The sequence below is a fragment of the Janthinobacterium sp. HH106 genome (genome assembly GCF_001758725.1).
Classification (GTDB): domain Bacteria; phylum Pseudomonadota; class Gammaproteobacteria; order Burkholderiales; family Burkholderiaceae_D; genus Janthinobacterium.
Genome location: NZ_LRIC01000016.1, coordinates 1 through 169058 on the forward strand (window position 1 = coordinate 1; position 169058 = coordinate 169058).

The window sequence follows — 169058 nt, forward strand, 5'->3', positions numbered from 1 at the left end:
ACAGCAGGGATACAGGAAGATTCCTGAACTTCCCCTACTTAACGGGGACAGAGCCATAAAGAAGGCGGATGATGGACCGGCTTTTGCCGGGGCCGTCAGGTGGATGCTTTATCTGATTTTGCTCGGGAAAGCAGCGCTTTTACTCACTTTTCATCAGGCTGTCGCGCAACTGGTTCAGTTGTTGTTTCATGTCCACAATCTGTTCCACGCTGCAGTGGCTGGCCGTCAGGATGGCTTCGGGCAGCAGGGCCGCTTGATGGCGCAGCTGGTCGCCCTGCTGCGTGAGGGAAATGATGACCTGGCGCTCGTCGCTGGCGGCGCGCGTGCGCGTCAGCAGACCCGATTGCTCCATGCGCTTGAGCAAGGGCGTCAGGGTGGCCGAGTCCAGGAACAGGCGCTCGCCCACTTCCGACACCGTCAGGCCGTCGCGCTCCCACAACACCATCATCACCAGGTACTGCGAATAGGTCAGGCCGAGCTTGCGCAGGAGCTTGCGGTACAGCTTGTTCATTGCAAGCGAGGTCGAATACAGCGCAAAGCACAGCTGGCCGTCCAGGCGCGGCACCTGGTGCAAGGGGTTGGGGGCGGTGGTGGTATCCATGGGCACAGTATATATAGTGCGCTACTTAGTTGCAAGCGACCCCAATGCCGCCAATGCCTGCGCGTCGAGCCTGAGCGCGCCGGCGGCGACATTCTCGCGCAGATGCGCCATGGACGAGGTGCCGGGAATGACCAGCATATTCGGCGCGCGCTGCAGCAGCCAGGCCAGCGCCACCTGCATCGGCGTGGCCTGCAGGGCGGCCGCCACCTGGTTCAAGGTATCGGACTGCAGCGGCGAAAAGCCGCCCAGGGGGAAGAAGGGCACGTAGGCGATGCCTTGCGCGGCCAGGGTGTCGATCAGCGCATCGTCTGCGCGGTGCGCCAGGTTGTAGTGGTTCTGCACGCAAACGATGGGAGCGATGCGCTGCGCCTCGGCCACCTGGCCGGCATCGACATTGGACAGGCCGATATGGCGCACCAGGCCTTCCCGCTGCAGCTGCACCAGTGTGGACAGCGGCTCGGCAAGCGACGAGCCGTCGGCGCCTTCCATGCCCGGCGCGCGCAGGTTGACCACATCGAGCACGTCCAGGCCCAGGTTGCGCAGGTTGTCGTGCACGGCGTCGCGCAGCTGCTGCGGCGATGCGGCCGGCAGCCAGGACTGGTCGGCGCCGCGCACGAAGCCGATCTTGGTGACGATGGTCAAGCCGTCGCGGTATGGATGCAGCGCTTCGCGGATGATCTGGTTGGTGACGTGGGGGCCGTAAAAGTCCGACGTGTCGATATGGTTGATGCCCAGTTCGACGGCTTCGCGCAGCACGGCAAGGGCGACGGCGCTGTCCTTCGGCGGGCCCCAGACGTGCGGGCCGGCCAGTTGCATGGCGCCGTAGCCGAGGCGGTTGAATGCGATGTCGCAATGGGCGGGCGTGAAGCGGTCGCTGGCGGGGTCATACGTGTGCATGGGGGCTCCTGTGTGGTGGTAAGGGACGGGAGCAGCCATCGTAAGGGCGAATACGCTGTATGATAATCGGGTCAATCCGGCACAGGCTGTACTTATTTGCGCACAATCTTATCCCGTGAAAGCTCTCTTCATGCATGCAGACAACCCTTCCATGGCCGACCTGTCCGCCTTTGCCCTGGTGGCCGAGCACCGGGGTTTTCGCCAGGCCGCGCGCGCCAGCGGGCAGTCGGCGTCGGCGCTGAGCGAGGCGCTGCGGCGGCTGGAGCAGCAACTGGGCATCCGCCTGCTGGAACGCACCACGCGCAGCGTGACGCCGACGGCAGCCGGCGCGTTGTTGCTGACGCGTTTGCGTCCGGCGCTCGAGGAAGTGAGCAGCGCGCTCGATGTGCTGAACGACTTGCGCGACAGTCCGCGCGGCACCTTGCGCCTGAACGTGCCGGTCAACGCGGCGCGCTTCTTTTTGCAGCCCATGGTCGACCAGTTCCTGCGCGCCTATCCGCAGATCAGGGTCGAGCTGGTGGTCGATAATAATTTTGTCGATGTCGTCGCCAGTGGCTGCGACGCCGGCATCCGCTATGGCGAGCGGCTGGAGCAGGACATGATCGCCATCCCGATCGGCCCGCGCACGCAGCGCTTCGCGGTGGCGGGCGCACCGTCCTACCTGGCGCAGCGGGGCGTGCCCGTGCATCCGCGCGAGCTGCTGCAGCACGCCTGCCTGCTGGGAAAATTCCTCAGTGGCGCGATTCCCCCATGGGAGTTCGAACGCGATGGGCAAAAAGTGAGCGTGGAGCCGGACGGCCCCGTGATCGTCACGCCGACGGCGGCCGACTTCGCGGTCAGCATGGCCATCGCCGGCCATGGTCTGGTCTATCTGTTTGAAGAGTGGTTGCAGCCGTATATCGATGCGGGCCAGCTGCGGCCCGTGCTGGAAGACTGGGCGATGCCTTTTCCCGGCCCGTTTTTATACTATGCGGGCCGGCGCCACCTGCCGGCCCCGCTGCGCGCCTTCATCGATTTCGTGCAGGCCAATTTTGCGCAGCTTCCGCCGCTTGCTCAATCCGCAGGATAGCGCTGGCGTAAAAGCTGCAACATGGCGACGTTCTGTTCCCACGCGTCGCTCACGGGCTGCTGCGTGTATGGCAGCGTTTGCGTGTACGGCGCGGGGCCGAATTCCGGCGTGAACGTCATGCGCTCGGCACCGGCCGCGCGGCGCAGCGCGACGATGGCATCCCACCAGGCCAGGTGGGCGTCGAGCGCCGGCTTGGCTTCCGGCGCGCGGAAGTCGGCCACCTGCGGACCCTGCGCATGGCCCACGCGCGCATGCACGTGGCGCACCAGCGGCAGCACTTGCGCCAGCGTGTGCGGCTGGTCTTCCAGCAGCGATTCGCAGGCGCAGCACCAGTGCGACAGGTCGGCCGTCAAAGGCAGTTCGGGATACTGCTGCAGATACGGCAGCAGCAGCATCGGGTGGCCGGAAAAGCGGCTGCGGTGGAGCTCGTGCACGATGGGCACGCCGTGCTTTGCCGAGATGGCGGCGGCCAGGTCGATCAATGCCGCGTTCTGCGCCTGGGTATAGTAATCCTTGCCCGTGTGCGTGTTGACCAGCACGGGGCGCGCCAGGCAGGCGTTTTCCAGCAGTTCCGCCAGGGCGGCGCGGTGCAGTTCGAAGTCGACGTGGAACACGGTTTCCCACTGCGCGGCGATCAGCTCCAGGCCCGCATCGGCGATGCGCCCCGTCCACTCCTCGCGCAGGGCGGCGTCCAGCGGCAGCGACATTTCGATGCCGTCGAAGCCGGCCTCCGCTACCATGTCAATGAAGACGTCGGGCGGCAGCTCGTTATTGCCCCAGTGGGCGGCAAAGACGTCGATGCGCATCAGACGAAGCCCCGCACGGGGAACGCCGCATCGCGCTGTATCCAGTTGTGCGCCGCATATTCGGTCTGGCCGTCGGTGGCGTGCAAGGTGTAGGCGTGGCGCGAGACGGGCGAGCGGTTCGGCGCGCTGTAGTGGGGCAGCAAGCCGTGGAAGCAGACGAGGGCGCCGGCCTTCACTTCCAACGGCACGGCCGTGCTGTCGTCGGGCCACGGCATGGCATTGAGTTTTTCCACGCGCACCTGGTCGCCGTTGCGGATGAAGCGTTCGCGCAGGGGGCCGCGGTGGCCGCCCGGTTCGGCCCACAGGCAGCCGTTATCCAGGGTCGCGTCTTCCAGCGCGAACCAGAACGTGGTCACGCTGATCGGCGTGGTCTCGAAATACGTGGCGTCCTGGTGCCAGCGCACTTCGCCGCCGATGCCGGGCTGTTTAAATATATACATCGATTGCCATACCTGCGCATCCGCCAGGCCCAGGTCGCGCGCCACTTCGGCCAGTTTCGGGTCGGCCGAAAAAGCGCGGAAGACGGGGTCCAGGTCGTGCATGGCGTGGCCGATCTTGTTGATCGACAGCGATTTCGCCTGTTTCAGCTGGCCGTCCGGGCCGAACGCCTCTTCCTCGAAGAAGCAGCGGATGGTGTTGTCGGAGGCGAGGAAATAATCGTTGGTGTTCTTCGCCTGGTCGCGCGTGGTGAAGATCGACTGGCTGACGCTGGGATCGAATTCGTTGACAATCTGCTCGGCGCGCGCGCGCAGGGCGGCGATTTCATCCGCGCCCTTGAAATCGGGCAGGATGATGTAGCCGTCGCGTTGGTATTGTTCCTGTTGTTCGATCGTCAGCATGGCGGCGGCTCCGGAGATTGGTAGAAGGCGCCATTGTAGGATGGGGACAGTGCGCAAACAATCGCCCTCTGGTTGACAGATTGTCGCCAAAGCGATGACAATCTTTGACATGGATCAACTAAAAGCGATGGAAATCTTTGTCGAAGTGGCGCGCCAGCGCAGCTTTACGGTGGCCGGGCAGCGCCTGGGGCTGACGCGCGCCATGGTCAGCAAGACCATCATGCAGCTGGAGGAACGCCTCAACGCGCGCCTGCTGCACCGCTCCACGCGCGAAGTGAGCCTGACGGATGCGGGTCGCGCCTATCTGGCGCCGTGCATGGCCACCGTCGTCCAGGCGCAGGAAGCGGCGCGCATGGTGGCGCACGTGGCGCAGGCGGGCGCCGGGCTGGCCGGGCCGCTGCGCATCCAGGCGCCATCGAGCTTCGGCAGCGCGTGGCTGGCCGATGCCGTCGCCCGTTTCAGCCTGCTGCACCCGCAGGTGCGGGCCGAGCTGTTTGTCGACGATGCGCTGCTCGACCCGATACGCCACGGCTTCGACCTGACCATCCGCGTGGGCGGCATCCCGGACAGCAGCGCGCTGGCCATGCGCCCGCTGGCGCCGTGCCGCGCCGTGCTGTGCGCCAGCCCCGCCTATCTGGCGCAATGGGGAGTGCCGCAGACGCCGCAAGATTTATTGCAGCATCAGTGCCTGCATTTCAGCCACCTGACCGATGGTACGAACTGGCATTTCCAGCGGGGGGACGGCGACAAGCAGGAAGAGGTGAGCGTGCGCGTGCAGGCCGGTTTCACGGCGAATAACGGCCTGGTGCTGCACCAGGCGGCGCAGCGGGGACTCGGCATCGTCTACAGCACCACGTTTCTCGCCTGGCGCAACCTGCTCGATGGCAGCCTGCTGCCCGTGCTGTCCGGCTGGGAGCTGCCCCTGAATCACTTGAGCGCCCTGTATCCGGCCAGCCGCCAGCCTTCGCCCAAGGTGCGCGCGCTGATCGATTTCCTGGTGGCCGAATACCAGCCCGTGCCGCCGTGGGACCGCGAGCTGGCAGCGGCCGGAGTTTTCAGCTGACGGTCAATTGAACGCGACCGGTTCCACCGTCCAGGCGCCATCGGCATACACGCGCTCGTCGTCGAGATAAACGGCTTCGGTGATGGCGAAGATGTCGACGTGGTAGCGCGCATCCTTGCGCTTGAATTGCGGTTTTGTATACACGCCGTGCTTGGCGCCCAGCGACAGATGGATGCCGCACATGCGTTCATACGTGCCGATGTCGTTGACCAGCTGCTCGCGCGAAAAGGCGCGGTTCATGCCGAAGCCCAGTTCGCGCACCCACACTTCACCTTCATGTGCGCGGATGATCTCGAGCATGGCGGTAAATTCCGGCGTGGCGTGCTCCGTGCCCGTGACTCTGCCCTTGTCGATGATCAGGGTGATCGGCGTATCGGGGCGGTTGACCATGAAGTGCGTGTCGCCGAAGACGAAGATGCGCACGCGCCCGTTCACCGCTTCCAGGTCCTGTGCTTCCGTGAACACTTCGCCCAGGGGGAACTGGCCGCCGATATTGTTCATGCCGCTGTAGTCGCCGATATTGAGCTTGGCCGGTTCGAACGGGGAAGCGAAGACCAGCTGCTCGCCGCCGCTGTCGACCATGCCGTGGCGGGCGCCGTCGATGCGCGCTTTCAGTGCATGGCCGACGCCGCGGTAATAGGCCGGGTCGTAGGCCAGCGAGGCGATGTAGTGCAGTCCCTGTACGCCGGGCATGCGCGACAGATGGACGTGTTCGATCACTTTCAGACCCCGCTTGAACAGTTCGATGCGGATGCGGAACGCTTCCAGGCGGAAGCTGGTCGACTGGATCAGCACAACGAGGCTGCCGGCCGGCAGTTCGGCAAACGCGGCCAGCACGGCGTCGGGCGTGACCTCGTCGAAATCGATGAAGGTGGCGTCCGGCAAGGCCTGGCGGTACGCTTCCGTCAGCACCACGTTGAGCCAGCTGCGCTTGTCGCAGACGATCAGGGACGGTTCGTCCGGGCGGTGGCGGATGGCCATGGCCAGCAGGTCGGCCACGTTTTGCGCGGCCACTTCGGTGGCGGCGGCGCTGATGGCGTCGAGCCGGCTGGTGTCATTCTCGGGAAGCGTCATGGTGCGAAGGTGGGGGCGTGAAGTAATCGCAGCATTATAAGGCGATTGCCCCGGCCGTCACCATTCCCCATCCGGCGGAGGACAGGCGGCTGCCGCGCCCCTGATTGTCTTGTGTAGTGCTTTCCGGCAATGTATTATTTGAAAAATGGTATGAACCGGTATGACAGGGCATGGCAGCGAGCCTGGAAGCGGCCCGGCGCAGCGGCAAAGGCGCGCATGCGCACGGTGGCATGCTTTCAGTGAAGCAGGGACAACAAGCCAACAGGCGAAGACTAAGAGTGTGATGTGATGAGCATAATCGGACAAGATATTCCCATGGAGCGGCCGGATGCGGATGGCCGTGCTGCCGTGTTCGTTCCCGTCACAGGCGTCAAGGAAGATGTCCTGTTGACCATACGCAAAGGTGCGGCCATCGTCGGCTTTGCCAACCACGACCGCACCATTACCGTGTATTTTGAAAGCAACCGCTTTGACGATCCCGCGCTGGCCAAGTGGGAGCACAAGGCGCGCAAGGCCTACGACCGCCTGGTCGACAATGCGCCCACCGTGTCGAAACTGACCACCAGCCCCGCCAATTTCGAGCAGATCGGCTACATCAATGGCAAGGGCATCACCATCCGCCGCATGGAAAGCCTGCAGCGCTGGCTCGCGTATTCGGATGCGATGGATACGTGTCCGGCGATGGATATCATTCCGCGCACGGTTATTGCCAAGGCCGACGCGGTCAAGGTGTAAGAGCGGCTGATAAAACGCCCAAGGCGTTGTTGCCTGCCTCTCGCCGTACTGACGTACTGTCTTCGAGGCGGCGCCTAGCCCTGAGCATTTTCTCAGCCGCTCTTGGCGCGCTTACGAATGGCTGTACGAAAGGCCACAGTTTGTAGCCTTTCCCTCGGTCCTGGCGTACTGTCTTCGGGGCGGCGCTTGGCCCTGCGCGTTTTTTCCGGCCGTTTTCGATTTTCCCCCTCACACCACGACGATATTCGCCTGCGCCTTGAGCGGGCAGGGCAGGGTATCGTCGAAGGTGATTTCGATGGCGCTGGCGACGAACATGCCGCCGATGTGCTGGGCGGCGATTTCGGGCGGCGTGCCCGGCTTGGTCAGGTTGACGTCCTGGGCGAAGACGAAGACTCTCCAGGTGCCGTAGACTTTTTGATCATATTGCAGCAGGGTGCGGTAAGCGCGCTTCAAGTCCAGGCTGCCTGCATAGACGCCGTCGTTGGCACCCGGGTCGAAGCCCAGGCCGTCGTCGGTCAGCGATTCGACGAAATACAGGCCCTGCGGCGCCTGGAACAGCACGAACGCATACAGCTCCGTGCCGCGGAAGACATTGCCGTTGTCGCGCTTGAAACTGGCGCGCAGCCACAACGGTTCGTAGGCTTGCACGACGGCGGGCGTATCCGTTTCCACCGGCCCCGCCACGTGGATGTTGACTTGCGTTTCGGTCACCGCATGCTGGTAGGTGGCGCCCGTGGTGAAACGATCGTACTCCCAGCTGATGTCGGCCGTATAGGGCAGGCCCGCATTCGGCGCTTCCGGCAACACCCATTTCGCCACCACGCGCTCGGCCAGGGTCAGTTCGCCAGCGGCCGGTGGTGTTGCTTCCTGACCACGCCAGAACGGGTCGGCGATATCGGAGCAGGCGACGGCGATGGCGCCCGAAGCGATGGCCGAGGCCACGCCCGCCACCGTGAACTCGGGCTGGCCGGAGCCGGCCCCTTCCAGCGAACAGCAATGCACGTCGGGTTCCGTTTCCTCGAAACTGCCGCCCACGCTGAAGCTGGCCTTGCCGGAGCCGAGCGCGGCGGCAATGATGGCCACCAGCGCGGCGATGATGGCGATGATGATGGCGAGAACCTTCCACCACGGGTCGGAAAACGGCAGCTCGCCATGCGTGCCCGCATAGGCGGGGTTCGGCGTCCAGATGAGGGTCATGCCGGTCGGTACGATGGGGCCCAGGCCGGGCGGGCAGCGGCACTCCTTCCCATCCGTGCCCGTGCTGCCCCAGCGCTTGCCCGGCAGATGGCCCTGCGGCTTGGACAGTTCCAGCGTGCCTTCCTCGACCGTACACGTGTAGGTGTTGGTCGTGCTGTCAAAGCGCGTCTGCGACACGAAGATTTGCTGGATCGAGCGGTGCGGCGTGTAGCCGTCCGCCTTGGCGACAAAGCTGACGAGCCTCTTGCCGGGCGCCGCATGCTGGAAATCGGCATCCCACATGACCAGCATGGCCGCGCCGGCGGGAATGCTGGCAAAGAAGAAGGTGCGCGCCACGGGCACGATGCCGGGGTCGCCCACGCTTTCCAGGTACACCGTGACATTCGTCAGGGCGCTGCCGGACATATTGGTGACGTGGGCGGCAATGCGCAAGCCATAGATGGCATTGTCGAAGATGCCATCGGGCAGCATGATATTGGTGACGGGCTCGATCGCGAACGGCCGCGTCAGCACCTGCAGGGGTGTGTCGCTCATGATGCTTGCTCCTCGGGGCTTTGCTGTTCTTGCGCTTGCTCTTTCTCCAGGTCGGTGACGACATACGTGACGCCGCCCAGCAGCTTGCCATCCTGGGTTTCCAGCACGCGCAGCAGCGCATACTGGCGTGGCGGCAAGGCTTCGGCGCGCACGCTCAGATACACGGCCTGCGCCTGGCCGCGCGGCACTTCCAGCACCAGTGTTTGCTCGCCGGGCGCGTCGCCATTGCAATGGGGCGTACGCGCCAGGCCTGCGACCAGCTGTGCGTCCCTGGCCGGCTGCCATCGCTCAAGCCCGAGGGTGGCCAGCAGGCGCTCCGGCAGCTCGCCGCCATACTCGATCTGCAGTTCCACTTTTTTCGTTTCGCGGGGCAGGGCCGCCACCGCGATGGCCAGCAATTGCGCGCGCCTGGCCGCCAGCACCACGTTGACGTTGCGCTGGGCGATCTGGTCGTGCTGCTTGGGCTGGAAGGGAAAACCGTTGGGCAGCGGGTCGGGCAGCGGGTTGACGTCGCCAGGCCCGTGGGCCACGGCCAGCAGGCATTCGTGGCCGCCATTGACGATGACGGGCACCCACGGCACCAGGCACAGCACTTCCTGCGTGGCGCCGGGCGGCAAGTCGGCAAACGCGGAGCCGATCTGCGTGGCGGCGCCGACGGCGATCTGGCCGGAAGGATCGGCCCAGTAAAAGTCCACGCGCACGCCGTTCGAGGCGCTGTTGCCCGTGTTGTGCACGCGGCCCCACAGGTAATTGCTGGTGCCGGCAATGGGCGCGCCGGGCGGGCCATTCGGATCATTGCCGGGCACGACCCAGATATCGGCGCTGTCCCACCAGGGCTGGCCGTCTTCGATGATCAGGTGGGCTGACATGGCGTTCTCCTTGTCCTTGGCCTGTGCTTGTAGCTTAGGCCGCGGCGGTGGAGGCTTTTTGATTGGTATCAAGGCAAGGGAACACGGGGCCGGTGCGCCGTTGCCTTGGCCGCGTAAGGTAATATTGCGGCAGAACGCAGTGGAATGACTCCAGGAAAAGGTTGGAATGTGCTTGAAACAGTGAATGACGTTTGCATCAACGCCGCCTGCGGCCGGACCTTGCCGCTGCGCGTGGCGCATTGTCCGTTTTGCGGCGCGCGCCAGGTGGCGCAAGCACCTGTTCTGGAGAAGGTAGTGGCGCCGCCGCCGGTGCCGCGCATGCCGCCGCCGGTGCCCGTCGCCCCGCCGATTTCCACGCCGCAACCGGCGCCGCAAGCCCCGCCGCAACCCGCCCCTCAGCCAGCTTCCGCTCCCCAGCCGGTCCCGCCGCCGGCTGCCGCGCCGGCCAAGGCGCCGCCCGCCAAGCCTGCCGGCAGGGGCTCGGTGCCGCCGCCGCGCCCGCCCGTGCGCTTGCGCACGTGGATCGCGGCGGTCGTGGTGCTGACCGGTATCTGGTTTTATAACAAGCCGGCCGACAAGCCCGCCAGCGTGGCGGAACAGGTCGAGGCCGCCACCGCGCTGGCGGCGCAGTGCGACCTGGATGGGGCGCGCAGCGCGCTGGCCGTGCTGAAAAGCGCCAAGGCGCCCGCCGCGCAGATCAAGCGCTTGCAGGCGAATATCAGCAAGTCCGCCGCTACTTGCGACAGGCAACAGCAGCGGGCGCAGGCGTGGACGGCGTTGCAAGGCAGCGTCCAGCAGGCCCTCGACGCGGGCAAGCCGGAGCTGGCCGCCACGCGCCTGGCCGCCTATGTGAAGCGCTGGGGCGACGATCCCGACACCCTGGAACTCGACGCCAAAGTGAAAGTGGCGCAAGCCAGCGCCCAGCTCGACCTGGCCGACGCCTGCCTGACCAAGGGCGACCGCGTCTGCCTGGAAAACAGCCTGATCGCCGCCGAGCGCTACAAGCGGCCGGAGCTGGCGGCGCGCACGCAGGCGCTGCGCGCGGCCTTGTCGCAATTGCTCGAACGCTCGCTGCTCGATGCATCCCCGGGCCAGTAGCGCCAACAACTAAAACGCCCGCCGCGGCCACGCCGGGCGGGTACACCTACTCAGCCCTACTCTTGCGGCACCAGCGCCAGCGCGGCGCTGAAGTCGCCCATCGGCTTGCCGCCGTTGGCCACCAGCGCCTTGTCGCGCGTGTTCAAGCCGTCGAGCACGGGCAGGGCGAAGCGGTGCGTGATGGCGCGCAGGATCGAAGCCGAATCGTATTGCGTATGGTCAACTAGTCCCTTTTTCACGTACGGCGAGACGAGGATGGCCGGCACGCGCGTGCCCGGACCCCAGCGGTCGCCCTTCGGCGGCGCGGCGTGATCATAGAAGCCGCCGTTTTCATCGTAGGTGACGATGACCAGCATGTTTTTCCACTGCGGACTTTTCTTCAGCTGGGCGATGACGCTGGCGATGTGCGCGTCGCCGTCGGCCACGCTGGCGTAGCCAGCATGCTGGTTCAAATTGCCCTGCGGCTTGTAGAAGGTCACGGGCGGCAGCTTGCCGGCGCCCGCGTCGGCCAGGAACTGGCTGTCGAAATCGCGCAGGTGGGCGGCCCGGTAGGCGGGCGCCTTCACGGGGTCCATGTTGGCAAAATAGTTAAACGGCTGGTGGTGGAACTGGAAGTTCGGCGGATTCGGGAAGCTGCCGGCGCGCGCGCTGGCCGTGGCCAGGGCCGTCGTGTCCTTCCAGGCGCCCGCATACCAGGCCCAGTCGATATTTTTGCCTGAGAGCAAGTCGCCGATATTCGTCTGCGTCTGCGGCGGCAGCGTGTTGGCCTTGCCCGTGTCCGCATACAGCTTGCTGCTGTCGGCCGATGCCGGGGCGTTGCTGCTGGGCTGGAACGGCGGCTGCATGGTGTTGACGGCGTAGAACATGCCCGTGCCGTCGGCCGGCGTCAGCGCGCCGTCGTTGGCGTAGGCTGGCGCGCCGTTCAGGACCGTGGTCGGCGCCGTGGCGGACGGCGTCAGGCGCACGAAGTTGCCGTTGGCGTCGACGTCGATCTTCGCGATCGAGCCCTTGGCCACCGAGGTGTCGGCGTTCGGATACGTGGGCGCGCAGGCGCAGATCAGATACTGGTGCGTGAGGAAGGAGCCGCCAAACGCGCCGATGAACAGGTTGTCGGCCAGCGCATATTGTTTGGCGATGTCCCACAGCTGCATCTTGCTGCCGTCGTAATAGCCCATCGACAGGCCGCCCGCGTCGGAATAGGCCGCGAATTTGTCGTTGGCGCCGCCGTTGATCTGCATCTGGTTGTTGTAGAAGCGGTGCACGAGGTCGCGCGTGATCACCGATTGCGGCAGGTACAGGGGGCTGCCGGCATCGTCGATCTGGAACGGCTTGTTCGGCAGGTTGGCCGATTGCGCCTGCGTGATGACGGTGCTCTGGCCGGCCGCCGTCATGCCGCCCCAGGTGGGCGGCAGCACGGGCAGGGTGCTGCCGTCATAGTCTTTCTGCGGCACGTAGGCGGAAGTCGACGTGGGATTGACGCCCGGCACGCCGTTCGCGCCCGGGAACAGGCCGTACAGATTGTCGAAGCCGCGGTTTTCCGCGTAGATGACGACGATGGTCTGGATATTGTTCAGCGCCAGGGCGCCGTTCAGGGCGGCCAGCGCGTCGGCCGGTGCCGCCTGCGCGCTGGCGCTGGCGATCAAGGCCGTCACGCTGGCGTTTTCCGCCTTCAGTTTCGCCAGCTCGTCGCCGCTGGCCTTGTTGAAGTCGGACGCCAGGCCCGCTTCGGACACGCCGATGCGCGCGGCCAGCTTGCTGCTGGCGGCCGCAAAGTCGCCGCCATTGCCGTCCATGACTTGCGCCAGTTCCGTCGACAGGGCGCTGACGAAGGCGCTGTGGCCGGCGGGGGCGCGCAGCAGCAGTTTTTGCGTCACCTTGCTGCCGCTGTCGCCGATGGCTTCATGGCGGATGGCGTCCGTGCCGACGGTCACCAGCACGGCGCCCTGGCCGTCGAGCGTGTAGCTGCCGTCGGCGGCCGTGCGCACGGGAGTCGAAGCGCTGTCGCAGGTCAGCTTGGCGGTGCCGCTTTCCAGGCATACCTGGGCGTTTTCATAGTAGCTGCCGATCACCTGGCCCGTGGTGCTGGGCGTGATCGCATAATTGCTGCCGCAGGCGGCCAGGCCCAGCGACAGCAAGATTGGCAGGGGACGTAAGACAGGGCGAGCGTACGGTTTCATTGTTCATGCCTTCTGGGTGGAAAACGTCGCATGCTAGGCAGGCAATATGTCAGCTGCGTGACATGTCAGCGTCTGTTACATGACGTAATGTACGGACTTGATACATTACGTTTTGCAGGGACTTGTCACGCAGCGGTCACATACCGTTGCTACGCTGCCAGCCCATGATGAAAACGAAGCCCTCACTGCTGCTCGCCTTTGTAGCCGCTTGCCTGCTGGCCGCCTGCCATCCGGCAGCGCAAAAGGAAGCCGCGGCCAAGCCCGCCTATCTGGCGGGCGCCTACGCGCCCACCCTGCCACGCCAGCCTTCCGTAGACCAGATGACGGCCATGGGCCGCGCCATGTTTTTCGAGCCCAGCCTGTCCGTGTCGGGGAAGATGTCGTGCGCCAGCTGCCACAGTCCCGAGCACGCGTATGGGCCGCCGAACGGGCTGGCGGTGCAGCTGGGCGGCCCGGAGCTGAAGGACGCGGGCACGCGCGCGGCGCCCTCGCTGCGCTACCTGCAGACCGCACCCGCATTCACCGAACATTTTCATGACGACGATGGCGACGACAGCGTCGATGCGGGTCCCACGGGCGGGCGCAACTGGGATGGCCGCGCCCAGTCCGGCCATGAGCAGGCGCTGGCGCCGTTGCTCTCCCAACGCGAGATGGGCAACCGCGACGCGGCGGCCGTCGTCGCCAAATTGCGCGCTGGCCCCCTGGCGGCGCAATTTCGCCAGACGTATGGCGCCGATATTTTCGAGCGGCCGGGCCAGGCCTTGCGCTGGGCGCTGATGTCGCTGGAAGTGTTCCAGGAAAGCCCGCTAGATTTCTATCCGTACACGAGCAAGTACGACGCCGTCTTGCGCAAGCAGGCCGTTTTGAGTCCGCAGGAAGCGCGCGGCCTGGCCCTGTTCAACGATGAGCGCAAGGGCAATTGCGCGTCCTGCCACATCAGCCAGATCACTTCCGGCGGCGCCTTTCCCCAATTTACCGATTACGGCTTGATCAATATCGGCGTACCGCGCAATGGCAAGCTGCCGGCCAATGCGGACCCGGCGTTCTTCGACCTGGGCTTGTGCGGCCCGGATCGCACCGACCTGATGGAGCACAAGGAGTACTGCGGCAGCTTCAAGACGCCGTCCCTGCGCAATGTCGCCCTGCGCAAGGTGTTTTTCCACAACGGCAGTTTTGACAGTCTGGAGCAGGTGCTGCGCTTTTACGTGCAGCGCGATACGGCGCCGCAAAAATGGTATCCGGCAGAGCGAAACGGCAAGGTGCGCAAATACGACGATTTGCCGCCGGGGCTCGAGGCGAATGTCAACGTGGAAGCGCCGTTCGACCGCCAGCCGGGCCAGGCGCCGGCCCTGAACGAAGCGGAGATCGCCGACGTGATCGCCTTCCTGCATACCTTGACGGATGGCTATCGGCCGGCCTCTGCGGCACATTGAACGCATGCTAAAAAAATATCAAGATACCATTGCTTACAACTACGCTACAAAAGCCTGTTTTTATGTGCGTTAGCGCACGCTAGAAAATTTTAGGCAGGTGTATATTGCGAACTGATCTGTGTCTTTTGATAACAATGAAAGGGAATACCATGAAAGCAAGCAAAAATTGGATGACCGTGTGCGCCGCCGGGATGATGGTTGTGGCACTGGCTGCCTGCCAGAAGAAGGACGATGTCGCCGCCGGTCCTGCGGAACAAGCTGGCCAGAAGATCGATGCGGCCGCTGCCAAGGCTGAAGCCGACATCAAGGCCGCCGCGACCAAAGCTGACGCCGCCGTGAGCCAGGCCGCTTCCGATACGGGCGCCAAGATGGACCAGGTCGCCGCTGACGCCGACAAGAAAATGAGCGAAGCGGCCGATGCCGTCGGCAAGAAAGTGGAAAAAGCCGGTGAAAAGATGCAGGACGCCGCGCACAAGTAATCACCGTCATCACCGCGCCAGGACCAGCTAACGCCGGCCCGGTTCCCGCAGCTGTCGTCAGGTGACGGCAGCTGCGGCGACGCCATCGCCCGCTTGGCCGCCTGGCGTCAACGTCTGCGTTCCAGCCGTCTCCGTCCTGTCCGCCTCGTCCGTCCCCCCCAGCACCACGCTCAAATCGACAAAGCCGTCGCGCCACGCGCGTTCCAGGTCTTGCTCCACCGCTTCCAGGGTCGTTCTTTCCACCTGATGAAAACCGCGCAAGCCATACGCCCGGTTGCGCCCGTGCGCCTTGGCCAGGTACAGCGCCATGTCGATCAGGTTGACGCTGCGTTCCCATGTGAGCGGCCGTCCCAGCGGCGCCAGCGGATAGGGCGCAAAGCCCACGGACACGTGCACTTCGATGGTCTGGCCCTGGTAGTCGATGCGTTGCGCCGCCATGCCGTTGAGGATGCGTCGCGCGATCTCGTCGAGCCCGTCGCGCGCGACGGCCGGCAGGAAGGCAAGGAATTCCTCGCCGCCCCAGCGCACGATCATGTCCGTTTCGCGCAACACGTCGTGCAGGGTTTCGGCGATCGTCGTCAGCACCAGGTCGCCCGCCGCATGGCCGTAAGCGTCGTTGATGTGCTTGAAGTGGTCGACGTCGAGCAGGAACAGCGCGCCCACGACATCGTCGCCGGCATAGGAGGGCTGCGGCTTGCCCGCATGGCTGCGCATGAATTCCTGGAAATGGCGGCGGTTGTACAGGGCCGTCAGCGGGTCGCGCGAACTCTGGCGCTTGAGTTCCTGGTTTTTCACCTTCAGCTGCACGTTCGCATGACGCACCTTGCGGTACAGCAAGCCAACGATGGTGGACGCCATGGCCAGTACCAGCGCCAGCAGCCACCACACGCGCTGCTGCAGGCGGCGGTTGTCGATTTCGGTGCTCTTCAGCTGATTTTCGCGGCTCAGCAGCTCGATCTGGCGCTGTTTCTTTTCCGCCTCATACTTTTCTTGCAGTTCATACACGGCTTTTTGCCGCTGCTTTTCGAACAGCTGGTTGGAAATGCCGCGCTCGCGGTGGTACGCGGTGACCGCGCCGCGCAGGTCGCCCGCCTTTTCCAGCGCCATGCCGTATTCCAGCAGCACGGCCTGCATTTCCGGCTGGTTGGCCGTGCGTTCGTAGTAGGCCAGGCCCGTGGCCACGCTTTGCTTGCCTTCCTGCAGCCGTCCCTGGCCGATCAGCGCCTGGCCGATGTTCAGCCGCGCCGTCGCCTCCACCTGTTCATCGTTGACGAGGTCCGCCGCCGTGATCGCTTCATTTGCATAGCGCAAGGCGCGCGCGTAGTCGCCTTCCTTGAGGTAGCTGTCCGACAGGTTGACGAGGGTGACGGCCACCATGCCGCGCGCGCCCAGCTGGCGTTCCAGCGCCAGGGCCGCCAGCAGGGCGCGCTGGCCCCGCTGCGGCTGCTGCGCGTCGAGCGCCAGCCCGTATTCCGTATTCTTTGCCTGCGCCATGCGGCCCGGTGACGCCAGTCTCGCGGAGACTGCCAGCAACTCGTCGAGCACTTCGAAGCCCTTGTCGTATTCGCGCATCTGCGTGTACAGCAGGGTGAGGGCATTCAGGGCGGCGGCCAGGCTGGACGGGGATTTGCTCTGGCGCGCCAGGTCGACGGCTGCCTGCAGCTTGGCCAGCGCAAACGGAAAATTGCCTTCCTCGGCCCACGACTGGCCCGCGCTGATGGTCGCTTGCACGCGCACGGGCAAGTCGTCCGTGCCATTGGCAATCTTTTCCGCCTCAAAGGCCAGCAGGTGCGAGGCGCGGCGCTCGTTGCGGGCAAACGTGATGTAGGCCTTGTTGAGTATGCCTTTTGCCAGCGCCACGTCGCTCTTGTTCATGCGGGCGTAGGCAATCAGTTCCTCGGCCAGCTGCATGGCGATGTCGTTCTGCCCCAGGCGCATGCGGGCGTTGCTCAGTTGGGTAAGGAATTCCGCGCGCACGGGCAGGGGAGCGCTGCGCGCCTGCGTTTCGACTTCCTGCAGCCGTTGCAGCGCGCGCGCGGGCACGTAGCGGCCGTCGTCGCGCACGGCGGCAAGATACTGCTCAAGGTCGCTGACCTGGGCGTGTGCGGCAGGCGGCAGCAAGCAGGCCAATACCAGCAGCCAATGCGCCTTTCGCCATGATGCCCGTCTCTGTCTGCCTGCCAACGTCCCGCTCCCGCAATGACCACCTGTCTGTAACAGATTATATTCTGTTGCAATCCAGAAATATCATGCAGTGCGCGGAAATTTGCGAAAGTGCACACTTTGGCCGCACGTCAGCGCAGGGGCAGGGCGGCCGTGGCCGGCGGGCTGCCTTTCAGGCGGAAGATGGCGACGGCCGCGATCAGGGCTTGCGCCTGTTCCTGCAGGCTTTCGGCAGCGGCGGCCGCCTGCTCGACCAGGGCGGCGTTCTGTTGCGTGATGTTGTCCATCTGCGTGACCGCCTGGTTGACCTCGCTGATTCCCGCGCTTTGCTCGTGGCTGGCGCTGGTGATTTCGCTCATGATGGCGGCCACCTTCTGGATCGATTCCACCACCAGCGCCATGGTGCGCCCCGCCTCGTCGACGAGCTTGCTACCGGCGTCGACCCGTTCCACGGAGGCGCCGATCAAGGTCTTGATCTCCTGCGCGGCGGCAGCGCTGCGGTGGGCCAGGCTGCGCACCTCGCCGGCGACGACGGCGAAGCCGCGTCCCTGTTCGCCTGCCCGCGCCGCCTCGACGGCCGCGTTCAGGGCCAGGATGTTGGTCTGGAAGGCGATGCCGTCGATGACGCCGATGATGTCGGCGATCTGGCTCGAACTTTCCTTGATCGCGCCCATCGTGCTGACCACCTGGGCGACAACGGCGCCGCCCTGCACGGCGACGGCCGAGGCGGTGGCGGCCAGCTGGTTCGCCTCGCCGGCGTTGCTGGCGTTTTGCCGCACCGTCGCCGTCAGCGTTTCCATCGAGCTGGCCGTCTCTTCGAGGGAACTGGCTTGCGCTTCCGTGCGCGCGGACAGGTCCGCATTGCCCAGCGCGATTTCGTGCGTGGCCACCGACATTTCGCCGGTGCCGCTGCGGATGTCGCCGATCAGCCCCGTCAGGTTGGCGTTAATGGTGTTCATCGCATGCAGCAGCACGCCGATTTCATCGGCTCGTTCGATGACGGCGTCGATGCTCAGGTCGCCGCCGGCGATCAGCTGCGCCGTGGCGATCGCCTGGTCCAGGCTGCGCTTGATGTGGCGGTACACGAGGAACAGGCACAGCAGCGAGACCATGACGGATACCAGCAGCACGCCGACCGTCACGGAGTAGGCCGCCATAGTGCCGCTCATCGCCGTCTGCACGGCCGCGCTCGTGCGCTGGTCGAGCAACGTGAGGAATTCATTCACCGGCTGCATGATCTTCGCCTTGTTGCTGTGGTATTGGGCATCGTGCATGATGGCGCGGGCCATTTCCAGGTCCGGCGGCCCGGTTTTGGTGAAGTTGCCGCTGCCGTCGTCGAAGCGGCCCTTGACGGCGTTCATGGCGATCACTTCGGTCTTGACCAGGCCGTCCGAATTGGCTTGCGCTTCGCGCAGCTTGGCGAATTCCTGCTCGCTGAAGCCGGCCTTGCGCATCAGTTCTGCCAGCGGCACGGCAGGCCCCGTCGATGCGGGCACGGGCACGCCTGCCGCCACGAAGTCCCAGTAGATGCGTTCGTAATGGGCGGGGCGCGGCTTCTTGCCGTTGCGGATGTCGAGGATGTCCAGGTATTGCTGTTCGTACCTGGCGTCGCCGGTGACGACGTAGGTGCGGGCCAGGCGGGTCAGGTCGTCCGAGCTTTGCCGCAGTTCGTCGGCCAGCAGGTAGGACTGGTAGCGCGTTTCAGTGACGCGGTTCGCCTCGGCCTGCTTGCCCGCCACGCGGAACAGCGCCCACAGGCTGATGACGGAGAGCGCCAGGCTGAGCAGAAAAATGGCGGCAAAGATATTCCTGATCGACAGTTTGCTGCGCATGGTATCCCCCGGAAGTGTGGTTGGGGCCGTTGGCGCTGCCCGCCAGATGAATATACTCCCGTCTGTACGGCATTTTTAATGCCGTACAGAAAAAAAGTGGCGCCATGCAACGGCGCCCCATGGCTATCAAATTGCCAGTTGCTGCAGCAGGTAGAGGCGCTGGTACAGGCCGCCTTCGATCTGCATCAGTTCCTCGTGCGGTCCCGCTTCCGTGATGCGGCCATGGTTGAGCACGATGATACGGTCCGCTTCGCGGATGGTCGACAGGCGGTGGGCGATGGCGATGATGGTGACCTTGCCGCGCAACTCGTTGAGGGCCGTCTGCACGATCTGCTCCGTCTGGCTATCGATGCGCGACGTCGCTTCGTCGAGCAGCAAAATGCGCGGCTGGCCGGCCAGCGCGCGGGCAATCGCGATCAGCTGCTTCTGCCCCGACGACAGGCGCGAGCCGCCTTCGCCCAGCGGCGTGTCGTAGCCGTGTTCCAGCGCCGCGATGAAGTCGTGCGCATGCGCGGCGCGCGCGGCCGTCTCGATCTGCTGCTGCGTGTAGCCGCGGCCCATGTCGATGTTTTCGCGTGCCGAGGCGGCCAGCAGGAAGGGGTCTTGCGGCACCAGGCCCACGTCGGCGCGGAAGTGCTCGTTGTCGATGCTGTCGAGGGCGACGCCGTTGATGGCGATGCTGCCCTGCGTGACGGGGTAGAAGCGCAGCAGCAAGGAGAGCAGGGTCGACTTGCCGCTGCCCGTGTGGCCGACGATGCCGAAGAAGGCGCCTTGCGGGATCTGCAGCGACAGGTCGTGCAGCACGGGCTGGTTTTCCACGTAGGCGAAGGTCAGGCGGGCGATGTCGACGGCGGGCACGTCGCTGCCCGTTTTCGCCTGCCGCAGGGCCGGTGTCTCCCTTCCCTGTGCGTGTTCCAGCGCCTGCGCTTCGTCGAGCAGGGCCGAGACGCGCGCCGTGGCCACCACCGACTGCTGCAGCTGGCTGAACTGCATGGTGATCTGGATCAGCGGTTCGATCACGCGCGCGATGTAGCTGATGAATGCATACAGCACGCCCACTTCCACGGCACCCATGTCGCGGCGGCCGAAGCTGAAGATGACGACGGCCAGCAGCACGATGTTGAGCATGTCGAGCGCGGGGCGCAGCAGCCAGGCGTTGGCGCGCAATTCCTGCATGCGCGCCGTGTAGTGGTCCTGGTTGATGCCCGTGAAGCGCGCGCCGAAGCGCTTTTCCGCGTTATTCGCCTGCAGCACGCTCATGCCGCCGATCGATTCGGCGATCTGGCCGTTGATCTCGCTGCGCAGGGCGCGCGCGCGCGTGACGGCCGGCGCGCTCCAGCGCTGGTACAAAAAGACGATGAGCAGCACGGCCGGCAGCAGGGCCAGCACGATCAGCATCAAGCGCCAGTCGAGGAAGGCCATGGCGGCCATGGTGCCGACCAGGACGATGGAGCTGTCGAGGATGACGAACAGCACCTGCACGTACAGCGATTTCACCGCTTCCGTGTCGTTGGTGACGCGGCTGACCAGCTGGCCCGTGATGGCGCGGTCGAAAAAACTCATCGGCAGGCGCAGCACGTGCTGGTAGACGGTTTCGCGCAGGCGCTGCACCGAGCGCATGGCCAGGCCGGACAGGCGCACCAGCTGCAAATAGCGCAGGCCGGAAGCGACCCAGCCCGTCAGCAGGCAGCCGCCCAGCAGCAGCGACATGCGCGTCCAGTCCAGGTGGCGCGGCAGCAGATGCTGGTCGATCAGAGCCTTGCCTAAAATGGGACCCGTGACTTCGAGGGCGGCGGCGAGGATCAGCCAGAACGTGGCCCAGTATAAATGGCGCAGGTCCGGCGCGGCGGCGCGGCGCAGCAGGCCGATCGCCTGCACGGCCTGGCGGCGCACGGATGGCGTGGCGGTGGTGGCTTGGTCGTTCTTAGATGGCATCGAGGCTGGCCTCCAGTTGTTGATAGCGCCACTGGCTGGCGTACCAGCCGTCGCGCTGCATCAGCGCGTCGTGGTTGCCCGTTTCCGTCACGTGGCCGTCGCGCAGCACGAGGATCAGGTCCGCGTTGACGACGGCGCTCAGGCGGTGGCTGGCGATGATGGCGCTGCGCTCGGGGCGCTTGCGGCGCAATTCCTCCAGGTGCTGCAGGATGCGCGTTTCCGTGCCCGTGTCGACGGCGGACAGCGCATCGTCGAGCAGCAGCAAGCCGTTGTCGGCCAGCAGGGCGCGGGCAATCGCCACGCGCTGGCGCTGGCCGCCGGACAGGGTGATGCCCTTTTCGCCCACGTGGGTGGCATAGCCTTCGGGGAACTGCAAAATGTCCGCGTGGATGTCGGCCAGCTGCGCCGCCCGCTCCACTTCCTCGCGCGTGGCGCCGGGACGGGCCAGCGCGATATTGTCGGCGATGGTGGCGGAGAATAAAAAGGACTCCTGCGGCACCCAGCTGATCGCCGCGCGCAGCGCGTGCAAGGTGTAGGCGTCCAGCGCGTGCCCATTCCACGTGGCCGTGCCCGATTGCGGCGTGACCTGGCGCAGCAGCACGCGCAGCAGGGTCGACTTGCCGCTGCCCGTCGGGCCGACCAGGCCCAGGGTCTGGCCCGGCTGCAAGCGCAGCGAAATGCCGGACAGGGCCGGCGCCGTCTGGCCCGCATACGCAAAGCCGACGTCCTGCAATTGCAGGGGGCCGGGCGTCAGCGTGGCGATGCTGCCATGGTCGTCGATGGCCAGCGGCGCGTCGAGCATCGGCTGCAGGCGCTGCCAGGCGGCGCGGCCCCGTTCGATCAATGACAGCACCCAGCCGGCGGCGAACATGGGCCAGATCAGCTGGCCCAGGTACATGGAAAAGCTCGTCAGCGCGCCGATGGTCAGCTGGTCTTGCCACACGAGGTAGCCGCCCAGGCCCAGGGTCAGCGCCGTGGCCGCCGTCAGGGTCAGGCCGACGGCCGGCTCGTACGCCGCTTCCCAGCGCTGCGCCGTCAGGCTGGCGTTGGCCGCATGGCCGGCCAGGGTGGAGAACTGCTTGCTGCTGCGCTCTTCCAGGCCCAGCGCGCGCAGGGTGCGCACGCCCGACAAGGACTCTTGCACGTGGTCGTTCAGCGCGGAAAAGCGTTGCAGCGAATCCGTCGACGCCGTATGGATATGGCTGGAAATGCGCCAGAAGGCCAGTCCCATCAGGGGGAAGGGCAAGAGGGCGATGCAGGCCAGGCGCCAGTCCACGCCCAGCAGCATGATGCCGAGCACCATCAGCAAGGTCAAAGTGCCGTCGAAACCGGCCAGCATGGCTTCGCCGGCGGCCATTTCGATGGCGTCGATATCGTTCGTCGCCAGCGCCATCAGGTCGCCCGTGCGCTGGTTCTGGTAGAACGACGCGCCCTGCTGCGACATGCGCGTGTAGAAGCGCGTGCGCAGCATCACGCCCAGCTGGTAGGCGGCCTTGAACAGGGTGATGCGCCAGCCCACGCGCAGGAAGTAGATGACGACGCCGACGGCGAGCAGAGTCAGCAGCTCAAGCCACAGTTCGGCGGCCGTCATGCGGTGCGCGGCCAGCGCGTCGATGATGGCGCCCACGCGACGCGGGATCCAGACGGTCAGTGTTGCCACGCCTGTCAGCATGACGGCGGCGGCGGCATACGCCGGCCAATGCTGACGCACGAAGCCGGCGATGAGCCTCGATAAACTCATGGTTACCTTTTGTTTTGAGTAATGGGGTGTCGCGGGGCGGAAGGACGGGCACGCGGACGGAAAGTACGCGTAGGATACAACAAGGCGGAAAAGCGCGCTGTGGACGAGCACGCAAAAAACGGGCCGTAGCCCGTTGTTTTGCTGCGTCAGTACCGTGCGCGCGGCTTACTTGCGGCCGCTGCCTTTGCCGCCGCCCAGCATGTCGAGCTGTTTCGATGGCGTGCCCTTGGGCGCTGCCTTGGCTGCCGGCGCAGGGGCGTGCTTCACGGCGGCCCTGGCCACGGTCTTGCCGGCGGCGCTGGCCGGCTTGGCGGCCGGTTTGCTCGTAGGAAATGATTTCGCGGTCGGCTTGGCGGGGGCTGGCGCGGCCGCGGCCGCTTTCGCTGGTGCTGCGGCAGGAGCCGGTGCGGGCTTGGCCGCTTCCGGCTTGGCTGCCGGTTTGGCCGCCGGCTTGGCTTCCACCGCTTTGGCGGCGGGCTTGTCGGCAACCTTCTCGGCAACCTTGGCAGGCGCTGCCGCTGGCTTGGCTGCCGGCGCGGCAACAGGAGCGCGGGCTGGCGCAGCCTTGGCGGCCGGTTTGGCTACTTCGGCCGGCTTGGCTACTTCGGCAGGCTTGGCGGCAACGGGGGCAGGTGCCGCTGCCGGCGCCGGCGCTGGTGCAGGTGCAGGCGGGGTGACGGCCAGCGCGGGCTTGGCTGCGGCAGGAGCCGGGGCCGTTGCGGCGGCTGGCGCGACCGCATCGAGGCGGGCCTTGGCCGAGGCCAGCAATTCCGCCTGCGTGCCCGAGGCGATGCCGAACAGCTGGCGGCTGTAGGCCAGCACGCTCTCGATGCTTGGCTGCGCCTGGCTGGTGCTGTAGCTGAAGAAGTCGCGCGGGTCCTGCGTAACGAGCAGGTGCTGCGCCGTTTCCGCCGTCTGCGAGATGGCGGCCTTGCCGGCGTTCAGGTTCAGGGCGATGATTTTTTCGGCGCTTTCAAAGACTTTGCTGGTCAGAAGGCTGAAGATTTGCAGCTGGCTTTCCAGTTGCGACTTGGCGGCGCTGGAAAATTGTTCAGGAAGCGGAAACATATTTACTCCTTTGTACGGATTAAAATGCTGGCAAAACGCTCTGCAAAATCCCGAAAACCAGAGTTGGCCGCGTTTTGTAAAGTGGGTAGCGTGCTGAATAGCTGATCATAGACTTTTTATGATGCAACGCAATATGAATATTCTAGCGGTGATTCGAGTTAGTTGAAAGTTATTTTCTCAAGGGCGTGCGCCGTATGTTTTGCGCTATTCATGCGCCTGGCGGCATTTGCGGGAAGTTTGCGCGCGCGCAAAGCGCTGCCAAGGAATCTATGGCTACGCTTTTGCCAGTGCCTTGTTTCTTGCACTGCAACATCCGCGAGAAATATGTAAATGATCATTCACTGAAACACCAGACACAGTCGTCAACCGAAGGAGTGTCCGCATGGACCTAGTCATCCGCAATGCCAGCCTGCCCGACGGGCGCCGCGCCATCGATATCGCCATCGAGGGCGGCCGCATCGCCGCCGTCGGCCCCGCCTTGCCCGTGACGGGCGTGCAAGAGATCGACGCCGCCGGCGACCTCGTCACGCCGCCCTTCGTCGACGCCCACTTCCACATGGACGCCACGCTCAGCTATGGCCTGCCGCGCGTCAACGCCTCCGGCACCCTGCTCGAAGGCATCGCCCTGTGGGGCGAGCTGAAACCGCAACTGACGCAGGACGCGCTGGTCGAACGCGCCCTGCAGTATTGCGACTGGGCCGTGGCGCGCGGCCTGCTGGCGATCCGCTCGCACGTGGATATCTGCGACCCGCGCCTGCTGGCCGTCGAAGCGCTGCTCGACGTCAAGCGGCAAGTGGCGCCGTATCTCGATTTGCAGCTGGTGGCCTTTCCGCAGGACGGCATCCTGCGCAGTCCCGGCGCCTTCGATAATCTAAAACGCGCGATCGCCATGGGCGTCGACGTGGTGGGCGGCATCCCGCATTTCGAGCGCACCATGGCCGACGGCGCGGAATCCGTGCGCCTGCTGTGCGAATTCGCCTGCGAGCGGGGCCTGATGGTCGACATGCATTGCGACGAATCGGACGACCCGCTGTCGCGCCACATCGAAACCCTGGCCTTCCACAGCCAGCGCTTGGGGTTGCAGGGCAGGGTGACGGGCTCGCACCTGACGTCCATGCATTCGATGGACAATTATTATGTGAGCAAACTGCTGCCACTGATCCGCGAGGCGGGCGTGGCGGCCATCGCCAACCCCCTCATCAACATCACCCTGCAGGCGCGTCACGATACGTATCCGAAGCGGCGCGGCATGACGCGCGTGCCCGAGATGCTGGCCGCCGGCATTCCCGTCGCCTTCGGCCACGACTGCGTGATGGACCCGTGGTACAGCCTCGGTTCCGGCGACATGCTGGAAGTGGCGCACATGGGACTGCACGTGGCGCAGATGACGGGCCAGCAGGCGATGCACGAGTGTTTTTTGGCCGTGACGGAGACGCCGGCGCGCATCCTGGGCCTGGACGGCTACGGCATCGCGCCCGGCTGCCACGCGGACTTGCTGATCCTCGATTGCGGCAGTACCGTGGAAGCGCTGCGCCTACGCGCGGCGCGGCGCCTGGTGCTGCGCCGCGGGAAAGTCGTCAGCGAGGCGCCGCGCGCGCAATCGCGCCTGCACCTGCCGGGGCGGCCCGACAGTGTGAACTTCCGCCTGGGGCGCTGATACAATCGGCCATCACTTGTCATTGGGAGCACCGCCTTGAAAGAAATTGATATCCGCCCGGCCAACGAAGCCGATTTCGACGCCATGTGGGCCATCTTCCAGGTCCTGGTGGCCGCTGGCGACACCTATACCTTCCCCGCCGATACCTCGCGCGAAGAGTGTCACGCCTACTGGTTCGGTCCCGGCGTGCAAAGCTTCGTCGCCGTGATGGGCAGCGAGCGCCTGCTGGGCATGTACAAGCTGGTGGCGAACCAGCCGGGCCATGGATCGCACGTGGCCAATGCCTCGTTCATGGTCGATCCCGCCGCGCAAGGCGTGGGCGTGGGCCGCCTGATGGGCGTGCACTGCATGGAAGAGGCGCGCCGCGCGGGCTACCTGGCGATGCAGTTCAACTTCGTCGTCAGCACCAACCTGGCCGCCGTCACCTTGTGGAAAAAACTGGGCTTCACGGTGGTCGCTACCCTGCCGCTGGCCTATCGCCACGCGCAGCTCGGCTATGTCGACGCCTACGTGATGTACCAGCTGCTGACCGACCCGATGCAGTGGCCGGCATGAGCGGCGCCATGACAGAGCCGATTACCGTCATCGAGACGCCCCGTCTGCGCCTGCGCACGGCCGCCCTGGACGATGCTGCCTTCTACATGGAGCTGGTCAACGACCCGTCGTGGATCGCCAACATCGGCCAGCGCAACATCCACACGCTGGAAGCGGCCCGCGCCGCGCTGGAGTCGGGACCGATGGCGCAGTTCCGCGAACACGGTTATTCGCTGTACATCGTCGAACGCCGCAGCGACGGCGCGCCCGTGGGCATGGCCGGCCTGGTGCGCCGCGACAGCCTGCCCGGCCCCGATATCGGCTATGCCGTGCGCCCCGCCTACTGGGGCCAGGGCTATGCCTGGGAGGCGGCGGCGGCCATCGTGCGGCATGCGCAGCACGTGCTGCGCATGCCCACCCTGTACGGCATCACCTCGCTGCAGAACCAGGCGTCGATCAATCTGCTCAACAAGCTGGGGCTGCGCTTCGAGCGCTTTACGCGCCGCCAGCCGGATGGCAAGGATACGAATGTCTACCGCCGCGATTTTCGTCTGGATTGAATGGACAAGGCGTATCGTCAGGCTGAAAAATAGTATTTAAAATCTGGCCGCTTTTGTAGTGGTGGCGCGCAGTCTTTGTTTTTATAGTTGGCATACCGGTGGAAGACCGCCGGACTATAAAAACTGGAGACTCGTGATGAAAATCGTTACTGCTATTGCATGGGGCGGCGTCATGTCCGCCGCCTGTGCATCGATGCCGGCGGCATCGGCGCAAAGCTGCTCGGTGCCCGTCCTCAAGGTGCTGGCGCAAAAAAGCCTGGGCCTGACTGTGATGGAAAAGACCCTGGCCGAGTATGAAAAGAAAAACGGCACCAAGGTGCAGATCAGCTATTTCGGCGAAAACGATCGCCGCTCCAAGGCTAGGCTCGACGCTTCCACCAAGGCCGGCTCCTACCAGATCTATTACATCGACGAAGCCAACGTGGCCGAATTCGCCACGGCCGGCTGGGTCGTCCCCCTGCTCAAATACCTGCCCAAGGATGCCGACTACGACGACTTCCTGCCGGGCCGCCGCGCCGTCGCCTCGTACAAGGGTGTGGCGTATTTCGCGCCCCTGATCGGCGGCAGCGACTTCCTGTTCTACCGCCGCGACCTGCTGGAAAAGGCCGGCATCGCCGTGCCGAAGACGCTCGACGAACTGGTCGCCGCCGTGAAAAAACTCAACAACCCGCCGAACGTGTACGGCTGGGCGGCGCGCGGCCAGCGCGGCTCGGGCATGAATGTGTGGCGCTGGGCGCCGTTCATGCTGGCCGCCGGCGGCAAGTGGGAAAACAATGGCGTGCCGGCCTTCAATTCGCCGCAGGCCGTGAAGGCCACCACCCTGTACCGCGAACTGTTCAAGTATTCGCCGCCGGGCGGCGCCACCTACGACTGGAGCAACGCGCTCGAAGCATTCAGGTCGGGCAAGGTGGCGTTCATGATCGAATCGACGCCGTTCGCCGACTGGATGGAAGACCCGAAGAAATCCTCGGTGGTCGACAAGGTGGGCTATGCGCGCCCGCCATCGCCGCTGCCATCGGCCGCGTATGGCCACGGCCTGGCCATCTCCGCCACGGGCGCGAAGGATGAATGCACGCGTCAGGCGGCCGGCAAGTTCATCGCCTGGGCCACGGGCAAGGAGCAGGAACAGGCGCGCCTGAAGGACAACGTCTTCAGCGACTACAACCGCAGCAGCACCATCGCCAGCGAGTACTTCCGCAAGCACGTCAAGCCGCAGATCCAGGCGGGCCTGACGGACACCACGCCCGTCTCGCGCGTCACCATCTGGCCCAGCCCCGAGTGGCCGGACATCGGCGACAACCTGGGCGTAGTTTTGGAGGAGGTGTTTACGGGCACGCGCGGCGACGTGCAAAGCGCGCTCGATGAGGCCAACGAGTATGCGACGGAAGTGATGCAGCGGGCCAGCAAGCGTAAATAAGCCCATATCGCCAACGACTCCACCAGCTAAAACCAGGGGGCAGACCCGACGGGTCTGACCCCAGCTCTTGCTTTTGGGGTAACGCCAGCGCTTGTCCGTTCTCGTTTGAAAGCTATGACCATGCCGCATACCATCCGCAAGAAACGCCACACCTGGCTGCCGGCCGTGTTCCTGACGCTGCCGCTGCTGGTCCTGCTGGTACTGGGCCTGGTGCCCAGCATCGCCGCCATCAACCTGGCCCTGCAAAACCGCGTGCTGCGCTACAGCGACAGCGACTACGTCGGCTTCGCCAATTTCATCCGCCTGTTCGGCGACCGCCGCTTCCTCAATGCCGTGCAGGTATCGGCCATCTGGGAAGTGGTCACCGTGGCCGGCTCGCTGCTCGTCGGCGTGCTGCTGGCCGTGTTCCTGTTCGAGAAAGTCAAGGGACGCACGCGCGATCTTCTCGCGCTGCTGCTGATCGTGCCCGTGCTGCTGCCGCGCGTGTCGGCCGCTTTCATCTGGAAGTTCATGTATTCGCCGCTGATGGGCATTTTGAACTGGCTGCTCGAATGCGTGGGCCTGGGCGGCACGGCCTTGCTGTCCGACCCGGCCACGGCCCTGTACGCGGTGGCGCTGGTCGATATCTGGCAGTGGGGCCTGTTCTTCGGCGCCGTCATCCTGAAGCTGCTCGAAACCCTGCCAGCCGAACCGCTGGAAGCGGCGCGCCTCGATTACGCCAGCACGCTCCAGGTGTATGCCTACATCGCGCTGCCGATGCTCAAGGTGCCGATCATGAGCCTCGTGTTCATCAAGATGGTCGAGTCGCTGCGCTCGTTCGACCTGATCTACGTGATGACCAAGGGCGGCCCCGGCATCTCCACCGAAACGCTGGACATGTACGCGTACGCGCAAGGCATCGGCCTGATGGGCAAGGTGTCGTACGCGTCCAGCATGGCCGTGCTGATGATGCTCGCCACGACTGTCATCTTCACTTTACTCTGGAAGCGGGTCGCCAAATGGGAAAACTGACTCTGACGCGCGGCGCTGGCGCCGTCACCACCACCGCCATCACCACCGTGATTATCCTGGTGGCGCTGTTTCCCATCCTGTGGGCCGTGCTCAATTCCTTCAAGGAGCTGATGGACATCGTCACGCCCGTGCCGCGCTTTTTCTTCAGCCCGACCCTGGCCAACTACCAGCAGGTGCTGGCCAGCCCCGAGGTACTCACGGGACTGGGCAACAGCGTGGCCATCGTCGGCGTGGCCGTGCTTGCCGGCGCCGTGCTCGGTGTGCCGGCCGCATATGCGATCGCCCGCTATCCGATTCCGGCGAAGAAGGATATCCAGTTCTTCCTGCTGTCCCTGCGCTTTTTGCCGCCCGTGGCCGTCGCCATTCCGCTGATCTCGATCTGGATCGACCTGGGCCTGTACGACTCGCGCCTGTCGATGGTGGTGACGTATCTGCTGGTGACCCTGTCGACCATCATCTGGCTGTCGATTCCCGCCTTTGCCCGCATTCCGAAGGAGATCGAGGAAGCGGCCGCGCTCGACGGCTACGGCCCCTACCAGGTGTTCTGGCACGTGGCCCTGCCGGTGGCCTCGAAGACCCTGATGGGCGGCATCGTCTTCAGCTTCGTGCTGGTCTGGAATGAACTGATGATCGCGCTGGCGCTCACCTCGTCGAAAAGCATGACCCTGCCCGTGGTGGCGTCGGCGTTTACCTCGATGGGCCAGGAAGTGCCGTGGGGCGTGGTGAACGCTTCCACCGTGCTGCTGGCGCTGCCGCCGCTGCTGTTCGTCGGCATCCTGGGACGGCTGCTCAACTCCATGCTCAAACATAAATAAGGAATTCATCATGCAAGCACTCGTATTGGAACAGGCGGAAAAAATCACCTTGCGCGACATCGACATGCTGCTCGTCGTCGGCCCGCGCGACGTGAAGATCAAGATTCATACTGTCGGCATCTGCGGCAGCGACGTGCATTACTTCAAGCACGGCAAGATCGGCCCCTTCGCCGTCGAAGCACCGATGGTGCTCGGCCACGAAGCGTCCGGCGTGGTGGCGGAAGTGGGGGATGAGGTGACGCATTTGAAAGCGGGCGACCGCGTCTGCATGGAGCCGGGCGTGCCGCAGTTCGACTCGCCGGCCACCATGCGCGGCCTGTACAACCTCGACCCGGCCGTGCGCTTCTGGGCCACGCCGCCCATCCACGGCTGCCTCACGCCGTACGTCGTGCATCCTGCCGCATTCACCTTCAGGCTGCCCGACAACGTCAGCTTCGGCGAAGGCGCCATCGTCGAGCCGCTGGCCATCGGCCTGCAGGCGGCCAAGAAGGCGGCCATCAAGCCGGGCGACGTGGCGGTGGTCATCGGTGCCGGCACCATTGGCGCGATGACTGCGCTGGCGGCGCTGGCGGGCGGCTGCTCGCGCGTGATCCTGGCCGACCTGGTGCCGGAAAAGCTGGCCCTGTTCGCCGATAACGCGGCCGTGACCACGGTCGACGTGCGCCAGGCCAGCCTGGCCGACACGGTGCGCGAGCTGACGGATGGCTGGGGCGCCGACATCGTCTTCGAGGCCAGCGGCAGCATGCGCGCCTACGAGCACATCGTCGACCTGCTGTGCCCGAACGGCTGCCTGGTGCTGGTCGGCATGCCGCCGGATAAGGTGCCTTTCGATATCGTCGCCATCCAGGCCAAGGAAGTGCGCATCGAGTCGGTGTTCCGCTACGCGAACATCTTCCCGCGCGCCATCGCCTTGCTCGCCTCGGGCAAGATCGACGTGAAACCCTTCATTTCGCGCACCTTCGGCTTTGCCGACGGCGTGCAGGCGTTCGAGGAAGCGGCCCAGGGCCATCCGCGCGACGTCAAGATACAAATCGAACTGGCAGGAGACTGATCATGGCAAATATCGCCTGCAGGCAGCTGCACAAGACCTATGACCAGAAGACGGCCGTGCTGCAGCCGTTCGACCTGGAGATCGCCGACGGCGAATTCATCGTCCTGCTGGGGCCTTCGGGCTGCGGCAAGTCGACTCTGCTGCGCATGATCGCGGGCCTGGAAGACATCAGCGGCGGCGAGCTGCACATCGGCGGCGCCATCGTCAACGATTTGCCGCCACGCGCGCGCAACGTGGCGATGGTGTTCCAGAACTACGCGCTGTATCCGCACATGACGGTGTACGACAACATCGCCTTCGGCTTGCGCCGCTTGAAGGTGCCGAATGACGAGATCGAGCGCCGCGTGCGCGAGGTGGCGGCCATCCTCAGCCTGGACAGCCTGCTGGAGCGCAAGCCGCGCGCCATGTCGGGCGGCCAGCAGCAGCGCACGGCCATCGCGCGCGCCATGATCAAGACGCCGCAGGTGTTCCTGTTCGACGAACCGCTGTCAAACCTGGATGCCAAGCTGCGCGCGCAGCTGCGCGCCGACATCAAGCGATTGCACCGGCGTCTGCGCACCACCACCCTGTACGTCACGCACGACCAGCTCGAGGCCATGACTCTGGCCGACAGGGTGGTGCTGATGAAGGGCGGGCATATCGAGCAGATCGGCACGCCGGCGGAACTGTACAACCATCCGCGCACCCTGTTCGCGGCTGGCTTCATCGGCACGCCGGCCATGAACTTCATCGATGGCGTCGTCGAAAAAGACGGCGGGCAAACGCTGCTCGTGTGCGCCGGCTACCGCTGGCCATTGACGTCGCCCCGCTTCGCAGCGCTGCAGGCGGGCGCGCGCGTGGTCTTCGGCCTGCGCCCGAACCACTTGCGCGCGGCGCAAGCGCAGGCACAAACGCAGCAGCCGTCAGGTACGCATGGCCTGGCGTGCGTGATCGACCTGGTCGAGCTGCTGGGGGCCGAAGCGCTGATCAGCTTCCAGTGCGGCGCCTTGAGCCTGTCGGCCCTGCTGCCGGCGAATGCGGCCAACAGCGCGGCGCAGGTGGGGCAGACCCTGGCGCTGGCCTTCGACGAGGAGCACATGCACCTGTTCGACGCCGACAGCGGGCTGGCCGTGGCGGTCGGTACTCAGGTAAGTGGTTAGAATAGCTGGCAACGAGACCGCGCAAGGGAACTGCCGTGACGCCTGACCTGGAACTGATCCACAAACCGATCCACGAATCGTTTCGCGCGTGGGCGCACGGCTTTCCGCACACCGTGGCGAAATGGCATTTTCATCCCGAGTACGAACTGCACTTCATCATCACATCGAACGGCAAATTTTTTATCGGCGACCATATCGGCAGTTACGGGGCGGGCAATCTGATCCTGACAGGGCCGAACCTGCCGCATAACTGGGTCAGCGAACTGCCGGAAGGCGTGGTGCTGCCCGAGCGCGACCTGGTGCTGCAGTTTTCCAGCGATTTCATCGAGCGTTGCGCGCTGCTGTTCCCGGAAATGGCGCCCCTGAAAAGCCTGCTGGGCGAGGCCGCCAGGGGCTTGCAATTTCCCGATGCGCTGGGCCTGCGCCTGGTGCCGCTGATGAAGGAATTGACGACGGCGCAGGGCTTGCGCCGGGTCGAACTGTTTACGCGTTTGTTCGGCGAGCTGTGCGAGTGCCGCGAGCGGCGGCCCCTGGCCAGCGTGACCTATCTGGCGCAGGCGGGCCGCTACATGTCGTCGACCATCAACCTGGTGCTGGCCTACATCAAGCAGAACATCACGCTCGATTTTTGCGAGCAGGACGTGGCCGACGTGGCGGAGATGAACACCTTGAAATTTACGCGCTTTTTTCGCAAGCATACGGGCACCTCGTTCATTCAATACGTGAACCAGGAGCGCATCGCGCTGGCCTGCGAGCTGCTGATGAACACGGACATGAAGGTCACCGATATCTGCTACCGCACGGGCTTCAACAACCTTTCCAATTTCAACCGCCAGTTTTTGGCCCACAAGCAGATGTCGCCGTCGAAGTTCCGCTCCTGCCTGCTGATGAACATGCCCGAGCCGTCCGGCGACGGCCATTCTTAACTCTCTTTTGGAATCAAATGACTTATCTCGGTATCGATATCGGCACTTCCGAAGTCAAGGCCATCCTCACCGATGACGCGCAGACCATCCTTGCCAGCGCTGGCGTGACCCTGCGCGTCTCCAGCCCCCATCCCGGCTGGTCGGAGCAGAATCCCGAAGACTGGTGGCATGCCACGCTGGACGTGATCGCCGCCATCCGCGCCGCGCAGCCGGTGGCGTTTTCCGGCTTGCGCGGCATCGCCCTGTCGGGCCAGATGCATGGCGCCACCCTGCTCGACAAGCAGCAGCACGTGCTGCGCGCGGCCATGCTGTGGAACGACACGCGCGCCTTTGCCGAATGCGTGGAACTCGAGGCGCTGGTGCCCGAGTCGCGCGCCATCACGGGCAACCAGGCCATGCCCGGTTTCACGGCGCCCAAGCTGCTGTGGCTGCAAAAGTACGAGCCATCGCTGTTCCGCGCCACGGCCAAGGTCCTGCTGCCCAAGGATTACGTGGCCCTGCGCCTGACGGGCGAGTATGTGTCCGACATGTCCGACGCTTCCGGCACCCTGTGGCTGGACGTGGCCAAACGCGACTGGTCCGAACGCATGCTGGCCGCCACGGGCCTCACGCGTGAGCACATGCCGCGCCTGGTCGAAGGCAGCCATGCCGCCGCGCAGGTGCGCCCCTCGCTGTGCCAGGAATGGGGCATTGCGCACGCGGTCGTGCTGGCCGGCGGCGCGGGCGACAACGCCGCGGCGGCTGTCGGCCTGGGCGTGGTGGAGCCGGGCGCCGGCCTGCTGTCGCTGGGGACTTCGGGCGTGCTGTTCGCCGGCAGCGACGGCTTCGCGCCCAATCCGGGCCAGGGCGTGCACGCGTTCTGCCATTGCCTGCCCGAGCGCTGGCACCAGATGAGCGTGATCCTCAGCGCCGCGTCCAGCCTCAGTTGGGTGGCGCGGCTGACGCAGTCGAACGACATCGGCGAATTGGTGACGCTGGCGGAAAACGTCGAGGCGCGCACGGCCCCCGTCTTCCTGCCGTATTTGAGCGGTGAGCGCACGCCGCACAACGACGCTTCCGCGCGCGGCGTGTTTTTCGGATTGTCGACGGAACACGGGCGCGCGGAACTGGCCTACAGCGTGATGGAAGGCGTGGCCTTTGCCATGGCCGACGGCAATGCGGCCCTGCGCAGCGCCGGCACGCATCTGAAGGAAGCGTCGTTCGTCGGCGGCGGCTCGCGCAGCCGCTTCTGGGCCCAGCTGTGCGCAAATGCCTCGAGCTTGCACGTGCTGCGCCACGATCACGGCGTGGCCGGCGGCACCTTGGGCGCGGCGCGCCTGGCGCAGATGGCGGCGACGGGCTTGCCGCCTGCGCAAGTGTGCACGCGCCCGGCCGTGCAGGAAACGGTGGCGCCGCAGGCCTCCGGTGTGCTGGACGAACGTCTGGCGCGCTACCGGCGTTTGTATCCGCTGTTGTGCGAAGAATTCGCGGGGGCGGCGGCGGCAACGCGCTGACGTGGCCGGCAAGATTGCCGGCCCGGCCATGCTGCGTCGATGGGAATATGGCCAGACAGTCAATCTTCCCGTGTAATTTGTTGTTTCTATGTTGAAAGTGTTTCTCTAGCGAAAGCGCCGCTTGGTTTTTCGCGGGGCGGGCCGCATGATTTCCCTGTTTGGTGGGAATTGGATAGATTTGGCGACGCCTTTGTTGCCATCCTGTTCTTGCCGCCGGGAGAAACATATGCAACTCGCGAATCTGAAAATCTCCGTCCGCCTGGGTCTGCTGGGCGCCTTCTTCTTTCTTGCGCTGGTGTTCGTCGGCGCACGCGGCTGGAGCGCGCTCGACGCGGCCAGCGCGCGCAGCAACGAAGCCATGCAGCGCTCCGTGGCACTGACGGAAGCCGTCGACGCGGCGCGCAGCGCGCAGGTGGAATTCAAGATCCAGGTGCAGGAATGGAAAAACATCCTGCTGCGCGGCGGCGACGCGGCCGCCTTCCAGCGCTACCGCGAAGCGTTCGTCGCCAGCGGCGCGCAGACGCGCAAGGAATTGAAAGGCCTGCAGGCCATGATGGAGGCATTGAAACTCGATACGGCGCCCGTCGAGCGTGCGCTGCAGGCGCACGATGCGCTGGGCGTGAGCTACCTGGCGGCGCTGCAAAAATTTGATGGCGCGCGCGCCGACAGCGCCCAGATGGTCGATGCGCTGGTCAAGGGCATGGACCGCGAACCGACGCGGCAGATTGACGCCATCGTCGCGGCCATCGGCAAGCAGTCTCACAGCCTGATGGCGCAGATGAAGGAGCAGGATGACGCCGCGCACCGCAGCGCCAGCATCGCCATGCTCGTCACCGTGCTGGTGACCCTGGTCGTCGGCAGCGTCACCGTGTGGTGGCTGATCCGCAGCATCACGGTGCCGCTGGGCGCGGCCGTCGGCATCGCCCAGCAAGTGGCGGCCGGCGACCTGCGCGCCGTGGTGGCCGGCGGCAGCCGCGATGAAATCGGGGACCTGCTGCGTGCGCTGAAAGCGATGAGCGGCAACCTGGCCGCCATCGTCGGCAGGGTGCGCGTCGGCACGGACGCCATCGCCCTGGCGTCCGGTGAAATTGCCAGCGGCAATATGGACTTGTCGTCGCGCACGGAAGAACAAGCCAGTTCGCTGGAAGAAACGGCCGCCTCGATGATCGAGCTGACCACCACCGTGCGGCAGAATAACGACAACGCCGACCAGGCGCGCCAGCTGGCCGGCGGCGCGTCCGACGTGGCGCAGCGGGGCGGCGCGGCCGTGGCGCAGGTGGTGCAAACCATGAACCATATCAATGCCTCCTCGAAGCGCATCGTCGACATCATCGGCGTCATCAACGGCATCGCTTTCCAGACGAATATCCTGGCCCTGAATGCGGCCGTGGAAGCGGCGCGCGCGGGCGAGCAGGGACGCGGCTTCGCCGTCGTGGCCAGCGAAGTGCGCAGCCTGGCGCACCGCTCGGCCGTGGCGGCCATGGAAATCAAGCAGCTGATCGGCGAATCCGTGCGCACGGTGGAAGAGGGCAGCGTGCTGGCCGGCCAGGCCGGGCGCACGATGGATGAGGTGGTGAGCAGCGTGCAGCGCGTCAACGCCATCATCGGCGAGATCGCCGTGGCCAGCGTGGAACAGCGCGACGGCATCGAGCAGATCAGCATCGCCATCAGCCAGATGGATGGCGTGACGCAGCAGAACGCGGCCCTGGTGGAGCAGGCCGCCGCCGCCGCGGACGCGCTGCAGCAGCAGGCGGCCAGCCTGGCCGACGCCGTCAGCATCTTCAAGCTGCACGGCACGCCCGGTGTGGCCGCATCGGCGGGCGCCGCCCTGGCGCGAAAGCTGTCGCTGGCCTGAAGCCGGCGTGCCCGGCGCCGCTTGATGCCAGTCAAGCGGCACCCGATCAGGCAAATATCGCGCCAAAATTCTTATACTATTTCCTTTCAGCATGTATCTGCGCCCGGCCGCATGGCGCGCGTTGCAAAGGAAAACCATGTTCCCTACGTTCCGCCTGCCGGGTGACGCATGACGGCGCTGCTGCTGGCGCTGTGCCTGACCCTGACCATGGTGCTCGCCGTGCTGCTGGCCTGCCAGTGGCGCGCGGCGCGCACGTGGCGCATGCGTCATGCGACCGGCGCGGTGCTGCAGGCGGCGCAGGCGCGGCGCATGGCGGATGCGCTGGCGCTGCTGCACGCCTTGCCGGCCGCCGTCATCGGCACCGACCACGACGGCGTGGTGCAGTATCTGAATCCCCGCGCCAGCGCCATGGGCGGGCTGCTGGGCGACGATGGCCTGGGCCAGCCCGTGACCGGGTTGCTGCCGCTGTTCCATGACGGCACGCCCATCGATGCGGCGCGCCAGGTGCGTGACTGCGTGGCGCGGCAGGAGGTGCTGGAAGTGGCGCGCGGCGCCGTGCTGCTGCGCCATCTCGACGGCAAGCGCATCGACGTGCAGTACAGCTGCGCGCCGCTGGCGCAGGGCGGCGCGGTGCTGCTGCTGCACGATGTGTCGGCCCGCAGGCGCGCCGAGCAGCAGCTGGAATTCATCGCCCACCACGATGGCTTGACGGGACTGCCGAACCGCCTGCATTTCCAGATCCGCTTCGAGCACGGCATCGCCTACGCGCGCCGCCACCAGGGTTTGCTGGCCGTGCTGTTCGTCGACATCGACCGTTTCAAATCCATCAACGACAGCCTGGGGCACGACGTGGGCGACCAGGTGCTGACGGAGTTCGCGCGCCGGGTGCAGCAGTGCGTGCGCAAGGTCGATACGGTGGCGCGCCAGGGCGGCGACGAATTCATCATCCTGCTGACGGAACTGCGCACGGCGCACGATGCCGAACGGGTGGCCGAAAAGATCGTCGCCGCCATCGCCGCGCCCTTCGTCATCGGCGAGTACAGCCTGTCGGTGGCGGCCAGCGTGGGCGTGGCCCTGTATCCGGACGACGACGACGACGTCAATGCGCTGATCGAAAAGGCCGACCTGGCCATGTATGCGGCCAAGCGCCACGCACCCGGTACTTGCCAGCGCTATGCGCCGCGCATGCAGACGCAGTCGTATTCGCGCACCATCCTCGAGACGGCCCTGCGCCACGCGCTCGAACGCGATGAATTCGCCCTGTTCTACCAGCCGCGCATGGACTTGAAGACGCGCAGGATCACGGGCGTGAAGGCGCTGCTGCGCTGGAAGCACCCGGAACTGGGCTTGATGATGCCGCTCGACTTCTTGCCGGTGCTGGAGGAAAGTGCCTTGATCCTGCCGGTGGGCGCCTGGGTGCTGGCCACGGCCGTGGAGCAGGCGCGCGGCTGGATTGCGCAGGGGCAGATGCTGACGGTGTCCGTCAGCCTGTCGGCGCGCCAGTTCTACCAGCGCGATATCGCGCGCAATTTCGCCGCCGCGCTGCAGGCGGCCGGCGTGCCGGGCCATTGCATCGAACTGGAAATCGCCGCCGGCATTCTGATCGACAGCAACCAGAACTGCGAGCTGATACTGCGCCAGTTCCGCGAGCTGGGCATGGCGATTGCCATCAGCGATTTCGGCACGGGCGACGCTTCGCTCACTTACCTGAAACGCTTTCCCACGGATGCCGTGAAGATCGAAAAGTGTTTCATCGACGACCTGGACAAGCCGGGCGGCGATGGCGCCATGGTGCGCGCCATCGTGGCGATGGCGCGCACGCTCGGACTGCGCACCATCGCCGGCGGCGTGGAAAGCGGCGAGCAGCTGGAACTGCTGGCCGAGATGGGCTGCGACGAGGCGTTCGGCTATTTTCTCGGCCGCGCCATGGCGCCCGAAGGCATCGAGGCGCTGCTCAAGTCGCCTAGCCCGGCCTGACGGACAGCGCCGCCAGCAGCACGGCGGCCAGCACGGCCGCGCCGCCGATGACGCGCGCCAGGCGCATGGCCTGGCGCGGCGCATACGGCAGCAGCCAGATCAGCAGCAAGCCGCAGCCCGTCAGGCTGCCGACCCAGTAGACGAGGCCATAGCCGCCGCCGGCGATGTGCATGGCCCAGGCCAGGCCGGCCGCCAGCGCCAGCCAGCCCGTCCACTGCAGGCGGCGGCGCAGCGGGGCGGGCGGTTCGGCGCCGCGCCCGTGCAGGTCGGCGTAGTGGCGGTCCATGGCCAGGCACAGCGAAGACAGGCCCGCGTAGCACAGCGCGAAGACGAGGAAATTGGCTAACAGTTCCATCAAGCGGCCTCCATCGTCGTCGGCGCCGGCTTGGCCGGTGCTGGTTTGGAGGCTTTCACGGGCAGCGGTTTCAATTTGAACGCCGCATACGCGAGGCCCAGGCCCAGCACCAGCACCACCAGGTCGAAGGCGGCCACCGCCACGGGGCCGCGCCCCAGGAACAGGGTCACGCCCAGGTGCGAATGGGTGGTGAAGACGTTCAGCACGGGCAGCGCCGCGAGCAGGAAGGCGCCGGCGGCCAGCTGCATGCGCCACATGGCACGCGACGGGCGCAGCTGGGCGATGATGGCGGCCAGGGCCCAGGCGCCGAAGAAGCAGGCGATTTCCTCTTTCGAGCGCTCCTCCATCGCCGCCGGCAGCAGGCGGTTGGCCCAGAAGTAGGCTCCGAAGGCGATCGGGATGCCGGCGATGGCGCCGATGTTGAGCGCTTCGACCAGGCGCAGGCCGAAGCTGGCGCGCTTGCCGGCGGCCAGCGCCTTGGCCTGCTTCTGGCGCGTCTTGACGGCCCACAGCAGGGCGCCCGTGGCGACCATGGCGCAGCCGGCCAGGCCGGAGAGGAAGAACAGGGCGCGCAGCAGCGGGCCGCCGAAATGCGCGACGTGCAGGCCGACCATCACGCCTTGCGTGGCGGCCGCGCCAGGCTGCGCCTCGCCGTCGGTCGACAGCAGCTTGCCGGACACGCCGTCGAATTCCATCGACGGCTGCTTCGACGACATGTCGCGTCCGCCGGCGCGCGTCAGCGTGATGGTGGCGTTGGCGTCGCCCGGATGATTGACGGAGATGCGCTCGACCTTGCCGCCCCACTGCTGTTCCGCCTGGCGCACGAGGGGCGCGAGCGGCGTCAGCGGCGCGGCCACGCCGGCCGGCTTGCTGTCGCCCGAGCGGCCCGGGAAGGCTTCGGCGAAGAAGGCGTCCTGGTCGCCCTTGTAGGCGGCCGTGACGCCGGACGGCATGTACAGGAACATCAGGGTGACCAGGCCCGTGTAGGTGATCATGATGTGGTAGGGCAGGGCCAGCACGGCCGTCACGTTATGCGCGTCGAGCCATGAGCGCTGGCCCTTTTTCGGCCGGAAGGTAAACAGGTCCTTGAAGATGCGCTTGTGCGTGACGATGCCGCTGATGATGGAGACGAACATGAACATGGCGCAGAAACCCACGATCCAGCGGCCCCAGATGGCCGACATGTAGTGCAGGTCGAAATGCAGGCGGTAGAGGAATTCGCCGCCGCGCGTCTCGCGCGGCTTCGATAGCACCTGGCCCGTGGCCGGGTCGGCTTTTTCGCTATGAAAATTGCCGCGCCGTCCGCGTTTCTTTTCGCCCGGTTGCGACGGCTTGCTCCAGCCCAGCTGCGTGGCGGGGCTGCGCTCGCCGGGCAAGCTGATGAACCAGCGCGTGGCGCCGTCGGCACGCTCCTGCATCGCCTGCTGCGCGACCTTGGCCGCTTCCTCGGTGCTCACTTCGCTGGCGGCGGCGCCGTGCAGCTCGGGCTGCATCCACAAGGTGATTTCATTGCGGTAGTAGCTGGCCGTGCCGGCGCAAAACACCAGCAGCAGGATCCAGCAGACGAGCAGGCCGGACCAGGTGTGCAGCCATGCCATCGACTGGCGGAAACCTTCTTTCATGCGAGACTCCAGGATAGTGCGCCCATTGACTGCAGGATGGCGGCGATGACGGCGGCCGGAATCAGGAGACCCAGCCATGCGCGCAGGGCGCTGCGCGTGGCGAAGACCCACATCACGGCGCAGGTGTAGATGGCAAACGACAGCAGGGTGGCCGTCATGACGGCTTCGGAACGGGCCATGGGCAGGCTCACCGACAGCAGCATGGTGATCAGTGCGGCCAGCACGTAGCCGCCAGCGATGGCGGCCACGCTGCGCGACGCCACGCCGAGGCGGTACATGACCCCGGCGGAGAGCCGCAGGCGCGGCATTTTAATGATGGCAGGCGCTTGCATGGTCAGTCGTGATCCTTGCTCGGCGGCTGGGCTGGGCCGGCCGGCAGCGACGTCACGCCTTGCGGCTGCACCAGGCTCAGGGTGGTCACGAACATGGCTTTGTCATACGCTTGCGCGCCGCGCTGTCCGGCCGTCTTGTCCGTGTGCTGCACTTCCAGCACATACGTGCCTTGCCATGGCAGCGGGAAGCTGACCAGGCCTTGCGCATCGCTCCACGCTTCCTTGCCCCAGCCCGACTGCACCACGGCGTTGACCTTGGCCTGCGCCAGCGGCTTGCCCTGGTAGCTGACCTGGAACTGGCCCGGTGTGCCGGTCGGCACCAGGTCCAGGGTCAGCGCGGGTGCTTGCGCCTTGCCGTCGGCGATCAGGCGCGCGGCCGGCACCCACACGGTGCGCGTGGTCTTGCCATCCTTTTTCTCTTCCCATGACGGGTAGGCGTTTTCCTCGACGATGATACTTTCGCCGGCGCCCACCTTGCCATTGAGGAGGAAGGCGCCCGCCGTCTTGCTCGCCTGCAGCGGCTGCGCGCCCTTGGCCGACAGCCACGTCACGTTCTTGATGCTGAACTTGTCCAGCAGGCCGGGCGACGCTTCGCGCAGGTTGTCGCCGAATTCGCCGAAGTACACGCTGGCCGCCTTGCCGTCCTGCTGCAGCCAGATCTGGTGCGCGCTGGCGCTGCCGCAGGCGAGGGCCGCGCCCAGCAGGGCGGTGGCGAGGGCGCCGGGGCGCGCGATGGAAGCGATGTGCATGGTGTATCCCTTATCTTGCTTATCTTGTTATGTGAGTGGAAAAAGCGGCCGGCGGTGCATCAGTACTGGTAGCGCAGGTTCAGCGCCACGTTGCGCGGCTCGCCGTAATAGCCGCCGTTATAGAAGCCCACGCGGCGGAAATACGTCTTGTCGAACAGGTTGTTGACGTTCAGGCTGGCCGACAGTTTCGGGCTGATCTGGTAGCGCGCCATCAGGTTGGCCAGCACGTAGCTGCCCTGGCTGACGCGGATCTTGCTCTTGTTCGGCAGGGTGGCCATCGTCCAGATCTCGCTCTGCCAGTTCAAGCCGCCGCCGATGGTGAGATTTTGCAGCTCGCCCGGCAGGCGGTAGGTGGTCGAGACGCGCAGCATGTTGGTCGGCTGGATGGTGTTGGTCACCACGCCCTTGCCCGTCTTCGAGCTGCTGTGCGTGTAGCCTGCGAACAGCTGCCAGCCGCGCAAGGGGCTGCCCGACACTTCCGCTTCGTAACCTTTGCTTTTCGTGCCCTTGCCCGTCGATATATACGGACGGCTGCCATCCGGCAGCACGAAGGTCGGCGGCACCGACTTGTCTTCCTCGCCCAGATTGTCCTGCTTGGCCTCATACACGGCGAACGAGGCATTGACGGCGCCGTCGAGGAATTCGCTCTTCACGCCCGCTTCCACGTTGCTGCCCGTGATCGGGTCGAGGAAGGCGTTGTTCTTGTCCTTCAGGTTTTGCGGCTTGAACAGGTCGGTATAGCTGGCGTACAGCGACGTGCTCTTGCTCACGTCGAGCACCAGGCCCGCATACGGCGTGACGACGTCGTCTGTTTTATACGCGGAGCTGCGCTTCACAAAACGGCCTTGGGTGTCGTAACGGTCGTTATACGTTTCCCACTTCGACACGCGCGCGCCGGCCAGCACCTTGACGCTGTCGGCGACGTTGATGCGCGTGGCGATGAAGGCGCCCGACTGTTTCGTGGTGGCGACGTCGCGCGCGCCCGTGCGCGTGAGCGCCGGCTCGGGCACGTCGCCCGTCCAGTTGCGGAAGTCGGGGATGGTGGTGGCGAACGGCAGCGGATCGGGCAGCAAGGTTTCATTCGTCGTGCCCTTTCGCTTCCAGCCGTTCACGCCCAGCACCAGGTCGTGCCGGCGGCCGAACAGGGGGAAGCTGCCATTGGCCGACAGGTCGAAATTGTCCTGCTTTTCCTCGTAGGGGAAGGCGCCGCTCCAGACTTCCAGGCCGCTGCCGTCGCGTTTCGGATAGCCGCTGCCGCCGTAGAACAGCTTGCCGTTCGAGGAGCTGTCGAGGCGCCCGTAGGCGGCCTTGAGCTTCCAGTCGCTGGCGAAGCGGTGCTCGAGGTAGACGTACTTGTTCTGAAACTCGCGTTCCCAGCTGCTCCACTTGGCCGCCATATTGAACGAGCGGGGCATGTTGGCCGGCGTGCCGTCCGCGAAGAACAGGGGCGTGGTGCCCCAGCTCGTGCCTTTCGGCGTGTTCTTTTGATAGTCGATGCCGGCCGTGAGCAACGTTGCCGGCGTCAGATCCGCCTCGACGATGACGGCGCCCGCCAGCTTGCGTTCCTTGTACAGGTCCATGTAGGAATGGCGGTTCTGGCCGGCCACCACGACTCTTCCGCGGATGCTGCCGTCCGCATTCAGCGGTGCGCTGATGTCGCCTTCGAGCCGGACCTTGCGCCAGGAACCGACGGTCAGGCCGGCCGAGGCGGAAAATTCCTTGCCGGGACGCTTGTGCAGCATGTTGATGGTGGCCGACGGGTCGCCATTGCCGCTGACCAGGCCCGTGGCGCCGCGCACGATTTCGATGCGGTCATAGATGGCCGTGTCGAACAGCGCATTCGACCCGGAATTGACGGCCACGCCGTCGATCTGATAATTGCCGATGGAAAAGCCGCGCGCGGAAAAACTCGTGCGTTCGCTGTCGTTTTCCTGCACCGTCACGCCCGTCGACTGCACCAGCACCTCGGCCAGGCTGTTCAAGCCCATGTCGTCCATGCGCTGGCGCGTCACCACGGAAATCGATTGCGGCGTTTCGCGCATCGACAGGCCCATGCGCGTGGCCGTGGCCATTTCCCTTGTCGTGTAGGAACCCGTGTGCTCCGTCGAGGCCTTGTCTTGCTGGGCTTGCACCTTGATTTCGCTCAGGGTGGCTTCCTCCGGCTTGGCGCTCGTATCGGCGGCCAGGGCCGTGCCTGCGCCCAGCGCCGCCGCCAGCAATGTTGCCTGCACGGCGGCGGCCAGCGGACGCAGGGCGGTATTGCCAACGGTTGGGGAAAACGGGCCGGCCACCATGCCGGCCAGCGAAACTGCTCGCGCCATGAAACATCCTTCTTCTCGCATGCCCGCCGTCGGACGGCGGGCGTTTTTGGTAGGGGAGGCTTGCTTGGCGGTGTGGCCTGGCTGGCGCAGCGTGTCATCCAGCCATATGGCAGTCAGGCGACTGCGTGCAGACTCTGGCGAGTCTAAATGTGAATGAGAACTATTCTTATTATAGTGCGGGGTTGTGAGACATGCAAGAGTGCGATGTTGTAAACGCGCACGGCCGCCCGGTACTGGGGGCGGCCGTGGCGCGCGATGCTGGCTGCGCGGGCGCTTACAGCGCCGGCGTGTAGCGCACGGTGAGGATGATGTTGCGCGGTTCGCCGAAGTAGTTACCACGGCGCAATTCACCCGTGGCGGCCCAGTAGGTCTTGTCCGTTACATTGGCGATGCTGAGGCTGGCGCTCCAGTGGCGGTTGAAAATATACGCGGCGCGCGCGTCCCACACCGCGCGTCCGCCATTGCGGAAACGCACGTCGGGATTGTCATCGGCCCGGTAGACATAACCGCTTTGCGCCGAGACGCCGCCGCCCACCGTCCAGTGGTTCCAGGCGCCGGGCAGGCGGTAGCTGGTCGATACGCGCAGCATGTGCTTGGGCGTGACGGTGGGCGGCGTTTCGTCGCCTTCGCCGCGCGCGATATTGTAGGTGTAGCCGGACGACAGCTGCCAGCCCGGCAGCACTTCGCCGCTGGCGTCCGCGTCGATGCCCGTGCTGCGGATGGGGCGGCCATTGCGGTAGCAGCTGCCCGTCACGTCCCACTTCAGGCAATCGTCGTTGCTGGCCTCGTCGTACACGGCCGTGTCGCGCTTGTCGATGCGGAAAGCGGCCAGCGCCACGTTCAGGCGGCCGTCGTACAGCTCGCCCTTCACGCCCGCTTCATAGGTGTCGCCGACGACGGGTTTCAACGGTTGTCCGCCCAGCGTGTAGTACAGGCTCTGCGGCTGGAAGATGCTGGCGTAGCTGCCGTACACGGACCAGCGCTTGTCGAGGTCGAGCACCAGGCCCGCGTACGGCGTGAATTCGCGGCTTTCCTTGTAACGGCTGACGGGGTCGGTCTCCAGCTTGCCCGTGGTCTGCTTGTCGAACCAGCTCAGGCGGCCGCCCAGCAGCAGATGCAGGTCAGGCCGCAGTTCCCAGCGCGTGCTGGCGTAGGCGCCGTAGTGCTGCTCGTTCAGGTGCGGCAGCGAGTCCCAGGTCGGATGCGGGGGACGGGCAAGCAGCGTATTGTTCGGATGGAAGACGTCGAAGGGCAGGCCGGGCGAGGTCGAGGCCGCATGATCGTCGGTGACGGCGCGCGAGGCATTCATGCCCAGCAGTACCTCATGCCTGCCGCCCCAGGCCTGGAAGCTGCCGCCCACGTTGGCGTCCAGGCCCGTGGTGACGATATCCTGCTTGCGGTAGTTGACCGAGTACAGGCGCGCCCCTTGCTGCGTGGCGGGGGCTATGCTGCCGCGCACGATGGCCGCCTGCTGGTCGAAGGCCCCATACGTGCGGTTGAGGGCAACTTTGGCCTTCCAGTCGCCGCCAAAACGGTGTTCGAGGTCGGCGAACAGTTCACCGATGGTGGCGTCGTGGCGGTTCCAGTCCTGCGCCAGCGACGTCGAGCGCCGCACGGGCAAGGTCGCGCCGTCGCTGTAGCGGGGCAGGCCGAACAGCCAGTAGCCGTCCGTCACCGTGTGCTGGCGGCGCGCGCCGGCGCGCACGGTGGTGGCGGCGTCGAGGTCCGCCTCGACGATGCCGTAGAACAGGGGCATGCGGCTGTGCGCCGCGTCATAGAAGTAATCGCGGTCTTCATAGGCCACCAGCGCGCGCCCGCGCACGGTACCGGCCGCGTTCAGCGGCGCGCCTGCGTCGAGTTCGATGCGGCGCTGGTTCCAGCTGCCCGCGGTGGCCGTCACGTCCGCATGGGCTTCGGCGCGCGGGCGCTTGCGCACCAGGTTGGCCACGCCGCCCGGCGTGCCGGCGCCGACGATCAGGCCGGCCGAACCGCGCAGGATTTCCACGCGGTCATACACGGCCATGTCGGGGATCAGCCAGCCCGTGGCATTGTCGGAAATGCCGGGCATGCCATCGATCAGGTAAGACAGGGCATTGCCGCGCGACAGGAATTCATGCGAGCCGAAGCTGCGGTTCATGCGCGTCAGGCCCGTGCTTTGCTCCAGCACCTGGTCCAGGGTGAACAGGTTCTTGTCATCCATCTGCTGGCGCGTGACCACCGACACCGATTGCGGCGTGTCGCGCAGCGCGCGTTCCGCGCCCGCCAGGGTCACGGCGCGCGTCGTGTAGGCGCCCGTGCCTTCGCTGGTGGCCGTGCGCTCGCCATTGGCCGTCACGGTGATTTCCGACAGGGTCGCCGTTTCGCCCGTGGCCTTGGGCGCCGCCTTGATGATGACCGCATTGCCGTCGATCGAAGCCTGCAGCCCGCTGCCGGCCAGCAGACGATCGAGGCCGTCGCGCACGCTGAGCGTGGCGTTGATGGCGGGCGCCGTCTTGCCGGCCACCAGGTCGGGCGAAAACAGCAGTTGCAGATTGGCTTGCCGCGCCAGTTCATTCAGGGCTTGCCCCAGCGGCTGGGCGGCGATGGACAGTTTGACGGTGGGCAAAGTTTGCGCCTGTGCGGCGCTGAGCGTGCCCAGGGCCAGCATGGCGGCCAAGGCGAGGGGGGCAGGTTGCAGATTGAAGCGGGGGGACCACATGCGGCATTCTCCAGGTTACTTGTTGTCGATACACCTGGTAGACGCGGCAGTGGATAAAATCCTCACCTGCGAATGCGACTTATTTTCATTTATTTTGTTGCAGATGCATGGCGGGCGCCTGCGCAGGCATTGTTGCCGCCATGCGGATCTCGCTGGCAGTGCCGCTGTGCACGAGCTGCACGGGCAGCAGCTGGGGCAGGGCGGCGGCAAAGCGGTCGAGCTGGGTCAGGCTGAAGCTGCCGCCGATGCGCAGGCGCGCCACGGCCGGATCGCGCACGAGCAGGCCCGTGTCGCCATAGCGCTCGAACTCGGCCAGCGCCGCGCCCAGCGGCACGTTGTCGAAGGTGATCCTGCCGTCGCGCCAAGGCGCCACGCTGCCGGGCGCCAGGCTGGCGACGGCCGACAGGCGGCCGCCGGCATCGCTGCTGACGCCCTGGCCGGCCGTCAGGTCGACTTGCTCTTGCCGCGCGCCCGCCACGCGCACGTGGCCATGCTGCACGGCCACGCGCAGCTGGCCGTCCTGGGCCAGGGTGTTGCGCACGGCAAACTGTGTACCCACCACCGTCACCGTCAAAGGGCCGCTGAGCACGTCGAACGGCTGCCCTTGCTTTGATTGCACCTGGAACAGCGCTTCGCCCTGCGCCAGGCGCACTTCGCGCCGCTGGCGGTACACGGTGACGTGCAGCTGCGTGGCCGTGTCGAGCTGCAGCTTGCTGCCGTCGGGCAGGGCGACGGCCAGGCGCTGGCCCCGCGCCGTGGCATACGACTGGCTGAACGTGGGTTGCTGCCACCACTGGTAGCCGCCCGCGCCCACGCCGAGCAGCAGCATGGCGGCGGCCGCATACGGCAAGGCGCGCAGCCAGTGCCGGCGGGGAGCGGACACTGGCGCAGGGGAAGCCTGGGGCACCGCCCAGCGCGCGGCGACGTGCGCGGGAATCCGGCGCACGGCGCGGTGCGTGTCCTTTAGCTGCGCATACGCATGGGCGTGACGCGCATCGGCCGCCAGCCAGGCGGCAAATTCGGCCTGTTGCTGCGCATCGAGGTTGCCGCGCCGGCTGAACCAGGTGGCCGCCGCCAGCGCCACGCCATCCTGTGTGGCAACAAAGTCGGCGTACTCGCGCAAGTCCGCCTGCTCCTGGGCGGACGGGCCGAACTCATGGCGGGGCGGGCGGGCGGTCATGGGCGCCATTATGTGGCTTTGCGCAAAGAATGCAACTGCGCCTGGCAACTGAGCATGCCGCGCGCGATATGTTTTTCCACCATGCTCACGGAAATGCCCATGCGCGCGGCGATCTGCGCGTGCGGCAATTCCTCGAAGACGTGCAGCACGAAGGCGTCGCGGCAGCGGGGCGGCAGGGCGTCGATGGCGGCCACGCAGGCTTGCCAGTCCCGGCTGCTTTCGAGCACCTGTTCCGGCTGCAAATGCAGCGGTCCTGCCGGATGCGCCGCTTCCGGCAGCGCGTCAAGTGCCTCGTGCTGGCGCAGGGCTGCGCGGCGGTGCTGGTCGATCATCAGGTTGCGCGCCGTGCGGTACAGCAGCGCGCGCGGTTCGCGCACGGCCTGTTCGCCCAGCACGCGCGCATAGCTTTCCTGCACCAGATCCAAGGCAGCCTCGCGGTTGCGCAAGCTGCGCCAGCAAAAGTTCAACAGTTCTTGGTAATAGCGTGCAATCACGGCGTCCGATGTCTGAGTCCGCAGCCAGGAATGCCGCATATGAGAATGATTCTCATTATACGATATGCCAGGATGCGGCGTTAAGCGGCTTGCCGCACCGTGGCAGGCGTACAACGCTTTGTCGGGCGGCCGGCATCGGTTAACATGGGAAGTTAACAGGGAGGCAAGATGGCTATTCAAGTTATTAATACGGCGCCGGTGGCGGGCCAGCGGCCCGGCACCTCCGGCTTGCGCAAGAAGGTGGCGGTCTTCAGCGCCCCGCAGTACCTGGAAAACTTCGTGCAAAGCGTGTTCGACACGCTGGGAGACTGCCGCGGCCAGACCCTGGTGCTGGGCGGCGACGGGCGTTACTACAACCGCGCCGCCATCCAGACGGTGCTGCGCATGGCGGCCGCGCACGGCTACGCGCGCGTGCTGCTGGGGCAGGGCGGCATTTTGTCGACGCCGGCCGTCAGCTGCGTGATCCGCAAGCATGGCGCCAGCGGCGGCATCATCCTGTCGGCCAGCCATAATCCGGGCGGCCCCGATGGCGATTTCGGCATCAAGTACAACATCTCCAATGGCGGCCCGGCGCCCGAAAAGGTCACGGAAGCCATGTTTGCGCGCACGCAAACGCTCACCGAATACCGCATCAGCGACGCGGCCGACATCGACCTCGACGCCTTGGGCACTGTGCGCATCGAGCAGATGACGGTCGAAGTGATCGACCCCGTGCTTGATTACGCTGAACTGATGCAGCAGCTGTTCGACTTCGACGCCATCCGCGCCCTGTTCGCAGGCGGCCTGCGCATCTGCTTTGACGGCATGCACGCCGTTTCCGGCCCGTATGCGACGGCCATCCTGGAAGGCATGCTGGGGGCACCCAAGGGCAGCGTCATCAACGGCGTGCCGCTGGAAGACTTCGGCGGCGGCCATCCGGACCCGAATCCCGTCAACGCGCAGGAACTGATCGCGCGCATGGCCGGCGACGATGCGCCCGACTTCGGCGCCGCCTCGGACGGCGACGGCGACCGCAACATGATCGTCGGCCGGCGCTTCGACGTCACGCCATCGGACAGCCTGGCCATCCTGGCCGCCAACGCCACCGTGTCGCCCGGCTACCGTGGGGGCTTGAAGGGTATCGCCCGCTCGATGCCGACGTCGGGCGCGGCCGACCGGGTCGCCAGCGCGCTGGGCATCCCCTGCTACGAGACGCCGACAGGCTGGAAATTCTTCGGCACCCTGCTCGACGCCGGCATGGCCACCCTGTGCGGCGAAGAGAGCTACGGCACGGGTTCGAACCACGTGCGCGAAAAGGATGGCCTGTGGGCCGTGCTGTTCTGGCTTAACCTGCTGGCGGAGAAAAAACAATCGGTGGAAGACATCGTGCGCGCGCATTGGGCCACCTATGGCCGCAACTACTACTCGCGCCACGACTATGAAGACATCGACAGCGCTGGCGCGGCGCAGCTGATGGCGGCCGTGCGCGGCCGGCTGGCCGCCTTGCCGGGCCAGCAGTTCGATGGCTACACGGTGGCGCTGGCCGACGATTTCAGCTACACGGACCCCGTCGACGGTTCCGTGGCGACGCAGCAGGGCATCCGCATCGTCATGACGGACGGCGCGCGCATCGTGCTGCGCCTGTCCGGCACGGGCACCGAGGGCGCCACCCTGCGCCTGTACCTGGAGCGCTACGAGGCCGATCCCGCGCAGCATGACATCCCGACCCAGCAAGCGCTGGCGGGATTGATCGCCGTGGCCGAGCAAGTGGCGCAGATCCGCGCACGCACGGGGCGCGACGCGCCGACGGTGACGACGTAAAAAAAGGGCGCGTAGGTCGGATTAGCGTGGCATCGCCACGCGTAATCCGACGACATTGTCAGCAGCGTTGTCGGATTACGCCCTTTGGGCTAATCCGACCTACTTGTATGATTACGCCTTGCCCGGGACAGCCGCCTGGCGGTAGTTGTCCACCATCTTGTAGCGCTTCGCATACAGGCCGAAGGCCAGCATGGCGACGGCGGCAAAGGCGGCGAAGAAGAACATCTGGAAAGCCGTCACGCTGATGCCGCTCTCGGCGATCTTGCCGATCACGCCTTCATTCATGACGCTGCGGTTGACGATCAGCACCCACAGGTTGCCCACCGTGGTCGACAGGTTCCAGAAGCTCATGATGGCGCCCTTCATCGACACGGGCGCCTGGCTGTACGCAAACTCCAGGCCCGTGGCCGAGACCAGCACTTCGCCGAACGTCAGCAGGGCGTACGGCAGGATCTGCCACATGATGGAGACGGCGTTGCCGCTGTCGAGGGCCAGCTGCAGCAAGCCGATGACGATCCACGCCAGCGAGGAAAAGCCGATACCGGCCGTCATGCGGCGCAGGGCCGTCGCTTCCAGGCCGAAGCGGTTGAGCATCGGGTACAGCACCAGGTTGTTGAACGGGATCAAGAGCATCACCAGCATCGGGTTCAGCGCCTGCATCTGCGCCGGCAGGAACCAGCTCGGTTTTTCCATGGTGTTCGCCTGCACGATCCAGGTCGAGGCCTTCTGGTCGAATAGCGAGAAGAACGGCGTGACGAGGGCGAAGATGACGAGGATGCGCAGCACGGCGCGCACGCCTTCGACGGCTTCGTCCGGGTGGATGCCGCGCGCGCGTTCCAGCTGCATGGCCGTGCCGATGCTGCCGAAGGCCAGCAGCAAGACCAGCGCGGTACACGCGGAAATCACGAAGCCCCATTCGGGAATGCTGTAGAACGCGTACAGCGCGCCGAGCACGCCCACGTAGGCCACGTACAGGCCGGGACGCGAACCGCCGTCGACGCGGGCCAGCAGGGCCGTGCGGGCCACGCGGGTGAACGAATCGGGATTCGGCGGCGCAGGCGGCACGTGCACGTATTTCTTGGCGCCCATCCAGAAGACGATGGTGGCGGCCAGCATCATCAGGCCGGGAATGCCGAAGGCGATCGACGGACCGAAATCGCGCAGGAACATCGGCATCAGCAGCGAGGCGAAGAAGGAGCCGAAGTTGATGATCCAGTAGAACAGATCGAACACCAGCTTGGCCTTGTGCTTGTTGGTCTGGTCGAACTGGTCGCCGACGAACGAGGCGACGAGCGGCTTGATGCCGCCGGAACCGAAGGCGATCAGGAACAGACCGAAATAGAAGCCGTTGACGCTGTTTTCAAACAGGGCCAGGCAGGCGTGGCCCGCGCAATACACGAGGCTGAGCCAGAAGATGGTGTTGTACTTGCCGAAGAAGCGGTCGGCCAGCCAGCCGCCCAGCAGCGGGAAGAAATACACGCCGATGACGAAGGTGTGGAACACGTGCTTGGCTTCGCCCGTGCGCTGGTCGATCGGGATCATCAGCAGCAGGGTGCTGATGAGGAATGGCGTCAGGATGTTGCGCATGCCGTAAAAGCTGAAGCGTTCGCAGCCTTCGTTGGCGATGATGTACGGTATTTGCCGCGGCATTTTGCCTGTGGCGGTTTGTGTCTCGGCCGATGACATTGGCTCTCCCCCAAGTTTTTTTTGTAAGCCGCGATGCTAAGGCCTGCCGCGTTTGCTTGCAACAGAAAAAACGGCCTGTCCGCTATTTCGCAGGGATTTGTAAGGTATTGATTTTCATAAAGACATTACTTTCGGCACTTGCGCTTGCACTTGCACACGCCGGGCGCGGCAGCAACAGCTGCAGTTGCAGCATGCCATCCGGCGCGGGGCTGTCCTCCACGGTAAAGCCGCAGCCCAGGTACAGGGTCAATGCCGCGTGGTTGTCCTGCGCCACGGCCAGGCGCAGGCGGGCCAGTTCGGGAATGGCGCAGGCATGGGCGATGGCTGCCTGCAGCAGTTGCCGTCCCGCGCCATGCCCGCGTGCCTGCGGCGCCACGTACACGCCCCACAGGCTGGCCTTGTCATGCACGACGGCGATCGGTTCGCGGCGCAGGCCGGCAATGCCGATCAATTGATCCTTGTCGAAAGCGCCAAATATTATTTGGTGGGGCGTGATGCGCAAGCGCTCGGCTATCCGTGCCAGCGGCAAGCCGCCCTCCGCCGCGTGCGTGGTGCAGAAGGCGGCGGGTAGTTCGGCGATGCCGGCCAGGCGCAGCGCGCGGTAGGCGGCAACGTCGTCGGGCGTCAGGGGGCGGACAATGATGGCGGACATGTGGGCGAGTATCGGGCTTCGATGCCAGAAAGTAAACCTTGCGTTGCTGCGTTTTCGACCATAAGATATATCTTATTGCGATATATCTTAAGGAATCATCATGTTCCATCTTCTGCACGGGATGCACCCCGTGCGCGCGGCAGCCCATGGCCAGGGCGATGCGCCAGGCACGCCTGGCCATTCCGTTGCCCGCGGACCGAAAATGTTTGACGCGGGCACCTTGCGCTACCTGGTGCTGCAATTGATCGCCGACAAGCCGCGCCACGGCTACGACATCATCAAGGCCATCGAACAGCGCGCCGGCGGCGCGTATGCCCCGAGTCCCGGCGCCATCTATCCGCTCATGCACGGCCTCGTGGGCCACGGCTACGTGGCCGTCAGCCTCGATGGCAACAAGAAGCTGCACAGCATCACGCCCGAGGGACGGGGTTTCCTGGAGGCGAACCGCGCCTATGTCGACGCGATTGCCGCCAGGGTCGATGCGCCGGCCAGCGCGGACGACGATTTGCGCCACCTGATGCACGAACTGAAGGCGGCCGTGCTGGCGCGCGGGCGCGCGGGCGAGCCGGATGCCGGGCGCCTCGATGCCATCCGCGCCATCCTGCGCCAGGCCCGTACCGATATCGAGGCGCTGGCATGACGGCCGCGCCTGTTCCCTTGCTGACGCCGGCGCGCGAGCGCACGATGCTGTGGCTGCTTGCGCTGACGCAATTTACCGTCATCATGGATTTCATGGTGATGATGCCGCTGGCGCCCCAGCTGATGCAGGCTTTCCACATCGGCCCGGCCGCCGTCTCGGGCGCCGTCTCGGCCTACGCCTGGTGCGCGGGCCTGTCCGGCTTGCTGGCGGCCACGTATATCGACCGCTTCGACCACAAGAAGCTGCTGCTGACCATGTTTTGCCTGTTCACCTTGTCGAACCTCGCTTGCGCGCTGGCGCCGAACTTCCACGTGCTGCTGTGGTCGCGCGCGTTTGCGGGGCTGACGGGCGGCGTGCTGGGCGCCATGGTCATGGCCATCATCGGCGACGTGATTCCTTCCGAGCGGCGCGGCGCGGCCACCGGCATCGTCATGACCTCGTTTGCCATGGCGGCCGTGGGCGGCGTGCCCATCGGCGTGGTGCTGGCCGCGCACTTTGGCTGGGCTTCGCCGTTTTTCCTGCTGGTCGTGCTGTCGCTGCTGGTCTGGCTGGGCGCGGCGCGCGTGCTGCCCTCGCTGACGGCGCACATGGGCGCGGCTGCCACGCCGCTGCGCCAGGTGCTGCCGAACCTGCTGGCGCTGTTCCGCGAGCGGCGCCACCTGAAAGCGTTCTCCTTGTCGATTGTCAACATGACGGCAGGCATGCTGGTCATTCCCTTCATTTCGCCCGTGCTCGTGGGCAATATGGGGCTGGCGCCGGCCGATGTCACCTGGGTGTATCTGGCGGGCGGCTGCGCCACGATCTTTACGGCGCGCCTGATCGGCCGCTGGGCGGACCGGGCCGGCAAGCAGCAGGTGTACCGCTGGGTGTCCCTGCTGTCGATTGCGCCGCTGCTGTTCATGACGCACTTGCCCCAGCTGCCGTTGCTGGGGCTGATGCTGGCGTTTCCCTTCTTTATGGCTCTCGTCTCGGGCCGCATGGTGCCGCTGCAGGCGCTGCTGACGACCATCCCGGAACCGCACAAGCGGGGCGCGTTTCTCAGCGCCAATTCGGCCCTGCAAAGCTTTGGCAGCGGCCTGGGCGCCTGGCTGGGCGGCTTGACCCTGCAGACGGATGCGGCCGGCCACATCAGCGGCTACGGCATCAATGGCTGGCTGGCGGCGGGCTTGTCGCTGTGGACGGTGTGGTGGGTGGCGCGCGTGCGCGGCGCGCCGCCGCAGGGCGCGCCGGCGTAGGGGATTACTGCGTGGCGATGCGCTGCATGGGCGCATTGTCCTTGCGCCATTGTTCCAGGCTGATCAGCTCACCGCTGACGACGTCGTCGACGAGGATGCGCTTGCCATCCTGGGAGACGACGAAACTCTCCCAGCGGTGCGCCGCGTCCGGCGTGTTTTCCACAAAGTTCAGGTCATAGTAGGGCTTGCCATCGATGAGACGCACGTCGGGCGACGTTTCCATCACGGCGCCGTGGGCGCGGCCGCCCGAAGCCTTTTCGATATGCGCCGACCAGGCCTTGATTTCCGGCAATGCCATCAGCGCATCGACGGCGCGCGCGCTCTGTTCTGGCGCCGCCTGGCTGCTCGCGGCCGGGGCATTGGTGCCGTGCGGCGCGCCTTGCTGGTGCAGGTAGAAAGCGCCGAGCCCGGCGGCCAGCAAGCCGGCCAGGATGCCGGCGATGATGGTGGTTTTGGAAGAAGAGGCGCGTGGCTGCATGATGGTGGCGTGAGAAAGAGGGACGATGGCGGCCATGCTAAAGCAAAACGTGCAGGCGGGCAATCGTTGAAATTTCTAAAAAGCAAGACGAAAAAAAGCCACCTTCCGTGGAAGATGGCTCTCGGGGCTGCCGGGCAGGCGCAAGCAGCTTTTGGTCTGCCTGTCCCGTCCCGGCGTGGCGGCTGCGCGCGCCGTCGCCTGCGCGCGCGGCCGCCTGGATTACATCATGCCGTCCATGCCGCCCATGCCGCCCATACCACCCATGCCGCCGCCCATGCCGCCGGCTGCCTTGTCGTCAGCGATTTCGCAGACCATGCAGTCGGTCGTCAGCATCAGCGAAGCGATCGAAGCGGCGTTTTGCAGCGCCGAACGGGTCACTTTGGCTGGGTCCAGAACGCCCATTTCCACCATGTCGCCATACGTGCCGTTGGCAGCGTTGTAGCCGTAGTTGCCCGCGCCAGCCAGGACGGCTGCCACGACGACCGAAGCTTCTTCGCCGGCGTTTTGCACGATCATGCGCAGCGGCTCTTCCATTGCGCGCAGGACGATCTTGATACCAGCGTCTTGATCAGGATTGTCGCCCTTGACCGTGATGTTGGCGCGTGCGCGCAGCAGGGCTACGCCGCCGCCTGGCACGATGCCTTCTTCCACGGCAGCGCGCGTGGCGTGCAGTGCATCTTCAACGCGGGCTTTCTTCTCTTTCATTTCGACTTCGGTGGCTGCGCCAACCTTGATCACGGCAACGCCGCCAGCCAGTTTGGCCACGCGCTCTTGCAGTTTTTCACGGTCGTAGTCCGAGGTCGCTTCTTCGATCTGTACACGCACTTGTTTCACGCGTGCTTCGATCGAGGCAGCTTCGCCGGCGCCATCGATGACGATGGTGTTTTCCTTGCCCACTTCGATGCGTTTCGCCTGGCCCAGTTCGGCCAGGGTCACTTTTTCCAGGGTCAGGCCGACTTCTTCAGCGATCACCTGGCCGCCCGTCAGGACAGCGATGTCTTCCAGCATGGCTTTGCGGCGGTCGCCGAAGCCTGGTGCTTTCACTGCGCAGGTTTTCAGGATACCGCGGATGTTGTTCACAACCAGGGTAGCCAGCGCTTCGCCTTCGATGTCTTCCGCGATGATCAGCAGTGGACGGCCAGCCTTGGCGACTTGTTCCAGTACCGGCAGCAGGTCACGGATGTTCGAGATTTTCTTGTCGCACAGCAGGACGAATGGGCTGTCCAGGACGGCAACTTGCTTCTCTGGGTTGTTGATGAAGTATGGCGACAGGTAGCCGCGGTCGAACTGCATGCCTTCAACGATGTCCAGCTCGTCGTTCAGCGACTTGCCGTCTTCTACCGTGATCACGCCTTCTTTGCCGACTTTTTCCATCGCTTCAGCGATACGCTCGCCGATCGAGTAGTCCGAGTTCGCCGAGATCGCGCCAACCTGGGCGATTTCCTTGGTCGTGGTGCAAGGACGGGCGATTTTCGCCAGTTCTTCGACGGTCGCTGCAACAGCTTTGTCGATACCGCGCTTCAGGTCCATCGGGTTCATGCCGGCGGCAACGAACTTCATGCCTTCGCGCACGATGGCTTGTGCCAGCACGGTCGCGGTGGTGGTGCCGTCGCCAGCGTTGTCGCTGGTGCGGGAAGCCACTTCCTTGACCATTTGCGCGCCCATGTTCATGAGCTTGTCTTTGAGTTCAACTTCTTTCGCTACCGACACGCCGTCCTTGGTGACGGTAGGGGCGCCGAACGAGCGCTCCAGGACCACGTTGCGGCCTTTCGGGCCCAAGGTGACTTTGACTGCGTTGGCGAGGATGTTGACGCCTTCGACCATCTTGGCGCGCGCTGCGTCGCCGAATACTACTTCTTTAGCTGCCATGTTCAATTCTCCTGAGTTTCGGGATGTATCTGTCTACAACGTGGAAACAATTACTTGACGACGATCGCCATGATGTCTTCTTCGCGCATGACCAGCAGCTCATCGCCGTCAACTTTGACGGTTTGGCCGGCGTACTTGCCGAACAGGACGCGGTCGCCCACTTTGACATCCAGAGGACGGACTTTGCCGTCGTCGAGAATCTTGCCATTGCCTACGGCAAGGACTTCGCCTTGATCCGGTTTTTCAGCAGCTGCATCAGGAATGATGAGGCCGGACGCAGTCTTGGTTTCCTGGTCGAGGCGTTTGACGATGACGCGATCGTTCAATGGGCGCAGATTCATACAAAACTCCTTAAAGTTCAATGGATAGGTGTTGCTAAATGAATACATGCCTGGCACAGCGCCAGGCGTGCTTTCAGTGACCGCCGTTGAAAGCAGCCCGCAACGGTCAAGCAAACCCCATGGCATCGGGTGCATGCCGGCGCTGGGCAGTGGTGGCATCGCGGCGTCGCCCGCCGCGTAGCGTTCCCTGCTGTTGCCCGGCAGACACCATCATGTCTTGAGGATTGCTACGAAAGAGTTTGTTAGCACTCTCTACTAACGAGTGCTAATTATAGGGACGGTAGGGGGCTTATTCAAGGGCTTATTCTCCGGGAAGATAAGCTTGGACGTTCTACGCAGCCTGCATTTACGCAGGGTTTGCGCAAACGCAAGCCTCGTTCCCGGGCGTCAGCAACAGGCGCGACTCTAGCATGCCCATCAGGCGAACGGCGTTCCTGTACGCACAGGAAACAGAGTTTTGCTATGGACTTTGATAAGATGATTGCAATTGCATATCAATATTCCCCTGTACCAGAAAGCACACCATGCCATCGACTCTTTCCCGTCCCGCCCTGCGCCTGCTCGGTGCCGCCCTCGTCGGCCTCGCCTGCCTGGGCAATGCCGCCGCGCAAACGCCCACGATTCTCGACGAGATCACCGTGGCGACCCTGACGCCGCTGGAAAAGGACATGCTGCTCAACGAGCTGTTCAACGACCTCAACAAGGACGACGACGACCAGGAAGCGCATGTGTGGGACAACGGCGGCGACCGTGGCGTGCGGGTGAAAGTCACATATAACTTCAGCAACTCCGGCATGACGGAACACAGCCTGAAGGCGCACATCTGCCGCGACCTGAAATTCGTCGTCACGGCGGGCGGCAAGTCGCAAGACCTGAGCCGCCGTACGTGCTCGCAGAACAGCGGCCGTTGGGATGTGCAGGGCAAGGACCCGGCGCCCGTCGTGTATCCGCCCTTCCTGTCCGACGTGACCATCGCCAAGCTGAATGCGAAGGAACAGAAATCCTTGCTGACGGCCGCCGTGCGCACCTTGAAAGATGAAGAGGATGGCAAGAGCCGTGAATGGAGCAACAAGGGGCTGGGCAATGCCGTGCCCTTGCGCGTCACTTTGACGCCCTCGCGGACGGACGCCAAACCTGGCAGCTACCACCGTACTTGCCGCGACTTGACGATGGTGCTTGATGGCAAGAGCGGCAAGCAGGAATTGACGCGCCGCTCGTGCGAAAACCGCTATGGCGGTCTCGATATCGAACCCGATTACGTCGACGAGTAAAACGCTGCCATCGCGGCGCCGGCGGATGCGTGCAGATGGCGAAACGCGCCGGAAAAAGCGTGTATTTCACGGCAACTGACCTGCATTGATGTAAATATGTGTGACAGCGGCGTGATTCGATTGACGCCCATGGAGCGTCCGCCCTATAGTGGCGGGATGATTTCCGAATTCAACGAATTATCCGACAAAATAGGCCTGCTGGCCGAAATGACCCATGCGCTGCGCCGTGAAAACGCGCAACTGCGCAAGGACAATGCCGCGCTGGCCGCCGAGAACGCCCTGTATGTGCAGCGCATGCGCGAGGCGCAGGAGCGGGTCGAGGCGTTGCTGGAAAAAATTCCCGAACTGGTGCAAGCCGGCCTGGAGCAAGCCGCTTCGGAGGCAGGCGCCTATCTTGCCGAGAACGAGAAGGAAGCGTAATGCCGCGTGTCGATGTCAATATCATGGGCCAGTCCTACAGCATGGTCTGCCGCGACGGCGAAGAGCGCGCGCTGCGCGAAGCGGCGATCTATCTCGATAGCAAAATGAAAGCCATCCGCGACGCGGGCAAGGTCAAGGGCAATGACCGCATCGCCGTGCTGGCCGCCCTGGGCGTGGCCGCGGAATTCCTTTCCGTGAAGTCGCCGCAAGGTCCGCTGTCGGAACTGACGATCCTGGAAGTGAAGCAAAAGATCTCGGCCATGCACACAGTATTGGATAGCGCATTGACGCCCCAGGAAAACCTTTTTTAAGCGGACACGGTACGATTTGTCTTTGCGATGCGCGATCAAAGGAGTAAACTTGGGTCTACCCTGCGGTGTTCGCGATTGCCATATATTCCTTGAACCATTTATGCGCATCGGTTGCGAATTTTGTTTGATGGGAGTGAGCGTCGCTCGTTCGACGAACCCGAAATTGAACTAACGTGACCACCTTGAACCGTTTGGTTCGGGATGCCGGCATAGCGGCACAGGCGGGGCCCAATTTGCAGTACAAAAAACGGTTGCAGCATCAGCATGCGCAGCCGTTTTTTTACGCCTGTCGCTTTTATTCTTTGACCTGGGGAATGTAATGAAACAGTACTGGCTGATGAAATCCGAACCCGATGAAGTGAGCATCGACGACCTGATGGCCGCGCCCGGGCACACCATGCCCTGGTTCGGCGTGCGCAACTACCAGGCGCGCAACTTCATGCGCGACGGCATGCAGGTCGGCGATGGCGTGCTGTTTTATCACTCGAGCTGCCCGCAGCCGGGCGTGGCGGGCGTGGCCGAAGTGGCCAGCGGCGCATATCCCGATCACAGCCAGTTTGAAGAGGGCGGCAAGTATTTCGATGCCAAGGCCACGCAGGAACAGCCGCGCTGGATCAGCGTCGACGTACGAGGCCTGAAGAAGACGGCGCTGTTGCCCCTGTCCGAGATGCGCCAGATGCCGGAGCTGGAAGACATGCTGCTGCTCAAGAAGGGCAGCCGGCTGTCCATCACGCCGGTAACGCCGGCGCAATGGAAAGTGATTACAAGCAGGTTACAGGCTTAAACTGTTCATCAGGCAGCGCGGGCCTTGGTGGGCGGCGTGCCCATCACCTGGCTTTTATACGCCCATACCAGCAGCGCGATGGCGCCGACGATCATGGGCAAGGACAGCATCTGGCCCGACGTGATCGGCACGCCCAGCCACACGACTTCCCAGTCCGGCGTGCGGAAGTATTCCGTGAAGAAGCGCGCGCAGCCGTACAGCAGGGTGAACATGGCGCCCACGGCCATGCGCGGGCGCTGCTTGCGCGCATACAGCCACAGGATGATGAACACCAAAATGCCGTCGACCAGCATCTGGTAGATCGGCGACGGGTGCACGGGATACGGAATGCCCGGCCATTGCATGGCCCACGGCAGGGTGTCCGGGGCGATGCGGCCCGGCAGTTCGGCATTGATGAAGTTGCCCAGGCGACCGGCCGCGTAGCCGAGCGGCACCAGCGGCGCGATGAAGTCAAGCACGTCGAACAGGTTGCGGCCCGCCTTGCGGCTCCACAGGTACATGGCCAGGATGACGCCGAGGAAGCCGCCATGGAAGGACATGCCGCCATGCCAGACCATGAAGATCTCGAGCGGATTGTGCAGGAAGTATTCGGGACGGTAGAACAGTACTTCGCCCAGGCGCCCGCCGATTACCACGCCCAGCATGCCGTAGAACAGCATGTCGTCGAGGTCTTCCTTCTTCCAGCCCAGCACGGCGATATGCGGCTGCTTGATGCGCACGCGGCCCAGGATAATGAACAGGGCAAAGGCCAGCACATACATCAGGCCGTACCAGTGCACGGCAAGCGGGCCGATCTGGATGGCTATCGGGTCGGGCATCGGGTGTATCAGCATGGGGTTTCTTTCTTTGTTTAAAGCCAAGGTTGCGTAGTATGGGGGCGCTGGCGGTTTTTTGCCTTAGCGGCCACTTAATTTAATCGGCGGCAGCGCTGATCTGCTTGTGCAGCAGCGCCAGGAAACCTTGCAGCACGGCGGACGGATTGTCGCGGCGCCAGGCCAGGCCAGTTTCCACCAGCGGCGTGGCGTCCTGCAGCGGCCTGTATTCTACGCCCGGGCGCATCAGATTCGATACCGATTGTGGCACAAGCGCGATGCCCATGCCAGCCGAGACGAGGCTGACGATGGTTTGCATCTGGATCGCTTCCTGGCCGATCTGCGGCGTGATGCCGGCCGCGCGGAACACGCCGAGGATGGCGTCGTGCAGGGCGGGCGAGATCGCGCGCGGAAAAATAATCAGGGGCAGGGGCGGCAGGTCGCGCAGGCGCACGGCGCCCGGCGTGTTCAGGATGGCGAGGCCGGACGGTGCGGCCAGCACCAGCGGCTCGGCCAGCACGGGCAGGTAATCGAGCGCCCCTTTCGCCTTCTCGGGCAGGGGCGGGATCAGCAGGCCCGCATCCGTGCGCCCGGCCAGCAGTTCATCGAGCTGCAAGTCGGAAGTGGCTTCCTGCAGCGCGATCTGCACCTGCGGATAGGCAGTTTGATACGCGCGCAGCAATGGCGGCAGCACGCTGTAGTCGGCCGAGGAGACAAAGGCCAGGCTCAGGCGGCCCGCCTCGCCCTGCGCGGCGCGCCGCACCAAGGCGGGCAAGTCTTGCGCCTGCGCCAGCAGCCGGCGCGCCTCGGGCAGCAGGGCCGTGCCGGCCGGCGTCAGCTGCACTTCGCGGCGCGTGCGCACGAACAGCGGTGCGCCCAGCTGTTCTTCCAGGGCCATGATGGTTTGCGACAGGGGCGGCTGCGTCATGTGCAGGCGCGCGGCGGCGCGGCCGAAGTGCAGCTCCTCGGCGACGGTGACGAAATAGCGCAACTGGCGCAGTTCAAGGTTCATATGCGTTTCCATGCAGATTGAATGCTGTGATATGTAAAACGACTCACAGGCACGTGCATCATATATTTGACAGTGGGGCGCGCGCAAGGCAATCTGGCGTACCCCCACTGCATGCAGGGTTTTGCTGGAAATCCGCGCAGTCAGGCATCAATCATCCTTGGAAGGACCCCATCATGCCGCAATACCGCTCCCGCACCACCACCCACGGCCGCAACATGGCTGGCGCCCGCGCCCTGTGGCGCGCCACCGGCATGAAGGATGGCGACTTCGACAAGCCGATCATCGCCGTCGTCAACTCGTTTACCCAGTTCGTGCCCGGTCACGTGCACCTGAAAGACCTGGGACAGATGGTGGCGCGCGAGATCGAGGCGGCCGGCGGCGTGGCCAAGGAGTTCAACACCATCGCCGTCGATGACGGCATCGCCATGGGCCACGGCGGCATGCTGTATTCGCTGCCGTCGCGCGACCTGATCGCCGATTCCGTCGAATACATGGTCAATGCCCACTGCGCCGACGCCATGGTCTGCATCTCGAACTGCGACAAGATCACGCCGGGCATGCTGATGGCCGCCATGCGCATCAATATCCCCGTCGTGTTTATTTCCGGCGGGCCGATGGAAGCGGGCAAGGTCGTCAAGGTGGTCAACGGCACGCAGAAGATCATCAAGCTGGACCTGGTCGACGCCATGATCAAGGCGGGCGACAGCACCGTCTCCGACGCCGACGTGGCCGAGATCGAACGTTCGGCCTGCCCCACCTGCGGTTCGTGTTCCGGCATGTTTACGGCCAACTCGATGAACTGTCTGACGGAAGCGCTGGGTCTGGCCCTGCCCGGCAACGGCACCATCCTGGCTACGCACTCGGACCGCCAGCAGCTGTTCCTGCGCGCGGGCCGTCTGATCGTGGAACTGGCCAAGCGCCATTACGAGCAGGACGATTACTCGGTGCTGCCCCGTTCCATCGCCACCAAGGCCGCGTTTGAAAACGCCATGGCGCTCGACGTCTCGATGGGCGGCTCGACCAATACCGTGCTGCACCTGCTGGCCGCCGCGCACGAGGCGGAAGTGGAATTCACGATGGCCGACATCGACCGCATTTCGCGCAAGGTGCCTTGCCTGTGCAAGGTGGCGCCGATGACGGACAAATACCATATCGAAGACGTGCACCGCGCCGGCGGCATCGTGGGCATTTTGGGCGAACTGGCGCGCGCCGGCCTGCTCAACACGACTTTGCCGACGATCCACGCGCCGACCCTGGCCGACGCCATCGCGCAAAACGACATCATGTGCACGGATAACCCCGCCGTGCATGAACTGTTCCGCGCCGCGCCGGGCGGCGTGCCGACGCAGACGGCGTTTTCGCAGTCGGAGCGCTTCGCGGCCGTCGACACGGACCGCAGCACGGGCTGCATCCGCGACAAGGCCCACGCGTATTCGCAGGATGGCGGCCTGGCCGTCTTGTACGGCAACCTTGCGGAAAAGGGCTGCATCGTCAAGACGGCGGGCGTCGACGAAAGCATTTTGAAATTCTCGGGCAAGGCGCGCGTGTTCGAAAGCCAGGATTCCGCTGTTGAAGCGATTTTGGCCGATACCGTGCATGAAGGCGACGTCGTCATCATCCGCTACGAAGGCCCGAAAGGCGGCCCCGGCATGCAGGAAATGCTGTATCCGACCTCGTACATCAAGTCCAAGGGCCTGGGCAAGGCGTGCGCGCTGTTCACGGACGGGCGCTTCTCGGGCGGCTCCTCGGGCCTGGTGATCGGCCACGCCTCGCCGGAAGCGGCCGAAGGCGGTGCCATCGGCCTGGTGGAAGAGGGCGATTTCATCGACATCGACATCCCCGAGCGCACCATCAACCTGCGCATCACGGCTGCCGAGCTGGCCGCGCGCCGCGCCGCCATGGAAGCGAAGGGCGACGCGGCCTGGCTGCCCGTCGACCGCGAGCGCTACGTGTCGCAGGCGCTGCAGGCGTATGCGGCGCTGACGACGTCGGCCGACCGGGGCGCCGTGCGGGATCTGTCGCAGCTGAAAAAACGCTGATCTGTTGCGTCAGTACGACGGCCGGCCCCGTTTGACGATGCGGGGCCGCCTGTCGTTACATCGCCTTACAAACAACATGGTCATGGGCGCGCAGATGGGGCAGAATAGCTATGCCTTCTGACGACATTGCGTGACTACATTGAAACGCTTGATCTGGGCTCGTGGTGCATCTGCGGAAACACAGTAAAATGCCGCAGGAAGTAACTTTGGAGAAAAGACAATGAAACGTTTTATGTTGGTGAGTGTATTGACCGTATCGGCTCTGGCATCGCAAGCAGCGTTGGCCAATCCGGACCTGGCGAAAGCAAAGAACTGCATGGCTTGCCATGCGGTGAGCACGAAACTGGTGGGCCCTGCGTTCAAGGACGTGGCTGCCAAGTACGCTGGTCAGAAAGACGCGGAAGCCAAGCTCGCGGCGAAAGTCATGAAGGGCGGTTCCGGCACCTGGGGCGCGATCCCGATGCCAGCCAATCCGCAAGTGAGCGATGCGGAAGCCCATACCCTGGTTAAATGGGTACTGGCACAGAAATAATCTGTGCCGCAGTACCTGCAATTAGCGCGCCGGCAATCCCGGCGCGTTTTTTTTGCCCGCTGCCTTATGCAGATTGCCCATGCCCTCCAGTGTCGCCCGCACCGCCTCGTCGAGCGGCGTATGCGGCTCCTGGCCCAGCACGGCCAGCAGCCGCGCATTGTCCATGGACAAGGGCGCTTGCCACAGATAGCGCATCTCGCGCATTTCGCGCAAGGTCGCCACGAACGGCGACGCCAGCGCCACCAGCCACCACGGAAAACGCCGGATGGCGGGCGCGGTTCCTGTCGCCTGTTCCACCACGCGGGCGATCGCCCCCGTCATTTGCCGGCCGTCGTGGTCCCAGTGGCCGGCCATGTGAAAGCGCGCAAACGCGGGCAAGGTGGCGCGTAAAGCCAGCAATTGCACCATCGTGCGCGCCACGTCGGGCAGGTAGGACCACTGGTGGCCCACGCCGGGCGCGCCCGGATACAGCACCTTGCGCACGCTCTGGCCCGGTTTCACCAGCCCCTGCGAAAACCAGTTGTTGCCGGCGCGGGGACCGAAGAAGTCGCCCGCGCGCACGATCAGCACGCGCGCGCCGTGCGTGCTGGCCCGTTCCAGCCGTGCTTCCAGTTCCACACGGATGGCGCCCTTGCGCGTGAGCGGACGTTGCGGCGCGTCTTCCGCCAGCACGGGAAAGGCGTCCGGGCCGAAGTTGTACACGGTGCCGGGCAGCACGATGGTGGCGCCTTCGGCCGTCGCCGCGGCAATCGTGTTGTCGAGCATGGGCAGCACCAGCTGGCCCCAGTTCCGGTAGCCGGGCGGGTTGACGGCGTGCACGATGACGGCGCAGCCTTTGGCGGCCGCCAGCACGTCAGTGCGCGACAGCGCGTCGCCGCGCAGCCACTCGATGTTATCTCGCCGTGGCGATGGCGTTTCTCCCCGCGTCAGGGCGCGCACCTGCCAGCCCGCCGTCAGTAGCTGGCGCACCATCTCGCCGCCGATGCCGCCTGTGGCGCCCAGTACCAATACTGTTTTCGTGTTCTCCATCATGACCTCCGTGTGGTTGATGGTGCCAGTATCTGCCGCGCTGGGCTAATTGGGAATTGACGAACATCGCGTACAAGCTATACATTTATGTATGACCAAGTTGACGCCATGAACCCATCCATTGCCTGGGAATACTACCGCACCTTGCTGGCCGTGCTGAAGCACGGTTCGCTCTCCGGCGCGGCCCGCGCGCTGGGCATCACGCAGCCCACCGCCGGCCGGCATATCGCGGCCCTCGAACAGGCGCTGGGCGCGACGCTGTTTACGCGCTCGCAGCAGGGCTTGCTGCCCACGGAAGTGGCGCTGGCGCTGCGTCCCCATGCGGAAACCATGGAGCACACTGCCGCCCTGATGGAGCGCGCGGCCAGCAGCCAGGGGCAGGGCGTGGCCGGCGTCGTGCGCATCGCGGCCAGCGAAGTGGTGGGCGTGGAAGTGCTGCCGCCCATCCTGGCCCGCTTGCGCGCGCGCCATCCGGGCCTGACCATTGAATTAGTATTAAGCAACAAGGTGCAGGATTTGCTGCGCCGCGAGGCGGACATTGCCGTGCGCATGCTGCGGCCGCGCCAGGAGCAGCTGGTGGCGCGCAAAGTGGGCGAGATCGAACTGGGCCTGCATGCGCACGCCGATTATCTGGCACGCCATGGCACGCCGGCGCGATTGCTTGATCTGGCGCAACACGCCGTCATCGGCTACGACGAGGCGAGTCCCTTCGTGCGCAACGCGGGCGCGGCCTTTCAGGGATTTACGCGGGACAGCTTTGCCTGGCGCAGCGACAGCGACCTGGCGCAGCTGGCATGGATACGGGCGGGCGCCGGCATCGGCGTGTGCCAGGCAGGGCTGGCAGCGCGCGATCCGGCCCTGCGGCGCGTGTTGCCGCAAGCGTTTTCGCTACCGATGGAAACCTGGGTCACCATGCATGAAGACTTGCGCGGCAGCCTGCGCTGCCGCGCCACCTTCGACGCGCTGGCCGAAGGTTTACTGGCTTACGTGGCCGGGCAGCCGCTTACTTGACCACTTCCATCTTGGTTTTCTTGCCATCCCGATACGTGAAGAGCGTCAGCGCGCCATCCTTGATGTCGCCGTTGGCGTCGAACGAGATCGGCCCCGTCACGCCCTGGTAGTGCACCTTGGCCAGATACGGCAGGTAGACGGACGGTTTCGACGATTTCGCATCCTGCATGGCGGTGGCCATGGTCATCACGGCATCGTAGACGTATGGCGCGTACAGCTGCACTTCCATATTGTATTTCTGCTTGTAGCGGGCGCGGAAATCGTCCATGCCTTTTTGCTGCGCGCCCGTCACGCCGCCCGCTTCCGCGCAGGTGACCATGTCTTCGCCGACGGCGTCGCCCGCCAGTTTGCCCAGCGGTTCCGTGCACAGGCCGTCGCCGCCCATGAACTTGGCCTTGATGCCCAGCGCCTTCATCTGGCGCAGCATGGGGCCGCCCACGGAATCCATGCCGCCAAAGAAGATCAGGTCGGGATTTTTCGACTTGATGCTGGTCAAAATGGCATTGAAGTCCGTCGCGTTGGCATTGGTAAATTCCTTGCCGACGATTTGCACGCCAGGTGCCGCCTTCTTGGCGCCCTTGACGAACTGTTCCGCCACGCCCTGGCCGTAGGCCGTGCGGTCGTCGATGACGGCGATTTTCTTCGCCTGCAGCTTGCCCACGGCATACGCGCCCAGGGTGCCCCCCAGCTTGTTGTCATTGGCCACGACGCGGAAGGCCGTGTTGAATTTTTGCTGGGTATAGGTCGGGTTGGTGGCGGCCGGCGAAATCTGCGGGATGCCCGCATTGAAGTAAATGCGCGAGGCGGGAATCGTCGTGCCCGAGTTCAGGTGGCCGACGACGCCGTTGACCTTGGCGTCGACCAGCTTTTGCGCCACGGCCGTGCCCTGCTTGGGATCGGCCGCGTCATCTTCGGGCACCAGCACGAATTTCACGGCTTTGCCGTCGATCTTGAAGCCTTTGGCGTTCAAATCCTCGATGGCCATCTTGGCCGCGTTCTCGTTATCCTTGCCCAGGTGGGAGCTGGCGCCAGAGACCGGGGCGACGTGGCCGATCTTGATGATTTCCTGCGCGCCCGCATGGCCGGCAAAGGCGAGGGCGAGGGCGAGAGGAAGGACTTTGGTCTTGAGCAGCATAAACATTCTCCAATGGATAAAGATACGGCGGCGTCTCGTGAAAACCGCTTCGAATGGCGGTACGTGTGAAGAAAGGTACAACAAAAAACAGGCGGCGCAAAGCCGCATTTCGGGCTTTTTACATTTTGTCGCAACAATCACCAAAGTGAGGCGCGATGCACCGATTTCGCAGGCGCGAGCGCACCAAAGAATGGCGTTGGAGGAAAGAATAGGGTAGGTCGGGCAGGTCGGGGTAGGTCGGGTTAGCGCGCAGCGCGTAACCCGACATTGCGCGGCATGCTCATAACCCAACGGCAAGGACGGGGAATGCCGGGGTCAGACCCGTCGGGTCTGACCCCAGATTTTTGTCGGTGATGAAATGGTCGCAACGACAGGTGTGTGCTTACTGAGCCGGCGGATGCAAATGCCCGAGCTCATGGCTGACCGCATGCGCGACGATCTGTTCCAGCGATTGCTGCAAGTCTTCGCGCAGGGCGCCGCGCATGCCGATCAGGGCGTTTTGCAGGGCCGTCTGCAGGACGTGGGCGATGCGCTCTTCCAGCAGATGGTCGATCTTGCCCTGCACCTGATGCAGGATGCGCTGCGTGAGCCGCTGTTCGATGGCGTCCCAGTCGGGCTGCGCCACCGTAGGCGGCAACGCCGGCGCTTCCTCGACGGCAGGCGCCGCTGCGGCGGGCGCGACGGCCTCGGCCACTTCCGGCCCCAGCAGCACCTCTGTCAACAGGGGGATGCCCTGGTCGAATGGCTGCTGGCTCATGTCTTCCCTGCCACGAAGTGGGTCGGCTGCACGTCTTGCTGTCGGTAGTGCAGGAAGCGCTGGCGGCCCGCCTGCGCATCCTGTTCATCCATGGAGACGATCTCGAAGACGCGCTGGAAATCGGCGTAATTGGCGGGCGGCAGCTGCGACAGGTTGACGAGGATGTCGTGGTGCGGCAGCTCGGCGGCCGCGTCATCGGTCAGGATGATGGGCGTTTGCGGGGCCAGCGGGTCGCCGGCCAGCACGTGCGGCAGGAAATCCGTGGCGGAAATGGTCCACATGGCGCTGTTCAAGGCGTCGAGCTGGGTGCCATCTTGCACCAGCACGACCACCTTGTTGCCGGCCATATACGCCTTGCGTGCCAGACGGCAGGCGTAGGCCAGCTTGTCCGGCACGTTGCTGTGAAAATCGACGCGGCTCATGACGGTCAAGCGGCCATGCCGCTGTGGCGCAGCAGGGCGTCGATGCTCGGTTCGCGGCCGCGGAAGGCCGTGAACGATTCCAGCGCGGGGCGCGAGCCGCCGACGGACAGGATTTCCTGCAGATAACGCTTGCCCGCCGCCGTGGTGGCGGCCGGTCCCAGCGCCCTGGCTTCCTCGAATGCCGCATAGGCGTCTGCGGACAGCACCTCGGCCCATTTGTAGCTGTAGTAGCCAGCCGCGTAGCCGCCGGAGAAGATATGCCCGAAGGAATTCTGGAAGCGGTTGAAGGCGGGCGGGATGATCAGCGCGAACTTGGCGCGCACGCCGTCGATCAGCTGCTGCACGCTCTGGCCCGTGCCGGCATCGTAGTCATAGTGCAGATGCATGTCGAGCAGGGAGAATTCCACCTGGCGCAGGGTTTGCAAGCCGGACTGGAAATTCTTGGCCGCCAGCATCTTGTCATACAGCGCGCGCGGCAGCGGCTCGCCCGTGACGGCATGCGCCGTCATGTGTTCGAGCACTTCCCATTCCCAGCAGAAATTTTCCATGAATTGCGACGGCAGTTCGACGGCATCCCATTCGACGCCGGCGATGCCCGACACGCCCAGTTCGTCGACGACGGTCAGCATATGGTGCAGGCCGTGGCCGAACTCGTGGAACAGGGTAATGACTTCATCGTGGGTGAACAATGCAGGCTGTGCCTGGCCATCGACCACGGCCGGTTCCGTGAAATTGCAGGTCAGGTAGGCGATCGGCGTCTGCACGTGCTGTGCGTCGGCGCGGCGGCCGCGCGCGTCGTCCATCCAGGCGCCGCCGCTCTTGCCGGCACGCGCATACAGGTCCAGGTAGAACTGGCCCACCAGCTGGCCGTCGCGCTCGATGCGGTAAAAACGCACGTCCGGGTGCCAGACGGGCGCCGTATCCAGTTTGATCTCGACCGCGAACAGGTTCTGGATCTGGCGGAACAGGCCGTCGATCACCTTGTGTTCAGGGAAATATTGTTTGACTTCCTGGGCCGAGAACGCGTAACGGCGCTCCTGCAGTTTTTCGGAGGCGTACGGCACGTCCCACGCCTGCAGTTCGGCGATGCCCAGTTCTTCGCGGGCGAATTGTTTCAGCTCGGCCAGGTCCTTCTCGGCGAACGGACGCGCGCGCTTGGCCAGGTCTTCCAGGAAGGCGATGACTTGCGCGGGCGAAGTGGCCATCTTGGAGACCAGCGACACTTCGGCGAAATTGGCGTAGCCGAGCAGTTTTGCCTCTTCGTTGCGCAGACGCAACAAGGTGACGATGTTCTGAGTATTGTCCCAGTCCTCTTTCTTGCTGAAGACGTCGCCCTGGTCCGATGCCTTGGTGGCGTTGGCGCGGTAGATGGTTTCGCGCAGCGCGCGCTTGTCGGCAAATTGCAGGATCGGGTAGTAGGACGGGAAGTGCAGCGAGAATTCATAGCCTTGCTTGCCGGCTTTGTCGGCGGCGGCACGCGCGGCGGCCTTCACGTCGTCGGGCAAGCCGGCCAGGTCGCTTTCGTTCTCGACCAGCAACTTGTAGTCATTGGTGGCGTCGAGCACGTTTTCGGAAAAACGCGTCGAGACGGCCGCGTGTTCTTCCTGGATGGCGCCGAAGCGCTCTTTCTTGTCCTCGGGCAACTCAGCGCCGCCCAGGCGGAAGTCGCGCACGGCATTCTCGACGATGCGCCGGCGCGCCGGCGACAGGCTGGCGAAATCGGCGCGGGCCTGCAATTGCTTGTATTTGCCGAAGAGGATTTCGTTCTGGCCCAGCTCGGTCAAGAACTCCGTCACCTTGGGCAGGTTGGCATTGTAGGCGGCGCGCAGTTCCGGCGTATCGACCACGCTATTTAAATGGTTGACGATGCTCCAGGCGCGGCCCAGGGTTTCGGCGATCTGGTCCTGGGGCGCGACGAAGTTGTCCCAGCTCACTTCTTCCATGGGCGCTTCCAGCTGCGCCACGGTGGCGCGCGCCTGTTCCAGGAGGGTATCGATGGCGGGCGTGACATGCTCGTGCGTGATCGCGTCGAAGCGTGGCAGGCCGGAAAAATCAAGCAGGGGATTGGTGTTCATCGTCGGTTCGTCCATTCTGTCTTCATATATGGAGCGCCTGAAAAATGTTCAAGGCCAGGCAACGCCGCCATGAGCATTGTCTCAGGTGCTCCTCTTAAATGCGCTCGGCGGCCTCTACCGTATTCATCAACAGCATCGTGATCGTCATCGGGCCCACGCCACCCGGTACTGGGGTGATGTGGGAGGCGATTTCTTTCACTCCGGCAAAATCCACGTCGCCGCACAGCTTGCCGTCATCGTCGCGGTTCATGCCCACGTCGATGACGATGGCGCCCGGCTTGACCATGTCGGCCGTCAGGGTGTTGCGGCGGCCGACGGCGGCCACGACCACGTCCGCCTGGCGCGTGTACAGGCCCAGGTCCGGGGTCGCACTATGGCAGATGGTGACGGTAGCGTTCGCTTGCAAGAGCAGCAGGGCCATCGGCTTGCCGACCGTGTTGCTGCGGCCGATGACGACGGCGTGCTTGCCGCGCAAGTCGACGCCCGTGCTTTCGATCAGTTTCATGCAGCCGTACGGCGTGCACGGGCGGAAGCCGGGCAAGCCCGTCATCAGTTCGCCGGCGCTCAGGACGGAATAGCCGTCCACGTCTTTCGTCGTGGCGATCGCTTCGATGACCTTGTGCGGGTTGATGTGCTTGGGCAAGGGCATTTGCACGAGGATGCCGTGGATGGCGGGATCGGCGTTCAGGCTGGCGATGCGTGCCAGCAAGTCGGCTTCCGACAGGTCCGCTTCATATTTTTCCAGCACCGAGTGGAAACCCACGTCGCCGCACGCCTTGACCTTGTTGCGGACGTACACCTGGCTGGCCGGGTCTTCGCCGACGAGGATCACGGCCAGGCCGGGCTGGGTGCCCTTGGCCGTGAGGGCGGCGGCGCGCGTGGCGATCTCGCTGCGCAGTTTTTGGGAGAGGGCGATTCCGTCGATCAGTTGTGCTGGCATGGTAGGGAGGCTGAGAGATGTGGGAGGGAAAAGACAGATTATAAAGCCGGGCGGCGCAAAGGGGCGGTTTTGGCTATGCAAAGGCGTAGCAGCAGCGGGCCGGAGACGCGGGCCTGAGAAAATGCCGATGGCGGCGTTGCAGCTCCTTGCCGTACTGGCGTACTGTCTGCGTCGCCGCGCCTTGCCCTCGACATTTTTCAGGCCCGCTTGGCCCGGTATGCCTGTGCGGACGACTGGGGCGTTAATGCGTTTTGCTGGTGTGCTGGTGGCCTAGGGAGCGCAAGGGCCTGCGGTTCTTTTGGCGCCGTTTTTGGCACTTTGATCACCCTAATTTCCGGACAGAATTTGCGGCAGTGCAGCATAAATTTCATAGGGTGATTTCATGATATGAAATGCTATATCGTAATTTGAAAAATACTAAATACGCTGTTAGAATCCCCACACTAAACCGACTTAATAGTAAATAATCAGCGAAATACCGTCCGACAGCGATCCGGAAAATCGGGGTGGGGCGTTCACAAAGGAGACTCAACAGATGTCAGCTCAACTGAACCAGGTAACGACACAGATCGGCACCGACCCGGATATGCAGGAAACCAAGGAGTGGCTGGACGCGCTCGAAGCCGTGCTGGAAAATGAAGGTCCGGAACGCGCGCATTACCTGATGGAGCGCATGGTTGACCTGGCCCGCCGCCGCGGCGCCCAGATCCCGTTCTCCAGCACCACCGCCTACGTCAATACTATCCCCACCAAACAAGAAGCACACTGCCCCGGCAACCTGGAATACGAAGAGCGCCTGCGTTCGTGGATGCGCTGGAACGCCATGGCCATGGTCGTCAAGGCCAACCGCGCCGACGGCGACCTGGGCGGCCACTTGTCCTCGTTCGCGTCGCTGGCGAACATGCTGGGCATCGGTTTCAACCACTTCTGGCACGCGCCGACGGCCGACCACGGCGGCGACCTGCTGTACATCCAGGGCCACTCCTCGCCCGGCGTCTACGCGCGCGCCTTCCTCGAAGGCCGCTTGACGGAAGAGCAAATGCTGAACTTCCGCAAGGAAGTCGACGGCAAGGGCCTGTCCTCGTACCCGCATCCGAAGCTGATGCCTGACTTCTGGCAGTTCCCGACCGTGTCGATGGGCCTGGGCCCGCACATGGCGATCTACCAGGCGCGCTTCCTGAAATACCTGCACGCACGCGGCATCGCCAAGACCGACAACCGCAAGATCTGGGCCTTCTGCGGCGATGGCGAGATGGACGAGCCGGAATCCCTGGGCGCGATCGGCCTGGCCGCACGCGACATGCTCGACAACCTGGTCATCGTGGTCAACTGCAACCTGCAGCGCCTGGACGGTCCCGTGCGCGGTAACACCAAGATCATCCAGGAACTGGAAGGCGAATTCCGTGGCGCGGGCTGGAACGTCGTCAAGGTCATCTGGGGCCCGGGCTGGGACGCCCTGCTGGCGCAAGATAAAGAAGGCATCCTGCAGCGCGTGATGATGGAAACCGTCGACGGCGAATACCAGAACTACAAGGCGAAAGACGGCGCCTACGTGCGCAAGCACTTCTTCGGCAAGCATCCGAAGCTGCTGGAAATGGTTGCCAACATGACGGACGACGACATCTGGCGCCTGACCCGTGGCGGCCACGATCCGCACAAGATCTACGCGGCCTTCAAGATCGCCCAGGAACACAAGGGCCAGCCGACCGTCCTGCTGGTAAAAACCATCAAGGGCTACGGCATGGGCAAGTCGGGCGAAGCGCGCAACACGGCGCACCAGACGAAAAAACTGGACGACGAAGCCATTCGCGAAATGCGCGACCGCTTCTCGCTGCCTATCCCTGACGACAAGCTGGCCGACATCCCGTTCTTCAAGCCTGCCGACGATGCGCCGGAAATGGTCTACCTGCACGAGCGCCGCAAGGCCCTGGGCGGCTACCTGCCGCAGCGCCGCCAGAAGTCGGAAGAAACCCTGCCCGTGCCTGGCCTGGACGCGTTCAAGAACGTGCTGGAAGCGACGCCGGAAGGCCGCGAAATCTCGACCACGCAAGCGTTCGTGCGCGTCATTTCGACCCTGCTGAAAGACCCGAACCTGGGCCAGCGCGTCGTGCCTATCCTGGTCGATGAATCGCGTACCTTCGGCATGGAAGGCCTGTTCCGCCAGATCGGCATCTACAATCCGAAAGGCCAGTTGTACGAGCCGGTCGACAAGGACCAGGTCATGTACTACCGCGAAGACAAGGCCGGCCAGATCCTGCAAGAGGGCATCAATGAAGCGGGCGGCATGAGCTCGTGGATCGCCGCGGCTACGTCGTATTCGACCAACGACCGCATCATGATCCCGTTCTACACCTTCTACTCGATGTTCGGCTTCCAGCGCATCGGCGACCAGGTATGGGCTTCGGCCGACATGCGCGCCCGTGGCTTCCTGATGGGCGGCACGGCCGGCCGCACGACGCTGAACGGCGAAGGCTTGCAGCACGAAGATGGCCACAGCCATATCTTCGCCGCGACCATCCCGACCTGCATGCCGTACGACCCGACCTTCAGCCATGAAGTCGCCGTCATCATCCAGGACGGCCTGCGCCGCATGATCGCCAACCAGGAAGATGTGTTCTACTACATCACGATCATGAACGAGAACTACGCCCAGCCAGGCATCAAGCCGGGCCAGGAAGAAGGCATCCTGAAAGGCATGTACAAGCTGCAGGAAGGCAAGGCTGACGCCAAGCTGCGCGTACAGCTGATCGGTTGCGGCACGATTCTGCGCGAATCGATCTTCGCCGCCGAATTGCTGGAAAACGACTGGGGCGTGGCCGCGGACGTATGGTCGGCGCCGTCGCTGACCCTGGTGGCCCGCGATGGCCAGGATGCGGAACGCTGGAACATGGTCAACCCGTCGAAACAGCAGCGCGTGCCGTACGTGACGTCGCTGATGCAGGACACGGATGGCCCTATCGTTGCCACGACCGACTACATGCGCGCATTTGCAGAACAGATCCGCGCCTTCATGCCGAAGGGCCGCACCTACAAAGTGCTCGGTACCGATGGCTTTGGCCGCTCGGACAGCCGCGCCAAGCTGCGCGAGTTCTTCGAAGTGAACCGTTATTATGTCACCGTGGCCGCGCTCAAATCGCTGGCTGACGAAGGCAAGATCGACGTGTCGGTGGTGGAGCAGGCGATCGCCAAGTACGGCATCGACGCGAACAAACCGAATCCGGTGACCCAGTAATCGTTGTGCGGACCCGATGATGCCAGGGCGGTGCGAAAGTGCCGCCCTGGCGTGTGTGCGGGTCCATCTGACAAATAAAATAACGGAGCAAGCTATGAGCATTGTGGAAGTCAAAGTCCCGGATATCGGCGATTTCAAGGAAGTCGAGATCATTGAACTGATGGTCAAGCCAGGCGACACGGTCAAGGTCGACCAGTCGCTCATTACCGTCGAATCGGACAAGGCCAGCATGGAAATCCCATCGAGCCACGCCGGTGTCGTCAAGGAATTGAAAGTCAACGTGGGCGACAAGATCGCCGAAGGTTCGCTGGTCCTGCTGCTGGAAGTGGCGGACGACGCCTCGGCCCCTGCGCCAGCTGCTGCCGCTGCCGCCCCGGCACCTGCCGCTGAAGCCGCCCCCGCCGCCGCTCCTGCGGCCGCGCCAGCGCCTGCCGCCCCTGCCGGCGCGCCGGCCCTGGTCGACGTGACCGTGCCCGATATCGGCGACTTCAAGGAAGTCGAAGTCATCGAACTGATGGTCAAGGTCGGCGACACGATCAAGGTCGACCAGTCGCTGCTGACGGTCGAATCGGACAAGGCCAGCATGGAAATTCCATCGAGCCACGCCGGTGTCGTCAAGGAATTGAAAGTCAAGGTCGGCGACAAGGTTGCCAAGGGTAGCTTGGTGCTGGTGGTGGAAACGACCGGTGGTGCTGCCGCTCCAGCAGCAGCCCCTGCCGCCGCGCCTGCACCGGCCGCGCAAGCTGCCGCCGCACCTGCCGCCGCCGTCGCTTCGGCGCCGGTCGCTGCTGCTCCTGCCGCTCCAGCCGCCGCACCTGCCGTGAACGGCAAGCTGGCGCACGCGTCGCCATCGATCCGCAAGTTCGCGCGCGAACTGGGCGTGGAACTGGCGCTGGTCGGCGGTTCCGGTCCGAAGGGCCGCATCACCCAGGAAGACGTGCAGAACTTCGTCAAGGGCGTGATGTCGGGCGCCGTTGCCGCACCAAATGCTCCAGCCGCTGCCAAAGGCGGTTCCGGCGTGGGCCTGGATCTGCTGCCATGGCCGTCGCTGGACTTCAGCAAGTTCGGCACGACCGAATTGCTGCCGCTGTCGCGCATCAAGAAAATCTCGGGTCCGAACCTGCACCGCAACTGGGTCATGATCCCGCACGTCACGCAGTTCGACGAAGCGGACGTGACGGATCTGGAAGCGTTCCGCGTCGACACCAACGCGGCCAATGCGAAGAACAAGGATGCGGCCAAGCTGACCATGCTCGCCTTTGTGATCAAGGCATCCGTCGCCGCGCTGAAGAAATTCCCCGCGTTTAACGCCTCGCTCGACGCCAAGGGCGAGAACCTGATCCTCAAGCAGTACTACAACATCGGCTTCGCTGCCGACACGCCGAACGGCCTGGTGGTACCCGTGATCAAGGGCGCGGACCAGAAGTCGGTCTCGCAAATCGCCCGCGAAATGACGGAACTGTCGCTGCAGGCGCGCGAAGGCAAGCTGAAACCGGCCGACATGCAGGGCGCCAGCTTCACGATTTCGTCCCTGGGCGGCATCGGCGGCACGCACTTCACGCCTATCGTCAATGCGCCGGAAGTGGCCATTCTGGGTCTGTCGAAAGCCTCGATCAAGCCGGTATGGGATGGCAAGGCCTTCCAGCCGCGTTTGATGATGGGCACCTCGCTGTCCTACGACCACCGCGTGGTCGATGGCGCGATGGGCGCGCGATTCTCCGTGTACCTCGGCGAAGTCCTGGCCGACATGCGCAAAATTCTGCTGTAAGGAGCGATTGATGAGCACAGTAGAGGTAAAAGTACCGAATATCGGCGACTTCAAGGAAGTCGAAGTCATCGAACTGATGGTCAAGGTGGGCGACACCATCAAGGTGGACCAGTCCCTGATCACGGTCGAATCGGACAAGGCCAGCATGGAGATTCCATCGACCCACGCGGGCGTCGTCAAGGAAGTCAAGGTCAAGGTCGGCGACAAGATCGCCGAAGGCAGCGCGTTGCTGGTGGTGGAAGCGGCTGAAGGTGCGGCCGCTGCTTTAGCAACGGCGCCGGCAGCAGCTCCTGCACCAGCGGCGGCTCCTGCTGCCGCCCCTGCGGCGGCACCAGTTGCCGCCGCCATCCCGGCCGGCAATTACAGCGGCCAGGTCGACATCGACGTCGACATGATGGTGCTCGGCGGCGGTCCTGGCGGCTATTCGGCGGCGTTCCGCGCGGCCGACCTGGGCATGTCGACGGTCATCGTCGAGCGCTACGCCACCCTGGGCGGCGTGTGCCTGAACGTGGGCTGCATCCCGTCCAAGGCGCTGCTGCACGTCGCATCCGTCATCGACGAAACGGCGCACATGTCCAACACGGGCGTGACGTTCGCCAAGCCGACGATCGACATCGACCAGGTACGCAAGTACAAGGAAGGCGTGATCTCGAACATGACGGGCGGCCTGGCCGGCATGGCCAAGGCGCGCAAGACGCAGGTCGTCACCGGCGTGGGCCAGTTCCTCTCCGCGAACCACATCGAAGTGACGGCAGGCGACGGTTCTAAAAAAGTCGTGCAGTTCAAGCAGGCCATCATCGCCGCCGGTTCGTCCGTGGTGAAGCTGCCGTTCGTGCCGGAAGACCCGCGTATCGTCGATTCGACGGGTGCGCTGGAATTGCGCCAGATCCCGAAACGCATGCTGGTCATCGGCGGCGGCATCATCGGCCTGGAAATGGCGACCGTTTATTCGACCTTCGGCGCGCGCATCGACGTGGTCGAAATGATGGATGGCCTGATGCAGGGCGCGGACCGCGACGCCGTCAAGGTGTGGCAGAAGTTCAACGAGAAGCGCTTCGACAACATCATGACCAAGACCAAGACGGTCGCCGTTGAGGCGTTGCCGGAAGGCATCAAGGTCACGTTCGAAGCGGCTGAAGCGGGTGCCACGGCACCGGCACCGCAAGTCTACGACCTGGTGCTCGTCGCCGTGGGCCGCAGCCCGAACGGCAAGAAGATCGCTGCCGACAAGGCCGGCGTGAACGTCACCGACCGCGGCTTCATCGAAGTCGACAGCCAGATGCGCACCAACGTGCCGAACATCTTCGCCATCGGCGACTTGGTGGGCCAGCCGATGCTGGCGCACAAGGCCGTGCATGAAGCCCACGTGGCCGCCGAAGCAGCTTCCGGCCAGAAGTCGCACTTCGACGTCAAGGTGATCCCGTCGGTCGCCTACACCGACCCGGAAGTGGCATGGGCCGGCATCACGGAAGACGAAGCGAAAGCCAAGGGCATCAAGGTCGAGAAGGGCCACTTCCCGTGGGCCGCTTCCGGCCGCGCCGTGGCCAACGGCCGTGCCGAAGGCTTCACCAAGCTGCTGTTCGATGCGGAAACGCACCGCATCATCGGCGGCACCATCGTCGGCACGCATGCGGGCGACATGATCGGCGAAATCGCGCTGGCCATCGAAATGGGTTGCGACGGCACCGACATCGGCAAGACCATCCACCCGCACCCGACCCTGGGCGAATCGATTGGTATGGCAGCCGAAGTGTACGAAGGCGTGTGCACGGACTTGCCGCCGCCGCGCAAGCGCTGATGTTGTAGCGTTGTGACACTAAAAACCCCGCAAGCGATTGCGGGGTTTTTTATTGTCCAGATACGATTAAATACTTCACCGTTGGCAGCATCGTCGGCACGCATGTGGGCGACAGGTGAAAAATGAAGCGGCGAAATCGCGCTGACCATCGAAATGGGTTGCGACGGCACCGACATCGGCAAGACCATCCACCCGCACCCGACCCCGGGCGAGTCGATCGGCATGGCAGCCGAAGTGTACGAAAGCGTGTGCACGGACTTGCCGCCGCCGCGCAAGCGCTGATAAAAAATTAACTTTCAGTACAAAAAACCGGGATGTGTTCCCGACTTTTTTTATTTCCCTTGACCTTCAGCAGGGTAAAACGTGGCGCGGCAGCACCATGTGAAAATTGGTGAGTATTGCCGTATGGAAAAAATGGCAGAATGGCGGTCTGTAACCATGTTTTGCTTCTATGGACGCGTGCGATTTTTCCAGCAATGTTGCCAGCATGGGAGTCGGTCAAGTTCCGCTGTACCAGGAGCCTGTCCCAGCAGATGTATACATCCCTTGCTGGCGCCCCTCGGAAGCGTGGAGTCGTCGCGTGGCTCGCTACGCATCCTCCTCACGCCTTGTCAGCGCTCCTGATGAACTGCCAGCAGAAGACGCTCCTTATTGGGATAGGCTCTAAGAAAGTTTTGCAACGATGAGAAAATTTACCGCCCTTCATATCGCCGATGTCCGTTTGCGCCGGGCTGATGAGCAAGAGCAAGCCGTGATGCTGCATGCCTTGTACCAGGATGTGGCCGCTATCCTGGCGGCGGGCAAGAGGATCGATGCGATTTTCTTCACGGGCCAGCTGGTGGCGCCGGACGCCTGTGCCGGCACGACACCCGTGTACGTCTACGAATACTTCCTGCGCCCCTTGCTGCAGGCGGCCAGCTTGCCCGGTGCGCGTTTCTACCTGGTGCCGGGCAGCCGCGCGCAGGGTGTCGCCGCGGCGGCGCTGGGCAATGCCGGCTTCAGCTTTTTCTCTGCCGACGAGCACGCCAGTGCGGAGCAGCGCGCGCACTACAAGAATATCCACGCCGTGTTCCATGGCCACCAGCATACGGGCGATGCCAGCTCGCTGATGAAGTCGCTGGGCATTCTGTTCAAGAGCAATCCAGGCAGCCTGTACGGTGCGAATGGCCAGATGGCGGCATTTTCCGTGCTCGAGTTCGCCACGGGAGAGGCGGATGGCGGCGGGGCAGGCGCGCAGTGGACGGTGTCGCTGCGCGAGTTCGATGACGTGAGCAAGAGCTTCGCCCTGTCGGTGCTGTACACGCCGAATGGCCAGGAAACGGGGCAGGTGGATGCCGAGTATGTGTTTGCCACCTTGCTGCCGCAGCTGGCGGGCGATCGCGCCTATCTCGATGGCTTGCTGGGCAAGGCGGGCGCGCAACGGCGCGAGGACGCCGGCGTCGCTGCCGATGCGCGCGAATTCCTCATCGAGCTGGCGTTCGTGATGTTCGAAGCCAAGAGCGTGTTCCTCAGCGAGGTGGAGCTCGAGCGTTTTGTCAGCGACTATTGCGGCGTGAAGGGCTGGAGCATGGCGGCCGGGGACTGGCTGGCACCGCTGTATGCGCATGGCTTGCTGCTGTGTGCTGATGGCCAGGTGGCGTTTTCCTTCGATTACTTCCGCACGTATTTCCTGGCACAACGCTTTGAAACCTCGTTCGACCTGATGCGCTACGGCCCGGACCGCTACGATGGAAGTGAGTCTTCACTCAGCGTTGATGGCGTGTCGGCGGCCCAGCCTTTCCTGCGTGCGCTGGGCTTGAACGATGAACAGGTCGAAGCGGCGCTGCCGGAAGACTGCAGCCGCCCTGGCTGACTTCCGGGGCCAGCCGTGCCGCGTCAGTCCGCCAGCGGCTGGCGCAGGGTGCCGCGCAGGAACAGGTCCAGGCTGAGTGCAACCTTGGTGCGCAGCTGTGCGACATCCGGCTGCGCCTGTGGCGGGAATAGCAGGCGCGACATCTGGTCGCCCAGCAGGCAATTGAGCAGGTGCAGCGCCAGCATGGATGGCGTCAGCTCTGCGCGAAACAGGGGCGCGATGTCGGGGCGGCTGAAAAACTTGGTCAGCATCTCGCGCGTCTGTCCCGGTCCCACCTTGTAAAACGTTTCCGCCAGTTCCGGGTGCGTGGCCGCTTCGGCCACCACCATGCGATTGAGGCGGATCGCCGCCGGCATGGTGACCAGTTGCACGAACAGCAGGCCGAACTCGCTCAAAATGGCGGGCAGGGGCCGCATATCCGTTTCCAGCGCCGGCATGGTCGAGAAGTAGGCGGCGCGGCGCAATTCCACCACGGCATTGAACAAGCCCGACTTGCCGCCAAATTTCACGTAAATCGTGCGCACGGCCACATGGGCTTCGCGGGCGATCATTTCCAGGCTGACCTTCCCATACCCTTTTTCCAGAAACAGGCAGCCGGCCGTGTGCAGCAGGTTTTCCATGCGCGCTTCCATGTCGGCCGCGCGCGGGCGGCCGGCTGGCTTGCCGCAGCAGGAAAGCTCCTGAGCGGCGGCGTCGGATGCTGTATCGGTAGGCAAGGTATCGCTGAGGCCGGGATCGGACATGGTCTGGGTCTCTTTATAAGGTGGAAGGTAAGTGATGGCTCACACTGTAGTGCAAATTAAAATGAAATGCAATCGTTTCATTTCTTGACTTTGCCTTTTCTTTGCCCAATAATGAACCTATATCATTTCATTTTCGGAGCGAGTATGTCCAACCAGCCAGGCCAAGCAGAGCACAAGGTGCTGAGCGCCGTCCCACCCGCGGCCCCTGCCGCACCTTCCACGCCCGCCGCTTCCGCCAGCTCCGCACCACCGAATAACCGTGTGAAAATCATCGCCGGCCTGATCGTCCTCGTGGCGCTGGGCGCCGGCGCGCGCATGTGGTACCGCAGCCACTATTTCGTGGAAACGGAAAACGCCTATGTGGCCGGCCACGTGCATCCCGTCTCGGCGCGCATTTCCGGCGTCGTTACCAAGGTCTTCATCGACGACAATCAAATCGTGAAAGAGGGCGACGTGATCGCCGAACTCGACCCGTTCGACCAGCGCGTGAAAACCGAGCAGATCGCCGCGCAGATCGCCAGCGCCGAGCAGCAAGTGCTGCAAGCGGACGCGCAGATCGCCCAGGTGCAGGCGCAAGCGAGTGCCGCCCAGGCGCAAGTGGCGCAAGCCGATGCGCAATTGCTGCGCGCGAAACAGGATGCGGACCGTTATGGCCAGCTGTACACGAGCCAGATGAAAGCCGTCTCGAAGGCGGAACTCGACGCGGCCAACGCGGCCCGCTCGAGTGCCGTGGCCGACCTGGCCGCCCGCCGCGACAGCGCCTCGGCCGCCAAGTCGCAGATCGGTGCGGCGCAAGCTGCGCGCGACGTGGCCAAGGCACAAGTGGCCGTGCTGCGCGTGCAATTGAAGGACGCGGAACAGCAGCTGCAATACAACCGCATCCTGGCGCCCGTCGCCGGCCGCATCGGCAAGCGCAACGTGGAAACGGGCATGCGCGTGCAGCCTGGCCAGCAATTGACGGCCATCGTGCAGGACAACGTCTGGGTCACCGCCAACTTCAAGGAAACCCAGCTGGCCGACCTGCACCGCGGCCAGAGCGTGCACGTGACCATCGACGCCATGCCGGGCAAGAAACTCGTGGGCACCGTGGACAGCTTCGCCCCTGCCTCGGGCGCGCAATTCGCCCTGCTGCCGGCCGATAACGCCACCGGCAACTTCACCAAGATCGTCCAGCGCGTGCCCGTGAAAATCGTCTTCCAGCCGGAAGACATCAAGGCCATGAATGGCCGCCTGGTGCCGGGCATGTCGGTGATCGCCGAAGTGGAAGTGAACCAGCCCGCGTCTGACAAGGCCGAGGCCCCGCGCCACGCCGCCGCTCCTGCCGCACAGACCACCGCCCGCTAAGCTTCCATGAGCAGCCCTTCCACCACGCTGGCGAAGCCGCCAGCGTTTCCCGTGATTGACGAGAAAGTCTCCGGGCGCACCTGGCTGGCGGTCGCCGCCGGCATGCTGGGCGCCTTCATGGCGGTGCTCGACATCCAGATCACCAACTCCTCGCTCAAGGATATCCTTGGCTCGCTGTCGGCCACCCAGGAAGAGGGGTCGTGGATTTCCACGGCCTACCTGGTGGCGGAAATTATCGTCATTCCCCTCACCGCGCTGCTGGCGCGCGTGTTCGGACTGCGTACCTACATGATCGGCACCACCGCTTTCTTCCTGCTGTTCTCCACCCTGTGCGGCACGGCCTGGAACCTGGAAAGCATGATCGTCTTCCGCATGCTGCAGGGGTTCACGGGCGGCGCCCTGATACCGATGGCGTTCACCCTGGTGATGCTCAAGCTGCCGCCGTCGAAGCGCGCCGTCGGCATGGCCATCTTCGGCCTGACGGCGACCCTGGCGCCGGCCATGGGCCCGACCCTGGGCGGCTACCTCTCCGAGCTGTATGGCTGGCCCTCGATCTTCTACATCAACTGGGTGCCGGGCGTGCTGCTGATCGCCGGCATGATCTATGGCCTGGACAAGGAGCCGATGAAGCTCGAGATGTTCTGGAAGGCCGACTGGCTGGGCATCTTCTTCATGGCCCTGGGCCTGGGCTGCCTGACGATCTTCCTGGAAGAAGGCAATTCGAAGGACTGGTTCGACTCGGGTTTCATCATCACCTTCGCCGCGCTGGCCCTGACGGGCATCCTGGGCTGGGTCGTCACCAGCGCCACGCGCGCCGAGCCGTTCGTCAACCTGGGCCTGTACGGCCAGCGTAACTTTTTGGTCGCCACCGTGCTGTCGGCCGTGACGGGCATGGGCCTGTACGGCTCGGCCTTTTTGCTGCCCCTGTTCCTGGGCCAGATCGCCGGCTATTCGCCGATGCAGATCGGTGAAGTCATCATGTGGGTGGGCTTGCCGCAGCTGTTCATCATGCCGTTTGTCGCCAAGCTCTCGTCCGTGGTGGACAACCGCATCCTGTGCTCGTTCGGCCTCTTGCTGTTCGGCGGCTCGTGCATGATGAATGCCTACATGGATGCGTCCACCGGCTACGACCAGCTGCTGTGGTCGCAGGTCGTGCGCGCGCTGGGCCAGCCCTTCGTCATGCTGACCCTGTCGAACTTCGCCATGAAGGGCATCGCGCCGAAGGACATGCCGTCCGCATCGAGCCTGTTCAACATGACGCGCAACCTGGGCGGCTCGATCGGCATTGCCCTGCTGGCCACGGCCCTGAGCACCCGCGAACACTTCCACTCGCAGCGCCTGGGCGAAGCGATCAATGCGTATTCCAGCGCCACGCAGCTGCGCATCGACCAGCTGACGTCGTCGTTCATGGCCAAGGGCTATGACGCCGTCACGGCCGGCAACCAGGCCTTGCAGGCGATCGACGGCATCGTGCGCCGCGAGGCGTATGTGATGGCTTACAACGATGGCTTCTTCCTGATCGGCGCCATCCTGCTGGCCTGCATCGTGCCCCTGTGGCTGGCCGACAAACTCAAAGCTCCCGGTGGCGGTGGCGGCGGTCATTGAGCGCCGCACGCAGCCACCTCAAGAACAAGAAGGTAATCATCATGCAAACCATCATGCAAACAGTAATGACGAAAATAGCGCTGGCCGCCTCCCTTGCCGTGGCGCTGTCCGCCTGCGGCACCGTGGGCCAGGATTTCACGGCACCGGCAAACGTGGCCGGCACCGACACCTTCCGCCACGGCGCGGCCGCCGCGGATGCCGCGCTGCTGCCCAAAGAGTGGTGGCGTATCTACGGCGACGCCACCCTGAACCGCCTGGAACAGAGCGCGCTGCAGGACAATCCCAGCGTAAAAGCGGCGGGCGAGCGCCTGCTGCAGGCGCTGGCGCAAAGCGGCACGGCGCGCGCCAACCAGGGGCCGAGCGTGAACGTCAGCACGGGCATCTCGAACTCGCGCACCTCGGCCAACACCTCGCAGGGCCTGGCGCTGGGCAACCGCTCCATCAGCGGCAATAACTTCTCCGTGGGCGGCTCGCTGTCGTATGAAGTCGATTTGCTGGGCCGCGTGAAACGCATGGTCGAAGCGGCCGATTCGCAGGCGCTGGCGGCGCAGGCGGACCGCGACGGCGTGCTGCTGATGCTGTCGTCGCAAGTGGCCAGCAATTACTGGCAGCTGCGCGGGCTGGACGCGGAAATGGCGATCCTGAATGGCGCCCTGGACACGCGCCGCGAGTCGGCGCAGCTGGTTGAGGCGCGCTTCAATGCAGGGCTGACGAATGAGCTGGACCTGGCGCGCGCGAAAGTCGAACTGTCGAACGCGCAGGCCGACCTGCATGAAGTCAAGCGCCAGCGCAACCAGCTGGAAAACAGCCTGGCCGCCCTGACGGGCAAGCCGCCGTCGGCGCTGCAATTGCCGGTGGCCGCCGAGCCTTCCAGCTTGCCGCTGCCGCCCGCCATCCCTGTCGGCTTGCCCGCCAGCCTGCTGGCGCACCGTCCGGACCTCGTGTCCAGCGTGGCGGGCCTGCGCGCGGCGAACGCGCAAGTGGGCGTGGCAGAAGGCGCGTTTTACCCGTCGCTGCAATTGACGGGCAATTTCGGCTACGCCTCGGAAAAACTGCGCGACCTGGCGCAGGGCGGTTCGCGCCAGTTCAGCTTTGGCCCGCTGGCCCTGTCCCTGCCGATCTTCGACGGCGGCCGCAACCAGGCCAATCTGGACCTGTCCAAGGCGCGCTATGCGGAAGCCGTGGCGAACCATGAAACGAAGCTGCTGACGGCCTTGCGCGAAGTGGAAGACGCCTTGTCCGACGTGGAACAGCGCCAGTTGCAGGGGGACGCCCAGGCCCTGTCGCAGGCAGCGGCGGCGCGCGCCTACCTGGTGGCGCGCACCCGCTACGAGCGCGGCATCTCGACCTACCTGGACGTCACCGATGCCCAGCGCAGTTCGCTGGCGGCGGATCGCGCCGCCGCGCAGATCAAGACCCAGCGCCTGCTGGCGACGGTCGCCGTGGCGAGGTCTCTCGGCGCCGGCTGGCAGCCGGACGGCGAGCTGGCCAGGCTGGCGTCGGCGCCCGCCGCAAAGGCCAACTAAGTACGACGATTACGTGAGCGTGGCCGGTGGCGGTGTCGCCGCCGGCCCGTAGCGTTCCAGCAGAAAATCGATGAAGGTCGTCAGCTTCGGCGTGGGCTGGCGGTCGCGTGCATACACGAGGTGCATGGGGCGGGGCGCCGGCACGTAGTCGGCCAGCAGCGGCACCAGCCTGCCGGCGGCGATATCGCCGGCCATCAGGATCTCCGCCTGCATGACGATGCCGAAGCCGTGCAGGGCTGCCACGCGCAGCGCCTGACCATTGTTCGAGCGGAAGCGGCTCTCGCGCACGGGGCTGCCGTCATCGTCGCCGCTCCTGGCCAGGCGCCAGCGCACATGGCGCGTCCATTGCATGAAGTCCAGGCATTCGTGGCGGGCCAGGTCGGCCGGCGTGCGCGGCGTGCCGTGTCTGGCCAGGTAGGCGGGCGCGGCGCAGATCACCATCGCATACGGCCGCAGCACGCGCGCCACCATGGCGGAATCTTCCAGCTTGCCGATGCGGATGGCCGCATCGAATCCTTCCTCCACCAGGTCCACCGTCCTGTCGTTCAGGTTCAATTCCAGGCTCACTTCCGGATACGCATCGAGGTAGTCGGCCATCAGCGGCGCGATGCATTCGCTGCCGAAGGACACGGGTGCCGTGATCTTCAGCTTGCCGCGCGGCGCCGCGCGCATGGCTTCCGCGCCCCGTTCGGCCGCATGGATGCTGGCCAGGATCTGGCGGCACTGTTCCGCATACTGCTGGCCGATTTCCGTCAGGCTTTGCCGCCGCGTGGTGCGCGCCAGCAGCCGCGCGCCCAGCCGCTCTTCCAGGTATTTGATGTGCTTGCCCACCATCACAGGCGAAATATGGAATGCCTCGGCGGCGGCCGTGAAACTGCCCGCATCGACGACGGCGACAAAAATCTCCATGCTGCGCAATTTATCCATGATATCCCGATTGCAAACTGCAGATTAGTAATCTTGTAAATTCTAGCGTATTTATTCCTTTTTGTAAGCGGCGCATACTGGCTCCATCGTTCAACCCACACAAGGAAGCAGCATGAAAATCGTCATCATCGGCGCCAGCGGCACCATCGGCACGGCCGTCGCCGCCCAACTGGCGCAACGCCATGAAATCATCGAAGTGGGCAGCCGCAGCGGCACGCACCAGGCCGACATGGGCGACATCGCGCAAGTGCGCGCCCTGTTCAAGCGCATCGGCAAGGTCGATGCCGTCGTTGTGACGGCCGGCAAGCTGCATTTCGGCCCGCTGAGCGAATTTACTCCTGAGCAATTCCAGGTAGGCCTGGAAAGCAAGCTGATGGGCCAGGTCAACGTGGCGCTGGTGGCGCAGGAGTACCTGAACGACGGCGGTTCGATTACCTTGACCAGCGGCATCGTGGCCGAGCAGCCGATCCGCTTCGGCACGGCCGCCACCATGACCAACGCGGCCGTGGAAGGCTTCGTGCGGGGCGCCGCCATTGAATTGCAGCGCGGCGTGCGCATCAATGTCGTCAGCCCGACGGTGCTGGCCGAATCGCTGGAGTCGTACGGCCCCTTCTTCTATGGCTTCGAGCCGGCCGCCGCCAGCCGCGTGGCCCTGGCCTACAGCCGCAGCGTGGAAGGGGCGCAGACGGGGCAGGTGTACAAGGTCTGGTAAGCCGCTTGCCATGCCATGGGGGCAGGTGGGACAATCGCAGGCTGAGCAAGAAAGCGGTAGCGCGCCATCCGCGCCAGCCGCGTCTGAGAAAAATCCAACCGAGGCCCCATGAAAAAACTCCTGATTCCCCTGCTGATGGCCGCCGCCGTCGGCAGCGCCTGCGCCGCAACGCCAGCCGCCCCGGCCACCGCGCAACAACTGACGGCCATGAGCGCCCGCTACGCGCCCGTCGCGCTGACGGCCGACGTCAGCCACCTGTCCTCGGGCGACCGCCAGGCCATCGCCAAACTGGTCGAGGCGGCCAAGCTGGTCGACGTGCTGCAGCTGCGCCAGCGCTGGTCCGGCAATGAAGCGCTGTGGGCGGCCCTGAAGAAGGACAAGTCGGCCCTGGGCCAGGCCCGCCTGAATTATTTCTGGATCAACAAGGGCCCATGGTCGGTGCTCGACGCGCACGCCTCGTTCATGCCGGCCAGCTATGCGGGCATCGCCATTCCCGCGCACAAGCCGGAAGCGGGCAATTTCTATCCGCAGGGCGCCACCAAGGCCAGCCTGGAAACATGGATGAACGGCTTGCCGGCGGACGACAAGCAGCAGGCGCAATGGTTTTTCACGACCATCCGCGCGGGCAAGGACGGCAAATACCAGACCGTCAAGTATTCGGACGAATACACGGTGGAGCTGAAACAGCTGGCCAAATTGCTCGATGAAGCGGCGGCCGCCACGGACAACGCATCGCTGAAGAAATTTTTGACCCTGCGCGCCAAGGCTTTCCTCGACAACGATTATTTACCGTCCGACTTCGCCTGGATGGACCTCGATTCGCCCGTCGACATCACCATCGGCCCGTATGAAACGTACAACGATGAACTGTTCGGCTACAAGGCCGCCTTCGAAGCCTACGTGAACATCCGCGACCAGGCCGAAACGCAAAAGCTCAATTTCTTCGCCAAGCACATGCAGGAGCTGGAAGACAACCTGCCGCTCGACGCCCGGTACCGCAACCCGAAAGTGGGTGCGCTGGCGCCCATGGTGGTGGTTAACCAGGTGTACGGCGCCGGCGACGGCAACATGGCCGTGCAGACGGCCGCCTACAACTTGCCCAATGACGAACGCATCATCAGCGCGCGCGGCTCCAAGCGCGTGATGCTGAAGAACGTGCAGGAAGCCAAGTTCAAGGCCACCCTGACGCCGATCTCGAAACTGGTGCTCACGCCGGAAGCGCAGCAGGACGTCGATTTCAATTCCTTCTTCACGCACATCCTCGCGCATGAAATCATGCACGGCCTGGGCCCGCACGCCACCGTGGTCGACGGCAAGCCATCGACGCCGCGCCAGGACTTGAAGGAAGCGTATTCCACCATCGAGGAAGCCAAGGCCGATATCACGGGCCTGTTCGCGCTGCGCTACATGATGGACAAGGGTCAGCTCAACGACACCCTGGGCCAGGGCGAGGCGGCCGAACGCAAGCTGTACAACACCTTCCTCGCCTCCGGTTTCCGCACGCTGCATTTCGGCCTGACGGATTCGCATGCGCGCGGCATGGCCATCCAGATGAATTACATCCTCGACAAGGGCGGTTTTGTCTCGCTGGGCGACGGCAAATTCGGCGTCGATTTTGCGAAGATCAAGCAGGCCGTGATCGACCTGGACCGTGAATTTCTGACCATCGAGGCGACGGGCGACTATGCGCGCGCGCAAGCGATGATGACGAAATACGTTGTCATCCGCCCTGAGGTGCAGGTGGCGCTCGACAAGATGAAGGCCGTGCCCAACGATATCCGCCCGGAATTCGTCACGGCCCGCGCGCTGGATAAGGCGGCGAAGAAATAAGCTGACCTTGATTATTATCAGTCTGAAAAGCCGGTGCCTTGCGCACCGGTTTTTTTCGTCTTTATTTGCGAAAAGTTGCCAGTTTTTCCTTGTGGAAATACATCCACCGCTTACTCTGCAGTGGTAAATCCTCCTTTCTTCCCGCCTATTTCATGCTGAATCCGCTATTGCTGATGAGCTTGCTCATCGCTTTCTCTCCTTTGCCTGCCGTGGCTGCCGCCCAGCTGACCGATTTGGAAACGCGCTGGCTGCAGGCGGGCCAGCCCGTCATCGCGTTTGCGCGTGCGCAAGGTTTGCCCATCGATATCATCGTGCAGCCGCAGGATGCGCCCGGCGCCGTGCCGCTGGCGCTGGGCTACGAAGGGGGGCGCTGCAAGCTGGTGCTGTCCTTGCGCGGCAATGCGCAGGCGGACAGTGTCTTGGAAGGCGTGCCGCCCGCGCGCCAGGGCCTGATGATGGAAGCGATGACGGCGCATGAGATCGGCCATTGCCGGCGCTATGCGCAGGGCGACTGGCATGCCTTGCCGCGCGGCTTTGTCGAGCCGCGCAGCAGGCAGCGCGGCAAGTTGACTGCGCTGGCGCAGGAGCTGAGCGAGACGCGCCGCGAAGAGGGGTATGCGGACCTGGTGGCCCTGGCCTGGATGCATGGACGCCACCCCGGCCAGTATCAGGATGTGCTGGCCTGGATGCGCGGCGTGCGCGCGGCAGGCGAGGCTGCGGGCGGCGGTGTAGGCAGTTCCCACGCCACGCAGGCATGGCTGGCGCTGGCCGATGGCGCAGGCGCATTTGATGGGGCCGTTTCACCATTTGAACAGGCGCAAGTATTGTGGCGGATGGGTTTGAGCGGCGACAAATAAACGGTGATTTTTAGGCGAATGGACTGTCAGCGTGTGCTGTCGCACGGAGCTTTGCGCGCGGCAGGGGTCTAATCTGGGCATCAACTAACCAGAGAGGAACCATCATGAACAAAATGATCGCACTCATGCTGGCCGCCAGTGCCAGCGCCCTGCTTGCCGCCGCGCCCGCGTATGCGCAGGATGCCTCGTACAAGAGTTTGACGGACAAGGCGTCAAGTGACTACAAGCAGGCCAAGGCCGCCTGCGACAGCCACAGCGGCAACGCGAAAAAAGTCTGCGTGGAAGAAGCCAAGGTGGCGCGCGCCAAGGCCGAATCGGATGCCGTGGCCCAATACCGCAACACGCCGCGCGAGCTGACCAAGGCCCGCAAGGATGTCGCCAATGCCGAGTATGACCTGGCCAAGGCCAAGTGTGGCGACCGCACGGGCGCCGATAAAACCACATGCATGAACGATGCCAAGGCGGCGAAGACGGCCGCTTTGGCCGACGCCAATACGGGCGCCAAGGCCGGCACCAACGTGGCGCAGAATCCGCCCGCCACGACGAAGGAAAATTGCGACGCCATGGATGCGACGGCCAAGGCCGCCTGCGTGACGCGCAATGCGGCCGGCAGCACCAAGACGGCCGTGGCCGACTCCGTCATCACCACCAAGATCAAGGCTGACCTCGTCAAGGACAACGACTTGAAGGCGCTCGACGTGCACGTGGAAACGGTGAATGGCGTTGTCATGCTCAGCGGCTTCGTGCCTTCCCAGGCGCAAGTGAAAAAAGCCGCCGACCTGGCCCGCAGCGTGGAAGGCGTGACGGATGTGAAGAATGGCTTGAAGGTCAAGTAAGCCACATTCTGCGCAGCGTTAAAGCCAGGACTGGAGCGGCACGCAGCAGTGTCGCTCCAGTTTTTTGATTGTATAAATTACGATCATAATATAACATGAGAAAAATCCCACCGGCTGGTAGTGACCGGCATCCATTTTTTCTCATGAGGACAGCATGCTTTCTCTTCCCTTTTCGCAATGGCTGGAGCGGCGCGGCATCCATTTCGCCTGGGTCATCGTCGCCATCACCTTCCTCACGGCCCTGACATCGTCTGCCGCGCTGGGCTTGCCAGGCGCGCTGATGCAGCCGCTGAGCCGCGAGTTCGGCTGGGATGCCGAGCAGATTTCCTCGGCCCTGGCCGTGCGCTTCGTGCTGTTTGGCTTGATGGGGCCGTTTGCCGCCATCCTGATGGAGCGCTTCGGCTTGCGCAATGTCATCTGCGTGGCGCTGGGGCTGATCGCTTGCGGCATGGTGCTGGCCACGCGCATGACGCAGTTCTGGCAGCTGGTGGCCCTGTGGGGCATCCTGCTGGGGCTGGGTTCGGGCATGACGGCGCTGGTCTTGAGCGCCGTGGTGGCGAACCGCTGGTTCGAGACGCACCGGGGCCTGGTGGTGGGCGTGCTGACGGCCAGCTCGGCCACGGGCCAGCTGCTGTTCCTGCCCGTGGGTGCCTGGCTGATCGAGCATTTCGGCTGGCGCACGGCCGTCATGCCCGTGTTTGCCAGCTGCGCCATCGTCGCCGTGCTGGCCTTCCTGTGCATGCGCAACCGGCCGCAGGACGTGGCCTTGCGGCCCTACGGCGCCGATCCGGCCACGCCGCTGACGGCGCCAGTGGCCGCAAAAATGACGTTTGCCACGCCGTTCGTGATTCTGCGCAGCGTGGCGGCGAACCGCACCTTCTGGATACTGTTCGGCACCTTCTTCATCTGCGGCCTCAGCACCAACGGCCTGATCCAGACGCACTTCATTTCCCTGTGCGGCGACTCGGGCCTGTCCGCCGTGCCGGCCGCCTCCGTGCTGGCGATGATGGGGGCGTTCGATCTGTTCGGCACAATCTTGTCCGGCTGGCTGTCGGACCGCTATGACAACCGCAAATTGCTGTTCTGGTACTACGGATTGCGGGGCTTGTCGCTGTTCTGGCTGCCGTATTCGGAATTCACCCTGTACGGCCTGTCCCTGTTCGCCATGTTTTACGGCCTGGACTGGATCGCCACCGTGCCGCCGACCGTGAAACTGGTGGGCGCCACATTTGGCCGGGAGCGGGCGGGCATGGTGTTCGGCTGGATCTTCGCGGGCCACCAGCTGGGCGCCGCCGTGGCCGCGTACGGCGCGGGCCGCATCCGCACCCTGATGCTGACCTACAACCCGGCCCTGTTCGCGGCCGGCGCCGCCTGCCTGCTGGCCGCGCTGCTGGTGCTGGCGATCCAGCGGCAGAAGGCGGCCGTGGCCGCCGTCCAGCCCGCATGAAAAAAGCCAGGCCCGCATGTGCGGAGCCTGGCTTTTCATTTCAAGAACGTTTCAGGATTTACTTGAGGTATTTGGCGAGCCAGCCCTCGACTTCGCTGTAGAAGAAACGGCTGTTCTCGCCCTTCAAAATCCAGTGGTTTTCGTCCGGGAACACCAGCAATTTCGCCGGCACGTTCAGGCGCTGTTGCACGGCAAAGTTCATCAGGGCATTGTTGGCCGGCACGCGGTAGTCGAGCTCGCCCACGGTGATCAGGATGGGGGTGGTAAAGCCTGTGCCTTTTTCGTGGTTGCCCGCTTGCATGACCGGGCTTTGGTCGCGCCACACGGGCTGGTTCGACCAGACGGGGCCGCCTGCATTCGTTTCACGGCCGAAACCGCCATCGCTGGTGCCCCACTGCATGATCAAATCCATTTCGCCCGCGTGCGAGACGATGGCCTTGTAGCGCGTGGTGGTTGCCTGCAGCCAGTTGGCCAGGTGGCCGCCATAGCTGGCGCCGCCGGCGGCCAGTTTCGTGCTGTCGATGAACGGGTATTTCTTGATGGCTTCATCGACGCCCTGGTTGACTTCATCGCCCGGACCTTTCAATGGGTCGAACTGGATCGAGCGCGAGAATTCCTCGCCATAGCCGGTGGAACCCTTGTAGTCGGTCAGCAGCACGACATAACCTGGCTTGGCCAGCAAGTGATAGTTCCAGCGCAGCACGAACTGGTCGCGCCACATGCTGGCCGCGCCGCCGTGGATGACGGTAAACAGCGGATATTTCTTGTTCGGGTCGAAATTCGCGGGCTTGACGAGCATATTGTGGATACGGCGGCCGTCGGCCGTGGTGAACCAGAAGTGCTCGGGCGCCTGCCAGTCGATCTTGTCTGCCTTGTCCGTATTGAAAGCCGTCAGCCGTTTCGGCTGCTTGTCGTTGAAGGCATAGATTTCCGGCGGATTGATCGACGACTCCCACACGCCGACGAGGGCCTTGCCGCCGCTGCTCAGCGAGTTGATGGTGCCCGTCGGCAAGGATGGCTCTTCGCGCACCTCGCCGCCTTTGGCATCGATCGAGTACAGCTTTTCCAGGCCCGCATGTTCATAGCTGAAAATGACGCGCTTGCCGCCTTCGGGCAGCACGTAGCGCGAAATCGACCGGTCCAGCTTGGCTGTCAGGATGGTCGGCGCAGGGTTGCTCATCGGCCAGGCGAAGCTGGCCAGGCGTTTCACGTCATACACTTTACCGGGCGTTTGCGCGTCGCTCAAGGCGAACAGGGTCTTGCCGTCGGCCGCGAATTTCAGGGAACCGTAGCTGTGCTTGTCCTGCGTCAAGCGCTGCGCTTCGCCGCCGGCCACGGGCAGCAGATACAGTTGCGAAACCACGGCTTCGCGCTGCGCCGCATCGTGGTTGGTGGCCGCGTTGAAGACGACGGCCTTGCCGTCCGGCGTCCAGATGGCATCCAAGGATTGCCCCTCGTCGCCCTGGCCGCCGCCAAAGCCGGGCAGCGCCACCAGTTGCGTGCCCGACAGGATGTCGCGCGGCGTGTTTTCACCTTTCGTCTCAGGCTGCGCATCGACGATGAACAGGCGCACATGCTTGTCCGTCAGCCATTTGTCGAAATAGCGCGGCGCCGTCGTTTCATACGAACGGGCACTGACTTTGCGGTCCTTGCGCTCTTTCGCGCTTTGCTTGACGTCGGCCTCAGTCTTGTTGCCTGGATAGATGTCGCTGATGAACAGCAATTGCTTGCCGTCCGGGCTCCATTTCGGCATGCGCGCGCCCAGGGTGAGCGAGGTCAGGCGCTGTGCTTCGCCGCCGGCGGCCACGTCGAGGCGGTAGATCTGTCCCGCTTCATCGCCGTCGCGCTTGGCGACGAAGACCAGCTGGCGGCTGTCCGGCGACCAGGCCACGGCGCTTTCGCCGCCCTTGGAATACGTCAGGCGACGCGCGGGGCTGTCATCAAGCAGGGACTTGATCCACAGGTCCGACCATTGCTCCTTGCTATCGTATGCACTGTCGACCACGGAAAACACGGCCCAGCGCCCGTCCGGGCTGGCGACGGGCGCGCCCACCCGTTTCATCAGCCACACGTCTTCATGCGTGATGGCGTGTCTGGCTTGCGTTTGCGTGGCGGCAACTGGGGTCGTGGCCTTGGTATCGGCGGCGTGAGCCAGCGAGGCGCAGGCTGCTGCGATCAGCAGAGAGCCGAGGGAACGGCGAAGACGGGGTGAGGTCATGGGCGTGGTCCGGGTAGTGAAAAAAGTACAGCGGGCAACATTATTGCCCATCGATTCGGCCGCTGCCAAGGCCATGAACCGTTACTTACCAGGCGGAAGCGGCGCGTATCGGGCGGGCAGCGCGTATCCGATCAGTTAAACTTGCCGCTTTATTCACGCTGGCGCTGATAGAACATGAAAATTTGTCTACCCTTATTGAAAACGGCCTTGCTGGGCGTGAGCTGCCTGCTGGCGGCCCCGGTTTTTGCCGCCGCCGCCGCACCGTACCCGAACACCAGCGCTATGGGCGTGGGTCATGCGGAAAGCACGGCCTGGTATGCGGGCTGCCTGAAGGTCAAGGATGCGGCGCCGCCGCCGGCCGACCTGCCGGCGCCGTCCGCCGTGGCGTCCTTGCAGCAATGCCAGGCGACGGACCTGTATTACGATACCAAGAGTATGTCCTCGCCCAAGCCGGCCGACTGGCGTCCCGTGCGTCATTGCGCGATGGCAACGCAGAACAGCGCCGTGCTGATGATGCTGTACCAGAATGGGCAAGGCGTGCAGAAAGACCCGCTGCTGGCCCTCAAGTATGCGTGCAGCATCGATGCGGCGCCGGCCGAGATGCGGGGCCGCATCGAACACTTGCAGAAGATCAATGCCAGCGGGCGCGGCATGATCGACTTGTGCGATGACATTACCAGCGGCTACATGATGGGCGTGTGCAGCGCCATCGATGCGCGGCAAAAGCAGCGCGTGCGCGCACAGGCGACAGGCAAGGTCAGCGCAAGCATGCCTGCCGTGGCGCAAGCGTCGCTGCAAAAGCTGCAGGCGGCCGCAAGCAAGTTTGCCGACGCGCGCGCGGCCAATGAAACGGACTTGAGCGGCACGGCGCGCGCCGCCCAGAGCATTGCCGCCCGCACGGCCGAGCTCGACTTGCTGGCGCAGGACTTGCGTGAGTACGAAGGGGGCAAGTTGCCGGCCAGCATGACGAAGGAGCAGGCGGCGGCACTCGACAAGGAGCTCAACGCCATCTACGGCAAGCTGATGAAAAAGCCCGCGTCCACCTATGCGGGCGCCGTGGACAAGGAGGGCATCCGCGCCACCCAGCGCCTGTGGCTGGCGTACCGCGATGCCTGGATGAATTTTGGCGCCGTGCGCTATCCATCCGTCACCAGCGAGACCTGGGCCGGCCGGCTGACGTCGCGGCGCAATGCGCAATTGCAAGACTTGCTGGAGAATTGACGCATGCGCGAAGCGTACTACCATGAAGATGACTATTGCATGATCGAACTGCTGCCGCTGGATAATTTGCAGCACTGCTTGACGCAGATGGGCGAGCAGCAGGCGTTCGCCGATGCGCACCGCAGCGGCGCCGGCTGGACGGACATGTACGTGATCAAGGCGCCACCGTCGCCACTGCGCGCGCTGGGCCTGACGGCCGAGCAGCTGCGCCTGGCGCTGGACCATGCCTTGCCGCCGTATGACGCCGTCTACACGGGTTACAGCAGTTACCGCGTGGAATGCAAGAACGTGCTGGCCTTTGGCGGCGACAAGACGGAAACCCTGTTTGCGGGCCTGGACGAGCAGGGTATCGTGTGCGACCTGTGGTGCAGCGATGGCATGCCGCAACTGTTGCTGCTGCCCTTGAAAGAGCAGCTGTTGCTGGTCGATTGGGGCGCGGGGTTTGCGTGTCCGCTGGCCGATGGGGAACTGTTCGCCCGCTATCTGCAGGAGTATGAACTGGACTGATCGAACTGAACTGATTACTCGCAGGCGATGGCGTTCGGCTGCGCCACTTTGACTACGGACGCCAGGCGCGCCATGTCGTTGCCGTCGCCTTGCTCGACGTACGGTTGATAGGTATCGATGACGATGCGCGCACGCGCTTGCCAGCCGCAATTGTCGGCCTGGCGCGCGGGCACGCGCAGCAGGCGGCGCGCCTCGGCGTCGTTGCTGAAACAAAACCACGCATCGTGCGTGGCGGCAGGGCGGGGCAAGCGCCCCCATTGCGCCTTGTCGGGCGCGAAGCAGACGCGGTTGCCGATGATTTCCAGACTCATCTCGTCCGTGCGCGCGCTGTACTGGCCGTCGAGCACGATGGGCGTTTGCGCCTGGGCTGGCAGCAACAAAGAGCACAGCAGGGGGGATAGCAGGGTGGCAAGTTTCACAGTGCGTCTTTCCGTATCGTCAGCAGATGCGCCAGTATATCGGCACTGGCGGCGCACGATTGGATTGCTCGCGGGGAGATTCCTTCCGCATCCGTCACGCACTGCTTTCGCTCAGCTTGTCTCTGGTCGAATTTACGCAAAAAAAGGTTGGAAAATGCTAGTTTGACAACCCTGTGCGTACTGCTGTCTTCGTGGCAGGAGGGGATTAATGGTTCCCGTTGCCATGGACAAGGAATACTATATTCAAAAGAACCTCAACCAGCCGAAGCAGGGAGTATTTCCGCCGCCACTCCCCTTACGGGCCTACTGGTACAAATACCAGCAGGGGGTCGTCTGTCTGGCCCACCATCATGAGTCCATCAGCGGAAATACCCAGGGTGCGGGTCATCAGGCTCCTCGCGTACCCGGCAAACTTGAAACTCTTGAGCAGCATGCCGTTTGCGTCGTGCACCCATACGTCGGCGCTCGAATACCAGCCTGAGATGCCGCAGTAAACGCGATCATCGCTGCCCACCTCGACGTTGTTGGGGTAGGCATCTCCGCCGCTGAGGCTGCCGATGAAGCTCAGGTCCGACGGTTTTACGCTGCTGCAGCGGTAAGGTGCAGCCGACGCGACATACAGGCGCATGCCGTCAGCGCTGACCGCGATGTCTTGTCCATTCGATGCGCCGTTGATGAAGCCGGCGGAGCCCGCCGAAGCGCTGAACAGGGCACCGCCACCAATATCGGCGTAGTCAACTACAATTGCGCTTACCGATGCCGGGCTATAGCCTGAATCTTGCAAGTAGAGGCGGCTTCCGTCGCTCGATGCTGCCATGCTGTCGGCGTTGCCGATCATGCCCGCCACGGCGCCTGTGCTGGCCAGGTATGCCTTGCCGTCCGCTGCTGCCACAATCTCTACGCCATTTGGCCGCAGGGCCAGCAAGGCCGACGATTGCTGGACTGCTGCTGCCATTGGCCAACTGGTTTTTTTCGTCAGCGTAGCCAGGTCCACGACGATGATATTCCGATTGGCGGTATCGTAGGTGTAAAGATGCCGGCCATTCGGGCTGATGGTCATGTCTCCCATCGCGCCACCGAGGTTGCTGATGGTGCCGACTTGGGTGGCGGAATAGATGTTATACACATCGATATCGCCTGTGCCGTTGTTTGCATACAGCAAAGGTCGGATCGGATCGGTCTTGAGGTGGCTGTAGGTCTTCGTCAATTTCGTCGTGACGGCCGGCGTGACGCTTCCTTTCCAGATCGCAACATGCAGCTGCTCTGAAGTCTGAATACCATTCTCGCTGGCCAGGCTGACGGTGGCATAGCTGATGGCGTCGACCGGTAAAGTGGATGGATCGGCCGTCAGCGTCAGCGCATTTCCGCTGCGTTGCACGGACAGCCATGCCTTGTCGGAACTGGCAGTCCATGCAGGGGTTAGCCCGAAGTTGTCGCGCACGGTGACCTTGCGCGACAGGCGTGACCAGCCTGGGGTGGAAGACAGCCCGACGCCGACTTCCGAGAACAGCAGTTTGCGCGTATCGCGCTGGGCGGTGATGGTGACTGGTACCGAGATGGTATCGCCATTGACTTGCGTGCTCGCGGTCAAGGTCGTGGCACTGGTTCCGATGGGCTGGTTGGCGCCGATTTGCGAAAACACAATGCTGCTGCCAGCCTGATTCACCGTACCGCTGGTAGCGCTCGCGCCCAGCCATGCAGGCAGTGCCGAGAACGACCAGGGATAAGCGTTCGCCATGGTGTTGAGATTCAGCGTCAGGCTTGCTGTCGACGCAGGCGAGCGGCCATAAGGTCCTCCCAGCGTGATGCTGTCAATCGAGGACGTTAAGGTGGCTTTCGTCAAGTTCAGCGTGACAGGAACTTTGCTGTCGCTGACGTTCGGTGCGGTAATCGTTAACATTGCATCGTGTCGGCCGCTGGCAAGCTTGCCGTTCGCCGGGTCGACATATACCGATGCAATGGCAGGTGTGGTGCCGCTCGTCGGGGTCACTCCTAGCCATGCCGCGCTGGCGGTGGCTTTCCAGTTCGCCGCTAGGTTAGGTGCCGTAAATTTAACGGGCGCTGCCGCAATGGGAGCGCCGTTGATGCCATTGAAGGTAATCTGGCCGTGATCAATGGAAAAAGCGGCAGGCAGCAATTCGGCACTGACAGGCAGCGAGGCGATTTGCCCGTCGCTGCTTGTGACTACGATAGTGCCTGTCTGGACGCCAAATGTCAGCGCGGAAACATCATAGCCGACAGTAAACGAGCTGACGCCGTTACCTGCTGCCGTCGAGAGCTTGATCCATGCCGCGTTCGTGTTCACAGTCCATGTGCGACTTTTCGCGCTGACGTTGACAGTGACGGGCGCTGGCGCCGGATTTCCCTCAGAAATGGTCGCGTTGAGAAGGCCAAGTGGCGCCACTGTCATTGGTGACAAGGGTATCGGCACGACAGTGATCGCATATGGCAACTGCATCGGCGAACCGGGGAAGTGTTGCGTACAAGCGGCATCCTTGCAAACTTTGACTGAAAAAGTGCCTGTATGTTTTCCGATGGGCAGCGTCGGCGCAGTCTGGAGCAGAATGCTGTAACTGCCTGGGCTTAGCTGGGAAAATTGTACCTCCGGCAGTATCACGCCTGTCGTATCGATGACGTAGGCGAACACACTGTTTACATTTTGAAATTCCGATGGCGTGTTCACAGTCGCTAGCAATGACAACGCCTTCGTGCTCCCCTCATCGGCGGTAGCGGCGGCCGTCGGCACGCTGAATGTCAATGTTGGCGTGGGCGTCGGGGTAACTGGCACCGGAGGGGCAACGCCGCTGCTTCCGTCGCCTCCACCGCTTGGGCTACCACCGCCGCCACAGCCAGCCATTAATGTGGTTGCGAGCAAGTATGCCAGTGCGCGCGAAATGCTGTACCTGAAAAGAACGGACGCCATTTTTGTCGGAGGTAATCATTAAGAGAGAGGCATTATTGCTTATTTCAAATTGTTTGAATAGCATTTAGTTGCCAATAATTAATTTCCTTTATTTATTTTCTTTTTTGCAAGTAATGGCATTCTCGACGCATTGCCTGTATGGCATCGTTGAAGCTGGCGAGCTGGATATGCTGGAGGGGAGGAAGCGCGTGCTGTATTTGCAACGAGCACGTTGGCATCGCGGTGGCGCGCCATTGCCATGGGCATGCGTCTTATTTCCTCACGGGTTTGGGAGTGTTGCGCAAGGCGCGGCTCAATGCTTGCTTGTCCGTCCTTTAGAAACATGGGTTAAGGCAGTGCCGGGAGAGTTTCTGCACTTGGCGGTGACCGGGGCACATTTCCCCCATGTGGGCAATATCACGGATAAAGACGCAAAAAAGGGTTAGCAAACGATAGTTTGCTAACCCTGATCTGTACTGCTGTATTCGTGGTAGGCCGTGCGGGATTCGAACCTGCGACCAACGGATTAAAAGTCCGCTGCTCTACCAGCTGAGCTAACGACCCGAAAGAGGCCGCATTATATATCAGTTGAAAAAGAATGCAAAGCATTCCTGCACGAAAATGAAGATGGCTCAATGCAGGGCGGCCGTGAGCTTCAACACTTCGTCGATGCTGGTCGTGCCATCGATGATCTTGCGCGCGCCGGCGAGGCGCAGCGGCGTCATGCCGTCGAGGATGCTCTGGCGGCGCAAGGCGTGCAGGTCGGCGCCCGCCTTGATGAGCTGGCCGAACGTTTCCGTCACGCTCAGCAGTTCATAAATGCCGGCCCGCCCCAGGTAGCCGCTGTGCCGGCACAGGGGGCAGCCGGCGGGGCGGTACATGGCGCGGGGGCGTTCCAGCTGGCCGCCCGTCAGGCGCTGCCATGACGCGTCGTCCGGGGCGTCGCCCGGCTGTTTGCAGGCCGGACACAGGCAGCGCAGCAGGCGCTGCGCCAGCACGCCGATCAGGCACGCTTCCAGCAGATAGGCGGGCAAGCCCAGTTCCAGCAGGCGCATGACGGCCGAGGGCGCGTCGTTGGTATGCAGGGTCGACAGCACCAAGTGGCCCGTCAGCGCCGCCTGGATGGCCATCTCGGCCGTGGCCAGGTCGCGGATCTCGCCGACCATGATGATGTCGGGATCTTGCCGCATCAGCGCCCGCACGCCGTCGGCAAACGACAGTTCGATGCCGGCCTGGGTTTGCACCTGCATCTGGTTGAAGGCCGGCTCGACCATTTCGATGGGGTCTTCCACCGTACACACATTGACTTCGCTGCCGGCCAGCGCCTTCAACGTGCTGTACAGGGTGCTGGTCTTGCCCGAGCCCGTGGGGCCCGTCACCAGCACGATGCCGTGCGTGCGCGCCGTCAGCTGGCGCCAGCGTTCGGCGTCCGCGGGCGGAAAGCCCAGTTCGGCGAGACTCTTGACGGCCACTTCCGGATCGAAGATGCGCATGACGAGCTTTTCGCCGAAGGCCGTGGGCAAGGTCGACAGGCGCAGCTCGATTTCCTGCCCTTGCGCATTGCGCGTCTTGATGCGGCCATCCTGGGGGCGGCGCTTTTCCACCACATCCATGCGCCCGAGCAACTTGATGCGCGCCGTCATGGCCAGCATGACGACGGGCGGCAATTGATAGGCCTGGTGCAGGCGGCCGTCGATGCGCAGGCGCACGAGGCCCGCGTCGCGCTTCGGTTCCAGGTGGATGTCGGACGCGCGCTGGGCGAACGCGTATTGCCACAGCCAGTCGACGATGCGCACCACGTGCTGGTCGTTGGCGTCGAGGCTGGTCTTGTTGCGCCCCAGTTCCACCAGCTGCTCGAAATTGTGGCGCAGCGCGAGGTCTTGCGTGGACGCTTGCCTGGCCACCTTGACGGAGGTGGCCAGGCTGAAAAATTGCGCGATGGCGTCGGCGATGTGCAGCGGGTTGGCGATGACCAGGCTCAGCTTGCGCGGCGCCAGGTTGCCCAGCTGCGCCTGCCAAGCGAGCGCGTAGGGCTGGGCCGTGGCGATGACGATGCGGTCAAGCGTGCTTTCCACTGGCAGGATGTTGAAGCGGGCCGCATAGCCGGCCGTCATGACGTCGGCCACCTGGCTGAAATCGATGTGCAGGGGATCGATGCGCAGATACGGCAAGCTTGCGCGTTGTGCCAGCCACGCGCACAGGGTATCGAGCGTCAGTGCGCCGTGGGCGATGCTGCACAGCGGATGCAAGGCGGGCGCCGGCAGCAGGGCGGCCTGGGTGGCGATGGCGGCCGCTTGCGCTGCGTCGAGCAAGCCGTCTGCCTGCAGCCAGGCCAGCAGTTGCGGCAGTTCCAGTGGCGTGTCGGGCGAGATGGGAGAGGGAGGCGGGGAAGCGGGCATGGCCGGCGTCTTTCAGGACTGCCGGCCTAGCCTGGGAATGCCGGCGCTTACAGGGTGCTGGCGATGCCCTTGACCCAGGACTTGGCGGGCAGCTTGGTCTCGGCGACGATCTGCTTGGCGCGCTCGAGCAGGGCGGCTTGCGCTTCGGCATCGAGTGCCACTTTCGTCTTGAATGCGATCGCCACCACGTTCCCATCATGGACTTCCGGCAGGCAGATCACCTGTGCAAACGCAAACTTCATCGCCTTGATGTTCTTTGCGTAGCTGGGATGGTCGCCGAACAGGTTGACCGTCATGATGCCGTGCGGCGCCAGGCAAGCGCAGCAGGCGGCATAGAAATCGGCGCTGTCGAGCACGGGACCGCGTGCCGTGGCGTCGTACAGGTCCACTTGCAAGGCGTCCAGGGTGCCGTGGTTGGCTTCATCGTTGACGTAGTCGAGCGCATCCATCTCGCGCACGTGCAGGCGCTCGTCGTTGGGCGGCAGCTTGAACATCGAGGCGCAGATGGTGATGACGGAAGGATTGAGTTCGATGGCTTCGACCTGCGCCTGCGGGAACTGACGGTAGCAAAATTTCGTCAGCGCGGCCGTGCCCAGGCCCAGCTGGGCGAGGCGCTGCGGTTGCTCGATCCACAGCATCCACGCCATCATCTGCTGCGCGTATTCGAGCTCCGGCCAGTCCGGCTTGCGGATGCGCATGGCGCCCTGCACCCATTCCGTGCCGAAATGCAGATAGCGCACGCCATCCATTTCCGACAGGGTAACAGGGGCGTAGCGGGGCTTGCGCGCAGGGCGCGAGGATTCGACTTGTTCGATGGATTTTCGTTTGATAAGCATAAGGCGGCCTGAAAGTGTGCCGCATTATAGCCCGTGCCGGGGCGCCATAAAAAATGCCAGCCGCTGGGGCTGGCATGGTATGGGCCGCTTATTGCTGTGCAGGTTCTATCGAGACCCGCAGGCGGATGCGCTCGCCCGGATCGTAGGACATGATGCTCGTGTAGTTGCGGCCACGGTAGTCGTAGGTGACCTGGTAGCCATTGTTGCGCGATTCCCAGTGGTCGACTTGACGGCATTGCTTGACGGCTTGTTCCTGCATGCCGCCCTGGTAATTGTTCTGGTTGTCGACGCGGTCGCCCACGACGGCGCCGGCGATCGCGCCCGCCGCTGCTGCTGCCGTGCGGCCATTGCCGCCACCGACCTGGCTACCAAGCAAGGCGCCGGCGATACCGCCGACGATGGAGCCGCCAGCGCTGCGCTGTTGCGGCGGTGCCTGGACTTGCACGTATTCCGTACGGCATTCCTGGCGTGGACGATTGATCTGTTCCACTTGCGGCACGACGCGTACGACCTTGCCGAAATCTTCAAAGTCGGCGGCCTGGGCGAGTGGCAATGTGCCGAGACAAACGGCTGACAACATCAATTTGGCTTGCAAGTTCATTTGTAACCTCGTTATCTAGAGAATCTTTCAGGGTATTTTTTACAACTTGGGACTATAGTAATCCCGCCAGACCGGGGCAAGTGTTTCGCATGGCAACAAAATGTAACAGCCCAAGCCCCTTGCCCCACAGTCTGTAACATGCACTTTCAATCGATACAAGATGTTGAAGTGACTTGAAACCAGCGGTTTGTAACAAATCTTGCGTTTGACATCATATTCGGGTTGATTCATGCAGGACAACACGTTACCCTAATACGCGTATGGCTTATATAAAATCGCACTGAATCGCATAAAAGTTGATACAGATCGAATCACCGCGTGCGCATTGACCCGCGTGCGGGGATGCAATAAGACGAGCAGCTAGAAAAAAATCCATACATAACAGGTCGATTTGAGGGAAAAATGAGTTTGTTACTAACCGTGCCGCCCAACCTTGTCCAGTCCATCCGTGCCTTTCGCGTGACCGAATTACAAGACGAGGCGATCCGTCTCGGGCAGCACTTTTTATATGCGCATTGCAACGCTGGACAGACCAAACAACAAGTCATCGGCATTATTGCGGAAGCCTTCCTGTTTCCGAAAAACCTGGCGAAGAATTTCGATGCCCTGCGCCTGTGCCTGACGGACACCATGTTCAAGGCGGGCACGCAGACGGGCTTTCTGGTGGTGCTTGAGCAATTGCCAAATACGCAAAAATTCGACAAGGAAGCGCGCGAGATCCTGCTCGACGTGTTCCGCGACGCGGCCGACTACTGGGCCGAGAAAAAAGTCCCGTTCCGCGTCTTCTATTCGTTCGAGTAAGCACCTACTCACGCTGCGGCGGCGCCAAACCAGCCTTCCATGCCCTGATCGGGCGGCGTAATCGGGCAGCGGCGGCGGCCCGGTCGCTATGTTGCGCCGCAACAATAATAGCGGCCTTTCTTGGTTCGCATCGCCATAGCGGGTACAATGCGCGCTATGAAAAATATCGTTATCCTCATTTCCGGACGCGGCAGCAACATGGAAGCGGTCGTGCGCGCGGCGCAAGCCGAGCAATGGCCAGCCCGTATTGCCGCCGTCATCAGTAACCGGGCCGATGCCCAGGGACTGGTTTTTGCCGCGGAACATGGGATAGCGACGGCAGTCGTTGCCAACAAGGATTATGCCAGCCGCGAACAGTTCGATGCGGCGCTGCAAGCCGTGATCGACGGCTACACCCCCGACCTGGTCGTGCTGGCCGGTTTCATGCGCATCCTGACGCCGCCCTTCGTCGAGCATTACGCGGGGCGCATGCTCAATATCCACCCGTCGCTGCTGCCGCTGTTCCCGGGCATGGCGACGCACCGCCAGGCGCTCGAGGCGGGCGTGACGGAACACGGTGCGACCGTGCATTTCGTGACGGCCGAGCTCGATCATGGCCCGGCCGTGGCGAGCGCGAAAGTCCCCGTCTTGCCGGGCGACACAGAAGACAGCTTATCGGCGCGCGTGCTGGTACAGGAACATCTGCTTTACCCGCGCGCCATCCGCCTGTTCATTGACGATAAACTGTCGGTCGAGCATGGCCAGGTCCGCGTGGACCCTCAATAAAATATTACAGGAAGAATAACAATGAGATTGCCACCAGCGATACTTGCCAATGCTGAAGAAGTGTTGCGCGAAATTTTACGTTTCACGGCCCCGGCCGACACGACCTTGTCGCGCTATTTCCGCGACCATCCGCGCCTCGGTTCGCGCGAACGCGGCGCCATCGCCGAAGGCATTTATGCCGTGCTGCGCAATAAATCGTTCTTCACGGACTTCGCCGAAGCGGGCAGCGGCCCGACCATGCGCCGCCTGACCATCCTCGGCCTGGCCGAAGCCGTCGGCGCCGACTCCTTGGGCGGCCTGACGGAAGAAGAAGTGGAATGGCTGGAACGCATCACGCAGATCGACCGCAGCCTGATGCCGGCGAACATGCGCGCCAATATGCCGACCTGGCTGTTCGACAAGCTGATCGCCCAGTTCGGCGAAGCGGAAACCATGAAGCTGGCCGATGCGCTGAACGCGCCGGCGCCGCTGGACTTGCGCGTCAATTCGCTCAAGGCCACGCGCGAAGACGTGATGCTGGCCCTGGCCGAAGCGCCGATTCTCAGCACGCCGACGCCGTTTGCGCCGCTGGGTTTGCGCGTGATCAAGAAGCCATCGCTGCAAAACCTGCCCCTGTTCCAGAGCGGGGCCATCGAAGTGCAGGATGAGGGCAGCCAGATCCTGTCGCAGATCGTCGGCGCCAAGCGCGGCGAGATGGTGGTCGATTTCTGTGCCGGCGCGGGCGGCAAGACCCTGGCGCTGGGCGCGCTGATGCGCAACACGGGCCGTCTGTACGCGTTCGACGTGTCGGAAAAGCGTCTGGCCAAGCTCAAGCCGCGTATGGCCCGCAGCGGCCTGTCGAACGTGCATCCGGTGCAGATCGCGCATGAGCGCGATGCCAAGATCAAGCGCCTGGCCGGCAAGATCGACCGCGTGCTGGTCGATGCCCCGTGCAGCGGCCTGGGCACCCTGCGCCGCAATCCGGACGTGAAGTGGCGCCAGCAACCGAACTCCATCGTCGAACTGCAAGCCAAGCAGGCAGCCATCCTGGCCGGCGCGGCGCGCCTGGTCAAGGGCGGCGGCCGCCTGGTGTACGCCACCTGCAGCTTCCTGAATGAAGAAAACGATTTTATCGCCGAGCAATTCCTGACCGCGCATCCGGACTTCACCCTGGTGCCGATGAGCAAGGTATTGGCCGAACAGAAGATCGAGCTGGAAATGGGCGACTACCTGAAATTGCTGCCGCACCTGCACCATACCGACGGCTTCTTCGCCGCCGTGTTCGAACGCAAGGTCATGCCGAAAAAAGTCTACGCCGATGAAAAACCGGCCGACGACGCTGACGCTGAACCAGCCGAGTAAGCCTGTCACGGGTCGCCGCTGCACCCTGCAGTGGCGGCCTTCAATGCCGCCAGCCCGCCTGGCGGCATGGGATCACTCCCCATCCGTCCCACCTTCCAGCCCCCATCCGCCATGAATGAAACCCCGCTGCTCAACCTGATCACTGATTTTGTCAATGATTTCCGCCAACCGGCCATCCTGTGGCAGGCGCTGGTCATCGTCGGTTGCCTTGCGCTGAGCTGGCTGCTGGTGCGGCAGTTGCGCGTGTTCCTGCATCAGCGGGCGGAAGCGGCGACGACGCCAGCCACGCCGGAAACCTTGCAGCGCACCGATAGTTTCATCCGCATCCTGACGCCCGTGCTGGCGGCCATGCTGCTGGGCATTGCGCAGCACTTCCTGGTCAAGTTCCAGTCGGTGAACCTGCTCAGTATTGCCATCCCCCTGTGCACGTCGATGGCGCTGGTGCGCTTCGGTTTTTACGTGCTGCGCCGCATTTTTGTCCGTCATGGCGACATCAGCCCCACCATGCTGCTGCTGGAAAAAATCTTCACGGTCGTGGTGTGGGCCGGCATGGCCCTGTACATCACGGGCCTGTGGCCGGATCTGCATGCCTTCCTGGAAGGCATCGTCGTGCCGCTGGGACGCAACAAGGTGTCCGTGGCTGCCATCTTGCAAGCCGCTATTTCAGTCGCCGTGCTGCTGGTGCTGGCCATGTGGGCCGGCACTTCGCTCGACGAGCGCCTGATGAAAATGCAGGGCTTGCACACCTCCCTGCGCGTGGTGCTGTCGCGCATGGGCCGCGCCGTGCTGATCCTCGTTTCCGTGCTGGTCAGCCTGTCGCTGGTGGGCATCGATCTGACGGTGCTGTCCGTGTTTGGCGGCGCTTTCGGCGTGGCGCTGGGCTTTGGCTTGCAAAAGATCGCCGCCAACTTCGTCTCCGGTTTCATCATCCTGCTCGACCGCAGCCTGACCATCGGCGACATGATCACGGTGGGTCAATTTACGGGCAAGGTGACGCAGATCAATACGCGCTATACTGTGTTATTGGGTGGCGATGGCGTTGAATCCATCGTGCCGAATGAAATGCTGATTTCCGGCGGCGTGCAGAATATGTCGCTGAGCAACCGCATGGTCTGGCTGTCGACGGCCGTGTCGGTTGGTTATGAAACGGATATCGATGTCATCTTCCCCTTGCTGGAAGCGGCGACGGCCAAGGTGCCGCGCGTGTCGCAAAGCAATCCACCATCGGCTACCCTCGTGCGTTTCGGCGCCGACGGACTTGATGTGCAGATCGGCTTCTGGATCGCGGACCCGGAAAACGGCACCGGCGGCGTGAAGTCGAATGTGAACCGCGCCATCTGGCGCACCTTGCAGGAACATAAGGTCACTGTACCGTTTCCGCAACGCGAATTGCGTATTGTTGCTACGCCTCCTGTCCCGCTTGCCAGCGCGGCAGACGGTGAGTCCGCGCCATCCGGCACCCAGCCTTAACCTCGCTGCCTGCCTCCGATTTTGCCTGATAGCACCCATTAGGGCGTACAATCACGCCTAAAATTAACTCTGCCGGACCTCCAGAGTCACTGGAGCGACCGTGCGCACGCCCTGTCCACTTGGAGTAGCAGTAATGACATTGAGTTCCGTTTTACACGACGTTTTGCAGTTCATGGCCACTGGCATTACCGATCTGTCCGCATGGCAAGTTTTTCTGTACACCATGGTGGTCACGCATATCACGATCGCCAGCGTCACGATTTATCTGCATCGCCACCAGGCCCACCGGGCGCTGGAATTGCACGCCATCCCCAGCCATTTCTTCCGTTTCTGGCTGTGGCTGACGACGGGCCAGGTCACCAAGGAATGGGCGGCCATCCATCGCAAGCATCACGCCAAGTGCGATACGGAAGAAGATCCGCACAGCCCCGTGACGCGCGGCATCAAGAAAGTGTTCTGGGAAGGCGCCGAGCTGTACCGCGCTGAATCGAAGAACATGGAAACCATGGCCAAGTACGGCCACGGCACGCCGACGGACTGGATCGAGCGCAACCTGTACACCAAGTACAGCTGGCTGGGCGTGGTGTCGCTGTTCGTCATCAATTTCGTGTTGTTCGGCGTGATCGGCATTTCCGTGTGGGCCGTGCAAATGATGTGGATCCCCATCACGGCGGCCGGCATCATCAACGGCATCGGCCACTATTGGGGCTACCGCAACTACGATTGCGCCGACGCGGCCACCAACATCATTCCGTTCGGCATCCTGATCGGCGGCGAAGAGTTGCATAACAATCACCATACCTATGCGACGTCGGCCAAGCTGTCGTCGAAATGGTATGAAATCGATATCGGCTGGGCGTATATCCGCGCGCTGGAAATGCTGGGCCTGGCCAAGGTGAAAAAGCTGGCGCCGGAACCGAAATTCTCGCACGGCAAGCTGGAAGCGGACTTCGAGACCTTGCAGTCGGTCATCGCCAACCGCTATGACGTGATGGCCAAGTATGCGAAATCGATCAAGCATGCCTGGAAGGAAGAGCTGGAGCACCTGAAGCACAAGGCCGAGCTGGAAAAGCGTTTCCTGAAATCGTCGCGCAAGCTGATGCAGCGCGAGCCGGGCAAGCTGGCCGATGTGCACCACGAGCAGCTGTCGGAACTGTTCCAGCACAGCAAGGCGCTGGAAACCATGCATCACATGCGCGTGGAACTGGGCGCCATCTGGGAGCGTTCGCACTTTACGCGCGAGCAGTTGCTGCAGAAGCTGCAAGACTGGTGCACGCGCGCCGAAGCGTCGGGTATCCAGTCGCTGCAGGATTTCTCCTTGCGCCTGCGCAGTTATGCATAGGTAAGCTGCCGCATATCGAGGCCCTGGTTTCCAGGGCCTTTTTTTCGTCCCGGCACAAGGGAAGGGGCTAAAAATCAGGGCGAAAAAAAACCGCTCATCGGAGCGGCTCTTTTTACAGAACACAAGATCAATTACTTGATTTTGGTTTCTTTGTACGTGACGTGCTTGCGTGCTTTAGGATCGAATTTCATGATCTCCATTTTCGCAGGCGTCGTACGCTTGTTTTTGGTAGTCGTGTAGAAGTGACCCGTACCGGCGGTCGATTCTAACTTGATTTTGTCGCGGCCTGATTTTGCCATGATAGCTCCCTTATTCTGCTAATTAGACTTTTTCGCCACGAGCGCGCATATCGACCAATACGGCGTCGATGCCGACTTTATCGATGACGCGCAGACCGGCGTTGGACAAACGCAGGGAGACCCAGCGGTTTTCAGATTCAACAAAAATACGACGATTCTGCAAGTTAGGCAAAAAACGACGTTTGGTTTTGTTGTTTGCATGGGAAACATTGTTGCCGACCATCGGCTTCTTCCCAGTGACTTGGCAAACACGTGCCATGGCGCACTCCTTAAAGATATTCCAAATTGGAAAAACGAGAGTATATCCAAAATAAGCAGATTTATCAATGACTTGCGAAAAACAATTGTGTCATGTTGTATTGGAAAAATTTAACAATTTGACGTCTGCCTATTCTTCATAGGGAAGCCGCTGGTAAACCGCGTCGTTTACTGCTAGATAACAGTCCCTCTGCTGTCACGTATGTCCTTGTTTACACATGGTTAACTGTGAATCGGCTGGCGCCGGCTTAGATCTGGCCGTGTTCCGCAAACGAATGCACTTGCCGCCCGGCCACGACGAAATGGTCGAGGATGCGCACGTCCACCAGCGACAGGGCTTGCACCAGCGCGCGCGTCAGTAATAGATCCGACTCGCTCGGTTCCGGCGTGCCGGACGGGTGGTTATGGCGGAGTATTAGCATGTTTTAGAAAGTGCGACACATTGATTCTCATCAAATCAAAGACTTGCAATTAATGATGTGTTGATATAGACATCATATATTAAGTACACTTGAGGACCCCATTTGTCCGTAGCGTTGATATACACTTGGATTAAACATCAAAAGTTCGTAACGAAGGATTTGCTATCGTCCAACGTTGCTCGCATGATCCTCCTCGGTTAGCTTCTGCCAAACAGGCCGCTATCATTGCGATTACTGTTTGCATCCTTGAATGGGCGCAGCAGCCGTAGCTAATACAGAGGCTGCCACGGCAGCTTGGGCAGCACCTGCCAATGCAGCCGGCATTGATCCAAGTTGGAGCTTGTTATCTGTCGTGCCAGGCGCTCGACATCTTCGTTACGCTGCACGTCAGTGCTGCAGGCTCAAAATTCGTCTTTCCCTCTTGTTACGATGCGGCGCGGTTTATGCCCAATGCGACTTTGAATCGGGTGACGCAACTCGTGGTTGAGGGCGCGCAAGCCAAAGAGTTGCCGCTGCAGCCGTTCACTGTCCATGATTTGCGCCGCGTTGGGTCGACGCTGTTGAACGAGATCGGCTTCAACCGGGACTGGATCGAGAAGTGCCTAGCGCATGAGAAGGGACGTTCCTCGCGGTCGATCTACAACAAGGCTGAGTATGCCGAGCAGCGGCGCCACATGCCGCAAGAGTGGGCCAACATAATTGATGCCTGGGGCGACGGAAAGGTTTATGTGCCGAAGCTGATGCCGGAGAACGTGGTCGTTCCGGTATTGAACGCATTAGCCTAAAAATGGCGAAATGGTTGTCTCTTGACAACCATTTCGATTACCCTCCATACTGGAAATCATTGACGGCCCGTCCTTTACATCAGAAGAAAGAGGTCGAGGAAGTTCTGAAGTACGCCGGCGATTAGGAGTGGCGTATAGAGGTTGGTGGCAACCACGCTTGGGGGTGCATTTATTGCCCGTACAACGACGAGAAGTGCCGCTGCGGAGAGTTTTGCATTACCTCGATATGGAATACCCCCAAAAACCCCGATAATCACGCTCACGCCTTGCGGCGCGTGGTGGACAATTGCACCACGCATCGTAAGCAGCATGAGACCGATGACGGAGCAAAGGAGTATCACGATGGAATACACTTTCACTTTGAAATACCAGCTTGCCGATGATGATCACGGTTCGGATGTGCTGGTCGAACGCTTGGGCGAAGCTGGCTGCGACGATGCTTTGGTAGGCATCGGGCAACCAGGGCGGTTGGCGCTGGAGTTCACCCGCGAGGCGACGGATGCGGACGAGGCTGTGCGTAGTGCGCTGGCAGATGTGCGCCGTGCCACGCCGTCGGCACGGCTGATCGAAGTGACACCAGATCTGGTAGGGCTGACCGACGTGGCAGACATCGTAGGGGTGTCGCGACAGAACATGCGCAAGTTGATGTTGGCTCACCCGGGTAGTTTTCCTGCGCCAGTGCATGAAGGGAGTGCGTCGATCTGGCACTTGGCGGACGTACTGACCTGGTTGCAGGCCAAGGGCAACTATGCATTGGACAAAGACGTTTTTGACGTGGCGCGGGTGGCCTTGCAGGTCAATGTGGCTAAAGAGGGGCAGCGCTTGCCACGTTCTGCGTCCAAAGCGCTGGAAGCCTTGGTAGAATGACGCAGGTACGACAAGCCGATCATGAGTGACGACGATACTGGCACAACGCCGATAAAAATCGACAAAGTTCGAGCATCAAAGGCAGGCCATGCTTTTCATGAAGCTTGGGCGGCGCGCACCGCTCTTGAACTCCTGCCACCGCTGACCGAGCTTACAGCGATCACGCTTGAGGGTTTCGACGAGCAGGATGAGCAGAGTTTGGAAATCGGCGCGGTCGAGATTGCTGATCTTGTTCGGTATTATGGCGCCACGGATGTTGCACGGGCGCATCGAGTCGCGGTTGTCCAGTTCAAGTACTCGATCGCAAGCGCCTCAAAGGCAGTTCGAGCTGCTGACCTGGCTTCAACTCTCTGCAAGTTTGCTGTAACCGATGCTGAGCTGCGGGCGACCCATGGCGATGACCATGTTCTTGCCGTAGTCCGCTATGAATTTGCGACAAACAGACCCATCCACGAGAACTTGGAGAAAGCGATTTCTGCGTTCATCGCAGGCACGCAAGAATCCGGTGATATTGCTAGCCAAACAGGCCAGATCGCAGTAGCCATGAAAGGCTATCCTCATCCATTTGCTGACCTGCTGCGACGACTGGACTTGGTGGGCAATAAGGGGAGCTTGACAGAGGCTGAGCGTGCCATTTCAACAACTCTTGCCGCATGGAGCGAACCAGGGGACCCTGATGCGGAAAAACGCCTGCTCAAGTTGCGGAACCTTATCAGGATCAAGGCCGGTCCCGGTAGCGAGACGGACAAACGAGTTGATCGGGTAGCGGTACTGGCTGAATTGGAAGTGGAGCACGAGGATCGGCTGTATCCCACGCCTGACGCGTTTCCCGAAGTTGAAATCGTCATTCAGCGCGAAGTCCTTGACGACATTGCAACCCTCGCCCGTGAAACGGGCCTTCCTCTCGTTGTCCATGCTGCGGGCGGGATGGGAAAGACGGTTCTGATGCAAGGCCTCGCCGACCGATTGCAAGCCGATGGTCCCGTGGTGCTCTTCGATGGTTTCGGCGCTGGTCGCTGGCGGGATCCTGCCGACGGCCGGCATCTCCCGGAAAGAACGCTTGTCCACCTTGCCAATCTTATGGCCGGGCAAGGCCTGTGCGACATTCTATTGCCGGTAGTTGATGTAACGAGCTTACTGAGAGCGTTCCGCAGACGGCTCGCCCAGTCGGTGGAGACAGCTAGGCAAACTTGCAGCGATGCATGTGTTTCGCTGGTGCTCGACGCGATAGACCACGCTGGGCTTGCCGCTCGGGATACCGTGACATCATCGTTCGCACACCTTCTCATGGGTAGCATCAGCGTAGATCCGATCGATGGCGTCCGCATCGTCGCATCGTGCCGAACCGAACGGCTCGCGCTGGCAACCGGTGGTGCTTCGCACCGTCCTTACTCCATCCCGCTATTCACTAACTCCGAAGTACGCTCCCTTGTTGAGTGGCGCGTGCCGAATGCGTCGGCTCACGAGATCGCCGCTTTGCAGACTCGGTCGGGCCTTAACCCACGCTGTCTGGACAACCTGATTACCACTGGGCGACCGTTTGATCCCGTGTCTTTCCCAGACACACCAGCAGAGCCGCAAGATTTGCTAAACGTGCTGATTCACAAGCGCCTTACCGAAGCGCGCGAAACTGCACGCGCTCGCGGTGCAAGCGATGCAGACATTGATCTATTGCTCACAGGCATTGCCTTGCTGGCGCCCCCGGTTCCTATTGCAGAGCTGGCTGCCGCACACGGCTTGATCGCGGAGCAGGTTGAAAGTTTCGCTGCCGACCTCGCCCCTTTGCTTGAGCGAACGCCCCACGGTCTTATGTTTCGAGATGAACCGACCGAGACCCTGATCCGATCGAGCTATGGCGCGAGCCAAGTTGACCGAGACCGCGTAATTGCCACACTCCAAGAACGCCAGCTCACTTCAAACTATGCAGCTCGGGCACTGCCTGCGTTGCTCACCTCCCTGTGCGATGCCAATCAGCTCATTCAACTGGCCTATGATCTGCGTGTGCCACGAGGTGCTTCACAGGTAAGCGCACGCGATATCCGTCTATCGCGGATCACCGCCGCGATAGCTTTGGTGGGAGAGTTGAGCCGGCGCGACGACCTTCTGCGCCTGCTGTTGGAAGCATCACTCGTTGCTGCGGGACATGAACGATCTGACCGCTTCCTTTACGAAAATCCTGACCTCACCGCAATAGCGGGTGACCCCGAAGCCTTGCGGCGGCTTTCCGCGACCAATGTTGGCTGGCCCGGGGGGAAACACGCCGCGCTTGCACTCGCGAACGCCTTCGCAGGCGACCGAGACGAGGCCCGCCGCCACGCACGGCGATCAATCGATTGGCACAATTGGGCCGGGCATAGTAAACGCAGTGAGCGTTTTATCGAATCGAGTGCCTCAAGGCAGTGGGATGATATTGGCTTCGCCTATGTCGAGATGCTGGCGGGCAATGACGTGCGAGTTGCCGAGTTTTTTGCTCGGCAAGACGACGGTGTAGCCTTCGCCAAGTTTCTGAATTTGTTCGATCTCCTGGATCGACACCAGCGTTCGGCGCATCCGCCCAAAACCCGCATCGGAATGCGGTTGTTGCGTTGCCGTCTGCCATCGCGCGCTCTCTACGCTGCCGCGTTTTCATTCGTTGGTCGTGACCCATCCTACGCCAGAGGACTTGTCGCGGCACTTGCTGCAGCACCTTCTGCGAATGGCAAAAGCGAAGGCTTGGCGATGGCTAGTGTGCTGGCATCTGCACTGGCCATAGAGCTCGGCCTGGAGAAGGAGGCGGCAAGCATCCTCGCTGGAACTGCACTTACACCGCCAAGCGTTTATGACTATTCCAGTCACTATCCGAGCGACCGCGCGATCCATGTGACCGTACTGGCCGCCGGTGTTCGAGCCGCTTTGAGCCGGAAGCGCGCCGCCCTAATTGACATAGCACCAGCGGAATTAATTGAGTTGGTGCCTGCAAGTGCTCGATCGCGGGGCGCTGCGACCTTCAATCGGATGCTTAACCAGAAGCTAGCGGCTCCGAAATTCGACGGAACTCGGCACCGACGGAAGCGGCGGTGTGGTCTCGTCGAGGAAAAACGCTCAGACTACTCGCGTGCGCTGGGCGACCGGATTCTTCCGATGCTGAACTATGCTCAGGATGTCGCCGACATCATTCGTCCGCCGAGTGGAAAGACACGAGATGAGATGGTTGTTGCAGCGTTCGAACGACTTATCCGTGATGTCGAGCAATCGTCCAACTATCCGTATCGTGATGGGAAGGCGTATCTCGCACGGAACGGTTTCCGAGTGATTTTTGATCTTGCCGATGCGTTAGGTGCGTTCAATGCCTCGCTTGCGAAACGCATGGTCGACTGGATCGAGAGTGCGCCAGGCCTATTCACGCCGGAGCTGACCAATTCGGTTGCTCGACTATCGCGCATCTCCCCGTGCCATGATGCTGCGCTCCTTCTTGCCGGTCATGTCGAGCGTAAGATCCAGCTCGATACCGATGTCGGATCTAGAATTTCATCCTACGGTGATCTCGCTCGCGCAGTCTGGCGAGTAAGCACTGAAGAGGCTGCGGCCTATTTTCGCCGTGCGCTTGATCTTGCCGAGGCAATTGGATCGGAGGATTTTGATCGTACCAACCACTTGTTGGAGCTGACCGGCCGCTATTCGGGTCCCGAACTGCAGCCGGCGTCGGCGCACACCATGGCGCGTATCCTTGAGCTGAATCAGAACGAGGATGGCAAATTCCCTTGGACTGAATACGCGAAAACGATGGTACCGATTGCTGGTCGAGCGACGTTGGCTACGCTGGCACGACTGGACGATCGTGACGCGGCTCGGCTCGGACTGTCACTCGGTCCCGCTTTAACTATCCTAGTTCGTGATTCGAAGCTTTCGGTGGAAGCTGCCGTCGCGCTATTCGGCTTGGCTGCTCCAGTCGAAACGTGGACGTGGCACATATCAGACTTCGCGTCAGAAGTCATTCGCCGTCTACCTCAAAAGCGATGGGAATGGTTCTTCGATCTCCTTCTGACCGAGATCGATCGTGAGAATCAACTGTCTCCCGCACGAGATACCATCCAGCGGCTACATGACCTAGTTGAGAAGGTTCTTCCTGCCGCTTCTCATGCCCTATTACGAATCGAGGGGCTGCTTGCGCGCCTCGGACCCCAATCAGAATCGCGAACAGTCATGTCTCCGTCGGCTGCGGCGGAGCCGCCGCCCGTCTTTCCGGTGGACCTCACGGACGCTGATGACATTGATCGTCAGATCCTTAATGAGAAAATTGACCAGTCGGGGCGGCGTTGGCCAGTTCGAACACTAATCGATTTGGCTAAGCAAGCGAACTCTCCCGCCGAGCGCCTTGGGTTCGTCCGCGCGGTCGTTGAAACAACGGCCGCCACGCTTGTTGACAAAATCCACGCATTGGACGGCTACCTAGAGGAGTGGGGGAGGTCGTCAGCGGCTATGCGTGATGCTTTGCCTGACTTGGGGCTGCGCCTTGCCACCAAGCATGCCGTCGAACTTGCCAGTTCAAGCAACGGCGCGTGGGGCGGCTGGAGGGGGCTGGAGCAGAGTTTTCATGCCAAACGGGCCACCCTTGTCGAGCATGTAGTTGCAGCGCTCCGGAGTACCGCGGACAGTCTTGGTGGTAATGCTTGGCTCGCGCTCGCCGCAAGACTGGCACCTGACGTCAGTGCCAGTGCTATCTCGGAAGGCCTCGAACGGTTTCTGGCGAACACAGATGAAAAGCTGCCGACCGAAGTTGGTGACGGACCGTGGAACGTGCGTTTTACAGTGCCGCCCGATGAGGCAACATTTCTAGCGGGATTCGTGTGGGCGAGGTTGGGCCACCCCGTCGCAGCAATGCGGTGGCGTGCCGCCCATGCTGTTCGGCGCTTGATGACGGCTGGGCGATCGGATGTGATTGATAGGCTGATTGACCATTTTGGGGCAGCTTCGAATTTGCCTTTCGGCGATGCGAAGCTGCCTTTCTACGTAATGCATGCGCAGCTCTGGCTGTTGATGGCCCTCGCCCGCGTAGCGAAAGACGCCGCTACCGTATTTATCCCTCATCGCGCATTTTTTGAACGGATCGTCTGTTCTACTGAGTTCCCGCACGTTGCCATGCGTGCGTTCGCGATAGACATACTTCGCGTGCTTGCGCCTGCACTCAGACCCGAAGAGCGCGAAGCTATGCTTGCTAAGCTTGGCTCCGCAAACCGTTCGCCCTTCCCGTCGGCGTCTGGAACCGACTATCGCGAGTTCCGGTATACAGCCAGGCCAGACTCTTCGCCGCGAGCAGAAGATGGTTTTCGCCTCGACTACGACTTCAATAAATATCAGGTCGAGCGTTTGTGCCACGTCTTCGCTTGTCCAGGCTGGGTGGTGGAAGACCGCATCAGTGCCTGGGTGCGGCGTTGGGACGCAACCGTGCGAGGAATGCACGATTGCCCACGTAGCAGAAGCAATGACGAATCTTGGTCTTCGGGGTATGTCCCAGACCGAGATCGGTATGGGGGATATCTCGGATGGCATGCACTTATGCTTGTTGCCGGCGAGTTGCTGGCGACACGGGCAATTGTCGGCGAAGACTGGAACGGCGATGCTTGGGCCGCGTTCCTGAGGGAATACACACTATCAAGAAACGATGGCCTCTGGCTTGCTGATCTCACCGATCCGTTTCCGCTCGACCTTACCAAGGAGGTGGACATGCCTATGCCGGAGAGTGGCGAGAGAAGCACCGTCCGCGAGGACAGCAATCTGTTATCACCGTTGCTCGGTTTGCAGGACGGCAAGGTGGCAGCCGACTGGCTTCAGATTGCGGGGCGTTGGTCGATCGGGAGAGACACAACTGTGACGCTTCAAAGCGTAGTGGCGAATGCGAGTGATGCGCGAGCGGTGGTCATGACGGTGCTGTCATCTGAAGCATTCTTCAGATGGTTGCCTGACGACGAAGATGAGATTGTCCGTCACTTCGGCGGCGGCCACACGGTTCAGCCATGGGTGGAGACGACGCCGAACACCGAGCAGCAACTTGATCGGCATGATCCTTATGGTGCCGCCACGGCACTCGACAGGCCTTTTCCGTCACAGTGGACGAGAGACCTGTTGGGTACAAGTGCGGACGATCAGGTGAGCCGCCGCTGGTCAATTGACGGGAGAACAGCGTATCGTGCCGAAGCCTGGGGCGCCGAGGGTGGACAGGGTGACTATGCTTGGAGCGAGACTGGATACCGCTTGTTCATCAGTCGTGGCGAATTGCTTTCCCTGCTCAAGGTATCCGAGCGTAGCCTCGTCATCGTACTCACGCTCCAAAAATACCATAGAGGTAAGTCGAGCGGGCGTGCCGGAGACACCAGCAGCTTTAGTCATCGTTCGCTGGTGGTCGTCATTGATGAGCGAGGTCAAATTTGGTCGCCGCGAGGCCTTTCTCGACAAGCCAAAGAAACTCTTGCAAAGATCGACGCTGACCGACGGCGCGATTTGTATCCGCGGTTCCGTGCGATCGCTGGCCTGCCTGATGAAAGGCTATCTCTGCGCACTGATCCACCGTTTAGCGAGGAGCAGTATCGATTAGTCATCGAACGTCTATGGCCCGAATAACGGCACGGGTTCACTCCTCAATCGTGCCCGACCGGACAGGGCGAGTTTTTCGTAGGCTTACATCCGGTTTTGAAATGCCGACGCGTCGGGATTGTTTTCGGTACTCGATCCACGCTTCCACTTCGGAAAAATCCCACACGACGTAGCGCGGCGTCAAGTTGAAGCGATGCGGGAACTCGCCGCGACGCTCCATTTCGTAGATCGTTGTTTCCGCCAGGGGGAGGATCTGTCGCAGTTCTTGGCGGCGGATGGTCCGACGGAAGGGATGGACTAGGTCGACTTCCGCAAGTCCAGCTGCGGCCTGTCGGTGCTGGTCGAACAGGCGCGCTTGGACTCGATCGGTTCGGCAGCGCGCTCTACGTATTCGTCAACCGTGACCGTAACAAGATCAGGCTGCTGTACTTGCACCGCCATGGTTTCTGCCTGTGACTCAAGCGTCTCGAGGCGGAGAAATCCGCCTGGCCGCGCGACGCTGACGGCGCCACGCAAGGGGTTCCGCTGCAGCAGTTTGAGTGGCTGCTGGAAGGTTCGATTTATGGCAGAAACCACGCCATAAAATCCTGCAATTCTGTTCTGTTTCATAGGGAAATTGGGTACACTACTTACCCAAGACGGCAATAGGCAAGCGCTTACACCGTTCCAACCACACTCTATCTACCTCTGGAGAACGACGTGAAGCGCGACCCTAACAAAACAGCACGAAATCAACAAATTAGATCGATTAAGGATCAGCGTCGTGCGCTGCAGAGCTCCGTGTTCGCCGAATTGGCAGGCTTTGAAGGTGGGAAATATTGCAACGAACTATCGCTAAATGCTTTCATTGGGAGCAAAACAGACGACTATATCGAGTTGAAAAATGAGATCATTAAGTCCCCGATGGAATACCAAAGTAAGTGGCTCAAAGGTTTGAAGAGGTGCGTAGTCAAGTCCGCAATAACAGGTACAGAACCGAGGCATGGAAAAATTCACGGTCTGCTTACCGGCAATAACCCAAACTTCAAGAAATATGTAGCGCTATTTTTGGAAGGGTCATTCCTCAAGCACTATGATGAGCACTACAAGCAAAAGCCGAAACTTGACGAAAGCGAATACTGGTTTGGCAACAACGATGACGAGTTTGGTTTATTGGTGACTCCTCGATTTTCGGGCGGCAACTGGGAGAACGATAAATCCGAGATCAGACATTTCAAGCATCCGTACTGGACTCTTTCGCATGTATTGGAAACTGGCGTTTGCTACATGGGCGAAGAGAAAATGCGGACATTTTCAAAATTGTCAGACTATTTGCAGTTTTTTCGCGATCTCGTCCGTAGAACAAAGTCAAAGTATCAGCTTGACATTGCGGACCGGTACATTGCCTACGTTGAAACGCATAGTCTGCCGCTTTCGGTACCGATGCTCATTCCTGAAATCAGGTATGACCCATTCAAGACCAAGCATGAGCACAGGTTGGATTTCCTTATCATAAACCCATGGAACCTAGAAAAATACGGTTTCGAATTTTCGCCCTGGTCCACGCACGGAAAACTGACGGGTGCGAAGCGAACAATGAGCGAATACAACGCTGACGCGAAGGCTAACTTTGAAAAAGAAATGACAAAACACAAAAAATACTGGCGTAAATTCGGTGTGACATACATCGTTTATACTGACCAAGATTTAGCCGATATGGATGCGATATGGGATGAAATGAAGCGGCACTTGGAAATTCTCGGTCAGCCCGACCAGCTAGAACTAGCATTATTGAGCGAATTACTTTAGTCCATCGATCTGGGCCGTAGGACGACTGTCAGGAAACCGCACTCACGGGGCAATCCATCCAAGTTAAGTAGCAAGCCCGCGCAATTACTGGCAAATCAATGAAATAGTGCTTGACGTGGTACTGGCTTTGCGCGGCCGCCGCCTTGCTGACCTCTCTTTTTTCGACAGCGGCAAGGCGGCGGCCAATGAAGGTCTTTTGACTTGCATTGGCCTTTCATGTCGCTCGCTTCTTTGCTGTCCAATTTCTCCGACCACCTTCAATCCGACCAGTTCCGGCTTAGCGCGCGTCATCCGGATCATCCGACAGCGTTTCAACGGCGCCGCAAGCTGCCGCTACCCATGCTATTAGATGGCGGCAGCCCACTTGCTCGCCGACGCGCTGGCTCTGACCACCAAGCGAACGCTTAAACATCGCCCAGGACAATCAAGATCACGGAAAACCAACGCCTACAAGCCTCATAAATACATGGCCTACAAGGCCGCTTGATGGGAGCTTATTGCTTACTTGGGTGGATTGGGATCTGCCCCCGGCATCACGGCCGCCGCTCAGCCATCTTAAGGCTACTTGGCTTTGGCAAGCTTGTGAGGTCGCTCGGCCTCTTGTGTCGGGCTGGAACCTTCATGATCAAAACCAGCCGTGACTGGGATTCGCCATGGTGGCGAACGTGGCGCATCTCGAATAGGCATCTTTAGATGTGCGGTACCGTCACGGTTAGAGCTTGGCCCGCAATAGGATAGTAGATGGCAAACATCCTAGCGCAATGGAAATTCGTACGATATTGGCAAAGCTAACGTTGCGCTCACCTCGTTCGATTTTGCCCATGTGGCTACGATCGATGGTAGCGACGTGCGCTAATTCCTCTTGCGACATTCCACGCTCCTTCCGCATCGCACGCACGGCTGAACCGACAGCTAGTAGTTGCGAACTAAATTCTTGGTCGGCCGATGAGGATTTCATCCCCGAATAATTGATTTATCAGGCAAAATAGGCCACGGCATTTACGACCCATAATGCCAATGTAGCAACCATTTAATACGATAATTAAGGTATAACTTGAAAAAGCCCGTCCTGATCCGAATCCCCCAAGAATTACATGATAAATTGATAATTTTGTCAGCAGAGCTAACGGTTGATAGACTTCGCCTGATCAGCGTCCCAGCACTCATCGTTGAGTTGCTTACAGATTTGGTTGAAAAACGTGGCCATAGTCAAAGTTAGGCTCACATCGTTTTCGCAAGAAATCAAGCACTTGGCACATGTGGGCTTACCATTCGGCCGCCCAACCTGTCGTTTATCCGCCTCTGGCGTTCATATGCGGCGTCAACCTGGGGGGGCGGAAGCTCTGCTGGAGATGCTGAACGGTCCGTCCTCGGTCAGCTCAATCGTCCAAGGCATCGGCGGGTTTTCGCTAAACCTGCCCATGATTGTCCTGGGGAGACGGAAAGTCTCCATGGTCGCCTGCTGAAAGCCTTGCAACAGGTCGAAGAAGCACTGCGCGGTCTGCGACCAAAATGCGCTGCTTCAAGTTACTGGGGGAACGAGTGATGGCACGCGATTTTGACCGTTAGGCCGCCGAGTAGCAAGTACGCGCCGCAATTCTCAGCCGCTTCACCCAACTCGGCACACCGACGACGGTGAAGTTAGCGGCCATTTCTCAGATCCAAGGCGTCAAGAGCCTCAAGCGTTTGCACTACCTGCTCGACTAGGTCGCCATCGAAGTCATCTCTGTCGGCTTCTTCATGAGTGCCCTTATTCAAGTAGCTCCAAACGAGGTTGTCGGAGGGGATGCCAAGGATGCGGCCATACGCGTCAACGAGCAACGGCTTATTCGGGTGGACGAAGGTTGCCGTAGTGTGGAGGCGATTGCGCACAGCTTCGCATAGGCCACGCAGTTGTGGCTCAGCGCCAACGCCAGCAAGTTGCAAATTCAATAGGCCGATCCCATGGCTGGCGAGCCATTTCCAAGTCTTCTCCGCAAGCATCTCGAGAGCTTGCCGCGATGATGCCAGAGCCTCCCTGTCATCCAGCTCGTTTTTCGACGCGCGCGCCTTCGCAATGTAGTTCCTGCTTAGGACATTGTTTACCCTTGGTTGATAGTTGCCATCAGGGCTGCGGAACAAGTAGACCTTGCATTCTTCGCGCCGGTTAGCCAACAGGTGCTGCTGGATATCTTTGATGAACTCGTTGCTATGGCATGTGACGACGAGTTGCGTTTGTGCGAAATGATCGCTCTCAAAGATCGTCTCCCGGATTCCGCCGCGATGATCGTGGTCGATCGCATTGATCACGTCATCGAATACGATCAACGGACTTTGGATGCTTTGGCTTTTCGCGAGCAGGATGGCAAGGCCCAGGCACCGAATGTGGCCTTCGCTTAGGATGCGCAAGGCGTCCACGCTGACCGCTGGATTGCCGCGAAAGGAAATTTCGATCTTGTCGTCGCCCGTCACTGGCAAGTGGAGGGCCGCGAGCTTGTCGCGATCCTGGTCGTTCCGATTGAACTCGTTGTAAAGATTCATAGCCGCTTCATTGAGGCCGGCCATCAGTGTTCCAGGAAGCTGGTTGCGGTAGCTTTTGATCTGCACGAGGAAGCTGTCGTATGCCGCCTTGATCGGTGCATCGCGCGCGATGTGGAGTGCCTCCTGGGCGACCTCATTGATAAGCTCCGCGTTGTCGATATCGAAGGCCGCGATGCGCGCTCGCGCAGCCGCTAGGGCATCGACATGCTGTTTCCGCTTTGCGTCCTGAGCTTGCACCAGCAAGACGAGGGCATCGAGGCCGTCTCGTTCCGTGATGTTGCGTTGGCGCTCTTGGCCGGCGAGAAGCGAGGCGGCATCTTGCGCGACGACGAGGTCGACGGTGGCCAAAATTTGATCGAGCGTCGAGGCCTCGTCAGTAACGGCGGTCTCTTGGCCTGCTGGCGTCGGATAGACCCCATCCCACCAATTTCCTGCAGGTGTCGCCGGAAGACCAGCGAGATATTGGCCGACGTGCGTTTCTTGACCCTCCCGCGCGACGACGAAGGCCGCAAGTGTGGCAAGGCGTTGACGAAGCTCCCGCGATGCGGTGGCCAACTCCGCTTGGATCGTTTTGCGTTGCTCTTGGAGCTCGCCAAGCTCTTTCAACTGTCCGAGGCCAGTCGCGGCCTTTTCGTAGGGATTGGTCGCGACATGGCCATCTCCTGCGAGAGGCGTGTCGCAGGCTGGGCAATGGTCTCCCTCGGTAGGTTGAAGAGCGACGATAGCGGTGTAGAGATCCCTGAACGAAACTTGATTGCTTCGCTCGTCGAGTTTTGCGACGACGCCTGTGAGGTCCTCTTGGCTCTTGCGAGCCGATTCGAAGGTGGCTAGCAGCTCCGCGCGCGTCAACCCAATGGTCGCCGGAGGCACCGCGTTGAGGATGCCTTGGAGCTCCTGCAGGCGTCCAGGCGCAACGGCGGAGCCGAGAATCGCTTTCAGGCCATCATAGGTCATCCCCTTCGAGTGGGTGAGCGCGAGGGCGGCTTCCTGATTGGCCAGGCCGATCAGGGCCTGGACTTCGCCATCGACTATTGTTTGGTCCGCAGCCAAGGCGTTGCGTTTGCTGGTCAGACCAAGCTGCTTAGGGGCGGTAAGCACGAGCTGCGCGTCGATTGCCTCATTGAAGTGGCCGACGAACTCGTTGAAGTTCTGCATCCCGAACAAGGTGGCGATCAGCTCCGTGCGCTGGGCGGGCGGCCTGGCTGCGATCCGGGAGAATGCGTCGATGCGGTTTTTCTCGATGAAGCAGAAACGGAAGGTGTCGATGCTCGCGGCGACAGGAATCTCCCGGTTTTGATGACTCGTCGCCAGCAGAACAGGCGCGGCGAAGCGGGCGGCGTGGGCGTTCGCGAGATAAACGCGCTGCTCGATGCGTTTGGTGTCAGCCTCTTCGACTGAGCCAAGAAGGGCATATTCAAGGCCTTCGCAGAAGCTGGTCTTGCCGCTTCCATTGGGGCCGTAGAAAAGGATGATGCGTTTTTGAAGATCGAAAGGCGCCGGCGTGCGAAAGCCTCGAAACGGTCCTAAGGTGAGATGCCGCAGGCGTTGCCAGGGCCAGGCTCCGTCGACAGCGAGCGGCTGGATATCCGGTAGCGCCGCCTGCGCCTCGGCCCAAGCTCGGTGAGCTTGCTCGACCAAGTAGACGGACCGCTGGCTGCGGTTGCGGGTCGTCCGAGCGACCCCGTCGAAGTTAGCCAAGATGAGATTGGCTAGGCGGCGGACATCCGCGTGGGCCAAATTTTCTGGCTGATGCAGCCAGACCACGAACCGCTCAAAATCCCGCTGTGAAGTTGCCATGTCGCCCCTGAATGTTATCGTTCTAATTTGCCGCGTGTGTCCCGCATCATCGTGACTCTATTGGTGGTGCCGAGAGCTTTTCGGCTTGCAACGTCGCACGGCTGGTGCTGAGGAATGGGCCGCTGCGCAATTGATTGAGTACCGCCTGAAGCCGCGCCAGTAGGTCATCATAGGTAATGACGTCGATGATACCCTTGGAATCGCGACGCAGTACTTCAAAGTCACGCCTTTGCACCTTGGATAACGTGTTACAACGCCCCATAATTACAATGCCTAGTGGGTTGGTTATCTGGATTTTGAAGCCCAAAGGCAGTTTATTACTGAACTGTTCGGTCAAGTGGTTCTCGCCTTTCAGCCCCCAACGGTTTAAATGCCTCAGGTAATGAGTGACCTGACCTATCGCGCCAACCAAATCGCGCATCGGCAGGTGATGGTCGCGGTAGCGCGCTGGTAGCATGATGGGCTTGCCCATCGGCTTCTTAATCTCGATGACGTCTACGTTGCCAGATGCATCTACCAAGAGGATGTCGATGCGGCGCCAAGTGGAGGCGTCAGCGTCCCAGAGCCTGACCTCGGTGAATGCCTTGATGTATCTGGGATTCAGAAGCTGGATAATTTCCACAATTTCTAACTGCCACTGTGCTTCCGACGTCCCAGCCTCATTGTCGAGCATAGCCCGCAGCCGGTCCAGCGCGAAGGTGTACTTTGCGACGTCAAACTGACGAAAGGCATCTTCCAAGTTCGGCACGGACGACACAGTGCGTTTGTCGACGTACGCATTTAACAACGCTTCAGCATCAACGGTCGGCTCGGTGTACTGACGAACCACAGTGCTGACTCGGGCCTGGACGTAGCGGCGTAGTTCGTGCGGTGTCGGGAATTGGTTCACCAGTCTTTCATATTCCTCCATCGGGATAGCATCTGGATCTGGGCCGCCAATCACGATGCGCTCAAGGCCGAGGCTCTCGATGACGCCGAGAATAGACACCTTGCGCTCTGCACTAAACCATTTCCAGTCAGGTCGCGTATCTCGATGCAGCAGGACCGGCGTATCAAAATTTAGAATCTCCGGCTTGAACCGGAAGTACTCGCCTTCTGCCGTCGCAATGGTAAACACCAATCGATCGTCTTTTACCCATACGAAGTCATCGTCATCGCGCGCGTCGTTGGCGGCTCCTTCTACAGCATCGTCAACGAGATCTCGCGAGGTGAGGTGAAACGTGCCCTTCACCAGCAACTCTTCGCCGCGAGCAAACCTTTCGTGAACCCAACTAGTGTCGTCGTGTGGACGGTAAACGAGGCAGAACTCGTCATGGAATACTTCAAATTCAACAGTAGGCTTGGTCATGGATGATCTAAGAAAGGTAGTTTTAACTGCAACAAAAATAAATGATACGAAGAGTGTCAAAAAAATGACATTGTGATAATGCGTGAGAATATGGAGTGCAAAGTCGGTAGATCATTGATCGTAGTCAAATATTTATCAAAAAAAACCGATGAAATCACACCGTCCAAAAAGGGGGAGTTATGCGCTTCATTCCACTTATGTATTGCACTCTAGTATTGATGAGTGGTTGTGCAAATCTGAATACTGTTCATCGTTCTTTAAATCTGGGTAACGATTCAAAAGCGAAGGCCGTAGCTATCGATGGCTACCAGCAACCCATTTTTTCACAGTTACGTAACAAGGACGATCCTGGTGTGGAATATCCGGATTACTTTATCGTCTGCCCGAACCCTCCAGTGGAAGCGATTTCGGCGAGCAACTTGTCTGCTGCATTAACGAATGGTTTCAAGGCAGGCCAGTCGGCTGCTGGCGCAGGCGCGACCAATGATACCCAAGCGGCATTAGTTAGCGCGGTAGCCGCTGCCTCAATTGGTCTCAGGACCAATTCGACAACATTATTATCGTATAACGCGACTGCCAACTGCCTAGCCTACATGGGGGGGGCGACAAAAGACAAAAAATTTATGGAGTTAGCTCGGCGCAATCAGCACATCACCCTTGCGATTCTGGCTATTGAACAGCTCACCGGTGTGGCGCAAGCCGGCCAAGCATCAATTACTACGGGAGGCAGCAGTGCAACGGGAGCCGAAAACCTCGCGCCGCTACAAACTGCCTTGGATAATATGCAGAAAGAGTCCAATTCTGCAAAGATTGCACAAGCTGACGCTGCAGCAGATAGGGAAAAGGCACTTAAAGACTTGGACGAGAAGATCAAAACGAGAAAATCTGCCGAGGTGAAACAGGTTGAACTGATTAAGGCAAAAGCTGAACAGGAAAAAATCGACGCTGCGGCAACTGACGTCAAAGAAGCCAAGAAGGCAGAAGACCTATCGCGAGACTCACTTTCCGCGGCAACGCGCAATCTTGCCGCAGCAGGCTTGGAAGTGAAACGTACAGATGAACAGGTGCGCAACGCTCAAACGACGATCGAGTTAGCACAGCGAGCCGTTCGTGCTCAGGCTTCATCGTCTTCCCAAGTTGGAGTTGGCTTAGGACCACGCGCGTCTGCAACTGAAGCAGTCGCAAATGCTGTCGTGGACATCATAAAAATTTCTACTGCAGCGATCGGGGAAGGTGAGACTTGCGCCGCAATTCTCGAAGATTTCAGAGATAACAACAACCCCGCACAAGTTACCAAGTGGCAAACTGACGCCGGCCAAGCAATCTTGGCGGCATGCGCAATTGAGCGAGCAGAGGCGGCAAAGGCGCGGTCGTCAATTGCATCTGAATTAGATCCAAAGCCCGCGCCAACGATCAAAAAGCCAGAGGGAAACGCTGTTGTAGTTGCTGCTCAAGATCCTAAGCCACCTAAGGCCGATGCCAAAGTCAAACCACCGAAGGCAGCCACCGCAGCCGAAAGTACCGCCACTGCCAACGTTTTCGAATCGATTCGAAAGGTGACTGAACGAATGCGCTCGGAATAAGGGGCGAGGTAGGGACGGCGGTTACCCGCCGTCCGCGCACATATCGGGTTCATAGCGGAGCTCGATGTGCGGCAGTTCTGGCGGCAACGGCTGGCACCCGGTGCGCTTGCGACGCGGCTTGGCCGGCGACTCGCCTTCGAGCTCAGCCTCGATGGCGGCCAGGTCCATGTCGACGGTTATAAATTTGTGGACACAACCAATCTGTGCCCCAAATTCAATCATGGCATCGTGCGATGTCCAAGGGTAGACGGTGGTGGGGCGCTTGCGATTACCCACATTTTTCTTGTTAACTTTTGCTTATTCTGTTTACTTTTCCGTATGAGGATTTTGATTACGTTCAAATGACGAAGCGAGGTTCCCCTTGTGCTCCCAATTCGTCTACCATGTCTGTTTCCGTGCCGGTATCCGCAGTCTTTCGGCCCCATATACGTTTGGAGAGCACATGCTTATCGTTCCAAGGTCTAACAGTTTCTCCGATAGCTTGATTGTGGGCCTAGCCGATCGTGAAGCCACGCTTTGGGTATGCGGCACGATCAATGATCCCGCCAAGATAACGGCGCTGGTAGCGATGCTGCGTTTGCCTTGGAAGCAAGTCTATGTTGAGGATGCCAATCCCAGGCTGGCTGAAGAGCTTGCAAACCAAGACAGCGACGCACTGGTCAGGCGCCGCGGTTTTATTCATGTGATTGATTCAGATCCATCTCGATTCAGCCTGCCGGCGCGCGCGCTCCCGGTTTTCCTGTTAGCCGGACGAAACGGCGAGGGATCTGGGTTCCAGCGCCAATTGCGCCAGCTGACCATGTTGGACGAGCTGCGCCGGTCAAACGTGCGCCAGCTCGTCGTTGTCGGCGATGCGGACAAGCCGTTTCCCACGAGCCTTGACGATATCTGGGACACCGGCTTCCGTACCCGCCTTACCGTCGTCGATGCAAGTGAAGACGCATCACGAAGGCTTGCGGCCTGGCTTGACACGCATGGCCAGGGCCCCACTGCCTCGGTCATCTCCCTTGACGCGCAAGACTTTGCCGAACGCTTGGTTGTTGCGTTCAATGCCAATTATGAGGAAGTGCATGCTGTTGTCCGGCAGCGTGACGAGGCGGGAGTCATCCATCAAGTCGATTTGACTGGTATTGACGACCCCGAACGGCCGATTTTGGAGAGTTACGATCTTATTCTCGATCATGATTGCACCTCGCTCACCCCTGAGGAACTTCCCGAGGATGCCTTCAATGCTTTTTTTAGGGGCGAATTCAACGACTGGAGGGCGTTCGCGGCCGGGCTGCCGTGGATCCGAGACAAAAGCGCATGGCGCGCCTTGCGCGCTCAATTGGGCCGGCTCGACTCTGCCGGCGCCCAGGAGAACCGGATCACCTACCTTGCATCGGAACCCGGAGCAGGTGGAACGACGTTCACTCGGCAACTTGCCTACATGGCAGCCAAGGCAGGTTACCCGACATTGATTGCAAAGGGGGCGCCGTTCACGCCTGATGCTCTTCCTCTGGTTAATTTCCTTACCAGGGCGCGGCAACGGAATGACGAGAACAGGTCAGCGGAAGCAACCGGGAGCGAGCCGGACGGACGTTCCTACGAGACGCCCTGGTTGCTAGTTTTTGACCGCATTCACTGGGAGTCGCGCGATAACGAACTACGCCGATTCTTGCAGCAGATTGGAAAAGCAGGGCGTGCCGTGTGCATCTTGGTGGTGACCGGTCCGCTGCGCCCGTTGGCGTATCGGGACGAATCACGTTTCAAGTGCTTAACGGAGCTGACGCATTTGCTCAAGGAAGATGAGACCATGGGGTTGGGGCACCATTTGAATCATTTCTTGCGCCATTACGGGAAAGAGCGTCCAGAGTGGCAGTGGACTTCCTTTCAGGCCAACCATTCGGTGCGGCACTTGGAGGGATTGGCTGCTTTTTGGGTCACCTTGGCGTTCTGGCTTCAGGCGCAGTACGACCTGAGCGAATCGCTCCAAGAATGGATATATAAAGCTTTTCAAAAAGAGGCGGATACGCCTGAGGTTAAGAAAGCCATTATACAAATCGCAGCTCTCAGTTCTGAGCGCCTTCCAATGCCGGAATCGCTGATTAGTCAAGGGGCGAGCCCGTGGCCTGTCCCACTGCTGCTCGACGACAAACGTGGCGATTTGTCGCCGCTCGGCCTTGTGCGTCTCTCCAATGGCGGGCGCAAGTATTGGGCGATGGCGCATGACATCCTTGGACGACTCCTCATCAACGCCTTGTTCTTCGACCACAGCGCGCGAAGTGCGTTGGGCTTTGCCAGCGCGCGCGATGCTCAGCACATGCGTTTTCTCATTCTGTGCGAAATATCGTGTCAGGCTGTGCTCGGCGAGGTGGACGAACGTGATTACGGAGAAGAGTTCGCGACTAACGTGTTTAAGATCGATCCAAGACAAGGTCGGGTGAGCTGGAATCACATCTGGCGCGAAATGCTCGATGCGCTTGATAGTATGCCCGCGCCGTTGCGCAACGGCAGCCGCGTTTTCCGTCACCACACAGCAATCTCGCGGCGGCGAATTTCGCATCAGGACGAAGTGGCGTATGGGGTTTCTGATGCGGACCGAGTGGTGCTGCTTGAGCGGGCGGCTGACGATATTACCTACGCGCTGCATTCGATCGAAACCGTGCCTGGTGAAGAGTCTGACGCCAATCTTTACAATTCACTCGCCAATACCTATTTTGATTTGGCTCGGGTCCGCACCAATCAGGGTGCATCGGACGATGAATTAGCCAAATTGAGGAAAATGGCTTCGGATGCCACGCGCCACGCCTTTGAACAGAACCCGTCTAATCCTTACGTTATCGAGACGCATGTTAAAAATCTCATCGCAACTGCCGAGGCAGCGGAAAGCATTGCACCGGGGTTGTGTATCGAGGCGCTTGAGATCATCTATGCTGCCATCGGAAATGACCAGAAAGAATTGCGCCGCGACGCGCTCGCATCGTTGGCCGATCGCGCGGTAGCCATCTTGATGGCATCAAACGTCGGCAATCTGCAGCGAGGCGAACCTAGCACGCCGACCGAAGTACTGGTCAGTGCCTGGGCCGACCTGGCATCTCCATTTAAAGGAAGGGCGCCCGAGGCACTCGAAGAGATTCCGCCCGCGGTGTTGGCCCGTGTTCTAAATATTCTGGACCACCCGGCCGGCGCTGGCAACGCCCAGGTCGCTCAGCTTCGGTACCAGGTTTTGGTCGCCGCTACTCCGCTCCAATTCGAACCCCAGCTTCAGGCGCTGGATCTGCTTGTCAACATCGATTACAGACTCTCGCCGCAATTGCAGCTTGAATATGCATTGTTATTGTTCCAGCAGATGAGGGCGGAAGAGGGAAATCGCCAGTTTAGGAAACTGCGCGGATTATGGCGCGAAATCGACGTGTTCGTTCAAGTTCCTCGCCGCCTACGCTGGCTCCTGCAAACGAGCAGCGACCAACCCCGTGTGGTACAGGCGGTCTCTGCTTACGATCATGGTCACCGGGCCGCGGCGCGGGTGCGGGAGTTCGGCGACTTCGATGTGCTGTATCGGACCGAGGAATTTGGTGTGCGTGAGCACCGTCCCAATGCCGTATTTTCTGCACTTGTATCGTTTGGACATAACGGTCCGTTTCTCCGTCCGACGAACGCGTCGAGGTAAGAAAATGGCCGAAAACTCGATTGATATCGTTGCGCTTTATGGCCAGTCGCACGGTTGGAAACTGAAACCGAGAACCGTACTGGTGGAGGGGACGTCAGACGTGTCCCTCTTTGAGCTCGCCGCAGGGCTTTACCTGAAAGAAACTGGGAAAAATATTCTCGGGGATATGGCAATCGTCGCAGCCGGAGAGCGGGACAGAGGCGGCGTTAAAGGTGTGGTGCGCGAACTTGTTACCCTCCGAAATTTGGCAGCTGGCCATTTATCTCCAGCTGGACTCCGGGTGTACCGCATCATTGGACTGTTTGACAGTGATGCGGCTGGAAATAAAGCAGTTAGCGGTGCCCGCGACTGGGATACCACAATCAGTGAATATCGCGACGTGTTCCGACTGCGCCCCGTCATGCCCAAGACGGGCAGTCTCGACCCGACGGCGTTGCAGCGCGCTACTGATACCCAAAATTTACCATTTAAAGGTTTAATCTGTGAACTTGAGGACCTGGTCAGCCCACTCTTCATGGCTCAATTTTTGAATGCGCACCAGACAGCGCAAACAGGCGTGACCACTATAGCGGGGCGGGTCCATCGGGAACTTACACGCGACGGAAAGAGCCATCTAGTCCGTTATTGCGCACAGCACGCGATACTGGAGAGTCTGGGCGCGCTCATTGAGGTCGCCCATGCTTTGCGCCACTATTTGAATCTGCCTTCGCTTCAATGAACCCAGGTAAGGCGTCCACATCGTCGAGGCCATGTCCTCTGGCATAGGGAGGATGCTCAGAATTCTTTCTGCGGAATTCTAAGCAGTTTCCGCCAAACCGCATGTCTATTCTCGATTGGAAATTGGCCGTACGGCAGTGATGGACATCACCTATAATCGGACTCATGAAGTCGGGTTATATCTGGCAGTGGTACTCGACTTGTTTTCACGCTAGGTTGTTGGGTATTCATAGCGGCAATACCAACGATTGATCAACAGATTTCAAAACGCGCCACTCGTCGAACTGCCGGCTTGGCGACTTGGTATATGAATCTGTAGTGTGTTTTGAATGCTGTGGTCGGTGCTTGGTTAAAATTACGTCAGGCTGCGCGACATCGTGGCAGCGGGGATCAACACCAACCTCATATTGAACATTTGCTCACGCAACTGCAGTAATTCCTCGCGCAAGTTGTAGACCTCGCTCAAAAGTGCGACTTCGCGCTCCAGGGCACCGTCCAGCATACGAATAAGGTTCGCTTTTTGTTCCTGTAGCGATGACACGGGATCAGATTCGGCCCGGGCCTCTGCTTGCATGAGAGCTGCCGCATCAATAGCGGCGATGAGATCAGTGTAAGCGACACGGCTCTTCTTTATGCTGCCTCGGCCGCTGCCAGCCTCTAAGGAAACCGCATCACTGTTGATCTTGGCGCCCCGATCAATGAGGCGCTGCAGTGCTTGGAAGTATTTTTCAACTTGTAGTTTTGCGCTCATAATGTAGCCTCCAATTTGGCCTTGCTCCGCTTCAGTCGATCTCTAGCTAGCAGCATGCGCTCAAGATGCTCAGTCTCCAACCTCTGAGCCACAGAACCCTTATCATCGCGGTTTAGCAGTGCGACGACGCTCTCCTGTGTCCGGATCACTAAGTCTAGGCGCTTGCTGCGTACCACGAGGTTTGCGCAGTTGGATTCTACGCATTCGAAGTTAATAGGGGTGAGAGGCATTGTCTTGCACTCTTGGGTGCTTACACACCCGCCGAGCAGAGTATCTCTATAGGCAATCGTACCACTTTTGATTAGCGCCAAAGTCTGTTGGCGGCTGCGCGCTGAAACGATTTGCTTCATGTGTTGTGCGCCGAGACCCAACAGTTCGTCCCCCTCATCGAATGCAAGCTGAAGTGCCCCTGTCAGCCCGAAGTAGCTACTTTCAGTTTTTGCAGCATTCCACTCCTGACTGAAGTGATCTTTTTCAAATACCAGATTGACCGCACGTGACCACCCATCACCGTAGTAGGCTCGCATCTCATCCGTAATATGCTGCAATTGTGCCTTTAACGCAGGTAGGGTGACCATTCCGCTCCGATGTGCATAAACACTTAGGCTGCGGCGCAACTGGTGCATCGCCAATGGCCAGCGTTTGCCAACTTCAATATGATTTCGGTCCCATCCTCGTTCTAACTCCAGCCGATTTAGTTCGTCGATGTCTTCAGCCGTGATCTCGGGGCAGACCGTCTTAATTAGATACTTCTGGCCAGATAAGAATGGAGATGGGGACATCATCCGATATGGATTCTTGGTGGAGGGAAACAATAGAGCTTCCTGTCCTTTTTGAAGTATCCCTCCGTGCAAGGTTAATATGGTTTGTCCAATGCGCGCAGCAAGTTTTATGGCACGATGTCCTTGGTCGATTGTGACCCATTCCGTCGGCTTTTTCATACCGCGTTCAAGCTTATGGGTATAGCCCTTGATCAAATAGTGAGTTTGTCCTCGGTTCTGGAAGGTATCGAATACCCCGGTTAGCGGAAGGATTTTTACTTCCCCAATACGCATGCCAGAGAATGCAGCTACGGTGTGCATTAGATGTGTCTGAAAGGTAGTTATTTTTCCAAGAATGAAGCCGTATAAGCTTTTGGAGCACTCTGCTTTCCACCCTAGAGGGCGTAGACGGTCGGCAGCCTCAGCAAGTGCTATGCCGCGTATACCTGCGATTTGTCGAGGACTGGCCATTGGTAGTTCCCTTTTGATCTTAACATTTATGTTAATGCTTTTGCTCAGGGCATCTAATAGCACATCAAGGTCGCGCTCGATCGTGCTCAGCCCATCTAGCAAACCAGCTAAAATCAAGCAGTAAATTCTAGAGGGTATTAAGGGGGTTTGTTTTCTTTCTGGAAGCCTTGATTGAGTGGATCTGATCTTTATTGTTATTTTTTCGCGCTGCATCTCGATATCGCTTACGAGAAGTTTTTTGCGATGGCGCCAGAGCGTCTGAACTAGTCCATTAATCGCATTCAGTTCACCTTCATTCATCTCGTCGCAGATTGTACCCATCTCTTCGACATCATTAAGTAAAGAGAATAAATTGATTCTCTTATGATATGCAATGGTGCAGCAATATTTCCCGACTGCGTTATACATATATAGTGTTCTGAAGGATTTTATGTCTCCGCGGTCTGCAACAATCCATACTAGGGCCTTGTGTTGTTCGTAGAGTTGTCCAATCAGGGCGTGATCGTTCGCTCCATCCGGTGCGCGCCAAAAATGGAGTGTTTGGGCACTTACGCCGTCCCTAGACTGTGCACTGTAGTCCCACGAAGTATCCTCGTAGAGCGACAAGATTTCACCATTGGGGTTTCGAGCAACAACGGTTTTTGGATCAAAGTACGGCCTGGGAGTGATCTCCTGCCAGTTATTTCTTGAGCCGCTGGTTTCGGGTAATGACATTTCTGCAACGGTAGATTTGCTAAATTGCTTTTCCATATTTTGGCGTTGAGTGTTTTTATGTTTAGCTTTGTGCCACAGTGGTGATTAGGCCCAGTAAGCCGAGTTGCTGGACCTTGACGGTCCAGTAGGGGGTCAGGTTGCCTGTTTCGATGTCGGCCTCAATCTGCACGAATGTATCTGGACCCAGAATCTGTCGGAGTTCGTTGAGCAAAAACTCGATACGTCCTATAACTGAACCGTACACACGATCCGCCTGTGCGGATTCACCCTGAAGATGCCCGAGCCTCAGAAGTACTGCGCGACAGGAGAGCAGTTTGCGGAGATCCTCCATATCGGCATGAACGCGGAAATGCTCGCAGAAAAAGCAGCCCTCCATTTGCCTGCAGTCAGGATTGACGGCAGGGGCAGTGTCCGATGGCTCTGGGTTGCCGTGCGATGCACATTCACCGGCAGGTGTGGACACCAGCGCATTTGACCTATTTTGAGCTCGGTAAACTATGGTTTTATGCAGCGATGACATAAACCGCCCGATGTCATTTGCCTGAACCCCTTCCTGCGCTGCGCAATATGCCTTGACTGCCGTTGCGATGGTATGACCCATCCCATCAGCTGCCACTTTCAGTCCGTAGTGACGCACTAGGTGTTGTTGTTTGTGCGTCCGTAGTTGCCTTAGCGTTACAGCGGGTAATTTCGCGCCAGCGGTCGCGATCTTTTTGCGAAGTAGGGCGAGAAAGTAAGCCGAGATCGGTTGTATCGCTATGGCTTTCATGAGCTCGACCCTTGATCTGCGGTTACCAATGTAGTCTACAGCCCACGCGTATTCACATTTAAAGAAGAAGGGAACAATATCGTTACATCCGAGCAGTTCGATAACTTGATCGCGGATCTTTGCGTAACGCCGTAGCCGTGTGAATGTCACTGCGGTCATGGTAACCGGTACAGTTTTCCCCCCTGCCCGCAACTTGATGACTTTCTGCGTCAGGTTAACCCGATCAGGCTCGGTTAATTGCTTCAATAAATCCTTGGGTTCTTCAAATGCTTGTATCTGAGCTAGGTTCGCACCTGAGTCAGCAATGACTAGTCCAACATAAGACAATGCGGCCAGCTCCAATAGTCGTACGCGGCAGAAACCTTTAGGCAGGCTCTTCACATTGCTAGCGTCGGTAGTCGAGAGAGATAGTTGCCAGGTTCCATCGGTGTGTAGGGCACTGCCCGCTTCCAGAATTCGACAAGATGAGTCGAAGATTGCCGTTAACGTGGACATAAATTGTGCGACATCCTCGCTTTTTGGCGCTTGAGTTATTTTTGGGATGCCTCTGCTAGTTTTATTGGTTTCCTCGCCATATGCGCGATCATGGATGACGTTCATGACCTGTAGTACGGCTGCTTCCATATTGGCGGCTGAATTACGATGAAGAGCGTTGGATTGAATCCGCCACGTTAGATAACGATGGTAGAGTTCGAGCGCAGGCAATACCAAAGTTGGGTCCGCGAGTATCGGCTCGAATAAGCCACCGTGTTCTTTGTTGTCAATCCATGCTAAGAACTGAGCGAAGGTCGAGAGCAAGACGTAGACAGTATTAGGGCTTAACGCAGATAGTCGGAAATGATCCGAGAGGCGTTGGATTGCTTGTGGAACCGCAGCTGCTCTTGCGGCAGACAGGGAGGCAGGATTAAAATAATGGATAGCGCTGGCGATACTACGCTCAAGATATAGCCACGTAAATATTGGCACCTTTTTCCCGTTATCCAAGCGAAGGACGGTTCTTCCAGGTCCCCATACGGAAGGGACCATTTTGAAAGGGAATTCCAGCGTAGGGAGCCTCATTAAGTCCTGCGGGGTGACGCGAATCATTTCAGTCATATGCGTCCAAGTCATTAGGATGATCCTCATGCTGAGGGTCTGGTTCGATCAACTTGAGCAGATGTGATGCCCAGCCTTGCATGGCAGAGTCGAGATGATGCCTGTGACTTCGATATTCCAGGTATTTTTCAGTTGTGGCCGTGCTTTTATGCCACATCATTTTTCGAAGTTGATCTATCGCCCAGTAGTACTTCTTGCTATCCGAGTTCTCGGTTCCCATCACATGGTCAATCCAGTTCATCCCGAAGGTTGCACGTGTGTCATGAAACTTGTAACGGAAGTTGGGGAGGGTTTTACGCACTTCAGGGATCACATGGTTTGTGATGAACCCGCGAAGACTCTGTCCTTGGGCCGAGGTGCGCCTCAAGTGTCCGTTCTTTTCGCGTACTGTATTGCGGTCGTCTTTTCCCTCGTAGTACGGGTTGCCTTGCCTGGTGAGGAAAAGATAGTTAAGAGGGCTATCAACCAAGCGTGACTTGGCTCGACGCTTCATAGCGCGTTCTGACAATCCATAAACGTAAAGCATTTCATATAGCGCTTTAGGAATGTTTAGATAGACGTTGCTCTTATCAAGCTTGGTGTCGATTCCGGTCCCGGGACCGCAACGAACTTTGTATGGCCATGAGGAAATTGCAGAGGGTGCTGATAGGAAGTCTTTCAGACGAAGGGTCATGACAGTCATCTCTCGTGCTCCTGTCAACAGGCCCAGATAGTGCATGAGGGAGAACTCGGTGTTGTTAAGCGTTCGCAGGGCGCCGACCAGCACCTTCTGTTCCTCCACCGTCATTGGCCTGAGTTTGCCGCCGTCATTGATGGTATCGCTCAACGCATCCGCTTCCGACGGAATGCGTATTCGAAGATCCGTCGTTGCGATATCCTTGACTCGACTGAACCCTACGGCGTCCTGATATCGTATCGTGATCTTTTTGTCTACCCATGGTTGATTGGCTGGCTTGAATCTCAATCTTTGGTCGGACTGCGCGAAGCGGTACAGTCCAATAACCGTAGCCATACGTCTGTTAGCCGTCGACGGCTTAATCTGTCCGGAACTTACTAGTTCCTTTAGATGGGTCATGTATACGTAGGTCGGTCGTAGGAGCTTCTCAATCGAGGAAAAGTCGCTCCACTCAAAACCGTAGTCATCGAGGAAAACCTTGTAGTCCCTCAATGCCTGCGCAATCGGGAGCAGGGAGCTCAATTTATTAGGGTTGGATTTCGCTTTGTCCATTAGCCAGAGAACGGCCGGATCCCATGGGCTCCCATCAGCGTTTAGTACGATTGGAAATTTGGCAAACAAATTTCGGTGGGAAGCGGCGTCAAATTCAGCTTTACGCCAATACTTGACTTTTAAACCATTTATCTGATGATCAACCGGTAAAAATCCGTCGCCAGAGACTTCACTAACGGCGGTCAATCGCAGGATCGGTAGTACGTAAACGTTCGTTTTCGTATGTGACATGGGTCCATATTAGCGTAACAGGCGAATCGTGCAAATAGATAGTAAACAGGCTAATAGGCCAGCATGACGCTGGCCGCGTTGTGCAGCAGCGCCTGTTTCACCACTTCGCGTGGATACACGCTGGTGTGGGTGAGGGTGCCGCGAAACATTTCCTGTGTCGTGATCAGGCGGTTCTTGACGTCCAAAAACAACACGTGAAACGCTTCATGCGCCAGGTTGCCCAGGGTCAGGCGCAAATAGTCTTTGACGGCGTGCGGCGAATTGAGGGCTTGTCCCGCCTGCAAGTCCTCGATGATGGCGCGCCGCGCCAGTTCCAGCACCGCTTGCAGCTGCGCGAACTTGGCGCTGCCCATGCCGTGCACGGCGGAAAAACTCACGAGGCTGGCGCCGAACAGGCCCCGCAGGGAGCCGAAGTGCTCGACCGTGTCGCGCGCCAGCTCGACGGCGCTCTTGCCGCGCACGCCCGTGCGCAGGAAGACGGCCAGCAATTCCGCGTCCGACAGCGATTGCGCGCCATCCTCGATCAGGCGTTCGCGCGGCCGTTCGCCGGCCGGCCAGTCCTTGATGCCCATGCTGTTCTCCTGTTTGGTACCGGCGCGCGCCCCAGTGTGGCCTTCTTTGACGAAGCCATGGGGCAGGCGCGGCCAGTGTGGCTTACAATATCGTTTTGCACCAGTTACCTGAAAACTACTATGTCCAACGAGCAACCAGCAGTCGTCACCGAAGCGGCTTACCTCACCCTGCATTATCGTCTTGCTACTGTTGACGGTACTGATATTGTCACTACCTTCAGCGGAAATCCTGCTACTTTGATGCTGGGACAGGGCCAGCTGGCGCCATTCCTTGAGCAGCGTCTGCTGGGCTTGCCTGAAGGCACGCACCAGACGTTCGAGCTGGCGGCCGGCGAAGGCTTTGGCGAGCGCAATCCCGAGCTGGTGCAGTCCGTTTCGCGCGCGACCCTGGACGAAAACTCCGTGCCGGGCGCCGACTACAAGATCGGCGACCTGGTCGACTTCGCCGCGCCGGGCGGCGGCCGTTTTGCCGGCGTGCTGCGCGAAATGCGCGAGGACTCCGCCCTGTTCGATTTCAACCATCCGCTGGCCGGCCAGCCGTTGCGTTTTGAAGTCAAGCTCATTTCGGTTCTGTAAGGAATAGCGATGGATAAAGAACTGTTACTGGCCCAGCCCCGCGGTTTCTGCGCTGGCGTTGACCGGGCGATCGAAATCGTCGAGCGCGCCTTGCAGCAATTTGGCGCGCCGATCTACGTGCGCCATGAAATCGTCCACAACGCCTATGTGGTGGCCGACTTGCGCAACAAGGGCGCCATCTTTATCGATGACCTCGACGACGTGCCTGCTGGCAATACGCTCGTGTTTTCCGCGCATGGCGTGTCGAAAGCCGTGCGCGCCGAGGCGGAATCGCGCGGCCTGAGCATTTTTGATGCCACTTGCCCGCTCGTCACCAAGGTGCACATGGAAGTGGGCAAGATGCGCCGCGAAGGCCGCGAGATCATCATGATCGGCCACGACGGCCATCCCGAGGTGGAAGGCACGATGGGCCAGGCCGATATGGGCATGCATCTGGTGGAAACACTCGAAGATGTGGCGAAATTGCAGGTCGCCAATCCGGAGAGCCTGGCCTACGTTTCGCAAACAACGTTGTCAGTTGACGACACCAGCGACATTATTGCGGCCTTGAAAGCGAAATATCCGAATATCGCCGAGCCGAAAAAAGGCGACATTTGCTACGCCACCACGAACCGCCAGGAAGCCGTGAAATTCATGGCGCCGCAAGTGGAAGTGGTGATCGTTGTGGGCAGCCCGAACAGCTCGAATTCGAACCGCTTGCGCGAAGTGGCCGAGAAGATGGGCACGCCTGCCTACATGGTCGACAATGCCTCGCAGATCGACCCCGCCTGGCTGGAAGGCAAGCTGCGCGTGGGTGTGACGGCTGGCGCCTCGGCGCCCGAGGTGCTGGTGCAAGCCGTCATCGACCGCTTGAAGGAGTGCGGCGTGAAGAGCGTGCGCCCCCTCGATGGCGTGCAGGAAGCCGTCACGTTCCCGATGCCGAAAGGCCTCGATGGCATCAAGCGCGACGTCGCCTGAGCCTGCGGGACGATGGAGTATCGATGAGGAGTCATCTAAAAACAAAATTTAATTCGGAAATGATCGATTTATTCCAAGTTTAGTTTTTGCAAAAGATCGTTATGATTGCCTCAAGCTTGAATATGTTGTCGTTATGACTAAGCAAGGTCACGCGCGTTTTGAGTGCGTGCACCATGCTGGTGAGAACGGTCCAGGGATGGCACTGCAGGATTTCTTCCTCCGGTGCCGTTTTTGTATCAGCGACATGTTCTGGTGGAAGTTGTTCCCGAAAAATGCATATTTGATAGGGCAATCATGGATACATTCATCCAGCAGATCATCAACGGCTTGGTGTTGGGCAGCATGTATGCCTTAGTCGCCCTCGGTTACACCATGGTGTATGGCGTGTTGAACCTGATCAACTTCGCCCACGGCGACGTGCTCATGATCGGCGCCATGGTGGGCTTGACCATTCTCAAGCTGCTGGGCATTTATGTACCGGACTGGCCCGGCTATTTGAAACTGGCCACCGCCATCCTCGGCGCCATCCCCATCTGTATTCTGGTCAACATCATCATCGAGCGGGTCGCCTACCGCCGCCTCCGTAACGCCCCCCGCCTCGCCCCCCTGATTACCGCCATCGGCGTCTCCATACTGCTGCAAACCTTCGCCATGATGATCTGGACGCGCAATCCCTTGCCCTTCCCGCAATTGCTGTCGACCGACCCCATCAACATAGGCGGCGCCGTGATTTCGCAAACGCAAGTGCTGTTGCTGGCCCTGGCTGCCTTGTCGATGGGCGGGTTGGTATTGCTGGTGGAAAAAACACGCATGGGCCGCGCCATGCGCGCCACGGCGGAAAACCCCCGCGTGGCGGGACTCATGGGAGTCGATTCCGACAAGGTCATCGTTGCCACCTTTGCCATCGGTGCCGCGCTGGCGGCCGTCGCGGGCGTGATGTGGGGCGCCAACTATGCATCGATTCAATTTTCCATGGGCGCCATCCCCGGCCTGAAAGCATTCTGCGCGGCCGTGCTGGGCGGCATCGGCAATATCTACGGCGCCATGCTGGGCGGTATCTTGCTGGGCATTATCGAGAGCCTGGGCGCCGGCTATATCGGCGACATCACGGGCGGCTTCCTGGGTAGCCACTACCAGGATATCTTTGCCTTCGTCGTGCTGATCATCGTGCTGACCCTGCGCCCGTCCGGCATCATGGGCGAACGCGTGGCCGACCGTGCCTGATGTGACACTGGGAGATTAAATCATGGCACTACTCGATTTTGACGCTAAGAAGAATCCGACCAAAGCCTACGCCGGCATGCTGGGTCTGGCCGCGCTGCTGATGGTGTTCCCGTTTTTTGCCGCCCAGTTCGGCAATTCGTGGGTGCGCATCATCGACATGGCCTTGCTCTACATCATGCTGGCCCTGGGCTTGAACATCGTCGTCGGCTTTGCCGGCCTGCTCGACCTCGGCTACATCGCCTTCTACGCCGTGGGCGCCTACCTGACGGCCTTGCTGGCGTCGCCCCAGTTCGCCATCCTGCTCGAATCGGTGGTGAACCAGTATCCCGTGCTGGGCGAAACCCTGGTGCAGCTGATGGGGCCGGAAATCCGCGAGCACGGCATCCATTTGTCGATCTGGCTCATCGTGCCGCTGGCCGCCTTTGTTGCCGGCCTGTTCGGCGCCCTGCTGGGCGCGCCAACGCTCAAGTTGCGCGGCGACTATCTGGCCATCGTGACCCTGGGCTTTGGCGAGATCATCCGCATCTTCATGAACAATTTGAACGATCCGATCAATTTCACGAACGGGCCGCAAGGCATCAATCTGATCGACCCGATCCGCATCTTCGGCGTCAACCTGGCGGGCGAGGCGGGCACCAACAGCACCGTGACGGTGGCCGGTTTTTCCATGCCGTCCGTGAACGCCTATTACTTTTTATTCCTCTTCCTGTGCATCGCTGTCGTGTTCGTCACCAAGCGCCTCCAGCATTCGCGCCTGGGCCGCGCCTGGGTGGCCATCCGCGAAGACGAGATCGCCGCCAAAGCCATGGGCATCAATACGCGCAACGTCAAATTGCTGGCCTTTTCCATGGGCGCCTCGTTCGGCGGCGTGGCGGGCGCCATGTTCGCCTCGTTCCAGGGCTTTGTCTCGCCGGAATCGTTCTCCTTGACGGAATCGATCGCCGTGCTGGCCATGGTGGTGCTGGGCGGCATCGGCCACATCCCCGGCGTGATCCTCGGCGGCGTGATCCTTGCTTCGATACCCGAAGTGCTGCGCCACGTGGTGGAACCGGCCCAGCAGGCGCTGTTCGGCCACGTGGTGATCGAGGCGGAAGTATTGCGCCAACTGCTTTACGGCCTGGCCATGGTCTTGATCATGCTCAACCGTCCCGCCGGCTTGTGGCCATCGCCGAAGCACGAAGACCGGCCCGACCACGATGTCGACCAGCCCAACAAATCCACCGGCGTCGTGTCCGCGTAAGGGAGGGATAGCATGAGCGAACAGATCATTCTCAATATCGCCGGCGTAAATAAACGTTTCGGCGGCTTGCAGGCGCTCACCGACGTGGGCATTACCATCCGGCAAGGCCAGATCTACGGCTTGATCGGCCCGAACGGCGCCGGCAAGACGACCTTCTTCAACGTCATCACGGGCCTGTACCAGCCCGATACGGGCACTTTCGAGCTGGCCGGCAAGCCGTATTCGCCGTCCGCGCCGCACAAGGTAGCGAAGGCGGGCATCGCGCGCACGTTTCAGAACATCCGGCTGTTTGGCGACATGACGGCGCTGGAAAACGTCATGGTGGGGCGCCACGTGCGCTCGCACCAGGGCGTGTTCGGCGCCATCTTCCGCCACAAGGCGGCGCGCGAGGAAGAAGCATCGATCCGCAAGCGGGCGATGGAGCTGCTCGATTTTGTCGGCATCGCCCAGTTCGCCAGCCGCACGGCGCGCTTCTTGTCGTACGGCGACCAGCGGCGCCTGGAAATCGCCCGCGCGCTGGCCACCGACCCGCAACTGCTGGCACTCGACGAGCCGGCGGCCGGCATGAATGCGACGGAAAAGCTGGCCCTGCGCGAGTTGCTGGTGAAAATCAAGGCTGAAGGAAAGACCGTGCTGTTGATCGAGCACGACGTGAAACTGATGATGGGACTGTGCGACCGCATCACGGTGCTCGAGTATGGCAAGCGCATCGCGGAAGGCTTGCCGGCCGAAATACAACAAAACCCGGCCGTCATCGAGGCTTATCTGGGGGGATCGCACGCATGAGCAATATATTGAAGGTGGCGGGCCTGCACGTGGCTTACGGCGGCATCAAGGCCGTGAAAGGCATCGACCTGGAAGTCAACCAGGGCGAGCTGATCGCCCTGATCGGCGCGAACGGCGCCGGCAAGACGACGACCTTGAAAGCCATCACGGGCACTTTGCCTGCGTGCAAGATCGAAGGCACGATCAGTTACCTGGGCGAATCGCTCAAGGGCACGAAGTCGTTTCACCTGGTGGAGCGGAAGCTGGCCATGGTGCCGGAAGGGCGGGGCGTGTTTACCCGCATGTCGATCCGCGAAAACCTCATGATGGGCGCCTACACGCGCACGGACAAGGTTGGTGTCGAAGATGACATTGCCAAGTGGTTCGACGTGTTTCCACGCCTCAAGGAGCGGGCGGCGCAGATGGCGGGCACCCTGTCGGGCGGCGAGCAGCAGATGCTGGCCATGGCGCGCGCCCTGATGAGCCATCCGAAGCTGCTGCTGCTCGACGAGCCGTCGATGGGCTTGTCTCCCATCATGGTCGAGAAAATCTTCGAGGTGATCCGCAAGGTGTCGTCCGAAGGCATCACGATCTTGCTGGTCGAACAGAATGCCCGTTTGGCCCTGCAGGCGGCGCACCGCGGCTATGTGATGGATTCCGGCCTGGTCACCATGGGCGGCAACGCGGCGGCCATGCTCGACGATCCGCGCGTGAAGGCGGCGTATCTGGGGGAGTAAGGGCGGGAAAGTAAAAGCGCATAAAAAATGCCCCAGCAGGGCTGGGGCATAATGGCATCCGTCAGGGAAGTGCGGGATGGATGCCTGGAGGAGCTGGTACTAAAGTAACCCCCGAGGATTACTTAGCGGACCGCCGTGGCGGTCGCGCAGGAATTACTTGGCGGCAGCGCGCGGAACGACTTTTTCAGCCGCTTGCGTGAACTGGTTCACGGCCGAGGTCAGGTTCGCTTCGATGGCTTCGACGGCTTGCTTGCTGGTTTTCGAGAACTGCTCGTAGCCTGCATTGGCGTTGCCGATGGCGCTTTTCAGGATGGCAACGGCGTTTTCCGAACCGGCTGGCGCGTTCTTGGTGACTTCTTCCACCAGGGACAGGACTTTACGGTTGGTTTCAGCGATTTGCGTTTCAGCAGCTTTGCTGAACTCGGCTTGCGTGCCCGACGTGATGGCAGCCAGGTGACGGCCGTAAGCGATGGCTTTTTCGGCGCTAGGCTGGGCTTGAGCAGCGCTCAGCGAGAAGAATTCTTGTGGATCTTTTGCCGACAGCAATTGCTTGGCGGCGGCGGTCGATTCTTCCAGAGTCGCTTTGGCAGCGGTCAGGTTCAGTTCGACGATCTTTTCGATGCCTTCGAAGGCTTTGCCCGTCAGCGACGAGAACAGGGCGAATTGGGCTTCCAGGTTGGCTTTGGTAGCGGACGAAAATTGCTCAGGAATTGAAAACATATAAATCTCCAAAAAATCGAAATCTGGTTAATTTGATGCTGCGTGTACCGTTTGGGAAAGCAGGTGAATCTAAATTTTTCAAGCTGAACAAGAATTGTGCAACGCAACAAACCCTATTCTACGGCGAAAAAAAACGAAGTCAAGCGTTTCTTGTGCGATGCAACAATTGAATAGATTTGCATCAAAAGTCATTGTTTCTAAAGAGAAATATTTGATTTCTACGTGTCAATGGTTTATGTCTAAACTATCATTTCCAATGGCTGCGGGGACGATCGCGGCGCAGCATGCTAGACTTTGCCTCCCGCACTGGCGCAGCTCTCCGGTGCCGATCCTGTTTCCCGAGTTGATACCATGTCCAATCTTCCCGCCGCGGCTGGCGCCAGCGGCAAAGCCTCCAAAACCCCTTTCCTGACGACCCTGGCACCGATGGCCTTGCCTGGTTTCTTCGTGTTGTTATGGAGCACAGGTTTTATCGTGGCCAAGTTCGGCTTGCCGTACGCACCGCCGCTGACCTTTTTGCTGCTGCGCTTCCTGGGCGTGCTGGTGATCCTGCTGCCGCTGGTGCTGCTGTTGCGCGCGCCGTGGCCAGTGGGGCAGTTCCGCCAGATCGCCGTGGCCGGCATCCTGATGCAGGCCGGCTACCTGGCTGGCGTCTGGTGCGCCATCAAGCTGGGCATGCCGGCCGGCCTGTCGGCCCTGATCGTGGGCATGCAACCCGTGCTGACGGCCTGCGCCGCGCCGCTGATCGGCGAATCCGTGCGCCCGCGCCAGTGGCTGGGCCTGTTCTTTGGCTTGCTGGGCGTGGCCCTGGTCGTCTACGCGAAGATCAACCTCGTGGGCCTGACGGTGGAAAGCGTGCTGCTGTGCGTGTTCGCCCTGCTGTCGATGACGGCCGGCACCATGTATCAAAAACGCCACTGTCCTCAGTTCGACTTGCGCACCGGCACAGTGGTGCAGTTTGCCGCTTCCATCGTCGTGGTCTTGCCATTCGCCTTGTATTACGAAGGCTTGGACCTGCATTTCAGAAACGTCCAATGGACGGCGAATTTTATTGGCGCCTTGCTGTGGTCGGTACTCGTGCTGTCGATCGGCGCCATCTTCCTGCTGTTCGCCCTGATCCGCCGCAGCGACGCGACGAAAGTGACGGGTTTGCTGTACCTGACGCCGCCCACGACGGCCGTGATGGCCTGGCTGATGTTTGGCGAAGCATTTAATATGCTGGGCATCGCCGGCATGCTGGTGGCCGTGGTCGGTGTGGTGTTTGTAGTCAAGAAATAGCAGGGAGCAGCGCAGTGAGCAAGCCAGTATCTGAAACACAGGCGGCGCAGCAAGCCGTCGATAGCGTCATCCTGTCGCGCCGTTCGATCCGCGCCTTTTTACCCACGCCGGTGGCGCAGGGCGATATCGCGCGCATCCTGGAAGTGGCGGCGCGCGCGCCCTCGGGCGCCAATATGCAGCCGTGGAAAGTCTACGTTCTGTCGGGCGAAGTGCGGTTGCGCCTGTCGCGCCGCATCCTGGCCGCCTACGATGCGCCCAAGGCGCCCGATGCGCCCGCGCGCACGGCGTCGTATACCTATTACCCGCGCCAGTGGACGGCGCCGTTCATCGAGCGCCGCCGCAAGATCGGCCTGGACCTGTATCAGCTGCTGGGGCTGGAGCGGGGCGACACGGCCGGCATGGCGGCCCAGCATGGACGCAATTTCCAGTTTTTCGATGCGCCCGTGGGCCTGATCTTTACCATCGAGCGGGTGCTGGAACAGGGTTCCTGGCTCGATTACGGCATGTTCTTGCAAAATATCATGCTGGCGGCGCGTGCGCGGGGACTCGACACGTGCCCGCAAGCGGCCTTCATCCATTACCATGACATCATCCGCGACGAGCTGGGCATACCGGCCAGCGAAATGGTGGTATGCGGCATGGCCCTCGGCCATGCCGACCCGGACAAGATCGAGAACCGCCTGAGCACGGAACGCGAGCCGCTGGCCGGTTTTGTTAAATTCATGGACAAATAGACATTGCTGGCGATGGACGCCGGCAAACAGCCGCTCAAAGATGAGCTTGTTTGCTGATCGCCAACGATTTGTATTTCAGTGCTGCAATAAATACTGTCCTAACTGTTAAATAGGCTTGCGAATACTCTGCATTTCGCTACACTGCAATAAGGCAACAGCTTCACGGGGAATTATCGAATGGCTAAGTTTAAACTTGCGCTGGGTATCCTGGCTTCCCTGCTGTTTGCATTGGCGCCGGCTGCGGCCGTGCACGCCAGGGAAGCGAACGGCAAATCCTCAGCCTCCAAGAAACACAACACCAAGAAAATCAAGATCGTGCTGCGCAAGGGCGCGACGGCCGCGCCACGCGAAAAGAGCGTGCGCCGGGTCGTCATGGTGCGCGGCAAACGCAAGGTCATCTATCAAAAAGTCAGCAGCGTGGCCGTGCCCATGGCCGCCCCGATGCCGACCATGGGCGACCTGGCGGGCCTGAACCTCACGCGCGATCCGCTCGATCTCAAGTCGAGCGTGGCGCTGGTGCTGGACCAGAACAATTCGGAAGTGCTGTTTGAAAAGAATTCGAATGTCGCCCTGCCCATCGCCTCCATCACCAAGATGATGACGGGCCTGGTGGTGGTCGAAGCGCACCAGGACATGGATGAAGTGCTGACGATTACGGACGAGGACGTCGACCGCGCCAAGTTCAGCAGCTCGCGCCTGAAAGTGGGCTCGCAATTGACGCGCGCGAATATGCTGCACATCGCGCTGATGAGCTCGGAAAACCGCGCCGCTTCGGCGCTGGGCCGCAATTATCCGGGCGGCTTGCCGGCGTTTGTCGACGCCATGAACAGCAAGGCGCGCCAGCTGGGCATGATGGATACGCATTACGTCGATTCCAGCGGCTTGTCGAAAATGAACGTGGCCAGCGCGCGCGACCTGGGCAAGCTGGCCATGGCCGCCTTCCGCCATCCGCTGCTGCGCGAGTACTCGACGGACCCGAAAGCCATCGTCGAAGCCAGCGGCCAGCCTATGCAGTTTGGCAATACGAATCATCTGGTGGCCAACCCGGGCTGGGAAATCGGCTTGCAAAAGACGGGCTTCATCAATGAGGCGGGACGTTGTCTGATGATGCAGGCCGTCATCGAAGGACGGGCCGTGATCATGGTCTTCCTCGATTCCAAGGGGAAACAGTCGCGTACGGCCGATGCGGGACGCATGCGCAAGTGGCTGGAGGCACTCAAACCTGCCAACATGAGCCTGCCCGGCGGTTGATTAAGTTTAATGCGAATGTCCATGGCGGCGTCGACTGGGGTCAGACCCGCCGGGGGAATTTCCTCAACGGAGGAAATTCCGATCTTGTAAGACTGACCCCAGCTTTAGTCCTGTGGAATAAAACCCAGGGTGACGGAAATCTGGTTCGCCGTTTCCACTAGGTCCACCAGCCACTCATCCTGCAGGCGGTCGGCGGGCGCGGAGATCGACAGGCCGGCGATCAGCTTGCCCGAATCGTCGCGGATGCCGGCGGCCATGCAGCGCACGCCCAGTTCCAGCTCTTCATTGTCGCGCGCATAGCCGCGTTCGCGCACCAAGCTCAGCTCGCGCTCGAGCTTTTGCAGATCCGTGATGGAATTCTTGTTGTGCCCGGCCAGCCCCGTGCGCGTGGCATACGCGCGGATGGCTTTCGGCTCATCGACGGACAGGAATAGCTTGCCCGTCGACGTCAGGTGTAGCGGACCGCGGCCGCCGATGGCGCGCACCACCTGCATGCCCGAGCGCTCGGAAAAGGCGCGGTCGATGTAGACGATCTCGTCGCCCTGGCGCACGGACAGGTTGATGGTTTGCTGGGTTTTCTTGTGCAGCTGGCGCATGAAATCGAGCGCCGCTTCGCGCACGCTGAGGCGGCTTTTCACCACATTGCCCAGTTCCAGCAGGCGCATGCCCAGCCGATACGTGCCCGGTTCGATGCGGTCGACAAAGCGCGTCAGTACCATGTCGTTGAGGATGCGGTGCGCCGTTGAGGGGTGCAGGCCGGACACTTTCGACAATTCCTTCAGGCTGACCGGGTCGGAATATTTGGCCAGGGCATCGAGCAGGGCGACCATGCGTTCGATCACCTGGATCGTCGTCTTTGGGGCTGCGACCGGTTCAATTTTCATGATGGATTTGGTGCAATGCAGTATTCATGCATCTTTATACCATGATGTGAAAAAATAGTGAAATGTTCCGAGATATTCAGCGAATAAATTGTCACAATTCTCATGTTGGCCGTCATAATTGGCGGCTGGATGGACTTTGAACCATGGATAACTATGCAACCTGTAAATGAATTCAAGAGCAAAAGCGGCTTGAAACGGATTTTTTCCGCCTTTTTCTACTCGCTCGATGGCTTGAAGGTGGCCTGGCGCCATGAACACGCGTTCCGCCAGGAACTGGGCCTGTTCGTCGTCGGCACCGTGATCGCCTTGTTGCTGCGCATCTCCGCCTTTGAAAAGCTGGTGCTGATCGGCGTGCTGCTGCTGGTGCTGATCGTCGAACTGATCAATTCGGCAATCGAAGCCGTGGTCGACCGCATCTCGCTCGAGCGCCATCCGCTGTCGAAAAACGCCAAGGACTTCGGCAGCGCCGCCGTGCTGCTGACTTGCATCCTGGCCTTTGCCACATGGTCCGTGGTGCTGTTCAACCGCTTCTATTAAGCACTAAATCCCCGTTGCGCGCCGTCCATATGCGAAAATCGCATATCAAACGGCGAAACGCTTCGTTCTCTTTGCGGCCGCGGCGCCGTAATCTGGTGGCTCTGAAAGTTCAACCATACGGGGATCTTAGATGCTGTCGAAAAAAATCATCATTGCCGCTGCCATCAGCGCGTTTGCCATTCTGCAAACGGCGCAGGCTGCCGATATCACCCTGCTCAATGTGTCGTACGACCCGACGCGCGAGCTGTACCAGGATGTGAATACGGCATTTGCCAAGGAATGGAAAGGCAAGACGGGCGACAACGTCAAGATCAAGCAATCGCACGGCGGCTCCGGCAAGCAGGCGCGCGCCGTCATCGACGGCCTGGAAGCGGACGTGGTGACGTTGGCCCTGGCCTATGACATCGACGCGCTGGCCGAGCACAAGCTGCTGGCCGCCGACTGGCAAAAGCGCCTGGCGCACAACAGCTCGCCCTACACTTCGACCATCGTCTTTCTGGTGCGCAAGGGCAACCCGAAAGGCATCAAGGATTGGAATGACCTGATCAAGCCTGGCGTGTCCGTCATCACGCCGAATCCGAAAACCTCGGGCGGCGCCCGCTGGAACCACTTGGCAGCCTGGGGTTATGCGCTGCGCCAGCCGGGCGGCAGCGAAGCGAAGGCCAAGGATTTCCTCGGCAAACTGTATAAAAACGTGCCCGTGCTCGATTCCGGCGCGCGCGGCGCCACCACCACCTTCGTCGAGCGCGGTATCGGCGACGTGCTGATCGCCTGGGAAAACGAGGCGTATCTCGCCGTCAAGGAGCTGGGTCCGACCAAGTTCGACATCATCACGCCGTCCGTCAGCATCCTGGCCGAGCCGCCCGTCGCCGTCGTCGACAAGTTTGCCGACAAGCATGGCACGCGCAAGGTGGCCGAGGCTTACCTGAACTACCTGTACACGGACGAGGCGCAAGACATCATCGCCAAGAATTACTACCGTCCGGCAACGGACAAGGCGGCAAAGAAATACGCGTCGCAGTTCGCCAAGGTCAACCTGTTCACCATCGAGCAGGTGGCCGGCGGCTGGACGGCGGCACAGAAGGCGCACTTTGCCGACGGCGGCATCTTCGACCAGATCTACCAGCCTAAGTAATACCGGATGGCACGATTGCCACACCGTTACTAAAAGGAACCATCATGGCGCTGCGCAGCTTTTCCGATTACCGGGTACTGATCGTGCCGGGCCTGCATAACAGCGGTCCCGAGCACTGGCAGAGCCGCTGGCAGCGCCTGTATCCGCAATTCGAGCGGGTCGAGCAGGACGACTGGAATGAACCCGACCTGGCGACCTGGTCGGCGCGCCTGGACCAGGTGCGGCGGCAGGATGCGCGCCCCACCCTGATCGTCGCCCACAGCTTCGGCTGCCTGACGACGGCGCACAGCCTGGCGCGCGACCCGCAGGGCGTGGCCGGCGTGCTGCTGGTGGGGCCGGCCGACCCCGACAAGTTTGGCGTGGCGAAGGCATTGCCGCAAAAGCGGCTGCCTTGCCCCGGCATCCTGATCGCCAGCCAGACGGACCCGTGGATGACGGCCGAACACGCGGCGCAGTGGGCGCGGCGCTGGAATTGCAAGTATATTGATGGCGGTGCGTTGGGCCATATCAACGCCGAATCGCGCCTTGGCGACTGGGTCTACGGCCAGGCGCAGCTGCAAACACTGTTTGATCTGGCACAAAGCGACAAGCGCCACCGTCAGGCAGCCTGATACGATGAACATCTTCGCCACACAACTTCTGAAGGAGATCACGATGACTTTACGCCTGGGCGATGTCGCCCCTGATTTTGAACAAGACAGCTCGATCGGTCCGCTCAAGTTCCACGAGTGGGCGGGCAATTCCTGGGTGGTGCTGTTTTCCCACCCGGCCGACTTTACCCCCGTGTGCACGACGGAACTGGGCCTGACGGCCAAGCTCAAGCCGGAATTCGACAAGCGCAACGTGAAGGCCATCGCCCTGTCCGTGGACGCGGCCGAGTCGCACAAGAGCTGGATCAAGGATATCGAAGAGACGCAAAACACGGTCGTGGGCTTCCCCATCATCGCCGACGTCGACAAGAAAGTGTCGGTGCTGTACGACATGATCCACCCGGAACAGTCCGTCACGGCCACCGTGCGCTCCGTCTTCATCATCGACCCGAACAAGAAAGTGCGGCTGATCCTCACGTATCCGCTCAGCACGGGCCGCAACTTCAATGAAATCCTGCGCGTCATCGACGCCCTGCAGCTGACGGACGGCTACACGGTGGCCACGCCCGGCAACTGGAACGATGGCGACGACGTCATCATTCCATTGACCGTGCAAGACCCGGACGTGATCAAGCAGAAATATCCGAAGGGCTTTACGGCCGCCAAGCCATATCTCCGGTTGACGCCGCAGCCCAACAAGTAATTCCGGGGTCAGTTGCTGATGTACCCCAGAAGCAAGTTCTGGGGTCGGACCCTGAGGGTCCGACCCCGGTATTTCACAGGGGTTTCTCAAGTGACACCCAAAAAACGCACCTGTCCGGTGCGTTTTTTTTCGCCCATGGATTCTGCCGGCAAGTATGCAAAATCCATCTAAGCAAATGAGAAATGGTTAGTTCTTTTTATAACGATTGCATGTGATTATTGCGCCCTATAACTCAAAAATGTAATAAGAAGGGGTTTCCATGTCTGAAGCAACACTAGCGCCGCCCAAGGCGCGCGGAGCGCCGTTTCGGGTCATGCCGGGGTTTAAGCTGTCACTGGGCTTCACGCTCTTTTACCTGGCCTTGATCGTCCTCATTCCCTTGTCCTCGGTGTTCCTGAAAACCTTCACCATGACATGGGACGCCTTCTTCAGCGCCGTCACGTCCGAGCGCGTGATGGCCTCGTACCGCTTGACGTTTGGCGCCTCGCTGATCGCCGCCCTGCTGAATGTGGTGTTTGGCGGCATCCTGGCCTGGGTGCTGGTGCGCTATAAATTCCCCGGCAAGCGCATCATCGACGCGCTGGTCGACTTGCCGTTCGCCTTGCCGACAGCCGTGGCCGGCATCACCCTGACGGCCTTGTATTCGTCGAACGGCTGGTTCGGCCAGTTCATCGAAGGCGTGCTGGGCATCAAGGTGGCGTTCACGCCGCTGGGCGTGGTGGTGGCGCTGACCTTTATCGGCTTGCCCTTCGTCGTGCGCACCGTGCAGCCGGTGCTGGAAGACGCGGAAAAGGAACTCGAAGAAGCGGCCGCCAGCCTGGGCGCCAATTCCCTGCAAACGTTTATCCGCGTCATCTTCCCCACGATTCTGCCATCGTTGCTGACGGGCTTTGCGCTGGCCTTCGCCCGTGCCACGGGCGAGTACGGTTCCGTGATCTTTATCGCCGGCAACATGCCGATGGTGTCGGAAATCACGCCGCTGTTCATTATTACCAAGCTGGAGCAATACGATTACGCAGGCGCCACGGCCATCGCCGTGGTGATGCTGGTGGTGTCTTTCCTGCTGTTGTTGACGATTAACCTGCTGCAAGCATGGACGCGCGGAAAGGCGAAGAAATCATGAGTACGAATACGACTGCCGCCGCTGGCGTGGACACGGCACTGCCGACAGCGCGCCGCTTCGAACCGAATGTCGGCCCCGTCGTGCTGGAACCCTTGTGGGTGCGCACGGTATTGATCACCATCGCCTTGCTGTTCCTGACGGCTTTCCTGATCGTGCCCCTGGTGGCCGTGTTTGCGGAAGCGTTCAAGAAGGGCTGGGAAGCGTATATCGCCGCCATCATCGATCCGGACGCCATTTCCGCCATCAAGTTGACCCTGATCACGGCCGCCATCGCCGTGCCGCTGAACCTGGTATTCGGCGTGGCCGCTTCCTGGTGCATCGCCAAGTTCGACTTCCGCGGCAAGAGCATTTTGCTGACCCTGATCGACTTGCCGTTTTCCGTCTCGCCCGTGATTTCCGGCCTGATCTATGTGCTGATGTTCGGCGCCCAGGGCTGGTTCGGCCCGTGGCTGCAGGCGCACGATATCAAGATCCTGTTCGCCGTGCCCGGCATCGTGCTGGCCACCATCTTCATCACCTTCCCGTTCGTGGCGCGCGAACTGATCCCGCTGATGCAGTCGCAGGGAAGCGAAGAGGAAGAGGCCGCCATCGTGCTGGGCGCCTCGGGCTGGAACACTTTCCGCAGAGTCACCTTACCGAATATCAAGTGGGGCTTGCTGTATGGCGTGATCCTGTGTAACGCCCGCGCCATGGGCGAGTTCGGCGCCGTGTCCGTGGTCTCCGGCCATATCCGCGGCGAAACGAACACCATGCCGCTGCAGGTGGAGATTCTGTACAACGAGTACAACTTCGCCGCCGCGTTTGCCGTCGCCTCGCTGCTGGCCCTGCTGGCCCTGGTGACCCTGGCCCTGAAAGCCTTCATTGAGTGGCGTTTGAACGAGAGCGACGCCGACGATTCCGCCTTACGTTCCACGGAGCACTGATATGACCATCGCAGTTAAAAACATCCACAAGCGCTTCGGCGATTTCGTCGCCCTCGACAATATCTCGCTGGACTTTCCCGCCGGCGAACTGACGGCCCTGCTGGGTCCGTCCGGTTGCGGCAAGACCACCTTGCTGCGCATTATTGCTGGCCTGGAACATCCGGACAGCGGCCAGGTGCTGCTCGATGCGGAAGACGCGTCGAACCGCCACGTGCGCGAGCGGCAAGTCGGTTTCGTCTTCCAGCATTACGCGCTGTTCAAGCACATGACGGTATTCGAAAACGTGGCCTTTGGCCTGCGCGTGAAGTCGCGCAGCGAACGGCCGTCGGAAGACCAGATCCGCCGTAAAGTGAAAGATTTGCTGGAACTGGTGCAGCTGGACTGGCTGGCCGACCGTTATCCGCCGCAACTGTCGGGCGGACAACGCCAGCGCATCGCCCTGGCGCGCGCCCTGGCTGTCGAGCCGCGCGTGCTGCTGCTCGACGAACCGTTCGGCGCGCTTGACGCCAAGGTGCGCAAGGAATTGCGCCGCTGGCTGCGCCGCCTGCATGACGACTTGCACGTGACCAGTATTTTTGTCACGCATGACCAGGAAGAGGCGCTGGAAGTGGCCGACCAGGTCGTGCTGATGAACAAGGGTACCGTCGAGCAACTCGGTTCCCCAGAGCAAGTCTATAACCACCCGGCCTCGCCGTTCGTGTACGGTTTCCTCGGCAACGTCAACCTGTTCCACGGCCGCGTGCATGACGGCGTGATGGCGACGGGCGACGCCAGCTTCGAAGTGCCCGATTATGCGGGCGTGAGCGACAGCAAGGGCACGGCCTATGTGCGTCCGCACGACCTGGAAATCGACCGTTACACGCAGGGCGCCGAAGGCATCGTGGTCAAGCTGAGCCGCGCCCATGCGATCGGCCCGCTGGCCCAGCTGGACTTGCAGCGCGTCGATAACAGCGAGCTGATTGAAGCGGTGATGTCGAACGAGCGTTTTACTCATTTGCAGCTGAAGGAAGGCGAAACCTTGGTAGTCCGCCCGAAACGCCTCCACGTGTTCGTTGAACCAACAAGAACCTAAAGGCTGAAAATATATGAACTTTCAACAACTGCGTTCGATCCGCGAAGCGGCCCGCCGCGGCTATAACCTGACGGAAGTGGCCAATGCGCTGTTCACGTCGCAGCCGGGCGTGAGCCGGCAGATCCGCGAACTCGAGGACGAGCTGGGCGTGGTGATTTTCGAGCGCAACGGCAAGCGCTTGACGGGCTTGACGGAGCCGGGCAAGGGCATTTTGAAGATCGTCGACCGCCTCCTGATCGAGGCGGAAAACCTGCAGCAGGCCAGCCTCGAATACAGCGGCCAGACCAGCGGCACCCTGTCGGTGGCGGCCACGCACACGCAGGCGCGCTATGCGTTGCCGAAAGTGGTGCAGGGCTTTCGCGCCGCCTTCCCTGACGTGCGCATCGCATTGCAGCAAAGCGCGCCCGAGCATATCGCGGAATGGGTGCTGTCGGGCAAGACCGATATCGGCATCGCCACGGAGGGCTTGAGCCAGTTCCCCGACCTCGTGTCGTTCCCGTGCTACCGCTGGAGCCATCTGATCGTCGTGCCGGACGGCCACCCGCTGCTCGAGCACTCGCCGATCCGCCTGGAAGACCTGGCGAAATATCCGTTGATTACCTACGACAAGGGGTTCACGGGACGCGGCCATATCGACGATGCGTTCGCCAAGGCGGGCGTGACGACCGACATCATCCTCACGGCCATGGATTCCGACGTCATCAAGCAATACGTGGCGCTGGGCCTGGGCGTGGGCATCGTCGCCTCGATGGCCTTCGACCATGGCCGCGACAAAGGGTTGCGGGCGGTGGAAGCGTCGCATCTGTTCGCCACCAACACGACGCGCCTGGCCGTGCGCCGTGGTGCCTACCTGCGCGCCTACGCCTACGAGTTCATCCTGCAGCTGGCGCCGGACCTGACGCGCGAAGACATCGACCGCGCCATGGCGGGCGAGGAAGCCCTCTAGGCGATGGCCGCCTTTTGCGCGCGCGTCAGGCTGGCCACGGCGCGCGCGTAGCTATCCTGCACCAGTTCCGCCAGGTAATCGGCCGGGAAGCGCGCCACATCGACGATGGTGACCCAGTGAAAGCGGCCCATGTAGCGGGCCGGTTTGACGCCCGGCATGTCCGTCAGTTCAATGAAACGCCCGGCGCTGGCGCGCAGGCTGAAGCGCCACTGTTCCGGTGCGCTGGTCTTGAAATAGGCAAACTTCTTGCCGCTCACTTCATACACGAGGATGTTCGACGGCGCACCGTACAGCACGGCTTGCGCGCCGGGCAGGGCCGCGCAAAATTCCTTCAGTTCATCTGTTGTCATTCGTCCACCGCCATGAATTGTTGCGTGTTGCGGTCGAAGGCATAGGCCGCGCCGGCAGGGGCGTCCAGCAGCGCAATAAAACGGTCGTCCACGCTGAGCACGGCGCCCAGCGACACGAGGGCCACGTTGGCGCTGTCGTTGATGTAGTCGTCGCTCTCGTCGTTGGCCGTGAAGCGCCAGCCGCTGTCGTCGTCGTTGTCCGGCGCTTCGCGATACAGGTAGCCGACGGGCGCGCCGTCTTCCAGCACGCGTTTCGTGACGAAGCACAGGCCCGCGTAGCGGTTGACGAGGTTATCGTCATCGTCGTGCTGGGTATTGATGATGTGGCGCGCCGCGAAGGCGATGGGGTCTTTGGCGCGCAAATCGGCGATGTAGCCGGGCATGTTGTCGAGCTTGCCCGTAAAGTGCCCATGCGGCTCGACCGTGTCGACCAGTACCCACATGCGCTCGGCGCCCGGCGCCTGCGGATCGTCGCTGTGGAAAGCGAAGATCAGCTTGACCACCTCGCCGGGGCGCACCTGGGCGATGGCTTCGGGCGGCGATTTATAGAAGGTGTAGGGATGGCGCGCCGCCAGTTCGGCGGCGTCGGCCAGGTGCCAGCTGGGCATGGTTATCCGTCATCAAGAAGAGTAAACCCCATGGTAGCCGATTGCGTGTCAGGATGACCACGCATACCTGCAGGCTTGCCCTTGCCGCTTGGCATGTGCTGATCTACAACAATCCTGCTTCCCCGACCAGCGCCCGGTCATGGCAAGGAGGGCGGTACGCCCCTTCATAGCCGGACTCGGCAAGAAACTGATGAGACCGATTGAAAATACCAATGGTAAAATTTGTTTCTTTTATTGCATTTTGATTTCCTGAATGATATCTTTTGCTCAATCGCAAAAAAATATAACAAAAATATAATTAACATTGTGTTTTTTGAAATTTATCAATAGGGGAAATTATGAACACGACTAAACATGCTGTGCTGGGTCTCTGCCTTGCTGTCTCGGCTTGCCTGGCGCCATTGGCCCAGGCGGCGAACTGGGTGGAAATCACCGATCCCGCCATGAGCGGCTTCCTGGTGGGCGGCAAGACCGTCACCTACGGCAGCGTGGCAGCGGACTCGGTCTGGGTATTTGACGGCGCCAACCCGTCCGGCCCGCAAAGCGCGGCCGCCATCCAGAGCTTGGTCAGCAGCAAGTTTGGTCTGCCATCCAGCGGCACCGGTTCCCTGGTCTTTGCCGCCCAGGGCGACCTGGAAAGCGGTAAGTCCGGTTCGTTCACCGTCAAGTCCAGCTTTGACTACCTGGCCGTGCACTATGGCCGTGGCGAACTGCTGTTCCACTGGGACGCGCCGCTGGCCGCCAATACGCTTATCACCATCAGCAACCTGCCGCGCGGCCTGAGCAATTTCCGCGCCTACAGTTCCGTCTCGGCCGTGCCTGAGCCAGCGACCTACGGCATGTTGATGCTGGGCCTGGGCCTGGTCGGTTTTGCCGCGCGCCGCCGCCGCGCCTGAGCCTGCAGCGCCTGCGGGCGCAAGACATGAAAAAAAGCCCGCGCATCGGAAGATGCGCGGGCTTTTTGCATGGCGGAGCGGTATTTACCAGCTATAGCCAGCCTTGGCGTAGTAATAGCGGCCGTTGAAACCGTTCGGCGCGAAGATGCTGTAGGGCTGGGTACCGTTGACGTTCAGGTTGCCCGCGCTCGTCACTTGCGCCGGATAGCGGTTGGTGACGTTGTCGATGCCGGCCACCAGGCGCCAGTTCTTGCCCAGTTTCACGGAACCGGACACGTCCAGCACCCATTGCGGGTCATACGTCTGGTCGAGCTTCACGTCGTTCTGCGGCACGGTGAAGCTGCCGTAGCGGGTCACGACGCCGTGCGCATTCCAGATGCCGAATCCGTAGTCGGCGGCCAGGCTGAACTTGTCCTTCGGCGAGGCCACCGTGATGCGGTCGATGCTCTGGCGGTCGATCAGTTTCAGGTTGTTGGCCGTCAGGATGTCCGGATTGCCGGCGATTTTCTGTACCGTGCTCTTGTTGTGGTTGTACGCCACGGTGAGGTCGAGGCGGTCCTTGTCCTGCAGGTCGATGCGGTAGGTGCTGACGATGTCCACGCCTTCCGTGCGCGTATCGACGGCGTTGGTGAAGTAGCGCGCTGCGCCCACGGTCGAGCCTTGCGTCGCCAGCTCGCCCTTCAGCTTGTCGTTCAGCGCCAGATTGGCCGAGAACAGGATGCGGTTGTCGATGTCGATGCGGTAGGCATCGATGCTGGTGGTGAAGTTGCGGCTGGGCTGGAACTGCAGGCCCAGGCTGTAGTTGCGTGCCTTTTCCGGCTTCAGGTCTTGCGCACCGAGGGCGCGCGCCTGCGGCGTGTTGACGGCGAAGGTGCCCGTCTCGATGGCCGTATTGTTGCCGTTGATGACCTGGAAGTTGGTGGTGGTGATGGTGTAGTACTGCTGCGCCAAGGATGGCGCGCGGAAGCCGCTCGACACGGTGCCGCGCAGGGACAGCGCGTCCGTGAACGCATAACGGGCCGAACCCTTGGCCGAGGTGGTGCTGCCGAAATCGCTGTAGCGCTCATGGCGCAGGGCCACGCCGCCCGACAGTTTCTTCGTCGCTTCCGCTTCCAGGTTCACATAGACCGACTCGTTGTGGCGCGAGTGGCTGCCCGCGTTGACAGGACGGAAGCCGGCAAAGCCTTGCGAACCGCCGCCCGTGTACGATGCTTCATCGCCGGCGCCGATGCTGTACTTTTCATGGCGCGCTTCGGCGCCCACGGCCACCGTCAGCGGGCCCGTAAAGTAAGACACGGGAAATTCGCGCGCCGCATCGAGGTTGAACACCGTTTGTTCGTTTTTCAGCGAGCCCGCATAGAAATGCGTGGGGCTGTTGGCGCCCAACGACTGGTTGACCGTATTGTCCAGGTCCAGCTCGAACTTATTGCTGCCGTAATTGAGGCTGGCATCCCAGCGCCAGCCGGCCGCTTCGCCGCGCAAGCCCGTCACCAGGGACTGGTCCGTCAGGGTGCTGTTTTGCAATGGCAAAAAGCCTTCCGGGAAGAGTGGCGTGCGCTGGACGAACTGCTTCGAATTATTCGGGTCCGTGATCAGCGCCGTGCGCCAGGTGGCGGCGGCCGACGTGTCGCGCTTGCCGTAATTGCCGAAGGCATACCAGTCGAGGTTGTCGCTGATGTGGTATTCGCTGTTGAGGAAAATCGTTGCCGGCTTGCTTTCCGGGTCGCCATAGCGTTGGTTGACCTTGCCGTAGCGCGGTTCCAGCGGGTTGCGGAAATCGGCACCGGCGCGGTTGGTCGGGTCGCGTTCCGCCACTTCGGCCGAGACGCGCACCCAGCCGTCCTCGCCCAGGGCGAAGCCGGCCGAACCCTTGATGGATTTTTGCTTGCCGTCGCGTTCCTGCGTCTGGCCATAGCCCACTTCGATATCGCCGCCGGCCGCGCCTTTTTTCAGGATGATGTTGATCACGCCGGCAATCGCGTCGGAACCGTACTGGGCCGCTGCGCCATCGCGCAGCACTTCCACGTGGTCAATGGCGGCCAGGGGAATGGCGTTCAGGTCGACCGGCGCCGAGCCGCGGCCCAGCGAACCATTGACGTTGACCACGGCCGAGGTATAGCGGCGCTTGCCGTTCACCAGTACCAGGGTCTGGTCGGGCGACAGGCCGCGCAACTGCGCCGGACGCACGGCGTCGCTGGCGTCGGCGCCCGTGGCGCGGGCAAAGTTCAGCGATGGCAGCAGGCGCGCCAGCACGGTGGCCAGTTCGCCCGAACCCGTGCTTTGCAGGTCACGCGAAGTGAGGATATCGATCGGCGATTCGGAATCGATGGTGCGGCGGTTCTTGGCGAAGGTGCCGGTGACGACCACCGATTGCAATTCGCCTTCGGCCGGCAGCTCTTGCTGCGCTTGCGCCTGCATCGGCAGGCTGAAGCAGGCGACCAGGCTGGCGGCGATCACGGTTTTTACGGGGAGGGCGGGACGCTGGGAGCGGGCGGTGCTTGAACTCATCGACGATATCTCTTCGGTTGTGGTTGCGCGGACCATGGCGGTCCGGTGATGCAATCAGATTAACAGTGGGCACGCGGCGTGCTTACGAATCGTTCTGTCTATCGATATGCAATAAATATCTGAAAGACGTCAACATGGTGCGCGTAGCGCATATGGCCTCGTTTCCAGCATACGACCGGGCACGGCAAGGCCGCAATGCTGCACAGCAGTAAATTGCTCAGTGTTGTATAAATGCGACTATGCATTCCCCGGATCGGGCTGGATGGCGGCCGGGGCGGTACTGGCAGTCTCAATGCGGCTGACCCGGAATGGACTCCCGGTGGCGGATCGCTTCGACTACGATCCGCAGCGCCCGCGATTCATGGCGGCGGCTGGGATAGTAAGCATGGAGGCCAGGAAACTTTCCACACCAGTCATTCATGACGCTGATTAAGCGGCCTTCGCGTACATGCTCGGCCACCATATCTGCCGTCACGAAGGCCAGGCCATTGCCGCTCAAGGCGGCTTGCACCATGGGAACGGCGCTGGTAAACACGGTCTGGCCACGCACCCGCGCTTCCACATTGCGCCCCTCATGCTGGAGCTCCCACGCGTAAATGCCGCCACTGCTGGCGAGGCGCAGCGTGATGCAATTATGTTTCAGCAGCTCTTGCAGGCTGGCCGGTTGCGCATGCCAGGAGAAGTAGTCTGGCGAACCGACGATCATGGTCGGAATGTCGGGCGTGAGCCGCACGGCGATCATGTCCTCCTCGACCTGGTCGCCGTAGCGCACGCCGATGTCATAGCGGTCCGCCGCGATATCGACCAGCTTGTAATCGGATTGAATCTCGATATGCAGATCGGGATACTGGGGCAGCACTGGCGCAAGCCTTGGCCACAGCAGCGTATCGATAATATGGTCGATGGCGGTGATGCGCACGGTACCCGCCGGCTTGCCATTCAAATCGCTGACAGCAGCGATTTCGGCATTGACCTCTTCCAGCCGCGGCGCGACGTTGGTCAGCAGGCGCTCGCCTGCTTCTGTCGGTGAAACACTGCGCGTCGTCCGATTGAGCAGCCGCACGCCCAGCCGCGCTTCCAGGTCACGAATGATGTGGCTGAGCGTGGATTGGGACATGCCGAGCTTGACGGCGGCACGCGTGAAACTGCGTTGGCGAGCCACCTCAAAAAATATCAGAATATCAATAATATTGTCTCTGGCCATGTGCATCATTCCTGAACCGGCGGTGAAGGGTATCCCGTGGTAGTGCCCTGCAAGCGATGATACCAAGGGGGAGTGTGCGAATTTTCATATAAATATACAGAACATTCATGGCTATGGCACATATACCTGTTCGGGTTTCCGGCGCGCCGATGCGGCAAGCGCCCCGTACGATGTCGCCAAGGTATTCAACCCATCCCACACCGTACGAACTGGAGAACAGAGATGACCATCAATGATGTAGCGCGCCGCGATTTCCTCAAGACTGCTGGCACCGGCATGGCCGTGCTGGGCAGCCTGTCCCTTGCAGGTGGTTCCGCGTTCGCTGCCGAAAGCAAGCCCGTGCCTGATATGTCGAACCAGGCTGACAATTTTTACCGGAGCGAAACCGTCGTCGCGCAAAAGGTCGCGTTTGACAACCAGTACAAAATGAAGGTGGTCGGGAATCTCTTCACGCCCAAGAACTTCAACCGGAATTCCAGGCATGCGGCGATCATCATCGGCCATCCGATGGGCGCGGTGAAAGAGCAAAGCTCGAACCTGTATGCACAAAAGCTGGCCGAACAGGGCTTCGTCACGCTCGCCATCGACCAGTCGTTCTGGGGTGAAAGCGCAGGCCAGCCACGCAATGCCGTGGCGCCGGACATCTACGCGGAAGCCTTCAGCGCGGCGGTAGACTATCTGGGCACCCAGCCGTTCGTCGACAGGGAACGCATCGGCATTCTCGGCATTTGCGGCAGCGGCAGTTTCGTCATCAGCGCCGCCAAGATCGATCCGCGCATGAAGGCCGTTGCCACTGTCAGCATGTACGACATGGGCGCGGCCAACCGCAATGCGCTGCATCACTCGCAGACGCTCGAGCAACGCAAGCAGATCATTGCCGAGGCGGCGCAACAGCGCTACGTGGAATTTACCGGTGGCGCAATCGCGTACACGGGCGGCACCGTGCACAAGCGCGATGGCAATACGCATCCGATCCAGCGCGAGTTCTATGACTTCTATCGCACCCCGCGCGGAGAGTTCACGCCGGCAGGATCGTCGCGCGAGCTGACGACGCACCCGACGATGACCAGCAACGTCAAGTTCATGAACTTTTATCCGTTCAACGACATCGAGACGATTTCCCCGCGTCCCATGCTGTTCATCACGGGCGACCAGGCGCACTCCAAAGAATTCAGCGAAGAGGCCTACCGGCTTTCGGCCCAGCCCAAGGAACTGGTGATCGTGCCAGGCGCCGGACACGTCGACCTGTATGACCGCGTGAAACTCATCCCGTGGGACAAGCTGCAGGCCTTCTTCCACCAGCATCTGGCATAGGCGCATACCATGACAGTACCGATAAGCAGCGCGCCTCAAGATGGCGTCCGCGGGCACGGCAATACCGGGGCGCAGGCGACCATGTGGGGTGGTGTCTTTGCGATGACGCTCTGCGTTTTCGCGCTGATCGCCTCGGAGTTCATGCCGGTCAGCCTGTTGACGCCGATGGCCAGGGATCTGCTGGTCAGCGAAGGCCTGACAGGGCAGGGGATCGCCATCTCCGGCGCGTTTGCGGTACTCACCAGCCTGTCGATTTCAGCAATGACTGGCAGCATGAACCGCAAGACCCTGTTGCTGGGGCTGACAGCACTGATGGCCGTCTCCGGGGCTGTTGTCGCGATGGCGCCGAATTACTTCCTGTACATGGTCGGCCGCGCACTGATCGGCGTGGTGGTGGGAGGTTTCTGGTCATTGTCGGCCGCCACCGCGATACGCCTGGTGCCATCGGATCAGGTGCCGCGTGCCCTGGCCATCTTCAATGGCGGCAATGCGCTGGCGACCGTTGTTGCCGCGCCACTGGGCAGTTACCTCGGTTCCGTCATCGGATGGCGTGGCGCATTCTTCTGCCTGGTGCCCGTGGCCTTGATTGCCTTTCTCTGGCAGTGGATCAGCCTGCCTTCCATGCCGACTCAGGCCGGGTCGGCCGGTTCGCGCAACGTCTTCAAACTGCTGCAAGACCCGAAGGTTGCCCTGGGCATGCTGGCTGTCAGCACGTTTTTCATGGGACAGTTCGCCCTGTTCACCTATTTGCGCCCCTACCTTGAAAGCGTTACGCGGGTAGACATCTCCACGCTGTCGCTGATTCTGCTGGCAATCGGCGCAGGCGGCTTCATCGGCACCACCATCATCAGCAAGTTCTTGAAGTGGCATTTTTTCCGGACGCTGGTTGGCATTCCCATCGTGATGGCCCTGATCGCCGTGGCGCTGACCGTCTTTGGCAGCAAGGTCGCTGCCGTGACGGTACTGCTGGGCATATGGGGCCTGGTCGCGACCGCCGCGCCGGTAGTCTGGTGGTCATGGCTGGCAATAACGCTGCCCAGGGATGCAGAGGCGGGTGGCGGCCTGATGGTCGCTGTCGTGCAACTCGCCATCGCCCTCGGTTCCACGGTCGGCGGCTTGCTGTTCGATAAAAGTGGCTACCAGAGCACATTCATCGCCAGCGCGGCCGCACTGCTGCTGGCGGCCTTCCTGACCTCGCGCCTGCAAGCGTTGCGGGCAGCTTGAATCCTTTACGAGGAAGGAGCAGACTATGATCACGTGCAAGCCAGCAGTTCCCAATGGCGCCCGGCATGGACTGGGCCTGTTGCTGGGCCTGCTCTCCCTCGGCGCTAGCGAAGCCCGGCAGCAGCCCGCTTCCGTGCCATACGCTCCGGTCCCGGTCCCGGTCGCCGCTGGCGCCTCCCTCAAGCCCGAGCGGTTGCGCATATCGATGCGCGTGGGCGAACGCCGCTTCGCCGTCACCTTGTCCGACAACGCGACGGGGCACGCCTTTGCCGCAATGCTGCCGCTGACGCTGGATATGGCCGAACTCAACGGAAACGAAAAGTATGCGGATCTGGCGAAGGCGCTGCCTGTCAATGCATCGCGGCCAGGCACCATACGCAATGGCGACCTCATGCTGTACGGTACGAAGACCGTCGTGGTTTTCTACAAGACATTTACGTCACCGTATGCCTACTCGGCCATTGGCCGCGTAGCCGATCCTGAAGGTCTGGCCCAGGCACTGGGCCGGCATGGGACCCAGGTCGAGTTTATCCAATACCAGTCAATACCCGGTGGTGGCGCTTGCCACCTGGATAGCACAGATGTACAAGCCTGAGATCGAAGCGAATATGGCTTCGCTATACAAGAAACCCGGATACGGCCCTTCCTGAGCAGGGCGCAGAATAGCCCGATTCGAATCGCCGCAGACAGCCGACCCAAACTCACCCTCGAAAGGAAACACCATGATACTCAAGCGCGCCGGCACACAGCCATCCCAAAAAGGACCAGCCGAATATTTTACTGGCGTGGTTCGCATCGATCCACTGAACTTCCCACCCGCACCGGCGCGCGCATCGTGCGCGAGCGTCACGTTTGAACCGGGTGCGCGTTCGGCCTGGCACACCCATCCACTCGGCCAAACCCTGCTCGTCACGGCCGGCTGCGGCTGGACGCAATGCGAAGGCGAAGCCATCGTTGAAATCCGGGCCGGCGATGTGATCTGGTGCCCGCCCGGTCACAAGCACTGGCACGGTGCGACCCCGACCACCGCGATGACCCACATCGCCATCCAGGAAGCGCTCGATGGCGTCAACGTGATCTGGATGGAAAAAGTGACCGACGAAGAATATGCGGCGGGACTGCCATCAGACCGGCTGGCAGCCCCGCAAAACGCCTGTCCGGCATCTTGATCTTGCAGATCATGCCGCCTGTTTGCCGCGCAGCGCGCGCGCGCAATCCTTGATCAGGGCGGGACCGGCGTAGATCAGGCCGCTGTACAGCTGCACCAGCTGCGCGCCCGATTCGAACTTGGCCAAAGCATCCTTGCCCTGCATGATGCCGCCCACGCCGATGATGGGCAGGGCGTCGCCCAGTTCCGCCTTCAGCAAACGGATCACATTGTTCGACAGCTCGAACACGGGCGCACCCGACAGGCCGCCCGCTTCGGCGCTGTGCTGCATGCCTTCGACGGCACTGCGCGACAGGGTCGTGTTGGTGGCGATGACGCCGTCGATGCGGTGGCGCGTGAGCGACTCGGCGATGCTTTTCACCTGTTCGCCATCCATGTCCGGCGCGATCTTCAGGGCCAGCGGCACGTAGCGCTTGTGCTTGTCCGCCAGGCGCGCCTGCGCGTCCTTCAGTTGCGACAGCAGGGCGTCGAGTTCCGACGCGCCCTGCAGCTGGCGCAGGTTTTTCGTGTTCGGCGACGAGATGTTCACCGTCACATAGCTGGCGTAGGGGTAGACTTTTTCCAGGCACAGCAGATAGTCGTCGGCCGCGCGCTCGATGGGCGTGTCGGCGTTCTTGCCGATGTTCAGGCCCAGCACGCCGGCGCGGTTCTGGTAAAACTTCGACGCCTGCACATTGGCCACGAAGGCGTCCACGCCGCCATTATTGAAACCCATGCGGTTGATGATGCCCTGCGCCTGCGGAAGGCGGAACATGCGCGGTTTCGGATTGCCCGCCTGCGCGCGCGGCGTGACGGTGCCCACTTCGATCGAGCCGAAACCCAGGTCGGCCAGCGCGTCGATGTAGGCGCCATCCTTGTCCAGGCCGGCGGCCAGGCCGACCGGGTTCGGGAAGGTGATGCCCATCACCGTGCGCGGATCAGCGGCCGGTTTGCCGGCCAGCTTCGTCAGGCCCAGTGCGCTGGCGCGTTTCAGGGCGGGCAGGGTGAAATGGTGGGCCGCTTCGGCATCCATCGAAAACAGCAGCGGGCGGGCGAGGGAGTACAGGAATTTTTCAGACATGGGGCGCTTTGAGTAGGTGTGCGGGCCGCCGGGAAGGGCTGGCGGCGCGCGAAATAAGTGCCGTATTTTACCGTGTTCCGCGCGGCGGCCGGGTGTATAGTTCTCTTTGGTCTAATGCAACATTGATCCCTTGATAATCTGCATCGGGCCCTGGACTTTCCTGTTTCTTCCCTGTTCCCTTTACTTCATAAGCGAGACATCGATTGAAAAAGACACGCATCCTGACCGCCATCGCGGCCGCCAGCGCACTGCTGCTGAGCCACCCGGCCCTGGCCCTGCCCAATACGCAAGACACCCGCATGCTGAGCGAACCGGCCGTCTCCAGCCGCCACATCGCCTTCATCTACGCGGGCGACCTGTGGCTGTCCAACTTGGACGGCGGCGGCGCGCGGCGCTTGACGTCGGACCTGGGCGACAAATCGAATCCCGTCTTTTCGCCCGACGGCAGCCTGATCGCGTACAGCGCGAACATCGACGGCAATGTCGACGTGTATGTGATCGCGGCGGCGGGCGGCGTGCCGCGGCGCCTGACTTTCCACCCCGGTGTTGATCTGGCGCAATCGTTCACGCCCGATGGCCAGGCCGTGATGTTCACCTCGCCCCGCGCCGCCTTCAACAACCGCTTCCAGAAGCTGTTTACGGTGCCCGTGGCGGGCGGCGTGGAAACGCAGCTGGAAATTCCGAATGCCTCGCGCGCCACGTATTCGCCCGATGGCAAGCGCATCGCCTACAACCCGCTGGCGCCGGCCTTCAAACAGTGGAAGCGTTACCGGGGCGGCACCAACTCCTGGCTGTGGCTGTTTTCGTCCAGCGACAAATCCATCGAAAAAATCCCGCAGCCGACCACGCGCTCGAACGACGTCGACCCGATATGGATAGGCGACAGCGTGTACTTCCGCTCCGACCGCAACGGCGAATTCAACCTGTTTGCGTATGACGTCAAGACGAAGGCCGTGCGTCAGTTGACGCAGCACAAGGATTTCCCCGTGCTGAACGCCTCGGCCGTGAACGGCACCATCGTCTACGAGCAGGCCGGCTATCTGCACTCTTTCGATATCGCCAGCGGCCAGGCGCGCAAGCTGACCATCGGCGTGGCCAGCGACCTGGGGCAGGCGCGCCCCCGCTGGGTCAAGAACGCGAAATACATCCGCGATGCGTCGATTTCGCCGTCGGGCGCGCGCATCGCCTTTGAGTACCGCGGCGAGATCGTCACCATCCCCGCCGACAAGGGCGACGTGCGCAACCTGACGCAGACGGCCGGCGCCCACGAGCGCACGCCGATCTGGTCGCCCGATGGCCGCTCGGTCGCGTATTTCTCGGACGAGTCGGGCGAATACGAGCTGCACGTGCGCGCGCAGGACGGCAAGGGCGCCGTGCGCAAGTTCAAGCTCAATGGCAGCGGCTTCTATGACAACGCCGTCTGGTCGCCCGACAGCAAAAAGATCGCGTTTGCCGACAATGGCTGGAGCATGTACGTGATCGACGTCGGCAACGGCAAGGTGCAAAAAATCGCCACGGAGCCGATGTATGGCGTCGACAAGAGCATGCGCGCCGCGTGGGCGCCCGATTCGCGCTGGCTGGCTTATACGCTCAATTCGCCCACCTACACGCGCAGCGCCTACATCTATTCCGTCGAGCAGAACAAGTCCATGCCCGTGACCGATGGCCTGTCCGACGTGGCCCAGCCCGTGTTCGACAAGAGCGGCAAATACCTGTACTTCTTCGCCTCGACGAATGCGGGGCCCAGCAACAACTGGTTCTCGCAGCAGAACGAAGACAACCTGGTGACGCGCACCGTGTGGATGGCCGTGCTGCGGCGCGACTTGCCGTCGCCGCTGATCAAGGAAAGCGACGAGGAAAAGGCGGCCAGCGCGGAGAGTAAAAAAGACACGGCGAAGGCGGAAGCGGAGCCGAAGAGCGAGCCGAAGATCGATCCGAAGACGGGCCGCGACGACCCGAAAGTGGCGGTGGCCCCCGTGGCACCGATCCACATTGATTTCGACGGCATCGCCACGCGTATCGTCGACCTGCCGCTGCCGGCCGCGCAGTTTTCCAGCCTGGCGGCCGGCGCCGCGGGGCAGATCTTTTTGCTGCGCGAAAGCGACGGCAAGAAGGCCGTGCAGCGCTTCGACCTGAAGGAGCGCAAGGCCGAAACCGTGGTGGCCGAAGCCGATGATTTCGACGTGTCGGCCGACGGCAAGAAGCTGCTGTACCGCCACAAGGACAACTGGGCCATGGGCTCGGCCACGGGCAAGCTGCTGGTGCCGGGCGAAGGCAAGATCAAGGTTGACGCCATCGAAGTGAAAGCCGATCCGCGTGCCGAGTGGACGCAGATTTTCAATGAAGTGTGGCGCATCAACCGCGATTACTTCTATGACCCGGGCATGCATGGCGTGGACTGGAAGGCCATGCGCGACAAGTACGCCGTGTTCCTGCCCGAGCTGTCGAGCCGCGCGGACCTGAACCGCCTGATCCAGTGGATGTGCAGCGAACTGGCCGTGGGCCACCACCGCGGCGGCGGCGGCGACGACTTTATCGAGGCGAAAAAGGTGCCGGGAGGCCTGCTGGGCGCCGACTATGAAGTGAGCGACGGCCTTTACCGCTTCAAGAAGGTGTATGGCGGCTTGAACTGGAATCCGGCCCTGCGCGCGCCGCTGACGGAGCCGGGCCTGAACGTCAAGGCGGGCGAATACCTGCTGGCCGTCGACAGCCGCCCGCTGGCGCCGCCGACGAATATCTACAGCGCCTTCGAGAACACGGCCGGCAAGGCCATCGACCTGACCGTGGGACCCTCGGCCGACGGCAAGGGCGCACGCACGATCACCGTGGTGCCGGTGCCTGCCGAGGATGCCTTGCGCAACCGCGACTGGATCGAGGGCAATATGCGCAAGGTCAATGCGGCCACCAACGGCAAGGTGGCGTACGTGTACGTGCCCAATACGGCGGGGCTGGGCCACACCTACTTCAAGCGCTATTTCTTCCCGCAGGCGGACAAGCAGGCCATCATCGTCGACGAGCGCTTTAACGGTGGCGGCAGCGTGGCCGATTACTACATCGAGATCCTGCAGAAGAAGGAAATCGCCTGGTGGACCATGCGCTATGGCGCCGACATGAAGACGCCGTCCGCCTCGATCCAGGGACCGCGCGCCATGCTGATCGACGAGACGGCCGGCTCGGGCGGCGATCTGCTGCCGTGGATGTTCCGCAAGAACAACATGGGCCCGCTGATCGGCAAGGCGACGTGGGGCGGCCTGGTGGGCATCCTCGGCTTCCCCGTGCTGATGGATGGCGGCACGATCACGGCGCCGAACCTGGCGTTCTGGACGCGCGAAAATGGCTGGGGCGTGGAAAACGAAGGCGTGCCGCCCGATATCGAAGTCGAGCAAACGCCGGCCGACGTCATCGCCGGCCGCGATCCGCAGCTGGAAAAGGCGATCGAGGTGATCCAGGCCGAACTGGCGAAAAAGCCGCCCGTGCGGCCTGCGCGTCCGGCGTTTCCGGACAAGAGCAAGTAAGCTGAAGTGCAGGGGGCAGACCCTCGCGATTGTTCGCCGGTAGGTCGGATTAGCGCAGCGTAATCCGACACCATTGTTGGCTTTGCAGCGTCGGATTACGCGCTTGCGCGCTAATCCGACCTACCTTACATGATCACCCACTGTCCCTTGACGCGCGCTTCCAGCGCTGGCGAAGAACCCGCCCGTGCGGCCTGCACGTCCGGCGTTTCCGGACAAGAGCAAGTAAGCTGAAGTGCAGGGGGCACACTCTCGCGATTGTTCGCCGGTAGGTC

At 61.8% G+C, this 169058-nt stretch carries 138 protein-coding genes, 1 tRNA gene, 1 other RNA gene and 6 pseudogenes; 81 read left to right on the forward strand and 65 right to left on the reverse strand.

The features are described 5' to 3' along the window. Positions 1-139: 139 nt before the first annotated feature. Together JAB8_RS08395 and JAB8_RS08400 are read right to left on the reverse strand one after the other, a co-directional pair. Entirely contained in the window at positions 140-601 is a 462-nt protein-coding gene (locus tag JAB8_RS08395; RefSeq protein ID WP_070224423.1) for a MarR family transcriptional regulator, read from the reverse strand. Between the two features lie 21 nt (positions 602-622). Continuing rightward, entirely contained in the window at positions 623-1498 is an 876-nt protein-coding gene (locus JAB8_RS08400) for an aldo/keto reductase family oxidoreductase (protein ID WP_070289171.1), read from the reverse strand. Positions 1499-1628: 130 nt separating this feature from the next. Here JAB8_RS08400 and JAB8_RS08405 point away from each other — a divergent pair, with 130 nt between their 5' ends. Next, positions 1629-2567, forward strand: a complete 939-nt coding sequence (locus JAB8_RS08405) for a LysR family transcriptional regulator (protein WP_070289172.1) — start codon at positions 1629-1631, stop codon at positions 2565-2567. On the opposite strand, the gene JAB8_RS08410 is transcribed toward JAB8_RS08405, so the two are convergent. After that, on the reverse strand, positions 2552-3373 hold the full coding sequence (locus tag JAB8_RS08410) for a TIM barrel protein (RefSeq protein WP_070289173.1): 822 nt from the start codon (positions 3371-3373) through the stop codon (positions 2552-2554). The genes JAB8_RS08405 and JAB8_RS08410 overlap by 16 nt on opposite strands. Next, positions 3373-4212: a phytanoyl-CoA dioxygenase family protein gene (locus JAB8_RS08415; RefSeq protein ID WP_070289174.1), complete on the reverse strand. Its 840-nt coding sequence runs from the start codon at positions 4210-4212 to the stop codon at positions 3373-3375. Before JAB8_RS08415 ends, JAB8_RS08410 begins: the two co-directional genes overlap by 1 nt. 109 nt (positions 4213-4321) lie before the next feature. Between JAB8_RS08415 and JAB8_RS08420 the strand changes: the two genes are divergently transcribed. Continuing rightward, positions 4322-5275 carry a LysR family transcriptional regulator gene (locus JAB8_RS08420; RefSeq protein WP_254679476.1) on the forward strand — a complete coding sequence of 318 codons (954 nt, stop codon included), beginning with the start codon at positions 4322-4324 and terminating at the stop codon, positions 5273-5275. Between the two features lie 3 nt (positions 5276-5278). Here JAB8_RS08420 and JAB8_RS08425 read toward each other — a convergent pair whose 3' ends face one another. Next, positions 5279-6349: a hypothetical protein gene (locus JAB8_RS08425; RefSeq protein ID WP_070289176.1), complete on the reverse strand. Its 1071-nt coding sequence runs from the start codon at positions 6347-6349 to the stop codon at positions 5279-5281. Positions 6350-6637: 288 nt separating this feature from the next. Here JAB8_RS08425 and JAB8_RS08430 point away from each other — a divergent pair, with 288 nt between their 5' ends. Next, the gene (locus JAB8_RS08430) at positions 6638-7084 is read left to right on the forward strand and encodes a hypothetical protein (protein ID WP_070224416.1); all 447 of its coding nucleotides are present in this window, start codon (positions 6638-6640) and stop codon (positions 7082-7084) included. A gap of 228 nt (positions 7085-7312) precedes the next feature. Here JAB8_RS08430 and JAB8_RS08435 read toward each other — a convergent pair whose 3' ends face one another. Continuing rightward, entirely contained in the window at positions 7313-8815 is a 1503-nt protein-coding gene (locus JAB8_RS08435) for a hypothetical protein (RefSeq protein WP_070289177.1), read from the reverse strand. Further along, positions 8812-9684, reverse strand: coding sequence for a hypothetical protein (locus tag JAB8_RS08440; RefSeq protein ID WP_070289178.1), 873 nt, complete (start codon positions 9682-9684; stop codon positions 8812-8814). Before JAB8_RS08440 ends, JAB8_RS08435 begins: the two co-directional genes overlap by 4 nt. Positions 9685-9852: 168 nt before the next feature. On the opposite strand from JAB8_RS08440, the gene JAB8_RS29465 reads away from it, so the two are divergent. Next, positions 9853-10782 (forward strand): hypothetical protein, encoded by a 930-nt coding sequence (locus tag JAB8_RS29465; protein ID WP_175445167.1) that lies wholly within the window; start codon positions 9853-9855, stop codon positions 10780-10782. A gap of 56 nt (positions 10783-10838) precedes the next feature. On the opposite strand, the gene acpA is transcribed toward JAB8_RS29465, so the two are convergent. Then, entirely contained in the window at positions 10839-12959 is a 2121-nt protein-coding gene (gene acpA, locus JAB8_RS08450; RefSeq protein WP_070289180.1) for an acid phosphatase, read from the reverse strand. Positions 12960-13126: 167 nt separating this feature from the next. On the opposite strand from acpA, the gene JAB8_RS08455 reads away from it, so the two are divergent. Together JAB8_RS08455 and JAB8_RS08460 are read left to right on the forward strand one after the other, a co-directional pair. Beyond that, a complete protein-coding gene (locus JAB8_RS08455; protein WP_070289256.1) occupies positions 13127-14392 on the forward strand; it encodes a cytochrome c peroxidase in 1266 nt (421 codons plus the stop codon). A gap of 149 nt (positions 14393-14541) precedes the next feature. After that, entirely contained in the window at positions 14542-14871 is a 330-nt protein-coding gene (locus tag JAB8_RS08460) for a hypothetical protein (protein WP_070218021.1), read from the forward strand. Positions 14872-14928: 57 nt separating this feature from the next. Here JAB8_RS08460 and JAB8_RS08465 read toward each other — a convergent pair whose 3' ends face one another. The 5 genes from JAB8_RS08465 to phaP form a co-directional block, all read right to left on the reverse strand. Beyond that, complete coding sequence (locus JAB8_RS08465; protein ID WP_343216101.1) at positions 14929-16992, reverse strand: tetratricopeptide repeat-containing diguanylate cyclase; 2064 nt, start codon at positions 16990-16992, stop codon at positions 14929-14931. A 173-nt stretch (positions 16993-17165) separates the two neighbouring features. Further along, complete coding sequence (locus tag JAB8_RS08470; protein ID WP_070218019.1) at positions 17166-18866, reverse strand: methyl-accepting chemotaxis protein; 1701 nt, start codon at positions 18864-18866, stop codon at positions 17166-17168. Between the two features lie 126 nt (positions 18867-18992). Then, the gene (locus tag JAB8_RS08475) at positions 18993-20801 is read right to left on the reverse strand and encodes an ABC transporter transmembrane domain-containing protein (RefSeq protein WP_070289181.1); all 1809 of its coding nucleotides are present in this window, start codon (positions 20799-20801) and stop codon (positions 18993-18995) included. Then, positions 20791-22542, reverse strand: a complete 1752-nt coding sequence (locus tag JAB8_RS08480; protein ID WP_070218015.1) for an ATP-binding cassette domain-containing protein — start codon at positions 22540-22542, stop codon at positions 20791-20793. The genes JAB8_RS08475 and JAB8_RS08480 overlap by 11 nt, the downstream gene beginning before the upstream one ends. 165 nt (positions 22543-22707) lie before the next feature. Then, entirely contained in the window at positions 22708-23610 is a 903-nt protein-coding gene (gene phaP, locus JAB8_RS08485; RefSeq protein ID WP_070289182.1) for a TIGR01841 family phasin, read from the reverse strand. A 382-nt stretch (positions 23611-23992) separates the two neighbouring features. Here phaP and JAB8_RS08490 point away from each other — a divergent pair, with 382 nt between their 5' ends. The 12 genes from JAB8_RS08490 (at position 23993) to JAB8_RS08545 (ending at position 38045) form a co-directional block, all read left to right on the forward strand. Next, positions 23993-25267 (forward strand): amidohydrolase family protein, encoded by a 1275-nt coding sequence (locus JAB8_RS08490; protein WP_070289183.1) that lies wholly within the window; start codon positions 23993-23995, stop codon positions 25265-25267. Positions 25268-25303: 36 nt separating this feature from the next. Beyond that, positions 25304-25822: a GNAT family N-acetyltransferase gene (locus JAB8_RS08495; protein ID WP_070289184.1), complete on the forward strand. Its 519-nt coding sequence runs from the start codon at positions 25304-25306 to the stop codon at positions 25820-25822. Positions 25823-25830: 8 nt separating this feature from the next. Then, positions 25831-26361, forward strand: a complete 531-nt coding sequence (locus JAB8_RS08500) for a GNAT family N-acetyltransferase (RefSeq protein WP_254679477.1) — start codon at positions 25831-25833, stop codon at positions 26359-26361. A gap of 136 nt (positions 26362-26497) precedes the next feature. Beyond that, positions 26498-27778, forward strand: coding sequence for a sugar ABC transporter substrate-binding protein (locus JAB8_RS08505; RefSeq protein ID WP_070289185.1), 1281 nt, complete (start codon positions 26498-26500; stop codon positions 27776-27778). A 120-nt stretch (positions 27779-27898) separates the two neighbouring features. After that, positions 27899-28789 (forward strand): sugar ABC transporter permease, encoded by an 891-nt coding sequence (locus JAB8_RS08510; protein ID WP_070289259.1) that lies wholly within the window; start codon positions 27899-27901, stop codon positions 28787-28789. Beyond that, positions 28777-29604 carry a carbohydrate ABC transporter permease gene (locus JAB8_RS08515; protein ID WP_070289186.1) on the forward strand — a complete coding sequence of 276 codons (828 nt, stop codon included), beginning with the start codon at positions 28777-28779 and terminating at the stop codon, positions 29602-29604. Before JAB8_RS08510 ends, JAB8_RS08515 begins: the two co-directional genes overlap by 13 nt. A gap of 10 nt (positions 29605-29614) precedes the next feature. Then, positions 29615-30655, forward strand: a complete 1041-nt coding sequence (locus tag JAB8_RS08520; RefSeq protein WP_070289187.1) for an NAD(P)-dependent alcohol dehydrogenase — start codon at positions 29615-29617, stop codon at positions 30653-30655. 2 nt (positions 30656-30657) lie between these two features. Then, positions 30658-31794, forward strand: coding sequence for a sn-glycerol-3-phosphate ABC transporter ATP-binding protein UgpC (gene ugpC, locus JAB8_RS08525; protein WP_083287619.1), 1137 nt, complete (start codon positions 30658-30660; stop codon positions 31792-31794). Between the two features lie 35 nt (positions 31795-31829). Beyond that, positions 31830-32720 (forward strand): AraC family transcriptional regulator, encoded by an 891-nt coding sequence (locus tag JAB8_RS08530; protein WP_070289188.1) that lies wholly within the window; start codon positions 31830-31832, stop codon positions 32718-32720. A 17-nt stretch (positions 32721-32737) separates the two neighbouring features. After that, complete coding sequence (xylB, locus tag JAB8_RS08535) at positions 32738-34213, forward strand: xylulokinase (protein ID WP_070289189.1); 1476 nt, start codon at positions 32738-32740, stop codon at positions 34211-34213. A 226-nt stretch (positions 34214-34439) separates the two neighbouring features. Then, positions 34440-36068: a methyl-accepting chemotaxis protein gene (locus tag JAB8_RS08540; RefSeq protein WP_070289190.1), complete on the forward strand. Its 1629-nt coding sequence runs from the start codon at positions 34440-34442 to the stop codon at positions 36066-36068. Positions 36069-36236: 168 nt separating this feature from the next. Further along, positions 36237-38045: an EAL domain-containing protein gene (locus tag JAB8_RS08545; RefSeq protein ID WP_083287620.1), complete on the forward strand. Its 1809-nt coding sequence runs from the start codon at positions 36237-36239 to the stop codon at positions 38043-38045. On the opposite strand, the gene JAB8_RS08550 is transcribed toward JAB8_RS08545, so the two are convergent. The 8 genes from JAB8_RS08550 to JAB8_RS08585 form a co-directional block, all read right to left on the reverse strand. After that, positions 38032-38400 carry a DUF3325 domain-containing protein gene (locus JAB8_RS08550; RefSeq protein ID WP_070221888.1) on the reverse strand — a complete coding sequence of 123 codons (369 nt, stop codon included), beginning with the start codon at positions 38398-38400 and terminating at the stop codon, positions 38032-38034. The two genes, JAB8_RS08545 and JAB8_RS08550, sit on opposite strands and share 14 nt — an antisense overlap. Further along, positions 38400-40022 carry a PepSY-associated TM helix domain-containing protein gene (locus JAB8_RS08555; protein ID WP_070289191.1) on the reverse strand — a complete coding sequence of 541 codons (1623 nt, stop codon included), beginning with the start codon at positions 40020-40022 and terminating at the stop codon, positions 38400-38402. The genes JAB8_RS08550 and JAB8_RS08555 overlap by 1 nt, the downstream gene beginning before the upstream one ends. Continuing rightward, positions 40019-40354, reverse strand: a complete 336-nt coding sequence (locus tag JAB8_RS08560; RefSeq protein ID WP_070289192.1) for a DUF3649 domain-containing protein — start codon at positions 40352-40354, stop codon at positions 40019-40021. The genes JAB8_RS08555 and JAB8_RS08560 overlap by 4 nt, the downstream gene beginning before the upstream one ends. 2 nt (positions 40355-40356) lie before the next feature. After that, complete coding sequence (locus JAB8_RS08565; protein ID WP_070289193.1) at positions 40357-41103, reverse strand: DUF4198 domain-containing protein; 747 nt, start codon at positions 41101-41103, stop codon at positions 40357-40359. 59 nt (positions 41104-41162) lie between these two features. Then, the gene (locus tag JAB8_RS08570; protein ID WP_175445168.1) at positions 41163-43424 is read right to left on the reverse strand and encodes a TonB-dependent siderophore receptor; all 2262 of its coding nucleotides are present in this window, start codon (positions 43422-43424) and stop codon (positions 41163-41165) included. A 274-nt stretch (positions 43425-43698) separates the two neighbouring features. Then, positions 43699-46122, reverse strand: coding sequence for a TonB-dependent receptor (locus JAB8_RS08575; protein ID WP_070289194.1), 2424 nt, complete (start codon positions 46120-46122; stop codon positions 43699-43701). 85 nt (positions 46123-46207) lie between these two features. Beyond that, the gene (locus JAB8_RS08580) at positions 46208-47302 is read right to left on the reverse strand and encodes a FecR domain-containing protein (RefSeq protein WP_070289262.1); all 1095 of its coding nucleotides are present in this window, start codon (positions 47300-47302) and stop codon (positions 46208-46210) included. A gap of 8 nt (positions 47303-47310) precedes the next feature. Beyond that, positions 47311-47796: a sigma-70 family RNA polymerase sigma factor gene (locus tag JAB8_RS08585; RefSeq protein WP_175445169.1), complete on the reverse strand. Its 486-nt coding sequence runs from the start codon at positions 47794-47796 to the stop codon at positions 47311-47313. Positions 47797-47964: 168 nt separating this feature from the next. Here JAB8_RS08585 and JAB8_RS08590 point away from each other — a divergent pair, with 168 nt between their 5' ends. Further along, complete coding sequence (locus JAB8_RS08590) at positions 47965-49596, forward strand: alpha-D-glucose phosphate-specific phosphoglucomutase (RefSeq protein ID WP_070289196.1); 1632 nt, start codon at positions 47965-47967, stop codon at positions 49594-49596. Between the two features lie 111 nt (positions 49597-49707). Here JAB8_RS08590 and JAB8_RS08595 read toward each other — a convergent pair whose 3' ends face one another. Beyond that, positions 49708-51246 carry an oligopeptide:H+ symporter gene (locus JAB8_RS08595; RefSeq protein ID WP_175445170.1) on the reverse strand — a complete coding sequence of 513 codons (1539 nt, stop codon included), beginning with the start codon at positions 51244-51246 and terminating at the stop codon, positions 49708-49710. A gap of 118 nt (positions 51247-51364) precedes the next feature. Further along, positions 51365-51934: a GNAT family N-acetyltransferase gene (locus JAB8_RS08600; RefSeq protein ID WP_070289198.1), complete on the reverse strand. Its 570-nt coding sequence runs from the start codon at positions 51932-51934 to the stop codon at positions 51365-51367. 100 nt (positions 51935-52034) lie between these two features. Here JAB8_RS08600 and JAB8_RS08605 point away from each other — a divergent pair, with 100 nt between their 5' ends. After that, positions 52035-52574, forward strand: a complete 540-nt coding sequence (locus JAB8_RS08605) for a PadR family transcriptional regulator (protein ID WP_070289199.1) — start codon at positions 52035-52037, stop codon at positions 52572-52574. Further along, entirely contained in the window at positions 52571-53809 is a 1239-nt protein-coding gene (locus JAB8_RS08610) for an MFS transporter (protein ID WP_070289200.1), read from the forward strand. Before JAB8_RS08605 ends, JAB8_RS08610 begins: the two co-directional genes overlap by 4 nt. A gap of 4 nt (positions 53810-53813) precedes the next feature. On the opposite strand, the gene JAB8_RS08615 is transcribed toward JAB8_RS08610, so the two are convergent. The 3 genes from JAB8_RS08615 to groES form a co-directional block, all read right to left on the reverse strand. After that, positions 53814-54323 (reverse strand): hypothetical protein, encoded by a 510-nt coding sequence (locus tag JAB8_RS08615; protein ID WP_254679478.1) that lies wholly within the window; start codon positions 54321-54323, stop codon positions 53814-53816. A 183-nt stretch (positions 54324-54506) separates the two neighbouring features. After that, complete coding sequence (gene groL, locus JAB8_RS08620; protein ID WP_070221899.1) at positions 54507-56156, reverse strand: chaperonin GroEL; 1650 nt, start codon at positions 56154-56156, stop codon at positions 54507-54509. 50 nt (positions 56157-56206) lie between these two features. Continuing rightward, positions 56207-56497 (reverse strand): co-chaperone GroES, encoded by a 291-nt coding sequence (gene groES / locus JAB8_RS08625; protein ID WP_010400979.1) that lies wholly within the window; start codon positions 56495-56497, stop codon positions 56207-56209. A 524-nt stretch (positions 56498-57021) separates the two neighbouring features. On the opposite strand from groES, the gene JAB8_RS08630 reads away from it, so the two are divergent. From JAB8_RS08630 to JAB8_RS08650, 5 genes are all read left to right on the forward strand, one after another. Beyond that, positions 57022-57768 (forward strand): hypothetical protein, encoded by a 747-nt coding sequence (locus tag JAB8_RS08630; RefSeq protein ID WP_070289201.1) that lies wholly within the window; start codon positions 57022-57024, stop codon positions 57766-57768. A 156-nt stretch (positions 57769-57924) separates the two neighbouring features. Continuing rightward, on the forward strand, positions 57925-58188 hold the full coding sequence (locus tag JAB8_RS08635; RefSeq protein WP_070289202.1) for a DUF904 domain-containing protein: 264 nt from the start codon (positions 57925-57927) through the stop codon (positions 58186-58188). Further along, on the forward strand, positions 58188-58499 hold the full coding sequence (locus JAB8_RS08640; protein WP_034747344.1) for a cell division protein ZapA: 312 nt from the start codon (positions 58188-58190) through the stop codon (positions 58497-58499). Before JAB8_RS08635 ends, JAB8_RS08640 begins: the two co-directional genes overlap by 1 nt. A gap of 54 nt (positions 58500-58553) precedes the next feature. Next, positions 58554-58731: non-coding RNA, 6S RNA (ssrS, locus tag JAB8_RS08645), on the forward strand. 87 nt (positions 58732-58818) lie between these two features. Further along, positions 58819-59283 carry an EVE domain-containing protein gene (locus JAB8_RS08650; protein WP_070289203.1) on the forward strand — a complete coding sequence of 155 codons (465 nt, stop codon included), beginning with the start codon at positions 58819-58821 and terminating at the stop codon, positions 59281-59283. A gap of 8 nt (positions 59284-59291) precedes the next feature. Here JAB8_RS08650 and lgt read toward each other — a convergent pair whose 3' ends face one another. Together lgt and JAB8_RS08660 are read right to left on the reverse strand one after the other, a co-directional pair. Continuing rightward, positions 59292-60116: a prolipoprotein diacylglyceryl transferase gene (gene lgt / locus JAB8_RS08655; protein ID WP_070221902.1), complete on the reverse strand. Its 825-nt coding sequence runs from the start codon at positions 60114-60116 to the stop codon at positions 59292-59294. Positions 60117-60195: 79 nt separating this feature from the next. Next, positions 60196-61107: a LysR family transcriptional regulator gene (locus JAB8_RS08660; RefSeq protein ID WP_070289204.1), complete on the reverse strand. Its 912-nt coding sequence runs from the start codon at positions 61105-61107 to the stop codon at positions 60196-60198. Between the two features lie 173 nt (positions 61108-61280). On the opposite strand from JAB8_RS08660, the gene ilvD reads away from it, so the two are divergent. Beyond that, positions 61281-63146, forward strand: coding sequence for a dihydroxy-acid dehydratase (gene ilvD / locus JAB8_RS08665; protein WP_070221904.1), 1866 nt, complete (start codon positions 61281-61283; stop codon positions 63144-63146). A 220-nt stretch (positions 63147-63366) separates the two neighbouring features. Continuing rightward, complete coding sequence (locus JAB8_RS08670) at positions 63367-63678, forward strand: c-type cytochrome (RefSeq protein WP_070221905.1); 312 nt, start codon at positions 63367-63369, stop codon at positions 63676-63678. A 21-nt stretch (positions 63679-63699) separates the two neighbouring features. Here JAB8_RS08670 and JAB8_RS08675 read toward each other — a convergent pair whose 3' ends face one another. Next, a complete protein-coding gene (locus JAB8_RS08675; RefSeq protein ID WP_070289264.1) occupies positions 63700-64707 on the reverse strand; it encodes an NAD(P)H-binding protein in 1008 nt (335 codons plus the stop codon). 108 nt (positions 64708-64815) lie between these two features. Here JAB8_RS08675 and JAB8_RS08680 point away from each other — a divergent pair, with 108 nt between their 5' ends. Beyond that, positions 64816-65718: a LysR family transcriptional regulator gene (locus JAB8_RS08680; protein ID WP_070289265.1), complete on the forward strand. Its 903-nt coding sequence runs from the start codon at positions 64816-64818 to the stop codon at positions 65716-65718. Here JAB8_RS08680 and JAB8_RS08685 read toward each other — a convergent pair. From JAB8_RS08685 to folD, 5 genes are all read right to left on the reverse strand, one after another. Next, positions 65711-66853 carry a branched-chain amino acid ABC transporter substrate-binding protein gene (locus JAB8_RS08685; protein ID WP_070289205.1) on the reverse strand — a complete coding sequence of 381 codons (1143 nt, stop codon included), beginning with the start codon at positions 66851-66853 and terminating at the stop codon, positions 65711-65713. The two genes, JAB8_RS08680 and JAB8_RS08685, sit on opposite strands and share 8 nt — an antisense overlap. A gap of 382 nt (positions 66854-67235) precedes the next feature. After that, positions 67236-67610, reverse strand: a complete 375-nt coding sequence (locus JAB8_RS08690; protein ID WP_070289206.1) for a hypothetical protein — start codon at positions 67608-67610, stop codon at positions 67236-67238. Next, on the reverse strand, positions 67607-68032 hold the full coding sequence (locus tag JAB8_RS08695) for a DNA polymerase III subunit chi (RefSeq protein ID WP_070289207.1): 426 nt from the start codon (positions 68030-68032) through the stop codon (positions 67607-67609). The genes JAB8_RS08690 and JAB8_RS08695 overlap by 4 nt, the downstream gene beginning before the upstream one ends. Positions 68033-68037: 5 nt before the next feature. Beyond that, positions 68038-70107 carry a M3 family metallopeptidase gene (locus JAB8_RS08700; RefSeq protein ID WP_070289266.1) on the reverse strand — a complete coding sequence of 690 codons (2070 nt, stop codon included), beginning with the start codon at positions 70105-70107 and terminating at the stop codon, positions 68038-68040. Positions 70108-70201: 94 nt separating this feature from the next. Further along, positions 70202-71047, reverse strand: a complete 846-nt coding sequence (gene folD / locus JAB8_RS08705; protein WP_070221908.1) for a bifunctional methylenetetrahydrofolate dehydrogenase/methenyltetrahydrofolate cyclohydrolase FolD — start codon at positions 71045-71047, stop codon at positions 70202-70204. A gap of 535 nt (positions 71048-71582) precedes the next feature. Here folD and aceE point away from each other — a divergent pair. The 4 genes from aceE (at position 71583) to JAB8_RS30125 (ending at position 78127) form a co-directional block, all read left to right on the forward strand. Continuing rightward, positions 71583-74279: a pyruvate dehydrogenase (acetyl-transferring), homodimeric type gene (gene aceE, locus JAB8_RS08710; RefSeq protein WP_070289208.1), complete on the forward strand. Its 2697-nt coding sequence runs from the start codon at positions 71583-71585 to the stop codon at positions 74277-74279. Between the two features lie 94 nt (positions 74280-74373). Then, a complete protein-coding gene (gene aceF / locus JAB8_RS08715; RefSeq protein WP_070289209.1) occupies positions 74374-76047 on the forward strand; it encodes a dihydrolipoyllysine-residue acetyltransferase in 1674 nt (557 codons plus the stop codon). A gap of 10 nt (positions 76048-76057) precedes the next feature. Further along, positions 76058-77845 (forward strand): dihydrolipoyl dehydrogenase, encoded by a 1788-nt coding sequence (gene lpdA / locus JAB8_RS08720; protein WP_070289210.1) that lies wholly within the window; start codon positions 76058-76060, stop codon positions 77843-77845. Positions 77846-77998: 153 nt separating this feature from the next. Continuing rightward, complete coding sequence (locus JAB8_RS30125) at positions 77999-78127, forward strand: hypothetical protein (protein WP_275528098.1); 129 nt, start codon at positions 77999-78001, stop codon at positions 78125-78127. Positions 78128-78134: 7 nt separating this feature from the next. Here the strand turns inward: JAB8_RS30125 and JAB8_RS28935 are convergent, their stop codons facing one another. Beyond that, positions 78135-78347, reverse strand: a complete 213-nt coding sequence (locus JAB8_RS28935; RefSeq protein WP_139142974.1) for a hypothetical protein — start codon at positions 78345-78347, stop codon at positions 78135-78137. A gap of 180 nt (positions 78348-78527) precedes the next feature. Here JAB8_RS28935 and JAB8_RS08725 point away from each other — a divergent pair, with 180 nt between their 5' ends. Continuing rightward, the gene (locus JAB8_RS08725; protein ID WP_139142975.1) at positions 78528-79697 is read left to right on the forward strand and encodes a hypothetical protein; all 1170 of its coding nucleotides are present in this window, start codon (positions 78528-78530) and stop codon (positions 79695-79697) included. A gap of 23 nt (positions 79698-79720) precedes the next feature. Here the strand turns inward: JAB8_RS08725 and JAB8_RS08730 are convergent, their stop codons facing one another. Continuing rightward, positions 79721-80440 carry a TetR/AcrR family transcriptional regulator gene (locus tag JAB8_RS08730; protein WP_070223740.1) on the reverse strand — a complete coding sequence of 240 codons (720 nt, stop codon included), beginning with the start codon at positions 80438-80440 and terminating at the stop codon, positions 79721-79723. A gap of 144 nt (positions 80441-80584) precedes the next feature. Here JAB8_RS08730 and JAB8_RS08735 point away from each other — a divergent pair, with 144 nt between their 5' ends. Genes JAB8_RS08735 through JAB8_RS08745 form a run of 3 tightly spaced genes read left to right on the forward strand, consistent with a single transcriptional unit; the run spans position 80585 to position 84915 of the window. Then, on the forward strand, positions 80585-81784 hold the full coding sequence (locus JAB8_RS08735; RefSeq protein ID WP_070223739.1) for an HlyD family secretion protein: 1200 nt from the start codon (positions 80585-80587) through the stop codon (positions 81782-81784). 6 nt (positions 81785-81790) lie between these two features. Continuing rightward, the gene (locus JAB8_RS08740; protein ID WP_070289212.1) at positions 81791-83389 is read left to right on the forward strand and encodes a DHA2 family efflux MFS transporter permease subunit; all 1599 of its coding nucleotides are present in this window, start codon (positions 81791-81793) and stop codon (positions 83387-83389) included. A 53-nt stretch (positions 83390-83442) separates the two neighbouring features. Continuing rightward, the gene (locus JAB8_RS08745; RefSeq protein ID WP_254679479.1) at positions 83443-84915 is read left to right on the forward strand and encodes an efflux transporter outer membrane subunit; all 1473 of its coding nucleotides are present in this window, start codon (positions 83443-83445) and stop codon (positions 84913-84915) included. Between the two features lie 9 nt (positions 84916-84924). On the opposite strand, the gene JAB8_RS08750 is transcribed toward JAB8_RS08745, so the two are convergent. Then, entirely contained in the window at positions 84925-85842 is a 918-nt protein-coding gene (locus JAB8_RS08750; protein WP_070289213.1) for a LysR family transcriptional regulator, read from the reverse strand. A gap of 112 nt (positions 85843-85954) precedes the next feature. Between JAB8_RS08750 and JAB8_RS08755 the strand changes: the two genes are divergently transcribed. The 5 genes from JAB8_RS08755 (at position 85955) to JAB8_RS08775 (ending at position 91524) form a co-directional block, all read left to right on the forward strand. Continuing rightward, a complete protein-coding gene (locus JAB8_RS08755; RefSeq protein WP_070289214.1) occupies positions 85955-86554 on the forward strand; it encodes a short chain dehydrogenase in 600 nt (199 codons plus the stop codon). A gap of 108 nt (positions 86555-86662) precedes the next feature. Continuing rightward, the gene (locus tag JAB8_RS08760) at positions 86663-88384 is read left to right on the forward strand and encodes a hypothetical protein (RefSeq protein WP_070289215.1); all 1722 of its coding nucleotides are present in this window, start codon (positions 86663-86665) and stop codon (positions 88382-88384) included. Positions 88385-88536: 152 nt separating this feature from the next. Continuing rightward, positions 88537-89241, forward strand: a complete 705-nt coding sequence (locus JAB8_RS08765) for a hypothetical protein (protein ID WP_070289216.1) — start codon at positions 88537-88539, stop codon at positions 89239-89241. Positions 89242-89345: 104 nt separating this feature from the next. Next, positions 89346-90077, forward strand: a complete 732-nt coding sequence (locus tag JAB8_RS08770) for a BON domain-containing protein (RefSeq protein ID WP_070289217.1) — start codon at positions 89346-89348, stop codon at positions 90075-90077. A 154-nt stretch (positions 90078-90231) separates the two neighbouring features. Beyond that, positions 90232-91524, forward strand: a complete 1293-nt coding sequence (locus JAB8_RS08775; RefSeq protein WP_070289218.1) for an MFS transporter — start codon at positions 90232-90234, stop codon at positions 91522-91524. Positions 91525-91582: 58 nt separating this feature from the next. Here the strand turns inward: JAB8_RS08775 and JAB8_RS08780 are convergent, their stop codons facing one another. Further along, positions 91583-93742, reverse strand: a complete 2160-nt coding sequence (locus JAB8_RS08780; RefSeq protein ID WP_070289219.1) for a S9 family peptidase — start codon at positions 93740-93742, stop codon at positions 91583-91585. 174 nt (positions 93743-93916) lie between these two features. On the opposite strand from JAB8_RS08780, the gene JAB8_RS08785 reads away from it, so the two are divergent. Both JAB8_RS08785 and JAB8_RS08790 read left to right on the forward strand, forming a co-directional pair. Further along, a complete protein-coding gene (locus JAB8_RS08785) occupies positions 93917-94963 on the forward strand; it encodes a lysozyme inhibitor LprI family protein (RefSeq protein WP_083287622.1) in 1047 nt (348 codons plus the stop codon). Between the two features lie 3 nt (positions 94964-94966). Next, the gene (locus tag JAB8_RS08790; RefSeq protein ID WP_070289221.1) at positions 94967-95470 is read left to right on the forward strand and encodes a hypothetical protein; all 504 of its coding nucleotides are present in this window, start codon (positions 94967-94969) and stop codon (positions 95468-95470) included. Positions 95471-95484: 14 nt separating this feature from the next. Here the strand turns inward: JAB8_RS08790 and JAB8_RS08795 are convergent, their stop codons facing one another. From JAB8_RS08795 to JAB8_RS08820, 6 genes are all read right to left on the reverse strand, one after another. Further along, positions 95485-95889 (reverse strand): hypothetical protein, encoded by a 405-nt coding sequence (locus tag JAB8_RS08795; protein WP_139142976.1) that lies wholly within the window; start codon positions 95887-95889, stop codon positions 95485-95487. A gap of 295 nt (positions 95890-96184) precedes the next feature. Beyond that, a complete protein-coding gene (locus tag JAB8_RS28940; protein ID WP_139142977.1) occupies positions 96185-98584 on the reverse strand; it encodes a BACON domain-containing protein in 2400 nt (799 codons plus the stop codon). Positions 98585-99279: 695 nt separating this feature from the next. Beyond that, a tRNA-Lys gene (locus JAB8_RS08805) sits at positions 99280-99355 on the reverse strand. Between the two features lie 68 nt (positions 99356-99423). Then, a complete protein-coding gene (locus JAB8_RS08810) occupies positions 99424-101190 on the reverse strand; it encodes a GspE/PulE family protein (protein ID WP_070289223.1) in 1767 nt (588 codons plus the stop codon). Between the two features lie 47 nt (positions 101191-101237). Beyond that, positions 101238-102026 carry a spermidine synthase gene (locus tag JAB8_RS08815; RefSeq protein ID WP_070289224.1) on the reverse strand — a complete coding sequence of 263 codons (789 nt, stop codon included), beginning with the start codon at positions 102024-102026 and terminating at the stop codon, positions 101238-101240. A gap of 88 nt (positions 102027-102114) precedes the next feature. Next, positions 102115-102627, reverse strand: coding sequence for a glycine zipper 2TM domain-containing protein (locus JAB8_RS08820; protein WP_070224495.1), 513 nt, complete (start codon positions 102625-102627; stop codon positions 102115-102117). Positions 102628-103029: 402 nt separating this feature from the next. On the opposite strand from JAB8_RS08820, the gene JAB8_RS08825 reads away from it, so the two are divergent. The 5 genes from JAB8_RS08825 to JAB8_RS08845 all read left to right on the forward strand — a co-directional run bounded on the left by JAB8_RS08825 (position 103030) and on the right by JAB8_RS08845 (position 108346). Beyond that, a complete protein-coding gene (locus JAB8_RS08825; protein WP_034747450.1) occupies positions 103030-103428 on the forward strand; it encodes a barstar family protein in 399 nt (132 codons plus the stop codon). A gap of 156 nt (positions 103429-103584) precedes the next feature. Further along, positions 103585-104193: a phosphoribosylglycinamide formyltransferase gene (gene purN, locus JAB8_RS08830; RefSeq protein WP_070289225.1), complete on the forward strand. Its 609-nt coding sequence runs from the start codon at positions 103585-103587 to the stop codon at positions 104191-104193. Between the two features lie 21 nt (positions 104194-104214). Further along, positions 104215-105534 (forward strand): RsmB/NOP family class I SAM-dependent RNA methyltransferase, encoded by a 1320-nt coding sequence (locus JAB8_RS08835; RefSeq protein ID WP_070289226.1) that lies wholly within the window; start codon positions 104215-104217, stop codon positions 105532-105534. 66 nt (positions 105535-105600) lie between these two features. Beyond that, positions 105601-107004: a mechanosensitive ion channel domain-containing protein gene (locus tag JAB8_RS08840; protein WP_254679480.1), complete on the forward strand. Its 1404-nt coding sequence runs from the start codon at positions 105601-105603 to the stop codon at positions 107002-107004. A 133-nt stretch (positions 107005-107137) separates the two neighbouring features. Next, positions 107138-108346 carry a fatty acid desaturase gene (locus tag JAB8_RS08845; RefSeq protein ID WP_070289228.1) on the forward strand — a complete coding sequence of 403 codons (1209 nt, stop codon included), beginning with the start codon at positions 107138-107140 and terminating at the stop codon, positions 108344-108346. A gap of 131 nt (positions 108347-108477) precedes the next feature. Here JAB8_RS08845 and rpmG read toward each other — a convergent pair whose 3' ends face one another. The 3 genes and pseudogenes from rpmG to JAB8_RS28065 all read right to left on the reverse strand — a co-directional run. Next, positions 108478-108645, reverse strand: a complete 168-nt coding sequence (rpmG, locus tag JAB8_RS08850; RefSeq protein ID WP_010400929.1) for a 50S ribosomal protein L33 — start codon at positions 108643-108645, stop codon at positions 108478-108480. Positions 108646-108667: 22 nt separating this feature from the next. After that, positions 108668-108904: a 50S ribosomal protein L28 gene (rpmB, locus tag JAB8_RS08855; protein ID WP_010400928.1), complete on the reverse strand. Its 237-nt coding sequence runs from the start codon at positions 108902-108904 to the stop codon at positions 108668-108670. 247 nt (positions 108905-109151) lie between these two features. Then, a pseudogene (locus JAB8_RS28065) lies at positions 109152-109322 on the reverse strand (JAB domain-containing protein); the annotation flags it as partial. A gap of 347 nt (positions 109323-109669) precedes the next feature. Between JAB8_RS28065 and JAB8_RS08860 the strand changes: the two are divergent. The 4 genes and pseudogenes from JAB8_RS08860 to JAB8_RS08870 all read left to right on the forward strand — a co-directional run. After that, a pseudogene (locus JAB8_RS08860) lies at positions 109670-110110 on the forward strand (tyrosine-type recombinase/integrase); the annotation flags it as partial. Between the two features lie 59 nt (positions 110111-110169). Continuing rightward, positions 110170-110493 (forward strand): annotated as a pseudogene (locus JAB8_RS29865) (hypothetical protein). Beyond that, positions 110453-110977 (forward strand): DNA-binding protein, encoded by a 525-nt coding sequence (locus JAB8_RS08865; RefSeq protein WP_070289269.1) that lies wholly within the window; start codon positions 110453-110455, stop codon positions 110975-110977. Before JAB8_RS29865 ends, JAB8_RS08865 begins: the two are co-directional and overlap by 41 nt. A gap of 21 nt (positions 110978-110998) precedes the next feature. Beyond that, the gene (locus JAB8_RS08870; RefSeq protein WP_070289229.1) at positions 110999-117574 is read left to right on the forward strand and encodes a hypothetical protein; all 6576 of its coding nucleotides are present in this window, start codon (positions 110999-111001) and stop codon (positions 117572-117574) included. A 10-nt stretch (positions 117575-117584) separates the two neighbouring features. Here the strand turns inward: JAB8_RS08870 and JAB8_RS28075 are convergent. Beyond that, a pseudogene (locus JAB8_RS28075) lies at positions 117585-117839 on the reverse strand (AlpA family phage regulatory protein); the annotation flags it as partial. A 5-nt stretch (positions 117840-117844) separates the two neighbouring features. Continuing rightward, complete coding sequence (locus JAB8_RS29690) at positions 117845-118156, reverse strand: hypothetical protein (protein ID WP_217494216.1); 312 nt, start codon at positions 118154-118156, stop codon at positions 117845-117847. Between the two features lie 90 nt (positions 118157-118246). On the opposite strand from JAB8_RS29690, the gene JAB8_RS08885 reads away from it, so the two are divergent. After that, the gene (locus JAB8_RS08885) at positions 118247-119335 is read left to right on the forward strand and encodes a hypothetical protein (RefSeq protein WP_070289232.1); all 1089 of its coding nucleotides are present in this window, start codon (positions 118247-118249) and stop codon (positions 119333-119335) included. Between the two features lie 712 nt (positions 119336-120047). Here JAB8_RS08885 and JAB8_RS28085 read toward each other — a convergent pair. After that, positions 120048-120293: a helix-turn-helix transcriptional regulator gene (locus JAB8_RS28085; RefSeq protein WP_071654395.1), complete on the reverse strand. Its 246-nt coding sequence runs from the start codon at positions 120291-120293 to the stop codon at positions 120048-120050. A gap of 548 nt (positions 120294-120841) precedes the next feature. On the opposite strand from JAB8_RS28085, the pseudogene JAB8_RS28535 reads away from it, so the two are divergent. Then, positions 120842-121042, forward strand: a pseudogene (locus JAB8_RS28535) (hypothetical protein); the annotation flags it as partial. Here JAB8_RS28535 and JAB8_RS08890 read toward each other — a convergent pair. Both JAB8_RS08890 and JAB8_RS08895 read right to left on the reverse strand, forming a co-directional pair. After that, positions 120977-123652, reverse strand: a complete 2676-nt coding sequence (locus tag JAB8_RS08890; protein WP_070289233.1) for an AAA family ATPase — start codon at positions 123650-123652, stop codon at positions 120977-120979. The pseudogene JAB8_RS28535 and the gene JAB8_RS08890 sit on opposite strands and share 66 nt — an antisense overlap. A 46-nt stretch (positions 123653-123698) precedes the next feature. Further along, complete coding sequence (locus JAB8_RS08895; RefSeq protein WP_070289234.1) at positions 123699-125000, reverse strand: Shedu immune nuclease family protein; 1302 nt, start codon at positions 124998-125000, stop codon at positions 123699-123701. A 179-nt stretch (positions 125001-125179) separates the two neighbouring features. Between JAB8_RS08895 and JAB8_RS08900 the strand changes: the two genes are divergently transcribed. Further along, on the forward strand, positions 125180-126583 hold the full coding sequence (locus tag JAB8_RS08900; protein WP_139142979.1) for a hypothetical protein: 1404 nt from the start codon (positions 125180-125182) through the stop codon (positions 126581-126583). 21 nt (positions 126584-126604) lie between these two features. On the opposite strand, the gene JAB8_RS08905 is transcribed toward JAB8_RS08900, so the two are convergent. Next, positions 126605-126859: a hypothetical protein gene (locus tag JAB8_RS08905; RefSeq protein WP_139142980.1), complete on the reverse strand. Its 255-nt coding sequence runs from the start codon at positions 126857-126859 to the stop codon at positions 126605-126607. Between the two features lie 166 nt (positions 126860-127025). On the opposite strand from JAB8_RS08905, the gene JAB8_RS08910 reads away from it, so the two are divergent. Beyond that, a complete protein-coding gene (locus JAB8_RS08910; protein WP_070289237.1) occupies positions 127026-130235 on the forward strand; it encodes a hypothetical protein in 3210 nt (1069 codons plus the stop codon). A gap of 4 nt (positions 130236-130239) precedes the next feature. Continuing rightward, positions 130240-130953, forward strand: a complete 714-nt coding sequence (locus tag JAB8_RS08915) for a hypothetical protein (protein WP_083287626.1) — start codon at positions 130240-130242, stop codon at positions 130951-130953. 354 nt (positions 130954-131307) lie between these two features. On the opposite strand, the gene JAB8_RS08920 is transcribed toward JAB8_RS08915, so the two are convergent. The 5 genes and pseudogenes from JAB8_RS08920 to radC form a co-directional block, all read right to left on the reverse strand. Further along, positions 131308-131703 carry a hypothetical protein gene (locus tag JAB8_RS08920; RefSeq protein WP_070289238.1) on the reverse strand — a complete coding sequence of 132 codons (396 nt, stop codon included), beginning with the start codon at positions 131701-131703 and terminating at the stop codon, positions 131308-131310. Then, a complete protein-coding gene (locus JAB8_RS28950) occupies positions 131700-133685 on the reverse strand; it encodes a hypothetical protein (RefSeq protein ID WP_139142981.1) in 1986 nt (661 codons plus the stop codon). Before JAB8_RS28950 ends, JAB8_RS08920 begins: the two co-directional genes overlap by 4 nt. Positions 133686-133710: 25 nt before the next feature. Beyond that, positions 133711-135513 (reverse strand): hypothetical protein, encoded by a 1803-nt coding sequence (locus JAB8_RS28955; RefSeq protein ID WP_139142982.1) that lies wholly within the window; start codon positions 135511-135513, stop codon positions 133711-133713. Further along, positions 135506-136972, reverse strand: coding sequence for an integrase (locus tag JAB8_RS08935; protein WP_070289241.1), 1467 nt, complete (start codon positions 136970-136972; stop codon positions 135506-135508). Before JAB8_RS08935 ends, JAB8_RS28955 begins: the two co-directional genes overlap by 8 nt. A 53-nt stretch (positions 136973-137025) precedes the next feature. Next, positions 137026-137544, reverse strand: a pseudogene (gene radC / locus JAB8_RS08940) (DNA repair protein RadC); the annotation flags it as partial. 120 nt (positions 137545-137664) lie between these two features. Here radC and JAB8_RS08945 point away from each other — a divergent pair. The 6 genes from JAB8_RS08945 (at position 137665) to JAB8_RS08975 (ending at position 143043) form a co-directional block, all read left to right on the forward strand. After that, on the forward strand, positions 137665-138120 hold the full coding sequence (locus JAB8_RS08945; RefSeq protein WP_070224501.1) for an FKBP-type peptidyl-prolyl cis-trans isomerase: 456 nt from the start codon (positions 137665-137667) through the stop codon (positions 138118-138120). A gap of 9 nt (positions 138121-138129) precedes the next feature. Beyond that, positions 138130-139077, forward strand: a complete 948-nt coding sequence (gene ispH / locus JAB8_RS08950; RefSeq protein WP_070224502.1) for a 4-hydroxy-3-methylbut-2-enyl diphosphate reductase — start codon at positions 138130-138132, stop codon at positions 139075-139077. Between the two features lie 294 nt (positions 139078-139371). Beyond that, positions 139372-140301, forward strand: coding sequence for a branched-chain amino acid ABC transporter permease (locus tag JAB8_RS08960; protein ID WP_034747477.1), 930 nt, complete (start codon positions 139372-139374; stop codon positions 140299-140301). A gap of 22 nt (positions 140302-140323) precedes the next feature. Continuing rightward, the gene (locus JAB8_RS08965) at positions 140324-141541 is read left to right on the forward strand and encodes an ABC transporter ATP-binding protein (protein WP_070289243.1); all 1218 of its coding nucleotides are present in this window, start codon (positions 140324-140326) and stop codon (positions 141539-141541) included. A 12-nt stretch (positions 141542-141553) separates the two neighbouring features. Then, positions 141554-142327, forward strand: a complete 774-nt coding sequence (locus JAB8_RS08970) for an ABC transporter ATP-binding protein (protein ID WP_034747484.1) — start codon at positions 141554-141556, stop codon at positions 142325-142327. After that, positions 142324-143043, forward strand: coding sequence for an ABC transporter ATP-binding protein (locus JAB8_RS08975; RefSeq protein WP_070289244.1), 720 nt, complete (start codon positions 142324-142326; stop codon positions 143041-143043). Before JAB8_RS08970 ends, JAB8_RS08975 begins: the two co-directional genes overlap by 4 nt. Before the next feature lie 153 nt (positions 143044-143196). Here JAB8_RS08975 and JAB8_RS08980 read toward each other — a convergent pair whose 3' ends face one another. Further along, a complete protein-coding gene (locus JAB8_RS08980) occupies positions 143197-143763 on the reverse strand; it encodes a phasin family protein (RefSeq protein WP_070224506.1) in 567 nt (188 codons plus the stop codon). A gap of 426 nt (positions 143764-144189) precedes the next feature. Here JAB8_RS08980 and JAB8_RS08985 point away from each other — a divergent pair, with 426 nt between their 5' ends. The 3 genes from JAB8_RS08985 to pbpG all read left to right on the forward strand — a co-directional run bounded on the left by JAB8_RS08985 (position 144190) and on the right by pbpG (position 147026). Then, positions 144190-145041, forward strand: a complete 852-nt coding sequence (locus JAB8_RS08985; protein WP_175445171.1) for a DMT family transporter — start codon at positions 144190-144192, stop codon at positions 145039-145041. Between the two features lie 14 nt (positions 145042-145055). Continuing rightward, positions 145056-145775, forward strand: a complete 720-nt coding sequence (locus tag JAB8_RS08990; protein WP_070289246.1) for a nitroreductase — start codon at positions 145056-145058, stop codon at positions 145773-145775. Positions 145776-145952: 177 nt separating this feature from the next. Further along, positions 145953-147026 carry a D-alanyl-D-alanine endopeptidase gene (gene pbpG / locus JAB8_RS08995; protein ID WP_070224508.1) on the forward strand — a complete coding sequence of 358 codons (1074 nt, stop codon included), beginning with the start codon at positions 145953-145955 and terminating at the stop codon, positions 147024-147026. Between the two features lie 104 nt (positions 147027-147130). Here the strand turns inward: pbpG and JAB8_RS09000 are convergent, their stop codons facing one another. Continuing rightward, positions 147131-147910, reverse strand: coding sequence for an IclR family transcriptional regulator (locus tag JAB8_RS09000; protein WP_046685991.1), 780 nt, complete (start codon positions 147908-147910; stop codon positions 147131-147133). Positions 147911-148063: 153 nt separating this feature from the next. On the opposite strand from JAB8_RS09000, the gene JAB8_RS09005 reads away from it, so the two are divergent. The 8 genes from JAB8_RS09005 to JAB8_RS09040 all read left to right on the forward strand — a co-directional run bounded on the left by JAB8_RS09005 (position 148064) and on the right by JAB8_RS09040 (position 154939). Then, positions 148064-148447: a diacylglycerol kinase gene (locus tag JAB8_RS09005; protein WP_070289247.1), complete on the forward strand. Its 384-nt coding sequence runs from the start codon at positions 148064-148066 to the stop codon at positions 148445-148447. 130 nt (positions 148448-148577) lie between these two features. Further along, positions 148578-149582 (forward strand): sulfate ABC transporter substrate-binding protein, encoded by a 1005-nt coding sequence (locus tag JAB8_RS09010; RefSeq protein WP_070224510.1) that lies wholly within the window; start codon positions 148578-148580, stop codon positions 149580-149582. 44 nt (positions 149583-149626) lie between these two features. After that, positions 149627-150193, forward strand: a complete 567-nt coding sequence (locus JAB8_RS09015; protein WP_070224511.1) for an alpha/beta hydrolase — start codon at positions 149627-149629, stop codon at positions 150191-150193. 43 nt (positions 150194-150236) lie between these two features. Continuing rightward, on the forward strand, positions 150237-150875 hold the full coding sequence (locus tag JAB8_RS09020; protein ID WP_070224512.1) for a peroxiredoxin: 639 nt from the start codon (positions 150237-150239) through the stop codon (positions 150873-150875). 313 nt (positions 150876-151188) lie between these two features. Continuing rightward, complete coding sequence (gene cysT, locus JAB8_RS09025) at positions 151189-151998, forward strand: sulfate ABC transporter permease subunit CysT (RefSeq protein ID WP_070224513.1); 810 nt, start codon at positions 151189-151191, stop codon at positions 151996-151998. After that, positions 151995-152921, forward strand: coding sequence for a sulfate ABC transporter permease subunit CysW (gene cysW / locus JAB8_RS09030; protein ID WP_070289271.1), 927 nt, complete (start codon positions 151995-151997; stop codon positions 152919-152921). The genes cysT and cysW overlap by 4 nt, the downstream gene beginning before the upstream one ends. Before the next feature lies 1 nt (position 152922). Beyond that, complete coding sequence (locus JAB8_RS09035) at positions 152923-153993, forward strand: sulfate ABC transporter ATP-binding protein (RefSeq protein ID WP_034747519.1); 1071 nt, start codon at positions 152923-152925, stop codon at positions 153991-153993. A gap of 13 nt (positions 153994-154006) precedes the next feature. Beyond that, positions 154007-154939, forward strand: coding sequence for a CysB family HTH-type transcriptional regulator (locus JAB8_RS09040; RefSeq protein ID WP_070224514.1), 933 nt, complete (start codon positions 154007-154009; stop codon positions 154937-154939). On the opposite strand, the gene JAB8_RS09045 is transcribed toward JAB8_RS09040, so the two are convergent. Together JAB8_RS09045 and JAB8_RS29870 are read right to left on the reverse strand one after the other, a co-directional pair. Further along, a complete protein-coding gene (locus JAB8_RS09045; RefSeq protein ID WP_070289248.1) occupies positions 154936-155289 on the reverse strand; it encodes an MmcQ/YjbR family DNA-binding protein in 354 nt (117 codons plus the stop codon). The two genes, JAB8_RS09040 and JAB8_RS09045, sit on opposite strands and share 4 nt — an antisense overlap. Continuing rightward, complete coding sequence (locus JAB8_RS29870) at positions 155286-155897, reverse strand: DUF2185 domain-containing protein (protein WP_070224516.1); 612 nt, start codon at positions 155895-155897, stop codon at positions 155286-155288. The genes JAB8_RS09045 and JAB8_RS29870 overlap by 4 nt, the downstream gene beginning before the upstream one ends. A 338-nt stretch (positions 155898-156235) precedes the next feature. On the opposite strand from JAB8_RS29870, the gene JAB8_RS29875 reads away from it, so the two are divergent. Further along, complete coding sequence (locus JAB8_RS29875; protein ID WP_227742023.1) at positions 156236-156793, forward strand: PEP-CTERM sorting domain-containing protein; 558 nt, start codon at positions 156236-156238, stop codon at positions 156791-156793. Positions 156794-156877: 84 nt separating this feature from the next. Here JAB8_RS29875 and JAB8_RS09060 read toward each other — a convergent pair whose 3' ends face one another. Together JAB8_RS09060 and JAB8_RS09065 are read right to left on the reverse strand one after the other, a co-directional pair. Continuing rightward, entirely contained in the window at positions 156878-159301 is a 2424-nt protein-coding gene (locus tag JAB8_RS09060) for a TonB-dependent receptor (protein ID WP_070289249.1), read from the reverse strand. A gap of 289 nt (positions 159302-159590) precedes the next feature. Further along, on the reverse strand, positions 159591-160505 hold the full coding sequence (locus JAB8_RS09065) for a LysR family transcriptional regulator (protein WP_070289250.1): 915 nt from the start codon (positions 160503-160505) through the stop codon (positions 159591-159593). 222 nt (positions 160506-160727) lie between these two features. Here JAB8_RS09065 and JAB8_RS09070 point away from each other — a divergent pair, with 222 nt between their 5' ends. The 4 genes from JAB8_RS09070 (at position 160728) to JAB8_RS09085 (ending at position 164212) form a co-directional block, all read left to right on the forward strand. Then, a complete protein-coding gene (locus tag JAB8_RS09070) occupies positions 160728-161819 on the forward strand; it encodes an alpha/beta hydrolase (protein WP_070289251.1) in 1092 nt (363 codons plus the stop codon). Between the two features lie 81 nt (positions 161820-161900). Then, entirely contained in the window at positions 161901-163043 is a 1143-nt protein-coding gene (locus tag JAB8_RS09075) for an MFS transporter (RefSeq protein WP_070289252.1), read from the forward strand. 25 nt (positions 163044-163068) lie between these two features. Next, positions 163069-163638, forward strand: a complete 570-nt coding sequence (locus JAB8_RS09080) for a cyclophilin-like fold protein (protein WP_083287629.1) — start codon at positions 163069-163071, stop codon at positions 163636-163638. 127 nt (positions 163639-163765) lie between these two features. Beyond that, complete coding sequence (locus JAB8_RS09085) at positions 163766-164212, forward strand: cupin domain-containing protein (RefSeq protein WP_070289253.1); 447 nt, start codon at positions 163766-163768, stop codon at positions 164210-164212. A gap of 9 nt (positions 164213-164221) precedes the next feature. On the opposite strand, the gene JAB8_RS09090 is transcribed toward JAB8_RS09085, so the two are convergent. After that, positions 164222-165271, reverse strand: coding sequence for a quinone-dependent dihydroorotate dehydrogenase (locus tag JAB8_RS09090; RefSeq protein WP_070289254.1), 1050 nt, complete (start codon positions 165269-165271; stop codon positions 164222-164224). A 203-nt stretch (positions 165272-165474) separates the two neighbouring features. Here JAB8_RS09090 and JAB8_RS09095 point away from each other — a divergent pair, with 203 nt between their 5' ends. Next, a complete protein-coding gene (locus JAB8_RS09095) occupies positions 165475-168786 on the forward strand; it encodes a S41 family peptidase (protein ID WP_070289255.1) in 3312 nt (1103 codons plus the stop codon). Positions 168787-169058: the final 272 nt, after the last annotated feature.

Coding starts and splice junctions, on each gene's coding strand:
- JAB8_RS08400 (WP_070289171.1), bottom strand. CDS start 1,498: ATGCACACGTATGACCCCGCCAGCGACCGCTTCACGCCCGCCCATTGC.
- JAB8_RS08895 (WP_070289234.1), bottom strand. CDS start 125,000: ATGACCAAGCCTACTGTTGAATTTGAAGTATTCCATGACGAGTTCTGC.
- JAB8_RS08970 (WP_034747484.1), top strand. CDS start 141,554: ATGAGCGAACAGATCATTCTCAATATCGCCGGCGTAAATAAACGTTTC.
- JAB8_RS09040 (WP_070224514.1), top strand. CDS start 154,007: ATGAACTTTCAACAACTGCGTTCGATCCGCGAAGCGGCCCGCCGCGGC.
- JAB8_RS08810 (WP_070289223.1), bottom strand. CDS start 101,190: ATGCCCGCTTCCCCGCCTCCCTCTCCCATCTCGCCCGACACGCCACTG.
- JAB8_RS08845 (WP_070289228.1), top strand. CDS start 107,138: ATGACATTGAGTTCCGTTTTACACGACGTTTTGCAGTTCATGGCCACT.
- groL (WP_070221899.1), bottom strand. CDS start 56,156: ATGGCAGCTAAAGAAGTAGTATTCGGCGACGCAGCGCGCGCCAAGATG.
- JAB8_RS08480 (WP_070218015.1), bottom strand. CDS start 22,542: ATGAGTTTATCGAGGCTCATCGCCGGCTTCGTGCGTCAGCATTGGCCG.
- JAB8_RS28950 (WP_139142981.1), bottom strand. CDS start 133,685: ATGGAAAAGCAATTTAGCAAATCTACCGTTGCAGAAATGTCATTACCC.
- JAB8_RS08615 (WP_254679478.1), bottom strand. CDS start 54,323: ATGGCCGCCATCGTCCCTCTTTCTCACGCCACCATCATGCAGCCACGC.
- JAB8_RS08695 (WP_070289207.1), bottom strand. CDS start 68,032: ATGAGCCGCGTCGATTTTCACAGCAACGTGCCGGACAAGCTGGCCTAC.
- cysW (WP_070289271.1), top strand. CDS start 151,995: ATGAGTACGAATACGACTGCCGCCGCTGGCGTGGACACGGCACTGCCG.
- JAB8_RS08840 (WP_254679480.1), top strand. CDS start 105,601: ATGGGATCACTCCCCATCCGTCCCACCTTCCAGCCCCCATCCGCCATG.
- JAB8_RS08700 (WP_070289266.1), bottom strand. CDS start 70,107: ATGAACACCAATCCCCTGCTTGATTTTTCCGGCCTGCCACGCTTCGAC.
- JAB8_RS08505 (WP_070289185.1), top strand. CDS start 26,498: ATGAAAATCGTTACTGCTATTGCATGGGGCGGCGTCATGTCCGCCGCC.
- JAB8_RS08825 (WP_034747450.1), top strand. CDS start 103,030: ATGAGTTTGTTACTAACCGTGCCGCCCAACCTTGTCCAGTCCATCCGT.
- JAB8_RS29875 (WP_227742023.1), top strand. CDS start 156,236: ATGAACACGACTAAACATGCTGTGCTGGGTCTCTGCCTTGCTGTCTCG.
- JAB8_RS08460 (WP_070218021.1), top strand. CDS start 14,542: ATGAAAGCAAGCAAAAATTGGATGACCGTGTGCGCCGCCGGGATGATG.
- JAB8_RS08915 (WP_083287626.1), top strand. CDS start 130,240: ATGGCCGAAAACTCGATTGATATCGTTGCGCTTTATGGCCAGTCGCAC.
- folD (WP_070221908.1), bottom strand. CDS start 71,047: ATGCCAGCACAACTGATCGACGGAATCGCCCTCTCCCAAAAACTGCGC.
- JAB8_RS08685 (WP_070289205.1), bottom strand. CDS start 66,853: ATGCTGCTCAAGACCAAAGTCCTTCCTCTCGCCCTCGCCCTCGCCTTT.
- ugpC (WP_083287619.1), top strand. CDS start 30,658: ATGGCAAATATCGCCTGCAGGCAGCTGCACAAGACCTATGACCAGAAG.
- JAB8_RS08735 (WP_070223739.1), top strand. CDS start 80,585: ATGTCCAACCAGCCAGGCCAAGCAGAGCACAAGGTGCTGAGCGCCGTC.
- JAB8_RS08765 (WP_070289216.1), top strand. CDS start 88,537: ATGCTGAATCCGCTATTGCTGATGAGCTTGCTCATCGCTTTCTCTCCT.
- JAB8_RS08650 (WP_070289203.1), top strand. CDS start 58,819: ATGAAACAGTACTGGCTGATGAAATCCGAACCCGATGAAGTGAGCATC.
- JAB8_RS28955 (WP_139142982.1), bottom strand. CDS start 135,513: ATGACTGAAATGATTCGCGTCACCCCGCAGGACTTAATGAGGCTCCCT.
- JAB8_RS09070 (WP_070289251.1), top strand. CDS start 160,728: ATGACCATCAATGATGTAGCGCGCCGCGATTTCCTCAAGACTGCTGGC.
- JAB8_RS08910 (WP_070289237.1), top strand. CDS start 127,026: ATGCTTATCGTTCCAAGGTCTAACAGTTTCTCCGATAGCTTGATTGTG.
- JAB8_RS08570 (WP_175445168.1), bottom strand. CDS start 43,424: ATGGCGCGAGCAGTTTCGCTGGCCGGCATGGTGGCCGGCCCGTTTTCC.
- JAB8_RS09060 (WP_070289249.1), bottom strand. CDS start 159,301: ATGAGTTCAAGCACCGCCCGCTCCCAGCGTCCCGCCCTCCCCGTAAAA.
- JAB8_RS08785 (WP_083287622.1), top strand. CDS start 93,917: ATGAAAATTTGTCTACCCTTATTGAAAACGGCCTTGCTGGGCGTGAGC.
- JAB8_RS09005 (WP_070289247.1), top strand. CDS start 148,064: ATGCAACCTGTAAATGAATTCAAGAGCAAAAGCGGCTTGAAACGGATT.
- JAB8_RS08660 (WP_070289204.1), bottom strand. CDS start 61,107: ATGAACCTTGAACTGCGCCAGTTGCGCTATTTCGTCACCGTCGCCGAG.
- JAB8_RS09035 (WP_034747519.1), top strand. CDS start 152,923: ATGACCATCGCAGTTAAAAACATCCACAAGCGCTTCGGCGATTTCGTC.
- JAB8_RS08600 (WP_070289198.1), bottom strand. CDS start 51,934: ATGTCCGCCATCATTGTCCGCCCCCTGACGCCCGACGACGTTGCCGCC.
- JAB8_RS08475 (WP_070289181.1), bottom strand. CDS start 20,801: ATGCCATCTAAGAACGACCAAGCCACCACCGCCACGCCATCCGTGCGC.
- JAB8_RS08555 (WP_070289191.1), bottom strand. CDS start 40,022: ATGAAAGAAGGTTTCCGCCAGTCGATGGCATGGCTGCACACCTGGTCC.
- JAB8_RS09090 (WP_070289254.1), bottom strand. CDS start 165,271: ATGTCTGAAAAATTCCTGTACTCCCTCGCCCGCCCGCTGCTGTTTTCG.
- JAB8_RS08405 (WP_070289172.1), top strand. CDS start 1,629: ATGCATGCAGACAACCCTTCCATGGCCGACCTGTCCGCCTTTGCCCTG.
- JAB8_RS08410 (WP_070289173.1), bottom strand. CDS start 3,373: ATGCGCATCGACGTCTTTGCCGCCCACTGGGGCAATAACGAGCTGCCG.
- JAB8_RS08790 (WP_070289221.1), top strand. CDS start 94,967: ATGCGCGAAGCGTACTACCATGAAGATGACTATTGCATGATCGAACTG.
- JAB8_RS08760 (WP_070289215.1), top strand. CDS start 86,663: ATGAAAAAACTCCTGATTCCCCTGCTGATGGCCGCCGCCGTCGGCAGC.
- JAB8_RS08870 (WP_070289229.1), top strand. CDS start 110,999: ATGAGTGACGACGATACTGGCACAACGCCGATAAAAATCGACAAAGTT.
- JAB8_RS08985 (WP_175445171.1), top strand. CDS start 144,190: ATGGCCTTGCCTGGTTTCTTCGTGTTGTTATGGAGCACAGGTTTTATC.
- JAB8_RS08865 (WP_070289269.1), top strand. CDS start 110,453: ATGGAATACACTTTCACTTTGAAATACCAGCTTGCCGATGATGATCAC.
- JAB8_RS08960 (WP_034747477.1), top strand. CDS start 139,372: ATGGATACATTCATCCAGCAGATCATCAACGGCTTGGTGTTGGGCAGC.
- JAB8_RS08425 (WP_070289176.1), bottom strand. CDS start 6,349: ATGACGCTTCCCGAGAATGACACCAGCCGGCTCGACGCCATCAGCGCC.
- JAB8_RS09020 (WP_070224512.1), top strand. CDS start 150,237: ATGACTTTACGCCTGGGCGATGTCGCCCCTGATTTTGAACAAGACAGC.
- JAB8_RS09010 (WP_070224510.1), top strand. CDS start 148,578: ATGCTGTCGAAAAAAATCATCATTGCCGCTGCCATCAGCGCGTTTGCC.
- ispH (WP_070224502.1), top strand. CDS start 138,130: ATGGATAAAGAACTGTTACTGGCCCAGCCCCGCGGTTTCTGCGCTGGC.
- lpdA (WP_070289210.1), top strand. CDS start 76,058: ATGAGCACAGTAGAGGTAAAAGTACCGAATATCGGCGACTTCAAGGAA.
- JAB8_RS08510 (WP_070289259.1), top strand. CDS start 27,899: ATGCCGCATACCATCCGCAAGAAACGCCACACCTGGCTGCCGGCCGTG.
- JAB8_RS08920 (WP_070289238.1), bottom strand. CDS start 131,703: ATGAGCGCAAAACTACAAGTTGAAAAATACTTCCAAGCACTGCAGCGC.
- JAB8_RS08755 (WP_070289214.1), top strand. CDS start 85,955: ATGAAAATCGTCATCATCGGCGCCAGCGGCACCATCGGCACGGCCGTC.
- JAB8_RS30125 (WP_275528098.1), top strand. CDS start 77,999: ATGGGTTGCGACGGCACCGACATCGGCAAGACCATCCACCCGCACCCG.
- JAB8_RS29870 (WP_070224516.1), bottom strand. CDS start 155,897: ATGCCCAGCTGGCACCTGGCCGACGCCGCCGAACTGGCGGCGCGCCAT.
- JAB8_RS08550 (WP_070221888.1), bottom strand. CDS start 38,400: ATGGAACTGTTAGCCAATTTCCTCGTCTTCGCGCTGTGCTACGCGGGC.
- JAB8_RS08595 (WP_175445170.1), bottom strand. CDS start 51,246: ATGCCGCGGCAAATACCGTACATCATCGCCAACGAAGGCTGCGAACGC.
- JAB8_RS09000 (WP_046685991.1), bottom strand. CDS start 147,910: ATGAAAATTGAACCGGTCGCAGCCCCAAAGACGACGATCCAGGTGATC.
- cysT (WP_070224513.1), top strand. CDS start 151,189: ATGCCGGGGTTTAAGCTGTCACTGGGCTTCACGCTCTTTTACCTGGCC.
- JAB8_RS08515 (WP_070289186.1), top strand. CDS start 28,777: ATGGGAAAACTGACTCTGACGCGCGGCGCTGGCGCCGTCACCACCACC.
- JAB8_RS08575 (WP_070289194.1), bottom strand. CDS start 46,122: ATGTGGTCCCCCCGCTTCAATCTGCAACCTGCCCCCCTCGCCTTGGCC.
- JAB8_RS09045 (WP_070289248.1), bottom strand. CDS start 155,289: ATGACAACAGATGAACTGAAGGAATTTTGCGCGGCCCTGCCCGGCGCG.
- JAB8_RS08750 (WP_070289213.1), bottom strand. CDS start 85,842: ATGGATAAATTGCGCAGCATGGAGATTTTTGTCGCCGTCGTCGATGCG.
- JAB8_RS08455 (WP_070289256.1), top strand. CDS start 13,127: ATGAAAACGAAGCCCTCACTGCTGCTCGCCTTTGTAGCCGCTTGCCTG.
- JAB8_RS08675 (WP_070289264.1), bottom strand. CDS start 64,707: ATGGAGAACACGAAAACAGTATTGGTACTGGGCGCCACAGGCGGCATC.
- JAB8_RS08545 (WP_083287620.1), top strand. CDS start 36,237: ATGACGGCGCTGCTGCTGGCGCTGTGCCTGACCCTGACCATGGTGCTC.
- JAB8_RS08520 (WP_070289187.1), top strand. CDS start 29,615: ATGCAAGCACTCGTATTGGAACAGGCGGAAAAAATCACCTTGCGCGAC.
- JAB8_RS08820 (WP_070224495.1), bottom strand. CDS start 102,627: ATGAACTTGCAAGCCAAATTGATGTTGTCAGCCGTTTGTCTCGGCACA.
- JAB8_RS08470 (WP_070218019.1), bottom strand. CDS start 18,866: ATGCGCAGCAAACTGTCGATCAGGAATATCTTTGCCGCCATTTTTCTG.
- JAB8_RS08490 (WP_070289183.1), top strand. CDS start 23,993: ATGGACCTAGTCATCCGCAATGCCAGCCTGCCCGACGGGCGCCGCGCC.
- JAB8_RS08900 (WP_139142979.1), top strand. CDS start 125,180: ATGCGCTTCATTCCACTTATGTATTGCACTCTAGTATTGATGAGTGGT.
- JAB8_RS08945 (WP_070224501.1), top strand. CDS start 137,665: ATGTCCAACGAGCAACCAGCAGTCGTCACCGAAGCGGCTTACCTCACC.
- JAB8_RS08565 (WP_070289193.1), bottom strand. CDS start 41,103: ATGCACATCGCTTCCATCGCGCGCCCCGGCGCCCTCGCCACCGCCCTG.
- JAB8_RS08730 (WP_070223740.1), bottom strand. CDS start 80,440: ATGTCCGATCCCGGCCTCAGCGATACCTTGCCTACCGATACAGCATCC.
- phaP (WP_070289182.1), bottom strand. CDS start 23,610: ATGTTTCCGCTTCCTGAACAATTTTCCAGCGCCGCCAAGTCGCAACTG.
- JAB8_RS08415 (WP_070289174.1), bottom strand. CDS start 4,212: ATGCTGACGATCGAACAACAGGAACAATACCAACGCGACGGCTACATC.
- JAB8_RS08740 (WP_070289212.1), top strand. CDS start 81,791: ATGAGCAGCCCTTCCACCACGCTGGCGAAGCCGCCAGCGTTTCCCGTG.
- aceF (WP_070289209.1), top strand. CDS start 74,374: ATGAGCATTGTGGAAGTCAAAGTCCCGGATATCGGCGATTTCAAGGAA.
- JAB8_RS08430 (WP_070224416.1), top strand. CDS start 6,638: ATGAGCATAATCGGACAAGATATTCCCATGGAGCGGCCGGATGCGGAT.
- JAB8_RS08975 (WP_070289244.1), top strand. CDS start 142,324: ATGAGCAATATATTGAAGGTGGCGGGCCTGCACGTGGCTTACGGCGGC.
- aceE (WP_070289208.1), top strand. CDS start 71,583: ATGTCAGCTCAACTGAACCAGGTAACGACACAGATCGGCACCGACCCG.
- JAB8_RS08770 (WP_070289217.1), top strand. CDS start 89,346: ATGAACAAAATGATCGCACTCATGCTGGCCGCCAGTGCCAGCGCCCTG.
- JAB8_RS08500 (WP_254679477.1), top strand. CDS start 25,831: ATGACAGAGCCGATTACCGTCATCGAGACGCCCCGTCTGCGCCTGCGC.
- JAB8_RS08780 (WP_070289219.1), bottom strand. CDS start 93,742: ATGACCTCACCCCGTCTTCGCCGTTCCCTCGGCTCTCTGCTGATCGCA.
- JAB8_RS08965 (WP_070289243.1), top strand. CDS start 140,324: ATGGCACTACTCGATTTTGACGCTAAGAAGAATCCGACCAAAGCCTAC.
- JAB8_RS08605 (WP_070289199.1), top strand. CDS start 52,035: ATGTTCCATCTTCTGCACGGGATGCACCCCGTGCGCGCGGCAGCCCAT.
- JAB8_RS08835 (WP_070289226.1), top strand. CDS start 104,215: ATGAGATTGCCACCAGCGATACTTGCCAATGCTGAAGAAGTGTTGCGC.
- JAB8_RS08640 (WP_034747344.1), top strand. CDS start 58,188: ATGCCGCGTGTCGATGTCAATATCATGGGCCAGTCCTACAGCATGGTC.
- JAB8_RS08725 (WP_139142975.1), top strand. CDS start 78,528: ATGAGAAAATTTACCGCCCTTCATATCGCCGATGTCCGTTTGCGCCGG.
- JAB8_RS08580 (WP_070289262.1), bottom strand. CDS start 47,302: ATGACCGCCCGCCCGCCCCGCCATGAGTTCGGCCCGTCCGCCCAGGAG.
- JAB8_RS08680 (WP_070289265.1), top strand. CDS start 64,816: ATGAACCCATCCATTGCCTGGGAATACTACCGCACCTTGCTGGCCGTG.
- groES (WP_010400979.1), bottom strand. CDS start 56,497: ATGAATCTGCGCCCATTGAACGATCGCGTCATCGTCAAACGCCTCGAC.
- JAB8_RS08540 (WP_070289190.1), top strand. CDS start 34,440: ATGCAACTCGCGAATCTGAAAATCTCCGTCCGCCTGGGTCTGCTGGGC.
- rpmB (WP_010400928.1), bottom strand. CDS start 108,904: ATGGCACGTGTTTGCCAAGTCACTGGGAAGAAGCCGATGGTCGGCAAC.
- JAB8_RS09080 (WP_083287629.1), top strand. CDS start 163,069: ATGATCACGTGCAAGCCAGCAGTTCCCAATGGCGCCCGGCATGGACTG.
- JAB8_RS09085 (WP_070289253.1), top strand. CDS start 163,766: ATGATACTCAAGCGCGCCGGCACACAGCCATCCCAAAAAGGACCAGCC.
- rpmG (WP_010400929.1), bottom strand. CDS start 108,645: ATGGCAAAATCAGGCCGCGACAAAATCAAGTTAGAATCGACCGCCGGT.
- ilvD (WP_070221904.1), top strand. CDS start 61,281: ATGCCGCAATACCGCTCCCGCACCACCACCCACGGCCGCAACATGGCT.
- JAB8_RS08815 (WP_070289224.1), bottom strand. CDS start 102,026: ATGCTTATCAAACGAAAATCCATCGAACAAGTCGAATCCTCGCGCCCT.
- lgt (WP_070221902.1), bottom strand. CDS start 60,116: ATGCTGATACACCCGATGCCCGACCCGATAGCCATCCAGATCGGCCCG.
- purN (WP_070289225.1), top strand. CDS start 103,585: ATGAAAAATATCGTTATCCTCATTTCCGGACGCGGCAGCAACATGGAA.
- acpA (WP_070289180.1), bottom strand. CDS start 12,959: ATGAAACCGTACGCTCGCCCTGTCTTACGTCCCCTGCCAATCTTGCTG.
- JAB8_RS08610 (WP_070289200.1), top strand. CDS start 52,571: ATGACGGCCGCGCCTGTTCCCTTGCTGACGCCGGCGCGCGAGCGCACG.
- JAB8_RS28085 (WP_071654395.1), bottom strand. CDS start 120,293: ATGAAATCCTCATCGGCCGACCAAGAATTTAGTTCGCAACTACTAGCT.
- JAB8_RS08690 (WP_070289206.1), bottom strand. CDS start 67,610: ATGAGCCAGCAGCCATTCGACCAGGGCATCCCCCTGTTGACAGAGGTG.
- JAB8_RS08630 (WP_070289201.1), top strand. CDS start 57,022: ATGCCATCGACTCTTTCCCGTCCCGCCCTGCGCCTGCTCGGTGCCGCC.
- JAB8_RS08935 (WP_070289241.1), bottom strand. CDS start 136,972: ATGTCACATACGAAAACGAACGTTTACGTACTACCGATCCTGCGATTG.
- JAB8_RS08435 (WP_070289177.1), bottom strand. CDS start 8,815: ATGAGCGACACACCCCTGCAGGTGCTGACGCGGCCGTTCGCGATCGAG.
- JAB8_RS08890 (WP_070289233.1), bottom strand. CDS start 123,652: ATGGCAACTTCACAGCGGGATTTTGAGCGGTTCGTGGTCTGGCTGCAT.
- JAB8_RS08590 (WP_070289196.1), top strand. CDS start 47,965: ATGGCTATTCAAGTTATTAATACGGCGCCGGTGGCGGGCCAGCGGCCC.
- pbpG (WP_070224508.1), top strand. CDS start 145,953: ATGGCTAAGTTTAAACTTGCGCTGGGTATCCTGGCTTCCCTGCTGTTT.
- JAB8_RS09065 (WP_070289250.1), bottom strand. CDS start 160,505: ATGGCCAGAGACAATATTATTGATATTCTGATATTTTTTGAGGTGGCT.
- JAB8_RS08420 (WP_254679476.1), top strand. CDS start 4,322: ATGGATCAACTAAAAGCGATGGAAATCTTTGTCGAAGTGGCGCGCCAG.
- JAB8_RS29690 (WP_217494216.1), bottom strand. CDS start 118,156: ATGAAACAGAACAGAATTGCAGGATTTTATGGCGTGGTTTCTGCCATA.
- JAB8_RS08395 (WP_070224423.1), bottom strand. CDS start 601: ATGGATACCACCACCGCCCCCAACCCCTTGCACCAGGTGCCGCGCCTG.
- JAB8_RS08670 (WP_070221905.1), top strand. CDS start 63,367: ATGAAACGTTTTATGTTGGTGAGTGTATTGACCGTATCGGCTCTGGCA.
- JAB8_RS08440 (WP_070289178.1), bottom strand. CDS start 9,684: ATGTCAGCCCACCTGATCATCGAAGACGGCCAGCCCTGGTGGGACAGC.
- JAB8_RS09075 (WP_070289252.1), top strand. CDS start 161,901: ATGTGGGGTGGTGTCTTTGCGATGACGCTCTGCGTTTTCGCGCTGATC.
- JAB8_RS09015 (WP_070224511.1), top strand. CDS start 149,627: ATGGCGCTGCGCAGCTTTTCCGATTACCGGGTACTGATCGTGCCGGGC.
- JAB8_RS08745 (WP_254679479.1), top strand. CDS start 83,443: ATGCAAACAGTAATGACGAAAATAGCGCTGGCCGCCTCCCTTGCCGTG.
- JAB8_RS08635 (WP_070289202.1), top strand. CDS start 57,925: ATGATTTCCGAATTCAACGAATTATCCGACAAAATAGGCCTGCTGGCC.
- xylB (WP_070289189.1), top strand. CDS start 32,738: ATGACTTATCTCGGTATCGATATCGGCACTTCCGAAGTCAAGGCCATC.
- JAB8_RS08775 (WP_070289218.1), top strand. CDS start 90,232: ATGCTTTCTCTTCCCTTTTCGCAATGGCTGGAGCGGCGCGGCATCCAT.
- JAB8_RS08560 (WP_070289192.1), bottom strand. CDS start 40,354: ATGCAAGCGCCTGCCATCATTAAAATGCCGCGCCTGCGGCTCTCCGCC.
- JAB8_RS08980 (WP_070224506.1), bottom strand. CDS start 143,763: ATGTTTTCAATTCCTGAGCAATTTTCGTCCGCTACCAAAGCCAACCTG.